The 185637-nt window shown below is 40.2% G+C and carries 169 protein-coding genes, 2 tRNA genes, 2 rRNA genes and 3 pseudogenes; 107 read left to right on the top strand and 69 right to left on the bottom strand.

The window, feature by feature from the left end; translation table 11 throughout:
• Positions 1–291 precede the first annotated feature (291 nt).
• The 3 genes from F927_RS13630 to F927_RS13620 all read left to right on the top strand — a co-directional run bounded on the left by F927_RS13630 (position 292) and on the right by F927_RS13620 (position 5011).
• Positions 292–3182 (top strand): 23S ribosomal RNA (locus F927_RS13630).
• A gap of 173 nt (positions 3183–3355) precedes the next feature.
• A 5S ribosomal RNA gene (gene rrf / locus F927_RS13625) occupies positions 3356–3470 on the top strand.
• Between the two features lie 1064 nt (positions 3471–4534).
• Positions 4535–5011 carry a VOC family protein gene (locus tag F927_RS13620; RefSeq protein ID WP_026057300.1) on the top strand — a complete coding sequence of 159 codons (477 nt, stop codon included), beginning with the start codon at positions 4535–4537 and terminating at the stop codon, positions 5009–5011.
• Positions 5012–5305: 294 nt separating this feature from the next.
• Here the strand turns inward: F927_RS13620 and F927_RS13615 are convergent, their stop codons facing one another.
• The 5 genes from F927_RS13615 to ribF all read right to left on the bottom strand — a co-directional run bounded on the left by F927_RS13615 (position 5306) and on the right by ribF (position 10861).
• On the bottom strand, positions 5306–5848 hold the full coding sequence (locus F927_RS13615) for an NADPH-dependent FMN reductase (protein WP_005085893.1): 543 nt from the start codon (positions 5846–5848) through the stop codon (positions 5306–5308).
• Between the two features lie 106 nt (positions 5849–5954).
• Positions 5955–6437, bottom strand: a complete 483-nt coding sequence (locus F927_RS13610) for an FKBP-type peptidyl-prolyl cis-trans isomerase (protein ID WP_004637361.1) — start codon at positions 6435–6437, stop codon at positions 5955–5957.
• Entirely contained in the window at positions 6437–6967 is a 531-nt protein-coding gene (gene lspA / locus F927_RS13605; protein WP_004637362.1) for a signal peptidase II, read from the bottom strand. Before lspA ends, F927_RS13610 begins: the two co-directional genes overlap by 1 nt.
• Complete coding sequence (gene ileS / locus F927_RS13600; RefSeq protein ID WP_005085891.1) at positions 6960–9797, bottom strand: isoleucine--tRNA ligase; 2838 nt, start codon at positions 9795–9797, stop codon at positions 6960–6962. The genes lspA and ileS overlap by 8 nt, the downstream gene beginning before the upstream one ends.
• A 62-nt stretch (positions 9798–9859) precedes the next feature.
• Complete coding sequence (gene ribF / locus F927_RS13595; RefSeq protein WP_004637365.1) at positions 9860–10861, bottom strand: bifunctional riboflavin kinase/FAD synthetase; 1002 nt, start codon at positions 10859–10861, stop codon at positions 9860–9862.
• Between the two features lie 207 nt (positions 10862–11068).
• On the opposite strand from ribF, the gene F927_RS13590 reads away from it, so the two are divergent.
• From F927_RS13590 to F927_RS13580, 3 genes are all read left to right on the top strand, one after another.
• Positions 11069–12202, top strand: coding sequence for a TDT family transporter (locus tag F927_RS13590; protein WP_005085889.1), 1134 nt, complete (start codon positions 11069–11071; stop codon positions 12200–12202).
• Positions 12203–12261: 59 nt separating this feature from the next.
• Positions 12262–12828: a 5'-methylthioadenosine/S-adenosylhomocysteine nucleosidase family protein gene (locus F927_RS13585; RefSeq protein WP_005085886.1), complete on the top strand. Its 567-nt coding sequence runs from the start codon at positions 12262–12264 to the stop codon at positions 12826–12828.
• A 236-nt stretch (positions 12829–13064) separates the two neighbouring features.
• Entirely contained in the window at positions 13065–13997 is a 933-nt protein-coding gene (locus F927_RS13580) for a DUF2971 domain-containing protein (RefSeq protein WP_005085884.1), read from the top strand.
• Positions 13998–14287: 290 nt separating this feature from the next.
• Here F927_RS13580 and F927_RS13575 read toward each other — a convergent pair whose 3' ends face one another.
• The 11 genes from F927_RS13575 to ubiG all read right to left on the bottom strand — a co-directional run bounded on the left by F927_RS13575 (position 14288) and on the right by ubiG (position 24486).
• Positions 14288–14899, bottom strand: coding sequence for a TetR/AcrR family transcriptional regulator (locus F927_RS13575; RefSeq protein ID WP_005085882.1), 612 nt, complete (start codon positions 14897–14899; stop codon positions 14288–14290).
• Positions 14900–15140: 241 nt separating this feature from the next.
• Positions 15141–15941, bottom strand: coding sequence for an ATP-binding cassette domain-containing protein (locus tag F927_RS13570; protein ID WP_005085880.1), 801 nt, complete (start codon positions 15939–15941; stop codon positions 15141–15143).
• 13 nt (positions 15942–15954) lie between these two features.
• Positions 15955–16758, bottom strand: a complete 804-nt coding sequence (gene ssuC / locus F927_RS13565; protein ID WP_004637372.1) for an aliphatic sulfonate ABC transporter permease SsuC — start codon at positions 16756–16758, stop codon at positions 15955–15957.
• Complete coding sequence (gene ssuD / locus F927_RS13560; protein ID WP_005085878.1) at positions 16755–17930, bottom strand: FMNH2-dependent alkanesulfonate monooxygenase; 1176 nt, start codon at positions 17928–17930, stop codon at positions 16755–16757. Before ssuD ends, ssuC begins: the two co-directional genes overlap by 4 nt.
• 26 nt (positions 17931–17956) lie before the next feature.
• A complete protein-coding gene (locus tag F927_RS13555) occupies positions 17957–18946 on the bottom strand; it encodes an aliphatic sulfonate ABC transporter substrate-binding protein (RefSeq protein WP_005085877.1) in 990 nt (329 codons plus the stop codon).
• Positions 18947–18958: 12 nt separating this feature from the next.
• Positions 18959–19948, bottom strand: coding sequence for a sulfonate ABC transporter substrate-binding protein (locus F927_RS13550; protein ID WP_005085875.1), 990 nt, complete (start codon positions 19946–19948; stop codon positions 18959–18961).
• A 309-nt stretch (positions 19949–20257) separates the two neighbouring features.
• The gene (argA, locus tag F927_RS13545; RefSeq protein ID WP_005085872.1) at positions 20258–21613 is read right to left on the bottom strand and encodes an amino-acid N-acetyltransferase; all 1356 of its coding nucleotides are present in this window, start codon (positions 21611–21613) and stop codon (positions 20258–20260) included.
• A gap of 142 nt (positions 21614–21755) precedes the next feature.
• A complete protein-coding gene (locus tag F927_RS13540; RefSeq protein WP_004637377.1) occupies positions 21756–22133 on the bottom strand; it encodes an RcnB family protein in 378 nt (125 codons plus the stop codon).
• A 164-nt stretch (positions 22134–22297) separates the two neighbouring features.
• The gene (locus tag F927_RS13535; RefSeq protein WP_005085870.1) at positions 22298–23044 is read right to left on the bottom strand and encodes a YciK family oxidoreductase; all 747 of its coding nucleotides are present in this window, start codon (positions 23042–23044) and stop codon (positions 22298–22300) included.
• Between the two features lie 30 nt (positions 23045–23074).
• Positions 23075–23773 carry an HAD family hydrolase gene (locus tag F927_RS13530; protein ID WP_005085867.1) on the bottom strand — a complete coding sequence of 233 codons (699 nt, stop codon included), beginning with the start codon at positions 23771–23773 and terminating at the stop codon, positions 23075–23077.
• On the bottom strand, positions 23773–24486 hold the full coding sequence (gene ubiG / locus F927_RS13525) for a bifunctional 2-polyprenyl-6-hydroxyphenol methylase/3-demethylubiquinol 3-O-methyltransferase UbiG (protein WP_004637380.1): 714 nt from the start codon (positions 24484–24486) through the stop codon (positions 23773–23775). The genes F927_RS13530 and ubiG overlap by 1 nt, the downstream gene beginning before the upstream one ends.
• Positions 24487–24664: 178 nt before the next feature.
• On the opposite strand from ubiG, the gene F927_RS13520 reads away from it, so the two are divergent.
• On the top strand, positions 24665–25285 hold the full coding sequence (locus F927_RS13520) for a thiol:disulfide interchange protein DsbA/DsbL (RefSeq protein WP_005085864.1): 621 nt from the start codon (positions 24665–24667) through the stop codon (positions 25283–25285).
• 62 nt (positions 25286–25347) lie between these two features.
• On the opposite strand, the gene F927_RS13515 is transcribed toward F927_RS13520, so the two are convergent.
• Together F927_RS13515 and F927_RS13510 are read right to left on the bottom strand one after the other, a co-directional pair.
• On the bottom strand, positions 25348–25977 hold the full coding sequence (locus F927_RS13515; protein WP_004637382.1) for a TetR/AcrR family transcriptional regulator: 630 nt from the start codon (positions 25975–25977) through the stop codon (positions 25348–25350).
• A gap of 107 nt (positions 25978–26084) precedes the next feature.
• On the bottom strand, positions 26085–26735 hold the full coding sequence (locus tag F927_RS13510; protein ID WP_004637383.1) for a TetR family transcriptional regulator: 651 nt from the start codon (positions 26733–26735) through the stop codon (positions 26085–26087).
• Positions 26736–27333: 598 nt separating this feature from the next.
• Between F927_RS13510 and F927_RS13505 the strand changes: the two genes are divergently transcribed.
• The 5 genes from F927_RS13505 (at position 27334) to F927_RS13485 (ending at position 33566) form a co-directional block, all read left to right on the top strand.
• Entirely contained in the window at positions 27334–28374 is a 1041-nt protein-coding gene (locus tag F927_RS13505; protein WP_005085862.1) for a ferredoxin reductase, read from the top strand.
• A gap of 38 nt (positions 28375–28412) precedes the next feature.
• Positions 28413–29594 (top strand): fatty acid desaturase family protein, encoded by a 1182-nt coding sequence (locus tag F927_RS13500; protein WP_370736366.1) that lies wholly within the window; start codon positions 28413–28415, stop codon positions 29592–29594.
• A 124-nt stretch (positions 29595–29718) separates the two neighbouring features.
• A complete protein-coding gene (gene rph / locus F927_RS13495) occupies positions 29719–30435 on the top strand; it encodes a ribonuclease PH (RefSeq protein ID WP_004637386.1) in 717 nt (238 codons plus the stop codon).
• 317 nt (positions 30436–30752) lie between these two features.
• Positions 30753–32933, top strand: a complete 2181-nt coding sequence (locus F927_RS13490) for a phosphocholine-specific phospholipase C (protein WP_005085857.1) — start codon at positions 30753–30755, stop codon at positions 32931–32933.
• A 441-nt stretch (positions 32934–33374) separates the two neighbouring features.
• On the top strand, positions 33375–33566 hold the full coding sequence (locus F927_RS13485) for an ABZJ_00068 family colistin stress protein (RefSeq protein ID WP_005085855.1): 192 nt from the start codon (positions 33375–33377) through the stop codon (positions 33564–33566).
• Here F927_RS13485 and nadC read toward each other — a convergent pair.
• Positions 33563–34408, bottom strand: coding sequence for a carboxylating nicotinate-nucleotide diphosphorylase (nadC, locus tag F927_RS13480; protein ID WP_004637388.1), 846 nt, complete (start codon positions 34406–34408; stop codon positions 33563–33565). The genes F927_RS13485 and nadC overlap by 4 nt on opposite strands.
• A gap of 143 nt (positions 34409–34551) precedes the next feature.
• Here nadC and ampD point away from each other — a divergent pair, with 143 nt between their 5' ends.
• Together ampD and murJ are read left to right on the top strand one after the other, a co-directional pair.
• Positions 34552–35145: a 1,6-anhydro-N-acetylmuramyl-L-alanine amidase AmpD gene (gene ampD, locus F927_RS13475; RefSeq protein WP_005085853.1), complete on the top strand. Its 594-nt coding sequence runs from the start codon at positions 34552–34554 to the stop codon at positions 35143–35145.
• A gap of 61 nt (positions 35146–35206) precedes the next feature.
• A complete protein-coding gene (gene murJ / locus F927_RS13470; protein ID WP_171057137.1) occupies positions 35207–36757 on the top strand; it encodes a murein biosynthesis integral membrane protein MurJ in 1551 nt (516 codons plus the stop codon).
• Positions 36758–36818: 61 nt separating this feature from the next.
• On the opposite strand, the gene F927_RS13465 is transcribed toward murJ, so the two are convergent.
• The 5 genes from F927_RS13465 to F927_RS13445 all read right to left on the bottom strand — a co-directional run bounded on the left by F927_RS13465 (position 36819) and on the right by F927_RS13445 (position 42198).
• Positions 36819–37502: a BamJ family beta-barrel-assembly machinery protein gene (locus F927_RS13465; protein ID WP_005085849.1), complete on the bottom strand. Its 684-nt coding sequence runs from the start codon at positions 37500–37502 to the stop codon at positions 36819–36821.
• 59 nt (positions 37503–37561) lie between these two features.
• Positions 37562–38269: a BamJ family beta-barrel-assembly machinery protein gene (locus F927_RS13460; RefSeq protein WP_004637392.1), complete on the bottom strand. Its 708-nt coding sequence runs from the start codon at positions 38267–38269 to the stop codon at positions 37562–37564.
• 196 nt (positions 38270–38465) lie between these two features.
• On the bottom strand, positions 38466–40652 hold the full coding sequence (locus F927_RS13455) for a polysaccharide biosynthesis tyrosine autokinase (RefSeq protein WP_005085846.1): 2187 nt from the start codon (positions 40650–40652) through the stop codon (positions 38466–38468).
• A 17-nt stretch (positions 40653–40669) separates the two neighbouring features.
• Positions 40670–41098, bottom strand: coding sequence for a low molecular weight protein-tyrosine-phosphatase (locus F927_RS13450; protein WP_004637394.1), 429 nt, complete (start codon positions 41096–41098; stop codon positions 40670–40672).
• The gene (locus tag F927_RS13445) at positions 41098–42198 is read right to left on the bottom strand and encodes a polysaccharide biosynthesis/export family protein (protein ID WP_005085845.1); all 1101 of its coding nucleotides are present in this window, start codon (positions 42196–42198) and stop codon (positions 41098–41100) included. Before F927_RS13445 ends, F927_RS13450 begins: the two co-directional genes overlap by 1 nt.
• A gap of 314 nt (positions 42199–42512) precedes the next feature.
• On the opposite strand from F927_RS13445, the gene wecB reads away from it, so the two are divergent.
• From wecB to pgi, 15 genes are all read left to right on the top strand, one after another.
• Positions 42513–43646 (top strand): non-hydrolyzing UDP-N-acetylglucosamine 2-epimerase, encoded by a 1134-nt coding sequence (gene wecB / locus F927_RS13440; RefSeq protein WP_005085843.1) that lies wholly within the window; start codon positions 42513–42515, stop codon positions 43644–43646.
• A 217-nt stretch (positions 43647–43863) separates the two neighbouring features.
• Positions 43864–45141, top strand: coding sequence for a Vi polysaccharide biosynthesis UDP-N-acetylglucosamine C-6 dehydrogenase TviB (gene tviB, locus F927_RS13435; protein WP_005085841.1), 1278 nt, complete (start codon positions 43864–43866; stop codon positions 45139–45141).
• 18 nt (positions 45142–45159) lie between these two features.
• Positions 45160–46185 (top strand): NAD-dependent epimerase/dehydratase family protein, encoded by a 1026-nt coding sequence (locus F927_RS13430; protein WP_005085839.1) that lies wholly within the window; start codon positions 45160–45162, stop codon positions 46183–46185.
• The gene (locus F927_RS13425) at positions 46182–47435 is read left to right on the top strand and encodes an oligosaccharide flippase family protein (protein WP_005085838.1); all 1254 of its coding nucleotides are present in this window, start codon (positions 46182–46184) and stop codon (positions 47433–47435) included. The genes F927_RS13430 and F927_RS13425 overlap by 4 nt, the downstream gene beginning before the upstream one ends.
• 3 nt (positions 47436–47438) lie before the next feature.
• The gene (locus tag F927_RS13420; RefSeq protein WP_005085837.1) at positions 47439–48383 is read left to right on the top strand and encodes an ATP-grasp fold amidoligase family protein; all 945 of its coding nucleotides are present in this window, start codon (positions 47439–47441) and stop codon (positions 48381–48383) included.
• Positions 48380–49486: a glycosyltransferase family 4 protein gene (locus tag F927_RS13415; RefSeq protein ID WP_005085834.1), complete on the top strand. Its 1107-nt coding sequence runs from the start codon at positions 48380–48382 to the stop codon at positions 49484–49486. Before F927_RS13420 ends, F927_RS13415 begins: the two co-directional genes overlap by 4 nt.
• On the top strand, positions 49486–50784 hold the full coding sequence (locus F927_RS13410; RefSeq protein ID WP_004637406.1) for an O-antigen polymerase: 1299 nt from the start codon (positions 49486–49488) through the stop codon (positions 50782–50784). The genes F927_RS13415 and F927_RS13410 overlap by 1 nt, the downstream gene beginning before the upstream one ends.
• Complete coding sequence (locus tag F927_RS13405; RefSeq protein WP_004637407.1) at positions 50784–51935, top strand: glycosyltransferase family 4 protein; 1152 nt, start codon at positions 50784–50786, stop codon at positions 51933–51935. The genes F927_RS13410 and F927_RS13405 overlap by 1 nt, the downstream gene beginning before the upstream one ends.
• Positions 51932–52549: a sugar transferase gene (locus tag F927_RS13400; RefSeq protein ID WP_004637408.1), complete on the top strand. Its 618-nt coding sequence runs from the start codon at positions 51932–51934 to the stop codon at positions 52547–52549. Before F927_RS13405 ends, F927_RS13400 begins: the two co-directional genes overlap by 4 nt.
• On the top strand, positions 52536–53198 hold the full coding sequence (locus F927_RS13395; protein WP_005085831.1) for a NeuD/PglB/VioB family sugar acetyltransferase: 663 nt from the start codon (positions 52536–52538) through the stop codon (positions 53196–53198). The genes F927_RS13400 and F927_RS13395 overlap by 14 nt, the downstream gene beginning before the upstream one ends.
• Positions 53199–53294: 96 nt before the next feature.
• Positions 53295–54470, top strand: coding sequence for a DegT/DnrJ/EryC1/StrS family aminotransferase (locus F927_RS13390; protein ID WP_005085829.1), 1176 nt, complete (start codon positions 53295–53297; stop codon positions 54468–54470).
• A gap of 150 nt (positions 54471–54620) precedes the next feature.
• Positions 54621–56495 (top strand): polysaccharide biosynthesis protein, encoded by a 1875-nt coding sequence (locus F927_RS13385; RefSeq protein ID WP_005085827.1) that lies wholly within the window; start codon positions 54621–54623, stop codon positions 56493–56495.
• Positions 56496–56508: 13 nt separating this feature from the next.
• Complete coding sequence (gene galU, locus F927_RS13380; protein WP_005085826.1) at positions 56509–57384, top strand: UTP--glucose-1-phosphate uridylyltransferase GalU; 876 nt, start codon at positions 56509–56511, stop codon at positions 57382–57384.
• A gap of 17 nt (positions 57385–57401) precedes the next feature.
• Positions 57402–58661: a nucleotide sugar dehydrogenase gene (locus F927_RS13375; protein ID WP_004637413.1), complete on the top strand. Its 1260-nt coding sequence runs from the start codon at positions 57402–57404 to the stop codon at positions 58659–58661.
• Positions 58662–58663: 2 nt separating this feature from the next.
• Complete coding sequence (pgi, locus tag F927_RS13370) at positions 58664–60337, top strand: glucose-6-phosphate isomerase (RefSeq protein ID WP_005085824.1); 1674 nt, start codon at positions 58664–58666, stop codon at positions 60335–60337.
• Between the two features lie 57 nt (positions 60338–60394).
• Here pgi and F927_RS13365 read toward each other — a convergent pair whose 3' ends face one another.
• Both F927_RS13365 and F927_RS13355 read right to left on the bottom strand, forming a co-directional pair.
• Complete coding sequence (locus F927_RS13365; RefSeq protein WP_005085822.1) at positions 60395–61765, bottom strand: phosphohexomutase domain-containing protein; 1371 nt, start codon at positions 61763–61765, stop codon at positions 60395–60397.
• A 247-nt stretch (positions 61766–62012) separates the two neighbouring features.
• Positions 62013–63218, bottom strand: coding sequence for an amino acid aminotransferase (locus tag F927_RS13355; protein ID WP_005085819.1), 1206 nt, complete (start codon positions 63216–63218; stop codon positions 62013–62015).
• Positions 63219–63660: 442 nt separating this feature from the next.
• On the opposite strand from F927_RS13355, the gene F927_RS13350 reads away from it, so the two are divergent.
• The 8 genes from F927_RS13350 to F927_RS13310 all read left to right on the top strand — a co-directional run bounded on the left by F927_RS13350 (position 63661) and on the right by F927_RS13310 (position 71483).
• Positions 63661–64371 carry a GntR family transcriptional regulator gene (locus tag F927_RS13350; RefSeq protein WP_004637419.1) on the top strand — a complete coding sequence of 237 codons (711 nt, stop codon included), beginning with the start codon at positions 63661–63663 and terminating at the stop codon, positions 64369–64371.
• On the top strand, positions 64364–65245 hold the full coding sequence (gene prpB, locus F927_RS13345) for a methylisocitrate lyase (RefSeq protein WP_005085816.1): 882 nt from the start codon (positions 64364–64366) through the stop codon (positions 65243–65245). The genes F927_RS13350 and prpB overlap by 8 nt, the downstream gene beginning before the upstream one ends.
• Before the next feature lie 296 nt (positions 65246–65541).
• Positions 65542–66699 (top strand): bifunctional 2-methylcitrate synthase/citrate synthase, encoded by a 1158-nt coding sequence (gene prpC / locus F927_RS13335; protein WP_005085814.1) that lies wholly within the window; start codon positions 65542–65544, stop codon positions 66697–66699.
• Positions 66699–69305, top strand: a complete 2607-nt coding sequence (gene acnD / locus F927_RS13330; RefSeq protein ID WP_005085812.1) for a Fe/S-dependent 2-methylisocitrate dehydratase AcnD — start codon at positions 66699–66701, stop codon at positions 69303–69305. Before prpC ends, acnD begins: the two co-directional genes overlap by 1 nt.
• A gap of 117 nt (positions 69306–69422) precedes the next feature.
• Positions 69423–69968 carry a hypothetical protein gene (locus F927_RS13325; protein WP_005085811.1) on the top strand — a complete coding sequence of 182 codons (546 nt, stop codon included), beginning with the start codon at positions 69423–69425 and terminating at the stop codon, positions 69966–69968.
• Positions 69969–70366: 398 nt separating this feature from the next.
• The gene (locus tag F927_RS13320; protein ID WP_017394652.1) at positions 70367–70762 is read left to right on the top strand and encodes a transposase family protein; all 396 of its coding nucleotides are present in this window, start codon (positions 70367–70369) and stop codon (positions 70760–70762) included.
• A complete protein-coding gene (locus F927_RS13315; RefSeq protein WP_005080732.1) occupies positions 70710–71180 on the top strand; it encodes an IS5/IS1182 family transposase in 471 nt (156 codons plus the stop codon). The genes F927_RS13320 and F927_RS13315 overlap by 53 nt, the downstream gene beginning before the upstream one ends.
• 54 nt (positions 71181–71234) lie before the next feature.
• Positions 71235–71483, top strand: a complete 249-nt coding sequence (locus F927_RS13310) for a hypothetical protein (RefSeq protein ID WP_005085808.1) — start codon at positions 71235–71237, stop codon at positions 71481–71483.
• A gap of 27 nt (positions 71484–71510) precedes the next feature.
• Here F927_RS13310 and F927_RS13305 read toward each other — a convergent pair whose 3' ends face one another.
• From F927_RS13305 to F927_RS13295, 3 genes are all read right to left on the bottom strand, one after another.
• Positions 71511–73094 (bottom strand): IS66-like element ISAba25 family transposase, encoded by a 1584-nt coding sequence (locus tag F927_RS13305; RefSeq protein WP_005080579.1) that lies wholly within the window; start codon positions 73092–73094, stop codon positions 71511–71513.
• A 74-nt stretch (positions 73095–73168) separates the two neighbouring features.
• Positions 73169–73504: an IS66 family insertion sequence element accessory protein TnpB gene (gene tnpB / locus F927_RS13300; RefSeq protein WP_000618091.1), complete on the bottom strand. Its 336-nt coding sequence runs from the start codon at positions 73502–73504 to the stop codon at positions 73169–73171.
• A complete protein-coding gene (locus tag F927_RS13295) occupies positions 73501–73884 on the bottom strand; it encodes a transposase (RefSeq protein ID WP_001055585.1) in 384 nt (127 codons plus the stop codon). Before F927_RS13295 ends, tnpB begins: the two co-directional genes overlap by 4 nt.
• A 245-nt stretch (positions 73885–74129) precedes the next feature.
• Between F927_RS13295 and F927_RS13290 the strand changes: the two genes are divergently transcribed.
• The 8 genes from F927_RS13290 (at position 74130) to F927_RS13260 (ending at position 80512) form a co-directional block, all read left to right on the top strand.
• The gene (locus tag F927_RS13290; RefSeq protein WP_005085806.1) at positions 74130–74819 is read left to right on the top strand and encodes a hypothetical protein; all 690 of its coding nucleotides are present in this window, start codon (positions 74130–74132) and stop codon (positions 74817–74819) included.
• Between the two features lie 243 nt (positions 74820–75062).
• Positions 75063–75518 carry a hypothetical protein gene (locus tag F927_RS13285; RefSeq protein WP_005085804.1) on the top strand — a complete coding sequence of 152 codons (456 nt, stop codon included), beginning with the start codon at positions 75063–75065 and terminating at the stop codon, positions 75516–75518.
• Between the two features lie 189 nt (positions 75519–75707).
• Entirely contained in the window at positions 75708–75851 is a 144-nt protein-coding gene (locus F927_RS16935) for a zinc ribbon-containing protein (protein ID WP_004637424.1), read from the top strand.
• Between the two features lie 181 nt (positions 75852–76032).
• Positions 76033–76920 (top strand): DMT family transporter, encoded by an 888-nt coding sequence (locus F927_RS13280; RefSeq protein WP_026057251.1) that lies wholly within the window; start codon positions 76033–76035, stop codon positions 76918–76920.
• A 727-nt stretch (positions 76921–77647) separates the two neighbouring features.
• Positions 77648–78427 (top strand): 4-hydroxy-tetrahydrodipicolinate reductase, encoded by a 780-nt coding sequence (locus tag F927_RS13275; RefSeq protein ID WP_005085799.1) that lies wholly within the window; start codon positions 77648–77650, stop codon positions 78425–78427.
• 151 nt (positions 78428–78578) lie between these two features.
• Positions 78579–79244 (top strand): RluA family pseudouridine synthase, encoded by a 666-nt coding sequence (locus F927_RS13270; protein ID WP_005085798.1) that lies wholly within the window; start codon positions 78579–78581, stop codon positions 79242–79244.
• A gap of 22 nt (positions 79245–79266) precedes the next feature.
• On the top strand, positions 79267–79752 hold the full coding sequence (locus F927_RS13265) for a GNAT family N-acetyltransferase (protein WP_005085796.1): 486 nt from the start codon (positions 79267–79269) through the stop codon (positions 79750–79752).
• A gap of 394 nt (positions 79753–80146) precedes the next feature.
• Positions 80147–80512: a ribonuclease E inhibitor RraB gene (locus tag F927_RS13260; RefSeq protein ID WP_004637429.1), complete on the top strand. Its 366-nt coding sequence runs from the start codon at positions 80147–80149 to the stop codon at positions 80510–80512.
• 47 nt (positions 80513–80559) lie between these two features.
• Here F927_RS13260 and F927_RS13255 read toward each other — a convergent pair whose 3' ends face one another.
• Together F927_RS13255 and F927_RS13250 are read right to left on the bottom strand one after the other, a co-directional pair.
• Positions 80560–82650, bottom strand: a complete 2091-nt coding sequence (locus F927_RS13255; RefSeq protein WP_005085794.1) for a TonB-dependent receptor — start codon at positions 82648–82650, stop codon at positions 80560–80562.
• A gap of 152 nt (positions 82651–82802) precedes the next feature.
• Positions 82803–83270 (bottom strand): Lrp/AsnC ligand binding domain-containing protein, encoded by a 468-nt coding sequence (locus tag F927_RS13250; protein WP_005085792.1) that lies wholly within the window; start codon positions 83268–83270, stop codon positions 82803–82805.
• Positions 83271–83407: 137 nt separating this feature from the next.
• Here F927_RS13250 and F927_RS13245 point away from each other — a divergent pair, with 137 nt between their 5' ends.
• The 4 genes from F927_RS13245 to F927_RS13230 all read left to right on the top strand — a co-directional run bounded on the left by F927_RS13245 (position 83408) and on the right by F927_RS13230 (position 87787).
• Complete coding sequence (locus F927_RS13245; protein WP_005085790.1) at positions 83408–84664, top strand: D-amino acid dehydrogenase; 1257 nt, start codon at positions 83408–83410, stop codon at positions 84662–84664.
• Between the two features lie 24 nt (positions 84665–84688).
• Entirely contained in the window at positions 84689–85816 is a 1128-nt protein-coding gene (gene alr, locus F927_RS13240; protein ID WP_005085788.1) for an alanine racemase, read from the top strand.
• Positions 85803–86162, top strand: coding sequence for a RidA family protein (locus F927_RS13235; RefSeq protein WP_004637434.1), 360 nt, complete (start codon positions 85803–85805; stop codon positions 86160–86162). Before alr ends, F927_RS13235 begins: the two co-directional genes overlap by 14 nt.
• Before the next feature lie 200 nt (positions 86163–86362).
• A complete protein-coding gene (locus tag F927_RS13230) occupies positions 86363–87787 on the top strand; it encodes an amino acid permease (RefSeq protein WP_171057124.1) in 1425 nt (474 codons plus the stop codon).
• 72 nt (positions 87788–87859) lie between these two features.
• Here F927_RS13230 and F927_RS13225 read toward each other — a convergent pair whose 3' ends face one another.
• Positions 87860–88741: a LysR family transcriptional regulator gene (locus F927_RS13225; protein WP_004637436.1), complete on the bottom strand. Its 882-nt coding sequence runs from the start codon at positions 88739–88741 to the stop codon at positions 87860–87862.
• A gap of 166 nt (positions 88742–88907) precedes the next feature.
• On the opposite strand from F927_RS13225, the gene F927_RS13220 reads away from it, so the two are divergent.
• The 8 genes from F927_RS13220 to F927_RS13185 all read left to right on the top strand — a co-directional run bounded on the left by F927_RS13220 (position 88908) and on the right by F927_RS13185 (position 97887).
• Complete coding sequence (locus F927_RS13220; RefSeq protein WP_005085784.1) at positions 88908–90425, top strand: CoA-acylating methylmalonate-semialdehyde dehydrogenase; 1518 nt, start codon at positions 88908–88910, stop codon at positions 90423–90425.
• A gap of 13 nt (positions 90426–90438) precedes the next feature.
• Entirely contained in the window at positions 90439–91329 is an 891-nt protein-coding gene (mmsB, locus tag F927_RS13215) for a 3-hydroxyisobutyrate dehydrogenase (protein ID WP_005085783.1), read from the top strand.
• Between the two features lie 82 nt (positions 91330–91411).
• Positions 91412–93061, top strand: coding sequence for an AMP-binding protein (locus tag F927_RS13210; RefSeq protein ID WP_005085781.1), 1650 nt, complete (start codon positions 91412–91414; stop codon positions 93059–93061).
• Between the two features lie 11 nt (positions 93062–93072).
• Positions 93073–94200 carry an acyl-CoA dehydrogenase family protein gene (locus F927_RS13205; protein ID WP_004956740.1) on the top strand — a complete coding sequence of 376 codons (1128 nt, stop codon included), beginning with the start codon at positions 93073–93075 and terminating at the stop codon, positions 94198–94200.
• A gap of 21 nt (positions 94201–94221) precedes the next feature.
• The gene (locus F927_RS13200) at positions 94222–94995 is read left to right on the top strand and encodes an enoyl-CoA hydratase (protein WP_005085779.1); all 774 of its coding nucleotides are present in this window, start codon (positions 94222–94224) and stop codon (positions 94993–94995) included.
• A gap of 12 nt (positions 94996–95007) precedes the next feature.
• Entirely contained in the window at positions 95008–96033 is a 1026-nt protein-coding gene (locus F927_RS13195; protein ID WP_005085776.1) for an enoyl-CoA hydratase/isomerase family protein, read from the top strand.
• A 118-nt stretch (positions 96034–96151) separates the two neighbouring features.
• Positions 96152–97504 (top strand): MFS transporter, encoded by a 1353-nt coding sequence (locus F927_RS13190; RefSeq protein WP_005085772.1) that lies wholly within the window; start codon positions 96152–96154, stop codon positions 97502–97504.
• Between the two features lie 146 nt (positions 97505–97650).
• Complete coding sequence (locus tag F927_RS13185) at positions 97651–97887, top strand: hypothetical protein (protein ID WP_005085770.1); 237 nt, start codon at positions 97651–97653, stop codon at positions 97885–97887.
• Between the two features lie 29 nt (positions 97888–97916).
• Here F927_RS13185 and F927_RS13180 read toward each other — a convergent pair whose 3' ends face one another.
• Positions 97917–98849: an IS5-like element IS17 family transposase gene (locus F927_RS13180; RefSeq protein WP_020846310.1), complete on the bottom strand. Its 933-nt coding sequence runs from the start codon at positions 98847–98849 to the stop codon at positions 97917–97919.
• Between the two features lie 41 nt (positions 98850–98890).
• Here F927_RS13180 and F927_RS13175 point away from each other — a divergent pair, with 41 nt between their 5' ends.
• On the top strand, positions 98891–99163 hold the full coding sequence (locus F927_RS13175; RefSeq protein ID WP_228127904.1) for a GNAT family N-acetyltransferase: 273 nt from the start codon (positions 98891–98893) through the stop codon (positions 99161–99163).
• A gap of 335 nt (positions 99164–99498) precedes the next feature.
• Here the strand turns inward: F927_RS13175 and F927_RS13170 are convergent, their stop codons facing one another.
• Both F927_RS13170 and F927_RS13165 read right to left on the bottom strand, forming a co-directional pair.
• A complete protein-coding gene (locus F927_RS13170) occupies positions 99499–100758 on the bottom strand; it encodes a type II toxin-antitoxin system HipA family toxin (protein WP_000914409.1) in 1260 nt (419 codons plus the stop codon).
• A 4-nt stretch (positions 100759–100762) separates the two neighbouring features.
• Entirely contained in the window at positions 100763–101065 is a 303-nt protein-coding gene (locus F927_RS13165) for a helix-turn-helix transcriptional regulator (protein ID WP_000364388.1), read from the bottom strand.
• Between the two features lie 196 nt (positions 101066–101261).
• On the opposite strand from F927_RS13165, the pseudogene F927_RS17460 reads away from it, so the two are divergent.
• Positions 101262–101366, top strand: a pseudogene (locus F927_RS17460) (hypothetical protein); the annotation flags it as partial.
• Positions 101367–101670: 304 nt separating this feature from the next.
• Here the strand turns inward: F927_RS17460 and F927_RS13160 are convergent.
• From F927_RS13160 to F927_RS13150, 3 genes and pseudogenes are all read right to left on the bottom strand, one after another.
• Positions 101671–104628 (bottom strand): site-specific integrase, encoded by a 2958-nt coding sequence (locus F927_RS13160; RefSeq protein WP_005085764.1) that lies wholly within the window; start codon positions 104626–104628, stop codon positions 101671–101673.
• Positions 104625–106849: pseudogene (locus F927_RS13155) on the bottom strand (hypothetical protein). The gene F927_RS13160 and the pseudogene F927_RS13155 overlap by 4 nt, the downstream one beginning before the upstream one ends.
• Positions 106846–107478: a hypothetical protein gene (locus F927_RS13150; RefSeq protein ID WP_020846219.1), complete on the bottom strand. Its 633-nt coding sequence runs from the start codon at positions 107476–107478 to the stop codon at positions 106846–106848. The pseudogene F927_RS13155 and the gene F927_RS13150 overlap by 4 nt, the downstream one beginning before the upstream one ends.
• 169 nt (positions 107479–107647) lie before the next feature.
• Here F927_RS13150 and F927_RS13145 point away from each other — a divergent pair, with 169 nt between their 5' ends.
• On the top strand, positions 107648–107911 hold the full coding sequence (locus F927_RS13145; RefSeq protein ID WP_005085753.1) for a hypothetical protein: 264 nt from the start codon (positions 107648–107650) through the stop codon (positions 107909–107911).
• A gap of 68 nt (positions 107912–107979) precedes the next feature.
• On the opposite strand, the gene F927_RS13140 is transcribed toward F927_RS13145, so the two are convergent.
• Complete coding sequence (locus F927_RS13140; RefSeq protein ID WP_004907060.1) at positions 107980–108294, bottom strand: hypothetical protein; 315 nt, start codon at positions 108292–108294, stop codon at positions 107980–107982.
• A 99-nt stretch (positions 108295–108393) separates the two neighbouring features.
• The gene (locus F927_RS13135; RefSeq protein WP_005085749.1) at positions 108394–108723 is read right to left on the bottom strand and encodes a DUF4236 domain-containing protein; all 330 of its coding nucleotides are present in this window, start codon (positions 108721–108723) and stop codon (positions 108394–108396) included.
• 151 nt (positions 108724–108874) lie between these two features.
• Between F927_RS13135 and F927_RS13130 the strand changes: the two genes are divergently transcribed.
• Genes F927_RS13130 through F927_RS13100 form a run of 7 tightly spaced genes read left to right on the top strand, consistent with a single transcriptional unit; the run spans position 108875 to position 120597 of the window.
• Positions 108875–109465 carry a class I SAM-dependent methyltransferase gene (locus F927_RS13130; RefSeq protein WP_005085745.1) on the top strand — a complete coding sequence of 197 codons (591 nt, stop codon included), beginning with the start codon at positions 108875–108877 and terminating at the stop codon, positions 109463–109465.
• A 2-nt stretch (positions 109466–109467) separates the two neighbouring features.
• Positions 109468–110547: an HNH endonuclease gene (locus F927_RS13125; RefSeq protein ID WP_005085743.1), complete on the top strand. Its 1080-nt coding sequence runs from the start codon at positions 109468–109470 to the stop codon at positions 110545–110547.
• Between the two features lie 55 nt (positions 110548–110602).
• Positions 110603–113878, top strand: a complete 3276-nt coding sequence (locus F927_RS13120; protein WP_005085741.1) for a helicase-related protein — start codon at positions 110603–110605, stop codon at positions 113876–113878.
• A 2-nt stretch (positions 113879–113880) separates the two neighbouring features.
• Positions 113881–114558, top strand: coding sequence for a DUF4391 domain-containing protein (locus F927_RS13115; protein ID WP_005085740.1), 678 nt, complete (start codon positions 113881–113883; stop codon positions 114556–114558).
• Between the two features lie 16 nt (positions 114559–114574).
• Complete coding sequence (locus F927_RS13110; RefSeq protein ID WP_005085738.1) at positions 114575–116440, top strand: site-specific DNA-methyltransferase; 1866 nt, start codon at positions 114575–114577, stop codon at positions 116438–116440.
• Between the two features lie 12 nt (positions 116441–116452).
• Positions 116453–119623 carry a type III restriction-modification system endonuclease gene (locus F927_RS13105; protein ID WP_005085736.1) on the top strand — a complete coding sequence of 1057 codons (3171 nt, stop codon included), beginning with the start codon at positions 116453–116455 and terminating at the stop codon, positions 119621–119623.
• 50 nt (positions 119624–119673) lie between these two features.
• Positions 119674–120597, top strand: coding sequence for a hypothetical protein (locus F927_RS13100; RefSeq protein ID WP_005085733.1), 924 nt, complete (start codon positions 119674–119676; stop codon positions 120595–120597).
• 186 nt (positions 120598–120783) lie between these two features.
• On the opposite strand, the gene F927_RS13095 is transcribed toward F927_RS13100, so the two are convergent.
• Positions 120784–121494 (bottom strand): ATP-binding protein, encoded by a 711-nt coding sequence (locus tag F927_RS13095; RefSeq protein WP_042110626.1) that lies wholly within the window; start codon positions 121492–121494, stop codon positions 120784–120786.
• Here F927_RS13095 and F927_RS13090 point away from each other — a divergent pair.
• A pseudogene (locus F927_RS13090) lies at positions 121474–121794 on the top strand (HNH endonuclease domain-containing protein); the annotation flags it as partial. The gene F927_RS13095 and the pseudogene F927_RS13090 sit on opposite strands and share 21 nt — an antisense overlap.
• An 8-nt stretch (positions 121795–121802) precedes the next feature.
• Here F927_RS13090 and F927_RS13085 read toward each other — a convergent pair.
• The 7 genes from F927_RS13085 to F927_RS13055 all read right to left on the bottom strand — a co-directional run bounded on the left by F927_RS13085 (position 121803) and on the right by F927_RS13055 (position 128448).
• Entirely contained in the window at positions 121803–123257 is a 1455-nt protein-coding gene (locus F927_RS13085) for a hypothetical protein (RefSeq protein ID WP_005085727.1), read from the bottom strand.
• Positions 123258–123269: 12 nt separating this feature from the next.
• A complete protein-coding gene (locus F927_RS13080; RefSeq protein ID WP_005085725.1) occupies positions 123270–125210 on the bottom strand; it encodes a DUF4407 domain-containing protein in 1941 nt (646 codons plus the stop codon).
• A gap of 218 nt (positions 125211–125428) precedes the next feature.
• Positions 125429–126175, bottom strand: coding sequence for an ATP-binding protein (locus F927_RS13075; protein ID WP_005085723.1), 747 nt, complete (start codon positions 126173–126175; stop codon positions 125429–125431).
• Between the two features lie 16 nt (positions 126176–126191).
• Positions 126192–126728: a DUF1376 domain-containing protein gene (locus F927_RS13070; RefSeq protein ID WP_005085721.1), complete on the bottom strand. Its 537-nt coding sequence runs from the start codon at positions 126726–126728 to the stop codon at positions 126192–126194.
• A gap of 65 nt (positions 126729–126793) precedes the next feature.
• The gene (locus tag F927_RS13065; protein WP_001084945.1) at positions 126794–127045 is read right to left on the bottom strand and encodes a hypothetical protein; all 252 of its coding nucleotides are present in this window, start codon (positions 127043–127045) and stop codon (positions 126794–126796) included.
• Positions 127035–128219, bottom strand: coding sequence for a site-specific integrase (locus tag F927_RS13060; protein ID WP_005085719.1), 1185 nt, complete (start codon positions 128217–128219; stop codon positions 127035–127037). Before F927_RS13060 ends, F927_RS13065 begins: the two co-directional genes overlap by 11 nt.
• A 19-nt stretch (positions 128220–128238) precedes the next feature.
• Positions 128239–128448 carry a hypothetical protein gene (locus F927_RS13055; protein WP_000122748.1) on the bottom strand — a complete coding sequence of 70 codons (210 nt, stop codon included), beginning with the start codon at positions 128446–128448 and terminating at the stop codon, positions 128239–128241.
• A gap of 112 nt (positions 128449–128560) precedes the next feature.
• Between F927_RS13055 and F927_RS13050 the strand changes: the two genes are divergently transcribed.
• The gene (locus F927_RS13050; protein ID WP_000587224.1) at positions 128561–128788 is read left to right on the top strand and encodes a helix-turn-helix domain-containing protein; all 228 of its coding nucleotides are present in this window, start codon (positions 128561–128563) and stop codon (positions 128786–128788) included.
• 334 nt (positions 128789–129122) lie between these two features.
• On the opposite strand, the gene F927_RS13045 is transcribed toward F927_RS13050, so the two are convergent.
• Positions 129123–129198: transfer RNA gene (locus tag F927_RS13045), tRNA-Gly, on the bottom strand.
• 45 nt (positions 129199–129243) lie between these two features.
• Positions 129244–129319 (bottom strand) — tRNA-Gly (locus F927_RS13040).
• A gap of 190 nt (positions 129320–129509) precedes the next feature.
• On the opposite strand from F927_RS13040, the gene F927_RS13035 reads away from it, so the two are divergent.
• The 5 genes from F927_RS13035 to F927_RS13015 all read left to right on the top strand — a co-directional run bounded on the left by F927_RS13035 (position 129510) and on the right by F927_RS13015 (position 132343).
• Positions 129510–129818 carry a BolA family protein gene (locus F927_RS13035; RefSeq protein WP_005085717.1) on the top strand — a complete coding sequence of 103 codons (309 nt, stop codon included), beginning with the start codon at positions 129510–129512 and terminating at the stop codon, positions 129816–129818.
• Positions 129819–129827: 9 nt separating this feature from the next.
• A complete protein-coding gene (locus F927_RS13030; protein WP_004637451.1) occupies positions 129828–130220 on the top strand; it encodes a SirB2 family protein in 393 nt (130 codons plus the stop codon).
• A gap of 81 nt (positions 130221–130301) precedes the next feature.
• Positions 130302–131144 carry a ParA family protein gene (locus F927_RS13025; RefSeq protein ID WP_004637452.1) on the top strand — a complete coding sequence of 281 codons (843 nt, stop codon included), beginning with the start codon at positions 130302–130304 and terminating at the stop codon, positions 131142–131144.
• A 9-nt stretch (positions 131145–131153) separates the two neighbouring features.
• Positions 131154–131540, top strand: coding sequence for a hypothetical protein (locus F927_RS13020; protein WP_004637453.1), 387 nt, complete (start codon positions 131154–131156; stop codon positions 131538–131540).
• A gap of 212 nt (positions 131541–131752) precedes the next feature.
• Positions 131753–132343: a LysE family translocator gene (locus F927_RS13015; RefSeq protein ID WP_005085714.1), complete on the top strand. Its 591-nt coding sequence runs from the start codon at positions 131753–131755 to the stop codon at positions 132341–132343.
• A gap of 23 nt (positions 132344–132366) precedes the next feature.
• Here F927_RS13015 and F927_RS13010 read toward each other — a convergent pair whose 3' ends face one another.
• Positions 132367–133008 carry a DedA family protein gene (locus tag F927_RS13010; protein WP_004637456.1) on the bottom strand — a complete coding sequence of 214 codons (642 nt, stop codon included), beginning with the start codon at positions 133006–133008 and terminating at the stop codon, positions 132367–132369.
• Between the two features lie 224 nt (positions 133009–133232).
• On the opposite strand from F927_RS13010, the gene F927_RS13005 reads away from it, so the two are divergent.
• Together F927_RS13005 and F927_RS13000 are read left to right on the top strand one after the other, a co-directional pair.
• Positions 133233–133655, top strand: a complete 423-nt coding sequence (locus F927_RS13005; protein ID WP_004637457.1) for a DoxX family protein — start codon at positions 133233–133235, stop codon at positions 133653–133655.
• A gap of 132 nt (positions 133656–133787) precedes the next feature.
• Positions 133788–134156: a NirD/YgiW/YdeI family stress tolerance protein gene (locus F927_RS13000; protein ID WP_005085711.1), complete on the top strand. Its 369-nt coding sequence runs from the start codon at positions 133788–133790 to the stop codon at positions 134154–134156.
• A gap of 58 nt (positions 134157–134214) precedes the next feature.
• Here F927_RS13000 and F927_RS12995 read toward each other — a convergent pair whose 3' ends face one another.
• Positions 134215–135441 (bottom strand): DUF445 family protein, encoded by a 1227-nt coding sequence (locus tag F927_RS12995; RefSeq protein WP_171055760.1) that lies wholly within the window; start codon positions 135439–135441, stop codon positions 134215–134217.
• A 447-nt stretch (positions 135442–135888) separates the two neighbouring features.
• On the opposite strand from F927_RS12995, the gene guaA reads away from it, so the two are divergent.
• Positions 135889–137457 (top strand): glutamine-hydrolyzing GMP synthase, encoded by a 1569-nt coding sequence (gene guaA, locus F927_RS12990; protein WP_004637461.1) that lies wholly within the window; start codon positions 135889–135891, stop codon positions 137455–137457.
• Between the two features lie 85 nt (positions 137458–137542).
• On the opposite strand, the gene F927_RS12985 is transcribed toward guaA, so the two are convergent.
• Positions 137543–137866 (bottom strand): DUF1330 domain-containing protein, encoded by a 324-nt coding sequence (locus tag F927_RS12985; protein WP_005085709.1) that lies wholly within the window; start codon positions 137864–137866, stop codon positions 137543–137545.
• Between the two features lie 482 nt (positions 137867–138348).
• On the opposite strand from F927_RS12985, the gene F927_RS12980 reads away from it, so the two are divergent.
• From F927_RS12980 to F927_RS12955, 7 genes are all read left to right on the top strand, one after another.
• Positions 138349–139350: a DUF1852 domain-containing protein gene (locus F927_RS12980; protein ID WP_005085707.1), complete on the top strand. Its 1002-nt coding sequence runs from the start codon at positions 138349–138351 to the stop codon at positions 139348–139350.
• 27 nt (positions 139351–139377) lie between these two features.
• Positions 139378–140406, top strand: a complete 1029-nt coding sequence (locus F927_RS12975; RefSeq protein ID WP_004637464.1) for a methionine synthase — start codon at positions 139378–139380, stop codon at positions 140404–140406.
• Between the two features lie 185 nt (positions 140407–140591).
• A complete protein-coding gene (locus F927_RS12970; protein WP_005085705.1) occupies positions 140592–141083 on the top strand; it encodes a flavin reductase in 492 nt (163 codons plus the stop codon).
• A gap of 166 nt (positions 141084–141249) precedes the next feature.
• Positions 141250–141498, top strand: coding sequence for a DUF2798 domain-containing protein (locus tag F927_RS16920; protein WP_227553584.1), 249 nt, complete (start codon positions 141250–141252; stop codon positions 141496–141498).
• Positions 141499–141651: 153 nt separating this feature from the next.
• Positions 141652–142599 (top strand): pirin family protein, encoded by a 948-nt coding sequence (locus F927_RS12965; protein ID WP_005085704.1) that lies wholly within the window; start codon positions 141652–141654, stop codon positions 142597–142599.
• A complete protein-coding gene (locus tag F927_RS12960) occupies positions 142596–142994 on the top strand; it encodes an OsmC family protein (protein WP_005085702.1) in 399 nt (132 codons plus the stop codon). The genes F927_RS12965 and F927_RS12960 overlap by 4 nt, the downstream gene beginning before the upstream one ends.
• 96 nt (positions 142995–143090) lie before the next feature.
• Complete coding sequence (locus F927_RS12955) at positions 143091–143744, top strand: glutathione S-transferase family protein (RefSeq protein ID WP_005085700.1); 654 nt, start codon at positions 143091–143093, stop codon at positions 143742–143744.
• 59 nt (positions 143745–143803) lie between these two features.
• On the opposite strand, the gene F927_RS12950 is transcribed toward F927_RS12955, so the two are convergent.
• From F927_RS12950 to F927_RS12940, 3 genes are all read right to left on the bottom strand, one after another.
• Complete coding sequence (locus F927_RS12950; protein ID WP_004637470.1) at positions 143804–144415, bottom strand: SPOR domain-containing protein; 612 nt, start codon at positions 144413–144415, stop codon at positions 143804–143806.
• Between the two features lie 302 nt (positions 144416–144717).
• A complete protein-coding gene (argS, locus tag F927_RS12945) occupies positions 144718–146517 on the bottom strand; it encodes an arginine--tRNA ligase (protein WP_005085698.1) in 1800 nt (599 codons plus the stop codon).
• Positions 146518–146688: 171 nt separating this feature from the next.
• Positions 146689–147609, bottom strand: a complete 921-nt coding sequence (locus F927_RS12940; RefSeq protein ID WP_005085695.1) for a Dyp-type peroxidase — start codon at positions 147607–147609, stop codon at positions 146689–146691.
• Between the two features lie 160 nt (positions 147610–147769).
• Here F927_RS12940 and F927_RS12935 point away from each other — a divergent pair, with 160 nt between their 5' ends.
• Positions 147770–148396 carry a LysE family transporter gene (locus tag F927_RS12935; RefSeq protein ID WP_005085693.1) on the top strand — a complete coding sequence of 209 codons (627 nt, stop codon included), beginning with the start codon at positions 147770–147772 and terminating at the stop codon, positions 148394–148396.
• 10 nt (positions 148397–148406) lie between these two features.
• On the opposite strand, the gene znuB is transcribed toward F927_RS12935, so the two are convergent.
• The 3 genes from znuB to F927_RS12920 are packed head-to-tail and all read right to left on the bottom strand — an operon-like array spanning position 148407 to position 150478.
• Positions 148407–149216: a zinc ABC transporter permease subunit ZnuB gene (gene znuB / locus F927_RS12930; protein WP_004637474.1), complete on the bottom strand. Its 810-nt coding sequence runs from the start codon at positions 149214–149216 to the stop codon at positions 148407–148409.
• Between the two features lie 3 nt (positions 149217–149219).
• Positions 149220–150008 carry a zinc ABC transporter ATP-binding protein ZnuC gene (gene znuC, locus F927_RS12925; RefSeq protein ID WP_005085692.1) on the bottom strand — a complete coding sequence of 263 codons (789 nt, stop codon included), beginning with the start codon at positions 150006–150008 and terminating at the stop codon, positions 149220–149222.
• Complete coding sequence (locus F927_RS12920; protein WP_004637476.1) at positions 149981–150478, bottom strand: transcriptional repressor; 498 nt, start codon at positions 150476–150478, stop codon at positions 149981–149983. The genes znuC and F927_RS12920 overlap by 28 nt, the downstream gene beginning before the upstream one ends.
• Positions 150479–150745: 267 nt before the next feature.
• Between F927_RS12920 and F927_RS12915 the strand changes: the two genes are divergently transcribed.
• The 12 genes from F927_RS12915 (at position 150746) to F927_RS12860 (ending at position 161884) form a co-directional block, all read left to right on the top strand.
• Positions 150746–151585 (top strand): metal ABC transporter substrate-binding protein, encoded by an 840-nt coding sequence (locus tag F927_RS12915; protein ID WP_005085690.1) that lies wholly within the window; start codon positions 150746–150748, stop codon positions 151583–151585.
• 170 nt (positions 151586–151755) lie between these two features.
• Positions 151756–152154, top strand: coding sequence for an ATP synthase subunit I (locus F927_RS12910; protein WP_005085688.1), 399 nt, complete (start codon positions 151756–151758; stop codon positions 152152–152154).
• A gap of 99 nt (positions 152155–152253) precedes the next feature.
• On the top strand, positions 152254–153129 hold the full coding sequence (gene atpB, locus F927_RS12905) for a F0F1 ATP synthase subunit A (RefSeq protein WP_004637481.1): 876 nt from the start codon (positions 152254–152256) through the stop codon (positions 153127–153129).
• Between the two features lie 83 nt (positions 153130–153212).
• Positions 153213–153458: a F0F1 ATP synthase subunit C gene (atpE, locus tag F927_RS12900; protein ID WP_000424060.1), complete on the top strand. Its 246-nt coding sequence runs from the start codon at positions 153213–153215 to the stop codon at positions 153456–153458.
• Between the two features lie 39 nt (positions 153459–153497).
• Positions 153498–153968 carry a F0F1 ATP synthase subunit B gene (locus tag F927_RS12895; RefSeq protein WP_004637483.1) on the top strand — a complete coding sequence of 157 codons (471 nt, stop codon included), beginning with the start codon at positions 153498–153500 and terminating at the stop codon, positions 153966–153968.
• An 11-nt stretch (positions 153969–153979) separates the two neighbouring features.
• Positions 153980–154516: a F0F1 ATP synthase subunit delta gene (locus tag F927_RS12890; protein ID WP_004637485.1), complete on the top strand. Its 537-nt coding sequence runs from the start codon at positions 153980–153982 to the stop codon at positions 154514–154516.
• Between the two features lie 42 nt (positions 154517–154558).
• Positions 154559–156103: a F0F1 ATP synthase subunit alpha gene (gene atpA, locus F927_RS12885; RefSeq protein WP_004637486.1), complete on the top strand. Its 1545-nt coding sequence runs from the start codon at positions 154559–154561 to the stop codon at positions 156101–156103.
• Between the two features lie 77 nt (positions 156104–156180).
• Complete coding sequence (gene atpG, locus F927_RS12880) at positions 156181–157050, top strand: F0F1 ATP synthase subunit gamma (protein ID WP_004637487.1); 870 nt, start codon at positions 156181–156183, stop codon at positions 157048–157050.
• Positions 157051–157080: 30 nt separating this feature from the next.
• Positions 157081–158475 carry a F0F1 ATP synthase subunit beta gene (gene atpD, locus F927_RS12875; RefSeq protein WP_004637488.1) on the top strand — a complete coding sequence of 465 codons (1395 nt, stop codon included), beginning with the start codon at positions 157081–157083 and terminating at the stop codon, positions 158473–158475.
• A 28-nt stretch (positions 158476–158503) separates the two neighbouring features.
• Positions 158504–158923 (top strand): F0F1 ATP synthase subunit epsilon, encoded by a 420-nt coding sequence (locus F927_RS12870; RefSeq protein ID WP_004637489.1) that lies wholly within the window; start codon positions 158504–158506, stop codon positions 158921–158923.
• Positions 158924–159061: 138 nt separating this feature from the next.
• Positions 159062–159541, top strand: a complete 480-nt coding sequence (locus tag F927_RS12865; RefSeq protein ID WP_005085684.1) for a DUF2846 domain-containing protein — start codon at positions 159062–159064, stop codon at positions 159539–159541.
• 189 nt (positions 159542–159730) lie between these two features.
• Complete coding sequence (locus tag F927_RS12860) at positions 159731–161884, top strand: hypothetical protein (protein WP_005085682.1); 2154 nt, start codon at positions 159731–159733, stop codon at positions 161882–161884.
• A 27-nt stretch (positions 161885–161911) separates the two neighbouring features.
• Here the strand turns inward: F927_RS12860 and F927_RS12855 are convergent, their stop codons facing one another.
• The 4 genes from F927_RS12855 to F927_RS12840 form a co-directional block, all read right to left on the bottom strand.
• Positions 161912–162514 carry a hypothetical protein gene (locus F927_RS12855; RefSeq protein ID WP_005085680.1) on the bottom strand — a complete coding sequence of 201 codons (603 nt, stop codon included), beginning with the start codon at positions 162512–162514 and terminating at the stop codon, positions 161912–161914.
• Between the two features lie 166 nt (positions 162515–162680).
• Positions 162681–163226 carry a glutathione peroxidase gene (locus F927_RS12850; protein ID WP_004637493.1) on the bottom strand — a complete coding sequence of 182 codons (546 nt, stop codon included), beginning with the start codon at positions 163224–163226 and terminating at the stop codon, positions 162681–162683.
• A gap of 115 nt (positions 163227–163341) precedes the next feature.
• Entirely contained in the window at positions 163342–164115 is a 774-nt protein-coding gene (locus tag F927_RS12845) for a helix-turn-helix transcriptional regulator (RefSeq protein WP_005085678.1), read from the bottom strand.
• Between the two features lie 11 nt (positions 164116–164126).
• Positions 164127–165350, bottom strand: a complete 1224-nt coding sequence (locus F927_RS12840) for an MFS transporter (RefSeq protein WP_005085676.1) — start codon at positions 165348–165350, stop codon at positions 164127–164129.
• A 146-nt stretch (positions 165351–165496) separates the two neighbouring features.
• Between F927_RS12840 and F927_RS12835 the strand changes: the two genes are divergently transcribed.
• Positions 165497–166144 carry a TetR/AcrR family transcriptional regulator gene (locus F927_RS12835; protein ID WP_017394444.1) on the top strand — a complete coding sequence of 216 codons (648 nt, stop codon included), beginning with the start codon at positions 165497–165499 and terminating at the stop codon, positions 166142–166144.
• A 102-nt stretch (positions 166145–166246) separates the two neighbouring features.
• On the top strand, positions 166247–167167 hold the full coding sequence (locus tag F927_RS12830) for a DMT family transporter (RefSeq protein ID WP_005085672.1): 921 nt from the start codon (positions 166247–166249) through the stop codon (positions 167165–167167).
• 375 nt (positions 167168–167542) lie between these two features.
• Here the strand turns inward: F927_RS12830 and F927_RS12825 are convergent, their stop codons facing one another.
• The 3 genes from F927_RS12825 to F927_RS12815 are packed head-to-tail and all read right to left on the bottom strand — an operon-like array spanning position 167543 to position 170443.
• Positions 167543–168112 (bottom strand): L-threonylcarbamoyladenylate synthase type 1 TsaC, encoded by a 570-nt coding sequence (locus tag F927_RS12825; protein ID WP_005085670.1) that lies wholly within the window; start codon positions 168110–168112, stop codon positions 167543–167545.
• 37 nt (positions 168113–168149) lie between these two features.
• The gene (dprA, locus tag F927_RS12820) at positions 168150–169280 is read right to left on the bottom strand and encodes a DNA-processing protein DprA (RefSeq protein ID WP_005085669.1); all 1131 of its coding nucleotides are present in this window, start codon (positions 169278–169280) and stop codon (positions 168150–168152) included.
• An 11-nt stretch (positions 169281–169291) separates the two neighbouring features.
• Complete coding sequence (locus F927_RS12815) at positions 169292–170443, bottom strand: LysM peptidoglycan-binding domain-containing protein (RefSeq protein ID WP_005085668.1); 1152 nt, start codon at positions 170441–170443, stop codon at positions 169292–169294.
• A gap of 125 nt (positions 170444–170568) precedes the next feature.
• On the opposite strand from F927_RS12815, the gene def reads away from it, so the two are divergent.
• The 4 genes from def to F927_RS12795 all read left to right on the top strand — a co-directional run bounded on the left by def (position 170569) and on the right by F927_RS12795 (position 174289).
• Positions 170569–171099, top strand: coding sequence for a peptide deformylase (gene def / locus F927_RS12810; RefSeq protein ID WP_004637502.1), 531 nt, complete (start codon positions 170569–170571; stop codon positions 171097–171099).
• 20 nt (positions 171100–171119) lie between these two features.
• Complete coding sequence (locus F927_RS12805) at positions 171120–171557, top strand: DUF2946 family protein (RefSeq protein WP_005085667.1); 438 nt, start codon at positions 171120–171122, stop codon at positions 171555–171557.
• A gap of 73 nt (positions 171558–171630) precedes the next feature.
• Positions 171631–173727 (top strand): TonB-dependent copper receptor, encoded by a 2097-nt coding sequence (locus F927_RS12800; protein ID WP_005085666.1) that lies wholly within the window; start codon positions 171631–171633, stop codon positions 173725–173727.
• Positions 173728–173971: 244 nt separating this feature from the next.
• Positions 173972–174289 (top strand): hypothetical protein, encoded by a 318-nt coding sequence (locus F927_RS12795; protein ID WP_004637505.1) that lies wholly within the window; start codon positions 173972–173974, stop codon positions 174287–174289.
• Between the two features lie 62 nt (positions 174290–174351).
• On the opposite strand, the gene F927_RS12790 is transcribed toward F927_RS12795, so the two are convergent.
• Together F927_RS12790 and F927_RS12785 are read right to left on the bottom strand one after the other, a co-directional pair.
• Positions 174352–175149, bottom strand: a complete 798-nt coding sequence (locus F927_RS12790) for a hypothetical protein (RefSeq protein ID WP_005085665.1) — start codon at positions 175147–175149, stop codon at positions 174352–174354.
• A 334-nt stretch (positions 175150–175483) separates the two neighbouring features.
• On the bottom strand, positions 175484–178975 hold the full coding sequence (locus tag F927_RS12785) for a PAS domain-containing hybrid sensor histidine kinase/response regulator (RefSeq protein ID WP_005085664.1): 3492 nt from the start codon (positions 178973–178975) through the stop codon (positions 175484–175486).
• A 186-nt stretch (positions 178976–179161) separates the two neighbouring features.
• Here F927_RS12785 and F927_RS12780 point away from each other — a divergent pair, with 186 nt between their 5' ends.
• Positions 179162–179494 (top strand): DUF485 domain-containing protein, encoded by a 333-nt coding sequence (locus F927_RS12780; RefSeq protein ID WP_004637510.1) that lies wholly within the window; start codon positions 179162–179164, stop codon positions 179492–179494.
• Between the two features lies 1 nt (position 179495).
• Complete coding sequence (locus F927_RS12775) at positions 179496–181211, top strand: cation acetate symporter (protein WP_017394442.1); 1716 nt, start codon at positions 179496–179498, stop codon at positions 181209–181211.
• Positions 181212–181266: 55 nt separating this feature from the next.
• Here the strand turns inward: F927_RS12775 and F927_RS12770 are convergent, their stop codons facing one another.
• Positions 181267–182475 (bottom strand): oxygenase MpaB family protein, encoded by a 1209-nt coding sequence (locus F927_RS12770; RefSeq protein ID WP_005085660.1) that lies wholly within the window; start codon positions 182473–182475, stop codon positions 181267–181269.
• Between the two features lie 85 nt (positions 182476–182560).
• Here F927_RS12770 and F927_RS12765 point away from each other — a divergent pair, with 85 nt between their 5' ends.
• Together F927_RS12765 and F927_RS12760 are read left to right on the top strand one after the other, a co-directional pair.
• The gene (locus tag F927_RS12765) at positions 182561–183157 is read left to right on the top strand and encodes a TetR/AcrR family transcriptional regulator (RefSeq protein WP_004637514.1); all 597 of its coding nucleotides are present in this window, start codon (positions 182561–182563) and stop codon (positions 183155–183157) included.
• A 277-nt stretch (positions 183158–183434) separates the two neighbouring features.
• A complete protein-coding gene (locus F927_RS12760; protein ID WP_005085659.1) occupies positions 183435–185408 on the top strand; it encodes a BCCT family transporter in 1974 nt (657 codons plus the stop codon).
• Positions 185409–185637 lie beyond the last annotated feature (229 nt).

Genomic DNA, 185637 nt, shown 5'->3' with positions numbered 1-185637 from the left:
TCTGTGATTTATCACAGTTTACTGCAAGCTGACGAGGCTGTAGTTAATCATTAACAGATTAGTAGAATTGAGTCTGAAATAAATTGTTCACTCAATTCATTCGAAAGAATGAAATTGAGAACTAGCAAAAACACTGAATCAAGCGTTTTGGTATATGAATTTAGATTGAAGCTGTACGGTGCTTAAGTGCACGAGGCAACAAACTGGATGAGAGCGATGTGAGTTGAAAAACAAACATAGCAATCTGTCCTAACCTTACTTGTAAGGGTTAGCGACTGTTTGGGGTTGTATAGTCAAGTAATTAAGTGCATGTGGTGGATGCCTTGGCAGTCAGAGGCGATGAAAGACGTGATAGCCTGCGAAAAGCTCCGGGGAGGCGGCAAATATCCTTTGATCCGGAGATATCTGAATGGGGGAACCCACCCGCTATAAGGCGGGTATCAATAACTGAATACATAGGTTATTGAAGCGAACGAGGGGAAGTGAAACATCTCAGTACCCTTAGGAAAAGAAATCAATTGAGATTCCCTTAGTAGCGGCGAGCGAACGGGGATCAGCCCATTAAGTTGTGTGTGTTCTAGTGGAACGCTCTGGGAAGTGCGAACGTAGAGGGTGATATTCCCGTACACGAAAGGGCACACACAATGATGACGAGTAGGGCGAGGCACGTGAAACCTTGTCTGAATATGGGGGGACCATCCTCCAAGGCTAAATACTCCTGACTGACCGATAGTGAACCAGTACCGTGAGGGAAAGGCGAAAAGAACCCCTGTGAGGGGAGTGAAATAGATCCTGAAACCGCATGCATACAAGCAGTGGGAGCACCTTCGTGGTGTGACTGCGTACCTTTTGTATAATGGGTCAGCGACTTATATTCAGTAGCGAGGTTAACCGAATAGGGGAGCCGTAGAGAAATCGAGTCTTAATAGGGCGTATAGTTGCTGGGTATAGACCCGAAACCAGGCGATCTATCCATGAGCAGGTTGAAGGTTGGGTAACACTAACTGGAGGACCGAACCCACTGTCGTTGAAAAGCCAGGGGATGACTTGTGGATAGGGGTGAAAGGCTAATCAAGCCTGGTGATAGCTGGTTCTCCCCGAAAGCTATTTAGGTAGCGCCTCGGACGAATACCATTGGGGGTAGAGCACTGTTTCGGCTAGGGGGTCATCCCGACTTACCAAACCGATGCAAACTCCGAATACCAATGAGTACTATCCGGGAGACAGACTGCGGGTGCTAACGTCCGTAGTCAAGAGGAAAACAATCCAGACCGCCAGCTAAGGCCCCAAAATCATAGTTAAGTGGGAAACGATGTGGGAAGGCATAGACAGCTAGGAGGTTGGCTTAGAAGCAGCCACCCTTTAAAGAAAGCGTAATAGCTCACTAGTCGAGTCGGCCTGCGCGGAAGATGTAACGGGGCTAAAACTATGTGCCGAAGCTGCGGATTTGACATTAGTCAAGTGGTAGGGGAGCGTTCTGTAAGCCGATGAAGGTGTATTGAGAAGTATGCTGGAGGTATCAGAAGTGCGAATGCTGACGTGAGTAACGACAAAACGGGTGAAAAACCCGTTCGCTGAAAGACCAAGGGTTCCAGTCCAACGTTAATCGGGGCTGGGTGAGTCGACCCCTAAGGCGAGGCCGAGAGGCGTAGTCGATGGGAAATTGGTTAATATTCCAATACTTCTGTGTAATGCGATGAGAGGACGGAGAAGGTTAAGTCAGCCTGGCGTTGGTTGTCCAGGTGGAAGACAGTAGGCATGCATCTTAGGCAAATCCGGGGTGCTCTATGCTGAGAGTCGATAGCAAGCTGTACTTGTACAGTGAAGTGGCTGATACCATGCTTCCAGGAAAAGTCTCTAAGCTTCAGTTACACAGGAATCGTACCCGAAACCGACACAGGTGGTCAGGTCGAGTAGACCAAAGCGCTTGAGAGAACTCTGCTGAAGGAACTAGGCAAAATGGTACCGTAACTTCGGGAGAAGGTACGCTGCTGACGGTGATGGGACTTGCTCCCTGAGCTATTGGCAGCCACAGAAACCAGGCCGCTGCAACTGTTTATTAAAAACATAGCACTCTGCAAACACGAAAGTGGACGTATAGGGTGTGATGCCTGCCCGGTGCTGGAAGGTTAATTGATGGGGTTAGCGTAAGCGAAGCTCTTGATCGAAGCCCCAGTAAACGGCGGCCGTAACTATAACGGTCCTAAGGTAGCGAAATTCCTTGTCGGGTAAGTTCCGACCTGCACGAATGGCATAATGATGGCGGCGCTGTCTCCAGCAGAGGCTCAGTGAAATCGAAATCGCTGTGAAGATGCAGTGTACCCGCGGCTAGACGGAAAGACCCCGTGAACCTTTACTGCAGCTTGACATTGAACTTTGACCTTACTTGTGTAGGATAGGTGGGAGGCTTTGAAGTTGGAACGCTAGTTCCAATGGAGCCGTCCTTGAAATACCACCCTGGTAATGTTGAGGTTCTAACTCTGTCCCGTTATCCGGGACGAGGACCATGTCTGGTGGGTAGTTTGACTGGGGCGGTCTCCTCCTAAAGAGTAACGGAGGAGTACGAAGGTGCGCTCAGCGTGGTCGGAAATCACGCGTAGAGTATAAAGGCAAAAGCGCGCTTAACTGCGAGACCCACAAGTCGAGCAGGTACGAAAGTAGGTCTTAGTGATCCGGTGGTTCTGTATGGAAGGGCCATCGCTCAACGGATAAAAGGTACTCTGGGGATAACAGGCTGATACCGCCCAAGAGTTCATATCGACGGCGGTGTTTGGCACCTCGATGTCGGCTCATCTCATCCTGGGGCTGAAGCAGGTCCCAAGGGTATGGCTGTTCGCCATTTAAAGAGGTACGCGAGCTGGGTTTAGAACGTCGTGAGACAGTTCGGTCCCTATCTACCGTGGGCGCTGGAAATTTGAGAGGATCTGCTCCTAGTACGAGAGGACCAGAGTGGACGAACCTCTGGTGTACCGGTTGTGACGCCAGTCGCATCGCCGGGTAGCTATGTTCGGAAGGGATAACCGCTGAAAGCATCTAAGCGGGAAGCCTACCTCAAGATAAGATTTCCCTAGGAATTTATTCCTCTAAAGAGCCGTTCGAGACTAGGACGTTGATAGGTTGGGTGTGGAAGCACGGTGACGTGTGAAGCTGACCAATACTAATTGCTCGTGAGGCTTGACTATACAACACCCAAACAGTTGTTGTATTCAAGATAAATTCAATACATAACTTGATTTAGTGTCAAAACTAGTTACAATACAGACCCAATTAACTAATCCGTTAATAACTCTTTCGGTACTAAGTGGCATGAACTTAATAAGTTCAAAAGTAAGACCACCCAAAGCCAAAACAGTTTGCTGGCGACAATAGCAAGAGTGAACCACCTGATCCCTTCCCGAACTCAGAAGTGAAACCTCTTCGCGCTGATGGTAGTGTGGCACTTGCCATGTGAGAGTAAGTCATCGCCAGCTTTTAAATTCAAACACCCCTAACCGTCAGGTTAGGGGTGTTTTTTATTGCACGTTAAATATTTAAATTTAATGGGCTAATTGTGTCGAGTTGGTTAGCCTTGATACATGAGTGTAAATCATAGTGGTTTGTATGCTGCTATAACCAAGTAGGGATTGTATGGTGAGGTGTCTTACCTCTACTTTTGTAGCAAATGCGTAGCGAAGCTGTGGCGTAAGGATGGATTAGTCGCTTCTTTTGCTGCAATAAATAACCAAAACCATGACAATTGTGTTGCATAAGTTGGATATTTTTTCTGTAAAGTACTAGGAAGATAAACACCATTACAGTTTAAGTGCTGACCTATTTGATATATAAAGGATACAGCGTTTAATCCATTGGATATAGGCGTTCTGTTAATAGGCTTAAATGTTCATATCGTGCTGTATAGGCGACTTTCTCTAATATTTTTGATGGTTGTGTATGGTGCTTATTTTGAACTATTATAACTTGGCAAGTATGTTTTTCTCTTTTTGGTATTTTGTATATAACGAGAATAAAATAGTTATGTTGTAAATTCATTTTGGTTATGCGGCAAATATGCAGTATAACTGTAGTTATACGTAGGCCGTTTATGTACGAAGCATTCATAACTTTTCGCCAAACCAATAACACTTCGATAGAAAGATAGCTCAAGAAGTTCAAGCATTTTTTGCGAATTCCACTAGTGAGAAACCCGATCTAAAAGTAAACGGCCAGACCATTGTAGTTGCATTCGAAGGAATTCAGTTTTCAATCAATAGAAATTTTCAACCACAGGTCGCACTTGAATCTAAAGAATGTTCTAGGTTCGCGATGTTAGACCATGAAGAAATCACAAAATCTATGTGCCGCTTTGAAATATTAGGTACAAGAGATCCAAAAATGAATTACTTCAATGACTTTCTTTTTTGATTCAGTGTGCAGAGCAACTCGGCACGGTTTGGATTTTTAATACACGCCAACAAGGAGAGTTCATGTGAAACGTATAACATTGGTTCAAACCGTTCACTTCGCTCAAACGTTAAACGGACGCCAAGGATATATCATGACAGTTAAGCGTATGGACAATGTCGGTATCGTAGTGGAAGATATCGATGCCGCCATTGAGTTCTTCACCGAACTCGGTCTTACCCTCGAAGGTCGCATGCTCATCGAAGGGGAATGGGCTGGTCGCGTCACTGGAGTGCGCGATCAGTGCGTCGAGATCGCCATGATGTGCACCCCCGACGGCCACAGCCGCATCGAGCTTTCGCGCTTCGACACTCCCGCCATCGAGTCCGATCATCGTACAGCGCCTGTGAACTCGTTGGGATACCTGCGTGTCATGTTCACTGTAGAGAACATCGACGATACCCTTGCTCGGCTTAGCAAACTCGGTGCAACAGTGGTTGATGAAGTTGTCGATTACGAAGACATCTACCGGCTTTGCTACATCCGGGGTCCCGAACAAATTCTTATCGGGCTCGCCCAACAGCTGGGGCAGCAGACATCCCGAGAGAATCCTTTGGAACGTAAGCGTTGAGAACCAGCATTACATGTCTGTGTGCAATTTGACATCGATGCCTCGCAAAGGCTTTTGGATTAAACGCGACACTTTATTAGGTAGAAAAAATACCTAATAAAAAAAGCCCCATCATCCTGACGGGGCTTCTTCGTATTTAGTTTATTGTCGTTTATTTCCTATAAACAACCACTTCCTGTGGGTCTTGTTATTTTCAATGAGACTTCCTGTCTCTGTATGATTTGTATATTAAGGTGAATCAGAGGCGTTGTATATTCGTCAATGACCCCGATCCATGTACGTTCAGGCTTACAGCTAAGCTGAATGATATTTCTGTAATTTCTCAAGCATTGCTTTCAAACCCTTCACCTCAAATTCATTTGCTTCAAAGGTTTGTTCTTTATTGCGTTTGAAGATATCCCGAATTTCTAAGGTCGCATTAGAATCAATCAAGCCAAGTTGTGTACCCACCTGACGGATCTGGTCAATCGAACGAGAGCCATTGGTTGAGCCATAACCGATGTAAGCAGCAGGTTTACCTTGCCATTCCTTACCTAAGTAATCCAATGCATTCTTCAGTGCTGGGCTATAACCATGATTGTATTCAGGACTAATCAAGATAAAAGCATCAGCAGTTGCAATTTTATCCGCCCATGCTTGTTGCTTTGGCTGATCATAGATGCCTGAAGCTGGCGGATGAGCGCCCGCAAAAATAGGCAGATCCCATTCTTTTAAGTCTACGATTTCTGTTTGAATATTATTTAACGCGAGTTCAGAAGTTGCTTGCTGTACCCAGTTTGCGACTTTAATTGCAGTTCTTCCTTCGCGTACACTACCGACAATAATATAAATGAGCATTTTTAATCCTATATTGTTTGAATTGAAGTTTTGAAAATGAGTTGTTGAATATGATCTTATACTTTTATTTGGGGATAAAAAAAGCTCTCATTTGAGAGCTTTTATGTTACATCAGTTTAATGCCTTGCTGACCCGCAGGGGTAACTTTGAAAATTTCCACTTCAAAGGTGATATTCTTACCTGCCAATGGATGATTAAAGTCGATTTCAGTAATGTCCTCATTGACTGATTTAACGATGCCAAACAAAGTTGCTTTGGCCTTATCTTCAAATTCAATCATGTGACCAACGATAGGACGTTGCTCAAATTTCACCGTATCAAAACTTTGAACATTTTCAGGGTTCCAAGGACCAAAAGCATCTTCTGGTGGCAAATGTACGGTACGGCGATCACCTGCACGTAAACCAAATAAAGCCTTTTCAAAACCCGGAAGTAAATTTCCATCACCAATCACTAAAGTGACAGGTTCTTCACGACCACGGGTATTGTCGATTTCAACACCATTTTCAATCGATACTGAAAAATGCAAATCAACTTTTGAGCCGTCTTGAATACGGATTTCTTCGTTTGGTTCGATAATGTCAGTCATTATACATCCGCCTTTTGGTTACGTTTCTTCTCTAAGAAGAAGGTGTCAATGAGAAGCAAAATCGTACCTAAGGTAATGGCACTGTCTGCGAGGTTGAAGGCAGGGAAATGACTATTCTGATAATAGACATGGATAAAATCGACAACATAACCCAGACTGACGCGATCAATCAAATTACCAACTGCACCGCCTAAAATCAAAGCAATCGCCATAGGTAAAATAATCATTTTCTTAGGCATACGCATGAGCCAAAATACAAAAATGATCGAAACAATTGCTGCAAGTGAGGTGAAGAAGTAGCGTTGCCATCCGCCTGCATCAGATAAAAAGCTAAATGCGGCACCGTAATTATGCAACAAGGTCCAATTGAGAAAAGGCAATACGGGTACAGGATCTGCATAGTTTAAATGTGAGCTTGCGATCCATTTTGTCCATTGATCCAACACAATGGCAAGGACTGAAAGTCCAAGCCACAGCAAGTTATGAGGATAGAATTGGAACAAGCCTTGTTTTGCTTGTGAATTAGGCATACTTTCTCACTTCGCCACTGCCAGTGACGTTGACAATACAACGCGCGCATAAACCCGCATGACCTTCATGTGTATTTACGTCTGGTAATACATGCCAGCAACGTACACATTTTTCACCATCCGCAGCTGAGACCTTCACACGTAAACCTTCAAGGTCAGTGCTTTCGCCTTGTTCTGCATAAGGGTGGACGATGACTTGAGAGGTAATCAAGACAAAACGTAATTCGTCAGCCAGTTGGTTTAGCAGTTTTTGTAAAGCTTCATCCGCCCAAAGTTCAACTTTGGCAGATAAGTTACTGCCGATCAGTTTAGCGTTACGTGCTGCTTCGATCTGTTTATTTACTGCTGATTTTACGCTAATCAATGTTTGCCAATCTGCTTCAGAAAGCAAGTTTGCTGTTGATGCAGTTGGGATATCGTACCATTCAGCCGTAAATACATATTTATCTGTTTGTTCAGGAATCAATGGCCAAGCTTCTTGAGCGGTAAAGCTTAGAATTGGTGACATCCAACGAACGAAAGCTTGTACCAAATGATACAGCGCAGTTTGTGCTGAACGACGTGCTTGTGAGTCCGCTTTTGTTGTGTATTGACGATCTTTGATGATGTCGAGATAGAAACCACCTAAGTCATTGATACAGAAATTGGTCAATGCGTTAGTGACAATGTGGAAGTTCATCTCTTCATAGGCTTGCTGAATGGTTTTTTGTACTTCAGCCGCACGTTGTAAAATGTACTGATCCAATGCAATCAGTTCATCTACAGGTAATGCATCGGTTGATGGTTTAAAACCATTTAAATTCGCCAATAAGAAACGTAGGGTATTACGGATACGACGATAACCATCAGAGGCACGGCTAAAGATCTCTTTACCTGCGGTCATTTCATAGCGATAGTCAGCCGAAGCGATCCAGAAGCGTAAGCCATCTGCACCCATATCTTTGATGATATCTTGTGGCGTGATGATGTTGCCTAATGATTTAGACATTTTACGACCTTTCTCATCTACGACGAAGCCGTGTGTGAGTAAGCCTTTATAAGGTGCACGTTCATTGATTGCAATTGAAGTTAACAAAGACGATTGGAACCAGCCACGGTGTTGGTCTGAACCCTCAAGGTATAGATCAGCAGGGTCTTGCAACTCTTCACGTTCACGCAATACTGCGTAGTGTGTGGTTCCTGAGTCGAACCAAACGTCTAAGGTATCGCGAACAGCATTGTAATGTTCGGCATCAGCACCAATGAAGTCGCTGGCATCACGGTTATACCAAGCATCAATCCCTTCTTGCTCAATCAGTTGGGCAACTTCTTCGATCAATTCAGGTGTACGTGGGTGTAACGCATTGGTATCTTTGTGTACAAAGAACGGAATTGGCACGCCCCAAGTACGTTGACGAGAAATACACCAATCTGGACGACCTTCAATCATCGATTGGATACGGTTTTTACCCCAATCTGGAACAAATTCGATGTCATTTTCAATCGCATTTAATGCAGTTTGACGCAAGCCTTTGGCATCCATGCTGATAAACCATTGCGGTGTCGCACGGAAGATGATTGGCGTTTTATGACGCCAGCAATGTGGGTAGCTGTGTTTGATCGGTTGATGCGCCCACAAACGACCTGTTGCTCCCAATGCTTCGATAATTTTTGGGTTAGCTTTATAGATGTGTTCACCAGCAAAAATCGGTGCTGTTGGTAAATATACACCATTGCCACCAACTGGATTATCCACTTTTAGGTTGTACTGTAGGCCAACCTTATAGTCGTCCACACCATGGCCCGGTGCGGTATGTACGGCACCTGTACCACTGGTTGCGATGACATGTTCACCGACGATCACAGGGACTTGGCGATCTGTAATCAACGGATGTTGTAATAATAGGTTTTCGATGACAGCGCCTTTAAAATCAGCCAGTACGACTGGATTTTCGAGCTTGTAACGCTCGATCGCAGATTCAACTAAATCTTTAGCAAGAATGAAGTTTTGCGCACCACGATCGTTCTGAATTTGAACAAGTTGGTAGTCAATGTCGGCATGTACCGCAACTGCTTGGTTGGCAGGTAGTGTCCATGGCGTGGTCGTCCAGATCACGATATCCGTTACATCTTGAACATCAACACTTAGGCGTGCGCTTAAATCTTTGAGATCAACAACGGTGAAGCCAACGTCAATTGCATCTGATTTTTTATCTTCGTATTCAACTTCGGCTTCAGCCAGTGCAGAACCACAGTCCAAACACCAGTTCACAGGTTTTAAGCCCGGTTCAATATGACCAGCTTTAGCAATCGCACCAAGCGAGCGAACGATGTCCGCTTCTTGTTTAAAGTTCATGGTCAGATACGGATTGTCCCAGTCACCAAACACACCCATACGCACGAAGTCTTTCTTTTGTAATTCAACTTGTGTGTAAGCGTATTCACGGCAGGCTTTACGGAACGTTGATGCGTCTACTTTCACGCCAACCTTACCGACTTTTTCTTCCACTTTAAGTTCGATTGGCAGACCATGACAGTCCCAACCTGGTACATAAGGTGCATCGAAGCCATCCAATACACGGCTTTTAATAATAATGTCCTTGAGGACTTTATTAACCGCATGACCTAAATGGATTTGACCATTGGCATAGGGAGGACCGTCATGTAGCACGTATTTCTTCTTGCCAATACGCGATGCGCGAATCTGCTGATAAATGTTGTCGGCATACCACTCTTCTAACCATTTGGCTTCACGCACAGCCAAATTTGCTTTCATCGCAAATTCAGTATGAGGTAAATTGAGTGTGGCTTTATAATCCACTGCATTTTCAGGAGTTTGCTTATCGCTCATGCAAGTTTTCTTCCAGTTTGATCAGTGTATAAACTGACATGTATTACAAATGAAAATTAAATTTAAAAAGGAAATTCTGAAGTACGATTACGATAGTCTCGTAATTTTTGCACATCATCATCTATTCCAGCTTTGAGTGCTTCAAGCGAAGGGTAATTCAGTTCACCATGCAAATAGTGAAGAAAGGTTACCCGCATTAATAAGCCATACAGATTAGCAGAAACATCAGGGAAATGTACTTCTAATCGCCACTCAGGCTGAACTTGTTCGATCGCAGGACGAGTCCCCACATGGCCAGCACCGAATAAGCTATCACTTTGATACCCTGCAATGCCGTTCAGGGCAGGGTTTGTATGTTTGACTTTTGCTGTTAGTGAGGCATTTTCACACACCACATCGACTGCATAGATGCCACTTAGGCAAGGCTTATGACGATTTAAACGAACATTAATTGTTGGAAAATCCAGTGTACGTCCGATTTGATCGCCATATTGCACACGACCCGTGATGCTGTAAGGACGACCCAGCAGTTTAGCTGCTAATGCCAGATCACCTTCTTGTAGAACCTGACGAATACGGGTTGAACTGACACGTTCATCATTCAGTGCAATCGTATCTAAATTGGTGACATTAAAACCATAATCTCTTAAGAATTCACTGTTTCCTTGGCGGTCTTTGCCAAAATGAAAGTCATCTCCCAAAACAAGGGTTTGGGCATTGAGCTTAAATTTGAGTAAATCCGCAAATTCAGTCGCATTCAGGCTTCTAAAGTATTGATCAAACTTTGCTACCGCAATGTAATCCACACCTAGTTCAGTTAAATATTCTACTTTTTCTCGTAAGGAGCTAATGCGGGGTGGGGCATCATAACCTTTAAAAAATTCAAGCGGTTGTGGCTCAAAAATCATCACTAAAGTTTTTAAGCCTTGAGCAGATGCTAACGATTTCAGCTGGGCAATCATCGCTTGATGACCAAGATGGACACCATCAAAATTGCCAATCGTTACCGCAGTCGGAGGTAACTGAAAATTTGGCGATAATGCGTTGAGACGAAGCAACTTCATGGGCGTTAAATACAGTGATTTTTACAAAGGCTATATATTGCCATATTCTCAGCGTTTCGTCTTGTTGTTGTGTTTTTACACAGAGAAATTTCAATATTTAAGTATTTTTATATAAGTAAATTTGATTGATTAAATAAAAATAAATCAATTTTTCTTATTTAAAGGCTGAACTAAAATCAATCCATGTTGCTGAATATTGAGATAGAGATGAAAAAGCCATTTTATCAGCTAGAACAAAGTCGAGATGTCATTCGCCATTTTACCCCAAACTGGTTTACAGCCACTATGGGAACTGGTGTTGTGGCAATGATTTTAGCACAGTTACCTTTTGCTTCTGCTCTATTATTCAAGTTGGCGACACAATTATGGCAATTGAATATTTTGCTCTTTATAAGTTTTAGTGTGCTTTATATGTTGCGCTGGATTTTATTTCCAACGGAAGCAAAACAGATTTTTAGTCATCCTAATATGAGCCTGTTTTTAGGAGCTATTCCGATGGGGCTGGCGACGATAATCAATGGTTTTCTCAGCTTTGGAACGCATTTATATGGTGATATTGCGGTGCAAATTGCGGAGTATCTTTGGTATTTCGATGTATTTCTCGCTGTGATGATCGCATGGATCGTGCCATTTTGTATGTTTAGCTGCCAAGATCATTTATTACAACGGATGACCGCAGTATGGTTATTACCGATAGTGGCTTGTGAGGTGGCTGCGAGTTCAGCGGGAGTATTACTACAACATTTAACTGCCGATCAGCACGCATTCAATATTTTAGTCACAGGCTATGTGCTATGGGGGATTTCTGTATTGCCGGCTTTTGCAATTCTGACCATCTTAATGCTACGTTTGGCTTTACATCAACTGCCTGAGAAAGAGGTGGCAATTTCTAGCTGGCTTTGTTTAGGACCAATTGGCACAGGGGCTTTGGCGTTATTATTATTGGGGGAACAAGCACCACGTATCATGCAGGCGATGGGCTTTGAAAATTTAGCAAACTTACTGCCTGCATTAGGCATTGTGGCGAGTTTGGTATTATTGGGCTTTGGACTATGGTGGTTTGGAATCGCGATTTTGACCACATTGCGCCATATTCGTACTGGGATTCCATTTAATTTGGGTTGGTGGGGACTGACTTTCCCATTCGGTGTATTTATTTTAGCGATCTTTAACTTAGCGCATCAGCTGCAAGTTGCTTTTTTACAATCTATCGCTGTGGTTCTAAGTTTATTGCTAATAGGGCTGTGGGCTTTGGTAATGAAAAAAACTGTAGCTGGTGCGTATAGCGGTCAACTGTTTTTCTCGCCTTGTTTGGCTGCGTTGCAACAGAAGATGCGATAATATCGAGGTGTGCTTTAGCACACCTTTTTTGTCTCTATTTTTATTTAAACGAGTCTTTTATGAATGCTGATATTGCCCTGATTATGGCGTTGCCGAATGAATCTAAAGGTTTGTTTGAGCAAGCTGGTATTGACGTTCATTACAGTGGAATCGGCAAAGTAAATGCGGCATTCAAAGCCTTTGAAGTGATTCAGAAAACAGGCTGCAAGACGCTGATTAATTTAGGTAGTGCGGGTAGTTCGCATTTTGATGCACATAGCTTGGTAGAAGTGACGACATTTGTGCAACGTGATATGGATGTATCACCTTTGGGTTTTGCTGTAGGCGTAACTCCAATGGATGATGACATCCCCGCAGAGATTTATACTCAACCACACTTTGAACACTTACCCAAAGGCATTTGTGGTACAGGTGATTCTTTTGAAACAGGTTTACCAAAGGTCAGCTGTAATTTGGTGGATATGGAAGCGTATGCTTTAGCCAAAGTTTGTCAAAAACTGGGTGTGCGGTTGATCTCAGTCAAATACATAACGGATGGTGCCAATGATACGGCACATCTTGATTGGGAAGAGAATTTATTACTTGGTGCACAAAAATTATTGGCGCTGTATCAAGATTATTTTTAAAGGCAACGGTCTAGCCTTGTAGTTTGTATGAGTGGGCTTTTGCGTATCGGTAGATTGTTGAAATTTAAAAGTTACTTTAGCTTGCAAGCTGGTTACGCATAAGCGCCATTATGTTAAATGGGGATATGATCTAAATCCTTAGTTTTTTAAATATTGTATAAAAAATGTTTTTAATTTATTGATTTTTCTATTTTTTAAATTAGATTTAATACACTTTTTTTAAGAAATAAATTTCCATGTCTTTTTATAAATACACTAGTATTTCAACTGCAAACATAGTACTCAAAAATAAATCATTACGTTGGTCTAGTCCAGTTTTGTTTAATGATTTAGAAGAATGTCAATATACACCATTTACTAAAGATCAATATTTAAGTGCTTTTGAAGAATATATAGAAATCTTAACTCAATGTGCAAAAGGTCAATCACAGTATGATACGACCAAATTTAGTGATGTAACTCAGCTAACAATTAGAGTGATGCAGTTATCAATGCAAAGTGGCACTTTTGATGTTAAGGGAATAGCTGAATCTATGTTAAGCATGTCAACTAATTTTGATTCAGATTATAGAGACTACATAAACAAAGCTTTGATTCGATGTTTTCGCATTCTTTGCGTTACTGGAAGATATGATAACAACTTAATGTGGGCACATTATGCTGATCAACATAATGGTTGTGTTATTGAGTTAGAGCAATTGTATGTTGAGGAACCACGGTTATTAAGACAAAATCATGTCAGATACCATGAAAACCTAGAGCCACTATCTAATCCAATAGATATGCTTTTATACGGAGAGACAAAAGAAGTACGAGATTTAATGATAAAAGATGTCATATTTTCGAAGCGTACAAATTGGAGTTATGAAGAAGAATATCGACTTCTGTTTAGTGAAAGTTTTGGTGAAATAAAAACGACATTAGATACTCAAACTAAAGAAAAAAAGATAGATATTAAATATCAATCGGAAAGTTTGTTTACTGATGTAAATATTCCAAAGGAATCTATTAAATCTATAATTTTTGGAGCTAGAACTGCCTCAGAAGATATAGAAAATATAGAAAAAACACTTTCAGAAAATGACTATGTAATTGATCTTTATCAAATGAAAATGATTGATGGAAAACTTATTAAAGAGAAATTGATTTTTTCAGATTCTGAAATTTAACTATAAATTCTATTTATGAGTTATTTTGACTGGACTGAATTAGATAATTTTAAGATTGTCTAAAATTAACATAATACGCCTGATGCGTAATTTTTTAACTTTTCCTTTTATCTCAACGTAAGCCGTTCTAAGGTTCAGCACACTTGAACGGCTTTTTCGTGACTATTCATATTCCACATTTTGATTAGTTCAGTTGAACAATCGTCTTAACCTTTTGGCAAGAAAAAGCGACTATTGAAGTCGCTTTTTTCGTGTATTTTAATCACTAAAATAAGGCTCGTGAAGAAAACTTAACGAGGAATTACGCCATACAGCATCAAATGTACGGTGTGTTCAATAGTGCGTTGGTACATACTGCGGTTACGTAATGTTTTACCCGTCACCATCTCCATTTGCGTTGCAAAATCAGCATAGTTCTGAGTAATTGCCCAAATATTGATAATCAATAATTCTGGATCAATATCTTGAGACAATTTGCCTTGTTCTTGCCACGTTTGAATCACTTTGGTTTTACGCTTAAATAGCTTTTTCAAAGGGCCTTTTAAGATGGGCAAAATATGTGGCGCACCTTGAATAATTTCCAGTGCAAATAAACGAGAAGCCTTAGGCTGGTCACGCGAGCTTTCAAGTTTTTGAATCAGATAGTGGGTCAGTGCTTCTGTTGGTTCAAGCTCTGACTCTAAAGTTTGTAAGGGAGCAAGCCACTTTTGTAATACGGTGGTCAAGACTTCCACATAGAGGGATTCTTTATTTTCATAATAATAGAAAATATTCGACTTATGCATATTCGCAAGCTGAGCAATCTCATCGAGACTAGCACCACTGAACCCATAGACAGAGAAAACATCGAGGGCAGCATTCAGCAGTTGATTGCGCTTTTGTGTACTTTTTTTCTGTTCCATCTGCGAGCTTGATTCAAAAAATGTCTTTGACATTGTAAGATAAATTGTCGGATTTGTGCACAACAACACAGTTTTTTTATTTAAAAAGTTGTGATTCTACGATCAGTGGTAGGGATCTATTTGATAATTATTAGAATCTAAACTCTAAAATACATATTTTGTTAATAATTCGATCATGATCGCGGCAGCATCTGCATGATGCTTGAGATATTTTAGTGCAATTTTGAAGAGGTACACGGTTTTAGCTGGCTAAAACCGCATCAAGGACTTGTTGTTCGAGTTGCGCAAAAGCAATGCTCTTTTTACGAGGGCGGGGGAGATTAACTTTGAAATCCTGTGCAATATGACCCTGATCGAGCAGAATAATTCGATCAGCCAATTGCACGGCCTCACTGACATCATGGGTGACTAAAACTGCGGTAAAGCCTTGTTCTTTCCACAGTTGTTCAATCAGATTTTGCATTTCCAAACGCGTTAATGCATCCAACGCTCCAAGTGGTTCATCTAGCAGCAAAATGCGTGGAGAATGAGACAATGCTCGTGCTAAAGCAACACGTTGACGTTGACCACCTGAAAGTTGTGCAGGCCATTGTGAGGCTTTGTCTTTTAAGCCAACTTTTTCTAATAGCGTACTTGCCAGCGTATGCTGATGTTTGGATAAGCCAAGTTGCACATTTGCTAAAACATTTTTCCATGGCAATAATCTTGGGTCTTGGAACATGACTCGAATATCCGCATTGCTAATGCCTTCACGAAAATTTCGAGCAGATTGAAATTTGATTTCACCATAGCTGGGTTTTTCTAATTGAGCGATAAGGCGCAATAAGGTGCTTTTCCCACACCCACTCCGACCAACGATTGCAACAAATTCACCGGCTTTGATCTGGAAGTCTAAATCTTCAAGCACCTTGACCTCTGCATAGAATTTATACAGTTGTTCGATCAGAATCTCTGCCCCATTGGCAGATGAGGGTGCTGTTTTTACTTCAGTAAGTGTTTGAATTTCATGATTGTCATGAAAATTTAGGTTTAAATTACTCATTTTAGTCCCCCTTTTATTTTTGATAACCCGCATGCCAGCGTAATAAATAACGTTCCAATGCTTGTGCTAGGACATCTGCTAATTTACCGAGTAAGGCGTAAAGTAAAATACCGACCAAAACGATATCTGTTTGCAAAAACTCACGTGCATTCATGGTCATATAGCCGATACCTGCTTGTGCTGAAATCGTCTCTGCAACGATGAGTAAGACCCATACCAAGCCTAGGGAGAAACGGAGTCCCACCAGAATCGAAGGCATGGCACCGGGGAGAATAATCTCTTTATAGAGTTGCCAGCGATTGAGTCCGTAACTTTTACCCATTTCAATCAGTTGAGGATCAACGGAACGAATACCGTGATAGGTGTTGATATACATCGGGAAAAACACCCCAACAGCCACCAAAAACAGTTTGGCGGTTTCATCAATGCCGAACCATAAAATCACCAATGGAATCAGAGCAAGTGCAGGGATATTGCGGATCATTTGTAAGGTGGTATCAAGTAAGGTTGATGCGATGCGAGATGAACCATTTAATAAGCCTAAAATGAGGCCTAAACCACCTCCAATCAATAAACCGAGTAAGGCACGACCAGCACTGACTTGGACGTGCTGCCAAAGTTCACCACTGACCAATAGTTGCCAAAATGCACTCACCACTGCGCTTGGAGCGGGTAAAACACGATTTTGTAAAATGCCTGAGCTTGACGCAATTTGCCAAATGGTCAAAAGTAGAATTGGAAATAGCCAAGGGAGCAAACCTTTAGTGATATGTTTTGTTCCACGTGAAACATTGCTCAAATAAAGTTGTTTGGTCATGCGCTTTCCTTGCTTGGAAGTCTGGATTGCTTTTCTTCAGGTACATAGTTGTTGGCAATGATTTCTCCAAAAGGACCAGTCAAATGCGGTTGTGCCAGTTTTTGTCGTGTCTGTAAGGGAAGTAAAGGAAAGACTAACTCGGCAAATCGAATGGATTCCTCTAGATGCGGATATCCAGAGAAGATAAAGGTATCAATGCCTAAATCCGCATATTCTTGAATGCGTGCAGCCACAGTTTCTGGGTCACCAACTAAAGCTGTACCAGCACCACCACGGACCAAACCAATACCTGCCCATAAATTTGGCGAGACTTCGAGTTGATCTTTACGTCCGCCGTGCAAAGCGGCCATTCGTTGCTGACCAACAGAGTCCATTTGCGCAAATTTTTTCTGTGCTGCTGCAATCGTGTCATCATCTAAATATTGGATCAGTTCATCAGCGGCTGCCCATGCCTGTTCATTGGTTTCGCGAACAATCACATGTAAGCGAATGCCATAAGTGAGTGTGCGACCTTTAGCTGCAGCTTTGGCGCGGAGATATTCAATTTTCTCTTTTACTGCAGCAGGAGGCTCACCCCAAGTTAAATAGGTATCGACCTGTTCCGCCGCTAACTCAGTAGCAGCTTCTGATGAACCGCCAAACCATAACGGTGGATAAGGACGTTGTACGGGCGGGTAGAGCAGTTTGGCATCATCGACACTTAACCGCTCACCATGAAAAGTTAAGGATTCACCTGTATGTGAGCGGGTCAAGATTTCACGCCAGATTTTGACATATTCGGATGCGGTTTGATAACGCGTGTTATGGTCTTCATACAGGCCATCACCTTTAAGCTCTTGTTCATCACCACCTGTCACTAGGTTCAATAAAATACGACCATTAGACAGGCGATCAAAGGTTGCTGCCATTCGTGCGGCCAATGCGGGTGTGGTAATGCCTGGGCGCAGTGCCACCAAAAATTTAAGTTGTTTGGTGGCATCAATTAAGCTGGCGGCTGTGATCCAAGGGTCTTCACAAGAACGTCCCGTTGGAATTAATACACCTGCATAGCCGAGATTATCCACCGCTACAGCAATCTGTTTCATATAAGCATGATCAACTTGACGTGCACCCTTGCTGGTACCTAAATAACGACTGTCACCGTGAGTGGGGATAAACCAGAAAATATTCATGTTGATATTCCTTATAAAATCAATCTTTATTGAGTTGTCCAAACACTGTGCTGGATATCAATGTGCACAGGAATCAATTGCTCTTGTTTAAATAAATCGGCAATTTGTTGCTGATGCTGAATTACTTCAGTAGTCAGTGGTTGAACAGGAGAGGGTTTCGGTCTTTTATCGAGTACACGTTGTGCTACAGGAGTGCTTAACCCAGTACTATTTACATAGATCTGTAAGGCTTGGTCTTGGTGTTGCACAATCCACTGATCTGCAAGATTGATGGTCTTTATTAACTTGAGGGCAGACTCTGGATGCTTTTGAATGAAGCTTGGATTGCTAATATAAAAGGAATAAGTGGTAGGAAAAGCTGAGCCATCGATCAAGGTTTTGGTATGACCTTGTAGCTCGGCAGTACCTAGGTAGGGTTCCCAAATCGCCCATGCATCTACGGCTTGTTTATCAAATGCTGCACGAGCATCGGCAGGCGGTAACCAAATTGGTTGAATGTCATGCCATGATAAGCCTGCTTTTTGCAATGTTTTTGCAAGTAGCTCATGAGCACTTGAACCTTTTTGTACGGCGATACGCTTGCCTTTCAAATCTTGAAGGGTATCAATTTGATCCTTAGCATGAACCAATACCGCTTGACCAGTGGCTGGAACGACTTCATAGGCAATGTAACGTAACGGTTTTGCTGCGGCTTGTGCAAAAATGGGAGGCGTATTCCCGACATAGCCAAAGTCAACTGCACCAACTGCAAGCGCTTCTAACATTTGTGGGCCTGCTGGAAATTCACGCCATTCAATTTTGGTCTTGGGAAATTCTTGTTCAAAGAGTTTTTGTTGTTTTGCAACCAATAAGGCGAGCGATGATTTCTGGAAGCCAATTGTCAGTGTTTTGATCGCCGTGTGTTGATTGCTTGAAGCCGCTTTTTCCGTATTTTGAGATTCGGTCTTTTGGCAGCCACTGATTGAAAATGCAGAGATCAGTAAGCCGAGAATAGAAACTTTCGCTAATAACGTCATGATGATCCCCTATTATCGAATGTTGTTCTTTAATACGGCATCTTGAATCACAAGTTGCTTTGGAATCAGTTGTTGTGCGAAGAACGCGTTAGCCACATCTTGTTGTTCTGTCACAACCTTTTCTGAAATAGGTTGAACGCCAAAACCCATACGAGATATCGAGGTCTTTAACACATCAAACCCAAGACCAGTCGGCTTTTCGAGTAATTTTGCTGCATCGTCAGGATGTGCTTTGACCCAGTCTGTGGTTTGATTCAGTGTGGTAATCACTGTTTGTAAAACTGCTGGATTGTTCTCCGCATATTGGCGATCTGCCAAATAAAATTGATGGTTGTTCACCAGATCTTCGCCGTTAGCGATTACACGGGCTTGGATTTGGTGCTCGGCTGCAGCAAGGAACGGGTCCCAAATAACCCAAGCGTCGACCACGCCTTTTTCAAAGGCCGCACGTGCATCTGAAGGCGGTAAATAAACAGGTTGAATATCACTGAGCTTGAGATTGTGAGCTTCAAGTAGTTTAAGGAGGAGGTAATGCACATTCGAGCCTTTATTAAGCGCGATTCGTTTACCTTTTAAGTCTTGTATCGATTGTATAGGTGAGTCTTTTTGAACGATTAATGCCTCAGCTGTTGGAGCAGGTGGTTGGTTGGCGACATAAATCAAATTGGGATTCGCTGCTTGTGCGAATATCGGTGGCGCTTCGCCTGCTTCACCAAAAACCACACTTCCTACATTCAAACCTTCCAGAAGCTGGGGACCCGCTGGGAATTCGATCCATTTCACCTTGATTCCCTGAGCAGCAAGACGTTTTTCTAATTCACCTTTGGTTTTAACGATCGGCAAAATGCCATACTTTTGAAAGCCGATATTGAATGTTGTGGTTTCTTGTTGTGTTGTTGCTTGCTGCTCAGGTTTCTTTGCACAACCTGTGATTCCCATCAAACTGGCAAGGCTCGCTGCAATGATGAGATATGACCATGAATGCTTGCTTGAAATGATCATGTTGGTTGTGCTCCCCAAAAAATCAAAGATTGAATTAAGATGAGCAACCACGCTAAAACTTTTTCTATGATAGAAAAAATAACGAATTAGGCTTTATTTATAAGGAAAAGTGCAAAACACAAGATTGCATAAGCTTAGCCATGCTTTGTATAAACGCGATCATCAGAAAAGCTTATAAGATATTGTTTTTAATTTAATTAATTTTGGTATTTCAAGAAAACGACTATTTTTTATTTTAGATCAATCAGTAATATTGATGTGTTGTAGATATCTTTATGAGAAATAAAAATATCTACAACCTAAATGAACTCAAACTAAAACTTTTTTAAAGACTAAGGAGTTACGTTGATAGTTATAGAGCGCTTGGCGAGCATTGGGTAAATCATCGATACTGGCCGCGATAAAGCCTTGTTCCAAGAACCAGTGGGCCGTGCGAGTGGTTAGCACGAACAGTTGTTGAATGCCTTGTTGTTTGGCTTTAGTTTCTAGAAATTGCAAGATCTGGCTGCCACGATTGGATTTTCGATAGTTTGAATCCACAGCAACGCAGGCAATTTCTGCTGAACGGATTTCATTTTCTGCCGTAGGGATGGGGTAGAGTGCCGCACAGGCCAAAATCATGCCGTCACGTTCAATCACCGCAAATTGCTCAATTTCGCTTTCAAGAAGTTCGCGTGAGCGATAGACCAGAATTCCTTCTTGTTCGAGTGGGCGAAGTAGGTTAATCAAACCACCGACATCTTGAATATTGGCGATTCGTACCTCCTCATAGTGGGCATCTGTGATTAGTGTACCGACCCCATCACGCGTAAATAGTTCTTCAATCAATGCACCATCATAGGCATAAGAAATCAGATGCACGCGATGTACACCAGACAATGATGCCTGTTGAGCTTGTTTGAGGTGTAAGGCAAACTCAGGATATTGTGATTGGAATTGTTGAATATAGGGTTCAAGTTGACGTGGACTTAACTCGCGTAGCAGTTGTTGTTGATCATTGATTAGTCCTTGTTTTTCACCTAAGAAAATCAGTTTATCGGCGTTTAATGCAGTTGCCGTTTTGGTTGCGACTTCTTCAGCGAGTAAATTAAAGACTTCACCCGTGGTCGAATAGCCAGTTGGCCCTAATAAAACAATATTATGATTATCTAAATGACGTTGAATTGCATCGGTATCAATTGAACGTACATCGCCCGTGAGTTGGAAGTCGATTCCTTCACGAATACCATAAGGTTTTGCAGTCACGAAATTGCCTGAAACCACATCAATGCGTGCGCCGTACATCGGCGAGTTGGCTAAACCCATGGATAATAGAGCTTCAATTTCTAGGCGAATTGAACCCACGGCATTCATCACACCACGTAGAGATTCGCGTGTGGTAATGCGACGATTTTGATGAAACGGTGTTTCAATCTGTTGTTGATGTAGATTTTGATTAATCTGAGGACGTGCGCCGTATACGAGGATTAAGCGAATGCCTAAAGAATGCAGCAGGGCAATATCGTGAATAATATGCTGAAAATTTTCATGCTGAACGGCTTCACCACCGAACATCAGAACAAACGTTTTATCTCGGTGTGCATTAATATAAGGTGCAGAATGGCGAAACCAATGTACATAATGTTGAGTGCTGTGATGCAATTTTTCTACAGGCTTACTTGGCATACCGATCTCAAATCAACAGATATGAGATGATTCTAAACAAAAAAACTCAAACTCACATGATTTAGTTTAATAAAAAGCACTCAAATGAAATTTGAGTGCGATCTTGTGAGCCATCCATCTCGTATAGGACTATGTGGTGTAGTTAGAATGCTCGAATAGTGACAATACTATTATCATCTGAGTTAACTAAGATATAGTCGTTGTTGATTTTGTACCATTGTTGATTACGTCCCGGCTTCGGTAGATTATTTTCTTTATAATCTATTTTATAGCCATTGCCACGGTAGTGTTGGGGCATGACATATCCCGCTTGCCAGCGATGTTGTTTCAAGCGCTCTACACCACGTTCCTCACGCATCCGGCGTTCACGCATCCGGTTGTCATTATCTGAACGTTCAAAATTGCGACCATGTTTGCCTCGCGTATCTTCATCGCGATCAAATGGAGGACTCGCAAAACTTGTTACACTCCCCAATAAGGCAGTTGAACCTAACATCAAAATAATGAAAAAATTTTTCATGATACACCTAATATCGGATGTCTCTCATGTGAAAACTGTACCTTAAAAATGCAGAGAAACTGTGAAGATCAATTCATTGTTCCTTTAAAAAGATGAAGATAATTTACACGGCTCTCTGCATCAAGTTAGTCTTCAATGCTGTTTGGAATTATTCTCATAAAGTCTTAATCTTGCGCATCAATACTTTGCCCATTCATGTCTAGGCTATCATCACCCATCAGATAAAGATAGGCAGGCATGATGCTGTCTGGTGTAGGTAACACTTTTGGATCTTCATCTGGATAGGCTTTAGCACGCATTGCGGTACGTGTTCCACCTGGATTAATACAGTTATAGCGAATGTTTGGGAAGCTATTTTCTAAGGCAAAGATTTTGCTCATGGCTTCCGTCGCAATCTTGGAAACAGAATAAGCACCCCACAATGCACGTGCTTCACGCCCAACACCGGAACTGGTAAAGATCACAGAAGCATGATCTGATTTTTCGAGTAAAGGTAATAAGGCTTGAGTTAAAGCAAAAGGCGCACGTAAATTTACCGCCATGACATCATCCCAAACATCCACAGGATAATTTGCGAGTTCCACACGATCACCTAGCATGCCAGCATTGTGCAAAATACCATCTAAACGACCAAACTGCTGTTCTAAGGCATCGACCAAAAGCTCATAATCATGACTCGATGCCGTTGAGAGTTGTAATGGGAGAATAGCAGGTTGCGGCGCACCTAAAGCCTCAATTTCATCATAAATGACTTCAAGTTTGTTTAAGGTACGACCGTGTAATACCACAGTTGCACCATGAAGGGCATAACTCATCGCAGCAGCTCGTCCGATCCCATCACCAGCACCTGTGATTAAGATAATGCGATCTTTAAGTAGATCTGGGCGAGGTTGATATTCTGAATATTTCATTGTTATGCCTCCTGTTGTTATCTGAGTTGTTTAACTCATCATACCCTGATTTTCTGCTAAAACTGTGATTTTCTGTTGGAGCAATTGTTGAAGCTCAGCAACAGTGTGAATAATGGCATCTGCTTGCCATGCACTAAGATCATCACGGGATTCAATAGGTAAATAGCCATATGCAGCTAGAATGGTGTACATCCCTGCATGACGACCCGCATCAATATCACGGGGATGATCTCCGACATAGATAATCTCTTTAGGATCAATCTGTAGTCGTTTTGCCGCTAAATACATGGGTTCAGGATCTGGTTTAGTTTTACTCACATCTTCAGGACAAACCAAAACAGAACAACGTTCAGTCAGTTGCAATTCTGCCAGTAAGGACTCACTCAAACCACGTGGTTTATTGGTCACGATCCCCCAAGGAATCTGATTTGCCTCAAGTTGTTCAAGTAATGGATACATGCCCTCAAATAGATCGGTATCAACGACGATGTTGTCACCATATACATCTAAAAAGCGTTGGCGATGTGCTAAGAAAATAGGATCAGTGAGTTCTAATTCAGGATAAACCAATTTCACCATAGCACGCGCGCCCTCGGACACTTGGGTGCGAATGAGTTCTGCATCAACGACTGGACGTTGCTCGTCCCGACACATTTGCTGAATGATTCGAATAAAGTCAGCTGCTGTGTCAATTAAGGTGCCATCTAGATCAAATAAAACAGCTTTCATTAAGCACCTGTATTCGTAGTATGAACCATGTAATTCACATCGACATTTGGGGCAAGCCAATAGTGCTTGGTGATCGGATTGTAATGTAAGCCAATCATTTCCTTGAGGGTTAAACCTGCATTGCGAATATCATGTGCCATTTCTGAAGGGCGGATGAATTTATGATAATCATGTGTGCCCTTTGGCAGTAAGCGCAATACATATTCTGCGCCAATAATCGCAAATAAATAGGATTTTGGATTGCGATTAATAGTTGAAAAGAACACATGACCACCGGGTTTCACCAAGTTTTGGCAAGCTTGAACAATTGATGCAGGATCAGGTACGTGCTCCATCATTTCCATGCAAGTAACGACATCATATTGACCTGCTTGCTCTAGTGCTAGTTGTTCAACAGGAATTTGGCGATATTCGATATTTTGTACATTTTCTTGTTGTGCATGTAGGCGGCCCACTGCAAGCGGAGCCTCACCCATATCAATGCCAAGAACATCAGCACCACGACGTGCCATACTCTCAGCTAAAATTCCACCACCACAGCCGACATCAAGGACTTTTTTACCCGCTAAACCACCAACGCGTTCATCAATCCAGTTTAGGCGTAAGGGGTTGATTTGATGGAGCGGGCGAAATTCCGAATGTTGATCCCACCATTTGGCAGCCAATGCTTCAAATTTTGCGATTTCTTGCGGGTCAACATTCAATTGCGACATGGTGTCACCTCTATATTAGGATGATTATTTCGGTTTAATCTTTGGGTAGTGTAGCGATTCTGGCAAAAAAAGCGATAAATCCTATAAAAAACTTCACAGAAGAAAAACGAATTAGTCGAGTTTGCTTTATATTTAGCATATAAACTTACGAAAAATGCTTAGAGGAAAAGCACAGGCAATGAAAAAGTTAGTACTCAGTGGTTTAGGTGCAGTTGCGTTGACGTTTTCAATGAATGCAATGGCTGCCAATTTTGTTGAAGGCAAAGACTATACAGTTGTGGCCAATCCTGGAAAAACGGTTGCGCCAGCAGGACAATACGAAGTCCGTGAATTTTTCTGGTATGGCTGTGGTCACTGCTATAACCTTGAGCCGCATATGCAAACTTGGTTAAAGAAAATTCCAAAAGATGTGTATTTCCTTCGTACACCAGCAGCCATGAATAAAGTGTGGGAACAAGGTGCGCGTGGTTACTATGTGTCAGAGGCGCTTGGTGTTCGTAAGAGAACTCATATTCCATTGTTCCATGCGATTCATGAGGGTGGTCAGCAGATCTTTGACCAAGCCTCTCAAGCGAAGTTCTTTGCGCGTTACGGTGTGCCAGAACAGAAATTTAATAGTATGTTTAACTCTTTCCCAATCACTGCAAAAATTGCGGAATCAAATCAGTTGGCTCAACAGTACCAATTGACAGGCGTACCTGCAGTCGTGGTAAACGGGAAATATGTGGTACAGGGTGAAGATGCAAAAGTCACCCAAGTGGTTGACTTCTTATTAGAAAAAGAGCGTAAAGGCAAATAAAATTGCCATTAAACTCAAATACAAAGGACTGAGGAATTACCACAGTCCTTTTTTATTCAGGGTTATTCACTATCCAAAGCTTCTATGTCAATTTGCACTTTTTGTGTAGGCAACGATAGAGCCTGATTGACATAAAGGTTAATTAATTTTTCCCGTGAGCCGATTGAGCGTTGGTAATAGCTTGAATTTAACAATAATGCTGCACCGTAGGTCAGTGACCAAATATAAGATAAATAATCACGAATCGACATGTCATAATTTTGCGACTTTAAATATTTTTCGGTCATTTCTTTCAAAGAAACAATACGTTGCTGACGAATTTCATAGAGCTCATCAAAGAGATGTTTTAACTTTGATTCAGTCATGGTGAGATGTTCTTCTAATTGATGCAATAGAATCGTACGACTTGGTGCTTTTAGATGATAGAGCATATAGCGAGGCGCATATTCTTTGACATCAGTATTATATTTATCTGAAATTTTTAAAATTTCTTTTTCATTTTGAATAATAAGTTCTAGTAGCAGTTCGTTTTTGCTGCGGAAATGTTTGTATAGTGTACCTTTGGCAATGTCCAGTTCGGCAACCAGTTCATCTAGGGTCATTTCTTGGTTGTTTTCTAGTAATAGTTTTTCAGCAACCTGCAAAATTTTTTCTTTGCGAATTAAGAACTGTGTATGACGATCAGGATTCATGATGCTTATAAGCTCCTCATAGTGTTCTAAAACGGCAATGCTTGATTGTCTAATGCATAATAACGCGAAGCAATGCTTTTATATATCAAACTTTGGGCTTGATATAGTCAAACGTTTTGTGGTTCCCAATTTGAGATCCCATTAAATAGCAAACGAACCTGAGTGGTTGCGTTGTCTATAAATAGATTCTGTTGTTCTAATAAATCATCGATCTCAAACTGTTTGGGTAGATTGATCCATGTCATCGCCCATGTAAAAGACATATTGATTAAAATGGTTGATAAGACTTGTAAATGTTTGGCGTCTTTAATGTGCTTGAAGGTTTCAAGCTTGCAGAGATCAATAGCGAGATCTTCAATCAAAAACTCAATTTCACGTGCAATTGCGATTCTTACCGTTTCGGATCCCCCCCAACGTTCGGCAATCATAAACTGCCATTGTTGCGGACTATGATTTACCGCTTGCACGAACAGCTCAATACTGGTGCGGGTTTTAGCTGCTCCACTATGTTTTAGATAGCTTTGACCGAGTTGATGAATCAGACTTTTGAGATGTAAAGAGACTTGATCAACCAGCTCTTGCCCCAGTGCTTCCATATCTTGGAAATGACGATAAAACGCTGTTGGTACTAAACCAACTTCGCGAGCAACTTCTCGCAAACTAATACTACTAAATGAGCGCCCAGAGGTACTGAGGTGAAGTGCTGCATCCAGTAGAGCTTGCCGACTCTGTTGTTTTCGTTCATCTCTAATCGACATGAATAAGATCCATTAAAACCATATAGTAGGGTTTGTTGATATTTCAGCCATGCCTTGCGTTATAAGGCTAAAACCACACAAACAAGGCATGAAACGCAGACAATGGCGGCTCCCTTGTCAAGCTTCATAACGAAGTTTGGGGCAGTTTTAGCCATAACCCTGCGGGACAGGTTCATCTTTTGTCGCTACTGCGTTATGCCTTACTCATTTAGAAGGGCTAAATTTCGTAAGTCAAGCCTTGTATCGTCAAAAAGATGTTCTCTGTCGCAATGAGAGCTGAATAGCTCGCAAGGTGAAATGCCAACAGACCCTATAGTCTAGCAAAAAAAATAGCTTTTTTTTAGCTTTAATCCATTGCTCAATTAGACACTTTTTAGCTTTTGGCAAATTCAGTCACATTTTCAGCAGGTTCAGTATCTCCTCGAGGCGTTGTTTTTTTCAAGAAAATTTAAGCATTTATAAAAAAGTGTAAAAAACACTCAGAAAATTAGTGAACAAGTGTTGACTCAGTGAACACAAATAAATATAGTGTACACATGTTCACTACACGAACATTTGTTCACTCAAAATAAATAGCCAGATACAAAACGAGGAACGTATGAGCGCACAGTTAAGTTATCAGCCACATTGGATTCGAGAAGATTTTGTTGATTTTATCCTTGCAAAGGTTAACCCGATGTGGACTTTGCGTCGCATTATGGCAAAAATCGAAGCGATTGAGCCTATTGCCGATGAAATGATCAAGGTCACTTTAAGCAGTAACAATAAATTTACAACCTATCAGCCTGGTCAATTTGTGATGGTGACGGTTCGTATTGATGGTGTGCAGCATCAACGAGCGTATAGCTTGGTGAGTTCACCAAGTCACGACAAATTGGTATTAGGTATCAAAAAACAAGGTCGAGTATCTAACTATTTAGCCAACAGCGCACGTGCTGGTGATGTGATTGAAATTACTCAGGCGATGGGCGAATTTACGCTAAAAGACTTTGATACAGAAGAAGGTAAACAACCAATTCTTTTGGTATCTGCAGGAAGTGGTATTACGCCGATTATTCCGATTGCGAAACAGGCTTTAGCTCGTTCAAATCAACCTGTAACGTTGATTTATTACTCACGTGATCCAGCGTTCCGTACTGAATTGGAAACACTGGCAGCAGAATATGTGCACTTTAACCTACACATTATTGTCGATAGTGCTGAACAACCTGCTTATTTTGATGAAGAAACTTTGGATCGTTTGTGTGCTGATGCTGCTCAACGTCAAACCTATGTGTGTGCTGCTCCAGGTTTGATGAAAGCGACACGTCAAATCTGGGCGAAACGTGGTTGGTTAGACCGTTTAACGCAAGAAAGCTTCTTGCCCGTGACGATGGATGTGGATGCTCAAATCCAACCAGTCAATTTCCGTCGCAGTATGCAAGAGTTTGAAGGCCGTGGCAACCTGTTAGCCAGTGCTGAAGCTGCAGGTTTGAAACCATCTTTTGGTTGCCGTATGGGGATTTGTAATACCTGTGTTTGTACCAAGATCAGTGGTGCAGTGAAAAATCAACTTACAGGTGAAATCGATAACCAAAACAATGTGCAAATTAAGTTGTGTGTGAGTGAAGCAGTGAGTCCCGTTGAGATTGACCTTTAATTCATATTGACCAGATAGAGAATAATATTATGAACATGATGACAGTAAATCCGACTAAAACGATTCCTCCAATCAAATTTGGCGGTAACACAAGCCGTGCATTAACACCAGAAGAAGTACAAGAGTTTGGCCGTAAGATTGATGCCATCCGTACTGAAACCATGGCTAAAATTGGCAAAGAAGATTCTGATTATATTTATAAAGTACGTAACTTTGTACGCTACACCGAAATTGCATCGCGTGGTATGTTGATGTTTGGTGGTTGGATTCCACCTGTATGGTTATTAGGTACCGTTATGCTAGGCGTATCTAAAATCGTTGAAAATATGGAGCTTGGTCATAATGTGATGCATGGTCAGTTCGACTGGTTAAATGATCCAACGCTTAATGGTGCAACCTATGACTGGGATACCGTGTGTACGGGTGAGGACTGGAAATATACCCATAACTATAAGCACCATACCTATACCAATGTGGTTGGCATGGATCATGACATTAGTGGTTATGGTGTGATGCGTATGAGCCGTGAGCAAAAGTGGGAACCTCGCTTTTTATTTAACGTACCAACGGGTTTTGTATTATCTACGGGTTTTGAATGGCTACTGGCTTTACAACGTCTAGAGATGGAAAAAGTATTGTTTGATGGCACCAAGACTTGGAAAGAAGTGTATGTAGAATCAAAAAATCTACGTAAAAAGATGGTACGTCAGTTTGGTAAAGATTATGTATTATTCCCATTGATCGCGGGTCCAATGTTCTTGCCAGTATTAGCAGGTAACTTTGTTGCCAATCTGATCCGTAACTACTGGGCATCGACCGTGATTTATTGTGGTCATTTTACAGAAGACTCTGAAATTATCACTGACAACATTGATAATGAAACCAAAGCAGAGTGGTACTTGCGTCAGATTCGTGGTTCAGCAAACTTTACTGGCGGTAAAATCATGCATTTCTTAAGCGGTAACTTGAGCCATCAAATTGAACATCATTTGTTCCCTGATGTACCTGCCAACCGTTATATCGAAATGGCACCAAAAGTACGTGAAGTCTGTGCAGAATATGGTCAACAGTACAATACTGCTCCTTTTGGATCTCAGATCGTGAGTGTGTATAAACGTCTGGCGATTCACTCTTTGCCTGACAATGTGGTAGATCGTTTGGTGGCGACCAAGCGTAGCTTTACTGAGACGGTAAAAGGTATATTTGGCAAAGTAGCTTAATCAAGATAGAGCGTCACTTGAGCGATCAAGCGGTGCTCGTCACCAATAAGTAAAAGGGAAAGTGCGTGTAATTGAGATATACTATGGTGCAATTATATTTGTGCCATAGTTTTAAGGAATCATTATGCGTATTGACCAGAGAGCATTAGACCAATTACGAGAGGTAAAAATTACCCGTAACTATACCCGTTACGCTGAAGGTTCAGTTTTGGTTGAGTTTGGTCATACCAAAGTGCTGTGTACAGCAAGCATTGACAACTCTGTTCCACGATTTTTAAAAGGACAAGGGCAAGGTTGGGTGACTGCTGAATATGGCATGTTACCGCGTTCGACACATACTCGTAGTGATCGTGAAGCGGCACGCGGTAAGCAAAGTGGTCGTACTCAAGAGATTCAACGTTTGATTGGTCGTAGTTTGCGTGCCATGGTGGATTTGAAGAAGTTAGGTGAAAACACCATTACGATTGACTGTGATGTGATCCAAGCGGATGGTGGAACGCGTACCGCAGCAATTACAGGTGCAGCAGTGGCTTTGGTTGATGCAATGAATGTATTGCTGAGCAACAAAAAAATTAAACAAGACCCTTTAAAAGGTCTGATTGCTGCAATCTCGGTGGGAATGTATCAAGACGAAGTTCTCCTCGATTTATGCTACGAAGAAGATTCAAATTGCCAAACGGATTTAAACGTGGTGATGACACAAGCGGGTGAATTCATTGAAATTCAAGGAACGGCAGAAGATAAACCGTTTACTCGCCAACAGTGTAATGCCATGTTAGAGCTTGCAGAAAAAGGAATCGCGGAATTGATTCAGAAGCAACAGCAAGCACTCGGTTGGTAAGTTCCAGTTGATAGTGCGGGCGGTCTGGTTTTTTTAGACCGCCTTTTTTTTATCGATGAAGATGTCATCGAATTGCTATAAATCCATCATTGAACTGTCATTTACATTGTATTGACTATCTGCACGAATATTTTAACGGATAGTAAAATGCGATATTTCTTATTAGCCCTGTTAAGCAGTAGCTTTCTCTTATTAAGCGCATGCGACGAAAATAATAATGGCGATACCAATAACACAACGCCAGATCCAAAACCGCCAACATCAAACTGCAAAATTCATTGTGCCCCATAAGAACAATAATTAAGGACATATAACCCATGAATCGTCGTGATTTTTTATTGAATTCAACGAAAGCTTTGTTTGGAACGGCTGCACTTACGAGCTTCCCACTCAGTATTCAAAAAGCCCTCGCTATCGATGCTAAAGTAGAGACAGGAACGATCAAAGATGTCAAACATGTGGTGATCTTGACCCAAGAAAACCGTTCTTTTGACAATTATTTTGGCACATTGAAAGGCGTGCGCGGTTTTGGTGATCGCTTCACTATTCCACTTAGCCAAGAGCGAAAGGTTTGGGAGCAATATGACGCAAATAAAAACAAAGTTTATCCATATCATTTGGACAGCACTCTGGGTAATGCTCAACGTGTGAGTGGAACACCACATTCATGGACAGATGGTCAGTTCGCTTGGGATCATGGCCGTATGGGAGATTGGGTTAAATACAAGCAACCTCATTCAATGGGTTACTACAAACAACAAGAAGTTGAGTTTCAATTCGCCTTAGCGAATGCTTTTACGTTATGTGATGCATACCACTGTGCGATGCATACAGGAACAAATTCAAATCGTATGTTTATTTGGACAGGAACCAATGGTCCAACTGCGGCAAATGTTGCCAGTGTTGTCAATGATCTAGATTCAATTGGATCATCTTTGATTGGATATGATTGGACGACATACCCAGAGCGTTTACAACAAGCAGGGGTGACATGGAAAGTTTATCAAAATATGCCAGATAACTTTACCGATAATCCTTTAGCTGGTTTTAAAAAGTACCGTCGTGCCAATGAATTATCAGGCAAACCTGTCAATCACCTTACCGCTTGCCCAGCTTATGATCCTGCGATTGATACCCATCAACCTTTATATAAAGGAATAGCCAATACCATGCCAGATGGTGGCTTTTTGGCGTCATTTAAAGATGATATTGCTCAAGGGCAATTGCCACAAGTGAGTTGGGTAATTGCACCCGCAACTTATAGTGAGCATCCTGGCCCATCTAGTCCTGTACAAGGTGCTTGGTATATCCAAGAGTTATTAAATGCGCTCACAGACAATCCTGAACTCTGGAGCCAGACGGTATTCTTAATTAACTTTGATGAAAATGATGGTTTCTTTGATCATGTACCATCTCCTAGCGCACCATCGAAGGATCCTTCAGGAGAAGTACACGGTAAGTCGACTTTAAATGAAGGGCAGATGTCCTATGAATATGCCACGCATGGCAAAGCCTCTTTAGGTCAACCCAATTTCACTGATCCAAAAGTGAGTAATGGGATCGGTGTCTATGGGCCTGGTGTCCGGGTACCGATGTATATTCTTTCACCTTGGAGCCGTGGCGGATGGGTAAACTCACAAGTATTTGATCACTCCTCTGTGATTCGCTTCTTGGAGCAATGTTTTGGTGTGGAAGAGCCAAATATTAGTCCATATCGTCGTGCTGTGTGTGGTGATTTAACCTCAGCTTTTGATTTTAAAACACCAAATCTTTTACCTTTGCCAAATCTTGTAGGGCAGAAAAGTAAAGCTGAGGCAGATGCGATTCGTAAAGCACAAGAGCGCTTGGCACAAGTCAGCCGTCCTTCAAATCAAAGCTTTCCAGTGCAGGTGATGGGGATTCGCCCATCACGAGCGTTACCTTATGTTTTGCATACCAGTGCAAAAGTTGATGTATCGAGTAAAACCGTGCAGCTGATGTTTTCTAATACAGGAACACATGCCGCAGTCTTTCATGTATATAACAAATTAAATTTAGAGGCGATTCCACGTCGATATATGGTTGAAGCGGGTCAGCAATTGGATGATGTATGGCAGACTCAAGATGAACAGTACGATTTATGGGTATTGGGACCCAATGGTTTTCATCGCCATTTCACTGGAAATTTAATACAGTCAGTACAAGTCCAAGCACGGCCAGAGATTCGCGTGTGTATGGAGGAGTGCGACCCTAAACTAATCCTGAAAGTACGGAATGATGGTATGCATACGGCCAAACTGATTGTAAAGGCGAATGCCTATTTACCTAATCAAATATGGCAAATCGAAACGACTGCGACTGAGAGTGAATTAAGCTGGGACATGTCTGACTTTGGTGGTTGGTATGATTTTACCGTGAGCATTGAAAATGAGCCAAGTTACAGCCGACGCTTTGCAGGCCGTATAGAAACCAATCAAGACTCTATTTCAGATCCATATATGGGGTTTATTGAAACCTAGAGGCTCTCATTGCTTCTGAATGGTCGCCCATAGGCAGTCTAACGGAGATGTTAGGCTGCTTATGTATGAAATACTAACGAATAAGGAACCAGTAGACGCAGAATAAAATAATAAACAGCCAAGCAAGAAAGCTGACAATACACACTTCATCGCTATCAAAATTTACACGTTGATGTTGGCGATAAAAATGAATCTGAAAATTTTAAAAATGATATGAAATACGCTTTCAAATATGCTATCCATTTTGTCTAATTCATTTTTATTTTAAATTGAGTTGCTTCGCATTATATGTGTGTATGAAGTCAAACGAAAGTAGCGCGAACTCCTCTGGTAAACATAAGCGCAATCAGCCTTTGCATAAAGTAACAGAGCACTCTGATTTACCCCATTTTATTTTGATAGATTGAGCAAAAATTGAAATGAAGAATGATAGGGGAAATGATGCTACAGATATTTCTGGTATTTCTAACAGCAGTTACGTTTGTATTAATGGCGGTTGATCCGCGACCAAATGATGTGACGGAGTCAAAATCAGCGTGGACTGAACAGACCAAAGCATCTGATCATTCAAAACCAGATGCTTCGTTTACTGAGCAATTAACGATGAATAAAAACGACTCCGAGAAGGCTTAAGCATTAAAACGCATCGATAAATCAACAGCTCTTACATCTTTGGTGAGCACACCCATTGAAATGTAATCCACACCTGTTGTCGCAACTTCGCGTAAATTCTCAATGGTGATATTGCCAGAAGCTTCTAATTTACAGCGACCTGCAACATGTTTTACAGCATCAATCATTTGTTGCTGACTAAAGTTATCTAACATGACAATATCCGCACCTGCCTCAAGTGCCTGATTGAGTTCATCCCAAGTTTCAACTTCAACTTCGACTGGCTTACCCGGCGCGATTTCATGGGCCTTAGTAATAGCTTGTGCAATACCACCCGCTGCCATGATGTGGTTTTCTTTAATCAGGAAGGCATCAAATAAACCTAAACGATGGTTTTGACCTCCACCTACAGCCACTGCATATTTTTGTGCGATGCGTAAACCCGGTAAGGTTTTTCGTGTATCGAGTAGTTTGGTATGTAAGCCATCCAGTTGTTTTACATAACTGGCTGTTTTGGTTGCAACTGCTGAAAGTGTCTGGATAAAGTTTAAAGCTGGACGTTCCACTGTCAATAAACTACGGGCTGAACCTGCAAGCTTTAAAAAAGCTTCATTGGCAGCCACAACATCACCTTCTTGTTTTAACCAAGTGACTTGAACCGTGTTGTCATAAGCTTGAATCAGTGCATTGACCCAAGGTTGACCCGCCAAGACCATTTCTTCACGGCTAATAATGGTTGCAGTTGCTTGTTCATCTGCTGGTGTGAGCATGGCGGTGATATCACCGTCCCCAATATCTTCTTGTAATGCTTGTTGAATATTGATTTGAATAGATTGTTCAAGCAAAGATTGAGGAATACTCATACCATTTCCAGTAGATTTTGACTAAAAAACTTGGGGCTTATATTAGCACCCTCGGCTTAAAAAATAAGTATTTCATCTCGATTATTCTGGACAAAGCATGTCAAAATGGAAACATAAATATTAAATTGCTGATTCGAGTCACAATGTCACAATCTAGATTTACGCAAGTTCAAGATGGAATATTATTGGGTGCAACACAGATTGCATCACCAAATTTTAACGCACGCCCCGCGGATATCGATATTCAATTGATTGTGATTCATAACATCAGCTTACCGCCGTCGCAGTTTGATGGTGGTTATATTCAGCAGTTTTTTCAGAATCAATTGGACTGGTCTGTGCACCCTTATTTTCAGACCATTGAAGGTATGCAGGTATCGGCTCATTTGTTGATTTTGCGGACAGGTGAAGTCATTCAATTTGTGAATTTTCAGCACCGTTCGTGGCATGCAGGCCGTTCGAGTTATCTTGCCCAAAAAGAATGCAATGATTATTCGATTGGTATTGAACTTGAGGGGAGTGATGATCTGCCATTTGAGCTTGAACAATATCAAGCCTTAGTTGAGGTGGTGCAAACACTGCGTCAAGCATATCCTAAGATTCAACGCCATATTGCAGGGCATTCGGATATTGCACCTCAGCGTAAAACTGATCCTGGCCCATATTTTGACTGGCAATTATTTCGTAATATGCTCTCGAAATACAAATCATGTGAAAAAACAGCATCAGATTTATGATTCTACAACGAAATTTGTTTGAACTTTTATTACAATAACGCTTTTGAAAAATAAGCCGTAGGTGAGTGCGATGGCATTGTGGCGATCGACTGTTATTGTCAGTGCAATGACGATGTTATCTCGAGTACTTGGATTGGTACGAGACATTGTACTGCTCAATGTTTTTGGTGCAGGTAAGGACTTCGATACCTTTGTCGTGGCGTTTCGTATTCCCAACTTTTTTCGACGGTTGTTTGCGGAAGGGGCATTTTCACAAGCTTTTATTCCTGTTTTGACGGAATATAAGACCAGTCGCACCCATGCCGAAGTACAAATTCTCATTAGTCGTGTTTTTGGGTGCTTACTAACAGCGATGTCACTGCTGACGCTGATTGCAATGATTGCCGCGCCTGTGGTCATTTATATCTATGCACCTGGCTTTCATAAAGATCCAGAAAAATTTGCACTTGCGGTAGATTTGTTTCGCCTCACTATTCCTTACTTAATGTTTATGTCACTGACGGCTTTCGCCAGCAGTATTTTAAATAGTTATGGTTCTTTTGCCTCACCTGCATTTGCCCCCGTACTACTGAACATTGCAATGATCGCAGGTGCATGGTGGCTGACACCTTTTATGGCAGAACCGATCATGGCGCTGGGCTGGGCAGTGGTGGTGGCGGGTGTACTGCAACTGGCGATCCAGATCCCTGAATTATGGAAAAAGAAATTACTGATTCCACCAAAAGTTGATTTTAAACACGAAGGTGTGGATCGTATCTTAAAGTTAATGCTGCCCGCGTTATTTGGTGTTTCTGTCACTCAAATCAATTTATTACTGAACACGATTTGGGCATCGTTTATGCAAGATGGCTCAGTATCATGGTTGTATAGTGCCGAGCGTATGACTGAGCTGCCATTAGGTTTGATTGGGGTCGCGATTGGTACCGTGATTTTACCATCGTTGTCGGCTCGACATGCGGAACAGGATCAAACGAAGTTTAGAGGAATGTTGGATTGGGCAGCAAAGATCATCATGTTGGTGGGCATTCCAGCCAGCATTGCTTTATTTATGTTGTCTACACCGATTATTCAGGCTTTGTTCCAACGTGGTGAGTTTACCTTACAAGATACACAAATGACGGCTTTGGCTTTGCAATGTATGAGTGCAGGTGTCATTTCATTTATGCTGATCAAAGTTTTTGCTCCAGGTTTTTATGCACAACAAGATACCAAGACACCTGTGCGTGTCGGCTTAATCGCAGTTGCTGCAAATGCGATTTTAAATGTCCTGTTTATTGGTTTATTTAAATTGAATGGCTGGGAAGCGGAGCACATGGCGTTGGCGATGGCGTCTTCAGGTTCGGCTTTAGTAAATGCAGGCCTACTCTATTACTATTTGCACAAGCGCAATATTTATCGCTTTGGGGCACACTGGAAGAAACTCGCTTTCCAATTTAGTGTTGCCAATATCGTAATGATTGCTGCCTTGTGGTATGGCCTAACGTGGTATCAAGGTGATATTTCACAGTGGTTACGTGTTGCAGAGGTCATGGGTTTATGCGTACTTGGTGTAGTTGCTTACGTTGTTGGATTATTCGTAACAGGATTTAGACCAAGACATTTGAAACACTAAATTATAAGCATTAAAAAAAATACCCCTTCTTTTTTCAAAGAAGGGGTATTTCAAATCTGAATTACTTAACTTCGATGAGCTCAATTTCAAAAATGAGTGTGCTGTTAGGGCCAATCGCATCACCTGCACCAACTTCACCATAAGCAAGATTCGACGGAATGAAGAAACGACTTTTGCCACCTTCCTTCATGGTTTGTAGTCCTTCGGTCCAACCGGGAATCACTTGACTGAGTTTAAACTCAACCGGTTGATTGCGGGCAATTGAGCTATCAAACACTGTACCATCCAGTAAGCGTCCTTCATAGTTAACCTTTACCGTTGCACTAGCTTTAGGTGACTTTCCTTTACCTGCTTGAAGCACTTGATACTGTAAACCTGATCTTGTGGTTACTATATTGGCTTTTTTACGATTTTCTGCCAAGAATGCTTTGCCAATTTTGTCATTCTCTTGGGCAATTTCTTGAAACTCAACCAGTTGTTTGGCTTCTATGCGCTTTTTATACTGATTTAATACGTTTGCCATTTCTTCATCACTTAAGGATGCTGGCTTGCCTTGAGTTGCTTCTTTTAAGCCCTGTATAAAAGCATCAATATTCAAATCTTTGAGGGTATTGGCATTGCCTTTACCCATTAAATAACCGTAGCTATAGCCCAACTGTTCTTGTTGTGGGCTTTTCAAAGTGATTGGTGCCGCATAAGCGCTACCCATCAGCATACTCATTAAAATTAAACTTAATTTTTTCATTATTTCGTCCAGAATGCATTTGCAAAAATAAGGGAGAGCACATGCTCTCCCTATATTTATTATTTAACTGCGATGAGTTCAACATCAAAAATCAAAGTACTATTCGGCGGAATAGAGCCTGGAACACCTTGAGCACCATAACCTAAGTTTGCAGGAATATAGAAGGTTGCCTTACCACCTTCTTTCATCAATTGTAAACCTTCAGTCCAGCCAGGAATCACTTGATTGAGTGGAAACTCGATTGGCTCACCACGATCATAAGAACTGTCAAATACTTTACCATCAGTCAACTGACCTTTGTAATGTACTTTCACCACTGAAGTCTCGGTTGGTTTTTTACCTGTGCCTTCTTTCGTGACTTTATATTGCAAGCCCGAATCTGTGGTTTTAACGCCTTCTTTTTTGGCATTTTCTGTTAAGAATGTATTGCTGGTTGCTTCGGCTTTTTGAGACTCTTCGATTTGCTTTTGTTGCATATCTTGTTGGAATTCTACGTAAGCGGCTTGTAGTTCTTCCTCAGTATAAGCAGCAGGTTTATCTGCATGTCCATCACGAAAACCTGTGATAAATGCGCTTGTTTCTAACTCTGGTGGAGTCTGTTTCGCAACTTCATAACCTAAGGCGTAGCTAATTTTAGCAACTGGGGCTGCATTTTTATCAGCTTTACTACCAAGCTCAGTCGCAGGATGTTGAGTGGCATAATAAATTGGAACAAGGGCTGCACCGCCTAAAACGGCTGCGACAATAACAGGTAACGCTTTACTCATGAGATGTCCAAAATTGAGATTTTGATAAAAAATATGGCATTGATCTTAGCATGTCTCTGCTTTCGCATTGAATAACTGATCAGAAAAATGCGTGTATTTTTTATAGGCTTTATGTTTTCTAAAAGATGTTAGTATCTGGTTTCGCAATAAAGCCAGATCATTGATCTGGCTTTATCATCATGTAAACAAAGAGGGTTTAGTCGTCTTTGTTATTTGCTTTGTAGGCATAGGCATAGTTATAACCATAGCCATAACCACCGCTTGCACGTTGAATATCATTCAAAATGAATCCATTTACTTTGACGCCAGCTTGATCAAAACGATTCAAACTGAGCTCAAGTTCTTTCATTTGTGATTTGGCATAACGAGCAACCAATAAAGTAACGCCGACGTATTGAGAAATGATAATACCATCCGTTACTGCCAAAATTGGTGGCGTATCTATGATGATATGGTCGTATTGAGGGCTGAGGGTTTCAAGCAATGTTTTAAATTGCTCAGAGCTTAGAATTTCAGATGGATTGGCTGGGTTTTTGCCACGAGTCATGATACTTAAGCCCGACACTTCGGTTTCCTGAATCACTTGGCTCAGTTCAGCTTGACCAGTCAGTAATTCAGCAAGTCCTGGTTTCACGTCTTTGTTAAAGTATTTATGCAAATAACCGCGACGAAGATCCGCATCAATCAGTAAGATCTTTTTATTACTTTGAGCAAAGATCGTTGCAAGATTGGTTGAGATGAATGACTTACCGACCTCAGGTGCAGGACCTGCGATCATCACAATATTGTTTTTGGCATTGCTCAGTGCAAAGTGAATGGCGGTACGAATACTCCGTAAACTTTCGACAGCAATATCATCACTATTTTTAACAGCAAGAATAGGAATGCTCTTTTTCTTTTTCAAAATACTCATACGAGTTTCTTGAACTGGGGAGCGTGGTACTGTTGCATAGACAGGTAGATCAAGCTCTCGTTCAATCTGAGATGAATCTTTAATCCCGGTACGTAACATATTGCGTAATAAAGCAATCAAAGTCCCAATGAAACCACCAAGGAAAATAGCAAGTATTAGAATTTGCAACTTTTTAGGTTTAATTGGTTCTACTGGTTCTACAGCAGTATCCACAATACGTACATTACCAATCTCGCCAGCTTTGGCAATACGAAGCTGTTGGTAAGAGTTTAACAACGCTGTGTACAATTGCGTGTTGACTTCAACTTCACGATAAAGCTGTAAATATTGTCTTTGTAGATCAGGTAATTGTTTTAATGTGCTGTTCAAATCGGCAATTTGCTTTTTTATCGCAGTGATTTGGGCATTAATTTCACGCATTGCTGGGTGTTCTGCCGTATATTTGGCTGCAATATCTGCTTGTTTCTGTTCGAGTTCAATCTTTTTAGTTTCTAATGTGATGCTCTGTGTGAGGTATAATTCAGATTCTTTGGTAACGTCCACAGTATTGTACTGTTGGCGGAACTTATTGAACTCGCGTTCAGCTTTGTCGAGCTGTTGTTTTAACTCTGGTAATTGTTCATCCAAAAACTTGAGTGTTTGAGCTGTTTCTGCCGATTTTCGTGCAACATTTTGTGCGCTATAAGCGGATAAGATTGCATTGAGCACTTTGGTGATGTGTTGTTTATCTTCACCTTGATAGCTCAGTCCTAAAATTCCAGTTAATTTACCTTTTTCTGCAACGGAGTACCTAGCACTAATTGATTTTACTGCAGATGGTAAGGAAAATTTACTAATCAGATAATCCGTATTAAGCTGATCCTTTGAGAAAACATTCAGCTTCCAGGTTCCGTAGCGATTGGATAGTTGATTTTCCTGATTCATAGGTGCAGATAACAGCACTTCATCAGTTTTTGTATCAATTAATTCAAACTGATTCCCTTTAAATTGTAAACGAAGAGTTTTATCTAAAAATTCATTGGGTACTTCAAATTTGCGAATTTCAAATACTTTTTGATTATCCTGAAAAGTGACACCCTTAGGGCTATATTCTGATGCATAATTTTGCTTGCCTAGCAATCGTTGTGCAAAAGTATCATTGGGATTTGAAATATTGAGATCGAGATTTAATGCTTGTATCACTGAACCAAGGACTAAGCGCGATTTTAAAATTTCGATTTCAGATTGGGCTGGGGATTTTTGGTCAATAACCTGAGAAAGATCACCCAGAAGTGCAGCTGAAGCACCTTTACTACTTTCAACTTGTACTAGCGCATCGACGGAATATGTATTTGGTGTGGTACGCAAATATAATAATGCACATACAAGACTGAGCATGACGCATAATGCGATCAGTTTCCATTGTGCCAGTAGCGCAAAGAAAAGTTCCTTTAAGTCAATCGTATCTTCAGTATTGGTATTTTGGCTCATAATCTTAAATCTAAAAGTTAAATATATTTTTTCCAATCAGCCACACACTGCTGAATCAGCTGGCATGTACTATCAAAAAAAGCTTGATCATGTTGATAGGGATCGGACACATTCTTATTTTGCCAATGTCCTAGGCGAAAGACTTTGCCTTTAGCAAATGGCCATGTTTGTTCAATATGTTTTTGTTGATTTTGACTCATCACCAAAACCAAATCCGCATTTTTAAGATGTTCGGCTTTTAGCTTTTTTGCAATATGTGCACTCATGTCGATATCAAGTGCTTGCATGCAATGCAGCGCTTTTTCATCTGCTGGATGACCTGTTAAGCCTGAGATACCAGCAGATTCAATATGAAGTTGGGGGTAGGCTTGCTTTAAGAAATATTCTGCCATTGGACTGCGACAGATATTTCCTACACAGATCACCAAGATATTTTTAATCTGCATCAGTTCCCCAAACGATCAATATTATATAAAGCACTTGAGAAAGGAATAATTTGGTTGACCACTCGCTGCCAACGCGTTAAACCAGTTGCATCCACATAGACAATATCGTTACTGCGCAATTTAAATTGATTGGCAAGACCAAAATCACCCAAGCTCATCAAATTCATATGATACAGTGCCGTGCTGCGGTCATTTGGATTGGTTCTGAGTACGTAAATACGACTAGCACTGCCTGATAGCGGGTTGATTCCTAAGCTTTCACCTAAAGCATCACTTAAGGTCATGCCTTGATCACGCATAGGTAACGCCTGATTCTTACCAGATTCACCCATCACATAAATTTTTTGATTCTCTCTCGTGCTCACATAAATCGTATCATTCGGTTGTACTAAAAGTTTATGTAGTGAGTAGCCTGACTTTTCAAGCTCGATTGTGTTCAGATCGTAAGTTTGACCATTACGAATCAACTGAATATAAGTATTTGCGCCTTTGTCATTAATGCCGCCGGCCATACCAAGTGCAGTATAAATACTGGTTGGCTGGTCATTTAAATAGAATTGACCACCACGAAGCACACTGCCTTGTACTGAATAACGTTGGCCCTGATAAGATAAAACACGAACGATAACATCAGGATTTTTTAAATAACGTGCAAACTGGTTACGTAGTTCAGTATTCAGTTGTGCCAAACTTTTCCCGGACGCTTTATAACGACCAACTAAAGGGAGTTGAATATAGCCACTCGCATCAATCGGGTAACCTAAAGCTTGGACAGCTTGTTCATTGTTTACAGTATTAACTGATGGAGTGATTTCAGGGTAAGCCCACAGTTGAATTGAAAGCACATCACCTGCACTTAAACGATAGCTGACTTGTTGTTTTTGAAATAAAGTGTTGTATTGATGCTGATAGTTCACTTGTGCAGGTTGCACAGCAGCTAGGTTTTCCTGATCTATCTTAATGACATTGACTGTTGTTCCCAGATCGGTGGTATACAGCCCTTCTGCTGGGATGTCATAGGTTTGTAAGCCCGAGGTAACAGCACAACTAGTTGCAGCGATACTCACCGCGAGAATAGAAAAAAGCTGATAATACTTCACACACGACCCTTGATTATTTATATCTAATTAATATCAGTAGCCTAAAAACTCACAGTCTTGAGGCCCAGAATTTGTCCAATTCTAGCTGAAAAAACTCAAAAAAGCATTGAGAAATATAGGGGCTTTGTATGTTTAGTATTACTGCAATGATCGGCATTTATAAACAGACTTTTCTTTCCTGTGAGGATTTTTCGCTTTGAACAGAACCTTTTTATTGTAATTGTAACTTAATGAAGTAAAACAGTTCTGAACAGTTTTCGTTGAGAGGATGTGTTGTATGATGGCTTCGTATAAAAAATAATAGGTGAGATCAAATGAAAAAAAGAATTTTACTGATATTCGGTACACGACCAGAAGCAATTAAAATGGCACCTTTAGCATTAAAATTACAAGCATACGATCAAGACTTTGAAACTAAGGTATGTGTGACGGGGCAGCATCGTCAGATGCTCGATCAAGTTTTAGAATTATTTAGTTTAAAGCCTGATTTTGATCTTAATTTAATGAAACCTGGACAAACCTTATCGGATGTAACTTCAGGCGTTTTGAAAGGACTCGAACAAGTATTTGCAGAATGGATGCCTGACCTGATTCTTGTGCATGGCGATACTGCAACAACTTTTGCAGCCTCACTAGCGGGTTATTATCATAAAATTAAAATTGGTCATGTCGAAGCAGGTTTGCGTACCGGTGATCTTTATTCACCTTGGCCAGAAGAAGCAAATCGTCAACTCACGGGTGTACTCGCAAATTATCATTTCGCGCCAACCCAGTCATCTTATCAGAATTTGATGAATGAGAATGTTGATCCCGCAACAGTGGTGATTACAGGGAATACCGTGATTGATGCTTTACTTCAGGTTAAAACCAAAGTGGAACAAGAGCAGCAACTCATTAAGACGTTCGAGCAAGAATTTAGCTTTTTAGATAAAAGTAAAAAATTAATTTTAGTTACCGGCCATCGCCGTGAGAACTTCGGGCAAGGTTTTCTCAATATTTGTACTGCTTTGGCAAACCTTGCAAAAAAATATCCTGATATTCAGATCGTGTACCCTGTTCATCTAAATCCAAATGTACAGCAGCCTGTAAATGAACTGCTGGCAAATATTGACAATGTTTTTCTGATCGCACCTCAAGATTATTTACCCTTTGTTTATTTGATGAATCGTAGCTATTTAATCTTGACCGACTCCGGTGGTATCCAAGAGGAAGCTCCTTCTTTAGGTAAACCAGTTTTAGTCATGCGAGATACAACAGAACGCCCTGAAGCTGTTGAGGCAGGAACGGTGCGTTTAGTAGGCACCGATGTGAATACAATTGAAAATGCTGTGATTGATTTATTAGAAAATCTAACAACCTATAAGACGATGTCTGAAGCACACAACCCCTATGGTGACGGCACGGCTAGTCAGACAATCGTTGACTTTATGATAAGTAAATTGATTTAAACATTACTAAGTATAAAACTTACCATTTAATTTATAATATTGTGATGAGCTTCACAATATTGGGTTGGCAGTGTATGGGTTATGAAAGCTTGTAAACACATTCATACAATTGAAATGTAGAGGCTATAAAAAATCTACTATATAGTACGCGCAATTATTTCATTGCTGTTCTATGCAGTATCTACAGATAAAAATTGTAAGGGATAAGGCTTTATTTATGCTAACACTTGCCGAGTTAAAAATAGCAATTATTGGTTTAGGGTATGTCGGTTTACCACTGGCAGTTGAATTTGGTAAGAAAGTCTCGGTTGTTGGATTTGATATTTATCAAAAGCGTGTAGATGAACTTAAAAGTGGGCAAGATCACACGCTAGAAGTTTCGCCAGAAGAATTAAAGCAAGCCTCTCATTTGAGCTATACAGCAGATTTAGACGATTTAAAAGATTGTAATTTTTTTATTGTCACCGTTCCAACTCCGATTGATGACTATAAACAACCCGATTTAACACCTCTAATAAAAGCCTCTACGAGTATTGGTAAAGTCTTGAAAAAAAGAGATATCGTTGTTTATGAGTCAACTGTTTATCCTGGGGCAACAGAAGAAGCATGTATTCCAGTGCTTGAGCAGGTATCTGGTTTAAAATTTAATCAGGATTTTTTCGCAGGCTATAGTCCAGAGCGTATTAATCCAGGTGATAAATTGCACCGTGTGACTAATATTCTTAAAATTACGTCTGGTTCAACGCCAGAAATTGCTGAATTTGTTGATCAGGTTTATAACTTAGTTATTGAAGCGGGAACGCATAAAGCACCGAGTATTAAAGTTGCTGAAGCTGCTAAAGTAATCGAAAATACGCAGCGTGATGTCAATATTGCACTGATTAATGAGTTGGCTGTGATCTTCAATAAGATGGGCATAGATACTGAAGCCGTACTTGAGGCTGCAGGTACTAAATGGAACTTCTTGCCATTCCGTCCTGGTTTGGTTGGGGGGCATTGTATTGGGGTTGATCCATACTACTTAACTCATAAAGCTCAAGCAATTGGTTATCACCCTGAAATTATTCTTGCTGGTCGTCGTTTAAATGACAATATGGGTGCTTATGTCGTTACTCAGCTTGTTAAAGGAATGATTAAAAAGAAAATTCAGGTGGAAGGTGCCAAAGTTTTAATCCTAGGCCTTAGTTTTAAAGAAAACTGCCCAGATATTCGAAACACCAAAATTATTGATATAGTAGCTGAGCTAAAAGAATACGAGACACAAGTTGATGTGTATGATCCGTGGGTTGACCAAGCAGAAGCTGAGCATGAATATGGGATTACACCCGTTCAGTCAGTTGAAAAAAATACTTATGATGCGGTGATCTTGGCTGTTGCGCATGAGCAGTTTAAAGAAATGGGTGCTGATGCTATCCGTGCTTTGGGTAAAACAAATCATGTTTTATATGACTTAAAATATGTTTTATCTCAAGCAGAGTCAGATATCCGTTTATAAATCATAAGGAAACTAAAAATGAGCCAATATCAATCAGTGTGTGAGCAATTAAAACAACAGCCTAAAATCTGGTTAATTACGGGAGTTGCTGGTTTTATTGGCTCAAACTTGCTTGAGACCTTGTTAAAACTAGATCAAAAAATCATTGGCCTAGATAACTTCGCAACGGGTCATCAACATAATTTAGATGAAGTGCAGAGTTTAGTTACGACAGAACAGTGGGCGAGATTCACATTTATCCAAGGTGATATTCGAAATCTTGAAGACTGTCAAAAAGCGTGTGCAAATGTTGATTACGTTTTACATCAGGCAGCTCTAGGTTCAGTCCCTCGTTCCATTGCTGATCCAATTACGACTAATGCCGCAAATATTACAGGTTTTCTTAATATGTTAGTAGCTGCTCGTGATGCACAGGTAAAAAGTTTTACCTATGCAGCAAGTAGCTCGACTTATGGCGACCATCCTGCACTTCCTAAAGTAGAAGAAAATATCGGTAATCCATTATCTCCATATGCTGTAACTAAATACGTTAATGAGTTATATGCAGATGTATTCGCTCGTACATACGACTTTAAATGTATTGGTCTACGTTATTTTAATGTATTTGGAAAGCGTCAAGATCCAAATGGAGCATATGCTGCGGTAATTCCAAAGTGGACAGCGGCAATGATTCAAGGCGATGATGTCTTTATCAATGGTGACGGTGAAACCAGTCGAGATTTCTGCTTTATCGAAAATACAGTTCAGGCAAATATTTTAGCTGCTACTACGATAAATGAAGAAGCAAAAAATCAAGTCTATAATGTCGCTGTAGGAGATCGAACTACCCTAAATGATTTATTTAATGCGATTAAATTTGCCTTAGGCGAAAATAAGGTGATTTATGAGAAAGAGCCTGTATATCGTGACTTTAGAGCTGGAGATGTAAGACACTCACAAGCATCTGTCGAGAAAATTCAAAAATTTTTAGGATATGAGCCTAAATTTCGTATTGATAAAGGAATTAATATAGCAATGCAGTGGTATGTAAACATTTTAAAATGAGAAAAAAATTAATTAAGTTTTTAGCAGTTCCTGGTAGACAGAAAATTATAGAAAATTTTCTGTCTTTAGGATTTGTTAAGATAACAACAATGTTGTTGCCTTTACTTATTATACCTCATTTAATGAACACCATAGGTTTAGAGTTAATAGGCCTATTGGCAATAGTCACTGCTATAAGTGCTTATTTAAATACCTTAATAGACTACGGATTTTCCTACACGGGTACACGTGAAGTTTCTATAAATAAATTTGACAATAGAAAAAACACTATTTTATTAATGGAGATTACAACTTGTAAGATATATTTAAGTATATCTGGGATTGTATTGTTAATATTCCTGTCGGCCTTCATTCCTTTTATTAGAAATAATATTTTACTAATTGGTCTATCTTCTTTAAACGTTATGCTTCTGTCTTTATGTCCCTCCTGGTTTTTTCAGGGGTTAGAAGATATGAAAAAAATAGCTATAGGTGAGGTTTTTGGTAAGATAATTTCTTTTTTTCTAATATTATTTTTGGTTAATAATAAAGAGCAGATATATCTAGTGCCTGCATTTTATATAGTAGGTCAGTTGTTCAGTTTTTTTCTTTATTTTGTTTTTGTTTTTAAATATTTAGACTTTGAAAGTATTCAAATAGTAAGCTTAAAAAGAGTTGTGTTAAAATTAAAAAAGGACTGGAGTATGTTTGTTAATATTTTACTTCCTAACTTTTATAATATATATTCTTATATAGTTTTAGGTTTTTTTGGTACATTAGCTCATGTAGCAATATATGATATAGCTAGAAAAGTTATGAATATTTCAGAACAAGCTTTAGGAATAATATCTAAAGTATATTTTCCTATTCTTTCTAGAGATATATCAAAGTTTAAGGAATTCTTAAAAGTTATTCTTCTTTCTAGTCTAGTTTTATTTTTATTGCAAATATCTTTAACACTTTTTGGTTTGAAATTCATTTTTCATGATAATTTAAACCTTGCTAGAAGCTTAATGTATATACAAACCCTGGCTCCTATTATATATGGTTTAATGATAGCTTATGGGATAAATTTATTAGGAGCACTTGGTGAGGATAAAGCATTAAGAAATATAACTATAATTACTTCATTAATAGGATTCTTTATGGTAAGTATTTTAACTTATCTATATATGGCAGTCGGAGCATTGTTGGGTGTTATGTTTACTTGGTTAGTAAGGTTTGTACTGTGCTATTTGAATTCTAAAAAGATCGATATGGTTAGGGTGTAAAATATGTATTTTTATCTTAAAAAATATATTAGAGATTTATCTAATAATAGTAAATTTCTAAAAGCTATTTATAGTTTTTTAAATGTCATAAAAACTAATTCTACCTCAAAAATGAGTGACGAGCTTTTTGCAAAGATAAAATATAGGGAAAATACAGGGAAAACTTTAGATCTTGAGAATCCTAGATTTTTTAATGAAAAACTATGGTGGCTTAAAATAAATAACAGAAACTCTCTTATGACTCAATGTAGTGATAAGGTTGAGGTAAGAAAATATTTAAAATCAATAGGTTTAGAAAACCTTTTAACAGAAATATATGGAATATACGATAAAGCAGAAGATATTCCATTCAAAGAGTTAAACGGTAAATATTTTATAAAATGTAATCATGTTTCAGGAATAAATGCACTTTATGACAGTTCAAATAAAGATAATTTTGATTGTGATAAAATTGTCAAAAAGTTCAATTCAGCTTTAAAAATGAATTATTACTTTCAATCACGAGAGTGGAATTATAAAAATATTAAACCTAAAATTTTAGTAGAAAATTTTTTGGAGACTACCGAGCCTTTATTAGATTTTAGATTTTTCTGTTTTCATGGTAAGGTCAAAATGATTTTTGTTGATATTGATACAGCGGCTGAGGATGGTACACATAATCCTTCTGCTAAACGAAATATCTATGATCGTGAATTTAACTTAATGAATTTTACTGTAGGAAGACAGAATTTTGATACTAGTCTAGTTAAAAAACCAAATAATTTAAATGTCATGATTGAGTATGCGGAAAGAATTTCTAACCCCTTTGTTTTTTGTCGAGTTGATTTATATAACTTAAATGGTGACATTAAATTTGGTGAAATTACTTTTTATCCTGGTGGTGCAACACAGCAGTTCAGTAATGAGGAAGCTGATCTAGAAGTGTCTAGTTGGTTAAATATCAAATGAGAAAGGTTGTACATATTATTATAGGTTTAAATGTAGGTGGGGCTGAATTAATGCTTAAACGGCTAATTTTAAATAGTCGGTTGGAAGGTAAATTTAAGCATGAAGTCATTTCCTTAACAGACCTCGGAGTAATTGGTAAGGAATTAAAACAAGAGGGAATTACTGTATATACTTTGAATATGAGAAATATCTTGTCTATTTTTGAAGTATGCTTTTCTTTAAGAAAGTTATTGAAAGAGATTAAGCCAGATATTGTTCAAACCTGGATGTATCATGCGGACTTTATTGGAGGAGTAGTCGCTAAGACCCTAAAAATAAAAAAAATTATATGGGGGATTCGCACTACTGATGTTTCTCAAGGTGGTTCTAAGCTAACAGTTATATTAAGTAAAATTTGTGCAAAATTATCTTATTTTATTCCATCAGATATAATATGTGCCGCACATATTTCTAAAGAGGTCCATGTCAAGCTGGGTTATGATGAAAAAAAAATGCACGTTATTCCCAATGGTTTTGAATTAGATAAATTAGTAGCTAGTAAAGAAGATCGTCAGAGAATACGGCAAGAATTTAATATAAGCAATGATGCTATTGTAGTTGGATCAGTAGGTAGGTTCAATGTTGTTAAAAATCAAAAATTTTTTATAGATGTGGCAGAGAATCTAGTTGAGAAGTCTCCAGAATTAATATTTATGTTAGTTGGAAGAGATAATACAAACGAGAATAAAGAGTTAATGAGGTGGATTAAGGGAAAAAAATTAGAAAATAATTTTAGGCTACTAGGCCAACGTAAAGATATCCCGCAATGTTTAAAAGCAATGGATATTTTTTGTTTACATTCTAAGACTGAAGGTTTCCCTAATGTTGTAGTTGAGGCAATGGCTACAGGCTTACCAGTAGTTAGTCGAGATGTGGGGGATAGTAAATATTTGATAGATAATAGAAGACTAATTCAAAATGAAATAGCTAATTTTAGTAAAGAAATTATAAGATTAATAGAAAATCCTCAATTAAAAGAGGATATAGAGATTTTTAATATAAAAAGATCTAGAGACTTCTCTATTGATAATTTCATTAAAAATATAAATAGGATTTATATTTGATGGCTATTTTTCTTATTGTCTTAATGCTTTTTTCATTAATATTCTGGTTATTTAAGGAATATAAGCAGTTTGGTGTTAGCTTAACTTTTATGGTGCTGGTGTGGTCTGTAGTTATTTATTGTTTAGCCCCATTAGCCTTAATTTTTTCTTATAATAAGGTTGCTAGTCCTAGGTTTTTATCAAATATTTATGATATTAATTATTTGGCTCCAATTTTTGTGGTTTTTATTTTTTTTGTTTCTATGTATTTAGGAACTTTAATTATGCGAAGTAAGAAATTTAAAATTGAGATGGATTTTAGTGCTAAGCAAGTAAGAAAAACCTCTCTAATTATTTTTCTTGTTGGTTTATTTTCTTTATTATTTTTTATTAAAAGTTATGGGGGGTTGGAATATGTTTTATCAAATATGTCGCAGATAAGAAGTGGTACTGATGACAATAAAAACTATTTAGCTGCATTTGTTGCTAGTTTCTCGAAATATATAAATCTCTCTTTTATGATTATGCTTGCTTTTATTTTTTATAAAAAACAAGTGAAAAAAATAGATTATTTATTTTTTGTGATTATATCTTTTTTTGCTTTATTTTCTATTTATTTAAGTGCTGGTAGAGAAGCAGGTATAGCTTTCTTGATTTCTATATTGGTGGTTTATCTTTCTATCCACAAAAAAATTCCTATATTAGCGACTTCTATTTTTGCATTTATTGCTTTTATATATATATTGTTTGGTAAAACTTTTTTATTTGCTTTAAATAATGAAAATTTTGATAAGGATGTTTTTTTTGAAAATGATTTTTTAATAACTTTGTATGATTCTTATAATATTATTGTTTCGGAATTCAGTCATCAATACTTATCTTTGATTAACTTTATGCAATATGATTATAATTTTAGGTATTTAGGGGATTATGTTTATTGGGTATTTAAGCCTTTTAAACTTTTAGGTTTTGATATTCCTGATTCAATATCATATTTTAATACCTATATAGTTTACGGGGTTTGGGATAGCGAAATACCACCAGGAGCTGTAGCTTTTGGATATTTACAGTTAGGTATCATCGGAGTTATTTTACATGGTTTTATTTTAGGTATTTTCTTTAGGTTTTTTGATATTATGTTTAGAGCTAAAAGCCAAGAAAATCCTATTTTATTAGGTTTTTATGCTTTTTTGGTTACTTCTTTTACTTATATGCTCTCTAATTCTGATCCAGCTTTATTTCTGCAAAATAGAATACCTAATATCTTATTTTTAATTCTATTATTATGTTTTTTCAATACTAAGATAGTGAGGAAGTAATGAACAAAAAATTTATTTTAATTTGTAGTTACCTCCCATCAGTTTTGAATTTTCGTGGAAAGTTACTTCAAGCTGTTCAACGTCAAGGTTTTGAAATTCATATTATTGCGCCTGATTTGAGATTGTTTAAAACAGAACAACAGGAGTTGGAAGCTTTAGGCTATTATATACATGCAATACCAATGCAACGTACTGGTACTAATCCACTCAGTGACGTTAAAACATTATGGGCAACATATAGACTGATGCAAAAAGTAAAACCAGACTATGTATTATCCTATACTATTAAGCCTGTTATTTATGGCACCTTAGCTGCATGGCTAGCTAAGGTACCTCATCGTTTTGCGCTGATTACTGGACTTGGTTATGCATTTCAGAATGTAGAACAAGGTAGTCGTCGCAGTTTTTTTCAGAAGCTTGTGCATGGACTATATCAATATGCACTTTTACATAGCCACAAAGTATTCTTTCAGAATCCCGATGATCAACAATTATTCCACGATCTAAACTTAGTTAATCACAATAAGCCTACAGTAGTCGTGAATGGTTCTGGAGTAAATGTTCAAGACTTTACAGTTGTTGAGCCACCTAAAAGTAATTCTGGACAAATTAAGATATCTTTTTTGCTTATTGCACGTTTATTGGTTGACAAAGGCGTAAGAGAGTTTGCTGAGGCAGCTAAACAGATTAAGCAAATATACCCAGAAACTGAGTTTCACTTGGTCGGATGGATCGATGAGAACCCAACAGCGATTACTCAACAAGAATTAGACGAGTGGATTGCGGATGGTAGGCTGAAATACTGGGGTAAACTTTCTGATGTACGTCCTGCAATCGAAGTTAGCTCTGTATATGTATTACCTTCTTATCGAGAGGGAACACCTAGAACTGTGCTTGAGGCTATGGCAATGGGAAGAGCTATCATTACAACGAATGCACCTGGCTGTAAAGAAACTGTAATCCATGGCGATAATGGATATTTAGTTGAGGTTAGATCTGTCCAGAGCTTGTTAGAAGCTATGAAGATATTAATTGATTCTCCTGAGTTAATTGCGAAAATGGGCAAAAGATCTCGTGAAATTGCTTTAAATAAATATGATGTTGATGCAGTTAATAAACATATGCTAACTGAAATGGGATTATTGAAATGATCAAACGTTTATTAGATATTGTAATTGCCTCTACTGCATTAGTCCTTTTATCTCCTTTATATGTTTTTGTGGCTTATAAAGTAAAAAAGAACTTAGGTTCGCCAATATTGTTTCGACAAGTACGTCCAGGTCTCCATGGTAAACCATTTGAAATGATTAAATTTCGCACTATGAAGGATGCTCTGGATGAACAGGGTAATCCTTTGCCAGATAGTGAACGTTTAACACCTTTTGGAAAAATGCTTCGTTCGACTAGCTTAGATGAAATGCCAGAGCTGTGGAACGTGATTAAAGGTGATATGAGTGTTGTGGGACCCCGGCCATTACTGATGGAATATTTACCACTTTACAATAAAGATCAAGCCAAGCGTCATGATGTACGTCCAGGTATGACGGGCCATGCGCAAGTCAATGGACGGAATGCCATCAGCTGGGAAGAGAAGTTTAAACTAGATACATGGTACGTTGAAAATCAGTCGATCTGGTTGGACTTTAAAATCATGTTGAAAACAGTGAAAAAAGTGATCGCTAAAGATGATATCAGTGAAGCAGGCGAAGCAACGATGACCAAGTTTACAGGTTCAGCATCGGACAATCAGAATGAACCACAATAATATTTATGCTGTTTATGGCGCCTCAGGTTGTGGCCGAAGTTTAATGCCAGTTGCCCGTCAGCACTTACAACGGATGGGCATCCAAGCCGAACTCTACTTTATAGATGACAGCTTGGTCGCGTCTCAAAAGATTAATGGTCATGTGGCATTAAACTATCAGACTTTCAAAGATTTAAATTACTTAAATAAACATGTGCTTATCGCGATTGCCAATAGTAGTGTTAGAGAAAAGATAGCCAATCGTCTTGCAGAAGATGGAATGAATCTATGGTCTGTATATGCTGACAATACCTTGTTTATGGATGAGGTTGAGATCGGAGAGGGTGCTGCGCTGAGCCCATTCGTGACAATTACGTCAAATATCAAGATAGGTAAATGCTTTCATGCTAATTTGTACAGTTATGTCGAGCATGACTGTGTAATTGGCGATTACGTCACCTTTGCTCCTGGCGTAAAATGCAATGGCAATATTCATATAGAGGATCATGCATATATTGGGACAGGTGCAGTAATTAAACAGGGCACACCTGATAAGCCTCTAGTTATTGGAAAAGGTGCTGTTGTGGGTATGGGCGCTGTGGTAACTAAAAGTGTACCGGCAGGCATAACAGTGGTAGGAAATCCTGCACGTATATTGGAAAAGAAATAATACAAACTGTATGAAAAAGACAGTTTTTTCATATAAGTAAATGATAGCGGAAAAGCATGCCATTTTTGATAATGGTCAATGAGAAGGTAAATTAAGATGTTAAACACTGCATTTGAACCATGGCCAAGTTTCACTCAACAAGAAGCAGATGCCGTATCTAAGGTATTACTTTCAAATAAGGTGAACTATTGGACGGGGCAGGAGTGTCGCGAATTTGAAAAAGAGTTTGCTACATTTGCTGGTACTCAATATGCGGTAGCTTTAGCGAATGGAACGGTTGCATTGGATGTAGCACTTAAGGCATTAGGTATCGGTGCTGGACATGATGTGATTGTGACATCTAGAACTTTTCTTGCTTCAGCTAGTTCAATTGTCACAGCTGGTGCAAATCCTATATTTGCAGATGTTGAGTTAGATTCTCAAAATATTTCGCGACGAACCATTGAAGCTGTTTTAACACCTAATACTAAAGCGATTATCTGCGTGCATTTAGCAGGTTGGATGTGTGACATGGATCCGATTATGCAACTTGCTGAGGAAAAGGGTTTGTATGTTATTGAAGATTGTGCTCAGGCTCATGGTGCTCAATACAAAGGCAAACCCGCTGGCTCTATCGGACATATTTCTGCTTGGTCTTTCTGCCAAGATAAAATCATGACGACAGGCGGTGAAGGCGGTATGGTCACCACCAATGATGAAATACTTTGGAAAAAAATGTGGTCTTATAAAGATCACGGTAAGAGCTACGATAGCGTTTATAACAAGCAACATCCTCCAGGTTTCCGATGGTTACATGATTCGTTCGGCACGAATTGGCGTATGATGGAAATGCAGGCTGTAATTGGTCGTATTCAGTTACAGCGTATGCCTGAGTGGACTCAGCAGCGGACGATTAATGCAGAAAAGATATGGGCTGCTTTTGATGATTCACCATATTTTACAGTACATCGTCCAAGTGAGGATTATGTGCATGCTCACTATAAATGCTATGTCCAAATTAATGAGCAGGCGTTACCTGAAGATTGGTCGCGTGATCGAGTGATGCAAGAAATTAATGCTCAGCAAGTGCCGTGCTTTAGTGGGTCATGTTCAGAGGTTTATTTGGAACATGCTTTTGATGATACTGCTTGGCGACCTGTTGAGCGTCTGAAAAATGCACAACAACTCGGTGAAACGAGTTTAATGTTTTTGGTTCATCCAACTTTGAGTGAATTGAGTGTTCAAAAAACCGTAGATGCAATTGAGAAATTACATACATTGATGGTCAATTAGAATCGCAGACTAATTCATAAAAATAGTAGGATGTGAGGTGCATATCTTACTATTTTAAAGATAATGTACATCATATGTAAAAGTTATTTCGAGTGAGATCAGAAGTGCGTATAAAGATCGAACTGAATGTAGGATGATTAGAAGATCACTGTGAAAAAGATTATTCATCAATTTGCCTCAGCGCCAAGATTATATAAACAACTTTTTCTTGTTTTTTTAGACATTTTAGTCTTCCCAATCATTTTATGGTTGTGCTATTCCATTCGCCTGTTTGATATAGGTGCGCAGGTTATTCCTGGTATTGATCATGGGATTCTCCTCGTCAGTTTGATTGCGGTGATTAGCTTAGGTGTTACAGGTGTGTACCGATTTATCGTAAGAACCTTTGATGAGGTTTTTATTGTTAAATTGGCATTTGCTGTCGCATTGACCATGATTGCTTTATATGTGCTTAATGCATGTACTGAAGCTTATGTGCCTATGTCGATTCCATTCATGTTCGGTTTTATGATGTTTGCATGGGTTTGGGCGAGTCGTGCATTTATCCGTTTTGTGGTGAAAGCCTCTTTCTATTCTGAACTTGGGCGGAAAAGAATTGCAATTTATGGTGCAGGGGATGCAGGTCAACAAATTGCAGCTGCATTGAACCGTTCTGATGATCATTTGTCCGTATTTTTTATTGATGACTATGCATCATTACAAGGTCAGATTGTTGGTGGTTTAAAGGTTTATTCGGTAGAAAAGGCACTACAACGTTTCGAAAAAGATCGCATCGATGAAATTCTTTTAGCCTTGCCTTCTGTTGGTCGTGTACGCAAAACTGAGATCATTCAACAATTTGAATCTGCTCGTGTTAAAATCACCGAGCTGCCTGGTTTAACCCAGTTGGTGGATGGTGAAATTCGTGTTTCAGATATTCAAGAAGTCGATATTATTGACTTACTAGGACGTGATCCTGTACCACCAATTGCTCATTTATTGGTTAAAAATATTCAAGATAAAGTTGTGATGGTGACAGGTGCTGGTGGTTCAATTGGCTCAGAACTATGTCGTCAAATTATTAAAAACCAACCCAAACTTTTGGTGTTATATGAACTCACTGAGTTTGCATTATACGATATTGATAAAGAGCTAAGACGCACCGCAACCTGCGAGATTGTTCCTATTTTAGGAACGGTACAAGATCAGCAAAAGCTTGAGCGAATTATCGAACAATATCACATACAGACGGTCTATCATGCGGCTGCGTATAAACATGTACCATTAGTTGAATGTAACCCAATTGCAGGCTTAAAAAACAATGCAATTGGTACGGCAAGTAGTTTGAATGCAGCAGTGAAAAAGGGTGTAGAAACCTTTGTGCTTATTTCAACAGATAAAGCGGTGCGACCGACCAATGTGATGGGGGCGTCTAAACGTATGGCTGAGCTTTATTGTCAGGCTGTTGCCGAGACGAAGCCAAATACGCAAATCAGTATCGTTCGTTTTGGTAATGTTCTCGGTTCTTCGGGTTCGGTGGTGCCATTATTTAAGCAGCAAATCGCTGTCGGTGGTCCAATTACAGTGACGCATCCAGATGTAACACGCTACTTTATGACCATTCCTGAGGCATCACAGTTGGTGATTCAAGCTGGCGCATTAGGTTCAGGCGGTGATGTATTTCTGCTGGATATGGGAGAGCCTGTTCGCATCCAAGATCTCGCACGTCAAATGATTAAACTCAGTGGTTTAAAAGTGCGTGAAACAGGTTCTTTAGAGGGTGATATTGAAATCGCTTATAGTGGTTTAAGACCAGGTGAAAAACTGTATGAAGAGTTGCTGATTGATCAGGAAAATACAGAATACACCCAACATACGCGAATTCTTCGTTCTTTTGAAAAGCATTATCCGCTAGAAGAGATCCAAGATATTTTTGCTAGAATCAACCAAATGACAGCGATTGATCATGATGTGGACTGGGCTTTGACCCAGCTGGAACATTATGTGGACGGTTATAAGCGTAGTGGCGAAGTCAGAGTGAATTAATTCGAGAAAAGTTATGATCAAAAAAGCAATTTTACCTGTTGCAGGTTTAGGCACGCGTTTTCTGCCAGCAAGTAAATCCATTCCTAAAGAGATGGTAACGGTGGTAGATCGTCCAGCGATTGAATATGTTGTGAATGAAGCAGTAAAGGCGGGAATCGAGCAAATTATTTTGGTTACGCATTCTTCCAAAGCATCGATTGAAAATTATTTCGATCGCAACTTTGAGCTTGAAACAACGTTAGAGCAAAAAAAGAAATTCGATTTACTCAAAGAAATTACTGATATTCTACCAAAACATGTCAGCGTCGTGAGTGTACGTCAGCCGCAACCTTTAGGGCTAGGACATGCTGTGCTTTGTGCAAAAGATATCGTGGGGGATGACGCTTTTGCTGTTTTGCTGCCTGATGTGTTGGTGAAAGATACTGCGCCAGAAAATGATTTGTTGCTCATGATTCAACGCTTTGAGCAATCGCAAGCTGCGCAAATTATGGTCGAAGCAGTGCCTGATCACTTGGTCGATCAATACGGTATTGTAGATGTGGCAAACTCTCCAAATGAAGGTGAGAGTATTGTTATGCAAGGGATTGTTGAGAAACCCGCAGTGGGAACAGCACCTTCGAATTTATCGGTTGTGGGTCGTTATATCTTACCTGCCAAAATTATGACAATGTTGGAAAATACCCCTCGTGGTGCGGGTAATGAGATTCAATTGACAGATGCTATTGCAAGCCTGCAACAACTTGAACCTGTTGAAGCCTACCGTATGAAAGGTCAAACCTTTGATTGTGGCAGTAAGATTGGTTATCTTAAAGCTGTATTACATTATGGTATTGAACATCCAAAACTGGGTGAAGATTTTAAGGGCTTAATTCGCGAGTTAGCCCTATAGGTTTAGGGTTAACGGTTATGAAAATCGCAGTTTTTGGCAATACCTTATATGCTGGGGTGATGTCTGCACTTCTATCTGAATCTGGGCACTTTGTGTATTGGTGTTCAGATACTCAGAAACAACAAAATGATTTGCAATATGCATTTCATGATGAAAATGTCAGCCGCTTATTAGAAAAACAGTTGAAGAGTGGGTTTCTAAAATATGCTGCGCTTCAAAATCTTCCTTTAGATATCGATGGATATTTATTCAGCTTTAATCAAACTCAAGAAGCCTTCGTTTTTGAGCTTTTAGAGACTCTTAAGCAAAGAACCATTATTCACCCCAAGTTAATGATCAATGCTTCGACCTTTGGCTTACATGGCACTGAGAAAATGCAGCAGATCCTTTCAGAAGATGATTGGGTTTATTTACCTGATACAATTCAGGAAGGTAATGCTTTGCAAAGTCTAACTCAAGCGAAGCAGTTAATCGTTGGGTGCTTAGACAGTCGTGCCCAAAGCAAAGTCAAAGAGTTATTAAGACCTTTTTTTCCTCTAGAGCAACAATATTTGTTCATGCCAATTTTGGATGCGGAGTTTACCAAACTCAGTATTTCAGGCATGTTAGCAACCCGAATTAGCTATATTAATGATTTAGCGGTGGTTGCTGAAAAACTCGGTATTGATATCGCTTCGGTTAGACAGGGAATGGCTGCGGATAATCGAATTGGTGCTGCCTATTTGTATCCTGGTGCAGGCTTTGGTGGGGAGAATTTTTCTCATGATGTTTTGACGTTGGCAAGTACTGTTGCAAATACTGGAGTCAAAAGTCAATTACTCGCGCAAGTTTGGGATATTAATGAACAACAAAAAGAAATTCTGTTCCGTAAATTGTGGAATTATTATCATGGAGAATTACAAGCCAAAACCATAGCAATATGGGGGGCTTCATTTAAGGAGAATACTTCAAGTATTCAACAATCACCGATACATCAAATGTTAAAAGCATTGTGGGCGCAAGGCGTAACGGTTCGTTTACATGATCCACAAGCATTAGATGAAATCGCGATGATTTATGGTGAAAGAGCCGATTTAATTCTCTGTAATGATCAATATGATGCAGTACATCATGCTCACGGTTTGTGTGTCTTAACTGCTTGGAAGCAATACTGGAGTCCAGACTTTAAGCAACTCATTCAGTTGATGGAACATCCGTTGATTTTAGATGGGCGCAATATATATGATCCTCATTATGTGAAAGCACAAGGTTTTGCTTATATGGGTGTGGGGCGTTAATTATGATTAAACACATACAGCCTTTTCCTGTACAAGAGCAGGCTTCTGTTTTAGAGCGTTTAGTCTCTTTGCAAAAGCAATTTAAAGATGTCCACCTCAATACTTTGTTTGCAGATGATCCTGCGCGTTTTAGCCTCTTCTCGGTTGAACATGATCAAATTGTCTTGGATTTTAGTAAGCATCGTGTTGATCAAAACATCTTAAAAGCGTTGGTTGAACTCGCAGATGCACAAAGCCTAGGGCGTTGGATCAAAACATTATTTTCATCTGAGCAAATTAATTATACAGAGCAGCGCGCAGCGATGCATTGGGCATTACGACTGCCACGAGATTCAGCGTTTCAGTCTGAAATCACAGCACAAGTCCATGCACAACTTGATCGTATGTATGCCTTAGTAGAAAAAATTCATGCGGGACAATATCGCGGTGCAACAGGTGAAGTGATTCAAGATGTGGTCAATATCGGTGTTGGTGGATCCGATTTAGGTCCATTGATGGTGACTCATGCACTGTCTGATTTTAAAGTCTCGACGGTTAAACCTTTAGCTGTACATTTTGTTTCCACCATGGATGGAAGTCAGTTATCTGATTTATTACATCAGTTACGACCCGAAACAACGCTTTTTATTATTTCATCAAAATCGTTTGGCACCATTGATACGCTTTCCAATGCACAAACTGTTCGTCAATGGTTAGAAAAAGCATTAGGTAGTAATGATAAAATTCTGAAAAATCATTTTATTGGGGTTTCAACTAAGCCTGAAAAAATGACGGAATGGGGCATTGCAGCTGATAAACAATTGCAACTTTGGGATTGGGTCGGTGGTCGTTACTCTCTATGGTCTTGTATCGGTTTGCCAATTGCATTAACCATTGGTGTAGCAGGTTTTAAGCAACTGTTGGCTGGTGCGCATGCGATTGACCAACATTTTCAAAACGCGTCATTTCATCAAAATATTCCTGTCTTGATGGGCTTGCTAGGTGCATGGAATAACAATTTTCTAGATATTCAGACCCATGCTGTATTGCCTTATGACGGACGCTTAAAATATTTTGCGGCGTATTTACAGCAGTTAGAAATGGAGTCGAATGGAAAGTCGATTCAGCGAAATGGAGATAAAGTCGATACTGCAACTTGTCCAATTGTGTGGGGCGAGGTTGGACCGAATGCACAACATGCATTTTATCAACTTTTACATCAAGGTACACATTCGGTGAGTTGTGATTTTATCGCACCCGTAAAACGCTATAACGGCAATCAGTTTACCTATGTGGAAAATGCAGATGCATTAGTTGAACAGCATCATTTAGCATTATCAAATTGTTTGGCACAATCAAGATTATTGGCTTTTGGTAATCAAGCCCTTGCGGTTGATGAGTTACAGGATTTACCTGCTTATAAGCAATATTCAGGTAATCAACCAAGTTCAACAATTCTATTAAAAGAGTTAAATCCTTATAGTTTAGGGATGTTGATTGCAATGTATGAACATAAAGTCTTTGTGCAATCCGTACTCTGGAATATTAATCCTTTTGACCAATGGGGTGTTGAGAAAGGCAAAGAAATTGCCAATCAACTGTTACCAATCCTAAATCGTGAACAAGATGATATATCCAAATTTGATGTATCTACTCAAGGACTACTCAAGATTATCTTGGATAAGTCTATAAATTGATTTCGCGAACAAAGAATCACACGTTAATAAATCAAACTAACGTGTGATTTTACAATATTAGTTTTGAATCAGTGCAGTTAGCTCATCCACATAACTTTGCATTGGCTGTGGATTTCGATCTGCACGGCTTTCGATATTCAGTCGAAGTAATGGTTCTGTATTTGACGCACGAACATTTAAACGCCATGCACCAAAATCAAGGCTAACACCATCGGTACGATCAATCTGTGGATTTTGGTCTGCATAATGATCAAAGATCTTTTGAACCGTTGCTTGTGTGTCGGCCACTTTAAAATTGATTTCTCCGCTACATGGGAACTTGGCAATCATATTTTCAACAAGTGTTGAGAGTGATTGATCTGTTTCGGAAAGCAATGCAATGGTGAGTAACCAAGGAATCATACCGCTATCACAATAAGCAAAGTCGCGGAAATAATGGTGCGCACTCATTTCACCGCCGTAAACTGCATTGTGTTCACGCATCACATCTTTAATAAAGGCATGCCCAGATTTTGATTGTACTGCGACGCCTTGATATTGATCGACAATATCAAAGGTATTCCAGACTAGACGTGGGTCATGCACAATTTTCTCTCCTGATTGTTTGATCAAGAAGGCTTGTGCCAATAAGCCAACAATGTAATAGCCTTCGATGAATTGACCCTTCTCATCAAATAGGAAGCAACGGTCAAAGTCACCATCCCATGCAATACCCATATCTGCATGGTGTGCAAGCACAGCATCGCGGGTGCTGTCTCGGTTTTCAATGAGGATTGGGTTCGGAATACCATTTGGAAAAGTACCGTCTGCTTCATGATGAATTTTGATAAATTCAACTGGAATATTGAGTTGCTGGAATTTCTGCTCAATCGCATCAATCACATGACCTGCTGCGCCATTGCCTGCATTCACCACCAGCTTGAGTGGTTTAATTTTTTGAGGATCGATGTAGGTTAATAAGTGATCGATAAACTCTGGCAGAATATTATAGTTTTCAGTCGAACCTTTTTGCTCAACTTCGATAAAAGCACCTGATTCAGCGAGTGCTTGGATGTCTTTTAATCCTGTATCTGCACTGATTGGACGTGCATTTTCACGAACCAATTTCATGCCATTGTAGTCCATCGGATTATGGCTGGCGGTCACTTCAATGCCACCTTGTACATCAAGATGGAAAGCGCCGAAATAAACTTCTTCAGTACCCGTCATGCCTAAATCGAGAACATTGACACCTGCATCATTCAGACCACGAATGGTTGCTTGCTTTAAGCCTTCACTACTCAGACGGATGTCACAACCAATCACCACTTTTTTAGGTTGATAGATTTGTCCGTATGCACGGCCAATTTTATAGGCGATGTCTTCGTTCAGTTCTGTACCTAATTTCCCGCGAATATCATACGCTTTGAAGCAAGTTAGTTGAGTCATTTAAAAGAGCTGTTTGTAGTTTATCAATGTGTTGAAGTATACAAAGACTAAGCGTAATTGAACATTGATTGATACAGAATTAAGCAAAGAGAAAGTCTTATTTTTAGGTGGTTGAGCGTTTCTCATTTCAACCACTCTTAGCTTAGAAAATAAAAAAGGTTGTTTCACGTGAAACAACCTTTTTTGATCCATAAAGTCTCCCTTTTGAAAGGGAGATGAGGAGCGATTATAGCTCCGCAAGGGGATGTTAAGCTGATTTTGCTAGCACTTCAGCCATTGCTTTTGCAACTTTATAAATATTATTCATATTTAAACCTGCAACGCAGATACGGCCACTGCGAACAAGGTAAATTGCATATTCTTCACGTAAAGTGTCGACTTGCTCGCCCGTCAAACCTGTGTAGCTGAACATACCTTTTTGGTTTACAAGGTAGCTAAAGTCACGGTCAGGAAGTGCTTTGCTCAACTCATCTTTTAAGATGCTACGCATTTTGATAATACGCTCGCGCATCTCTTTAACTTCGCCTTGCCATTGTTGATTCAGATCAGCGTCATTTAATACTTGATCAACCAACCATGCACCAGTTGTTGGTGGGCTAGAGTAGATACGACGTACTGTTGCTTTTAATTGACCGAATGTGCATTTTGCTGCTTCAGCATCGTCACATACGAAAGTTAAACCACCAACACGCTCACCATAAAGTGAGAAGATTTTAGAGAATGAGTTGCTGACGATGAAGTTCAAACCTGCTTGGTCTAAAGCACGAATCGCATAAGCATCTTGTTCCATACCATCGCCAAAACCTTGGTAAGCGATGTCGAGGAATGGGATGAGGTTACGCTCTTTTAATACCGCAATCACTTGATCCCACTGTGCTGGATTTAAATCCGCACCTGTCGGGTTGTGGCAGCATGGGTGTAACAACACGATGCTTTGTTCAGGCAAAGTTTTTAGTGTTGATAACATGCCATCAAAATCAACGCCGCGTGTTTCTGCATCGAAGTATGGGTAGAAGTTGCTCCTGATGCCAGCACCGTTAAAGATTGCCACATGGTTGTCCCATGTTGGTTGGCTCACCCACACTTCTGAATTTGGGAAATAGGTTTTTAAAAAGTCTGCACCCACTTTTAATGCACCTGAACCACCCAGCGTTTGAATGGTAGCAACACGACCTTGTTGAATTGCAGGGCTATTTGCACCAAACAATAACGCTTGAATCGCATCACGGTAAGGTTTGAAACCTTCCATTGGAAGATAAAGTTTGGTTTGAGTATTTTTAGGTGCAATACGTTTTTGAGCTTCGACAATGGTATCGAGCTGTGGAACGATACTGTCCTCGTTGTAATACAAACCAATACTTAAATTAACCTTTTCAGCGCGTGAATCAGCATTAAACTGTTCCATTAATGAGAGGATTGGATCGCCTGCATAAGGTGGGATATGTTGAAACATTAACAATGTCCTTTTATTCAACAAGGTGCATGGATGTGTCTTGTGGAGCATGACTCCAGATGCCCAATAATGTACCAATAAAGCGATGATGAAGCACGCTGTTATTTACATTTCTGGTGCAGTATTTACTTACAAAAATTCGTAGCAAAGTGCTCGATTATAAGGATTGTCTACAATCAAGCTGTCATACCATAGTCGTAGCATGTATCGTACAAATAAGCTGGAAGATACATTGGAGAAGGTGTGTAAAGCCTATTTATGCACACTAAAGATTTGTTTTATTTGTATTTTATTAGGTTTGGTTGATGGTTGTGAATGGATCTGGTCAGAATGATGAGAATCTCAGACTGACTGAGTAGGTCTGTTTATTGTCGACAATCCTATTGCATTATTTGTATTATCTCGTTATAAAATCATCAAAACCGTAGAGATTGTCGACAATATGCAAGATACCCTTGTTCCACAAGATATAAGCACGAGTCAGGGAAGAACACTGACGGAACACGTATTTAAGCAAATCCAATCGGCGATCGTTTTAGGAAAAATTCCTGCGGGCAGTAAAATATCTGAACCTGAACTGGCGCGGATTTACGGTATCAGTCGTGGTCCATTGCGTGAAGCCATTCATCGTCTGGAAGGGCAGAAACTGGTGGAGCGTACTGCGCATGTGGGCGCACGCGTAGTGTCACTGTCGTTACAACAGTTTCAAGAACTCTATCAAATTCGTGCTTCACTTGAGGGTTTAGCCTGCAAATTAGCAGCACAGCATATCGATAAAAAACAAATTTTGGCATTGCGTGATGTACTGCGAATGCATGCTGAAGATGAAAATTTTAAAGCAGGTAAGGGCTATTACCTACAAGAAGGTCAAGATGATTTCCATTACTGCATTATTAAAAGCAGCGGTAATAAAACCTTAGAAAAAATGTTATGTGATGAGTTGTATCACCTCATTCGTATGTATCGAATTCAATTTTCAAATACCCCTGATCGTCCGAGCAAAGCTTGGGACGAACATATCCGCATTTTAGATGCGATTGCAGAAGGTGACGGTGAACTTGCCGAAATGCTCATGCATCGTCATATCAATGCATCCTACAAAATTGTTGAGCAAACATTGCTGCAAACCCAAGGAGAACATCAACATGGCTAAATCTGCTGGACAGCTATTCCGCGACGCGGTCGCAAATGAAAAACCATTACAAGTGGTGGGTGCGATTAACGCCAATCATGCATTGTTAGCAAAACGTGCGGGCTATAAAGCAATTTATTTGTCAGGTGGTGGTGTTGCCGCAGGTTCGTTAGGTTTACCTGATTTAGGGATTAGTAACCTTGATGATGTATTGACGGATGTACGCCGTATTACGGATGTTTGTGATCTCCCATTATTGGTTGATGTGGATACAGGTTTTGGTGCTTCAGCATTCAACATTGCACGTACCACTAAATCAATGATTAAGTTTGGTGCAGCAGCAATGCACATCGAAGACCAAGTGGGTGCAAAGCGTTGTGGCCACCGTCCAAACAAAGCGATCGTGACCCAACAAGAAATGGTTGATCGTATCAAAGCGGCAGTGGATGCACGTACGGATGAAAGTTTTGTGATTATGGCGCGTACTGATGCACTTGCAGTTGAAGGCTTACAAGCAGCAATTGATCGTGCAGGTGCTTATATCGAAGCAGGTGCGGATATGTTATTCCCTGAAGCGATTACTGAATTGGCAATGTATAAGCAGTTTGCAAATGCAACCAAAGTACCTGTATTAGCAAATATTACTGAGTTTGGTTCTACACCATTATTCACGACTGAAGAATTGGCTTCTGCGGATGTGAGCATTGCGTTGTACCCACTTTCAGCATTCCGTGCGATGAACAAAGCAGCGGAAAATGTGTATGTGACTTTGCGTCAAGAAGGCACACAGAAGAACGTTGTTGACACCATGCAAACCCGTCAAGAATTGTATGAACGTATTAATTACCATGCGTTTGAACAGTATCTTGATGGAACTTTTGCGAAGAATAAATAGTTTAGCTTTTCTAACCTCTCCCAGAAAGAGAGGGATTTCACGAATTAAAGACTTTCTAGTGGAGATAAAAAGAGTATTTTATCAGTTTCATGAAAGTCTCAATGATCGTGAAGGCGGCATGGATGCCGCCACGTTGGACTGCGGTAGCAAGGAGGTACCGTCAGGCCAACAAAGGATTTTTGCTTACTTTTGATCCATCAAAAGTAAGTCCAACCGAAGGCTTATCCTCAAATCAGATGAGAGTTCGGTACGACACCGCTAAGAAATTCACCCAGGATATAAAAAAGGACAATCTTATGAGCAGTAATGAAACTCCAACAGGCTTCAAACCAAAAAAATCAGTTGCGTTAAGTGGTCAAGTTGCAGGTAACACAGCACTTTGTACCGTAGGTCGTAGTGGTAATGACTTGCACTACCGTGGTTATGACATTCTTGACCTTGCAGTAGGTAGCGAATTTGAAGAAGTTGCGCACTTGCTTGTACATGGCAAACTTCCAAACAAAGCTGAGTTGAAAGCCTATAAAGCAAAACTTAAAGCACTTCGTGGCTTACCAGCAGCATTGAAAACTGCACTTGAGCAGTTACCACCATCTGCACACCCAATGGACGTGATGCGTACAGGTGTATCAGTTTTAGGTTGTTTAACGCCTGAACATGAAGACCACAATGAAGCAGGTGCAAAAGACATCGCTGATAAATTGATGGCAAGCTTAGGTTCAATGTTGTTGTATTGGTACCACTTCAGCAACAACGGTCGTCGTATCGAAGTTGAAACAGATGATGACTCAATCGCTGCGCATTTCTTGCATTTGTTGCATGGTGAAAAACCATCTGAGCAATGGATTCAAGCAATGCATACCTCTTTGATTCTGTATGCAGAGCATGAGTTCAACGCATCTACATTCACGTCACGTGTTGTTGCAGGTACAGGTTCAGACATGTATTCAGCAATTACAGGTGGTATTGGTGCATTGCGTGGTCCAAAACACGGTGGTGCCAACGAAGTTGCATTCGTCATTCAACAACGTTATGACAACGCTGACGAAGCAGAAGCAGATATTCGTAGCCGTGTAGAGAAGAAAGAAGTGATTATCGGCTTTGGACACCCAGTTTATACGATCTCAGATCCACGTAACGAAGTGATCAAGAAAGTGGCGCATGACTTGGCTGAGGCTCAAGAGAACACCAAAATGTACCTCATCGCTGAGCGTTTAGAAGCAGTGATGAAAGAAGTGAAGAACATGTTCCCGAACCTTGACTGGTTCAGTGCGGTGAGTTATCACTTGATGGGTGTTCCAACAGCAATGTTCACTCCATTATTCGTGATTGCACGTACAGCGGGTTGGTCTGCACACGTGATTGAACAACGTCAAGACGGCAAGATCATTCGCCCAAGCGCGAACTATACCGGCCCTGAAAACTTAGAATTTAAACCATTGGCGGAGCGTGGTTAATGACAAATCAATACCGTAAACCGCTGGCAGGTACCCAGCTCGAATATTATGACGTGCGTCAAGCCGTTGAAGATATTCAGCCAGGCGCATATGAAACTTTGCCATACACATCTAAAGTGTTGGCAGAGCAGCTTGTACGTAAAGCTGATGCAGAAAACTTAACTGATTATTTAAAGCAATTGATTGAACGCCGTCAGGACATGGATTTTCCTTGGTATCCTGCGCGTGTAGTTTGTCATGATATCCTAGGTCAAACCGCACTCGTCGACCTTGCTGGTTTACGTGATGCGATTGCTGACAAAGGTGGCGATCCTTCTAAAGTGAACCCAGTAGTTCCAACGCAGTTGATCGTGGATCACTCTTTGGCAGTGGAATATGGCGGTTTTGATCCTGACGCGTTTGAAAAAAACCGTGCAATCGAAGATCGTCGTAACGAAGACCGTTTCCACTTTATCGAGTGGACGAAAACCGCATTTAAAAATGTCGACGTGATCCCTGCGGGTAACGGCATCATGCATCAGATCAACTTGGAGAAAATGTCTACAGTGATTCAAAACCGTGATGGCTTAGCGTTCCCAGACACATGCGTAGGGACAGACTCCCATACACCACATACGGATGCACTTGGTGTGATCTCAGTGGGTGTAGGTGGTTTAGAAGCTGAAAACGTGATGTTGGGTCGTGCATCTTGGATGCGTCTTCCAGACATTATCGGTGTTGAGCTTGTCGGTCAGCGTCAAGCTGGCATCACAGCGACGGATATCGTATTGGCACTCACTGAATTTTTACGTAAAGAACGTGTAGTTGGTGCATACCTTGAGTTCTTCGGTGAAGGTGCAGACACCATGTCGATTGGTGACCGTGCAACCATCTCGAACATGACTCCTGAATACGGTGCAACGGCTGCGATGTTCTACATCGACCAAAACACCATTGATTATTTACGCCTAACAGGTCGTGAAGATGCACAAGTGGCATTGGTTGAGCAATACGCCAAAGAAATCGGTCTTTGGGCATCGGATATGACCAAAGCGCAGTACCCACGCGTACTTCGTTTCGATCTTTCAACCGTGACTCGTAACATTGCAGGGCCATCAAACCCACATGCACGTGTATCAACTGCTGACTTGAAAGAAAAAGGTATTGCAGGTGTGGTTGAAAACCGTACTGACGGTTTAATGCCTGATGGTGCGATCATCATTGCTGCGATCACGTCTTGTACCAATACCTCAAACCCACGTAACACCGTGGCAGCAGGTCTATTGGCACGTAAAGCCAATGAACTTGGTTTAGTGCGTAAACCTTGGGTGAAATCTTCATTTGCACCAGGTTCTAAAGCGGCTGCACTTTATCTTGAAGAAGCTGGCGTACTCAAAGACCTAGAGAAACTTGGTTTTGGTATCGTGGCGTATGCATGTACGACCTGTAATGGTATGTCAGGTGCGCTTGATCCAGTGATTCAACAAGAAATCATTGATCGTGACCTATATGCGACTGCGGTGCTTTCGGGTAACCGTAACTTCGATGGTCGTATCCATCCATATGCAAAACAGGCATTCCTTGCATCTCCGCCGTTGGTGGTAGCGTATGCAATTGCAGGAACGATTCGTTTTGACATCGAAAAAGATGCACTGGGTACAGACAAAGACGGTAATCCAATTTACCTGAAAGACATTTGGCCATCTGATGCTGAAATTGATGCACTGGTAAAAGAAGCTGTGAAGCCTGAACAATTCCGTAAAGTCTACATTCCTATGTTTGACCTCGGTGAAGTTGAGCAAGCGGAAAGCCCACTTTACGACTGGCGTCCAATGAGTACTTACATCCGTCGTCCGCCGTATTGGGAAGGGGCGTTGGCTGCACCACGTACGTTGACCAACATGCGTCCGCTTGCAATTTTGGGTGATAACATCACCACTGACCATTTATCGCCTTCAAATGCGATCATGATGGATTCGGCTGCGGGTGAATACCTACACAAAATGGGCGTACCTGAAGAAGACTTCAACTCATATGCGACACACCGTGGTGACCATTTGACCGCACAACGTGCAACATTTGCTAACCCGAAATTGTTTAATGAAATGGTGGTTCGTTCAGACGGCACGATTAAACAAGGTTCAAAAGCGCGTGTCGAGCCTGAAGGTGAAGTGATGCGTATGTGGGAAGCGATTGAAACTTACATGAACCGTAAGCAACCGTTGATTATTGTTGCAGGTGCGGATTATGGTCAAGGTTCAAGCCGTGACTGGGCAGCGAAAGGTGTTCGTCTTGCTGGTGTTGAAGCAATCGTGGCTGAAGGTTTTGAGCGTATTCACCGTACTAACTTAGTGGGTATGGGCGTGTTACCGCTTGAGTTTAAACCAGGTGTGAATCGTAAAACATTAGGTTTAGATGGTACTGAGCTATATAGCGTGATTGGTAATATCTCACCGCGTTCGACTTTGACTTTAGTGATTGAGCGTTCAACTGCTGATGGTAAAGAAGAAATTCTTGAAGTCCCTGTAACTTGCCGCCTAGATACAGAAGAAGAAGTTTCTGTATATGAAGCGGGCGGTGTATTGCAGCGTTTTGCACAAGACTTTTTAGAAGGTCAAGTGGCTTAATTTCTTTATAAAATACATTTTGATTAGTCGAATGTGATTGTGTGGCCTTGCTCTGCTAGCTCATAAATAGTTAGCAGAGTATCCTAATATTATTTGAATATTATTGGAGTGATATTAGTGTCAAAGAAAATGTTATGCGCCTTTATGATTTTTATGGGTTTATCTGGTTGTGCTACGCTCTATCACCAAGAACCATTAGAAGCGATTGTAGCAAGTCATATTGATGTAGCTGATTGGAAAGTTGGATATCAAAAGCAATTTGGTGTGGGTAAAGGTTATATCCGTGAATTCATTCCTTTGAATGATTCGATTGGACAATGGTCAAAAATGTTAACAATTGAATTCTTAGAGGGAAATAAGAGTACGCCACAAGAATTTACTGAACAATTCATGGCACAAAGAAAATCTCAATGTCCTTCGACAGAGTTTAAAATTTTAGAATCAGATATAGATGATATTTATTATAAAGTAGATTTTCCCGAATGTATGGGGCACTTAAAGCAATGTGAATTGGCTCGTGTTATTCGAGGAAATGACGGTTTGCATCGAATTAGTTATTCAACCAAAGGTGATTTAACAGACGTAGATGCGACAAAATGGTTCAATGAATTTAAACAAGCAAAACTTGTAAAAGGTCGTGAGAAAACCATTGTTGTGAGATAATTCGCCATGGAGTTAAAACATATACTGTAATTGGTTTTGATGGAAAACGAGTAAAATCAGAATAGTATTATCAATAATTTTTGAAAGGCTTATAGGCAAGCTTGAAACTTATCACAGTTAAATAGAGCAATTGAGAATATCTCTCCGTGCTCTGATCTGGTTGGAGATTGAGCGCACAACTACTGATGGTAAAGAAGCTCTATCGACAATAGAGCTTTTTTCTTGGTGATTAAAAAGCTAAAAATTAGATTATTTTAATGATGATGATGGCTAAATTTATTTTTTTGAAATAAAAATACTATAGATTATACTAGATCTCTTTCATAAATCAAAAAACGACCTATCTATTGCTGATTATTTGTACCGAAGAATCTTAAACATTCATGCATAATCTTTGAATGAAATACATCGATTCAAAGAAGCTTTCTGAAACACAGTTTAAGCGATATACCAGCATCTCATGGTCAACCTTTAATTTAATGGTTGAGCAATTGAAAATGCATGTTCCTGCCAAAGGTAGACCACCTAAATTAAGCCAAGAAGATCAGATTCTCTTATGCTTAAGCTATTGGCGTGAATACCGAACATTATTCCATGTTGCAACAAGTTATGGCGTGTCAGAGCCCACTGCTTCAAGAATCGTACACCATGTAGAGGACTGCCTCATCAAGTCCAATTTATTTAATTTACCAAAACATTTGCCTGAAGGCGAAGGTATTGACTGGAATGTTGTGATCGTAGATGCCACAGAAATTCCAATACAAAGGCCTAAAAAAACAGAAGAAAAGCTATAGTGGTAAGAAGAAGGCACATACTTTCAAAGTTCAAGCCATTGTTCATTATAAAACTCAGCAAATTCTGAGTTTATGCACAAGTCGTGGTGCTGTACATGATTTCGAACTTTTCAAACGCAATTTGAATCAGATTCCTGCAGGTGCCTTTATCCTTGCAGATAAGGGTTATCAAGGGATTTACACAGTGTATCGGAATAGCCTATTGCCATTAAAAGCAAAAAAACGTTGCAAACTAGATCCTGAGCTAAAGCTTTACAATCGAGAAATTAACAAAAGAAGAATTGGCATTGAGCATGTATTTGGCAGTTTGAAAACCTTCAAAATCCTTGCTGAGCGATATCGCAATCGAGGAAAAAGATTGGGATTGAGGTTCAATCTAATTGCTGGGATCTATAATTTGGAACTGAGCAAAAAATGATTTATGAAAGAGGTCTACTGCACAGTATATTTAACTCCCTAAGATGATACAAAAATGCTTTCTAAACAAAAAATAATACTACCATTACTTTGTACTGTTTTTCTTACAGCATGTGGTGGCGGTGGAAGCGGTAATTCAAATAATTCCACTGGAAAACCAGAGACAAAACCAGAGACAAAAGTTGAGTATATTACGTTAAAAGGTAATGCACGTGCATATGGCAATGTTTTGGATAATATTAGACTGAACGTCACTGCTAAATGTGTGAATGGCACTGGTTTTAAAACAGATGTTGTAAGGTAAGCGTCCGCTGAATCCCATACCTATTTTTTAATTCGATTTAGGTTTCCAGCAGTGCGGCAGCAATTCTTCAATTTGGGTCACTTTGTGTGTCGGTAACCTTTTCAGCACATCACTTAAATAGGCATACGGATCCAAGCCATTCAGCTTTGCTGACTGGATTAAAGTCATGATGTTTGCCGCTCGCTGACCACTGCGCAGCGAACCTGCAAACAGCCAGTTCTTGCGTCCCAACGCCCAGGGACGCATCTGATTCTCTACCCAATTGTTGCATATCGGTAGATTGCCATCATCCAGATAGCGGCTTAAGGCTGGCCAACGCTTCAGAGTGTAATTGATAGCCTTGGCGGTGGGAGAACTCGATGGCACTGTCAGATGATGTTGGTTGAGCCATTCATATAGTTGTTGCATCACTGGTTGACTATGCTGTTGTCGGTATTCGCGGCGGTCTTCCGCTGTACCATCGGTCTTTTTCCTGAGTTCTGCTTCTATCGCATACAGTTTCTGAATCAGCACTAAGGCCTGTTCAGCAACCTGACTTTTCCCAGTTACATGCAGTTCATGGAATTTACGACGTGCATGGGCCATGCACCCCACCTCAATCACCTGGCCTGATTTAAAACGTGCTTTATAACCACTGTAATCATCACAGACTAGATAGCCCTGCCAGCCTTTCAAGAACTCTTCAGCATGCTGGCCTGAACGACTATCCTGAAAGTCATAGATCACCGCCTGAACTGGATTATACTGTGTGGTGGCATAGGCCCAGACATAACCTTTCTTCGGTTTTTTATTATTCTCACCCATCCGCATGATGGTGACCGGTGTTTCATCTGCATGCAGCACCCGCTGTTGCAGCACCACCTCTTTTAAGGCATTGGCCAGAGGTTCCAGTTCTACACCGCAGCGACCTATCCAGTCAGATAAAGTGGATCTGGAAAGTTCGATTCCCGCCCGCTGATAGATCAGACGCTGACGGTACAGCGGCAAATGATCGGCATACTTCGATACCAGCACATGGCTGAGCAATTCAGGTGAAGCAATGCCTTTATCAATCACATAGGCGGGCATCGCTTGCTGAGTTAGAGTGTCACACTGATCACAGACCCATTTACCACGCACATGCTGTTCCTTATAGAACTGTGCCGGTCTGAAATGCAGTTTTTCACTGACATCTTCGCCGATACGACGGAGTTGGCAGCCACAAGCACATTGGGTTGATGCAGGTTCATGCTCAATACGGATGGTGTGTAGATGATCTGGCAGTGGTCGACGTTTAGGTTTATTGGTTTTGGCTTTCTGTGTCGCTGCATTGGTTTTATCTGCATTTAGCCGTTCCAGTTCTAGATCAACCGCGGCAATATCTTCTTCAACCGCTTCATCCCACAGATGGATTTGTTTTGCCGTTAAGTGTTCATTCTTTTGGGCGAATTTGTGCTTTTTAAACAGCGCCAGTTCATGCTCGTATTTTTGATTGAGAATAGAAAGATGTTGAACTTTGGCATCCAATTGTTGGTTTGATTGTGCTAGAGACTGATGCTGCAGCGCCAACTGCCTGGTGAATTCCAGCAGTTGTTCATGGGTCAGTTGGCTTAAGTCAGGCAGCGTATTCATGACCGCAGTATGCCTGAGGTCATGAGAAGAATGAAATAGAACGTTTGGAGAATAGCAGAATGGTCGAGCCTGGTTTAAAGCATCGTCACCACCTGCTGTCGTCCAATGCGCTGCCAGGGCAAACCTTGGATCAGTGCCTGTAACTGTTCCGGGCTGAGGGCCACGGTTTCACCTTGGTGAACTTGAGCCCAGTGAAATTTGCCCTGTTCCAGCCGCCGGGCACACAGCCAGATGCCCAATCCATCATGTACCAGCACTTTCATGCGATGGCCACGTTTATTACAGAACAGGTAAGCACAATGCGGTTTGATGTAGCCAAAGGCTCTCACCACCTGAGCCATGGTCGTATCCATACCTGCACGCATGTCCATGGGCTGAGTAGACAACCAGATTTCATCAATGCGGATCATGTTGCAAGTGCCTTGAGTAATTCTGCCAAGGCAGGTATTTCTGATGTCTGCCATTTTAGCTGAATATCATTATTCGTATGAGGCACGGTGATACACAACGTGATCCTCTCATCAATAGGTTGGCTGATTGCAGCAGTGTAAGGCAAAGCAATAAATGCTGGATTCACATGAGTAGGATCCTGCACGGCACCCTCATGATGGCTGAAGATCCTGATCCAACGACTGACAAGGTTGGCATTAATACTATGTTGCAGTGCGACCGAAGCGATCGAGGTATTAGGATTTTTGCAGGCATTGACAATACTGAGTTTGAATTCTTTGCTGTATTTTCGGCGTTTTTTAGCAACAGGAGGTGTTGCTGAATATATATCCATGTTCATGGATTAAGTCCCCACTTGTTTTTAGGTGGGAACTAAATTAAGGCTTATAGGATCGCTTGGTAAGGCTGTGTTAGCCGGATGCTTACGTTGTAAGTGATCTCTATGGATCATGGTCTGGTGAGGTAGACCGTAAACAGCTCCCATGTAAGTTAAAAGTCGTTTCAGTAAAAGACACATACTACTCTTATGTATTTGATAAAGACGTCTTTGTTAATATTAACCCTATTACAACCTTAGTCGTTGCTTTGGCATCTCAGCAAGAGTCTAAAGATTGGTTTAACTCCAACCTTATTCTTACTCATTTGGATTTAGACAAAGCAAATGAAGCGATAAAACAAGAGTTAAAGAAGAAAGGTTATGCTTTTGACCAAGATTTAAATCTAATTACAAGTGATTTGACGAGCAATTCCTCCTATTATACTGGATTAGATAAGTTGGAAGAGGCAATTCATGCTGAGACTAAATTTAAAAAATTTTCAGACTTAGTCAATTTAGTTGCTAAAGGACAAGTTGAGGCTATTCCTGCTATACCAGAGGATTACGTACGTTTAAAAATTAATTATCAAGCTTGTTCGGGAGAGCAGTATCAAGGAAGCACAAGGCTATTGACGCATTGTTCTTCAAGCTTATTGCCTGATTTTAAGTCTAAAAAATTAAGACAGAAAGATAAGCAAGTTTGTGAAATTCAAAAGACAGATGAGCTGCTTTCGATTAAAAGTGGTCAATTTGATTATCAAGTTAAAATAAATCAGCAAGAAAATGACAAGATTACAGATGGTTACCCTGTGATGAATACTTTATTACTTGCTGAAGGAAATCAACGAGTAGAGATGCTTTTTCAATACGATTTACTGGTTATGGCAGCAGCCTATCATGTAGATAATAAAGGTAATCAGATAGATATTATTTCTTGTGATGGTGTATATACTCGCTAATGAATTAATACTATAAATGAGCAAATTTAGTTTAAGTGCGTAGTGTAAGACATTGTTTTTAGTTTTTTATGTAGATTTTAAGTCCTATTTATAAATAGGACTTAACTTTAGGAAAGATTTTTTAGTGGTTGTATTGTTGAATTATAATAATATAACAGGTGATTCCATTTGCTTTTATAGTTTCTTGACTAACTGTTTATTAGAATATCATATTTCCTACAATCAATTTTGAGATTTGTATAAGTGATTAAATTTAAATATTTTTTTAAAATTTTAACCAGTATCTGTGTTTTTGTTCAACTTCCAGCCTGTGTTTCAGTATATGGAACAATGGGCGGTATTACAAAGGCTTATGAAGGAGAAAAGAAACCTTTGGATCAAGTCGCTATTATTTATTCTAATCGACAAGGTAATGAAAGTCATACCTACCTAATTAATGTCGATGGAAAAATATATGGTGATAGAATTGTTTTGGGATTTCCTTTAGTAACACATGTGCTTCCTGGCAAACATGATATTAAAGTTCATTGTAGTTTTTATTCGAATAAATATTCTGAGCCAACTATTCAGGTAGAAGTAAAATCGAATCAGAAATATCAGTTGGATTGTTTTTCTCTAGATGGTGAACATGCCGTTGGACTAATTAAGGAGGTTGATGAGGTACCAAACTTATCTAATCGACGTACTGGTTTAAAATGAGACTTGTAATAAAACTCTTCTAATTTTTTATCTTTACAAGATCTATCTTTGCGATATTCTTCATTTAAAATTAAAGACATTTAGGTCTTTTGCTTGTGCGCCATCACCACTTGTCAGAAAGGTCAATAAATAATCAAAACTATCACGCTATAGTATATATACCATTTCTAAAATCTATGGAGAACAAAGATGGTTACTGCTGGCGAAAAACCTGGAACTGGCTTCTATTTTTGTGTCCAATGCGGACATCGCACTTATTTAGAAATTGGTACTGATCGTTTACCTCCGTGTACCAAATGCCTTGGCAATCAATTTAACAGTAAGAATGCCTAAGCCGCAAACACCAAACAGTTATCCGCTGTTTTGAAGAAAGCCCTATCACTCGATAGGGCTTTTTTGTGAGCGAAAATAAGAGAGCGATCTACACCATCAAACAATTTATTCAATGCAAAGCTCGAAAAATTACAATGAAACGAGTAAATTACATGCATATTTTGACTGTGCATTCGCCTTTATGACTTTTACTTGGATTTTATTTACCTTGATGGCTGCATTTATGCAGGCATGGCGCAACGCATTTCAAAAACAACTCAGTACCACAGTCGATGTTTATGGCACGACACTGGCAAGATTTCTATTTGCACCGATTTTTGCCTTTAGTTATTTGGCTTTTCTCTATAACCAACAACCTGTGACGAGCGAGGTCAGTTTCACCCATAAATTTTGGTTCTATGTGGTGATTGCTGGGGTGAGCCAAATCTATGCAACCGCTTTAATGGTCAAATTATTTCAACAAAAGAACTATGCCATTGGGGTCGGACTTGCCAAAAGTGAAGCCATTTTAGCGGCATTGGTCGGGGTGTTGTTCTTACATGAGCATTTAACTGTATGGGGGTGGGTGGGCGTTTCGATTGGCGCAGTGGCAGTATTTTTACTGAGTAAAGGACGGCAACACACCGAACTTTCAATCAAAACACTCATGATTGGCTTAGGTAGTGGTTTATGTTTTGCGATTACTTCATTGTTAGTCCGTGAAGCCAGTTTAGAACTCGGCATGTTGCCATTTCTCCATCGCGCGGCGTGGGTGCTGTGTAGCTTAATTAGCTTCCAATGCATCATTATGTTGATATATCTCGGGATTTTTAGCCGTCAGACCTTATATAAAATGTGGCAACGATTGGGGCTCACCTTTAAGGTCAGTGTTTGCAGTTTCCTTGCTTCATTGGGTTGGTTTAGTGCAATGAGTATGCAAAGCGTTGCGATTGTGAAAACGCTCGGTCAGATTGAGATTTTATTTAGCTTACTGATCTCAACATTTTTCTTTAAAGAAAAATTAGCGAGAACAGACCACTTGGGCTTATGGTTGGTGATCGTAGCTGCGATTATGGTGATTTGGGCATAATTTTCGTGCCTAAATGAAAAAATACACATGTAAATTTGAATATATCGGAATATAAATCTCATATTTTTATTGGCTGTGGGAAATATTTCCAATATTTAAGCATTGATCAGAAATTGTTTCTAAAAACATAAAAAATCTTTTGGTTTTTAGCAAAACAATCCCACATCGATCTGCCTAAACTATGTCTCAAGGGTGTGAAAGGGATCGAAAAGAGTAGCATGCACCGATGCTTACAAAGCAAGTGTGTACAAACCCAAAAGGTCTCGATTCGGCTTAGGACGCTATAGATCAAAAGTTTATAGGCAAAGGTTATGGCTTACAAAGTCATAGGTGTTGAAGTAAACAACATGTTTTCCCTTGATACCCTCAAAATTCTGAAACTAAAAACTAAAAACTAAAAACTAAAAACTAAAAACTAAAAACTGAGCCTCCCTTCATTCTAATTTCTTCATCTTTGTTCAATATAAATCATTGATTATACAAAACTTCTGTTGGCTACATATAATGTGACACTTTAATAAGTTTATTATTTTCAAATAGTTATATTATATAGATTCATTTTTAACATGCTTTACTTGATTGACAGTGTCAAACTGAGTTGCTAGTTTGAGCCTGACTTTGGTGTTTTGGAGGGTATTTACACAATTTATGAGATGAATCTTGGTATCTGATAAATCTCGATTGGGGGATGTTGGGAAGCCCTCAAATGCATGAAAGGACAATTCAAATGAAAGTGGGTATTATTGGCTTTGGTAAAACAGGCCGTGCAGTTGCATCAGTATTATTAGAGTCGAAAAAGACCAATTTACAATGGGTTATCCGTCAATCAAAACAGTTGGAACAGCAGTCGGTTGCTGATTTCTTGGGAATAGAATCCGATGAACCTAGCCATATTTTTTCAAAAGATGAATATTCTATAGTTGCACTTTTAGATCGTTATCCAGTCGATATTATTGTTGATTTTTCCTCAGAAAATGGCTTGGATTACTATGCTGAGGAAGCGGCGAGACGCGGTATCACGATTATCAGTGCGGTATCTCAATATCCTGAGCAACGAATTCAACAATTAAAACAACTTGCAACTCAAACTTGTGTCTTACATTCACCTAATATTACTCTTGGGATCAATTTTGTCATTCTTGCAGCAAAGATTTTGAAAAATATTGCACCTGAGACCGATATTGATGTGATTGAAGAACATTTTAAGGCAAAACCTGAGGTTTCAGGTACAGCCAAAGTCATCACAAGAGAACTTGATCTGCCTGAAGACAGCATTAAATCAGTACGTGCAGGTGGGATTGTGGGAGTGCATGAAATTTTATTTGGTTTTCCATTCCAAACGGTGCGACTCAAACACGAATCCATCACCCGTGAAGCTTTTGGCAACGGTATTTTATTTGCCATCGAAAATCTAAAAGATAAACCGAAAGGGTTTTATAATATGGAGGCATTGTTATTGCCTTTTTTCAAATTGGATGATCAGCCTGAACTACAGGTTTTGACCTAATTAAATCAATTTAAATTCAGTTGAATAAGCTGTGGTTTCACGTGAAACCTCAACCAGATCTTTGTTTATTTGGTAGAAGAAATGCTTTTGCGGTATTGCCTAAATTTCTTTATGATTTGCGCTGATTTTCTCTTTGACTATTTTGATCTACATGGCGCTAAACGACAATTTTATTTACACACCACCCCAGCAACCATTAGAAATCCTCTATGAAGATGATGATTTGGTTGTGGTGAATAAACCAGCGGGTTTGTTGTCGGTTATGGGACGCTTACCAGAGCATCAAGATAGTGCTTATTTACGTGTGTTAGAAAAATATCCATCTGCCAAAGTGACGCATCGTTTGGATATGGCAACATCAGGTTTATTGATGTTTGCCAAACATCGTGATGCGGAAGTGGCAGTCAGCAAAATGTTTCAGGCACGGACAGTCAAAAAATATTATGAGGCATTGGTACAGGGAAAGATTCAAGCTGAGGGCAGTGTCGAGGTGCCACTGATTACCGATTGGGAGAATCGCCCGCGTCAGATGGTTCATTTTGAATTGGGGAAACCAGCGAAGACTCTATTCCAATCGTTGCACTATGATGCAGAAACGGATCAGAGCCGCGTTCGTTTAGAGCCAGTGACAGGACGCTCACATCAGCTACGCGTTCATATGATGCATATTGGACACCCAATTATGGGGGATAAATTGTATCATCCCGAACCTGCCAAATTTCATTTGAAACGAATGGCCCTCCATGCAGCTTATTTGGCTTTTCAACATCCTTTTCATCAGCAAAACATAGAAATTCATGCTGAGGTAAGGTTTTAAGCTTCCGCAGAAAGGAGCAATCATGTATCCAGTCCAATGTCGTACTTGGCTTGAGTTGACAGAGCTGCAACAAGCACAGCTTAAGTCGCTTTTGTTTGCAGCTGATCCGGATTGGGCTGTGATCTCGACTTATCTGTTGCAGGCAGATATTTTTGTGATGATAAATGAGCAAGATCAAATTATTGCTCAGCTTTGTTTGATTCAAAATGCAGATCAAGCCGAAGTAAAAAATCTTGCGGTTGATCCAAGTCAGCAGGGACAAGGTTTAGCCAAGACCTTGATTTTGTATGTGGTTGGTGCTTTGCAGCAGTCTAGCATTCACACTTTATGGATAAAAACGGGCAACTCTAGCCTTGATCAATTGGCGCTGTATCAAAAATGTGGTTTTCGTATGTCCCATATCGAGCGTAACGTCTTTCAAAACTATCCCGAACCTATTTTTGAAAACGGTATCCGATGCTTGGATCAAGTGGTGTTATCAATCGAATATGATCTCCAGACAAACTAATTTATGGGGATCATTTAGCGGGGGCGTTCGCTACAATTATTATATTGATGCGTCTAAAAACTGACATAAAAATAGGTTAATCTATAGCCAAATAATGAGGGTCTGTTGACGTTTCAGCCATGCATTGCGTTATAGGCTAAAACGACACAAACGAGGCATGAAACGTAGGCAATGGCGATCCCCTTGTCAAGTTTTATAACGAAGTTTGGGGTGGTTTTAGTCATAACCCTATGGGACAGGAACATTTTTTGCTGCTACTTCGTTATGTTCTGCTTATTTAGAATGACTAAATTGCGCAAAACATGCCTTGTATCATCTAAAAAATGTTCGCTGTCGCAAGCATCTGTGAAATGTCAACAGACCCTTCACTGACAACATAACAAAGGATATTCTTATGACACGCGATTATGACCAATTTCCAGATGATGATAATGGCAATGTACTGTGGCAAATGGTTGAAGATGGGAATGACCTAAGTGAGCCGCATGAGGTTGAATTTTCAATCGTGTTTGAAAAACAAGAACAGGTTGAAAAATGTGCTCTACATCTTTTACACCAAGAACAAAAAATCTCCCTCTATCAAGAAGAGCTACATTCAGATGGTTCCGATATGTGGGTGTTAAATGTACACGTCAATATGATGCTGGAATATGAAGATATTGCTGATCTAGAAGAGTGGATGGTGCGTATCGCACAAGAATTTTCAGGTGAGTACGATGGGTGGGGTTGTATGAGCTATATCTATGATGAAGATGAATAAGCATGGATAAAATGTGACTCAGCCCTCAGTGGGCTGAGCCACATCGATTAAAACTTGAATTGTGCCGATACTGAGGCATTCAAAGGTTCACCCGGTTGAACCCATACATCACTATAACTCGAAACATAATAGGTCTTATCAAACAGATTGTTCAGGTTGAACTGATAACGCTGACGATCTGATGGGGCGTAATAGGCATTTAAATTTACCAAGGTATAACTCGGTAAATTAAACCCATTATCCAGATTATGACCACTACGCTCACCGACATAGCTTAGGTTGGCACCGATACCTGCTTTCACTGCACCTTGTTGTAAAAACTCATAGTTGGTACTGATTGAGCCTTGGTGTTTAGGAACATTGCTCAAGCGTGCGCCTTTGACTAAATCTTGGTCTTTCTCGATCTTGGCATCGGTATAGCTATAATTGGCATTGAGTGACCAGCGGTCTGTGAATTGGCTGTTGAAGTCCAGTTCAACACCTTGGCTGCTGACTTCACCTGCAGCCGTTTGAAAACCATTGTCGATTGGATCTGTGGTCAGCACGTTCTGCTTTTGCATTTTAAATAAGGCAACACTCAGCAGGCTGCGGTCATCGATTCGATATTTACTTCCAATTTCATAGCTTTGACCTTTTTCTGGGGCAAAGTTGTCACCATTGCGATCCATACCACTGTTCATCGCAAATGAACGACCATAGTTACTATAGAATGACCAGTGGTCTGATGCTTTGAAATTAACACCAAGGCGTGGGCTGGCTTGGTTAAGGTTTTGCTTGTGCTGGGTTTGTTTCAGGTGATTTTCAAAGTTTTGTTCGACTCGATCAAAGCGAGTACCGACCAAAATGCTCCATTGATCATCAAAGAACATCTGATCTTGTAGATTAATGGCGAAATAGCGTTGTCGCTCATCGGTATTGGTAAAGCTCGCGAGACTCGGTAGAGATTGCCCATAATGAGGCTGATAAATATCAATGGTATTTGGGTGTTCGGCACTATGGTTACGACGTAATTGATATTGGCGATAATCCAATTGTCCCAATTCTGTAGAGACCACGACTTCATGACGTGCCCATGGCGTGTCTAATTTTCCAAGTAATTCGGTTTGTGCCAGCACATCTTCGCTTTGATAATCACGATAGCGACGTTGGCGCTCCAAAGTACGTCCATCGGCTTGTACACGTCGTGGTTCAGTCGAGAAACCGACCATTTGTGCATCTTTATAACTGAGTGCACTGTTCAGCTTCCAAGCATCATTGAACACATGGCTTAAACGCAATTGATAAAAATGGTCTTTTACCCGCATGTCACCATCCCGTGGCTCACCCGTGAAGGTTTTCGGATTCATCACAAACTGTTTCTGAACAGTACTTACTCCGCGATCAAATGTGCCTAAATGTTGGGTAAATTCGCTGTCAAAATCGAGTTGGGTCTGGTCTGAGATTTTCCACGTGAGTTGGGGTGAAAAGAACCAACGTTCACTACTAACATGATCACGGAAACTTTGATTGTCTTCATGGGCGACTGCAAAACGATAAGCAAGCGCATCATTGATTGGCGCCGTATGTTCAAGGCTAATGCGATATTGCTCTTGGCTATTGGCGCGAAGGTTGATCTGGCTTTGGCTTTCCCATTCAGGCTTTTTACTGTTGATATTGAGTAGTCCACCTGTTTCTCCACGACCGTAGAGTGCTGCCATCGGTCCTTTGAGGAAATCCAATGATTCGATATTGACCATATCTTTCGGTGCACTTACCCCGCGATTGACACTTAAACCATTGCGAATGGTTACAGCGCCGAGATTGGGATCGCTACTAAAACCTCGGAAGGAGTAATTATCCCAAAACCCACCGCCATAATTATTTTGATGGAAGACGCCGCTAACCAAGGTTAAGGCATCATCTATGCGTTGCACATCTTGTTGTTCGATCACCTGTTGAGAAAGAAATGAACGGTTAAAGGGAATGTCGAGGACATCGTGGGAGAATTTGGTTCCGCTATTATTCTGATGAAGATCTTGTTGCGTTGTATCTGCTTGAATACGAATGGTTTCAAGTACTGTGGTACGATCTTCAGCCCATGTGATTGTTGAGAAAAAACTAAACCCCAAACAAGACCAAAATCCAAGTGTGCGTTGCATAAATCATCAACCAAAGAAAGACAAAAAATAATTATGTAATAGTATAACATTACATTGAATTTTGAATCTTTTTTTATGCGTTCTTAGAAAAAATACATCAGCGGTTACAGTTAATGAACGCTGTACGTACTTTATGGATTGGGGCGTGGGCTTTACTTGCTTACATCTAAATAGAAACTTTCCTTGACCTCTTCCATGACCACATAGCTATGTGAGGATGCTGAAGCAGGTAGTTTTTTTAATAAATCACCTAATAGTCGGCGATAGGCACTCATTTCTTTGAGTCGTGCTTTCACTAGATAGTCAAATTCACCAGAGATGAGATGGCACTCAAGCACTTCTGGAATATCAACTAAATCGCGTGCGACTTGATCAAATACATCACCTGACTTGGCTGAGAGTTTAATTTCTAAAAATACCAATAAGCTACGCTCGACATGAGCGGGATTGAGTCGAGCATAATAGCCCATGATGATGCCTTCACGTTCTAATCGCTTTACACGCTCAGAACATGGCGTGGTAGACAGATTGACACGGGAAGCTAACTCACTAATTGCAATCCGTCCTTCGCATTGCAATATATCTAAAATCAAGCGATCAATACGGTCTAATTTACGCATAGATTATTTCCTTTTATTTTAATTTTTTCGCGACAAATCGATTAAATTACCTAGATTATACCTATAAAAACAGTCAAAAAAACTATTGGAGCAAAAATATACTAGTTAAATAAACTAGTGAGCGAGAGGGACCTATTATGCGCGTTATCGTTTTAGGAAGTGGTGTGATTGGTGTAGCAAGTGCTTACTATCTTGCGCAACAAGGTGCCCAAGTGACTGTGCTTGATCGTCAGTCTGGTCCAGCAAAAGAAACCAGCTTTGGTAATGCAGGGCAAATCTCGCCAGGTTACTCAACCCCATGGGCAGCACCAGGTATTCCATTTAAAGCCGTGAAATGGATGTTTCAACATCATGCACCGCTTGCCATTAATATCGATGGCAGTATGTGGCAGTTACAGTGGATGGCACAAATGCTGAAAAACTGTAATCCACAAAGTTATGCAGTCAACAAAGAGCGCATGATGCGTGTAGCGGAATATAGCCGCGATTGTTTACGCCAACTGAGAACTGAAACGGGTATCAACTACGAGAATCGTTCTAAAGGCACTTTGCAGGTGTTTCGTAATGATGCACAACTTGAAGCGGTGCAGCGTGATATCCAAGTCCTGAAAGAATGTGGTGTCGATTTTAATTTATTGAATGCAGAAGAACTCGGCAGCGTTGAACCTGCACTGGCACACACTGATAAATTGGTGGGTGGATTGCATTTGCCAAATGATGAAACAGGCGACTGTTATTTATTTACCAATGCTTTGGCAAAAGTAGCGCAAGATTTAGGTGTCGAATTTAAATTCGATCAAAATGTTGAGCAATTGATTGTTGAAGGTGATGAAATCAAAGGTGTGCTGGTCAATGGTGTGGTTTTAACAGCTGATCGTTTCGTGCTTGCCTTTGGTAGTTATTCGCGTGATTTCTTAAAACCATTGCAATTGAATCTTCCTGTGTATCCTGTCAAAGGTTATTCATTGACGATTCCAATTGTTGAACCAAAATTTGCACCGCAATCAACGGTTTTGGATGAAACTTATAAAGTTGCGATTACGCGTTTTGACCAACGTATCCGTGTTGGAGGGATGGCGGAATTAAGCGGCTTTAATTTGGGCTTAAATGATGATCGCCGTGCAACTTTGGAAATGGTGACCCAAGATTTATTCCCAGGTGGTGATTTACAACAAGCTTCATTCTGGACAGGTTTACGTCCAATGACACCAGACAGTACACCGATTATTGGTGCAACCAAATATAAAAACCTGTTCTTAAATACGGGTCATGGCACCTTGGGTTGGACCATGGCATGTGGCTCAGGCAAATTGATCAGCGATCTAGTGATGAATCATCGTACCGAGATTAGTACTGACGGTTTATCGATCCAGCGTTATTCACACGCGGCATAATTTTAAGCTACAAGGAAGTTGATTATGCCTCGTCCAATTACTGCGATCATTCATACGCAGGCTTTACGCCAAAATCTTGAACTATTGAGAACGACAGTCCCAAATAGCAAGGTGTTTGCGGTGGTCAAAGCCAATGCCTATGGGCATGGAATCGAACGCGTCTATGATGCCTTTAAAACAGCGGATGGCTTCGCCTTACTCGATATTGAGGAAGCCAAACGTCTGCGTGCATTGGGTTGGACAGGTCCAATCCTGTTACTGGAAGGGATTTTTTCACCTCAAGATTTATTTGATTGTGCTCAATACCAGCTCAGTTTCACGGTGCATAGTGAACATCAGCTGGAGTGGTTACAACAACATATTTATCCAGCTCAGTTTGATATTTTTCTTAAAATGAACAGTGGTATGAATCGTTTAGGGTTCAAGCCACAACAATATCGCCAAGTGTGGCGACATCTTCAGCATCTTAACAATGTCGTGAAAATCACCCATATGATGCATTTCTCCGATGCGGATGGGCAGCGCTTTGGTCAAGCGGGTGTGGACTATCAACTGGCAGAATTTGAGACGCATATTCAAGATTTACCCGGTGAAAGATCGGTCAGTAATAGCGCCGCCATCCTCAGATATCCAACACAACTACATTCCGATTATGTCCGTGGCGGCATCATGCTGTATGGCAGCTCGCCTGATTTCCCTCAGCACAGTATCCAAGATTGGGGACTTGCGCCAACCATGAGTTTGCGTAGTGAACTGATCGCAATCCAGCAGCTAAAAACCAATGAAAGTGTGGGGTATGGCTCAAGTTTTGTCGCTGAACATGCCATGAGCGTCGGCATCGTCGCTTGTGGTTATGCCGATGGTTATCAACGCATCTCTCCTACAGGAACCCCGATACTGGTCAATGGAATTCGTACCCGAACCATTGGACGAGTCAGTATGGATATGTTGGCAGTGGATTTAACACCTGTACCGAATGCTGAAATTGGTAGCGAAGTTGTGCTTTGGGGGACCTCAAAAACAGGAAGTATTTTACCCATTGATGATGTTGCAGCAGCCTCAGGCACCGTCGGTTATGAACTGATGTGTGGGGTGACCGCACGTGTCAAATTTATCAATCAAGACGAAGGAAATCATCATGTCTCATTCTGATATTCAGAAAATCAATAGCACCGAAGTGATGAGTGCAGTCACTGTTTTTAACAAAGTGGTGTATTTATCAGGACAAGTGCCTAAAAATCCAGACCTCGATATTGAAGGGCAGACTCGAGATATTCTCGCAACGATTGAGCAGCTTCTCGATTCGGCAAATACCGATAAATCACGTCTATTGTCGGTTCAACTTTTTCTAAAAGATCTCTCAGATTTTCCGACAGTCAATGCGATCTATGTCGATTGGTTAAAAGGTTGTGTTGCACCTTCTCGTGCCACGATTCAAGCAGATTTGGTCAATCCAAATTGGCTGATTGAGATTGCAGTGATTGCAGCACAAAAATAAAGCAAACAGAGATCGTTTTGCTTAAATAATATAAAAAAAGGTGAAAAGTAACGTATTTGTTGTAGATAAAACAGCAGTAGATGCGTATTTTCTTGCAATCAATATGCGTCCGCCATTTTAAAAGAGAGCGAATTTTCGCAACAAAATAAAAAGGCTGGCGCATATACGAATAAGAAAAAGGGAACTTTTTTATGACGGTTATGCAACAGCATCCAAATGATCAACACGCGCCAAATGATTTACAACGCAAACTTTCCAATCGCCATTTACAACTGATCGCCATTGGTGGTGCGATTGGAACAGGCTTGTTTATGGGGTCAGGAAAAACCATTTCCTTGGCAGGCCCATCGATTCTGTTTATTTACATGATCATCGGGACCATGTTTTTCTTTTTGATGCGGGCACTGGGTGAGTTGTTGCTTGCCAATTTACAGTATAAATCTTTTGTGGATATGGCACATGATTTGATCGGGCCATGGGCAGGCTACTATATTGGCTGGACCTATTGGCTGGGCTGGGTACTGGTCGGAATTGCGGATTTGGCCGCAGTCATTAATTATCTTGGTTTCTGGTTACCTGAAGGTGTGTCATTTACGCCGATGGGACAAGCATTGATTAGTGCGGGTTGTGTGCTGTTTGTGCTGGGACTTAATTTGTTGACAGTACGTTTATTTGGTGAGATTGAGTTTTGGTTTGCCTTGATTAAAATTTTAGCGATCATTGCCTTGATCGGCGTCGGCGGCTATATGATTTTTAGTCACTTCCAAGCGCCTGAAGGTGCGGTAGCATCGCTCAGTAATGTTTGGTCGCATGGCGGTATGTTCCCTAAAGGCTTGGATGGCTTCTTGGCCGGTTTCCAAATTGCTGTTTTTGCCTTTGTCGGGGTAGAGTTAGTGGGAACCACAGCAGCTGAAACCAAAGATCCGCATAAAAATCTTCCAAAAGCCATTAATGCGATTCCGATTCGAATCATTTTGTTCTATGTATTGGCCTTATTGGTGGTGATGGCTGTTACGCCGTGGGATAGTATTCGTGCGGATAAAAGCCCATTCGTGGAATTATTCCTGAATGCAGGGATTGTCACTTCTGCAATTATTATGAATTTGGTGGTGTTATCGTCGGTGATGTCATCCATGAACAGTGGCGTATTTTCGACCAGCCGAATGTTGTTTGGTTTATCTAAAGATGGTCAAGCACCTGCGGCATTGGGACGTTTATCGAAGAAAGCGGTACCTGCCAATGGACTGTTTTTTTCCTGCGTTTTTATTATGGGGGGTGCAGTACTCCAGTATTTCGTACCGAATACACTGGAAGCATTTACCTTGGCGAGTGCTCTGTGCGTGATTTTATTCATCAGTGTATGGAGTCTGATTATGGTGTGCTATATCCGCTACCGTAAATTGCGTCCTGAATTACATGTGCAGTCGAATTTTAAAATGCCGGGTGGCGTTTGGATGTCCTATCTGGTGATTCTCTTCTTGCTATTTGCCTTGGTGATCTTGGCACTTGAACCTGATACCTTGAAAGCATTGTATGTGAGTCCATTGTGGTTGTTGATTCTGGCTGCAACATATCAGTTGGTGTACAAACCACGATTACGGAAACTTCAACGAGAACTGGTATAAAACAGTCTCAAATCCTAGATGCTAAGAGCTAGCCTACAAGACTGGCTCTTTTTATATCTGTCATTTGAATCGTTAATCAATGAGCAAATGTTGGTATTGATCAGCTTGTTTGCGTAAGTAATCCCAAACCAGTTTAATTCGTGGCTCATGTTGTAAATCAACGAATGTCAGCATCCAAAAGGTATGGTTGAAACGAACTTGTTCAGCTAAAACGGTTTCAAGCTCAGGTTTATCATCTGCTAGAAACTTGGGTAATATGGCTAACCCTGCGCCAGCACTGACCGCAATTTGCTGTGCCAAAATGCTACTACTGCGAAAATTTGCAGTGAGTTTTAAGGGTAAGCGTTCTAGACAATACAGCTCAGGGCTATAGACCAAATCATCAATATAATTGACAAAACGATGTTGGGTTAAATCTTCTAAACGACGAATGGGGGGAGTGTTGGCTAAATAATTTTTACTGCCGTAAATTTTTAAACAATAATCTGACAAGCGCGTGATGATATAAGGACCAGATGTGGGACGTTCAATCGAGACCACAATATCGGCTTCACGATGCGAAAGCTTAATCATTTTCGGCACAGGAATTAGGTCGATGGTGAGCAGAGGATATCGAATCGAAAACTCCGCCAGCAGTCGTGCAAGAAATGCAGTCCCAAAGCCTTCAGGTGTGCCAATTCGCACACGACCTTGTAAGGGTTGATGTGGTTTTTCAATCTGAAGAAAGGCTTGTTCCATTTGCTCTACCTGAGGAACGAGTGCTAAACCTTCAAACGTCAGTTCATAACCAGAAGCTTCTCGTTTGAATAAAGTCGTCCCTAAAGCCAGCTCCAATGCCTGAATTCGTCGAGCAACCGTACTGTGCTCGACGCCAATGATGCGTGCCGCACTGGTTAAGGTTTTGGTTCGTGCCAGAACCAGAAAAAACTGTAGATGATCCCAATCCACTTTCATTGTTATTGTGTCCCTTGTGCATATTTGCACACCAATCGTGCATTAATTTGCGTTGGTGGTCAAAGATTTGTTTGCTAGTCTCAACCAAAGGTTAAAAAAAGAAAATACGACGAATCGCTATTTTCAAACATCTGAACACAATAAAAATAGGGCCTATGGAGAGGTTATGAATACAATCCAGAAAATCGAGCTGGAAACAGCCAAATTATTGATCAATGGACAGTTTGTCGAGTCTGAAACCGAGCAATGGCAAGATATTGTCAATCCTGCGACGCAGGAAGTGATTGGTCGCGTGCCTTTTGCAACGGTTCAAGAGGTTGATGCTGCGATTCAAGCTGCACAAGATGCTTTTGCCACTTGGCGTCTAACGCCGATTCAAGCACGTATGCGCATCATGCTGAAGTTGCAAGATTTGATTCGTGCCAACATGAAAGAGATTGCTAAAGTATTGACCGCTGAGCAAGGCAAAACCTTAGCCGATGCAGAAGGCGATATCCAACGTGGCTTAGAAGTGGTCGAACATGCCTGTTCTGTCGGTACTTTACAAATGGGTGAGTACATCGAAGGCGTGGCACGTGGTGTGGATACCTATACTTTGCAACAACCATTGGGTGTTTGTGCGGGCATCACTCCATTTAATTTCCCTGCCATGATTCCATTGTGGATGTTCCCGATGGCGATTGTCTGTGGCAATACCTTTGTACTTAAACCCTCTGAACAAGACCCATTAACCACGATGATGTTGGTCGAACTTGCGATTCAAGCAGGTGTACCTGCTGGTGTGTTGAATGTGGTACATGGTGGTAAAGAAGTGGTGGATCGTCTGTGTACACATCACCACATCAAAGCGATTTCCTTTGTCGGTTCAACTGCGGTGGGTACCCATGTGTATAACCTCGCAGGGCAACATGGCAAACGTGTGCAGTCGATGATGGGTGCGAAAAACCATGTGGTGGTGATGCCTGATGCCAACAAAGAACAAACCCTCAATGCTTTGGTCGGTGCGGCTTTTGGTGCAGCAGGACAACGTTGTATGGCACTCTCAGTTGCTGTGATGGTGGGTGAAAGCAAACAATGGGTTCAAGAGCTGGTTGAAAAAGCCAAAACCTTGAAAGTTAATGCAGGACATGAACCGAATACAGATATCGGACCTGTGATTTCTCAACGTGCCAAAGCACGCGTGATTGATTTGATTAATAGCGGTGTCGAGCAAGGTGCAGAGCTACTACTCGATGGTCGTGATGTGCAGGTCAAAGGTTATGAATCAGGGAACTTTGTTGGTGCGACTATTTTTAATGGCGTGACCACAGACATGCGCATCTATAAAGAAGAAATCTTTGGCCCAGTTTTGGCGATTATTTCTGTCGATACTTTAGAAGAAGCGATTGAGCTGATCAATGCCAATCCATTTGGTAATGGTGTTGGACTGTTTACTCAAAGTGGTGCGACAGCACGTAACTTCCAGAACCTGATTGATATTGGTCAAGTGGGGATTAATATTCCAATTCCTGTGCCTGTACCATTCTTTAGCTTTACAGGTTCGCGTGGTTCAAAGCTAGGTGATTTAGGTCCTTATGGTAAGCAGGCGGTACAGTTCTATACGCAGACTAAAACCATTACCAGTCGTTGGTTTGAAGATAGCCATGAAGTTGGCGGTGTAAATACCACCATCAGTTTACGTTAAGGGAGAATCAGGGATGAATATCGCCTTTATCGGTCTCGGAAATATGGGCGGCAGAATGGCCCATAACCTGCTCAAAGCAGGTCTTACAGTCTATGGTTATGACCTCAGTGAAGTGGCGAATCAGCACTTTGCTGAAGCAGGTGGCGTGGTCTGCGACAGTCCACAAGCAGCAGCCCAACAAGCAGATGTGGTGATCACCATGTTACCAGCAGCCAAGCATGTCAAAGAGGTTTACCTCGGTGAGGAGGGCGTGCTGGAAGTCTTAAAGGCAGGGGCATTGTGTATTGATAGTAGTACCATTGACCCGCAGACCATCAAAGATATCGCTGCGCTTGCGCAAACTAAAAATATTCACATCTGTGATGCGCCTGTGTCGGGTGGCACCATTGGCGCACAAGCAGGCACTCTCACTTTTATGGTGGGTGCCAATGATCAGACCTTTGAGGAAGTCAAACCTGTGCTCAGCCACATGGGCAAGAATGTCATTCATTGTGGCGATGTTGGCGCAGGACAAATTGCCAAGATTTGCAATAACTTAATTCTCGGGATCTCGATGGCTGCTGTGGCAGAGGGCATGGCATTGGGTGCCAAATTGGGGATTGATCCGCAAGCATTGGCAGGTGTGGTGAATACTTCAAGTGGTCGTTGCTGGAGTTCAGAGATTTGTAATCCGTGGCCACATATCAATGAAAATGCGCCTGCTTCACGTGGCTATCAAGATGGCTTTGCGACACAACTGATGCTGAAAGATTTAGGTCTGGCAGTCGAAGCTGCGGGTCAGGTCAAACAGCCTATTTTGTTAGGTGGTATGGTGCAGCAGCTATATCAGCAGATGTGCATGCGTGGAAATGCGCATTTGGATTTCTCCAGCATTATTCAGCAATATCTTCCAGAAGAAGTTTAAACATCAAGCCATTGGATGGCTTGTAAACCAATAAATGCAACTCTGTCGTAAATAACTACAAATCCAGACTGAGGGAATAGAGATGTTGAATTATAAAGATGTGGCACACGCATTTGATTTTGAAAATACGGCTCAACACATGTTGTCAGGTTCGTTGGATGCACTCAATGCATGTTTTGAGTGTTGTGACCGACATGTAGACGGTGAAAAAATCGCCTTGTACTGGCAAGGCAAAGATGGACGCAAGGAGCAATATAGCTTTGCTCAACTAAAACAGTGGTCCAGTCAATTTGCCAATTTTCTAAAATCACGAGGTGTACAGGCAGGCGATCGTATTTCGGGTTTATTACCACGAACGCCTGAACTGATCGTGACGATCTTTGCTGCTTGGCGAATTGGCGCGGTATATCAACCGCTGTTTACGGCCTTTGGGCCAAAAGCGATTGAGCATCGCATTCAACTTGCACAAAGTAAGTTAGTGGTGACGGATGTGGGCAATCGCAGCAAGCTCGATGAAGTTGAACAATGTCCAGCTATCGTGACCGTTGCTGATGCAGGAGGTTCAGCGCTCAAGGCCAGCGATTTTAATTTTTGGCAGGAGCTGAATCAGCAGTCTGATCAATGTGAATTAGTCATGCGTAATCTGCATGATCCATTCTTATTGATGTTTACCTCAGGTACTACTGGACCTGCAAAACCGCTCGAAGTTCCACTAAAAGCCTTGATTGCATTTGGTCGCTATATGCAAGATGCGATTGGCTTAACTGAAGATGATGCTTTTTGGAATATTGCTGATCCGGGTTGGGCCTATGGTTTGTACTATGCGATTACGGGGCCGTTATTCTTGGGACATGCGACGTTGTTCTACGAGGGTGGATTCAGTACGGATAGTTTGTGTCAAATCGTCAAGGATTATCAAATCACCAACTTGGCAGGTGCACCAACGGCCTATCGTATGATGATGGCAGCTGATCCAGCACAAATGGCGCCGTTAAAAGGTCAGTTCCGTGTGGTCAGTAGTGCAGGTGAGCCGCTGAATCCAGAAGTGATTCGCTGGTTTAAACAAGTTTTAGATGCACCGATTTACGATCATTACGGACAAACTGAAGTGGGTATGGTGGTCTGTAACCATCACGGTTTAAGCCATGAAATACGTGCAGGTGCGGCAGGTTTTCCAAGTCCGGGTTATCGGGTTGCCGTGGTCAATGAGCAAGGCGAAGAGCTTCCGCCAGACACCGCCGGAATTTTAGCGGTGGATATCAGCCAGTCGCCAATGATGTGGTTTGGTGGTTATAAAGAAAGCCGTAAATCACCTTTCGTTGGCAATTATTACTTAACAGGCGATACCGCTGAGTTACATAGTGATGGCAGTATGAGTTTTGTAGGGCGTAGCGATGATGTGATCACGACATCGGGCTATCGCATCGGTCCATTTGATGTTGAAAGTGCATTGCTCGAACATGATGCCGTGATCGAAGCTGCGGTGATTGGTGTACCTGATCCAGATCGTACCGAACTGGTTAAAGCCTTTGTTATTTTAGCGGCAGGCGTGCAGTCTACGGTTGCTTTGGCAGAAGAATTAAGCCAATTTGTGAAAAAACGTCTTTCAGCGCATGCATATCCACGTCTAGTGGAGTTTGTTACCGAGTTGCCGAAGACACCGAGTGGTAAAATCCAACGTTTTTTATTGCGCAATCAGGAAATTGCTAAGCAACAAGCAAAAGCAGGGTAAGGGAAATAACAATGCAATTTACCGAAGAACAATTGTTAATTCGTGATATGGCGAAAAGTTTCGCCCAAGAACAAATTAAACCGAATGCCAGTGATTGGGATCGAGATGGCACCTTTCCCAAAGCTGCGTTGGCGCAGATGGGGCAGCTTGGTTTTATGGGGATGCTCGTCCCAGAGCAATGGGGTGGGTCAGATACGGGAAATTTGGCCTATGTGTTGGCACTCGAAGAAGTCGCAGCAGCAGATGGTGCGACCTCGACCATTATGAGCGTACATAATTCGGTGGGCTGTGTACCTATTTTAAAATTTGGCAATGACGAGCAAAAGGAGCGTTTTTTAAAGCCCCTAGCTCAAGGCGAAATGATCGGCGCATTTGCTTTAACCGAACCCCATACCGGTTCAGATGCAGCAGCCATCAAAACCCGTGCGGTTAAAGACGGTGACGATTATATTCTCAATGGTGCAAAGCAGTTTATTACTTCTGGTCATAATGCAGGGGTGATTATCGTCTTTGCCGTGACTGACCCAAGCGCAGGTAAAAAGGGTATTAGTGCCTTTCTCGTGCCACGTGATACACCGGGGTATGAGGTCATTCGTGTCGAAGAAAAGTTAGGTTTACATGCTTCGGATACCTGTCAGATTGCTTTGACCGATGTGCGTGTGCATAAAAGTTTGATGTTGGGTAAAGAGGGCGAGGGTCTGAAAATTGCACTTGCCAATTTAGAAGGTGGCCGTATCGGGATTGCAGCACAAGCAGTAGGTTTGGCGCGTGCAGCCTTAGAAGAAGCCACACACTATGCCAAAGAACGTCTGACATTTGGTAAACCAATTTTCGAGCATCAAGCGATTGCCTTCCGTCTTGCCAGTATGGCAACAGAGATCGAAGCTGCACGACAACTGGTTCATTATGCTGCACGTCTTAAAGAAGCGGGTCAGCCTTGTTTGAATGAAGCATCGATGGCGAAATTATTTGCTTCTGAAATGTCAGAGCGTGTCTGTTCAAGTGCCTTACAGGTCTTTGGTGGTTATGGCTATCTGAAAGATTTTCCAATCGAGCGAATTTATCGTGATGCACGAATTTGTCAGATTTATGAAGGTACTAGCGATATTCAACGTTTAGTGATCGCACGTAGTCTATAAAACTCAAACAAGGATTGAATGATGCAGTGGCAAACTATTTTATTAGAAAAGCGTAATGGTGTTGGGTTAATTACCCTCAATCGTCCTAAAGCTTTAAATGCGCTAAACAGTGAATTGATCAGTGAAGTGAATCAAGCTCTCGACCAACTGGAAAAGGATCGTGAGATTGGTTGTATTGTGTTGGCAGGTTCGGAAAAAGCTTTTGCAGCAGGTGCGGATATTAAGGAAATGGCACAGCTAAATTTTCCTGATATTTATTTTGATGATTTTTTCCATCTTGCTGATCGTATTGCTCAACGCCGTAAACCTTTGATTGCTGCGGTGAGTGGCTATGCTTTGGGTGGTGGTTGTGAATTGGCACTGATGTGTGATTTTATCTACTGCGCTGATAATGCCAAGTTCGGCTTACCAGAAGTGACTTTGGGCGTAATTCCAGGAATCGGTGGAACACAACGTTTAACTCATGCGATTGGTAAAGCCAAAGCCATGGAAATGTGCCTCACCGCACGACAAATGGGTGCAGTAGAAGCTGAGTTAAGTGGTTTGGTTGCACGTGTATTCAACAAAGAAGACCTACTCGAACAAACCCTACAAGCCGCTGAACAAATTGCGACACGTTCTCTGACCGCAAACATGATGCTGAAAGAAACTATTAATCGAGCTTTCGAAGTCAATTTGACCGAAGGATTACGATTTGAACGACGTATGTTCCATTCAATTTTTGCCACTGCGGACCAAAAAGAAGGCATGCAAGCATTTGTAGAAAAGCGGCAGGCAAATTTTAAAAATCAATAAGAGATCAACAAAATGAACAAAGAAAATCACTTAATGATTGAGCAACAAGGTGGTCTAGGCATGATCAGTTTAGATCGAGTGACACATCTGAATGCCTTATCGCTAGAGATGATTGAGGGGATTCAAACTCAACTTGAACTTTGGCGAAATGATGCTGCTATCCAAGCCGTTTTGTTCAAATCGAATAGCCCGAAAGCCTTTTGTGCAGGAGGCGATATTCGCTATCTGTATGACAGCTATAAATTGGGCACGACCGATCATCAGGGGTATTTTAGTGCCGAATATAAGATGCTCACCACCATACGTGAGTACCAAAAACCTGTCATCGTTCTGCTCGATGGTTATGTGCTTGGTGGTGGTTTTGGCTTAGCGCAAGCCTGCCACATCATTGTGAGTAGTGAAAAATCAAGCTTTGCCATGCCTGAAACAGCGATTGGTTTTTTCCCAGATGTCGGTGCTACTCATTTCCTATCGCGCTTGGATGACATAGGCGTGTATATGGCGATTACAGGTGAGCAAATCAGTAGCAGTGATGCCCTTTATTTGGACTTGATTGACTACCATGTGCCGAGCGAAAAACTTCAAGCCTTGCAAGAAGCTTTGGTTGAGACGTCCAGTTTAAGCAAAGAAGAGATTGAACACATTATTGCTCAATTTATCACTCGCCCTGCTGAGAGTGAATTGAAACAGCATGCTGAAGCGATTCGTAAACATTTTGGTTTTCAACATTTGGATGAGATTGAGCAAAGTCTTGCAAATGAACAAGATGAGCAGTTAAACGCATGGGCCAGCAAATTATTGCATCTACTGCAACAACGCTCATTCGTAGCAAAACAAACCAGCTTGAAACTACAACATCTTGGACGCGGACTTTCTTTGCAACAATGCATGCAACTTGAACGTGATTTACAGGATATTTGGTTTGAGCATGGAGACTTTATTGAAGGCGTGCGTGCACTGATTGTCGATAAAGACAAACAACCACAATGGAAACAAGCCAATCCAGAACTGGAGCAAATATTAGAAAAGCTGAGCTAAATTCACCTGATAAAAATAACAAAAGCTCACTGAAATATAGAGCGTTAAAACGCTTATGGTCAGGGTTGTCCATAAGCGTCAAAGTTAAAACAAAAAGATCTAAATAAGGATAATTGTGATGCAAGCAACAGATGGAAACGGTTCGTCCCCTAAAAAGTCGTCACATCGATTGGCAGGGATTTCTAGCATGGTTGGTACCACCATCGAGTGGTATGACTTTTTTATTTATGGTGCGGCAGCGGCACTGATTTTCAACAAATTGTTTTTTCCTAATCTTGACCCACTGACAGGTGTACTCGCAGCATTTGGTACCTATGCAGTGGGTTTCATCGGACGACCTTTAGGTGGTCTAGTATTTGGTCACTTTGGTGACAAGATCGGGCGTAAGTCCATGTTGTTACTGACTCTAATGTTGATGGGTATTCCCACTGTATTGATTGGATTGTTACCCACTTATGAAACAATCGGCTATTGGGCTGCAATTTGTTTAGTGATCTTGCGCTTTATTCAGGGTATGGCAATGGGTGGAGAGTGGGGCGGTGCTGTGCTCATGGCAGTTGAACATGCACCTGAGGGCAAAAAAGGATTTTGGGGTAGTTTGCCTCAAGCCAGTACCGGTGGTGGTTTAATGTTGGCCTCAATAGCGCTTGGCTTGGTGTCCTTACTGCCCGAACAAGCATTGTTTAGTTGGGGCTGGCGTATTCCATTCCTCGCAAGTATCGTTTTACTGGGTGTAGGATGGTATATCCGTGTCAAAGTGCCTGAATCTCCTGACTTTGAGAAGGTTAAGCAACACGCTGAAAACATTAAAGTTCCTGCTTTAAAAGTCTTTAAACAACATCCAAAACAGTTGATTACAATTATTGTGGCGCGTGCTGCTGAAAACGCATGGTTTTATATTGCATCAACATTTACCTTGGCTTATACCACGACCCAATTGGGTATTCCGCGACAAGATATTTTGTTTGCTACCATTTGTGGTGCAGCCGTGATTCTGTTTATGACACCTTTATGTGGACATTTGTCTGATAAGGTCGGTCAGCGCAATATGTTTATGTTTGGCTTATGTGTGCTGGCAGTATTTAGTTATCCATTCTTTAGTATGCTCAATACCAAAGATCCTGTACTAGTGTGGACTGCGATTGTATTGGCGATTGGTGTGGTGTTCCCGATTATGTATGCGCCGCAAGCACAATTATTCGCGCGTCAGTTCCCAGCTGAAATTCGTTATAGTGGGATATCTATCTCAGTGCAGTTGGCAGGTGTATTGGGTGGTGGTATTGCACCGTTGATTGCAACCAAGTTATTGAGTGTCGGTGGTGGCAATCCATATTTGATTATGATTTATATTGGTTCGATGGCAATGATTGCGATAGTCGCAACAACCTTTATGCCACGTGACCGAATTACGCAAACTTATCAGCAATCAAATGAATTAGATTTAAAAACGAAGATTACTGATCAATCCTAGTTGTGAAATCTAGAGATAAGAAAAAAGCCCTAATCTTTCGACTAGGGCCTTTTAAATTTGACGTCGTAAACGTAATTTGAACTCATGATTACAAGTATGATTTATTCAATTAAACTTTAGTACTAAGAATTGTTTGAGTTTCAAATATGATCGAGATTGCTCAACAGCAAGATTCAAAAGAAATTTTAAATGTTATCAAGCAAAGTATAGAATCTTGCTCTTTAGATCATGATAATAATCAAAATGTTATTGATGAATGGTTATCGAATAAAACTGAAGAAAATATAATTAATTGGATAAACAACTCTTATTCGTATATGTACAAAAAGGACAATAAGATTGTAGGTTTTATTTTGATGTGGTTTTGTTGCACAAAGATTTGAAATGCAAAGCGCCCCTAATTGAGCCAAATTTAAGGCGTAACTTGGGTAAGTGGTCGACCTAATTCCGTAAACCTGTTGAGGACTGCTACACGTGCATGAATTTCATTCACCTGACTAGGAAAGCTTCTTGCCATTAATTTATCGCCTAATAATTTAATGCAATGCATCTTGGTTTCCACCAAACTTCGTCGATGATAGCCTGACCATTTTTTCCATAGTCTCCTGCCTAAACGTTTAACTGTTCGAAGTAATTCATTTCGTTCTAGCGAGCTGATCTTTGTATCTTTCCATGGTTTCGCATTTTTTCTAGGTGGAATCACCGCATGCGCTTGCCGATCTGCAATGACCTGACGGCATTGCTTGGTGTCATAAGCTCCATCGGTATAAACAGAGTCAATCTGCTCATCTTGTGGAATCTGATCGAGTAAATCACCAAGCACTTGTGAATCACTGACATTATTTGTAGTGAGTTGAATAGCGCGTATTTGAAGGGTTTCAGCATCTATACCAATATGTAGTTTACGCCATTGGCGACGATATTCAGGTCCATGTTTCTTGCGTTTCCATTCGCCCTCACCTAGAAACTTCATGCCTGTAGAGTCTATGAGTAGATGCAGCCCATCGCTACTTTTTTGGTAGCTGATTGCAATATCAATATGCTTTTGTCTTCTACAAAGCGTACTGTAATCTGGTGCGGTCCAATTTAATCCACAAAGTTTAATCAGACTTTGCACAAAGCCAGTGACCATACGTAAAGATAGACGGAATAAGGATTTAATCATTAAGCAGCATTGGATAGCTGCGTCGGAGTAGGTTTGATTTCGCCCTTGTTTGCCTTTTGATGGAGCATACCATTGCGTAGCAGGATCAAACCAAATGGCAATATTTCCGCGACTCATGAGTGCTCGGTTATATGCGGGCCAATTGGTTGTGCGGTAGATTTTGTGTGTAGGCTTCTTCATTTGAAAATTATATCGCTGAAAAAGCTTTTACAGATAGGTTTGTGCAACAAAGCCTTTTGATGTCTAAAGGTGGAGTCATCCTTCTAAATTATGTTTTACCTGATTATCAAGGCGATGGTATAGGAAGTGCAATGGTTGATTTCATCATTTCTCTTTCTAGCTCTTATCAGATTGATAAAATTAAGCTTGAATCAACGCTCACCGCTAGGAAATTTTATGAAAGCAAAGAGTTTGTGATATTGGAAGAAACATATGAACATGAAAAATTGATAAGTTTTAAAATGGAACGAAGACTCAGTGAGAATTCAATTTAAACAATAAGAAAAAAGCCCTAATCTTTCGACTAGGGCCTTTTAAATTTGGAGCGGGAAACGAGACTCGAACTCGCGACCCCAACCTTGGCAAGGTCACCGAGATTTATTCCATTAAATGACGCTAATTATAAGTATATGATTTAATTGATAGTATGTGTTTTTTGGTGGAGTAAAATTTTTAGTAATTTAGATCATTTAAGGGTATTTTGGTCACTTTATTTTAGACATTTTAGTTTGTAAAAGTCACCTATTTTTTGATACTGATTTTCATGAGAAATAACAATATTATATGATTTAATATAATGATTCTTAATCCTCATGAAAATGTTTTATATTCAATTCAATAAATGAATATTATGCTCAATCCTATTTTGGATCATTTGGATAGTTTCTGCTTGAATTTGTCCAGGTAATAGATCATGAGCGATATTGCTGAATCGGATTGCAACCTTACAAATCGAACTAATAATTTCATCGACTTCTTGGGCAGAAAGTTCCGCTTCCTGAGTACCAAGTTTTACAAGAGCTTGTCGAGGAATATCCAGTGCCTCACCCATGATATCCATTTGATGATATCCACCTGGCCCTTCACAGAAAGTAACATCATAGGCAGGGGAGAGTTTCCATTGCCCATTTTGGGACATCAGAAATGAAAAGTTTTTGCAATGATCATCTCGATTATTGAAGACTACATTGAAAACAGCTCGCTTGAATGCAATTGCTTTTTCGCGAACATCATTGGTGCAAAAGTGTGCAGCGCGAAGAAAGTTACTGTAGTCTAAACTCCCTGGTGATTTAAAATCAGCTCCGGTGAAGGCAGCTAAACTTTGCATAGGGATACGCATACCTTCATGGCGGTCAAATCTTTTTGATGCAAATGCGGTTAATCCATTCGGAAGAGTAAAATATTGAGTATCAGGGGTGTCAATATGACAATGACGCAAACATTCTGCATAGACAGCTTCAATTGCACAAACTTCAGGATGCTCTTGCTGAGCGGGAAATTTGATCAGCCATGCTTCATGTTGATGTGAGCTAACTGTTGAGAATTCGTTGGTGACAGGATCACGGTAGACGAGCGCTTTTGGCCTTGCACCTTGTGGAGATCCACCCATAATTAATAAATGCTGTAAAAATTCTGCACCTTCTCCTTTGAGAACTTCCTGAACTTCTTGAGCGAGTTTAATCAGTGGAATATTTTCAGTTAATGCTAACTCAGGTGCTGAAGGTTCAAAGGATAATGCCCCCATTGCATGTGTATTAATATACGTGAGTCGTTCTAATGGCCCAATCCGTGCTGGATTGAGTCCATTTTTTTTAAATAAGCGATCCATAAGAAGCATGCCCCAACCATCGGGTAGGGCATCATATATAGGACCTGGCAATCCCATTTGATGTGTAGGAAAGTTCGTTCTTAATGAGTCACCTTTTAATGGAAGTAGGTAAGAGGAAAGTTCTAAACCTTTACTGATCGCTTCTGCACTGTATTCAAAGGCGATTAATGGCCGACCTGTGATTGCGGTTGAGGAGACCAGTGTACCCCAAAGCCAATATTCACCCCATCCATTGTAGTAAACATTAAGTTTTTTGAGCATGCACTTATTTCCTTTTGATACGTTGGCGAGCCGTATTGCTCTCATAGCGGAGAATGTCATTTACACTGTTTAAATGAGGTTTGAAGAGTTCCTCTAATTCTTTTAATCGGCCCAATACCATGGCAACGCGTACTAAATTTTCAAATGAAACATTTCGACCAGCTTCCAGATTAGATACTGTATTCACACTAATACCAGCACGTGTAGCGACGTCTGCCTGAGTCATTTCTAGATAAAGTCGTTCTTTGCGAAGCCTTTCACATAATAAAGTAACAACCTCTTCAGGTTTTTTGAATTTTAAATCCATAATATTGGGTCTTATATCTATATATATCTATTAAAACACAAAATAATGGATTTATAAAATAAGCCATTTGATCGGTAAGGAGGGTGCTTAATTGGCCTGATTAGATCTTATTAGATTAAAGAAGTCTAATTAGACATTTACAATCTAATAGAGCCTAACAACCTGCTTTAAGCTCAATCAGTTTCGCCTGTTGTCGCGAGGAACCGGTATTTGCTATCAGGTTAATCTGGAATATCTGGTACAAGTGGTTTGGAGCAATGAGGTCGATGGGCAGCGCTTTGCCTTGCCTGATACCTTAATTTAGTACCGATTCACAATTTATTCATCATATTCTGAAAATATTGCTTCAATTTCATCCCACTGCGGCAATTTATACTTTTTTTATTCACTTCAAATTGTAAATCAATACTGCAAATTCTTGTTTAAATGATCATTAAATTTTGTGCTAACTTGGACAGACATTTTTGGCTAGTGGGACAAACAGTTATTGCTCTTTAAAATGATTAATTTAATCACTCACGCTTGGAAGTCTATATTAAATCATTACAGGAATGACTGGTAAACCACGAATAAGAATGCGTGGCAAACTTATCCAATAATTTGCATTAAAGATGAGAAACTATCATGAGATACATCAGTAGTTTGAATACCCCAAGTGCTTTTGCATCTTTATACTTGAAAGAGAACTTGATTCGCTCTTCCTCCTCATTCAGGCTAAAATTTTCTGTCCGTAATGCTAAATCCTGTAATGTGCTTTTGAGCTCTGTCTTGCTCTGCTGAGAGAGTTCTAAATGAAGATATTTTTTGGGAAATAGGCTATGAATAAAAGAAAGAAGTTTCTTCAGTTGCCGTTTTTCATTGAGTTCAAAAATTAACTGGGCTGAATTGGGCTGAACTTTTTCAAGATAAATTGAGTAGATCGTATGAAGCTGTTTTTTGTATTTACTTTGTACATTTGCATAACGCTCCTGAACATGTTGAATGACCTTTTTTTCCTCCTGATTGGTTGGCAACATGGTGACCAATGCATTCGGAGTTTTCCTTAAAAAATCTGTGGTAAATAACCTCGATGATTTTTTTTGGTTTACACAGGAGGTTTTCAAATGCTGGGCTCTAGCACGTAATTTTTGCGCGATTTGCAAAGGAATGGCTTCAGGTAACATAAGGTCTTGTTCTTTTTCTACTGCAAGAATGTGATGCAATAATTCAAAAGTCATCTCTGAGTCATGAGCTCCTAGCATCAGTGAATCAGGCGATTTCTGTTGACCTAGTTGAAATTGATGATCATGTTGCCTGTAACGGTCTTTAGTGAGTTGCTCAAATAAAAACTGTTTGATCGCCCGCTGCTGAACAGGATATTTAATAGAATCATCATGTTTCAGAATATTAAAATAGGCTTCTTTAGGAAGCGGGCTGTGCATTTGATTCAGCTGGTAGCTAATTGCTAGATGCATTAAATGCAGATAGTTTGAACAGGTCGTTTCAGGGGTTAGGTGCCCGGCAAAATGAGAAAGTGCATACCAGGTTTGCTGAGTATTTCTGTTTCGTAGCAAGGCATAACGGATACGTAATTGCTCATGTGGGCTATAGTCAGTAAATGCATCTGCAAGAGTTGAGTTTTTTAAAACCAGGTAAAGATGATTAAATGCAGAATGGCGCAGACTATGGTAAGTAAAATTGTGTTCTCCAAAAACTGGCTGGATCAATTGTTTCAATAGAGCATTGACTTCATTTTCATGAGTTTCTTCTAAGGACTGTTTTAAAAACAGCGGCTGTGCAACTGATTTTCCTTGTTCTTTTAGCAGACGTTTTCTATTCTGACTATATGTTTTCAATGCATGTAATTCGTCTGCTTTAAGTAGATGATGCAGAGGAATCTTGCGGTAAGCAGAGTAGCTTTTTTGATTTTTATTGCGATTGTTGCGAATGGTGAGCATCACAGCATCTTCACTAATAAATAAATCACGTACAAAGATATTCAATGTTTCATTGATCCGTAGTCCGACTCTGAACCCCAGAATAAAAATCAGTTTAAATATATTTTTATCCTGAATTGAAATATCTTGAGTATTTTCGAGCTGCTCTAGCATGCGGTAAAAAATATGGGGCGAGATCAATGCGGTTCTGCAGATTTTTACCTGGATTAAATTATCCAGATCAACACTGGGTGTGTTAAAAAATAAGGTCTGTTTGTGATGAAACTCCTGTAGACGTTTTTGTAGAGTTGCTCGAGCTGTCTCTGCTTTCAGTAGAAGCATTTCTCCATACAGATCTTCAAAATCGGCATTTGAAAATGATGAAATGTCTTTGTCTTGCGTTGCCTGCAGCCAATGGACTGCAAACTGTGAAAACATGGTCTTCAGAGAACTTTGCTTGACCGGCTGAAAATCTGCACGTATAAGCTTGCGCTTAAATCGTTGCTGCTGCTGAATAATATGATTGAGAAGGTCCAGTTGAGGTTCCGTTAATTTTGAGCGTAGAATGCTCCACAGCAGCAAACGTTCCAAGGCTGGAGACTGTTTTTTAGCATATAATTCTATGAGTTGATCGCTATAGTTTTTTGCACGAATAGTTTGACGTATTTCTACTAAAATATCGACTTCATCTAACGTAATAGTGACCGTAGGCTTTTTCTGAGGTTTTTCACAAATATTCTGAACTGTATGGGTAGGCGTGGGTTCAGACTGAATAAAATAGGCTGCTAATTGTTTTTCGAGAGGGCTGGAACTGTAAATTTCATTTTTTAGGATACAAATGGACATTTGATCCAGTCCGCAGTTTTTCAGGAACTGTGTATAGTAAAAACCGTATTTTAACAGGTCTTTACAACGTATCTTTTCCTCAGGGAAGCATTCAATAATACAAGCGTTAATCAGATGTTCTGCATCTTCAATATCCGAAAATAAATCAAACTTTTGATGTTTAAGTCTGTAGATCCAGCATTTCACAATGTCGTGTAGCACAAACGTTTTTGTATAGCTGACTGAAAAATCAGGGTTAATTATACGCTGATTACCGAAATTCCGGTTCGGGATTTCGAGTGTTACCATATGATTTAGGTTTAAAAAACTTTGAAATTTCTTTGTTTTTAAAATGATTTTTAAAAAAAATTGCAATTCGGCATGGTTGTAAATGCCATTAAATAATATTGAACTGATCAAACAAAAGCCAAGAGATTGGGTGGGACTGAAGTCATTTCGTTTTGTCCAGTAAGCAATCATATTTTGGGCAAATTGAGTAACTTTTTTACCATGTTTTAAGGTTTCAATATTTTGTAGTGGCAGAGACCTTTCGTACCTTACGGGAGCGGCAGGCACTGGATAGTACTGATTCGATGAAAGATTAAAGCGCTTGATATATTTAGCAAATTCTATACGTGCCATCTGATAGCTACGGATGTTTGACTTACAGTGTTCTAAAAGCTGATTATCAACTTGACGACAAATTTCCGAATAGTTCTCAGGCGTCAGTTCTATACATTTCTCACTAAACAAGTTCAGAAGAAATGCTTTGTTTTTTCTATGCTTTTTTATTCTTTTAAGGGAGTGTGGGTGTTTACTCATTCAATCAGGAACCCGTTAAATGTAGACATACTTTTAAGCTTTAAGAGTCCGACCAGCTTGTCTTGTGCTGCTCTAATTTGATCGTAATCTGTTGTCTCAAAACCTGAATAGCGGTCAAACAGTTCCTGCATAGCTTCGTCATGACCAAAGATGCCTTTTATTAGATCTTCATTGCAGTATTGGGCAAAAAAATAGCGAGCGAAGTGGCGGGTCCAATTGCGCTGTAATGCTATTTCAGTACAGTATTTTTGAATATCAGAAAGTTCCAGATTTCGGACATATCCTTTCGAATTGTAAAATAAGAGCAAGAGATGTTCACCATCCAAGACCTCTTGGATTGCTTGTACTTGTTCTTGCGACAGATAGGCTTTAGTGAGGTGCAGAAAATGTTTCAAATACTTTAGGTAATGCTGTATTTCATCACGGAGAAAATTATTAAAAGGTAAATAGCGTCCAATGGTGCCCGAATAACGCTGCTCTTTATCTGCAACAGCCATCAATTGGTTGTCAAGGTCAATATAATCTAGATTGGGTGGGAAGGACTCACTCGGCCGTGCTGAAGTTGTCAGCATACAAATATGCCAAAGCCAGATTGAATAATGATTTAAAGTCTGAAAGGGATTGGGATTATTCCGAACTTGGTGGTCAAGCTGGTAAAAAAAAGACTGGACGAATGGGAGATCCGGTACTTGCTGACTGCCAAACGTAATAGGGGATTTAAATTCCTCAATATATCCAGTGTCAAGCTGAGGACCAACCAGATCAAGTGTTTGAATATAAATATCTAAGATATCAATAATTTTTGTTGAAAAATAATGGCATGGCGTGTAGTTATTAACGTTTTCTCCTGCCAATAGTTTGCTTTCTAACTCATATCCAAGTTCATTCAGCGTAATATCACTGATTAAACGCGGAAGATTTTGCGCTGTTAAAGGAAAAGTAAGCTCATTGCTGATTCTACGTAGATATTCTTGTACCTCTGAAGCAATATCGGCTTTATCCCACTTTTTTAGCTGAAGTATCTGCATCAAATAAACTTTGGGTAAGGGGATGGTAAAAGAATTGCCGATATTGAGCATGTATTCTTTTAAAAATGTATCTTTAAATTTAGAGCTATCAATACTTTGACGAAAAAAACAGTTTTCATGATTAAAGCGGATTTCTTTACTTTTTGAGCTTAGTAAGAAACGTGTTCGGAATACTAGTAGCTCTTCATAATGCGTCAAACTAAGTACTGAAAATAAAAGCAATGCATGAATTGGAGAGTTTTCTGCCTGTTCTAATAAAATTTGCATAATGTACTGTGCAGTAGGCAAATCGAAGACATGAGGATTTGCCTTGCTCATTAATTCATTCTTGTTTTGATGCAGAATTTTGTTTTTGAGATTATTGATCTGAGCTGTAATAGAACATTGCTCTAGTGAATTGAATTCAAAATTATGGTCTTCAACTTTTTCTATAGTTTTATCCTCACGTGGTTGTTTTGCTATACCGCGTTCAAAATGAGTCTGATACGTTTGTTCATCATCGAGAGATATTCTTGATATCTTTTGAACATCAGTTTGAGGAGCTTCTTTGGCACCTGAACTGCTTTGGCGATTTCGTTTTAAACGTTCAGACTGAGTAAAGACATATTGATAGATAACACGTAGATTTGACAGCTGGCCAATTTGTTTTGCTGTTAATTTTGGAGTAGAACGTTCAAGTAAATCTTTATTCTCTACTTCAGTTTCATTTAAAAACTCAAGCAGATCCTCCAAATCCATAGGAAGAGCTGGTAAGAAGCTATAAAGCCAATGGTATTCCCGCTTTGTGCTGGCTAAACGAAAACGCATACAAAGATTAGCTACAGTGGAGGCATGTTCTTGGCTATCAAGCGATTCAATACATTGAGTATTGAAAATGGCCCATTTCAGTGCATTAGCTTGATAGGCTGAAGGGGTGTTGATCACTGCAACAAGGTAATGAACCAAAGGATATTCACTGATTGATTTGTCTGCAAGTTGTTGATTTATAATATTTTTGATTTCAACGATTTCAGTAGGTTTAATGAAGTCATTGAGTTTGATTGAATTTTGAAAACTTTCTAGCTTTGCTTCTGCTAGTGTTTGATTGAATTTTGAAAACTTTCTAGCTTTGCTTCTGCTAGTGTTTGATAGAATTCTCGAAACGGCTCAAGCTTTAATTCTTGAGTATCTTCTAAGTAACTATATCCGTTCATGATGATATTCCAGCCAGAATTTTTTCCAATGAAAGTGGACCAGCATAATTTGAAATAGAACTTACTGGACTTTTGGATTTAGACAGTCCTGATAATTCTCGTAGATGATTGATAGTTAGAACTTCCTGACCGAAAACTTCCTGAAGATGTGCGGCTAAGTATTGTTCATTTAGCCAATGTGCGATGATATCTAAGCCATGAATTGAGTGATGTAATCCGGAACATAGTAAGGCCTTGACTTCGCTTAAAGCCATGATGGTGAATTCGTAGGAATTATTTTTTTCAGAAGCTCTAAACGTAAATTCAGTTTTATACTTATTGTAAAAATAAGCATAGATCCAGCTGAAATGACTACTAAAAAAATAGTGATCAGCTTTGTCTGTTGTCAGAAGAGGGATTTCGATATTCTGCTTAAAAGTTAAATTCAAGTGATAGTTTTGCTGTTTCTCATTAAGCTGAAAAAATAGAGCAATCCAGATTTGGTAGGCATGCATACATTTTGGATAACACATTAATTGTAAGTTTTTTGAAGATACACGATGACTTTCAATAGCTTTTTTTTTATAGACATATGTTGATGTCTCCCCATATCTATGCCAAGTGGCTGAAAAATAAGCTATAATATTCACGTATTTTTTATAGGGGAGTCAAGGGTTGCACACCCTATATTGTGTTATTAAATTGTAAATTTCACTATATATAGTGTTTTTAATCTTTTTAGCGGTAATTAAAACCCTATTGAATTATGTTTTTAGTAAATATGTAGAATATTTAAGTTGGATTTACAAGGAATTGCATATGGAGATCAAAGAACTGAAACAGGTAAAAGTCATTACTGATGTTTTATGTGATGTATGTAATCAATCAACGCAACTGGAGTTTGGAACTTTATCGGCGCATTGGGACTATGGTTCCAAGCATGACGGGGAAAGATATGAATTGCAGTTATGTGAGAAATGTTTCTTTTATGCCTTGGCGACATTAAGAAAAGAGCGAGCAGATGAGTTTATGTTTGATGAAAATTTTGACCCTTCAACCCTAGATGGGTTTGGGTTGAAGTGAACCTATCACGCGACAGGTTCTAAGAATCCAAAAAATACTGACTCAGATCCAAGCCAGCAACTTCATTTTTAATGGCGAGTAAGCGATTCAGGAAAAATATTTTTCTTTGCTTCGAGGTCACTGAGTTCGGAAAAGGCCTGAATACCGCCTGCGGCTTTAATTCCATCTAAAGCGACAGATAGAGCTTCCTGATCTGACGGGAATGTTTCATCCCATACCGTAGAAGTACCATTTTGGTTTACCACTTCCAGTGTCCAGTCACTATCGGGTAATCGATAAATTAGAACTTCAATTTGCTCATTATCCTCTTGTAAAATTTGAGACAAGGGAGAATCGATTAAATCATTTTCATCATAATCCAGAGTACTGTCATTATCAGACATCAGCGGCAGCCTTTATTGTATTTAACATCCGTCCATAGTAATGAATGAATTAAATTTTGCCTAGCAGTGGATATTATGGGGTACAAAGAATGGCTAAATTCAAAAAATAATTGCCCCGACAATAAAACAAAATAATCCAAAAATTACCCAAATCCAGACATTCGATTTAGGTTTCTCAGTATGTGATGTATAGAGTGGTTGTTGTTCCTGAGCAGGATTGTCTTGGTTGCCAGTTCTGTTCTTATAGGGTTGGTGCTTGGAATAGGATAGGCCTGTGCCTGGAATACCAACGCTGGTTCGGGTGCCTTTTTTGCTAATATTTAAAGAAGCACCAGGTGTGCCAATGCTTGCACTGCTGATGCCTTTATGCGTCAGATTGATTTTTAATCCAGGTAATATTTTAATACTCTTGCGAAATCTGAAGCCCATATTTTTTCCATTTACAAGAACCAGTTTGGTTTCTATCTCAGTTGTCCGGATACAGTGAAATAAGAGTTTGATTCATTCATAGGACTGATCATTTGACTTATCTAGTGAAATATCAGTATGTTCTTTAACATAAGATATTGGCTTTTAGACAATGAATCAAACATCAAATTATTACAATCAACATGCTCAAGCATTTTTTGAAAATACCTATCAGGTTGAGATGGAAAGTCTTTACACACCATTTCTAAGATATTTGCCGGAACAGGCATTGATCCTAGATTTGGGCTGTGGCTCTGGGCGTGACACTCTGGCATTTAAGAAAAAAGGCTATCAAGTTGAGGCAATTGATTATTCTGCCGAGCTGGTTGAAAAGGCGAGACAGCTGACAGGCATCGAGGTACGTCAGCAAAGTTTTTATGAGCTGAATGAACTAGCTAAGTATGATGGGATTTGGGCTTGTGCTTCTCTTTTGCACTGTGAAAGAGATCGCCTGACTGAAGTACTGGGGTGCATATTTAAAGCATTAAAGCCAAATGGTGTGTGTTATATGTCTTTTAAATATGGCGATAGAGACCGTGAGAAAGAAGGGCGCAGCTTTACTGACTTGAATGAGCAGCAAGCTTACGACTTACTCAAACAAATAGATCAGGCTTTACTGTTACAGCAATGGATTACTGTAGATAAACGTCCAGACCGTACAGAAGAGTGGCTTAATATTCTGATTAGAAAAGTGCAGGCTTAGATATGTTATTCAGTATAGCCGAAATACCAACCCCTCAAGAACAGTTGAAATTCTTAAAGCATATTCAGCAGATTTTGCAGTCAGGGACGTTTACTTCGACATATAAGTTTGCCTTACTGATAAGTATCACACGTCTGGCGATTGAACAGGGTCAAGATACCGGTGCTGCCTTGCATTTGGAATATCAGGATATTGCTGAAAAGTTTATTGACCTGTACTGGAAACAGTCACTGCCGTTTCAGTTTAACCAGTACGAACCTTTTACCATTCAACAAAGTACAGGTAAGCAAGCAAAGATCATCAGTGAAATCCAAATAGCACAGCAGCAATATAAAACAATCGCCGCTGCAAGAAGGGATGCAACTTTTTGGTTAAAACTGAGAAAATCAGTGGCTGATACAGTAAAAAGAATGCCTGTAGTCTACTTGCAAAATCTGAATGGGCAAACTTTTGAATTTCTCTACCACTTGAATGACTCTAAGGAATCGCTGCAATTATTGCCAAAAGTGATGTATTGCTTGAGGCAGTTCAGTGAAATTATTGAAGAGCTGTGCCAGAAACGTTGGATTGACTTTGTTCGACTGAATAAACAAAACCTTGTTGTCTTGGATGGGCTACCTGATTTGGATGAATTTATGTTTGCTCCTAGTCGTAGTCAATTGGGGCAAGTCGCAAACTTTCTCATTGACCTACAAGAATGTCAGTGTTTCTACTGTGGCAAGAGTCTTAAAAACAATAAATACGCAGTAGATCACTTTATACCGTGGTCACTTTACCCAGCAGATACGGGGCATAACTTTGTCCTGGCAGATGACAAATGTAACTCTCAGAAAAGTAACTATCTGGCCTCGGAAGAGTTCTTGAATCAATGGCTGGAACGGAATCATTTACATGATCAGCTGATCACACAAGAGATTTCTCAATTGGGTTTTTTAACCGATATTCAGCGTTCGCATCGGGTAGCTGATTGGGCATACAGACAGGCAGTTGAGAATGAGTATTTGGTTTGGTTGGATGGTAGTGAAAAAAAACTAGTCTCTAAACTTATAGAAATTCGTTGTGAGAACAAAGTGATAATTTAATTAATAAGAAAAATATCAGCTATTATCATATTGTCTTAATTACTGCATTTGACAAATGAAACTCATTGATAATATCAACAGCACATTAGGTTCAGATATTGGGGGAAATCTCAGTAGTAAGTCCAGATTAAAGATCGCTGCTTCCTATTTCTCCATCTATGCTTACGCTGCTTTAAAAAAAGAATTAGAAAAGATCGAAGAACTGCAATTTGTTTTTACGTCACCAACCTTTGTCGCTGATAACGTCACAGATAAGCTAAAAAAGGAAAAACGTGAATTTGTCATTCCTAAACAAGATCGTGAAAGCAGTCTGTACGGGACAGAATTTGAAATTCACTTAAAAAATCAGTTATCACAAAAAGCAATTGCTAAAGAATGTGCAGATTGGATACGACGAAAAGCAAAATTTAAGTCAAATAATAGCAATGCGCCGATGCAGGAATTTATCAGCATCCAAAAACCTGAGCAGTCTTTAACCTATATGCCTATTCAAGGGTTTACCCCGATGGGACTCGGTTTTGAAAAAGGCAATGCGATTTCCAATATGGTGAACTGCTTTGATGAGCAGCCGATGGTGCAAACCTATATTCAGCTATTCAATCAAATTTGGAATGACCCCTCAAAAGTTGAAGATGTCACCAGTGAAATTATTCGACACATTGAGTCTGTCTATCAGGAAAATCCACCTGAACGTATTTACTTCTTAATGCTTTACAATATCTTCAAAGATTTTTTAGAAGATATCAATGCAGATGTGATGCCGAATGACCTGACAGGTTATCAAGATACCTTAGTATGGAATAAGCTGTTCAATTTCCAAAAAGATGCAGCCGTAGGCATTATCAATAAACTTGAAACCTATAATGGCTGTATCTTGGCGGATAGTGTGGGTTTAGGTAAGACCTTCACTGCATTGGCAGTGATCAAATACTACGAATTACGAAACAAGAGTGTTCTGGTTTTATGCCCTAAGAAATTGGGAGCGAACTGGACGAATTATAACGCCAATCTAGTCACGAACATTTTTGCCAAAGACCGTTTTAGCTACGATGTGTTGTATCACACCGATCTTTCTCGCAAAGGTGGTGAAACCCTAGGCATAGACTTGGCGAAAATCAATTGGGGCAACTATGACTTAGTTGTGATTGATGAATCGCATAACTTCCGTAACCGTGGCACATTTAAGGATCGAGAAACACGTTATGACCGCTTAATGAATCAAGTGATTCGTCAGGGTGTGAAAACTAAAGTGTTAATGTTATCTGCTACGCCAGTAAATAATCACTTTACTGACCTTAAGAATCAGCTCGCCCTTGCTTATGAAGGGAATGCAGCGTTATTGGAAAATAAGCTCGATACTGAACGTGATATCGAAACCATATTCCGTAGAGCACAGGCCAGCTTTAATGCCTGGGCAAAACTAGATCCTGCCCAACGGACAACTCAAGCGATTCTGAACCTTCTAGATTTCGATTTCTTTAAGCTGTTAGATAGTGTGACGATTGCGCGTTCAAGAAAACACATTCAAACTTTCTATGACACCAAAGATATTGGACAGTTCCCTCAACGACTCAAGCCGATTTCATTCCGTTGTGCATTATCAACCGATCAGGATAGTGTTTCTCTGAATCAAATTTATGCAGATCTGTCTTTAATCAAGATGTCAGTTTATGCACCAGTCAGTTATATCTTTCCAAGTGCTTTAAAAAAGTATGAAGAAATTTTTGATACTCGTGTAGAAGGCAAAGGTAAATTAAGACAGGTAGACCGTGAAAAAAGTTTACAGGCCTTGATGACGGTCAACTTGCTGAAACGCCTAGAAAGTTCTGTCCATGCGTTTAGGCTGACATTGAACGTTTTAAAGAAAAATATTGAAAATGTACTCGCTAAAATTGCGGACTTTGAAGCTCGTCAGGCAGATGATGAGGTCAGTATTTCACCAGACTTTGGCTATGATGAGGATGAGAATGGTGAGTTACTCAATACCGAAGATCTAATCGGAAATAAGCTCAAAATTCATTTGGCTGATATGGATCTGTTGAGCTGGAAAACGGATCTAGACGGTGACTACCACATTATTCTTGGTTTACTGCGAATGATTCAGCCAATTAACGCTGAAAAGGATGCCAAACTACAACATCTTAAAGCGCATGTTGTTGAGAAAATTCAGAACCCAATTAATGCCAATAACCGTAAAGTCATCATATTTACTGCCTTTGCGGATACAGCAAATTATATCTATGAGCATATTGCTCCGATTTTGCTAGAAACCTATGGTCTGCACAGTGCCAAAATTATTGGTAGTGATAATACGTCCACGATCAAAACCCGAGTGGGCAGCCGTCAAAGCTATGACATGCAAGGCTTGCTCACTTTATTTTCACCACAGTCTAAACAAAAGACGGACATATTCCCTGAAGAGCCTAGAGAGATAGATGTACTGATTGCGACAGACTGTATTTCTGAAGGGCAAAACTTACAAGACTGTGACTATTTGATAAATTTTGATATTCACTGGAATCCTGTACGCATCATACAGCGCTTTGGGCGTGTAGATCGGATTGGGTCTAAAAACAACGTGATTCAACTCGTCAACTACTGGCCTGACATTAGCTTGGATGATTACATTAACCTTCGAGAGCGGGTCGAAAATCGGATGGTAATTGTGGACATGACCAGTACTGGTGATGATAACGTGTTGAGTGCTCAATCCAATGACATCGCCTATCGTCGAGAACAATTACAAAAGCTTCAAACTGAAGTTTTAGACTTAGAAGATGCCAACACAGGGGTATCTATTACCGATTTGGGGCTGAATGATTTTCGTATGGATTTGCTCAGTTATTTAGAAGAGCATCCTGAATTGGTGAGATTGCCCAATGGGCTGCATGCAGTTGTGCCTGCACAGCCTGCAATGGGGTTGGACTCGGGTGTCATATTTACATTAAGAGCGCGACACCCTGAGTCGCCTAACAGTCAAAGTAACCGTTTATATCCGTTTTATTTGGTTTATATTAACCAAAATGGTGAGGTGGTATATGACTACACCCAAGCCAAGTACTTGTTGGATGTGGCACGTAAAGCATGTCGAGGAAAAGATCAACCTATACCGAGTGTGTATGAGAAGTTTAACCTGAAAACCAATGATGGACGTAATATGAGTCATTATTCTGAATTATTGGATATTGTGGTCAATACCATTCAGCAGGTAAAAGCTGAAAAGGATATTGATAGCTTGTTTTCGGGCTTAACGACTTCTGCCTTGGTCGATGTTGTTTCGGGGTTGAATGACTTCGAGCTGATTAGCTTTATCGTAATTGAAGACGTTTAACCATGAATTTGTATAAGTTTCCACAGCAGGCAAAAGTTGATCGGTTAATTCCGAAAAATAAATTTTATGAACAGGGCAAAGCCAATAGCAAGGTCGAGCAGTTATTTGTAGACCAAGTGGAAAATATACGCTGGACGTATAAGTTGGCATCATCGACCATTCACTTGCAGGATCAGGAAGACTTAAAGGAAATTCAGATTTTTCGAGTAAAAAGTCGGGTTGAAGATTTAGATGTGTCAATTCTATCTTTCATTGATAAGCTCATTCTCACTCCAATTATTTTTGAAGTGGTTTATCAAGATAAAGTGAAAGTTATTGCAACCTATAAGCGTTTGAATCAAGTAGACAAAACTAAAGCTGTGATAGGTCAATATTATGCTTCTGAGTGGCTAGAAGATCATGATCGTATTGAATTGCCCCTTTACTTAAAACTGGCTGATCTATATGAACATTTCATCGCCCAGATATTGCCGATTGCATCAAGTAAAGATCAAGAAAACGATGACGAATCGGTTTCTATTGAACTTCAATTGCAAAAATCTCAACAACTTGAAAGCTTGCAAAAGCAGCTTGATAAGCTGAAATCCAAGTTGAGAACTGAAAAACAGTTTAATCGTAAGGTTGAACTCAATAAGCATATTCATGCACTTGAATCCGATTTAAACAAATTAGTGAATTAAATATAAAGGTATATTGATGGACAAGTTAAAAATGCACTCGCCAAACTTAGTAGACGCAAACATCGAAAAGATTTCAGCACTGTTCCCCAACTGTATTACTGAAACCAAAGATGAAAATGGTGAACTGAAAAAAGCTGTTGATTTTGACTTGCTTAAACAAGAACTTTCACAAATTTTGGTTGAAGGTGAGCAAGAACGCTATCGTCTTGATTGGGTCGGTAAAAAAGAAGCCATTCTAACCGCCAATGCACCAATTGCGAAAACCTTGCGCCCATGCCGTGAAGAAAGCGTTAACTTTGATAAGACAGAAAACTTGTTTATCGAAGGTGATAACCTCGAAGCACTAAAACTTCTGCAAGAGAATTATTTGGGTAAGGTCAAAATGATTTACATTGACCCGCCATATAACACGGGTAATGACTTTATTTACGAAGATGATTTTGCTGAAAGCACCGAAGCGTTTTTTGAAAAATCCAATCAAGTCGATGAAGAAGGAAATCGCTTAATTGCGAATACCGAAAGCAATGGGCGTTTTCATTCTGATTGGTTAAGTATGATATATAGCCGTTTAAAATTAGCTAGAAATTTACTTTCAGATGATGGTGCAATTTTTATCAGTATAGATGATGGTGAGCAAGCTAATCTGAAAAAAATATGTGATGAAGTATTTGGTTCTAATAACTTTGTTGCTGATGCAATTTGGCGATCAAAAGATAATAGTAATAATGATGCTAAGAAATTCTCAATAGACCACAATCACACATTAATCTATTCAAAACAAAGCTCTTGGCAACCACAGAAATTACATGATGATAGCAAGAGAACACATTTCAAAAATCCTGACAATGATCCTAAAGGGCCTTATTTTGATGGAAATCCATTAAACTCCCCTAATTATAGGGAAAATCTTATATATGATTTGGTTGCTCCAAATGGGAATATTATAACCCCCCCTAAAAACGGTTGGAGATGGTCTAAAGCATTGATGCAGCAAAAAATTGCTAGTGGTGAAATTAGATTCAATGAGATGCAAACTAACATTAAAAGAAGAACATATCTTGCAGATATGGAGGGCTTGCCTCCCTCTACATTATTGATTGATTTGGAACAAACTGGGCACAACCGTCAAGCAAAGTATGAATTACTAAAGTTATTTCCTGAAGATATTTTCCAAACGCCTAAACCAACTAAATTAATTAAATATATATTGAAACTGTCTAATTTGGATAATGGAGATATATTTCTTGATTTCTTCTCGGGAACCTCAACATCAGCCGACGCTTTAATGCAGCTTAATGCAGAGGACGGTGGGAAACGTAAATTTATTATGGTGCAATTACCTGAAGCCAGTGATGAAAAATCTGATGCCTATAAAGCAGGTTATAAAAATATTGCCGAAATATCTAAAGAACGTATCCGTCGTGCAGGTAAAAAGATCATAGAAGATAATGCTAGCAAAGAAGGTATTGAAAACTTAGATATTGGCTTCCGTGTTTTAAAAATCGACTCAACCAATATGAAGGATGTGTATTACGCACCAGATGCTTTAAAACAATCTGACCTTTTAGACATGGCTTCAAACATTAAAGAAGACCGTACAGCAGAAGACTTACTATTCCAAGTCATGTTGGATTGGGGGCTTGAACTTTCTTTGCCGATCGAACGTAAAACTATTGCAGGAAAAGAAGTGTTCTATGTTGCAGGCAATAGCCTTGTAGCGTGTTTTGATGATTTGACATTTGATGTGGTTGATGAAGTTGCCAAAGATCATCCTTTGCGCTTCGTATCAGCAGAAAAAGCCATTCATCTTGACCATGATAAAACCAATATCAAAGAACGCTTTAAACAGCTCTCTCCTGATACCGAAGTGAAGTTTCTTTAAGAGGGTCAGACAATGGAAATCCGTTTTAAAACCCTTGGGTATCAGAAAGACTCTGTACAAGCGATTGTGGATTGCTTTAAAGGGCAACCACGTTCTGAAGGTCATCGTTACATGATTGACCAAGGTGCAGCTAAAGTAAAAAAAGCAACTGCACAGGTTGATATGCTTGAAGAAACCTTGGATTTACAAGGTGGTAAGGCTAAAAAAGTTGTTGCAGATGTTGGTTTTGAGAATGCCCATATTTTTGATCTGCAAGCCGTACTGAAAAACATTCAGGACGTACAAGCAGCAAGTGGATTACAAAGATCATCTCAACTCATCACGGATGATAATGGCAAAGGCAAGAACCTGACCAAAAGCCCATTAAACCTTGATATTGAAATGGAAACGGGTACAGGTAAAACCTATTGCTATATCCGTACTATGTTTGAATTACATAAGCAGTATGGTTGGTCAAAATTTATTGTGGTCGTACCAAGCATTGCCATTCGTGAGGGCGTTTACAAAAGCCTGAATATGATGGCTGATCACTTTCAAGAGCAATACGGCAAAAAGGCCCGTTTCTTTATCTACGACTCCAAAGCATTACACCATTTGGAAAGCTTTAGCTCGAATGGTGGGATCAACGTCATGGTGATTAACGTTCAAGCGTTTAATGCGACAGGTAAAGATAACCGTCGTATCTATGATGAACTGGATGAATTCCAATCTCGTCGTCCAATTGATGTGATTAGTCGTAACCGTCCAATTTTGATCTTGGATGAACCGCAAAAGATGGGGGCGGATAAAACCCTAGAGTCTTTATCTAACTTCAACCCATTGTTTATTCTGCGCTATTCCGCGACACATAAGCGCAATTATAACCTTGTTTACCGCTTGGATGCTTTGGATGCTTACAACCAAAAATTGGTGAAAAAAATCACTGTTAAGGGTGTGGAAGTACAGGGCTTATCAGGCACACATGGGTATTTATACTTACAAGACATCATTGTATCTAAATCTTCACCTGTCGCTCGCCTAGAAGTTGAGATTGAAACCAAGAATGGTTTTAAGCGTGAAGTCAGAAAGGTGAGTAAAGGCGATAACCTTTACGATATTTCCAATAAGGCCGAACAATACAATGACCGTTATGTTGTCTCAGACATTGATGCACGAGATAATTCGGTGACTTTCTTGAATGGCACAAAAATTCATGTGGGTGAAGCATTAGGGCATGTTGATGAAAAGATCATGCGAACCATTCAGATCCGTGAAACGATTCGTGCACATATTCAAAAAGAACGTCAGTTATACAATCAGGGTATTAAAGTCCTGAGTCTTTTCTTCATTGATGAAGTGGCTAAATATCGTCAATATGATGAGGATAATAATCCTGTAGATGGTGAATATGTTCAAATTTTCAAGGAACAGTATCAACAGGTACTCAATGAAATTGAGGATCTAAATTTAAAAAATGACCCATATTTTGACTATCTGAAAGCAGTTAAGGTAGACAGTACTCACAACGGTTATTTCTCAATTGATAAGAAATCAAAACGTCTTGCCAATCCAACGATTGATAAGAAGGCTGAAGAAGCTCAGGTATCCAATGATACAGACGCTTATGACCTGATTTTAAAAGATAAAGAACGCCTGCTTTCCTTTGAAGAGCCAACTCGTTTTATTTTCTCTCACTCAGCGTTACGGGAAGGTTGGGATAACCCGAACGTGTTTGTGATCTGTACTTTAAAGCATTCAGATAATGTGATTTCTCGTCGCCAAGAAGTTGGCCGTGGTATGCGCCTTGCAGTGAATAAATTTGGCGAACGTATGGATGCCAACCATTTCCAAGGGGCATTAGGAGAAATTCACAAACTGAATAATCTCACAGTTGTGACCAATGAAAGTTACAAAGAGTTTGTGTCGAATCTACAATCAGAAATTCTGAATACGATTCAGAACCGCCCGACACAAGCGACGCCTGATTACTTTAAAGGGAAAATCTTTAAGTTATCAGATGGTTCTAGTGTTGAAGTCACTGAATTGATGGCAAAGCAGATTAATAAACATCTGTCTAAGCACGATTATATTGATGACAATGATCAGTTAACGCCAAAGTATCACGAAGCGAAAGATCAAGGTACGCTGGCTGAATTGCCTGAAAGTTTAGTGGCTTATACTGAGCAAATTCACAAGCTGATTGATGGGCTGTTTGATCCAAAAGCTTTGGAAGGTATGGCTGATAATGGCAATAAGAAGCTGACCAATACGATCAACCAAACCAATTTAGAACGAAAAGAATTCCAGGCGTTATGGTCTCGTATTAACCGTAAAGCGGTTTATCAGATTCATCTGGATTCTGAAAAACTCATTGAGCAAAGTATTAGTGCTGTTGAACGTATTGCTGTTGAGCGTAACAACAAATTTGTGGAAACGCTGAGTTATAAACTTGCAGAAGCGACACAGAATGATGAATCCACCTATGAGCAAGTCAAAGCCAAAGAAATGTTTGGGAAGGTGACTTCAAAAACTGAGGTTGTGGATATTTCTATCCAGTCTCAAGTGACCTATGACCTGATTGGGAATATTGTCGATGATACCAATCTCACTCGTAAAACGGTTGCCCATATCTTACAGGGAATTAACGCTGCGGTATTTGCACAGTTTAAGTTGAATCCAGAAGCTTTCATTCGTGAAATGAGTCGTATCATCAATGAACAGCAAGCAAAAATGGTCATTCAAGGACTGAAATATAATCCTTTAGATAGCACTTATCCTGACAATGAAATATTTGTAAGTAATGAGAATATTCCATTACAGGCATACAAGGCAGAGCGTCATATTTGGGATTACGTAGTCACCGATTCAGATAATGAACGTAAGTTTGTCGAAGAGTTGGATGGTGCCGATGAAGTGGTTGTCTACGCTAAACTCCCTGATCGTTTCCAGATCCCTACGCCTTTCGGTAGCTATAACCCTGATTGGGCAATTGCTTTCAATAAGGATAAAGTGCGCCAAATCTATTTCGTTGCAGAAACTAAAGGCTCAATGCTAGACAGTGACCTACGGGAAAAAGAGAAACGTAAAATTGAAAGTGCTGAAAAGTTCTTCGCTACTTTAAATCAAGAAAATCAATCATTGGGGGATGCAGTTCAATATTCTGTGATTGATAGTTTTGGTAGTTTGATGAATTTAGTGAAATAAGCAATCGAAAGTCTATGACTAAGTCATAGACTTTCTTTTACGAGGAAATTATGGGCTTTTTTGATATGTTGTTTTCTGGCATTGGGTCTTTATTCAGTGCAGCAGTGAGTGTGGTTTCTGAAGTGGTTTCTACAGTTAAAACTTATTTCACTGCAAAAGAAATCGTGACAAAGACTGTCTACGATGAACGAGACAAAAAACAAGATCAAATACATGAGCTTAATCAAGAAATTCAATTTTTGCGTAGAAAATTGAATGAATCAGGACGTATTACTGAACAACAACGTAAAAGGCTGTATGAGCTTGATGAGGAAAGAAATTTTCTAAAACAAGGCATTAAAAGTGATAGTCAAATTATTGCTGCTGATAGATTTCAACAGAATGAAAATAATATTCATAAAGTTGATATTGATCTAGAAACAACCCATGTCCTTCAATGGAATGCTTTTGCAGATACCATGGCAAAGACATGCCCTAAATGTCAAAGACCTATGAAATTACAGTGGGCACGTAATTTAGTTCATGTAAATCCACAAGATTTCTATTGGGGATGTACGGGTTGGTATTTTAATAATAAACAGGTTCGTTTATGTGAATATCGTGAAAATTTATCTCAACAAGACTTAGCATTAATGACAGATACATCCGCACCTGAATTTAGTCTTTCAGCTCAAGACTTCAATATTATTCTTCAGGATCATAGTACGTCTGAAAGTATTATAGAACGTATGGATGATTTACAGTCTGATCTAAGGAATAAAAAGCAAGGTGTTAACATTGTTTGTTGCCCAATGCATGCTGAACCGATGGTTTTACAAAAGAAAAAGAATGGTATTGGGTTGTTAGATCAATATTATCTAAGATGTCCACATTGGGCACCTAATGACCAAGGTTGCCCTTATACAGAGAAGCTAAAATCAGGTTCACAATTGGCAGCTTTATTAAAGCATCAGACAGGTACAGGTATACTCTAACAATTCATGGAAATTTATCTAAGAGTTAATTTTCTGAGGTGTCCATGTAAAATAAGAACGGGTGTTCAGCTTCAAATAAGAATATCTGTCCATTTAATAAGAATATGCGATTAATGCAATTTTGAAAAATCTAATTATAAAAGCCAATCATCTCAGCAAGATAATTGGCTTAAGTAAAGAGTCGTATTATTTGGTTATTCGTCGATCATCCCAATAACACGGTACTACAATCAAATTGTTTTCATGTAATCGTGACCATAATCGGACACCTAAATCTCGCTGCATATTTTGGACTGTGAAATTGGAAATCAGCAGGGTAGATTTCATATTGTCATAACGGCTATATAGAACCTTATGTACCATCTCTAGGCGTTTTTCATGCCGGTCATGCAGGCCATATTCGTCTATCACCAATAAATCAAAACTGGAGAAATGGTCGATGACTTCTTTCTCAGAGCGTGAAGTATCTGACCAAGTATCCATCATTTTTTGAGCAATTTCTGCGCTGGTATAGTAGCGTGCAGATTTTGTACTGTTATGCAGAATGTTGCGAATAATTGATGCACTCAGATGGGTTTTACCTGTACCCGGTGTACCAATCATCAACATGTTCGGGTTGTGGTTAGAAATAATTTGCTGTGCAAAGGCCTGACATAGCTTGATGGTATTTTCTTGTGCAGGGCATGCAACTACATAATTCTTGAAGCCACGGTCTAGATAGCGTTTATTGAGCCCTGAGTTTTTGATTTTCTGTTGTAGCAATCGCTGTTGCAGTTCATCCTCATAGGCTGCATTTGAGTGATGGACGGTTTCTTTGGCACACAATTTACAGAGCCTGTGACCAGCAATTTCCATCAGGGGTATATGATGGGTAGGGCAAAATATGCCGTGGATCATTTTATTCCATGGTCTTTATATCCTGCCGATACCGGACATAATTTTGTGCTAGCAGATGACAAATGTAATTCACAAAAAAGTAATTATCTGGCGTCCGAGCAATTCCTAGATCAATGGAGAGAACGTAATCATTTACATGATCGACTAATCACTCAAGAGATTTCTCAATTAGGTTTTCTAACCGATCTGCAACGTTCGCATCGGGTTGCCGATTGGGCGTATAAGCAGGCAATAGAGAATGAGTATTTAGTTTGGTTGGGCGGAAAAGATAAGCAAATTTTTCGATCTATTGGTTTATAAGAAAGACCTTAGGTCCCTTGTTTATATAGTTTATTGTAGTTGATGATATCTTGGGTCAATGGAAATTGATCAGGATATAATTTGTACCTTTCAATATATATTTTACGTTTCTGGTCATAAATTTTTTTAATTTGCACCAGATCTATATGAAGGAAATCACGTAAATAAATGCTATTTAATACTAAGATTGCCAATGCTTTTGAGTTTTTCTCATTTTCTATAGCCATAAGTGTATTTTCGATATTTTGAAATTTGGTAGAAGACTTATCTAAGTTGTTCTTAGCTATTTTTTTTAGCTCATCATAAAAAATAAAATTTAAATCGGGGAAAAAATAATGTTTCCATTTTTGTGATGTTAGATATTGACTGTATCTCTGTTCGATTAGTTGAAATGCTTGCTCTTGCTTTTGTAAGGGTATACTAGCTTGGTGTTTTAATTTTTTAATATACGGTAAGTATTGAAGACCAAATTTATCCAGCATTTGTTCCAAACGAAGCTTTTCTTTTTGTAATTCTAACTCTTTGATCTTTTTACCAAAGCCACCTCCCACTTTTGAACCGATTAATGCGCCAACTCCTGCTCCTATAACACCTCCAATAACTGGCATAAACACAAGACTCCCTAAACCAAGCCCGATGGATGCACCAACTTTTGCCATGGTCAGACTCCCTACAGTTTTGGAAGAAAAGTCGATAAGAACGTTCTTATTTATCGAGTTTTTGTCTCCACCAGCTTTTAATAAACGTTGTCTTTCATTGAATGCAGCTATTCCGCTTGCAATAGGCAAATGTAGATCGAATGAATCTAAGGCAGCATTACCATTTGCCTGTTCGATGGTAGAGTCAAATTGTTGCGATATATCGGCATGACTCAAACCTTCTAATGGCTGTATATTATCTATTCCAATATTTTGATAGGTATCTTCAGGCACTAAATAAGTCACATCTGGATGTGCCAAAGCTGTCATTTTAATGCTGTCTATATCTAGAATGGTTTTGACATTTACGAGATCACCGTCAATTTTTAAGTCCCAGACTTCTTGATTGGATGTGCTAGCCCAGACAATTTCATGGGTTTGTCTATCTAACAGATCACTTACTTTTTGTTCACCAATATAACCGATTAGACGATTTCTAAAGCCTGATAAAGAAGTTTCATCTTTCTCTAACATATTCAACATTAAATAATTTGAGACATCTAATGCTGAATTTAACTCTTCCTGGCTACTAAAATCGACGGCTTTAATTACGCTTGGATCAATACTGTAAACTTGCCATAAATACTCACCGATAGCTAAGCCTGCTGGGAAAAAACCTGAATAATCATTTTTCTGATTTTCTGTAGGTAAATGTAAACTTGCACGGATATGCTCACAGCGACTACGATGCAGTTTTATCTTTCTAATAAAAATAAAACTGCTATAGCCTAAAATTGTCACCACGAAAAAAATTAACCAAATCATATAAATTTATTCTTAAGACATATACGACGGTACTTGAGTCGAAAGCTGGCTTTTCAGTTTCTCTACCAACATCGGTATCTCTTCATCATGGTGTGGTTCATATGGCGTATCAATTAAGCCCTCAGCTCCTAATAGCTCCATTTTTCGTGCTTCAATTTTGGAACGAAAGGTAGAAATAATTTCTAAAGGTTCCTTGAGCTCAGTTAATGTAGCTCTAGTTTTACTTAATTGTTCACGAATACGAGCCATACTTTCTTGAAAATACTTCTGATCTGTTTCAAAAGTTAGTAGTGAAGATTTAATGTTTTTAATATAGGTCTTTTGCTCAACGACCGCAGACTCTGCAGTCGTAAAGGCTCGCAAACTTTCAATGGTATGATTTTCTTCTGGGCGCTGAAGTTTACGTGCTAGGTCTTGCATATCAGCTAAATCTGCTTCAGCAATACTAATTCGTTTGTTTCGAGCATCGATATTGTCTTCATGGTTTTTATAAGTACGTTCAATATCATGGAGCTCTTCAATTAAGTTTTTCTCGTCAATTTCTAGTTGATCTATTTTTTTAGAAAATTTGTTTAAATATTCTATTTCAGCTTCTTCTACTTCATTTAAAGCTTTTAGAATTTGCCCTTCATAAAACACACGAGATTTTTCACGCATTTCAATCTCAGCTTTTTCTTTGGCAAGACGTTCAAAATGAATTTGTTGTGCTTTTTTTAGTTCAGCTTCGACTAATTCTTGGCGTTCTTGTTCCTGTTTCGCTTTGGCCAGTAAACGCTCTTCCTCTAACAATTGCTTCTGCTGCTTTTCTCGAGTAAGTCTTTCTTTTTCTTGAATCATTAATATTTCTTGTTTTTTCCGTTCACGTTGGTCTTGAGCATATTGAACCATGATCTCCTCAAATTCTTCAGGAATAGACTGATTAGTTTGTAGAATAAGATCACTTCGTTCCTGTTCCGGCAAATATTTGTCGAATGTTCCGAGTTTATATAGCGCCCATTTCTCTTGTAAGCGACTTGAAAAATACATCTGCAAAGTACGAGGTTGCATAAGTTTTGCAGAGATTAATATCGTTCCGAGAATGATTAAAAAAACATCTACAGCATATTTTGTTTGATTAAAAGCTTTTTGATTTTCAAATTCTTCAATGGCTTGTTGCCTAAATATTGGGCTATCCTTTGTAATGGTAATCCCATATTTTTTTAATTCTTCTTCATTGCCGCGATCCACCGCTTGATCAAATTTGGCTAAAAAACTTTCTCTTTCTATACGAGTTGATTTTAAATCTGATTGTAATGTTTCTAATTGCCTTTCAATACTTTGAGCAACGTAGCCACGGCCATATCCAGTGCCACTTTTGCCACTGATTTCTACCTGTAATTTTTCATTAGTATTGTTGACTAACTGTTCAAGCTCTGCAATTTTCTTATCACGACTTTCCAGTCCATTTTTTTTCGCTAGAGCAATATTGTCTTTGTATTGCTCCATCATTTTATTATCAATATCTGCTTTAAAAACTAATTGAGTTAAAAAAGGTGCAGTAATATATAAAGATAAACAGACAATTCCAATCCTGATAGCAAATGGAAAATATTTTGCTATGAATGATTTGATACCCGACCGTGAATAAAAAGGTTCTTTTGTTAATTGCAAACCATTCAAGGTTTTTTCATGTTCATCTTTTAATAGATCAGCAGATGCCATTGATCGGTCGAAAAACCACATTAGAAGAAAAACGAATCCACCTACGATAGTCCAGCCGACGTAAGGTGAATTAGGAGTAAAAGTACTACCTAAAAACCCCCATGCGAAACCTTCCGACAAAGCAGCAAGAATCATGATAAATGAAATAACTGTAAGATAAGTCGAACCACCACTTGTCAATAAATTTTTATGGTAGGTTTTGAGTGTCAAAAAATCCCAGAATTTAATAAGAATATTTGGTTCTTTATTCATAATGTGACGTAGGTGGGTTTAATTTGAACTTAAGTGTATCTTATTGTAATTTTTTGTGCATTATTGTTTTAATTTTGGTTTGAATTTTTTGTAAAAACTAATAAGAACACTGTAACAAGTCTTAGATGGGATGGCATTGTCTATTTGATTGAACGTTTGGAATCGTTAGAGAAAGCCAATTATTTCAGTGAGATAATTGGCTTAAGAGAGAGTTACGATTATCCGCTTATTCGTCGGTCATCCCAATAACACGGCACTACAATCAAATGGTTCTCATGCAACCGTGACCACAATCGGACACCTAAATCCCGCTGCATATTTTGGACTGTGAAATTGGAAATCAGCAGGGTAGATTTCATATTGTCATAACGGCTATATAGAACCTTATGTACCATCTCTAGGCGTTTTTCATGCCGGTCATGCAAGCCATATTCATCAATCACTAATAAATCAAAACTGGAGAAATGCTCGATAACTTCCTTTTCAGAGCGTGAAGCATCTGACCAGGTGTCCATCATTTTTTGAGCAATTTCTGCACTGGTATAGTAGCGTGCAGATTTTGTACTGTTATGCAGAATGTTGCGAATAATTGATGCGCTCAGATGGGTTTTACCTGTACCCGGTGTACCAATCATCAACATGTTCGGATTCTGACCAGAAATAATCTGCTGTGCAAAAGCCTGACATAGTTTGATGGCATTGTCTTGAGCAGGGCATGCAACTACATAATTCTTGAAGCCACGATCTAGGTAGCGTTTATTCAGCCCCGAGTTTTTGATTTTCTGTTGTAGCAATCGTTGTTGCAGTTCATCCTCATAGGTTGCATTTGAGTGGTGGACGGTTTCTTTCGCACATAATTTACAGAGCCTGTGACCAGCAATTTCCATCAGGGGTATATGATGGGTAGCGCAAAGTGTTTCCGTTGTTTCTGCGCGAAACTGGAGTGTTTTAAGCATGGTATTCATGACTAATCTCCTAAATCTACTTTGAATTTTCTAAAAAACTCTCATTTTTTTCTTCAAAATTTGAAGATGAAGATGAAGATGAAGATGAAGATGAAGATGAAGGGCATGATTCAAGCATGGCTTGAGTAATACTCGAGCTCTTCTCAGGAGCTGCTTGAGCATTTACTTTTCGTTGCTTGGTTGATGCTTGAGCATTACTAGCGGATTTCCCCCAACGTGCTTGAGCTGCATTTTTAGCTTTATCAGATTTCATTTGCTGATTTTGCAATGCTTGGCTTTTTAAACTGCTTAAGAAATTTGAATGAATCTGCTCAGACTCGACTTCAAACAATTCTAGGGCCATCAGCGTATTTAACAAAGTTTTAGCCTTGGTGTGCTGCGGTAATTTCGTGATGCTGCATACTGTTGCTAAATCATGAGGAATGGCACCATTTTTCCAGAAATCCATCATTAACAGCAGTGCCGCACCAATTTGTTCTGCTGTCATTCGTGCAAATTTCGCCTGTAGGTCGCCAATATAGAGTGGCATCCAAATTGAAATATCTTTATTCATATGTTCACCTTTTTATAGGTATAAAGGGGCTAAGGTCATCGATTTGATGACCTTTTATGTTCGTTTTATGAGTGAGCGAGACTCATTAAGCGGAGACGGGCCTGTTGAGCCAAGTCATCGTAATGAGCTTGCCCTTCATCCAGCATTCGCTGTAGCCAGAGTCTTAATGCTTGGTGATCATCGAAGCATTTATTGATTTCCAGCAAAAAGGCCAGATTGTGCAGTTTGGGAATGTGTAGCTCATGGATTAATTCACGAGCGACCATATCTGCTTCAGGGCTGACGACCACACCACCAAAGAAAGCTTTACTGTTCATGTGCAAGCTCCTCTGTATTTAGTTTTTCCAGCATGGCTTCAAATGCACTGCCATCGCGGCGCGTGACATTGGGGATGTAACGGCTATAGACCCGGAATAGCATTTCAGTCGTTGAATGTCCCAATTGACGTGCGATCCATTCCGGATTTTCTCCTGCTGACAGCCATAGAGTTGCTGCTGTATGACGTGTTTGGTAGGCTCTTCTAGACTTCAATCCTAGAAAGCGCAAGATCGGATGCCAGACACGTTTATTCACCAGACGGTAATCGAGAGGTCCACCATCACGATTGCAGAAAACAAACTCTGATTTACCATTATTTAAGCTTTTCTGTTGCATAAAGGCTTGGTAAACGCGGTCATTCATCTGGATCGTGCGGTCAGAACCATAAGTTTTGGTTCCGCCAAGCACACCATTCACTAACGCTTCTCTGATATGGATTTCACGACGCTGTAAGTCGATATTTTTCCATTGCAGACCATCGATTTCACTGGTACGCATACCCGTAAAAAAGCGAATGGTGTAATAGGGGCGGAAGTCTTCACGCACTGTGGTAAGAATTTTATGCACCTCTTCCAGAGAAAAAGGTGTGACTTCAATCTTGCTTTCCTTCAGATTGTTAATATTTTTATAAGGCGACTCAAACTCGTATCGTTCAGCCGCATCATTGAGTATCATACGTAAAGGCGTCATGATTTGATTGATTCTCGATGCTTTCAGACTTGTCTGATTTTTTCCGTGAGTCACTTTGGCGAGAGAGGCACGGAAGTTCAGCAAGTCTGACTTCTTGATTTTCGAGAGAACCTGATTACCAAAAGCAGGAATCAAATAGTTTTTGATCACAATTGAAACCTTTTGCTGGTATGAGGTTCTCCATTCAACTTGTTTCTGCTTTAACCACAATTCAGTAAACTCTTTAAAAAGAGGAACTTTGGTCTGTACAGCAATTTGCTTACTTCTTTTTTCCTTAAACTCCTCAACACGGTTACTTTTTGGAAAGTACTTTTCGTATTCAAAAGTTCCCAAAGTAATTTCCGCCTCCAGCTGCTCGAGACGTTTTTTCAAAATACGACGATTATAGGCATTGTCTTCAAGACTAGTTGTTTCTCTGCAACGAATGCCCATGTAGCGAAAATCGGCAATCAGTTTGCCACTTCGTTCCCGGATGGTAGCCATCAGTTAAACCTCCTAAGCCTTATTGCAAAGCATCCATGCTTAAACCAGTGAATTTAAGCATTTCAGTTTCAATACGTTCCCAAACAAAAAGAATTTTGCGGCCACCAAAAGGACGGATGTAGTGAACACCTTCAATAAAGACACTGTCCTTCAGCTGGTTGCGAATGGTACGAGCGTCGTACTGGATTTTTTCAGCCAGTTGCTGGGCTGTGAGATAGGTATATGACATAATAGAGCCTCATATTTTTTACTAGGTAACTAGGAAAAATTATTCCTAAGACATAAATTATCATATTTTTATGTTGTTGCAAGTACTTTTTATGATTTAAGTAGGAAATTTTATGATTATTTCAAACTTGGCAGTTTTATTAGCAGAAAGGAAACTTAAGGTTGCTGATTTGGTAAGAAGTACTGGAATTAATAAATCTACTTTGCACAAACTTTATAATGATGAATCTGTACGGATTGATTTTGAAACCATTGATAAAATTTGTATTGCATTAGATGTGGGAGTGGGTGATTTATTGATTTTTAAGAAAATTGATAATAATCAAAATGATAATGACTAGTTTGGTCACAAATGGTCACATCAAAAAGTGAAATGGTCACAAATTATTGAACGATTGGTAAAAAACACTGTGCTTTGAAAAGAGTTATGTGTTTTTTACACCCAAAAAAGCTCTGAGGGGGCTAAAAAGTAGAGATGGAATAAGAGCATTTGAGATCAATTAAGACCATTTTTATTGTCGTGGGCACGCCATGGTCACATCTTGGTCACAAAATACAAATTACATTAAGGATATTTTTTATTGAATTGAATCACAAAGGAAGGCGGAATTTTCAAAAGTATAATAAAATCAACAAGAAAAAAGCCCTAATCTTTCGACTAGGGCCTTTTAAATTTGGAGCGGGAAACGAGACTCGAACTCGCGACCCCAACCTTGGCAAGGTTATGCTCTACCAACTGAGCTATTCCCGCATATTGAGCAGTTTTTACGAAAACTTACACTTAAAAAAACCAATCTGGAGCGGGAAACGAGACTCGAACTCGCGACCCCAACCTTGGCAAGGTTATGCTCTACCAACTGAGCTATTCCCGCGTGCCAGCTATAATACATTAAGCAAAATAAGGGTCAACAACTTTATGCAGAGAATTGGCTTAATTGCATAAAATAAAAGCATTTTCGTGGTCAAAAATAGAAAAAAGCAAAATTTTGCACAAAAGTTTAACCAATCTATGGGTGATGTATACTAATGAGCAATCTCGATTTGACCTTAATAGAGTGAATGATGAACTTAGAACAACAATTGATTGAACGCTTACAAAGCTTTGCCCCAAGTCATCTTGAGGTGATCAATGAGTCGGCTGGGCATGGAGGGTATTTTCCAGGGAAAGAGTCCCACTTTAAAGTGATTGTGGTGAGTGAAGCATTTCAAGGATTACGTTTAGTTCAACGTCATCAGAAAATTTATGCAGTTGCTGCAGAATTAATGAGTCCTGGAAAAATACATGCACTCGCAATTCATGCCTATGTACCAAGTGAGTGGCAAGGACAAGCACCTGCAAGCCCAGAATGTGCACATGCACCTAAACAATAAGGATTGATCATGGACGCACATTTACTTACCAAAATTATTCATATGTCGGCAGTGAGTCTGTTAATCATTGCTTTTGTTGCACGTGCCGCAACATTATTTGTCGGTGTTAAAAATGAACAACCGAATCCTACCGCGCGGAAAAGCTTAGTGGCGATGCAGCATTTATCCTTGACCGTGATTTTGATTACAGGAGTGATCTTATTGGTGATGAAAAACTTTGATGTGCAACCTTGGTTTTATGCCAAAGTCATTTTATTCATCGTGTTATGTTCATCCTTGATCAAAGCTTTTCGTAAAGACGACAGTATTTTACTGGTACAACGCCGTGCAGGTATTATCATCGGTGCAGTTGCTTTGATAGGTACTTTAGGTTTAGTCATGATCAAACCTGTTTTTGCGTAATTGTTGGACATTGTCTTAGTAATTGTTTTGGCTCTAGGTTAAACTGCGTGCAGTTTACAAAAAATATTGTAGAGGGAAATCATGTTAACGCGTGTGGTATTTAACCAAAAAGGTGGTGTGGGGAAATCAAGTATTACAATCAATCTAGCTGCAATCAGCGCTAAACAAGGGCTAAGAACCTTGGTGATTGATCTTGATCCACAAGCAAACTCCAGCCAATACCTTTTGGGTGAAGATGCAACATATTCTGCGGATAAAGCGGCACTAGAGCCAAATATTGAAAACTTTTTTGAAGATATCTTGGGTGCAACCCAGCAAAAAAGCTTGATTGGCAATGCGTTAGGTTCAATCCTGAAAGTACCTCGTGGCAAAGGTTTAGACAGTTATGTACATCGTACATCCTTTGCAAATTTAGATGTGATTCCTGCAAGCCCAAGCTTGGGTGCACTAGAACATGCACTAGAGAGTAAACACAAAATCTATAAGTTGCGTGATTCGATTCAATCACTGAGCGCGCGTTATGATCGTATTTTTATCGATACTCCACCGGCATTCAATTTCTTTACTTTATCGGCATTGATTGCGGCCGATCGCGTGCTGATTCCATTTGATTGTGATGTATTTTCTAAACGTGCGTTACAAACTTTGATTGAAAATGTGATCGAAACGCAAGATGATCATAATGATCGCTTAGAGATTGAAGGGATTGTTGTCAATCAATATCAATCTCAAGCAAAATTACCACGCGAAGTGGTTCAACAGTTAAAGGATGATGGTTTGCCTGTACTTGAAAGTATGTTGCCACCATCTGTATTGATGAAAGAATCACATCAGAAGAATTTACCTTTGGTTCATCTCGCAGCTGAACATAAATTGACCCTTGCTTATGTCACTTTGTTCAATGAGATTGAATCTAAGCAATAAGAGAACATTATGAAACGCTTCTATTGGATGCCAGTTTTGGCTGTCAGTTTATTATTGGGTGCTTGTGCATCGACGGTTAAACCCGCTTATGTTTCGCCTACCCAATATCAAGCTTTGAACTGCCAACAGCTACAAGCGGAGTACAATCGTATCCAACACTATATTGATAATGGTGTGCAAACACCAAAACGTACAGGTGTTGGGGTAGGCGTTGGACTTGGCGGTGGTTGGGGCAAAGGCGGTTGGGGCTTTGGTCCTTCTGTTTCGGTCAATATGGGTCAGTCCATGAATACCAAGAACACTGAATTGGCGAAAGTACTGGGTCAACAAGATGCAATCGTACAAGCTGCACAATTTAAGGGATGTCCAATTATTGTGAAGCAGCGCACAAATTAATTATTTTCTATCGATTTATCGCTGTAGTTAACTATGGCGATAAAACTAAATATTAGCAAAATGTTTCAAATAAAAATAATAAAAATCATATATTTGTAGTTTGTATGATCCATTATTATCTCTTTCAGCCTTGATTGCTTATTTCTTAGTGCTTGTTTGTCTGCCCTAAATTCGTTTATCGTGGCGCCCATGTATGGCTGTTCGGTATATCTATGATTGAGAGTTGGTTTTTTGTTTTGGCGATGCTGGCGGTATTACTTATCCCTGGTCCAACCAATGCTATGCTTGCCAGTGCAACCCACCAACAAGGTGTTCCCAAAACGCTTGTTTTTATCCCAGTGGAATGGTTAGGGTATATTTACGGCATCAGTTTATGGGCACTATTTATTCATCTATTTGAACCGATTTGGCCTGCTTTTGATGTGATGCTGCATATTGGCAGCTTATTATATGTATTGTGGATGGCATTTCATCTTTGGAAAAGCTCTCATCTACAAAAACATGATCAACGCCACCAACACATTCGTCCTACTCAACTGTTTGTATCGACCTTAAAAAATCCGAAAACGGTGTTGCTAGCAGCAGGGATTTTTCCAGCGGAAGCTTGGAATTCTGTTCAAAATGCGGCAATTGTATTTACCATCTTTAGTTTGATTTTAATTCCTGTTTCAATATTTTGGATGGTGTTTGGACGTGCTTTGTTGACTGGAAGTTTCGCAGGAATTAAAGCCGATCACTTATATAAAGGATCGGCAATGCTGTTGATTATTTGTATGTTACCTATGGTGTTTCGAGTATTTTAAGCCATTCAAACGAGTGCTTGGCATCATGAGGATGCTTTACGTTGATTCATTTTTTGGCGAGCAAAGCCAATCACACCCGGCAAAACACTAACAATAATGATACCGAAAATTAAATAGGTGAAATTATCTTTGACGATCGGCATGTTTCCAAATAAATATCCGAGCGTGATAAAAGAGGAGATCCAACAGAACGCACCAATCACATTGTATGTCAGAAAATATCTATAATTCATACTGCCTGCACCTGCGACAAATGGCGCGAAGGTACGTGCGAAAGGCACAAAGCGAGCGAAAATAATGGTTTTGCCACCATGACGTTCAAAAAATTGTTGGGTTTTCATGAGGTGTTGCTTGTTAATAAATCTGGAATTGGTTTCAAATACTTTAGGACCAATATAGTGACCAATATGATAATTAACGGTGTCACCCAAAACAGCTGCAATAAATAATAAGACACCCAGTACCCAAGGATCCATCACACCCGTTGATGCTGCTAATGCACCCGCAGCGAAAAGTAAGCTATCTCCAGGCAAAAATGGCATCACCACAAAGCCTGTTTCGACAAAGATAATTAAAAATAAAATGGCATAGATCCATACGCCGTAATTATTAATAAATTCGAGTAGGTGTTGGTCAACGTGTAGAATAAAATCAATGAGTTCCATGAAAATGTTAACGCTATAAATTTGAGCTAAATCCTAGCAGTGCAGGGATGGAATGTCAGTATAAAAAGCAAATTAATTGGTAACAGGGGTTGACGTGATCAGGCGCAATAATTTTATTTTTGTTTCAAATATAGAACGATGCATTAACTAATATCATGTTTATTGCAAAATAAAACATACATACACTGTTGTTATGTTAAAAAACAAACAGTGTGGAATCAATTATGTTTAATCCGAATGTTGTTGTCAAAAATATCGTAACGCAAACAGGCGTTGAAAATATCGTCACTTTAATTGCGCGAATTCTCATGGCATATATTTTTATTGTTGCTGGTTGGGGCAAGCTTACTGCTTATAGCGCGACAGCAGGTTATATGGAAGCGATGGGCGTACCTGCTGCCTTATTACCGTTGACCATTCTTGTTGAATTTGGTGGTGGTTTGGCGTTGTTATTTGGTTTCCAAGCACGTTTTGCTGCCTTTGGTTTAGGTGTATTTAGTATTTTGACTGCTTTTCTCTTTCATGGCGCAGATGATCAGGCACAGCAAATCAACTTTATGAAAAACTTAGCGATGGCTGGTGGTTTATTTTATCTGATGCTATACGGTGCTGGGCGTTTGAGCTTAGATCATAAAATCGAAAACTAATTTGTTGCCCCCTTAGTTAATGTGACTAAGGGGGCTTTAATATTTAAATTTACCGATTATTACAAATGTAAGCCGACATTCAGCTATTTTTTTGTTTAGCTATGATCAGATTTAAAAACAAGGTAAGTAAAAATGAGAACAATCATCGCTGGATGTACGCTTGGATTGATACTGTCATTAACGAGCCAAACTTGGGCAGGTAAGGATGATCATGTACTTATACAGGAAGCTGCTCAAAATATTGTGACCGTGAGTCAGGTTGCTCAATTATCTGATGAAACTGGTGTTACGTTAACTGGGCAAATTACCAAACATTTACACAGTGACCATTACGAATTTAAAGATCGTACTGGAACGATTAGCATCGAGGTCGATGATGATATCTGGCGTAAAGCTGGATTGAAGGTCGGTGATCATGTTCGTTTAGTTGGTGAAGTTGATACCCATCGTTATAAACCTACTGATATAGAAGTGATCAAGATCGAAAAACATCATCACTAAGCTTAAAAAAACAAAAAGGAAGCACTCGCTTCCTTTTTGTTTTCATGGGGCGCTTAGTTTAAAGCATAAACAAAATTTGCATCTCACCGACCATAAAGCCAAGTACTGCACCGACGATAATCAGTGCCCACTCATCTTCTTTAAAGGCAGGGCGGAGCATGCCTTCAAACTCTTCTGGGCTCAGCTTCTGCATGCGGTCAACCAAGGTATTGCGAACATTCATGGCATCTTCAGCATAGGATTCCACATAACGCATCGTCTCTGGTAGTTGTTGCAAAATACGTTCAGCAACGTCCGCTTTTAGGTTTTGATATTTTTCACCACCAATTGCATACACCACCAGTGGGCGAACTACACCCGCTTGTAAGTCAATTTCTTGTTTTACATGGCGGCTGACCAATTCAATCACTTTGTCAGAATGCGTACCTGAGAAAAGCTCTTCCATCATGTTACGAGAGGTAAGTAACTGTTTAGAAATCAAGGCAGCATAATCGGCGGCAACTTCATTTTGGCGTTTAATGAATAAACCTTGCCATGTAAAGCCCATCACCTTCTTTGGATGGAGAGGTCTAAACATCATTTGTAAGGCGATCCAGTCACTAAAGAAACCGACGAATCCACCAAACAATGGCAACATCCAAGGGTATTGTCCTTGTGTCACAACCCAGCAGAACATTTGGATCACACCAATCCCGAAGCCAAAAATAAAGCCGACATTGCTAAAGAATTTAAACTCTTGTTTGCCGACTTTCTTAAAGATTTCGTTGAGTAAGCGTTTATCTTTGAGTAGGTTGTTGACGACCATGTGTTTAATATCGAAGTACTTGGCTACATCTTTTTGTACTTCGCCCATAATATGTTCAACAATCTCAGGCGCTTTGGCTTGTACACGTTTAATGAGCTTTTGACGTGCAAACTCTGGCATTCCTTCCCATAAACCTGGTTGATACTGTTGAGCAACTTCACGGGTAATATCTTCTGCCGCTGCCATGAGTGGTTTTTCGATTTCTTGTGCGATGCGTTTTGGATCGAGCCGAGCAAAAATCTCTTCTGGTTTGATCAGCTTTGAGGTCATTAGCTCAACGGCTGTGGTCGCCATTTTTTCAGCTTTGCGTGGAACAATCCCTTGCCACCCAATGGGTAAACCAAATAGTTTAAGGCCTTTAAATTCAAGTGGTGAAAACATCATTTGAACAGCAACGACTTTCGTCACATAGCCAATTAAACCACTGATAAATGGGATGGAAATATATAACCAGAAATTCTGTTGAAAATCCGCAATCATTTCTTGAAACATTATTTTATTGGTCCTTCAAGTCCTAATTGTTGCTCATGAAGAAGCAAGCCATGGATGATAGTGATATGGTTGGGGTATTGGTCATTCACCAATAATAAAGTTAGGCTTTCAGTCCCCTTTAGTTTTCCTTTTTCTCAAGGACATCGAAACCCATTAAATCGGAGGAAACGATGGCGGTAATTGAGTACCTTTCCGTGGTAATGCAAATTTTCGCCACATCATCTTAGCACCAATTTTTGTTTTGTGTTGAGCAGAATTCACTAGAAATGTTGATTCGGCTCTCTTTTTATCGGTTGCCTTGCAAATTTTTAACTTAAATATCAGTGGCGATTGCATATAGAAACTAAAAAATCAGATAGATGATGAATTGCGATGCGCCAAAGCATGAAAAATGTTAGAATATGGCGCTTATTTCATTTGCCATTCTGATTAGCCATGACGACCAATACTCAAATTACTGAAGATCGTATCCTTATCTTGGATTTCGGCTCTCAATATAGCCAGCTCATTGCACGTCGAGTACGTGAAGCAGGTGTCTATTCTGAAATGTACGCATATGACATGTCTGAAGAAGACATTCGTGCATTTAATCCAAACGGGATTATTTTATCAGGTGGCCCTGAGAGTGTGCATGAAGAAGGCAGTCCACGTGCACCGCAGATCGTATTTGAATTAGGCGTGCCTGTTTTAGGTATTTGCTATGGTTTACAAACCATGTCTGAACAACTTGGCGGAAAAGTAGAGCCAGGTACAGTACATGAGTTTGGTTATGCAGAAGTCGATATTTTGGTGCGTGACCAATTAATCGGAAAATTACAAGATCGTGAGAACCAACTTCATGTATGGATGAGCCATGGCGATAAAGTCAGCGCGATTCCAGAAGGTTTCCAAGTAACAGCAAGTACACCAAGCTGCCCATTTGCTGCGGTGAGCGATGAAAAACGTCGTTTCTACGGCGTGCAATTCCACCCAGAAGTGACGCATACAGCGAAAGGTGCAGAATTACTTTCGAACTTCGTTCATCAAATCTGTGGTTGTCGTGGTCTTTGGACACCTGAACACATTATCGATTTACGTGTAGAACAGTTACGTGAGCAAATCGGTAATGAAAAAGTTTTATTAGGTTTATCGGGTGGTGTGGACTCATCTGTTGTTGCTGCACTATTGCATAAAGCGATTGGCGACCAGTTGACTTGTGTATTTGTAGACAATGGTTTGCTTCGTCTAAACGAAGGTGATCAAGTGATGCAGATGTTCGCAGATAACATGGGGATCCGTGTGATTCGTGCAGATGCTGAAGAACGTTTCTTGACGGCATTGGCGGGTGAAGTTGATCCTGAGAAAAAACGTAAAATCATTGGTCGTGAGTTTATCGAAGTTTTTGCTGAAGAAGCACGTAAGTTAGATGGTGTGAAATTCTTGGCTCAAGGTACGATTTACCCAGATGTAATCGAATCTGCTGCAAGCAAACAAGGTAAAGCACACGTCATCAAATCACACCACAACGTGGGTGGTTTACCAGAAGATTTAGCTTTTGATCTTGTTGAACCATTACGTGACTTGTTCAAAGATGAAGTGCGTAAATTGGGTACAACACTTGGTTTACCGCATAGCATGATTTATCGCCATCCATTCCCAGGTCCAGGTTTGGGCGTGCGTATCTTGGGTGAAGTGAAAAAAGAATATGCAGATATTCTTCGTCTTGCAGATGACATCTTTATGCAAGAGCTTCGTGCAAGCGGTTGGTATGACAAGACTGCACAAGCGTTTGCTGTATTCCAACCTGTCAAATCAGTGGGTGTAGTTGGTGATGGTCGTCGTTATGCATGGGTGATTGCACTTCGTGCGGTGGAGACTGTTGACTTTATGACAGCGCGTTTTGCTCATTTACCGTATGACTTAGTTGATAAAATCTCAACCCGTATCATGAATGAAATCAAAGATGTTTCACGCGTTGTTTATGACGTGTCATCTAAGCCACCAGCGACGATTGAATGGGAATGATCCTATAGCTAGTACTTACTTTTAGCATAAAATCGAGTCTCTTAGCCCGAATTATTTCGGGCTTTTTTGTATGTATTTGGCTGATCTAACGATTGAGAAGGTCGGAAGCTTTATGTTCTGCTGGTACGCCTTGAACTAATAGTACTTCCCCCTGAGAATGTTTAGTACGAAGATGACGAATTGCTTGATAAGCTTCCGATTCATACCAACCTTTAGCATGCTCCATTGAGGGGAATCCAATGACAACCAGATCACTAGACCAAGTACCTTCTAGTGGTACATAGGGACCACCATGAATCAGGTATTTACCAGAGAATGGTGCTAACGTTTCATCGATGAGATTCAAATATTCTTTTATCTCTGGATCAAATTGAGTTTTATGTATTACAGCAATAGCATATGCAGTCATTTTTTATCTCTAACCAAATACTTTTAATTAAGTTTTTTATTTAATGTACATTGATCAATATAGATTATCATGATTTTGATTTAATGCCATTTTGAATTTTTAATAAGGTGATATGAATCTATTCATATCAATTTAATATTTATTAATGTTCTTTATAGAGTCTAGTATTTGCTAAAAGCTCTAAGATAATTATTTATTTTTCACATGATTGCTTTGGATATGCTGTTACTTTAAGAAGCTAATGCTGGAGAGTAATTGTTTAATTAACTAATCCTCAATAATTAAGTATGTCTTTTTCTAAAACTGAATTGATTTTTTCATATTTCTTGCACCCAACCCATTGTTAATAAATAACAAATTCACAAAGATGAATTCTACTCACTTTTCTATGAAACTAAATCATTTTTATTCATGTTGTGAATCGGGTATAAATCACATCATAAAGAAATTAGATTTATCACGGAAATTAGGGTGTCAGATCAATGAGTAAAGAATTTAAATTTACGATAAAGAGTATTCGTTTCGATGAAGACTATCGCCCTTCGGACAATACTCGCATTACCACCAACTTTGCGAATTTGGCTAGAGGCGAAAGTCGTCAAGAAAATTTACGCAATACTTTAAAAATGATCGACAATCGTTTCAATACTTTGGCACATTGGGATAACCCAAATAGCGATCGCTATTCTGTCGAACTTGAAATTATTTCCGTTGAAATGAAAATTGATGCTGAAAGCAATACAAATGCATTGCCTTTGATTGAAATATTAAAAACCAATATTGTTGATAAAAAAACCAATCAGCGCATTGAAGGCATTGTCGGAAATAATTTTTCTTCTTACGTACGTGATTATGATTTTAGTGTGTTATTGCTTGATCATAATAAAAATCAGTCTGAATTTAAAACACCAGAAAACTTTGGTGATCTACACGGCAACTTATTTAAGAGCTTTATTAACTCTGATACTTACAAAGCAAAATTTAAAAAACAGCCTGTGATTTGCCTCAGTGTTTCGAGCAGTAAAGTTTATCGCCGTAGCGAGAATCAACATCCGGTTTTGGGTGTCGAATACCTGCAAGATGAATACTCTTTAACGGATGAGTATTTCCAAAAAATGGGCTTAAAAGTTCGTTACTTTATGCCGCCAAATAGCGTTGCGCCTTTGGCTTTCTATTTCTCAGGTGATGTGTTAAGTGATTACACCAACCTTGAGTTGATCAGCACAATTAGTACCATGGAAAGCTTCCAAAAGATTTATCGTCCTGAGATTTACAACGCTAACTCTGTGGCAGGAACGTTTTATCAACCGAGTTTGAAGAATCAAGATTATTCACTGACTCGCATCGTATATGACCGAGAAGAGCGTAGCCGATTGGCGATTGAACAAGGCAAATTCGTTGAAGAGCAGTTCATCAAACCCTATCAGAATATTCTTGAGCAGTGGACAAAGAACTACGCTGATCAAAACTGTGCTGCTGTTTAACTATTCATATTGAGAAGATGATTGACGATGAAAATATTATTACCGACTTCAACAGCTGGCAGCTTACCAAAACCATCTTGGCTTGCAGAACCAGAAAAGCTTTGGTCACCTTGGAAGTTGCAAGATGAAGAGTTGATTCACGGCAAACAAGATGCCTTACGTTTGTCCTTGCATGAGCAACAACTTGCAGGCATTGACATCGTTAGCGATGGTGAACAAACCCGTCAGCATTTCGTAACTACATTTATTGAACATCTTGACGGTGTAGATTTTGAAAAACGTGAAACCGTTCGAATCCGTGATCGTTATGATGCGAGTGTGCCGTCAGTTGTAGGTGCTGTAAGCCGTCAAAAACCTGTTTTTGTTGAAGATGCTAAGTTCTTACGTCAACAGACTAAGCAACCAATCAAATGGGCGTTACCAGGCCCAATGACCATGATTGATACACTATATGATGGTCACTACAAAAGCCGTGAAAAACTCGCTTGGGAATTTGCCAAAATTCTTAATCAAGAAGCGAGAGAGTTAGAAGCCGCAGGTGTAGATATTATTCAGTTCGATGAACCCGCATTTAATGTTTTCTTTGATGAAGTGAATGATTGGGGTGTTGCGACTCTAGAACGTGCACTTGAAGGTCTTAAATGTGAAACTGCCGTGCATATTTGCTATGGTTATGGGATCAAAGCCAATACTGATTGGAAAAAGACCTTGGGTTCAGAATGGCGTCAATATGAAGAAGCATTCCCTAAGCTGCAAAAATCCAAGATTGATATTGTTTCCTTAGAATGCCATAACTCTCGTGTACCAATGGATCTGATTGAACTGATTCGAGGTAAAAAAGTAATGGTGGGCGCGATCGATGTAGCAACTAATCAAATTGAAACACCTGAAGAAGTTGCCGATACCTTACGTAAAGCACTTCAATTTGTGGATGCTGACAAACTCTATCCATCGACCAACTGCGGTATGGCACCTTTAGCACGTGACGTCGCAAGAGGCAAACTCAATGCTTTAAGTGCTGGTGCTGACATTATTCGTAGAGAGCTTTCTGCTTAAGATAGATACTGAAATAGTAATGTGTATAGGATTGCCGATTTTATTTGAGTAAATCGGCAATCATGATTTTGATGAAAAGCAGATCTCATTTTACTCAGCATGTCTGTAAATTAAATGCTGATCTGATCAAGTCGAATGATATAGCCAAGCACATAAGCGTATGGCTCAATTGCTGGAACTGAATAATGATTGAATCAATAGACTTTAGAAATGCGATGTCTTTGTTGACCAGTGCCGTGAGCGTTGTGACGACTACTGGTTTATCAGGTCGTTATGGATTTACTGCATCTGCAGTATGTAGTGTGACGGACACGCCGCCGACATTATTGGTTTGTATGAATAAATCATCGAGTTCACATGTACACTTTGTTGAAAATAAAATTTTAACTGTCAATGTCTTAGGCGCACATCATGAACATATTTCTAAAGTATTTTCGTCTAAATTAGCGCCCGAAGAACGCTTTAAACATGGTATCTGGACCGAGTTAGAAACAGGTGCTCCTGTTTTGGATGATGCTTTGGTAAGTTTTGATTGCGAAATTGATCAAATCCAAGAAATCGGGACGCATACTATTTTTATTTGTCCTATTGTAGCGATTCAACGTAGTCAGCATGACCAAAGTTTGGTGTATTTTAATCGTGCTTATCATCAGGTTGGGCAGGTGGAAGTGGTGTAAGATAGGGGTTAAACACTTGTTTTGATATTATTATTGCTTCAGATAAAAAACTTCTATGCTAAAAAAACTAAAAACAGCATGCCAAACCAGTTTGTTTATGAAAAACTTCATGCTAAATGTGAAGCGTTGATTTGATCTTCACTAACATGGTATTGAGAAGCGAAAATTGAAATTTAAAAAACTACCTGCCAAATATGCGGTTTGGATTGTACCATTCTTATTATCAGCTTTAATGAGCGGAATCATATCGTTTATAAATCTGTCGATGAATTTAGGTTTTATACCCGAATTTGTTTCAAAATGGTTTGCGACATGGATGTTATCTTGGGCAATCGCATACCCAACGGTATTGGTGTGTCTGCCATTGGTTCGGCGTTTGACGGCTTTGTTTGTGGACCTCCCACCACAGCCTTAAAAATTTGTTGCACCAATGATCGTGAAAACAGATTTTGATTGTCTCATGAATGGTACTCAGCGTATTACCAAAAGACTATATTGAATCGTGTTTGTATTGCTAAGATCAATAAAACAACTCATTGCAATAGCATAGGTAAAAGAGAGCGAAATCATGAGCAATAATAACGACTATGATATTTCTGATTCAAAAGACTGCGAAACTTATATCAATCAATTTATTCAAGAATTTACGATTCGATCTGCAGAAATAGGCAAGGGCACCATGATTAAGCGTGCGTTGCCTAGTCGTCAAAAACGCTTGGTCGGAGCTTGGTGTTTTCTCGATCACGCAGGCCCAGTGAGCTTTCCCGCAGGCGATGGCTTAGATGTCGGGCCACATCCGCATATTGGTTTGCAGACTTTTACATGGATGATTGAAGGCACCATGATGCATACTGATAGTCTAGGTTCTAAGCAACTTATACGTCCTAAGCAGGTCAACTTAATGACAGCTGGCCGTGGTATTTCTCATACTGAGGTTGCACCAGAGATCGAAACCAAGATGCATGCAGCGCAACTATGGATTGCTTTGCCTGATGATAAGCGCAATATGGAGCCTAATTTTCAGCATTATCCAGAATTACCTGTTGTGGTTAAAGATCAAGTTGAATTTACAGTGTTGGTCGGTGAGTTTCTAAATACGCTTTCACCTGTTGAGGTGCATACACCTTTGGTTGGCGTGGATTTAACTGCACAAACCGATACCAAAACCCGAATTCCGCTCAATCCAAAATTTGAATATGCCTTTATGGCATTAGAAGGTACAGCCCGAGTCAATGGACACGAGCTAAACACGGACAATATGGTGGTTCTAGAAACTGGATTAACTGAAATAGAAGTTGAGTTAACCCAAGGTCACCGTGTGCTGTTAATTGGTGGAGAGCCATTTGAGTCGCCTATCTTGCTCTGGTGGAATTTCGTCGGACGTACCATGGAAGATCTAAAACAAGCACGTGAAGATTGGATTAATCATCATTCTCGTTTTGGAGAGATTCCTGATTATCAAGGTAAACGCTTAGAGGCGCCTACATTACCAGATCAAATGAGGGCTTCGAAATGAGTGTGATTGCAAGTGCAAAAGTACAGGCATTGACTGCGCCGTGGCAAGGTGAAGTAAGCAGTGGTACACATCAATTTTTGACCGATAAACCTGAAGCTGCTGGTGGGCATGATACTGGGCCAGCGCCGTATGATTTTCTCACGGCTAGCTTAGCATCGTGCACGATGATTACTTTGCGTATGTATGCTAAACATAAAGAGATAGAACTCGGTGATTTTTCAGTTGAAGTTGATTTTCATACCAATCGTGAACAGCAGGAACATATTGAACGTCGAGTAATATTTGCCCAACCTGTTTCACAAGATTTAAAAGAAAAACTTCTCAATGTCTGTAGTAAAACACCAGTAACTAAAACTTTGTTACGCAGTTTAGACATACAGACGGTGATTCTTTAACATGATAATGCTATTGTGCTTGGGCAAAATATAATTCTAAACGCAACTGTGAGAGGGATTTAAACAACAGTTGCGTAGCACATGGCAGGCATAAAAATGATTACCTTACATTATCTGCAATGCTCACGTTCATTTCGAATACTGTGGGCATTAGAGGAGCTTGGTATCGATTACCAAGTTGAATACTACCAAAGGTCGCCCAACTACACCGCTCCTGAAAGTCTTAAGCAAATTCATCCGCTAGGCAAGGCTCCGATTTTGGTTGATGATGCACAGGTCATTGTAGAATCTGCCGTGATCTTGGATTATTTACAACAACGTTATGATGAGCAGCAACAGTTTAAACCGCAACACATGGAAGATCAGCATCAATATCTGTATTGGATGCATTATGCTGAAGGTTCTTTGATGCCTTTGTTGGTGATGACTTTAGTATTGAATAGTGTGAGTAAACACGTTCCTTGGGTAATTCGGCCAATTGCCAACAAAATTACGGATGGTGTCAAAGCAGGCTTCGTTCGCCCTCGTGTCAAAGAGCATATTATTTATTTAGAAGATTATTTGGCAGAACATGATTATTTTGCAGGAGCATTTTCTTTTGCAGATATTCAAATGGCATTTCCATTGATGGCATTACAAAAGCGTTTACATGGTAAATATCCAAATATACAGGCTTTTGTTCAACGAGTTCAGGAACGTGCTGCTTTTCAGCGCGCTGAGCAGAAAAGTTTAGATTCTGAATGCGTTTAAGAGACACCCATTAAAAAAGGAACGAGTCATCGTTCCTTTTTTGTGTTGAGTATATCGAATTAACGTTTAATGACGATGGAATCAATCCCACTGTGTTGCAAGGTTTGTTGTGCGGCAAGAGCAGCTTCTTGACTATCATAAGGACCTGAAATGACCCGATACCACGTTTGACCATTCTCAACACTTCTCACCACATCCGCAGATAAACCATTCAGAATGATCTCTGCACGACGAGCATCTGCACTGTCAGGATCTGGATAGCTACGAACTTGTAGAATATAGGTCGGTGCAGCAGGTTGAGTTTGTTCACTGGCAGTGATACCACCCTCAGATTCCTCTGTTGTGGTCGCTTCAACTCGAGGTGACTCGATAATCACGACATTACCTTGCTGTTTGGTTTCTGGTACAGCTTGTTCAGGAATAGGAGTGACTTGCTGTTGTGGAAGTAAGTCGTAAAAACGGTAGTCTTTATTGGTATTTTCTTCTTGATAATGTTCAGACGTGATCTGACTTTTAGCTGGAACGGGCTGCCATGGTTTCCACAACATCAGCATCACGATTACACATAAGATTGCAAGAATTGCAACAAGCATGCCCAACCACTTTGGAATCAGTGGTTTTTTGGGTTTATTTGGTCGTTCAGATACACCACGTTGCGTTTTTCCAAACACCGGAGATTCCTCTTAATCCTAAGGGGCTGTTTATTCAGCCATGCATTGCGTTATTGGCTAGAACCACTCAAACAATATGACGCGCTAAGAAAAGCGATTCCCTGATTGAGCTTATATTATTTGTAACTTGAATCTTGAAAGAAACAAAGCATTATCTTTAAAAATAATGCTTTGTTTGGCCGATATCAATCAAGGTTTTGTCATTATTTTGCTTTACAAAGTGCCATTTTATTTATGAGTGACACTTCGGGCGTAGCCCTCCGTCTTGCGACATGAGCAGCAACGCTGCGTAAGAGTGTTGCTTACATTGCCTCAGGAGCGGACACACCCAATAATTCTAAACCATTACGCAATACTTGCTGCACGTTGATTGAAAGTAATAAACGCGCTTGAGATAGTGGAATATTTGCTTCATCAACAAATTTAACGCCATCTTGTGCATACCATCCATGAAATAACGCAGCAAGATCTTTTAAGTAGTTGCCAATTTGATGTGGTTCATAGACATTCGCAGCACGAATTACAATTTCAGGGTAAGCTGCTAATTTAGCTAAAATTTCTGTTTCAGCATCCAATGTTAATAAGTTGACAACTTGGCGTGCAGATGCAACGTCAAATGCAATGCCTTTCTCTTTAGCACGGTTCACAATACTGTTTACACGCGCATGCGCATATTGAATGTAATACACTGTATTGTCTTTGCTTTGTGAAACAGCAAGATCTAAATCAAAGTCGATATGTTGCTCAGATTTACGCATGACATAGTAGAAACGAGCAGCATCGTTGCCAACTTCCTTACGCAAGTCGCGTAAAGTTACGAATTGGCCTGAACGAGATGACATTTGTACCATTTCACCACTGCGCCATAAACTCACGAACTGAACCAAAAGTACGGTCAGTTTCTTCGAGTCATAACCCATCGCATCAATCGCTGCTTTCACACGTGAAATATAACCGTGGTGGTCAGAACCCCAGATATCGATCAGGTCGGTATAACCACGTTGTAATTTATTCAAATGGTAAGCAATGTCCGAGGCAAAATAAGTGGTTTGACCATTACGACGTTTTACAACACGATCTTTTTCATCGCCAAATTCAGTCGACTTAAACCAGATATTACCTTCTTTTTCATAGAGGTAGCCACGCTGATCAAGTGTTGCTAATGCTTCATCAATTTTTTCTGTTAAAGATGCTTCACTGAACCACTCATCAAAAGTCACACCAAAATCAGCAAGGTCATCTTTAATGTCGTCTAAAATGGCATGTAACGCTGCTTGATGGAAAACGCGATAGCCTTCGCCTAATTGTTGTTGTGAGTTGGCAATTAGTCCATCGATATGTTTTTCTTTGTCACCAGATAGCACAACCTTATTGCCTTCAGCATCTAATGCTTCAGCGTATTGTACGTCTTCTGGTACATCTTTATAGATGTTTGCTACTGCACGAACATAGGCATTGCCATCTTTATTAATAATTTCTTGTGCAATTTCTTTGACATAGTCGCCTTGATAGGCATTTTTAGGGAAAACCAGTGTTTGTCCCGTCAATTCTAAATAACGGAGATAGGTTGAAGTCGCCAAAATATCCATTTGACGACCAGCGTCGTTGACATAGTATTCGCGATCAACTTTTGCTCCAGTTGCTTCCAATAAGTTCGCAACAGTCATGCCATAGGCAGCTCCACGTCCATGACCGACATGTAAGCTTGATGTTGGATTAGCAGAGACGAATTCAACCTGAATTTTCTTGGCTGCATTGACTTGGCTACGGCCATATTGATCTTTTTGCGCTTCAATCTGATCAAGTACAGCAAAACGTTGATCTGCGTTTAAGAAAAAGTTAATAAAACCAGGACCTGCAATTTCTGCTTTGCTGATGTCTGCAACCTCAGGGAGTGCAGCCAATATCTTTTCAGCAAGATCACTAGGCTTCATGCCTGCTGCTTTAGAGCCGATCATCGCAATATTCGAAGCAAAGTCTCCGTGACTTCGGTCTTTAGTACGGGTTAAATGGCTCGTGTTGGTCCAATCTGAAGGAAGTACGCCTTGTTGTTGCAGGGTGTGTACCGCATGATCGAGAGCTGCTTGTATTGCCGTATTCATAGTTACCGAAATAAATGTCGCGGAAAAACGCTAAATATAGCAAATTTTGCAGCTTTAAGGGGAGAGGGATTTGTGAGGATTTAAGATATTCCTATAAATCTTTTTTTGTTCGGATTTCATCACATGAGAAAAAGGATGCTATGTCACTGCATTGACATAGCATCTGGTCATTCAGACTTCTAGAATTTCAGCTAACAGTTCATCACTAGGTGCAAAATAATAAGCACCATCTACCGCAGTGGTGAAGTGTAATAGACGATCATGGATACCATCTCCAGTGGTACCAAACATGCGTTTTAACATTTCATCAATGATGTTTAAGTTGTTGGTATATGCGACGAAGAATAGGCCTTGTTCACCCTTGCCATCACCATAAGGTAGGCTATGACGTAAAATTTCCATTTCTTCACCCGCATCATCTTCGACAACAGTACGAGCAACATGCGCATTTTCAGGCTTTACATCGTCATCAAGTTCGATTGATTCGAGTTTCGTTCGCCCAATCACATGTTCTTGTGCATCAACTTTGAGTTGGTGCCATTTGGCTAAATCGTGGACATAGCGTTGTGCAAAAATAAAACTACCATCCGCAAATACACCTGCTGAATCTGGGATGAGGGTTGCTTCTGCACGGTCTTCAGGGAATTGTGGGTTTTCCGTGCCATCAATAAAGCCAGTCAAATCACGGCCATCAAATTGGCGGAAACAAGCGCGCTCATCAAGCACTTCAACTTTATCTTGTATACCCGCAAAGAAGGCTTGGCTCATTGCAAAGCATAGATCCGCGCGGGCGCTGGCAATATGAATAAATACATCCGCAGGCACGACAGGCATATTAAATGCCCCTTGTTCAGGATTAAGTTGTTTAAAACCTGCGGGTGTTTCTGCGTAGAGTTTTGCCCAAAGTTCAGGACCAAAGGCAATTGCTGTTTTAATTTGACCATTTGGATGTTGGCTAATCAGGCGATCACGAGTTGAAAGTAGAGCATCAATCTGTTGTTTTAATTCAAGAATAGTTAAATCTTTTAAGCGCAAAACAATAAAACGGGCATGATCAGATGGTAGTGGAAGAATGACAGATTGAGCAGTCATTAAAAACTCCTTCATTATTTTTTAAAGGTCGGAAAATAAATCATTGTGCCTGATGTTGATTGAGCTTAAAAGTTTATTTGCTCAGTTTTATGGTCTTATCACATAAGATCATGGCAAAATAAAAACGGTATAATTCCACTTTTTATGTTGCCGTGTTGCTATGTCTTTACAAGTCTGGTTTGCGTTTATGTTGGCCTGCTGGGTGATTAGTATTTCACCTGGTGCGGGAGCAATTGTCTCCATGTCGAGTGGCTTAAATCATGGGTTTAAGCACGGGTATTGGAATGTGATAGGGTTGCAAATTGCATTGCTGCTTCAAATTATGATTGTTGCTGCGGGTGTCGGTGTATTGTTTGCGACAACACCTTGGGCGTTTCAGTTGGTGAAATGGTTTGGTGTTGCCTATTTACTTTACTTGGCGTATCAACAGTGGACAGCACCCATTCAAGCCATTGAGATTGAAAAAGAATACATCCACAAATCTGCTTCTGCTTTGATGTTTAAAGGATTTGTGGTCAATATGAGTAATCCCAAAGCGATTGTATTTTTATTGGCGGTGTTGCCTCAGTTTTTGGACTTAGGGCGACCACAGTGGTTGCAATATCTGATTATGGCGATCACCATGGTGACAATCGATTTGATTGTGATGGCGGGTTATACAGGGTTAGCTTCAAAAGTATTGAGATTATTGCGATCACCAAAACAGCAGAAATATTTAAATCGAAGCTTCGCGATGATGTTTAGCTGTGCTGCATTGCTACTTGGCGCAATCCAGCAATCCAATTAAAAAATGCGGATTAGCTTGTCTGTGACGATCTATTAAATTTTTGAAGCATAAAAATCACGGCGAAGATCAGCGCCATAAATAGGACAATACTTAAGCCCGTCGCGATATTTAATGCTGCACTTGACCATAAGCCAACTGTAATACCCAATTGTGCGAGCAAGAATGCCCAAAGCACCATTTGTTTAGGCGAGTGAGCAAGGAGACGTGCACTCAATGCTGGGATGACTAATAGCGCACCCATGAGTAATGAGCCTACAGCACGCAGTGCTAAGACCGTAAACAAAGCCAGAAGCAACATAAAAATTAAGCGTTGCCAATTGGCATTGATCCCTTCGCTCATCGCGATATCTGGATCAATTGCGATTTGGATTTGTGCAGACCATGAACGATATAACACCACCAAAGCGATCATGATGACTACCGCAAAAATAGGTAAGTCTGACCATTCAATACTGAGTAGATCGCCAAATAAATAGCTTAATAACTCTGGTCTTAGGCTTGGGACTTGTTGAATCAGTAGTAAGCCAGCACAGAGAAGTGTGGCTGAACACAACGCCAGCAATGCATCATTAGGTAGCCGAGAATCATGAAGAACCCATAAGATGGCAACTAACAATAGCGCTAAAAAACCAACGCCTAACCAAAAAGGAAGACTCAAAATTCCTGCGATTGCGACCCCGAGCAACGTACCGTGAGCCATCGTATCTGCAAAGAAAGACATTCTGCGCCATAGCATTAGACAGCCGAGTGGTGCGGTCAAGAACACCAGTAATGTTCCCATAATCCAAGCGGGTAATAGCAGTTGTAACCATTCCATCATGGCTTAGACCTTTGGTTCGGGATGAATATGGGGGCGAGGGTCATGCGCACATGGCTCAGCATGATCACTATGCACACAGTGGTTATGATGGTGCTGGTAAAACATCCGTTGCGTCCCAAATATAGCTTGATACTCAGGATGCTGTTGGATACTTTCAGGTAAGCCACTACAACAAATATGTTTATTTAAACAAACCACACGATGTGTTCCTTGCATCACCCATTGTAAGTCATGTGAAACCATCAGTACTGCACAGCCATAGCGTTCAGGTAGGCTGCGAACATATTCATACAACTCTGCTTCGGATTGGATATCTAAACCTTGCATTGGCTCATCTAGAATGAGAATGTCAGGTTGACGTAATAATGCACGAGCTAGAAGAACACGCTGGCGTTCGCCTCCAGACAATTGTTGGACTCTAGATTCTTGTAATTTTGAGATGCCAGTATCGTGGATAATTTCTTGACGAAGACGTTTCTCGCAAAACTCTAAATCCAATAGGTCTTGAACACGAAGTGGTAAACTTGCAGATGGATTGAATTTTTGTGGGACATAAGCCATTTTTAACTTTTTCGAAAAATGAACTTTGCCTTTATTGGGAGACATGATGCCCAGTAATACTTTAATGAGAGTCGACTTTCCTGCGCCGTTTGGACCGATGAGCGTGACAATCTCTTTGGCATTTAAGTCAAAATCAACATTTCTCAAAATCTCTCGTTCATCACGTTGAACAGAGATATTCTCCAACTGGATGAGTGGAGTTGTTAGGGTGCTGTGCTGCACTGATGACATTTCCCAGAAATTTCAATAATGCTGTGCTGAGCAGTGAATTGATCGGAAGCAGCCAATTGGTCAAGTTGCTGGATCAGTCCTTGAGCAGACGCCTCTTTAACCATATGGCATTCTGTACAAATTAGGAATGCAGCTTGATGCCCTTCACGTGGATGACAACAAGGGATATAGGCATTAATTGAGGTGAGACGGTGAATTAAGCCTTTTTCCAACAAAAAGTCGAGTGTCCGATACACTGTTGGTGGGGCAGCAGGGCGATCAGCTTGGCCTTTTAATTTTGCCAACAAATCGTAAGCACCCATCGGTGCAGAGGCATTTAAAATGAGTTCAAGGACTTCTTTGCGTAAAGGTGTGAGCCGTGCACCAGTTGTGGTACACAGATATTCTGCTTCAGCAAGTCGTGCTTTGATATCATGATGACCATGAACACCGTGTAAAGCATTGTCATGTTCATGTGAACAAGAACTCATAAATGGACCTCATTATTAGCCAAGGGTCTATTGATCTTCACGCACACATTAAAAAGTGATCCAAGCCACTAGATTTAGCAAGCATCTAAAAAAATAGAAATGTGTAGTGTGTTCAATAGACCCTACATCATACCATGCAATTCATTGAGAACTCACTATATAAGTCATACTTGTGATAGAAGCTGTGGCAAATATAGAAAATAGACATAGGCATTTTTGAACTTTTGTTATATTATAACATGCCTTGCCAAGTTGAGTAGTGTTGTAATGTTGCGCCTTGTTTTGTTCGTCACCTTTTCCTTATTAAGCACATGGGGCTGGACGCAAAGCTTAGTCGTGTCAACACAGCCAATTTATTTGATTGCAAAAGAAGTGACCAATGGTGTGGAAACGCCAACTCTTCTTTTAAGTGATCAGACGGGACATGATGTCCACTTAACGCCTGCACATCGCAAAATCATTCAGGATGCTTCCTTGGTGATTTGGTTGGGCAAGGCACATGAAGCACCATTAGATAAATTGTTAAGTCAGAATAGAAAAGCCATTTCACTTTTAGATGCGGGTATTTTGACAATTTTACCACAGCGTAGTTTACGTGGTGCATCATTGGATAATACAGTTGATAGTCATGTTTGGTTAGAACCTAACAACGCGGTTCGAATTGCATTTTTCATCGCGGCCTTACGCTCGCAACAATACCCAGAAAACAAAGCGAAATACACAGCCAATGCACGAGAGTTTGCGCAGCAAATGCGACAAACAGCGCAACAATATGAAAGTAGTCATAAGTCAAAACCATATTGGTCTTATCATGATGCATATCAGTATTTAGAAAGAGCACTGAATTTGAAATTTGCAGGTGCTTTGACTGATGATCCACACATTGCACCAACAGCCGCACAGATTAAGTATTTGAATGACAATCGTCCAAAAACACAGATGTGTTTGTTGGCTGAAATTTCAGCGAATCAAAATGTCTATCGCAGGTTAAATCCCGTCATTTTTGAAACAGTGGATGAAAGCATGAACGGTGAGGACAATTTTATTGCTGCTTGGAAAAAATTGGCTTCAAAAACCGATAAATGCGTGATAAGTGTTCAAAATTGATCAAAAAAATAAAAATGCGTTGACTCTATCGTCAAAAAATATGGTAACGAAAAAAGCAGACTTAGGTCGATAAAAGATTGCATGTTCAGGGGTGTAACTCTATAATGCCAGCGATTCGAAACGATCATGATTAAAACTTGTCAAGCAGTTATGCTGTGAGTGGGTAAAAAATGAGCCGAACTAGTCGCTTGATTGACCGACGATTAGCAAAAGCTTTGGTCTTCTTACAAGCATGTATGATTCCAGTTGCAGCTTTGCTGGCATGGATGATAAATGATAGAACTGCTGGTTTGAGTGCTGCGCTTGGGGCCTCGGTTTGTTGGTTAGCATATTGTTATTTTGCTTGGCAGTCGTTCAGGACGGCTGGTGCTAGGGCATCAAAACAAGTCATGCTCAACATGTATCGGGGAATGCTCGGTAAGTTTGCGATTGTGATCGTGGGTTTTATTTTGATTTTGAGCAATGTTAAACCGCTGTCACCGGTTGCATTGTTGGGTGGATTTATTCTCGTTCAAGCAATGTCGTGGGTTGCGCCATTTTGGGTGTCACGATTGCAACAACGAGAATAGGGCACATTTAAAGATTTTTGGAGGGTAGAGTGAGATATTTGCAGTCCGCAATATTCATTTTTCCTCTTTTTAATGATTGACATTGACCAGGTGTGATTTATGGCTGCTGAAGAACATGCCCTGACTTCGACCGAGTATATCAAGCATCACTTGACCAATATGACCTATGGCAAAATGCCAGATGGGACATGGAAATTGGCTGAGTCTGCTGAAGAAGCTCAATCGATGGGGTTCACTGCAATTCACTTGGATTCAATGGGTTGGTCTATCGGACTTGGTATTATTTTCTGTTTGATGTTCTGGATTGTTGCGAAAGCTGCTAACGCAGGTGTTCCAACAAAATTCCAGTCAGCAATCGAGATGATTATCGAGTTTGTGGACTCAAGTGTCCGTGACACCTTTCATGGCAAATCACGTTTAATTGCACCATTGGCATTAACCATCTTTGTGTGGATTTTCCTCATGAACTTGATGGACTTAGTGCCTGTTGACTGGATTCCTGTCCTAGCTCAACAAATCGGTGCTCACGTATTTGGTATGGACCCGCATCATGTTTACTTCAAGATTGTACCGACTACAGATCCGAACATTACCTTAGGTATGTCGTTATCTGTGTTCGCCTTGATCTTGTTCTATAGTATTCGTGAAAAGGGTGTAGGTGGTTTTGTTGGCGAATTGGCACTTAACCCATTTAACCCAAGTAATAAATTTGCAAAAGCGTTATTGATTCCAGTGAACCTTGTATTGGAGTTAGTAACTTTCCTTGCTCGTCCAGTTTCGTTGGCTCTTCGACTGTTCGGTAACTTATATGCGGGTGAGTTGATCTTCATCTTGATCGCATTATTGCCGTTCTGGATCCAGTGGGCGTTATCTGTGCCTTGGGCTATTTTCCACATTCTTGTAATCACGTTGCAAGCATTTATCTTTATGATGCTGACCATCGTTTACTTGAGCATGGCAAGCGAAAAGCATTAATGGTATTGCCTAACTATCAGTTGATGGTTGGGCTTAAATTTTTAGTTTAATTTGGTAATAACCTAACCTCTGAGGAATTTTTCATGGAACTCACTTTAGGTCTAGTTGCAATTGCATCTGCTATCTTGATCGCTTTCGGTGCTTTAGGTACTGCGATTGGTTTTGGTCTTTTGGGTGGTCGCTTTCTAGAAGCTGTTGCTCGTCAACCAGAATTGGCTCCACAACTTCAAACTCGTATGTTCTTAATCGCGGGTCTTCTTGATGCTGTGCCTATGATCGGTGTTGGTATTGGCTTGTTCTTCATCTTCGCTAATCCATTTGTAGGTTAATAGCTTAATTCCTAAATCCACATATTGAGGAATAGCGAAATGAATATCAACCTCACATTGATTGGCCAAGCGATTGCATTTGCGGTTTTTGTCGCATTTTGTATGAAGTTTGTTTGGCCACCACTAATCAATGCGATTAGTGAGCGTCAGCGTAAAATTGCTGATGGCTTAAATGCTGCTGAAAAAGCGAAAGCTGACTTAGCTGATGCGCAAGCACAAGTAAAGGCAGAGATCGATGCAGCAAAAGCACAAGCGGCTCAATTGATCGAACAAGCGAACCGTCGTGCGGCACAATTGGTCGAAGAAGCGCGTACCCAAGCTGCGGCTGAAGGTGAGCGTATTCGTCAACAGGCGAAAGAAACTGTTGATCAAGACATCAATGCTGCTCGCGAAGAATTACGTCAACAAGTTGCTGCTTTGGCAGTTGATGGCGCAGAAAAAATTCTGAACCAACAAGTTGACGCAGAAGCTCATAATGCCATGCTGACTCAGCTGGCTGCTAAACTTTAAGCGAGGGAAATATGGCTGAACTCTTGACGTTGGCACGCCCATACGCTAAAGCAGCATTTGCTTATGCATCTGAGCAGAATGCAACTGACGCTTGGTCAAATGCGTTACAACTGCTCGGTGCTGCGGTGCAAGATGAAGCATTTTCCGCTTATTTAAATCGCCCTGAGCTGACTCCTGCGGAACAAGTAGGTCTTTTTGCGAAGGTTTTAGGTGAAGATCAATCTCAAGCAGTGTCAAATTTTCTGACACTTCTTGCAGATAACGATCGTTTAACGTTGTTACCTGAAATCGCAGCAGAATATGAATTACTTAAATCGCAGAACAACAACACCTTGGAAGTAGTGATTGAATCTGCTTTCCCGATGGACGCGAAGCAAGAGCATATTTTAGCTCATGCACTAGAAAAACGTTTTAACAAAACAGTTCAAATGACTGTGACCGTTAATCCGGCGTTGATCGCAGGTGTTGTGATTCGTGCAGGCGACCAAGTGATAGATGACTCTGCGCTTAACAAGCTTGAAAAAATGCGGACTCGTCTTCTTGCGTAATAGCAAAAAGACTGAACTTAAAAAAGATTGAGGAATAGCGCAATGCAACAACTGAATCCATCCGAGATCAGTGCGCTCATTAAACAGCGTATCGGCGATCTGGACACCAGCGCGACCGCAAAAAATGAGGGTACCATTGTTATGGTATCTGACGGTATCGTGCGTATTCACGGTCTTGCGGATGCCATGTACGGCGAAATGATCGAATTCGACGGCGGCTTATTCGGTATGGCACTGAACCTAGAACAGGATTCAGTGGGTGCCGTTGTTTTAGGTAACTACCTAAGCCTGCAAGAAGGTCAAAAAGCTCGTTGTACTGGTCGTGTATTAGAAGTTCCAGTAGGTCCTGAACTTCTTGGCCGTGTAGTAGATGCTTTGGGTAACCCAATTGATGGGAAAGGCCCTATTGATGCAAAACTAACTGATGCTGTTGAAAAAGTAGCACCAGGTGTAATTTGGCGTCAGTCAGTAGACGAACCTGTTCAAACTGGTTATAAATCAGTTGATACCATGATCCCTGTAGGTCGTGGTCAGCGTGAGTTGATTATTGGTGACCGTCAAACTGGTAAAACAGCAATGGCGATCGATGCGATCATCGCTCAGAAAAACTCTGGCATTAAGTGTGTATATGTTGCGATTGGTCAAAAACAATCAACAATTGCAAACGTTGTACGCAAGCTAGAAGAAACTGGCGCTATGGCGTATACAACTGTTGTCGCAGCAGCGGCTGCTGATCCTGCAGCAATGCAGTATTTAGCTCCGTACTCTGGCTGTACAATGGGTGAATACTTCCGTGATCGTGGTGAAGATGCGTTAATCATTTATGATGATTTGTCTAAGCAAGCTGTTGCTTACCGTCAAATTTCATTGTTATTACGTCGTCCACCAGGTCGTGAAGCGTATCCAGGTGACGTATTCTATCTTCACTCGCGTCTTCTTGAACGTGCTTCTCGCGTTTCTGCTGACTATGTTGAGAAATTCACGAACGGCGAAGTTAAAGGCCAAACTGGTTCTTTAACTGCATTACCGATCATTGAAACTCAAGCTGGTGACGTATCTGCATTCGTACCAACCAACGTAATCTCGATTACTGACGGTCAGATCTTCCTAGAAACATCATTATTCAACGCAGGTATTCGTCCTGCTGTGAACGCGGGTATCTCTGTATCTCGTGTTGGTGGTTCTGCTCAAACTAAGATCATCAAAAAATTGTCTGGCGGTATCCGTACTGCTTTAGCGCAATACCGTGAATTGGCTGCGTTTGCTCAGTTTGCTTCTGATCTTGATGAAGCGACTCGTAAGCAACTTGAGCATGGTCAACGTGTAACTGAGTTAATGAAGCAAAAACAATATGCTCCATACTCAATTGCTGACCAAGCTATTTCTGTATATGCATCTAACGAAGGTTACATGGCTGACGTAGAAGTGAAGAAAATCGTAGACTTTGATGCTGCGTTGGTTTCTTACTTCCGCTCTGAACATGCTGCGTTAATGCAACAGATCGATGAAACTGGTGATTACAACAAAGACATCGAAGCTGCAATCAAAGCAGGTATTGAGAGCTTCAAAGCGACTCAAACTTACTAAGTTAAGCTTTAGTTAAGTTTGGTTCACGGATCAACCTTCGAAAGCTCGAAAGAGCTTTCGACTACTAGGTTAAGCGTATGGCAAATTTAAAAGAAATTCGCGCCAAAGTAGCTAGTATCAAGAGCACGCAAAAGATTACTCGCGCGATGCAAATGGTAGCTGCTTCTAAAATGCGTCGTGCGCAAGAGCGCATGGCTCAAGGCCGTCCGTATGCCGATAATATGCGCCGTGTAATTGCTCACTTGGTTCAAGCAAACCCTGAATACAAACACCGTTATATGGTTGAACGCCCTGTTAAGCGTGTTGGCTATATCGTGGTGTCTTCAGATCGTGGTTTGGCAGGTGGCTTGAACATTAACTTGTTCAAGAAAGTTGTGCAGCATGTCAAAGCACAACAAGAGCAGTCAATTGAAGTTGAATTTGCTTTGATTGGTCAAAAAGCGGTTTCGTTTTTTAAGAGTTACGGCGGTAAAGTGCTTGGTGCAACTACCCAACTTGGTGATACACCGAGTTTGGAACAGTTGACAGGTTCTGTTCAGGTGATGCTTGATGCATTTGATAAGGGTGAATTAGATCGTATTTACCTTGTGTCAAATGGTTTCGTCAATGCGATGACCCAACAACCTAAAGTTGAACAACTTGTTCCTTTGGCACCAGCAGAAGAAGGCGAAGATCTTAACCGTACTTATGGTTGGGATTATATCTACGAACCAGAAGCAGAAGAGCTGTTAAATGGTTTGTTGGTTCGCTATATCGAGTCGATGGTTTATCAAGGTGTAATTGAAAACGTTGCATGTGAGCAATCTGCTCGTATGGTCGCAATGAAAGCAGCGACAGACAACGCAGGACAATTGATTAAAGACCTACAACTCATTTACAACAAGCTGCGTCAAGCCGCGATTACTCAGGAAATTTCCGAGATCGTTGGCGGTGCCGCTGCCGTTTAACATTATTAAGTTTGAATTGAGGAGACAGCAATGAGTAGCGGTCGTATCATTCAGATCATCGGCGCGGTTATCGACGTCGAGTTTGAGCGCAATAGCGTTCCTAAGATCTATGACGCTCTCCAAGTTGACGGTACTGAAACTACATTAGAAGTTCAGCAACAGCTTGGCGATGGTGTTGTTCGTACCATCGCAATGGGTTCTACAGAAGGTCTTAAACGTGGCCTGAATGTAACTAGTACAAATGCACCGATTTCTGTTCCAGTAGGTCCTGCTACGCTTGGTCGTATCATGGACGTTTTGGGTCGTCCGATTGATGAAGCGGGTCCAGTTGCGACTGAAGAGCGTTTGCCGATTCACCGTGAAGCACCTTCTTATGCAGAACAAGCAGCTTCTACTGATCTTTTAGAAACAGGTATTAAAGTCATTGACTTGCTATGCCCGTTCGCTAAAGGTGGTAAAGTTGGTTTGTTCGGTGGTGCTGGTGTTGGTAAAACCGTTAACATGATGGAGTTGATCAACAACATCGCTAAAGCGCACTCAGGTTTATCTGTATTCGCTGGTGTTGGTGAGCGTACTCGTGAAGGTAACGACTTCTATCACGAAATGAAAGATTCTAACGTTCTTGACAAAGTAGCAATGGTCTACGGTCAGATGAACGAGCCACCTGGTAACCGTTTACGCGTAGCGTTAACTGGTTTGACCATGGCTGAATATTTCCGTGATCAGAAAGATGAAAATGGTAAAGGTCGTGACGTATTGTTGTTCGTAGACAACATCTACCGTTATACACTTGCGGGTACTGAAGTATCAGCATTGTTAGGCCGTATGCCATCTGCAGTAGGTTACCAACCGACACTTGCAGAGGAAATGGGTGTTCTTCAAGAGCGTATTACGTCGACTAAGTCTGGTTCGATCACATCGATCCAAGCAGTATACGTACCAGCCGATGACTTAACAGATCCATCTCCTGCAACTACGTTTGCTCACTTGGATGCAACAGTTGTATTGAGCCGTGACATCGCTTCACAAGGTATTTACCCTGCGATCGATCCACTTGACTCAACTTCACGTCAGCTAGATCCATTGGTTGTTGGTCAAGAGCATTATGAAATTGCACGTTCTGTACAGAACGTATTGCAACGTTATAAAGAGCTTAAAGACATCATCGCAATCTTGGGTATGGACGAATTGTCTGAAGAAGATAAATTGGTTGTTTACCGTGCGCGTAAAATCCAACGTTTCTTCTCTCAACCATTCCACGTAGCTGAAGTATTTACTGGTGCACCTGGTAAATTAGTACCACTTAAAGAAACGATTCGTGGCTTTAAAGGTCTATTAGCTGGTGAATACGATCACATTCCAGAACAAGCGTTCTATATGGTTGGTGGTATTGACGAAGTGATTGCTAAAGCCGAGAAACTTTAATTAGCAACTCTAATTTAAGGAGATTCTCATGGCGACGATGCAATGTGATGTTGTAAGTGTGAATGAGTCGATTTACTCTGGCACGGTTACGATGTTAATCGCAAAAGGCGCAGGTGGTGAGCTTGGTATTTTACCAGGGCACGCACCACTTGTAACTTTGCTCCAACCGGGCCCGATTCGTGTTCAGTTGGAAAATGGTACAGAAGAAATCGTTTATGTATCTGGCGGTGTGTTAGAAGTTCAACCTCATGTTGTGACTGTACTTGCAGATACTGCAATCCGTGCGGACAACTTAGATGAAGCGGCAATTTTAGAAGCTCGTAAACAAGCTGAACAATTGCTCGCAAATCAAAAGAGTGATTTGGATTCTGCTGCTGCACTTGCTTCGCTTGCAGAAACTGCAGCACAGCTTGAAACGATTCGTAAAATCAAAAATCGCGCACTTTAATCAGTACTGATTTTCGATTGAAAAAGCCACCGTCAGGTGGCTTTTTTATTGGAAAATAAACTGGAAACAAAATTCAAATAGTTCTCATTTTCATATAAAGTACTGCTCGCAATATATAACTTCATGAGAATTATCATAATGAAAATTTTACTTCCAGCCATTCTTGCACTGACATTTGTTGGTTGTGCTTCCGTACCGCAAGCAACACCGCAATTGTCTCAACAAGCAAAAAAACTTGATGCACCTACAGAAGGTAAAGCTGCGGTTTATGTTTACCGTTCAAATAGTGTGTTGGGTGCAGCACTCAAAAAAGATGTTTGGATTGACGGAGAGTGTTTAGGTGAAACTGCGCGTGGCACATTCTTCTTAAAAGAGGTGGAGGGTAACCAGAAACATACGATTTCGACTGAATCAGATTTTTCACCGAATCATTTGACACTGAATACAGAAGCAGGAAAACAATATTTTATTCAGCAATATATCAAACCTGGTGTAATCACAGGTGGCGCGAACCTGAAACAAGTAGATTTAGAGACAGGTAAAAAAGCGATTGCTGAGTATAAATTTGCACAAGCTGGAAAGTGTAGTAAGCAGAGTATTAGTTTGGATAAAAAGTAAATTAGCGATTTTTTTAAATAATAACAACGCTTAATTCAGTTTTTAGCACCTTCAATATCAATCTTAGATTGTTTTGAAGGTGCTTTTTTATTATCTCGAAACATAATATGATGAATGCTTAACGATGAAGGGATGACATCGTTGTAAGCTATAACGAATGCGTATATTAAAGAAAAAATTAGGAAAAGTATGTTAGCAAGTAATGTCTTAAAGTTGCGCTTGGATCGTATCGAACAACAAGGACATCATTTGTCTGTCAAAGATCAGATAAAACTCGTGACATTAATACAGCCTGATTTAACGGCTAATCTCTATACGCAATTTTTTAGTCTAAACTTACCTAAAGTTTGGAATTTCCGACACAGTACAGTCGATGAAACGCATTGTTCATTGCGTTTGATTCAACTCATCAATCAGGTTTTTATCCCGGCCTATCCACAACATGCTCATCGATATGCGTGGTTTGAGCAAGGGCTCAATTTTAGATTGCAACATGCTCAGTCACCGCTTGCGATATCTGAACGAGCCGCATTGTTAACTCAGTTACTCGCTTGCCAAGATAGTGATCTAAAACTGAGTATTCTTAACCAGTTACAAGATAAATATAATAATCCTTCCGTTACGTTAGCATTAGCCGAGTTATATTCTCGTTTAGAGGATTGGTCAGCTGCAATTAAAAATTATCGTATGCTATTTCAACAGCAAGCTTATCATCCTGAAAGTGTGCACTATGATTTTATACACTGTTTGTTGAGTCGAAATGATTATCATAATGAGCAAGGACAGCGTGATGCGGTTGAGGCTTTAGAATGTTTGACCAATCTTGATTGTGTTCAACAACCGCATTTACATGAGCAATTAACACAAAGGGCTGTAGTGCTGTTATTGCCAGCAAACTTGCAATCCCAGCCTCGTGAATTACCTAAATCATTGCTTGGTATACAGCATAAATTTAAATTTGTTGGATATTCCTTGAATCATTGGCTAACCACAGATGAGTTTATCGTTCCTTATTATAAAAATGTGGTGGAGAGTGCACCCAAATTACTCAATAACCATGAAATTACGATGAACTTAGATCGTCATAAAGCGGCGAATACGGCATTGCAAAAAATTCTCATGGGGCGTGATCTTAAGTTAGTCAGTGGGATTAATGCGGTCAATCATCGTATGGGATTTATTTGGAACTACTTACAAATAAATCCATTGGTACTGGATGCTTTGGTAACAGCCGCTCATCGTGAGCCCGATGCATTTTATAACTTAAAGCAAATCCCAACATCTGATTACCAGCATGATGCAGCGTTGTTACAAGTGTCATCTTATCTTGCTAAACAACAAGTTGCGTATAATCTAAGTCAACAAGGACATTGCATCGAATTTGTTGAGCATACTGATGTTGCAAGTTTTGATTTGATCGTTGATGGCACACCTATGCAAGTAAAATGTAGCTTAGATGCCGATCAAATAGGAACATTTGCACGACAGCATCCGCATATTGCGATTATTGTGAATATTGAACTTGCGCATTTACAAGAAAAATATCCTTCTGTCTTTGCTGATTTTGCTTTGAGCTATGCTTCAGTGCAGCGCTCAGCTGTTGCATGTTTGCAGCATTCAACTGGCAATGAAGAGTTTTTACCGATCCCATTAATGAATACTGGTTTTGCGGTATATCGTAATTTTAATACATCGATAAATTCACCCATATTGGGGATGTATTCGCAGGATAAATATTCGAGTTCAATATCAAAAAATAGTTTGGCTGTTGAAGCTACAATGGGGCGTGCACTTTCGGATTCAATTGGTGCTTTCTTTATTGGGGGGATTGCAGTATATCGAACTTGGCGGATACACAAGATTGAGCAACGCCGACCTACTTCTGAGAAAGTTGCGTTGAAGGCGCAATCCGATTTGGTCGTCGATTTGTTGATTCGCTTTGCAGAATGGTTTAATCAGAATTTATTAAAATATCGAGTTGATTTATACGCATTTCAACTGAGACAGATTGAAACAAAGTTGATGGGGAAGATCCCAGAAGCAATCATTTCAACAACCTTATATGCTTATAAGTTTGAGGCTTATCAACGTGCACAAAGGTTGTATATATGGATACAAAAACAATTAGCGCATGATCACCCTAAACGCAGAGCTCAGGCAGGCTGGGTTGCATTGGCACAGGCAGACCAATTTATATCGATTGAATTGAAACAGCATGTGAGACAGTTAAATGCTGAACTGCAAAAGTATAAGCAAATGTCACAACATGCGGAAAAGCTACCAGATTTGGAGCAACAAGCCCCAAACGATGCCAACCCACCTTATTCAATTCAAGCTATCTAAGATTTAAAAATCAGAAAATTTATGAGATTAGTTTGGCTGATCTGCTTCTGAAGTTGGATTACCTAAAACAAGAGCTGCAAGTTTCAACATATCGACCTGAATTTTATTAAACTGTGCTGCGATTTTTTCAAAATCTAATTGGCTAATGTCTTGTTGACCATGTAAAAGAGGTAGATTGAGTAACTGTTGATTTGCGCTCAGCAGACTTTGGCGGATTTGGTCTACTTCGGTGCTTTTGAGTTGCAAAGACAACAAAACATCATGTAATGCATGAAGCTCTTGTTTAAGTTTTGCAGTACTTTCTTTGAGTTGTTGAACATTCTGGTTTTGAATCGCCTGTTCGAGTTGGCTCTGTGAGTTCTGGAGCAATGCTGTGTAGTCATCTGTTTTGAGTTGCAATTGCGCAACATCACGGATGATATTAAACATATTGCCGTGACTTAGATTTTGGTTGTCAGCAATATTGGATAGAGCGTCTTGCTCGGTGCTCGAAGGGGTGTTTTGTTCTTGTTCAGTATATTGCTGAGCCTGTTCATTCTTTTGAGGAGGTTGGTCACAACCGACCAGCGCAATCGTGCTAATCAATGCTGCTGCAGAAAGAATCGCGGAGATTGGGCGGTATTTAAGCATGACAGAACTTCATCAAAATCTGAAAAGAGCGTCACTATAATCAGAAAGTGTGAAGAAAAATGTGATTTTTGCAATTCGTTAACATTTTCATGCAATAAGATAATACAGGTTGGTTTGAGCTGAAGTATGAGAAGAATAAGGCTATTCTTCTCAGTGATGATTAAACTTATTTCGCCAATTCAGCTTCAATCGCAGTCACAATGCGTTCATCATCTGCCGTGATATCAGGTGCAAAGCGTGCAACGATTTCACCATTTTTATTGACCAGGAATTTCTCAAAATTCCAAAGAACCTCTGGTGGGTTGTTCGGTGTTAAACCATAATCTACAAGATCTTTCCACCAAGGTCCTTCACCGATTCGTTCAGGAATCGCTTGGGTCAATGTTTGATAAAGTGGATGTTTATCATCACCGGCCACAGAAATCTTGGCGAAAAGTGGGAAATGTACATCATAATTGAGTGAACAGAATTGTTCGATTTCTTCATTTGAACCCGGTTCTTGTTCTAAGAAGTTATTGGCAGGGAAGCCGAGAATTTCCAAGCCTTGATCTTTTTTCGCTTGATATAGTTTTTCTAAACCTTCGTATTGAGGGGTCAATCCACATTTTGAGGCTACATTCACCAAGAGTAAAACTTTGCCTTTATATTGTTCTAGATCAATGTCTTGGCCTTTAATGTCTTTAACTGGAATGTGATAAACCGATTGGCTCATGGAGGGTGTCCTAATTTGTTGTTGTGAAATCACTTGTTTGTTTTAACTGCTAATCTTTTAGAGTGCAATGCTATTGATATGAATACATACAAAATATGCTGAAAAATGTATAACTTTAAAGCGTTGCATTTTTAAGTTGTATGGGGGTTTGTCCTGTGTAGCGTTTAAAGAACTCGATAAAACTTGAACTGTGATGATAGCCGAGTGCAAATGCCAGCTGTTTGATGGTCATTCCTTCGCGAATTTGATTAATTGCAAAAATAATTTTTGCTCGATTGCGCCATTCTGAGAGTGTGAGTTGTAACTCTTGTTGACTCAGCCGTAATACATGTCGTTCGCTCACGTTAAAATGATGAAGAACCTGTTGTAAGCTCAAATGAAATAACTCAGGATCAGCAAGCTTTTCTAAAATAGGAGATAAAATAGGATGATTGCTTTGCGGAAGATAATGGGAATACGTCGGTGCTTGTTTGAGTTGATCGAACAACACTTGGAGTAGATGCTCCAAGTACTCTGGTGAATGGCTTTGCTTTTGTTGTTCGAGGATTTGAATGACCAATGCGCGGAAAAAAGGTTGGATACTAAAACAACGGCAACTATTTCCTAAAAATTGCCCGAATTTAGGGTGCAGACGAATACAAATATAATGAATTTCATGTTCGACGGGCAGCGATTGATGTTCAGTACGTGGGGGTAACCACAGTCCATAGCTGGGGGGAGAAAGGTAATATTTCCCTTCAATATCAAACTCTAAAGTTCCATTGAGACTGAAGTTAAAGTCCCCCCAAAGTGAAGAATGAGGGCTAACAACGTCATCTATTTGATAAAGAAATTCATGCACTTCAATACCATGTAAAAAAGGAAATTGTTTAGCCAGATCATGCTTCATGGGGAATATCTCTATTCATTTTCACAGCTGAGTTGAGGATTATTTAAACCGCGTGCTAGCGTGAAAATCAAGACTAGAGAGCAAAGTACCAGCGGAAGCATGGCAAAGAATAAGATGGTGCCATTAAAATGATCGACAATAATTCCGCCAAACATACTGCCTAAGGCAATTAAAATGAGGAAGGTCAATGTCACCATTGGCATGCCTTTTTCTACTGCTTCTGGTGCGTGGGTAAACATCCAGATATTCACTGCCGTTGGTATGATGCCATAAGCGAAGCCCCATAAAGCCGTCAACACCATGGCGGTCATGATATGTGCACCAAACATTGGCAGGCTTAGAAATGCCAAAAAGAATGCAAAGCCACTGACTGCAAAAGTATAGCGAATATTGATTTGCCCGAGATAACCCGCAAAGATATTGCCAAAAATCCCCGCAATTCCATATACCAAAAGTAAACGGCTAATCAGCCCATCAGAGAAATCAATCTGATGTTTAAAAAAGGCTGAAAAATAACTATAAACTGCGAAGTGTGCAAATCCCATAAAGATAAAAATAATCAGCCCTTTACGAGCAGCGGGATGTTGCACAAGAATTGGAAGTTCTTTCCAACGCAGCGAAGACGATGGTTTTAATTGAGGTAAATAGAGGTATTGGAAGATAAAAAGCAAGATTCCCATGAGTGATATGACGGTGAAAGAGGTACGCCAGCCATTATACTGTGCCAACCACGTGCCCATAGGTACACCGAGTACACTTGCTAAAGTCACCCCGAAAGCGACCCAAGCCGTTGCTTTAGCAATCGGTAAATGCGGTGGAGCTAAGCGACCACTGAGAGCAACTGCTGTTGCCCAAAAGCCACCAATCGCAATCCCTAAAATAATACGTCCAAACAGTAATAATGCAAAGTTGGACGCAAAAGCTGTAATGAAATTGGCCAAAATCATGAGCAAGGTTAACAGTAGTAATAGTGTCCGGCGATCCAGTGTTTTGGCCGATATCGGGATCAATACTGCGGCAAACATTCCGACGATGGCCGTTAGCGAAACAGTTAAACCTGCTGTTCCAACGGACACTTGAAAATCTCGTGCGATCTCATTAAGCACGCCCACAGCAAGGAATTCACCAGTGACCAGCGCGAAAGCACTTAAAGTAACGGAGAGCAGTGCAAACCAATTGCCTTGAGAAGGGTTTGACTCAATGGGTCGTATATCAGTGGGAGATGATTGTTCCATAATAATTTCCTTTATTGTTATATAGATAACAATAAAATTGAAAAAGATTGAATTTTTATAACGATCGTTAAAAAATAAAATAGTTGATAAAAGCGATGGCGTCAATTAATTTAATAGTGATCGTTATAAAAATATTTGTGATTGCCATGACCCATGCAGATGATTCCCTAATAGCACCGAGTGACGACACGCTCAAAAAAAAGCGTGGACGGCCAAAGTGCTTTGATGAACAACAGGTTTTAGAAAAAGCAATGTTATTGTTTTGGGAACATGGTTATGAAGCGACATCTGTCAGTGACTTAACACAAGCATTGGAGCTGACGGCACCAAGTTTATATAGTAGTTTTGGTGATAAAGCGGGGCTTTTCTATAAATGTATTGATTATTATTTGGCGCATGAGGCTTGTCCTATTGAAGCGATCTTCTTAGAAGCAAAGACTGCTAAAGTGGCATTCGAACTTTATCTTTATGACAATGTCCAACGTTTAGCACAGCCAGATAAACCAACAGGATGTATGTTGGTGGTGGCGACCATTAACTGTTCGGATAATGCACAACAAATTCAGCATAATATTTTAGAAAAACGTTTAAAAACCAAGCAAAGACTACTAGAACGTCTGCAACAGGGGGTTGCCGAGGGTGACTTGGCAGCAACTGCACCCGTAACGGAAATGGCTGATTTCTATGCCACGGTGTTACAAGGCTTAACCATGCAAGCACGGGATGGTGCAACGGTCACCCAATTACATAAAGTGGTTGAGCATGCGATGCGGACATGGGAATTATTCGAATGATCGATGTCTAAAGCGCGATATAAATGTCTGATATACGATATTTCAATTATTTTGGACATCTCTCACAATATTTGCATGGTTGTAATAAGGTGAGACAAACTGATGGGTCAGTTATCTAAATATCAGAAATGGGCATTTGTATTGCCATTGATTGCAGTCTTGATTTGGTCGCTGAATATTGCAGTAACCCGCTATGTTGCTGATTATATTTCACCAGTTAGTATCAGTTTCTATCGCTGGTTGGTGGCATTTCTGATATTAACGCCGTTTATGTTACCTAAGATTTGGCAGCAACGCGCTTTGATTCGCCCTCTTATTCCAAAATTGGCGGTATTAAGTGCTTTTGGTATGGTGCTATATCAAGGTTTGTCCTACGCGGCAGCGCATTACACCACTGCCACCAATATGGGAATCGTCAATGCTTTCGTTCCTATCTTTACCATTTTTATCTCATATCTGATTTTAAAAGACCGCCCAAATCGATTTGCGATTTTAGGAAGTGTACTGTCATTTGCTGGATTGCTTTATGTCATGGGGCAAGGTCATATTTCCAGCTTATTTATGCAGGGCGGGCATTGGGGTGATGCTGTGATGGTACTTGCAGTTGGATTTTATGCTTTTTATGGTGTATTCCTTAAAAAGTGGCAGTTAAAGCTGCCGCTCATGACCAGTTTATATGTTCAAATCGGATTTGCATTGGTATACCACCTGCCATTTTTACTTTGGTTTGGGCTGGACTGGATCAATGCTGAAAATGCAGCAAGTGTAATTTATGCAGGCGTCTTTCCGTCCTTAATCGCGCCTTTGCTATGGATGTTGGCTGTTCAGGTCATTGGACCCAATCGAACCAGTATTTTTATGAATCTGATGCCAGTGTTTACAGCAATTATCGCGAGTTTTTGGTTAGCGGAAAGCTGGACAATTTATCATAGTATTGGTGGTTTTATGATCTTGGTTGGGATTATTCTGGCACAGAAAAAAAGCCTAAAACTGCCATCTCGTGCGTTAGAATCGACAACTTAAGATGTAAATAAAATGCGTGTTTGTATAAAAAATAGACAAACGCGCATTTTATTTGGTATGAAGACGATTCTTTCTATTTGATATTACAAGTATATTTTGAAGAACAGCTAAAATTATCATCAAAAAAAAGCTCAATAAAAATAAAAATATAATTTTATTGAAAATCCAAAGGTGACAAAAATGGTATGCTTTTCACATTTTTTGTTAGGAGAATAATATATTTGTATAAATGAGATGATTCCGCCATAATAAACACCGAAGCAAATTGATACATTTTTTATTTGCTGACCGAATTTTCGAACCCTCTGGATGTGATTATACACATCCTTTTTATGCTCAGTTATCCCTATATAACTGAGCTTTTTTTTGCCTATTTTAGGCGCGAACAACTTCACCTGTTAACGCATTGAGAATCCGACTCGGTTCTTGACTCAAGCCTAAATTGCCTGCTAAGTAATGTAGGGAATGACCAAAGTAGTTATGTGCTTCCTCTAAGCTGCGAGCTGGTGCTAACCCGGCAGGATTAGCGCTGGTAGACACAACAAATCCACCAAAATGGTGACAAAGTTGGACACATAATGGATGTGTAGTGACGCGCACCGCGACTAAAGGGTGCTGTCCTTTGATCCATGTCGGAATGTGTTGGTCTGCGGGTAATAGCCATGTCGTTGCGCGTTCTGTTTCAACACGATCTGACCAACTATTAATCACCTGATGCCGAATCGCGGGTTCAAGGTCTTGTAATAAATGCTCTACTTGCTCGATACAGCCTGCTAATAAAATGACACCTTTCTCAATTGGACGATGCTTGCATTCAAGGACATTTTGAAAAGCCTGTTCATTGAATGGATCACAACCTAGCCCCCAAACGGCTTCAGTGGGATAGGCGAGTACTTGTCCTTGTTTTAAAAGTTGAGCTGCATCAGCAACAGAGGAAGTAATCATGTTATGTATACGAAAAAAGGAGGAGACATTGCTTAGTTTAAAGCATTGGGCGACAACGTAAATAGCGTCCGCCTTGTTGTGTACATAAACCTAATAGCTCAAGTTCCATGAGGTGTGAAGTAAGCTCAGCAATATTGCTTTGCTGTAGTTGTGTGAGTTGGTCTATGTCTTGTCCAACCCAGTCTAAACATTGATATAGACCAACCAAGTGTGAGGGAAGGTTAGGGGCCGCATTTGAGGATTTTTCTGAGGATTGTTGTTCAGATTGCCATTGAGTAGGTAAGGCTAAGTCCTCGATTACTTGCTCAGGATGATCGACTAAGATTGCACCTTCTCGAATGAGTTGGTGACAGCCTTGATGATGTTCACTATAGATATGCCCAGGAATCGCAAACACCATTTTTCCTTGGGTAGCCGCCTGATTGGCAGTAATGAGAGAACCACTTTTGATGGCGGCTTCAACTACAACTACACCAAGACTTAAACCACTGACGATACGATTTCGACGAGGGAAATGTTGTTGTAAAGGCATAGTGGAGGGAATGAACTCGGAGATGATAGCACCCGACTGTGCAATTTGCTGGGCTAGTTGTAGATGCTGAGCTGGATAGACACGGTCTAATCCTGTTCCAACAACAGCAATGGTACGTTGATGAGCCAATCCACCTTGATGTGCAGCATGATCAATACCATGGGCTAGACCACTACTAATATAAAAACCTTTTTCACTTAAATAATACGCAAAATCATAAGCGACTTGGCGCCCATGAGGACTCGGTTTGCGGCTTCCTACCATCGCGATTTGTGGTTGTAATAAAGCGTGTGGATTCCCTTGTCCAAAAAGTATCGGTGGATGGTCTGAGTAAGGGAGCAGTTGTGTTGGATAGCCAATATCTTGGGGTGTTAAAATAAAATCACTATGTTGACAGATTAATTTTACTAACTGAGCAAATTGTTGTTGCCCTTCAGGTGTTTGAAATTCAGCTAAACGTTTTAAATGATTGGCATGTAAGCCCAGTTGTTGCCACTCAGAAAAACGCTCAGTTTGGGTGGCCTGTTCGCAATCACCAAAATAGTCGATAATTTTTTGAAAGCTAGAAAGTGAATGTTGAACCAAATACCACACCAGCACGGTAGAGTAATGGTGAGGTAATAATTGGTTCAACATATGCCATCTACTTAGTTATCTAAACGAGGTGGTTTGATACTTGAGCCCATTTTTATTGGTAACTCACTTTCAAGCACATACGCATAGCTGATACGGTCAAAGCTCTTAAAGATCATCACACTACCGACATACTGTCCTGGTAATTTGACATTTTCTTTCGTTTTCGGATCTTTAACTGTTTCACCGTCTTGATAAGCATTAAATACTTGTCCGATTTCGATTCCATCAGCTGTACCACGATCGACGGTGACAACACCATTTTTAGCGGCTGTACCAATTGAACCCATGACACGAATGATTTTACCGCCATCAGTGACTTGATTTGCATCGGTTGGGTAGAACAATGTTGGTAACATGGCATCTTGTTCAGGCATGACACGATCACCACGACGAACTTCACCGTTATAACTATCGGTTAACTCAACAGTGGTAATATCCTTTTCAGTGCTAATGGCAACACCTGAAGCAACTTGGGTCAATTCAACGCCAAGAATGTGCTTTTTACCATGTTCATCAAGGATGGTGTACGGTTCACCTTCACGGAATACGCCATAGCGTTGACCATTTTCAATGCCGTTACCACGGACATAAACACGTTGACCTTTACCAGCGAGTACACGTTGATCGGCTGTACCCAAGATATAAGGTGTATGCGCAATTGCATCAGCTGGAAGAACCGAAGTACGCTCGAGCCATTGTTGAATGTGCGCCAGTGGAATAACTGGAATGCTATTGTTGAGTGCTTCGACACGCACCTGTGGGCGTAATGTTGAGGTGTTGCCTGTATAACGGCGAATAATACCCGCACAGCCATCTCCCTCATCTTTACCCACCAATGGTTTGCCATTCAAACTACAAAGCAATAAGCGATCGCCTGGATAGATCCAATGTGGGTTTTTAACGTGCTTATTGCTTGCCCAAATCTCAGGCCAACGCCAAGGCTTGCTTAAAAACTTACCTGAAATGTCCCAAAGCGTATCGCCTTTTTTGACCACATAAACGTGTGGTGCACCCACTTTTACTGAGGGTGGACTAACGTTCGGACTTGCAGCATGTGCAAGATTGACACTCATGCCTAGTCCTGCACATATTGCAGCGGCAATCAGTTGTTTTTTTAACCCCAAGGCATGAAATGATTGTATGCCGTTTAAAACCTTTTTCATTATCATAATTCCTAAAAATTATGTGTGTAGTTGCGTTATAATAACGACTTTACACACAATTTTTTTTGATCAAGCATTCCCTTCAGTCGGTTTTCTGATCAACGGCATAAGTTGAGGATGTCAGTATGGCCTTATTACCTATTCTAAGTTTCCCTGATCCCCGCCTTCGTACCATTGCCAAGCCAGTCGAAGAAGTCACTGATGAGATTCGTCAGCTTGCAGCAGATATGCTTGAAACCATGTACGAGGCACCGGGTATAGGTTTAGCGGCAACTCAGGTTGATCATCATATTCAGCTTATTGTTATGGATCTCTCTGAAGAGAAAAACCAACCGATGGTGTTCATTAACCCCAAAGTCACTCCGCTGACTGAAGAAACGCAGCCTTATGAAGAAGGCTGTCTCTCTGTGCCTCAAATATACGATAAAGTTGAGCGTCCGTCACGCGTAAAAATCGAAGCAATTAACCTTGAAGGTCAAGCATTTGAGTTAGAAGCTGACGAACTTCTCGCTGTTTGTATCCAACATGAAATGGATCACTTAAATGGCAAACTTTTTGTTGATTATTTATCACCACTAAAACGCCAACGTGCGCGTGAAAAGGTCGAAAAAGTGGTTCGTCAACGTGAAAAAGAGAAAGTTGCAGTTAAACGCTAAACTGTAAAAATCATTTGAAGATGCTTTCTTTGTTTCGTTGTGGGTTATTGCTTGCGTTTACCGCGGTCTGTTTACAGATTGCGGTATTCTTGCAGCCATTACTGCCGAAGCAATATCAGATTGCACCGGTCTGTGAAACGATTACACAGGCGTTGCTACTACCGAAAGTCATAACAGCGCATAATCAACATGCGCAGCACTCTTCGCATCTTGGTCATCAGTTTGATCAGACTCAGGCATCGGTGTCACAGCACGATCACCACGATCCCAATCATCAATGCCAATATTGTACCGTTTATGCCAACTTGATCTTGCCACCTGAGCTTGGCGTCAAAGAGGTTTTAGTTCGGATTCAAATCCGTTTAGTTGCATATCAGCAAGCTTTTAAGCATGTTTATTTTGCACTACAACGATTGTTCTTATTGCCCCAAGGGCGGGCTCCACCTCTTTCAGCATAAATTAAAACTTTATTTTATTAGGGTTTGCATAACTCTAGCCCAGTTTTACTTATGTTTTTAAGAGAGACCAATCATGGCTCAACCTAAATTTTTATTACAACCATTAACGGTTGCGATTCTTGCTGCCTCAAATACCGCGATGGTATGGGCAAATGCTGAAGTTCAACCACAATCTCAAACGGCTCAAGTGATACTTGCACCGATTGTCGTCACCGCACAACAACCCAATCAAAACAATGGTTTGGTGGTACAGGCCGATCCGAAGAAGCCCATCCAACCTGTGCCAGCAACAGATGGGGCAGATTATTTACAAAGCATTATGGGTTTTAATGCGATTAAAAATGGGGGAACCAATGGTGATGTAACGTTCCGTGGAATGTTTGGTTCACGGATTAAAATGCTTGTTGATGGTAGTGAAAATCTAGGGGCATGTCCGAGTCGTATGGATGCCCCAACCTCTTATATTCAGCCTGAAAGCTTTGACAAAATTACCGTGATTAAAGGACCACAAACGGTACGGTATGCAACACCAGGTTCGGCTGCCACGGTGATTTTTGAGCGTCAACCAGAGAGTCTCAGCAAAGATCAGCCTTATCGTGGGCAGGCGAGTGTGGTAACAGGGTCATATGGACGTTTAGATCACAATGTCGAAGCCGCAATTGGGGATGAGACGAAATATGCACGTTTGAATGCCAATCGCTCCGTAGCCGACAATTATAAAGATGGTGATGATCAAACCGTTCATTCTAATTGGGAGCGTTGGAATGCTGATCTCGCCTTAGGTTGGAAACCGACACAGGATTCATGGTTGGAACTGCGTGCTGGTAAGGGAGATGGCGAAGCAGCCTATGCAGGCCGTAGTATGGATGGTTCGCAATTTAAACGAGAAAGCCTTGGTTTACATGCTGAACAAAAGAATCTAAATGAGGTGATTAAAAAGATCGAAGCCCAAGTGGATTATAGTTATAACGATCACATCATGGATAATTTTAGCTTGCGTACACCACCCATGACGACGATGAAAATGCATGGTATGGACATGACTATACCCAATAAAATGTCGATGCGTGTTGATCGCCGGACCTTAAATACGCGTTTCGCCGTAACAACTGATTGGGATAAGTTTAGTGTCATTTCAGGCGTAGACACACAGCATAATAAACATGGTGGGGACATGGTGATGTATGCCATGCCGTCAATGAATTCACCTTATGCTGAAGATTTAAAATTCCAGTCTTATGGTGGGTTTAGCGAGTGGACCTACAATGTTGATTCTGACCAAAAACTAGTTGCAGGTGCACGTATTGATCAAGTCAAAATTGATAACTTGAAAAATGGTAAAGATCGCCGTGATACATTGGCAAGTGGTTTTATTCGTATCGAAAAAGCTGTGCCTGAACATGGCGTAAAAACCTATGCAGGCTTGGGTTATGTTGAACGTAGCCCAGATTTCTGGGAGCTCTATAGCACTTCAACAAATCGTGGGATTGGAGCAACCGATATGATGGGGAAAACCACCTATCGTATGCTTGATAATTTAAACAATCTCAAAAATGAACGTACAGCACAGCTGGATGTTGGTTTTCAAACAGAACATGGTGCATGGAATACTTGGGCTTCTGCTTATGCCGGCTTAATCAAAGACTTTATTTTGTTGGAATATAATACACCGGCTAAGAGACAGCCTTTGGCGCGTAATGTGGATGCAACGATTGCTGGGGCAGAAGCGGGTGTAGGTTACCAATTTAATGATCAGATCCAAGCGGATGTATCCACCATGTATGCTTGGGGAAAAAATACCTCTGATGATCGTGCCTTGCCACAAATTGCACCTTTAGAAGGACGTATTAATCTTCGTTATGTCGAGGATAAGTATAGCTTGGGGCTATTGTGGCGTGTGGTCGCTAAGCAGAATCGTATCAGCCTAAATGAAGGGAATGTGGTGGGTTATGATATGAATGAAAGCAAGGCGTTTAATACATTAGCAGTGAACGGTAGTTATCAATTAACCAAGGCAATGGATGTTTCGGTTGGTATTGATAACCTTTTAGATAAAACTTATACCGAGCATCTTAATAAAGCAGGCGCTTCGATGTTTGGTTATGGCGCAAGTGAACAGTTCAATAATATTGGTCGAAATTACTGGATGCGCATGAGCATGAAGTTCTAATTGTAAAATAGCAAAGTGATTATTTATAATCACTTTGCTAACTTTTATAATTATAGTTTTTATATGTTCGTAGTAGATGCGGAAAAATAATAAATTCTTTAAAACAATTGAGTAATCAGTTACTAAAAGTAGGTGTTGGATGGGTCTGCTTAGTTTACTAAATTAGAGGCTATGTTTTTAGCAGAACATATTATTCAGTAATAATTAATATGATTTTTAAAAATTTAATGAAGGTTGGTTTGTTGTGAAAAAAATTATTGTTATTCCCTTATTTTTGATAGCTGCGTTTTTCGCTGGAAAATTAGCATTTAATTTAATATATAATAAGGAAAATGAAAAATATATCAATGAAATAGTATATCAGGATCCAATTGTTCAAAAAGAATATGGGGCTATCAAAAAATATAATGTTTATAAAGCTGGTAAAAGTTTGGGTAGGTCAGGTTTTTATGATTTTAGAATAGGAATTGAGGGTAGGAATAAGGCTGGACAAATTTATTTGAAACTATATAAAACAACAGATGGAAAATTAGATAAATATGAGATCACTTTGCTGGATTAGATCCTTCTTTAGCTCTAATATTAAAAATAAAAGCCACAATCGATCTTGTGGCTTTAGTTCGGTTAAGCCAAGCAATCTTGTTTTGGCATTAGGCTATCGCAGTACAACGGATTGAGAGCACATTGTAGGTCATCAATCTGTTCTTGAGTGACATATCCATTGGCTTTGAGATATTCGGCGACACGATCATCACGTAGACTTAAGAATGCAGCATCATAAACGCCCAGATCAACAAACAAAGCAGCCGTTTCTAAGCTGTTAAAATGATCTAAGAATACATCATTTTCATACATCAAGAAAATATGCCCAAATTCAGCTGTGCTACGAATTTTTAAATGTTGTGCCAATTGTTCAGGGCGTGTTTTGATGAACAATAAATCTGAAAGCTCATCAAATTGAGTACGATCGAGTTGGTTAGCCCCTACTTTGACATGACCAAGCCATGCTTTAAAGACAAGCACCGCACCGCCACGTAATAACATACTCCACATTTGATATCGTGTTTCTTCATCGAGATGTGCTGATTCAGTTTCTAATGTATTTAAAAACAATTCTTCCTGTTGAGCGAGCTTTTCAAACAGTCCAAGTCCCTGAGGCTGATATGCAGCAGGTGCAAATACATCAAAATTCAATTCATCAAAGACCTTTAAAGCCAAAGGAATTGCTGTTTGATAAAGCGTATCAAGTGCACGTATATGCGCGTCATTTAATTTATTTTGTACAAAAATCGCATTCCAGTCCAATTCTGGCAATAACGCATTGGCACTGTATTGGCGATAAAATTGCTGTGAACGAAGTTCTGTTGTGGGCTGCTGGTTTATGTTCAATGTCCTTTCTGATAATAATGATGAGAAACCCATGAAACATGAACCTAGGTTCCTCGTGATTCGCATAAATTTATGCGCTATTCAGAAAGCAAGCAGAATACGACTAAAGTCTTATGTGTTGATTTTTGTATTTAAAGTCTAATGAAAACAATAGGATGATAAATTGTAAATAAATATACAAATGTTCTGTAATGTAAGTGAACATTTTTGCCATAGTCAAAAAAGCTTTGAGCGTTTTGGTCACTTAATCATCAGCTAAATCCAATTATTTTGATGCTTTCCGCCTATGTTTCAAAATATATTGCTATTTTGTTGAGACATTACGCTTTTGACCAAAGAGAAATCTCTAATCAGTTCACAGAATTGATTACATCGGCATAATTTTTAATCCTGATAACCATGCCCGTAAAGCAGCCGGTTTTAAGGGTTTTCGAAGTAGCACAATATTTTGCTCTTTGAGTCGTTGCGGTAATTCAGGATCTGAATCTGCGGTGATCAACGCAACTGGTACATGGGTAGGTCGATGTTGCTCAATAAAATCTAAGCCGAGTTGGTCATGGTTTAAATGCTGATCGATCAACCAGACTTGGATATCTTCTTGTTCAATCATTTTAAGTGCCTGAACTGGTTCGGTGGCAGTGAAAATTTTATATCCCCATTTACCTAATAAGGTGCGCATACCTTCTAGAATGGTCTCGTCATTGTCTAGGCATAGTACTTTGTAGGCAGTATGTTGCAGCGCAGTATTTTGTGTAGGTACGACATGAGATTTTCTTGCTTCCGCCAAAGGCACTTCAATCATAAAGCAGGAACCTTTGCCTAATTCAGAGTACACATAGACTGGAAAATCCAATAAATGAGTCATGCGTTGGACAATAGCCAAGCCAAGCCCCAGTCCTTGTTCTCCCCAAGGTGAGGTATGTCCGCAGCGTTCAAACTCTTGGAAAAGTTTGATCCGTTGTTGTTCATTAATGCCTGGTCCTGTGTCCCATACACCAATCCGGATATGATGTGGACGCTGGGCTGAACGTAGAACACCGACCACGACACGACCTTGGGCAGTATAACGCAGTGCATTACTGACAAAGTTTTGGATAATACGTCGCATCCATTGTGGGTCAGTATCGACCCAAAATTTTGTATCGTGGACATGGAGCTGAATCTTTCGTTGAGCGGCAATCGATTTAAATTGCAGTTCAAGATCGCTGAGTAAATCATGTAGTGCGTAAGCTTGACGTTTAGGCTGGATCGTTCCGCCTTCTAATCGTGCAATATCTAGCAGTGCAGACAACATGCTCTCCGCCCCATATAAGGCGCGATCAAGTTGTTGCAGTGTTTGTTGGTCTTCGGCTGAATGTACGCTTTGTTCTAATGCGGTACTGAACAAGCGTGCAGCGTGCATGGGTTGTAGTAAGTCATGGCTGGCTGCGGCAAGGAAGCGGCTTTTAGATTGATTGGCTTTATCGGCTTGCTCGAGTGCTAATTGCTGTTCTTTCAGTGCATCTGCAAGCTGCTGGGTTCGGTCGTACACACGTTCTTCGAGTACCGCTTCATTGGTACGGAAGGCCGTAATATCTGCAAAGGTGGTAACAAAACCACCGCCTTTAATCGGATTGCCTCGCATTTGAATGACACGCCCATCTTTACGGATTCGCTCAAACTCATGTGCACTTCCAACCTTCATCCAGTGAAGGCGTTTACGTACATGTTCTTCAACAGGACCGGGGCCACATTCACCACGTTCTGCGTTATAACGAATCAAATCGGCAATCGGGCAACCGACATAAACCAGATCTTTGGGATAATCAAACAGTTTTAAATATTGATTATTCCAAGCAACCAAACACATATTTTTATCGACCACGCTTACACCTTGTGTCATGTGATCAATCATGGTCATCAACAGGTTTTGATTAAAACGTTGCCATTGTGAGGCCTGATCCAAAATATTGGCCACTTGTCCCAAGGCCAAACCATTATTGATGAGTGCTGTGGTCAATAAAGTTCGTGCAGAGGCTGCCCCAATAATGCCAGCGAGATATTGTTCAGTGAACCGCCACCACATACCATTGGCGACATGATTTTCATTTAAAACAATGTGGTTCTGTTCGCAGAATTGTTGGAAGGCTTGGTTGGTTGGTCGTTCTCCCGTAATGCGTTTGGCAAGTGCCAATAAGTCTCCAACTTTGAGCCGAGCTGCATTTTGATGTAAATCATTCAGATCTACAGTTGCATGCGTAGATGCTACAGGCTTGGTTTCATAATAAAAAAAGCTCTCAGCCTGAATTTGCTCGGCAATACTTGGGCGGTAAAGTCTTGAAATCCAGATATATAAAATGAGATTCAATCCTAAAGACCAAAGCACACCGTGTGTTAATGGCGCAAACGACTCAAAACCGAGTAGCGCTTCAGGACGGAGGCTATGAATGTTAAACGGCCCAAACAATAAGATATGTTGGGCAATGTTCTGATAATCTTCAGGCAGACTGCGTAATAAGGTCGGAAAAAGTAGAGTATAACTCCACATGAAAAAACCAACGATCAATCCGACATAGACCCCTTGGCGACTCGCACCACGCCAATATAATCCGCCGATGAGAGAAGGTGCGAATTGTGCTACGGCACTAAATGCTAAAAGACCAAATACTGAAAGTTGATTAATATCATTAAAGAAATTAAAAAATAAAAAGCCGAGTAACATAACACTCAGAATACTGATGCGCCGTGTTAGCTTAAGCACTTTGGGAAGCTGGGGATCATGTCGAGAAATCACTTTGAAATGCCAAAGTGCAGGCATAATCAAATCGTTACTCAGCATGATGGAAAGTGCGACTGACGCAACCAGTAACATTCCTGTGGATGCGGAAAAGCCTCCCAAGAAAGCTAAAAGCGCCAGCCAATCCTGCTGATAGCTGAGTGGTAATGCTAAAACAGCAATATCTGAGGTGCCCAATGATTCAGGAAGGGCATTTAAAGCCCAACTCGCGATAGGGATGATCGCGAGTGTTGTTAAAATTAAATAGATGGCAAACCAGAGTCGTGCGCCATGAATATGCTTTTCATCACGAAGTTCAACCACAGCAACATGAAATTGGCGTGGAAGGCAAATCATCGCAAGGGCAGCAAGTAAAGTTTGAACCCAGAAGGTTTCAGGTACGCCGAGTTGCTGTACATTATAAAAATGCTGCGATACATCATGGCTGACCTGTTTAATGTTTTCAGGGGACTGCAACAAGAAAAATCCAGCAACACAGAGTAAAGCAAACAATTTGACAAAAGATTCAAACGCGACGGCAAGCATGAGCCCACCGTGTTGTTCAGTATTTGCAATATGACGTGTTCCGAAAATCATTGCCAAAATGGCTAACAGCGCTGTAAGCATCAAGACACTGTTGGTCGTGGTATGAATTTGTGAGTTGGGTTCTAAAATTACTGCCGCACTTAAGGCAATCGCATGGAGCTGAAGGGCGAGATAAGGTACGATCGCGATTACTGCCAATATCGTTACTAAGGCTGCCAAACGACCACTTTTGCCGTAGCGAGCAGCAATGAAATCAGCGATGGAAGAAATGGAATGGTATTGTCGGATACGTCCTAAACGTTTCCAAATATCATAACCAAACCAAATAAATAATAAGGGCCCAAGATAAATAGGTAGAAACAGGATTCCATCACGGACAGCTGCACCTGTTGCTCCGTAAAATGTCCAAGATGAACAATATACCCCTAAGGTCAGGCTGAATAGCAGCATTCGACCACGTGCACTGAGGCGACTGGCGTGTTTTTCTCCAAAAAAAGCACAACCAAATAACAGCGCAATATAAAGTGCGAGTATGCCAAGAATAAGCCAACTGTTCATATTGCTCACGTGATCAAATTCCATTTTTTATCATACCCGAAGCACGGGCTTGGAGATGTGTATCAATGCGTTTGTAGCGACCAAAGTCTAAGTTACGGCATCATCATAAACTTGCTAACTTGGATAGTGAAGAATCCCGTAGAGAAAAAGGGGTCCATGGTCGGACACAAAAATAAGGAGTTGGTTATGGATGATTCACAAGTAGATCAGATTCTACGAAATCCAAAATTTAAGGAAATGGTGAGAAGGAAAAGCATCTTAAGCTGGACGCTCACAGGAATTATGCTGTTTATCTATGTCGGTTTTATGCTTTTGGTCGGCTACAACAAAGAATTTTTAGGAAGCTCATTTAGCGGAGGAGTAACCACTGTAGGTATCCCCCTTGGTTTGAGCATCATCGTGTTGTCATTTTTATTATGTGGTGTCTATTCCTATATTGCCAATAATAAACTTGATCAATTAAACGAAGAAGCACTCAAGGAAGTTGAGGCGATTACGCATGAAAAAGGGATGCACTAAGATGAAAGGAATGTCATTTACAGCAAAACTTTTCGCGGTGATCAGTTTTTGTTGTTCAAGTATTGCATTTGCAGGACCTGATTTGGGCGCGGCAGAGCAACAAGCAACCAACTGGCATGCGATTATCATGTTCGCAATTTTTGTTGGTTTAACGCTATTCATTACCAAGTGGGCCGCAAAGCAAACTCAATCTGCTAAAGACTTCTATACTGCGGGTGGCGGTATTAGCGGTTTCCAAAATGGTTTGGCGATTGCTGGTGACTATATGTCTGCCGCATCGTTTTTGGGTATTTCTGCCATGGTCTTCATGTCAGGTTTCGATGGTCTCCTTTACTCACTCGGTTTTATGGTCGGTTGGCCCATCGTATTGTTCTTAATTGCCGAGCGTTTACGTAATTTAGGTAAATATAATTTATCAGATGTGGTGTCTTTCCGTCTGGAAGAGAAGCCTGTACGTACTCTTGCGGCAATGAGTTCATTGGTGGTGGTTGCATTTTATCTGATTGCACAAATGGTAGGTGCAGGTCAGTTAATTAAACTACTCTTTGGTCTGAACTATAATGTTGCGGTAGTGATTGTTGGCTTACTGATGATGGCGTATGTCATGTTCGGTGGGATGTTGGCAACGACATGGGTACAGATCATTAAAGCAGTGATGTTACTCAGCGGTGCAACTTTCATGGCCTTTATGGTGATGAAAGGTGTTGGGTTCAGCTTTACCAATATGTTCAATCAAGCGATTGAAGCCTATGGTCAAGCGCATAACTTAAGCTGGAATGAAGCTTTAAGAATTATGAGTCCTGGTTCGTTGACAGCAAATCCGATTGATGCTGTTTCACTGGGTCTTGCGCTAATGTTTGGTACGGCTGGTTTACCACATATTCTAATGCGCTTCTTTACCGTTAAAGATGCGAAAGAAGCACGTAAATCGGTTGTAGTGGCCACAGGTTTCATTGGTTACTTCTACCTTTTAACCTTTATCATTGGTTTTGGTGCAATCCTATTCGTTGCCAACAACCCGCAATTCCTTGATGTTGCAAAAATGGCAGTCACTGGAAAGTTAGAGTTGATGGGTGGGAATAACATGGCTGCGGTGCATCTGAGTGATGCCGTCGGTGGCGATTTATTCATGGGCTTTATCTCAGCGGTTGCTTTTGCCACAATTTTAGCGGTGGTTGCTGGATTAACTCTGTCAGGTGCATCAGCGATTTCACATGATCTTTATGCAAACGTATTCAAAAAAGGGAAAACTACGCCTGCATCTGAGCTACGTATGTCAAAAATTGCAACTTTAGGTTTAGCTGTTTTTGCGATGGTACTTGGTATTTTATTCGAAAAACAAAACGTTGCATTCATGGTCGGTTTAGCATTCTCGGTTGCATGTTGTGCAAACTTCCCGATTTTAGTGTTATCTATGTTCTGGAAAGGGTTGACTACACGTGGCGCAGTTATCGGTGGTTTAGTAGGCTTGATTGGTGCGGTCAGCCTCATCATTCTTTCTAAAGCTGTTTGGGTTGATACGTTGGGTATTTCTGACACTGCACCAAACCCATTCAACGGTCCAGCATTATTTGCGATGCCACTCTCATTCTTCTGCTGCTGGTTCTTCTCTGTAACGGATAAGTCAGCACGTGCTGAAAAAGAGCGTAAAGCATTTGATGCACAGTATGTTCGTTCAATGACTGGGGTGGGTGCTACAGGTGCATCTGATCACTAATCAACATGTTGATATAAAGATAGAGCCCTCAATTGATTGAGGGCTTTTTCAATTGTTATTGATGCATACTGGCAAGTTGTTGTGATTGCTTTCGATATAACGACAGCCCCGTTTTCTGTAGTTGTCGTCCATTTCGTTCAAGAAATTGGTTGATTGGCGCAATATATTTGGCACTGGTATAGAGGGTGAGATTACGAAGTATCAGATAGTAAGCAAACCATGACGCAGACTGAGCATCTAAACCAAGGCGTTTCATTTTCTTACGACCAATAAAAAACTGGGTAATTTCTAAATGTTGTTTATAGGCGAGTTTCTGTTGAAAAGTACGTAAATAACGGTATTGACGTTCAAAAGGTTCTTTGGAAAGGCTAGATCCCAGTGAAATACTGCTCGCATCAGATTTAGGATGAGCAAACTGCATCCAGTAAATGAGTTTCCAACCATCACGCTCTTGATCAACCAGCCATTTCTCTTCAATTCCCATTAACCAGCCTGCATATTTCCAAAAATGTAAAAAACTATCGACTTCCTGTTTATTTGGGAAAATACCGAGAGCGCGGATACCAATTAAAACCACGCCACTAAATGCAATATTGGTCATTGCTTGGTCATATTGATTGATTGGAAGACCCCATGTTTCAGCATCCCATTTTTCTGACTTTCTCAGTTGATGGCGAACCAGAGCGTGAATGAAACGAACGTAGATCGTTGAGGTAAAACCTTTACTAAAACGTGTAAAGCCATCTGGTTCAGTGATATCCACCCACCATTTCGTGGTTTCAGCAAGACGAGTGCCAGCTTGTTTTTTTAATGCACCTGTCAAAATCAATGGCTGATTAAATCCAGGATACATGTAGCCTGTCATTAATGATAAATCTCTTAAAATCAAACCATTATTGATACCTAGTCGATAGGTAAATTTGATTGCAGCGTCAATTTTATGTTGCTCATACCAAACTGGTTTTTGTTCAACCAAATGAAAAAAATCAGTAAGCTCTGGAATGTTATGGGGGAGTTTATCGAGTCCTTCATAAAGTGCGGTTTCAAAATACTTACGGTGTAGTTTGGGGTTTTGCAACATCCACTGCATCACTTGATCCATTGGCTCGTCACCACTTTGTAATGCTGTATTGAGTGCCAGATATTCGTCATAATTTGGCTGTATGTCTTGGTTAACTAAATAACTTAATACTTTGCTGGTGATACTGGATTGGACCATTTTTTCATAGGAAGCCAAACGCTTAGGTTTATTTAGATTTAGCATTGCATCACGCCTTAGATTATTATCTAATCAAAGCTTAATACGAATAAATATTCGCATTCAATTCGCATTTAAATCGAGGCTGTACATGAGAAAACGCCCACAGCAACAACGTGCCAAAATGATTGTGGAAAGTATTTTAGAGGGTGCTCAAAAATGCATTGCTGAGCATGGGGTGCTACAGGTCACCACGCCTAAAATTTCTGAAAAATCAGGTGTTGGTGTTGGCTCGATTTATCAATACTTCGAAAATAAAGAGCAAATTATTGCCGAGTTGCTATTACGTAAAAGTGAAAATTTGGGGCAAGCTTTAAAACAGTTAGTGGTCTTGCAAGAGCAAGCTTCTATTCAAGACATCATCACATTAAGCATTGCCTTTGGTTTCGAAACATTAAAGTCTGATCAAGGCTTTTTTATTGAGATTTTAAAAAATTGGCATGCCTATAGTGAGTCTGAAGCCGCACAGGTTTTGGAACAACATTTTCTAGAAATAGGGATGTATTTGTTTGGGCGATATTATCCCCAGTGGGACTTTGAAACCTTAAAGCATAAATCTTTTGTGATTATCAATAGTACTTTATTTACCATGATGCGTTATGCCAGTAAAAATACATTTTTAATTGAAGAACAAAGACTTCAACAAGAATTAGCGAAAATGATTATTGCCTTTTTAACGACGGATTAAATGTCACATTGTGATTATCAACGCACAGTAATGTGTAGTGTATTGGTGAGCAAAGTGGTTGATGATTAGGTGTTCAGTACATTCTTTGTTACCCTAAAAAATAACCGACATAGTGGTTTTTTATTGGAAAGTTATCATTTCTGTACCCACAGCTTTGATAATTCCTTTTATAAACTCTGATGAGTTTTTTTATAGTTTAGACGTTTTTAATTATTCACTTTCCGTCTTCTAGTGTGCCGAAGCGACGCAATAGCTATTAGAATAGTATGGAGAAAATATGCATTCCAAAACACCATCTTGGTTGTCCAACGTCAACCGAAATGTTTTCTTTAGCACGGTATTGATTATTTGCGTATTCCTTTCGTTTGCAATCTTTACCCCTGGTATTTTTGAGAGTTTATCTGCCCAAGCAAAACAATGGATTACCGATTCTTTTAGTTGGTTCTATATTTTATGTGTGGCGATTTTTCTTGTTCTTTTGGTTTATATCGCCTGTTCTGCAAGTGGCAATATTAAACTAGGCCCAGATCATAGTCAGCCAGACTATAGTAAAGGTTCATGGTTTGCGATGCTGTTTACTGCAGGTATGGGCGTCGGACTGATGTTCTTTGGTGTGGCTGAACCGGTTATGCACTATGTAACCCCACCAAATAGTGATCCTGAAACAGTGCAAGCAGCCAAAGAGGCATTGAGAATTACTTTCTTCCACTGGGGAGTACATGCATGGGCTGTTTATGCGTTGGTAGGTTTATCACTGGCATATTTTGCTTATCGTCATAATTTACCGCTTAAAACACGTTCTGCCTTATATCCGATTATTGGTAAACGTATTTATGGGCGTTGGGGAGATGCAATTGATACCTTTGCGACCGTTGGTACGATTTTTGGAGTTGCGACTTCATTAGGTTTCGGTGTGTTACAGGTCAATGCAGGCTTAAACTATTTGTTTGGTCTTGATCAAAGCACATCTACACAGATTATGCTGATTATTTTTGTCAGTATTTTGGCAGCTTTATCTGTATTTGCAGGTCTAGAAAAGGGGGTGAAACGCTTATCTGAGCTGAACTTAATCCTTGCCGTCGTTTTGGTTACCTTTGTTTTTTTAGTTGGACCGACATTACATCTATTACGTACTACGGTTGAAAATACTGGACAGTACCTTTCAAATCTATTTGTGATGACCTTTAATCTTCAAGCTTATGAGTCAACAGGCTGGATTGGCGGTTGGACCGTATTTTATTGGTCTTGGTGGATTGCTTGGTCTCCATTTGTAGGGATGTTTATTGCTCGCGTATCCCGTGGACGTACCATTCGAGAGTTTATTCTTGGGGTCATTCTTATTCCAACAGGCTTCACGATTGTATGGATGGGATTTTGGGGGAATGCCGCACTGTTTAGCATCATGCAAGAAAACAATATTGCCTTGATGCAAATGGTACAAGAAGATTCATCAGTTGCTCTTTTTGAGTTTTTAAATCATTTGCCGCTTTCTGGTGTCATGAGCTTATTGGCTGCGATACTGGTTCTACTCTTCTTTGTGACCTCAGCCGATTCAGGTGCATTAGTGGTGAACTATTTAACTGCCAAAAATGAGGAAACGCCTGCATGGCAAAGAGTATTTTGGGTGGTACTGATTGCAACACTGACGATCTGTTTGTTGTTGGTTGGTGGTTTATCAACTTTGCAGGCATCAATGTTAGTCAGCGCACTGCCATTTGCGTTAATCATGTTGCTGATGAGCTGGGGTTTATTAAAAGCATTAAATCTTGATGCGACCAAAGCCAAAATGTTGACTGAGGCACGAACAACACCGAGAGCGATGAACAACCCGCGCAGTTGGCAGCAACGCTTAGGTTTGATCATGCATTACCCGCATACTGAAGAAGAGGTCAAGCAATATATTGCGACACAAGTAAGAAAAGCGTTTGAGGCTGTACAAGCTGAATTTAAACGCCGTAAATTACAAGTCAGTATTGATGAAACCGAACAAGGTTTACGCTTACGTGTGGATCACCATCAGGAAATTAATTTTGAATATACGGTTTTTTCACATCAAACCACGCCACCTAGTTTTATGTTGGGGCAAAGTGAGGCTGAGGATGAAGACCGAGAATACTTTCAAGCTGAAGTATTTCTACGAGAAGGTGGTCAAAATTATGATGTGATGGATTGGACACAAGAAGATTTGATCCAAGACATTATTGATCAATATGAACGGCACTTATATTTCCTCAATGTGGTTCGTAGTTAAGCCTAATCGATCAATCAAAATAAAAAAGATGTCCAATACGGGCATCTTTTTTCATTCAGAACGATAAAAAGTGCATATTTTCGCGGATAAAATAGACAAACCCACCTTTTTTGTCGAAAAAAGAAACATGCAAAAGGAAATAATAAGAAAAGGGGTTGTGTTGGGTTGTGAATGCTGTAGAATGCACATCCATCGGCGGTGATGCAGATAAAAACTTGTTGATAAACAA

The organism is Acinetobacter haemolyticus CIP 64.3 = MTCC 9819, from assembly GCF_000369065.1.
Classification (GTDB): domain Bacteria; phylum Pseudomonadota; class Gammaproteobacteria; order Pseudomonadales; family Moraxellaceae; genus Acinetobacter; species Acinetobacter haemolyticus.
This window is presented reverse-complemented; position numbering and strand designations above follow the sequence as displayed.

What these genes read in the sequence shown, in the direction of transcription:
- F927_RS13035 (WP_005085717.1), top strand. Translation starts at nt 129,510, where the DNA reads ATGAACTTAGAACAACAATTGATTGAACGCTTACAAAGCTTTGCCCCA.
- F927_RS13105 (WP_005085736.1), top strand. Translation starts at nt 116,453, where the DNA reads ATGGAAATCCGTTTTAAAACCCTTGGGTATCAGAAAGACTCTGTACAA.
- mmsB (WP_005085783.1), top strand. Translation starts at nt 90,439, where the DNA reads ATGAATATCGCCTTTATCGGTCTCGGAAATATGGGCGGCAGAATGGCC.
- F927_RS12790 (WP_005085665.1), bottom strand. Translation starts at nt 175,149, where the DNA reads ATGGGTTTCTCATCATTATTATCAGAAAGGACATTGAACATAAACCAG.
- F927_RS13135 (WP_005085749.1), bottom strand. Translation starts at nt 108,723, where the DNA reads ATGGGCTTCAGATTTCGCAAGAGTATTAAAATATTACCTGGATTAAAA.
- F927_RS13320 (WP_017394652.1), top strand. Translation starts at nt 70,367, where the DNA reads ATGAAATACATCGATTCAAAGAAGCTTTCTGAAACACAGTTTAAGCGA.
- F927_RS13125 (WP_005085743.1), top strand. Translation starts at nt 109,468, where the DNA reads ATGTTATTCAGTATAGCCGAAATACCAACCCCTCAAGAACAGTTGAAA.
- F927_RS13085 (WP_005085727.1), bottom strand. Translation starts at nt 123,257, where the DNA reads ATGATTTGGTTAATTTTTTTCGTGGTGACAATTTTAGGCTATAGCAGT.
- F927_RS12915 (WP_005085690.1), top strand. Translation starts at nt 150,746, where the DNA reads ATGTTGCGCCTTGTTTTGTTCGTCACCTTTTCCTTATTAAGCACATGG.
- F927_RS12995 (WP_171055760.1), bottom strand. Translation starts at nt 135,441, where the DNA reads ATGATTGCGGATTTTCAACAGAATTTCTGGTTATATATTTCCATCCCA.
- F927_RS13130 (WP_005085745.1), top strand. Translation starts at nt 108,875, where the DNA reads ATGAATCAAACATCAAATTATTACAATCAACATGCTCAAGCATTTTTT.
- F927_RS13410 (WP_004637406.1), top strand. Translation starts at nt 49,486, where the DNA reads ATGGCTATTTTTCTTATTGTCTTAATGCTTTTTTCATTAATATTCTGG.
- F927_RS12760 (WP_005085659.1), top strand. Translation starts at nt 183,435, where the DNA reads ATGCATTCCAAAACACCATCTTGGTTGTCCAACGTCAACCGAAATGTT.
- F927_RS12835 (WP_017394444.1), top strand. Translation starts at nt 165,497, where the DNA reads ATGACCCATGCAGATGATTCCCTAATAGCACCGAGTGACGACACGCTC.
- F927_RS13295 (WP_001055585.1), bottom strand. Translation starts at nt 73,884, where the DNA reads ATGAACATGGATATATATTCAGCAACACCTCCTGTTGCTAAAAAACGC.
- F927_RS13170 (WP_000914409.1), bottom strand. Translation starts at nt 100,758, where the DNA reads ATGCTCAAAAAACTTAATGTTTACTACAATGGATGGGGTGAATATTGG.
- F927_RS13070 (WP_005085721.1), bottom strand. Translation starts at nt 126,728, where the DNA reads ATGAATAAAGATATTTCAATTTGGATGCCACTCTATATTGGCGACCTA.
- ribF (WP_004637365.1), bottom strand. Translation starts at nt 10,861, where the DNA reads ATGAAGTTGCTTCGTCTCAACGCATTATCGCCAAATTTTCAGTTACCT.
- F927_RS13620 (WP_026057300.1), top strand. Translation starts at nt 4,535, where the DNA reads ATGACAGTTAAGCGTATGGACAATGTCGGTATCGTAGTGGAAGATATC.
- F927_RS13570 (WP_005085880.1), bottom strand. Translation starts at nt 15,941, where the DNA reads ATGAGTAATTTAAACCTAAATTTTCATGACAATCATGAAATTCAAACA.
- atpE (WP_000424060.1), top strand. Translation starts at nt 153,213, where the DNA reads ATGGAACTCACTTTAGGTCTAGTTGCAATTGCATCTGCTATCTTGATC.
- F927_RS13390 (WP_005085829.1), top strand. Translation starts at nt 53,295, where the DNA reads ATGTTAAACACTGCATTTGAACCATGGCCAAGTTTCACTCAACAAGAA.
- F927_RS13030 (WP_004637451.1), top strand. Translation starts at nt 129,828, where the DNA reads ATGGACGCACATTTACTTACCAAAATTATTCATATGTCGGCAGTGAGT.
- F927_RS13020 (WP_004637453.1), top strand. Translation starts at nt 131,154, where the DNA reads ATGAAACGCTTCTATTGGATGCCAGTTTTGGCTGTCAGTTTATTATTG.
- F927_RS13420 (WP_005085837.1), top strand. Translation starts at nt 47,439, where the DNA reads ATGTATTTTTATCTTAAAAAATATATTAGAGATTTATCTAATAATAGT.
- F927_RS13110 (WP_005085738.1), top strand. Translation starts at nt 114,575, where the DNA reads ATGGACAAGTTAAAAATGCACTCGCCAAACTTAGTAGACGCAAACATC.
- F927_RS13000 (WP_005085711.1), top strand. Translation starts at nt 133,788, where the DNA reads ATGAGAACAATCATCGCTGGATGTACGCTTGGATTGATACTGTCATTA.
- F927_RS13100 (WP_005085733.1), top strand. Translation starts at nt 119,674, where the DNA reads ATGGGCTTTTTTGATATGTTGTTTTCTGGCATTGGGTCTTTATTCAGT.
- F927_RS12865 (WP_005085684.1), top strand. Translation starts at nt 159,062, where the DNA reads ATGAAAATTTTACTTCCAGCCATTCTTGCACTGACATTTGTTGGTTGT.
- F927_RS12920 (WP_004637476.1), bottom strand. Translation starts at nt 150,478, where the DNA reads ATGAGTTCTTGTTCACATGAACATGACAATGCTTTACACGGTGTTCAT.
- F927_RS13365 (WP_005085822.1), bottom strand. Translation starts at nt 61,765, where the DNA reads ATGACTCAACTAACTTGCTTCAAAGCGTATGATATTCGCGGGAAATTA.
- F927_RS13305 (WP_005080579.1), bottom strand. Translation starts at nt 73,094, where the DNA reads ATGAATACGCTGCCTGACTTAAGCCAACTGACCCATGAACAACTGCTG.
- F927_RS13450 (WP_004637394.1), bottom strand. Translation starts at nt 41,098, where the DNA reads ATGCAGATTAAAAATATCTTGGTGATCTGTGTAGGAAATATCTGTCGC.
- ssuD (WP_005085878.1), bottom strand. Translation starts at nt 17,930, where the DNA reads ATGAATATTTTCTGGTTTATCCCCACTCACGGTGACAGTCGTTATTTA.
- F927_RS13555 (WP_005085877.1), bottom strand. Translation starts at nt 18,946, where the DNA reads ATGACGTTATTAGCGAAAGTTTCTATTCTCGGCTTACTGATCTCTGCA.
- F927_RS13060 (WP_005085719.1), bottom strand. Translation starts at nt 128,219, where the DNA reads ATGGCTACCATCCGGGAACGAAGTGGCAAACTGATTGCCGATTTTCGC.
- ampD (WP_005085853.1), top strand. Translation starts at nt 34,552, where the DNA reads ATGTCACAATCTAGATTTACGCAAGTTCAAGATGGAATATTATTGGGT.
- lspA (WP_004637362.1), bottom strand. Translation starts at nt 6,967, where the DNA reads ATGCCTAATTCACAAGCAAAACAAGGCTTGTTCCAATTCTATCCTCAT.
- F927_RS16935 (WP_004637424.1), top strand. Translation starts at nt 75,708, where the DNA reads ATGGTTACTGCTGGCGAAAAACCTGGAACTGGCTTCTATTTTTGTGTC.
- F927_RS13195 (WP_005085776.1), top strand. Translation starts at nt 95,008, where the DNA reads ATGAACAAAGAAAATCACTTAATGATTGAGCAACAAGGTGGTCTAGGC.
- F927_RS13485 (WP_005085855.1), top strand. Translation starts at nt 33,375, where the DNA reads ATGCTACAGATATTTCTGGTATTTCTAACAGCAGTTACGTTTGTATTA.
- F927_RS12955 (WP_005085700.1), top strand. Translation starts at nt 143,091, where the DNA reads ATGATTACCTTACATTATCTGCAATGCTCACGTTCATTTCGAATACTG.
- F927_RS13190 (WP_005085772.1), top strand. Translation starts at nt 96,152, where the DNA reads ATGCAAGCAACAGATGGAAACGGTTCGTCCCCTAAAAAGTCGTCACAT.
- F927_RS13490 (WP_005085857.1), top strand. Translation starts at nt 30,753, where the DNA reads ATGAATCGTCGTGATTTTTTATTGAATTCAACGAAAGCTTTGTTTGGA.
- F927_RS13140 (WP_004907060.1), bottom strand. Translation starts at nt 108,294, where the DNA reads ATGTCTGATAATGACAGTACTCTGGATTATGATGAAAATGATTTAATC.
- F927_RS13575 (WP_005085882.1), bottom strand. Translation starts at nt 14,899, where the DNA reads ATGGAACAGAAAAAAAGTACACAAAAGCGCAATCAACTGCTGAATGCT.
- F927_RS13235 (WP_004637434.1), top strand. Translation starts at nt 85,803, where the DNA reads ATGTCTCATTCTGATATTCAGAAAATCAATAGCACCGAAGTGATGAGT.
- F927_RS12890 (WP_004637485.1), top strand. Translation starts at nt 153,980, where the DNA reads ATGGCTGAACTCTTGACGTTGGCACGCCCATACGCTAAAGCAGCATTT.
- guaA (WP_004637461.1), top strand. Translation starts at nt 135,889, where the DNA reads ATGACGACCAATACTCAAATTACTGAAGATCGTATCCTTATCTTGGAT.
- F927_RS12825 (WP_005085670.1), bottom strand. Translation starts at nt 168,112, where the DNA reads ATGATTACTTCCTCTGTTGCTGATGCAGCTCAACTTTTAAAACAAGGA.
- F927_RS13455 (WP_005085846.1), bottom strand. Translation starts at nt 40,652, where the DNA reads ATGAGCCAAAATACCAATACTGAAGATACGATTGACTTAAAGGAACTT.
- atpA (WP_004637486.1), top strand. Translation starts at nt 154,559, where the DNA reads ATGCAACAACTGAATCCATCCGAGATCAGTGCGCTCATTAAACAGCGT.
- F927_RS13415 (WP_005085834.1), top strand. Translation starts at nt 48,380, where the DNA reads ATGAGAAAGGTTGTACATATTATTATAGGTTTAAATGTAGGTGGGGCT.
- F927_RS13510 (WP_004637383.1), bottom strand. Translation starts at nt 26,735, where the DNA reads ATGTCGATTAGAGATGAACGAAAACAACAGAGTCGGCAAGCTCTACTG.
- F927_RS13585 (WP_005085886.1), top strand. Translation starts at nt 12,262, where the DNA reads ATGAATGCTGATATTGCCCTGATTATGGCGTTGCCGAATGAATCTAAA.
- F927_RS13610 (WP_004637361.1), bottom strand. Translation starts at nt 6,437, where the DNA reads ATGACTGACATTATCGAACCAAACGAAGAAATCCGTATTCAAGACGGC.
- F927_RS13590 (WP_005085889.1), top strand. Translation starts at nt 11,069, where the DNA reads ATGAAAAAGCCATTTTATCAGCTAGAACAAAGTCGAGATGTCATTCGC.
- nadC (WP_004637388.1), bottom strand. Translation starts at nt 34,408, where the DNA reads ATGAGTATTCCTCAATCTTTGCTTGAACAATCTATTCAAATCAATATT.
- F927_RS13050 (WP_000587224.1), top strand. Translation starts at nt 128,561, where the DNA reads ATGATTATTTCAAACTTGGCAGTTTTATTAGCAGAAAGGAAACTTAAG.
- acnD (WP_005085812.1), top strand. Translation starts at nt 66,699, where the DNA reads ATGACAAATCAATACCGTAAACCGCTGGCAGGTACCCAGCTCGAATAT.
- argA (WP_005085872.1), bottom strand. Translation starts at nt 21,613, where the DNA reads ATGCCAAGTAAGCCTGTAGAAAAATTGCATCACAGCACTCAACATTAT.
- F927_RS13075 (WP_005085723.1), bottom strand. Translation starts at nt 126,175, where the DNA reads ATGAATACCATGCTTAAAACACTCCAGTTTCGCGCAGAAACAACGGAA.
- rph (WP_004637386.1), top strand. Translation starts at nt 29,719, where the DNA reads ATGCGTATTGACCAGAGAGCATTAGACCAATTACGAGAGGTAAAAATT.
- F927_RS12975 (WP_004637464.1), top strand. Translation starts at nt 139,378, where the DNA reads ATGAAAATATTATTACCGACTTCAACAGCTGGCAGCTTACCAAAACCA.
- F927_RS12780 (WP_004637510.1), top strand. Translation starts at nt 179,162, where the DNA reads ATGGATGATTCACAAGTAGATCAGATTCTACGAAATCCAAAATTTAAG.
- F927_RS13145 (WP_005085753.1), top strand. Translation starts at nt 107,648, where the DNA reads ATGGAGATCAAAGAACTGAAACAGGTAAAAGTCATTACTGATGTTTTA.
- ileS (WP_005085891.1), bottom strand. Translation starts at nt 9,797, where the DNA reads ATGAGCGATAAGCAAACTCCTGAAAATGCAGTGGATTATAAAGCCACA.
- F927_RS13465 (WP_005085849.1), bottom strand. Translation starts at nt 37,502, where the DNA reads ATGAAAAAATTAAGTTTAATTTTAATGAGTATGCTGATGGGTAGCGCT.
- pgi (WP_005085824.1), top strand. Translation starts at nt 58,664, where the DNA reads ATGATTAAACACATACAGCCTTTTCCTGTACAAGAGCAGGCTTCTGTT.
- F927_RS12980 (WP_005085707.1), top strand. Translation starts at nt 138,349, where the DNA reads ATGAGTAAAGAATTTAAATTTACGATAAAGAGTATTCGTTTCGATGAA.
- F927_RS12910 (WP_005085688.1), top strand. Translation starts at nt 151,756, where the DNA reads ATGAGCCGAACTAGTCGCTTGATTGACCGACGATTAGCAAAAGCTTTG.
- F927_RS13615 (WP_005085893.1), bottom strand. Translation starts at nt 5,848, where the DNA reads ATGCTCATTTATATTATTGTCGGTAGTGTACGCGAAGGAAGAACTGCA.
- znuB (WP_004637474.1), bottom strand. Translation starts at nt 149,216, where the DNA reads ATGATGGAATGGTTACAACTGCTATTACCCGCTTGGATTATGGGAACA.
- F927_RS13460 (WP_004637392.1), bottom strand. Translation starts at nt 38,269, where the DNA reads ATGAGTAAAGCGTTACCTGTTATTGTCGCAGCCGTTTTAGGCGGTGCA.
- F927_RS13165 (WP_000364388.1), bottom strand. Translation starts at nt 101,065, where the DNA reads ATGGATTTAAAATTCAAAAAACCTGAAGAGGTTGTTACTTTATTATGT.
- F927_RS13260 (WP_004637429.1), top strand. Translation starts at nt 80,147, where the DNA reads ATGACACGCGATTATGACCAATTTCCAGATGATGATAATGGCAATGTA.
- F927_RS13080 (WP_005085725.1), bottom strand. Translation starts at nt 125,210, where the DNA reads ATGAATAAAGAACCAAATATTCTTATTAAATTCTGGGATTTTTTGACA.
- znuC (WP_005085692.1), bottom strand. Translation starts at nt 150,008, where the DNA reads ATGTCATCAGTGCAGCACAGCACCCTAACAACTCCACTCATCCAGTTG.
- tnpB (WP_000618091.1), bottom strand. Translation starts at nt 73,504, where the DNA reads ATGATCCGCATTGATGAAATCTGGTTGTCTACTCAGCCCATGGACATG.
- tviB (WP_005085841.1), top strand. Translation starts at nt 43,864, where the DNA reads ATGCTAACACTTGCCGAGTTAAAAATAGCAATTATTGGTTTAGGGTAT.
- F927_RS13405 (WP_004637407.1), top strand. Translation starts at nt 50,784, where the DNA reads ATGAACAAAAAATTTATTTTAATTTGTAGTTACCTCCCATCAGTTTTG.
- dprA (WP_005085669.1), bottom strand. Translation starts at nt 169,280, where the DNA reads ATGTTGAACCAATTATTACCTCACCATTACTCTACCGTGCTGGTGTGG.
- F927_RS13310 (WP_005085808.1), top strand. Translation starts at nt 71,235, where the DNA reads ATGCTTTCTAAACAAAAAATAATACTACCATTACTTTGTACTGTTTTT.
- F927_RS13245 (WP_005085790.1), top strand. Translation starts at nt 83,408, where the DNA reads ATGCGCGTTATCGTTTTAGGAAGTGGTGTGATTGGTGTAGCAAGTGCT.
- F927_RS13210 (WP_005085781.1), top strand. Translation starts at nt 91,412, where the DNA reads ATGTTGAATTATAAAGATGTGGCACACGCATTTGATTTTGAAAATACG.
- F927_RS13550 (WP_005085875.1), bottom strand. Translation starts at nt 19,948, where the DNA reads ATGATCATTTCAAGCAAGCATTCATGGTCATATCTCATCATTGCAGCG.
- F927_RS13025 (WP_004637452.1), top strand. Translation starts at nt 130,302, where the DNA reads ATGTTAACGCGTGTGGTATTTAACCAAAAAGGTGGTGTGGGGAAATCA.
- argS (WP_005085698.1), bottom strand. Translation starts at nt 146,517, where the DNA reads ATGAATACGGCAATACAAGCAGCTCTCGATCATGCGGTACACACCCTG.
- F927_RS12830 (WP_005085672.1), top strand. Translation starts at nt 166,247, where the DNA reads ATGGGTCAGTTATCTAAATATCAGAAATGGGCATTTGTATTGCCATTG.
- F927_RS12805 (WP_005085667.1), top strand. Translation starts at nt 171,120, where the DNA reads ATGCTTTCTTTGTTTCGTTGTGGGTTATTGCTTGCGTTTACCGCGGTC.
- F927_RS12860 (WP_005085682.1), top strand. Translation starts at nt 159,731, where the DNA reads ATGTTAGCAAGTAATGTCTTAAAGTTGCGCTTGGATCGTATCGAACAA.
- def (WP_004637502.1), top strand. Translation starts at nt 170,569, where the DNA reads ATGGCCTTATTACCTATTCTAAGTTTCCCTGATCCCCGCCTTCGTACC.
- prpC (WP_005085814.1), top strand. Translation starts at nt 65,542, where the DNA reads ATGAGCAGTAATGAAACTCCAACAGGCTTCAAACCAAAAAAATCAGTT.
- ubiG (WP_004637380.1), bottom strand. Translation starts at nt 24,486, where the DNA reads ATGTCGCAATTGAATGTTGACCCGCAAGAAATCGCAAAATTTGAAGCA.
- F927_RS13010 (WP_004637456.1), bottom strand. Translation starts at nt 133,008, where the DNA reads ATGGAACTCATTGATTTTATTCTACACGTTGACCAACACCTACTCGAA.
- F927_RS13350 (WP_004637419.1), top strand. Translation starts at nt 63,661, where the DNA reads ATGCAAGATACCCTTGTTCCACAAGATATAAGCACGAGTCAGGGAAGA.
- F927_RS13055 (WP_000122748.1), bottom strand. Translation starts at nt 128,448, where the DNA reads ATGTCATATACCTATCTCACAGCCCAGCAACTGGCTGAAAAAATCCAG.
- F927_RS13400 (WP_004637408.1), top strand. Translation starts at nt 51,932, where the DNA reads ATGATCAAACGTTTATTAGATATTGTAATTGCCTCTACTGCATTAGTC.
- F927_RS13265 (WP_005085796.1), top strand. Translation starts at nt 79,267, where the DNA reads ATGTATCCAGTCCAATGTCGTACTTGGCTTGAGTTGACAGAGCTGCAA.
- F927_RS13255 (WP_005085794.1), bottom strand. Translation starts at nt 82,650, where the DNA reads ATGCAACGCACACTTGGATTTTGGTCTTGTTTGGGGTTTAGTTTTTTC.
- F927_RS12800 (WP_005085666.1), top strand. Translation starts at nt 171,631, where the DNA reads ATGGCTCAACCTAAATTTTTATTACAACCATTAACGGTTGCGATTCTT.
- F927_RS13530 (WP_005085867.1), bottom strand. Translation starts at nt 23,773, where the DNA reads ATGAAAGCTGTTTTATTTGATCTAGATGGCACCTTAATTGACACAGCA.
- F927_RS12765 (WP_004637514.1), top strand. Translation starts at nt 182,561, where the DNA reads ATGAGAAAACGCCCACAGCAACAACGTGCCAAAATGATTGTGGAAAGT.
- atpG (WP_004637487.1), top strand. Translation starts at nt 156,181, where the DNA reads ATGGCAAATTTAAAAGAAATTCGCGCCAAAGTAGCTAGTATCAAGAGC.
- F927_RS13065 (WP_001084945.1), bottom strand. Translation starts at nt 127,045, where the DNA reads ATGAACAGTAAAGCTTTCTTTGGTGGTGTGGTCGTCAGCCCTGAAGCA.
- F927_RS13355 (WP_005085819.1), bottom strand. Translation starts at nt 63,218, where the DNA reads ATGTTTCAACATATCCCACCTTATGCAGGCGATCCAATCCTCTCATTA.
- F927_RS13520 (WP_005085864.1), top strand. Translation starts at nt 24,665, where the DNA reads ATGAAAAAGTTAGTACTCAGTGGTTTAGGTGCAGTTGCGTTGACGTTT.
- F927_RS12935 (WP_005085693.1), top strand. Translation starts at nt 147,770, where the DNA reads ATGTCTTTACAAGTCTGGTTTGCGTTTATGTTGGCCTGCTGGGTGATT.
- alr (WP_005085788.1), top strand. Translation starts at nt 84,689, where the DNA reads ATGCCTCGTCCAATTACTGCGATCATTCATACGCAGGCTTTACGCCAA.
- F927_RS12785 (WP_005085664.1), bottom strand. Translation starts at nt 178,975, where the DNA reads ATGAACAGTTGGCTTATTCTTGGCATACTCGCACTTTATATTGCGCTG.
- F927_RS13015 (WP_005085714.1), top strand. Translation starts at nt 131,753, where the DNA reads ATGATTGAGAGTTGGTTTTTTGTTTTGGCGATGCTGGCGGTATTACTT.
- F927_RS13120 (WP_005085741.1), top strand. Translation starts at nt 110,603, where the DNA reads ATGAAACTCATTGATAATATCAACAGCACATTAGGTTCAGATATTGGG.
- F927_RS12840 (WP_005085676.1), bottom strand. Translation starts at nt 165,350, where the DNA reads ATGGAACAATCATCTCCCACTGATATACGACCCATTGAGTCAAACCCT.
- F927_RS13395 (WP_005085831.1), top strand. Translation starts at nt 52,536, where the DNA reads ATGAACCACAATAATATTTATGCTGTTTATGGCGCCTCAGGTTGTGGC.
- F927_RS13180 (WP_020846310.1), bottom strand. Translation starts at nt 98,849, where the DNA reads ATGAAGAAGCCTACACACAAAATCTACCGCACAACCAATTGGCCCGCA.
- F927_RS13580 (WP_005085884.1), top strand. Translation starts at nt 13,065, where the DNA reads ATGTCTTTTTATAAATACACTAGTATTTCAACTGCAAACATAGTACTC.
- F927_RS12960 (WP_005085702.1), top strand. Translation starts at nt 142,596, where the DNA reads ATGAGTGTGATTGCAAGTGCAAAAGTACAGGCATTGACTGCGCCGTGG.
- F927_RS12775 (WP_017394442.1), top strand. Translation starts at nt 179,496, where the DNA reads ATGAAAGGAATGTCATTTACAGCAAAACTTTTCGCGGTGATCAGTTTT.
- F927_RS13160 (WP_005085764.1), bottom strand. Translation starts at nt 104,628, where the DNA reads ATGAGTAAACACCCACACTCCCTTAAAAGAATAAAAAAGCATAGAAAA.
- F927_RS13540 (WP_004637377.1), bottom strand. Translation starts at nt 22,133, where the DNA reads ATGAAAAATTTTTTCATTATTTTGATGTTAGGTTCAACTGCCTTATTG.
- F927_RS13280 (WP_026057251.1), top strand. Translation starts at nt 76,033, where the DNA reads ATGACTTTTACTTGGATTTTATTTACCTTGATGGCTGCATTTATGCAG.
- ssuC (WP_004637372.1), bottom strand. Translation starts at nt 16,758, where the DNA reads ATGACCAAACAACTTTATTTGAGCAATGTTTCACGTGGAACAAAACAT.
- F927_RS13095 (WP_042110626.1), bottom strand. Translation starts at nt 121,494, where the DNA reads ATGATCCACGGCATATTTTGCCCTACCCATCATATACCCCTGATGGAA.
- F927_RS12895 (WP_004637483.1), top strand. Translation starts at nt 153,498, where the DNA reads ATGAATATCAACCTCACATTGATTGGCCAAGCGATTGCATTTGCGGTT.
- F927_RS12815 (WP_005085668.1), bottom strand. Translation starts at nt 170,443, where the DNA reads ATGAAAAAGGTTTTAAACGGCATACAATCATTTCATGCCTTGGGGTTA.
- F927_RS12985 (WP_005085709.1), bottom strand. Translation starts at nt 137,866, where the DNA reads ATGACTGCATATGCTATTGCTGTAATACATAAAACTCAATTTGATCCA.
- F927_RS12855 (WP_005085680.1), bottom strand. Translation starts at nt 162,514, where the DNA reads ATGCTTAAATACCGCCCAATCTCCGCGATTCTTTCTGCAGCAGCATTG.
- F927_RS12870 (WP_004637489.1), top strand. Translation starts at nt 158,504, where the DNA reads ATGGCGACGATGCAATGTGATGTTGTAAGTGTGAATGAGTCGATTTAC.
- F927_RS13515 (WP_004637382.1), bottom strand. Translation starts at nt 25,977, where the DNA reads ATGAATCCTGATCGTCATACACAGTTCTTAATTCGCAAAGAAAAAATT.
- F927_RS13425 (WP_005085838.1), top strand. Translation starts at nt 46,182, where the DNA reads ATGAGAAAAAAATTAATTAAGTTTTTAGCAGTTCCTGGTAGACAGAAA.
- F927_RS13230 (WP_171057124.1), top strand. Translation starts at nt 86,363, where the DNA reads ATGCAACAGCATCCAAATGATCAACACGCGCCAAATGATTTACAACGC.
- F927_RS12850 (WP_004637493.1), bottom strand. Translation starts at nt 163,226, where the DNA reads ATGAGCCAATCGGTTTATCACATTCCAGTTAAAGACATTAAAGGCCAA.
- F927_RS12845 (WP_005085678.1), bottom strand. Translation starts at nt 164,115, where the DNA reads ATGAAGCATGATCTGGCTAAACAATTTCCTTTTTTACATGGTATTGAA.
- F927_RS13250 (WP_005085792.1), bottom strand. Translation starts at nt 83,270, where the DNA reads ATGCGTAAATTAGACCGTATTGATCGCTTGATTTTAGATATATTGCAA.
- atpD (WP_004637488.1), top strand. Translation starts at nt 157,081, where the DNA reads ATGAGTAGCGGTCGTATCATTCAGATCATCGGCGCGGTTATCGACGTC.
- F927_RS13185 (WP_005085770.1), top strand. Translation starts at nt 97,651, where the DNA reads ATGATCGAGATTGCTCAACAGCAAGATTCAAAAGAAATTTTAAATGTT.
- F927_RS13225 (WP_004637436.1), bottom strand. Translation starts at nt 88,741, where the DNA reads ATGAAAGTGGATTGGGATCATCTACAGTTTTTTCTGGTTCTGGCACGA.
- F927_RS13220 (WP_005085784.1), top strand. Translation starts at nt 88,908, where the DNA reads ATGAATACAATCCAGAAAATCGAGCTGGAAACAGCCAAATTATTGATC.
- atpB (WP_004637481.1), top strand. Translation starts at nt 152,254, where the DNA reads ATGGCTGCTGAAGAACATGCCCTGACTTCGACCGAGTATATCAAGCAT.
- F927_RS13205 (WP_004956740.1), top strand. Translation starts at nt 93,073, where the DNA reads ATGCAATTTACCGAAGAACAATTGTTAATTCGTGATATGGCGAAAAGT.
- prpB (WP_005085816.1), top strand. Translation starts at nt 64,364, where the DNA reads ATGGCTAAATCTGCTGGACAGCTATTCCGCGACGCGGTCGCAAATGAA.
- F927_RS13500 (WP_370736366.1), top strand. Translation starts at nt 28,413, where the DNA reads ATGACAGTAAATCCGACTAAAACGATTCCTCCAATCAAATTTGGCGGT.
- F927_RS13505 (WP_005085862.1), top strand. Translation starts at nt 27,334, where the DNA reads ATGAGCGCACAGTTAAGTTATCAGCCACATTGGATTCGAGAAGATTTT.
- F927_RS13270 (WP_005085798.1), top strand. Translation starts at nt 78,579, where the DNA reads ATGGCGCTAAACGACAATTTTATTTACACACCACCCCAGCAACCATTA.
- F927_RS13115 (WP_005085740.1), top strand. Translation starts at nt 113,881, where the DNA reads ATGAATTTGTATAAGTTTCCACAGCAGGCAAAAGTTGATCGGTTAATT.
- F927_RS13430 (WP_005085839.1), top strand. Translation starts at nt 45,160, where the DNA reads ATGAGCCAATATCAATCAGTGTGTGAGCAATTAAAACAACAGCCTAAA.
- F927_RS13005 (WP_004637457.1), top strand. Translation starts at nt 133,233, where the DNA reads ATGTTTAATCCGAATGTTGTTGTCAAAAATATCGTAACGCAAACAGGC.
- F927_RS13535 (WP_005085870.1), bottom strand. Translation starts at nt 23,044, where the DNA reads ATGAAATATTCAGAATATCAACCTCGCCCAGATCTACTTAAAGATCGC.
- wecB (WP_005085843.1), top strand. Translation starts at nt 42,513, where the DNA reads ATGAAAAAAAGAATTTTACTGATATTCGGTACACGACCAGAAGCAATT.
- galU (WP_005085826.1), top strand. Translation starts at nt 56,509, where the DNA reads ATGATCAAAAAAGCAATTTTACCTGTTGCAGGTTTAGGCACGCGTTTT.
- F927_RS12965 (WP_005085704.1), top strand. Translation starts at nt 141,652, where the DNA reads ATGAGCAATAATAACGACTATGATATTTCTGATTCAAAAGACTGCGAA.
- F927_RS12770 (WP_005085660.1), bottom strand. Translation starts at nt 182,475, where the DNA reads ATGCTAAATCTAAATAAACCTAAGCGTTTGGCTTCCTATGAAAAAATG.
- F927_RS12940 (WP_005085695.1), bottom strand. Translation starts at nt 147,609, where the DNA reads ATGACTGCTCAATCTGTCATTCTTCCACTACCATCTGATCATGCCCGT.
- F927_RS12970 (WP_005085705.1), top strand. Translation starts at nt 140,592, where the DNA reads ATGATTGAATCAATAGACTTTAGAAATGCGATGTCTTTGTTGACCAGT.
- F927_RS13375 (WP_004637413.1), top strand. Translation starts at nt 57,402, where the DNA reads ATGAAAATCGCAGTTTTTGGCAATACCTTATATGCTGGGGTGATGTCT.
- F927_RS13200 (WP_005085779.1), top strand. Translation starts at nt 94,222, where the DNA reads ATGCAGTGGCAAACTATTTTATTAGAAAAGCGTAATGGTGTTGGGTTA.
- F927_RS13315 (WP_005080732.1), top strand. Translation starts at nt 70,710, where the DNA reads ATGCCACAGAAATTCCAATACAAAGGCCTAAAAAAACAGAAGAAAAGC.
- F927_RS13275 (WP_005085799.1), top strand. Translation starts at nt 77,648, where the DNA reads ATGAAAGTGGGTATTATTGGCTTTGGTAAAACAGGCCGTGCAGTTGCA.